Origin of the sequence: Amycolatopsis albispora, assembly GCF_003312875.1 — a bacterium.
Classification (GTDB): domain Bacteria; phylum Actinomycetota; class Actinomycetes; order Mycobacteriales; family Pseudonocardiaceae; genus Amycolatopsis; species Amycolatopsis albispora.
Genome location: NZ_CP015163.1, coordinates 1,629,621 through 1,860,306, shown reverse-complemented (window position 1 = coordinate 1,860,306; position 230,686 = coordinate 1,629,621). Strand labels below are relative to the sequence as shown.

At 72.0% G+C, this 230,686-nt stretch carries 159 protein-coding genes and 4 pseudogenes (1 of these 163 running past the window's edge); 74 read left to right on the top strand and 89 right to left on the bottom strand.

Annotated features, from left to right (window positions below; translation table 11 throughout):
• A protein-coding gene (locus A4R43_RS08695) for a hypothetical protein (protein WP_113691847.1) crosses the window boundary here: on the bottom strand, positions 1-556 show its 5' portion. 437 nt of this gene lie to the left of the window's left edge; only the first 556 of its 993 coding nucleotides appear in the window; the start codon lies at positions 554-556; its stop codon lies beyond the left edge, outside the window.
• A 77-nt stretch (positions 557-633) separates the two neighbouring features.
• The gene (locus tag A4R43_RS08690; protein ID WP_113691846.1) at positions 634-873 is read right to left on the bottom strand and encodes a hypothetical protein; all 240 of its coding nucleotides are present in this window, start codon (positions 871-873) and stop codon (positions 634-636) included.
• A gap of 344 nt (positions 874-1,217) precedes the next feature.
• Here A4R43_RS08690 and A4R43_RS08685 point away from each other — a divergent pair, with 344 nt between their 5' ends.
• A complete protein-coding gene (locus A4R43_RS08685) occupies positions 1,218-1,601 on the top strand; it encodes a hypothetical protein (RefSeq protein WP_113691845.1) in 384 nt (127 codons plus the stop codon).
• Here A4R43_RS08685 and A4R43_RS08680 read toward each other — a convergent pair.
• Positions 1,583-2,251 (bottom strand): esterase/lipase family protein, encoded by a 669-nt coding sequence (locus tag A4R43_RS08680; protein ID WP_113691844.1) that lies wholly within the window; start codon positions 2,249-2,251, stop codon positions 1,583-1,585. The genes A4R43_RS08685 and A4R43_RS08680 overlap by 19 nt on opposite strands.
• 118 nt (positions 2,252-2,369) lie before the next feature.
• Here A4R43_RS08680 and A4R43_RS08675 point away from each other — a divergent pair, with 118 nt between their 5' ends.
• Both A4R43_RS08675 and A4R43_RS43875 read left to right on the top strand, forming a co-directional pair.
• Positions 2,370-3,194 (top strand): Rossmann-fold NAD(P)-binding domain-containing protein, encoded by an 825-nt coding sequence (locus tag A4R43_RS08675; RefSeq protein ID WP_236808849.1) that lies wholly within the window; start codon positions 2,370-2,372, stop codon positions 3,192-3,194.
• Positions 3,191-3,337, top strand: a complete 147-nt coding sequence (locus A4R43_RS43875) for a hypothetical protein (RefSeq protein ID WP_236808848.1) — start codon at positions 3,191-3,193, stop codon at positions 3,335-3,337. Before A4R43_RS08675 ends, A4R43_RS43875 begins: the two co-directional genes overlap by 4 nt.
• On the opposite strand, the gene A4R43_RS08670 is transcribed toward A4R43_RS43875, so the two are convergent.
• On the bottom strand, positions 3,328-4,059 hold the full coding sequence (locus A4R43_RS08670; protein ID WP_113691843.1) for an SDR family oxidoreductase: 732 nt from the start codon (positions 4,057-4,059) through the stop codon (positions 3,328-3,330). The genes A4R43_RS43875 and A4R43_RS08670 overlap by 10 nt on opposite strands.
• Before the next feature lie 73 nt (positions 4,060-4,132).
• Between A4R43_RS08670 and A4R43_RS08665 the strand changes: the two genes are divergently transcribed.
• Complete coding sequence (locus tag A4R43_RS08665) at positions 4,133-4,735, top strand: TetR/AcrR family transcriptional regulator (RefSeq protein ID WP_113691842.1); 603 nt, start codon at positions 4,133-4,135, stop codon at positions 4,733-4,735.
• Here the strand turns inward: A4R43_RS08665 and A4R43_RS08660 are convergent.
• Positions 4,710-5,366, bottom strand: a complete 657-nt coding sequence (locus tag A4R43_RS08660; protein ID WP_113691841.1) for a cutinase family protein — start codon at positions 5,364-5,366, stop codon at positions 4,710-4,712. The two genes, A4R43_RS08665 and A4R43_RS08660, sit on opposite strands and share 26 nt — an antisense overlap.
• A 96-nt stretch (positions 5,367-5,462) precedes the next feature.
• On the opposite strand from A4R43_RS08660, the gene A4R43_RS08655 reads away from it, so the two are divergent.
• The 5 genes from A4R43_RS08655 to A4R43_RS08635 all read left to right on the top strand — a co-directional run bounded on the left by A4R43_RS08655 (position 5,463) and on the right by A4R43_RS08635 (position 9,022).
• The gene (locus A4R43_RS08655; protein WP_113691840.1) at positions 5,463-6,134 is read left to right on the top strand and encodes a S1 family peptidase; all 672 of its coding nucleotides are present in this window, start codon (positions 5,463-5,465) and stop codon (positions 6,132-6,134) included.
• 56 nt (positions 6,135-6,190) lie between these two features.
• Positions 6,191-6,583 carry a GntR family transcriptional regulator gene (locus tag A4R43_RS08650; protein ID WP_113691839.1) on the top strand — a complete coding sequence of 131 codons (393 nt, stop codon included), beginning with the start codon at positions 6,191-6,193 and terminating at the stop codon, positions 6,581-6,583.
• Positions 6,580-7,455 (top strand): ABC transporter ATP-binding protein, encoded by an 876-nt coding sequence (locus A4R43_RS08645; RefSeq protein ID WP_113691838.1) that lies wholly within the window; start codon positions 6,580-6,582, stop codon positions 7,453-7,455. Before A4R43_RS08650 ends, A4R43_RS08645 begins: the two co-directional genes overlap by 4 nt.
• Complete coding sequence (locus A4R43_RS08640) at positions 7,452-8,414, top strand: ABC transporter permease subunit (RefSeq protein ID WP_113691837.1); 963 nt, start codon at positions 7,452-7,454, stop codon at positions 8,412-8,414. The genes A4R43_RS08645 and A4R43_RS08640 overlap by 4 nt, the downstream gene beginning before the upstream one ends.
• A gap of 179 nt (positions 8,415-8,593) precedes the next feature.
• Entirely contained in the window at positions 8,594-9,022 is a 429-nt protein-coding gene (locus A4R43_RS08635) for an ArsR/SmtB family transcription factor (RefSeq protein WP_236808847.1), read from the top strand.
• Here A4R43_RS08635 and A4R43_RS08630 read toward each other — a convergent pair.
• On the bottom strand, positions 9,015-9,842 hold the full coding sequence (locus A4R43_RS08630) for a haloalkane dehalogenase (protein ID WP_113691836.1): 828 nt from the start codon (positions 9,840-9,842) through the stop codon (positions 9,015-9,017). The two genes, A4R43_RS08635 and A4R43_RS08630, sit on opposite strands and share 8 nt — an antisense overlap.
• Positions 9,839-10,651: an NAD(P)H-binding protein gene (locus A4R43_RS08625; protein ID WP_113691835.1), complete on the bottom strand. Its 813-nt coding sequence runs from the start codon at positions 10,649-10,651 to the stop codon at positions 9,839-9,841. Before A4R43_RS08625 ends, A4R43_RS08630 begins: the two co-directional genes overlap by 4 nt.
• A 91-nt stretch (positions 10,652-10,742) precedes the next feature.
• On the opposite strand from A4R43_RS08625, the gene A4R43_RS08620 reads away from it, so the two are divergent.
• Together A4R43_RS08620 and A4R43_RS08615 are read left to right on the top strand one after the other, a co-directional pair.
• Positions 10,743-11,114 carry a winged helix-turn-helix transcriptional regulator gene (locus tag A4R43_RS08620; protein WP_162788376.1) on the top strand — a complete coding sequence of 124 codons (372 nt, stop codon included), beginning with the start codon at positions 10,743-10,745 and terminating at the stop codon, positions 11,112-11,114.
• Between the two features lie 27 nt (positions 11,115-11,141).
• Positions 11,142-11,594, top strand: a complete 453-nt coding sequence (locus tag A4R43_RS08615) for a hypothetical protein (RefSeq protein WP_113691834.1) — start codon at positions 11,142-11,144, stop codon at positions 11,592-11,594.
• On the opposite strand, the gene A4R43_RS08610 is transcribed toward A4R43_RS08615, so the two are convergent.
• The gene (locus tag A4R43_RS08610) at positions 11,573-13,531 is read right to left on the bottom strand and encodes a sigma-70 family RNA polymerase sigma factor (protein ID WP_205215277.1); all 1,959 of its coding nucleotides are present in this window, start codon (positions 13,529-13,531) and stop codon (positions 11,573-11,575) included. The two genes, A4R43_RS08615 and A4R43_RS08610, sit on opposite strands and share 22 nt — an antisense overlap.
• Positions 13,532-13,541: 10 nt before the next feature.
• Complete coding sequence (locus A4R43_RS08605) at positions 13,542-13,862, bottom strand: YciI family protein (protein WP_113691832.1); 321 nt, start codon at positions 13,860-13,862, stop codon at positions 13,542-13,544.
• 243 nt (positions 13,863-14,105) lie between these two features.
• Between A4R43_RS08605 and A4R43_RS08600 the strand changes: the two genes are divergently transcribed.
• The 3 genes from A4R43_RS08600 to A4R43_RS08590 all read left to right on the top strand — a co-directional run bounded on the left by A4R43_RS08600 (position 14,106) and on the right by A4R43_RS08590 (position 17,017).
• Positions 14,106-15,041 carry a BtrH N-terminal domain-containing protein gene (locus tag A4R43_RS08600; protein WP_162788375.1) on the top strand — a complete coding sequence of 312 codons (936 nt, stop codon included), beginning with the start codon at positions 14,106-14,108 and terminating at the stop codon, positions 15,039-15,041.
• A 1-nt stretch (position 15,042) separates the two neighbouring features.
• Positions 15,043-15,735, top strand: coding sequence for a YqeB family protein (locus tag A4R43_RS08595; RefSeq protein ID WP_205215276.1), 693 nt, complete (start codon positions 15,043-15,045; stop codon positions 15,733-15,735).
• 76 nt (positions 15,736-15,811) lie between these two features.
• Positions 15,812-17,017: an FAD-dependent monooxygenase gene (locus A4R43_RS08590; protein WP_113691830.1), complete on the top strand. Its 1,206-nt coding sequence runs from the start codon at positions 15,812-15,814 to the stop codon at positions 17,015-17,017.
• Here A4R43_RS08590 and A4R43_RS08585 read toward each other — a convergent pair.
• On the bottom strand, positions 16,959-17,891 hold the full coding sequence (locus A4R43_RS08585) for an AraC family transcriptional regulator (protein WP_113691829.1): 933 nt from the start codon (positions 17,889-17,891) through the stop codon (positions 16,959-16,961). The two genes, A4R43_RS08590 and A4R43_RS08585, sit on opposite strands and share 59 nt — an antisense overlap.
• A 75-nt stretch (positions 17,892-17,966) precedes the next feature.
• Between A4R43_RS08585 and A4R43_RS08580 the strand changes: the two genes are divergently transcribed.
• Positions 17,967-18,764: a Rossmann-fold NAD(P)-binding domain-containing protein gene (locus tag A4R43_RS08580; RefSeq protein WP_113691828.1), complete on the top strand. Its 798-nt coding sequence runs from the start codon at positions 17,967-17,969 to the stop codon at positions 18,762-18,764.
• Here A4R43_RS08580 and A4R43_RS08575 read toward each other — a convergent pair.
• Complete coding sequence (locus A4R43_RS08575; protein WP_113691827.1) at positions 18,744-19,358, bottom strand: TetR/AcrR family transcriptional regulator; 615 nt, start codon at positions 19,356-19,358, stop codon at positions 18,744-18,746. The genes A4R43_RS08580 and A4R43_RS08575 overlap by 21 nt on opposite strands.
• Before the next feature lie 75 nt (positions 19,359-19,433).
• Between A4R43_RS08575 and A4R43_RS08570 the strand changes: the two genes are divergently transcribed.
• Positions 19,434-20,771 (top strand): MFS transporter, encoded by a 1,338-nt coding sequence (locus A4R43_RS08570; protein WP_113691826.1) that lies wholly within the window; start codon positions 19,434-19,436, stop codon positions 20,769-20,771.
• Here A4R43_RS08570 and A4R43_RS08565 read toward each other — a convergent pair.
• The 3 genes from A4R43_RS08565 to A4R43_RS08555 form a co-directional block, all read right to left on the bottom strand.
• Positions 20,742-21,410, bottom strand: coding sequence for an alpha/beta fold hydrolase (locus A4R43_RS08565; protein WP_113691825.1), 669 nt, complete (start codon positions 21,408-21,410; stop codon positions 20,742-20,744). The two genes, A4R43_RS08570 and A4R43_RS08565, sit on opposite strands and share 30 nt — an antisense overlap.
• 69 nt (positions 21,411-21,479) lie before the next feature.
• Positions 21,480-22,745, bottom strand: a complete 1,266-nt coding sequence (locus A4R43_RS08560) for an RNA polymerase sigma factor (protein WP_113691824.1) — start codon at positions 22,743-22,745, stop codon at positions 21,480-21,482.
• Positions 22,742-23,095, bottom strand: coding sequence for a YciI family protein (locus A4R43_RS08555; protein ID WP_113697442.1), 354 nt, complete (start codon positions 23,093-23,095; stop codon positions 22,742-22,744). Before A4R43_RS08555 ends, A4R43_RS08560 begins: the two co-directional genes overlap by 4 nt.
• A gap of 110 nt (positions 23,096-23,205) precedes the next feature.
• On the opposite strand from A4R43_RS08555, the gene A4R43_RS08550 reads away from it, so the two are divergent.
• Complete coding sequence (locus A4R43_RS08550; RefSeq protein ID WP_162788374.1) at positions 23,206-23,721, top strand: hypothetical protein; 516 nt, start codon at positions 23,206-23,208, stop codon at positions 23,719-23,721.
• Positions 23,722-23,730: 9 nt separating this feature from the next.
• On the opposite strand, the gene A4R43_RS08545 is transcribed toward A4R43_RS08550, so the two are convergent.
• Positions 23,731-24,675, bottom strand: coding sequence for a helix-turn-helix transcriptional regulator (locus tag A4R43_RS08545; protein ID WP_113691822.1), 945 nt, complete (start codon positions 24,673-24,675; stop codon positions 23,731-23,733).
• 87 nt (positions 24,676-24,762) lie between these two features.
• Here A4R43_RS08545 and A4R43_RS08540 point away from each other — a divergent pair, with 87 nt between their 5' ends.
• Genes A4R43_RS08540 through A4R43_RS08525 form a run of 4 tightly spaced genes read left to right on the top strand, consistent with a single transcriptional unit; the run spans position 24,763 to position 27,172 of the window.
• On the top strand, positions 24,763-25,161 hold the full coding sequence (locus A4R43_RS08540; RefSeq protein ID WP_113691821.1) for a VOC family protein: 399 nt from the start codon (positions 24,763-24,765) through the stop codon (positions 25,159-25,161).
• Complete coding sequence (locus tag A4R43_RS08535) at positions 25,158-25,712, top strand: YdeI/OmpD-associated family protein (RefSeq protein ID WP_113691820.1); 555 nt, start codon at positions 25,158-25,160, stop codon at positions 25,710-25,712. Before A4R43_RS08540 ends, A4R43_RS08535 begins: the two co-directional genes overlap by 4 nt.
• A gap of 24 nt (positions 25,713-25,736) precedes the next feature.
• Positions 25,737-26,510, top strand: a complete 774-nt coding sequence (locus A4R43_RS08530; RefSeq protein ID WP_113691819.1) for a putative protein N(5)-glutamine methyltransferase — start codon at positions 25,737-25,739, stop codon at positions 26,508-26,510.
• A gap of 11 nt (positions 26,511-26,521) precedes the next feature.
• Positions 26,522-27,172, top strand: a complete 651-nt coding sequence (locus A4R43_RS08525; protein WP_113691818.1) for a class I SAM-dependent methyltransferase — start codon at positions 26,522-26,524, stop codon at positions 27,170-27,172.
• Here the strand turns inward: A4R43_RS08525 and A4R43_RS08520 are convergent.
• Complete coding sequence (locus A4R43_RS08520; RefSeq protein ID WP_236808846.1) at positions 27,133-27,942, bottom strand: class I SAM-dependent methyltransferase; 810 nt, start codon at positions 27,940-27,942, stop codon at positions 27,133-27,135. The genes A4R43_RS08525 and A4R43_RS08520 overlap by 40 nt on opposite strands.
• 20 nt (positions 27,943-27,962) lie before the next feature.
• Complete coding sequence (locus A4R43_RS08515) at positions 27,963-28,475, bottom strand: DUF4303 domain-containing protein (RefSeq protein WP_236808845.1); 513 nt, start codon at positions 28,473-28,475, stop codon at positions 27,963-27,965.
• Between the two features lie 595 nt (positions 28,476-29,070).
• Between A4R43_RS08515 and A4R43_RS08510 the strand changes: the two genes are divergently transcribed.
• Positions 29,071-30,057, top strand: coding sequence for a tyrosine-type recombinase/integrase (locus A4R43_RS08510; RefSeq protein ID WP_113691815.1), 987 nt, complete (start codon positions 29,071-29,073; stop codon positions 30,055-30,057).
• Here A4R43_RS08510 and A4R43_RS44600 read toward each other — a convergent pair.
• Positions 30,047-31,321 (bottom strand): isocitrate lyase/PEP mutase family protein, encoded by a 1,275-nt coding sequence (locus tag A4R43_RS44600; RefSeq protein WP_335645150.1) that lies wholly within the window; start codon positions 31,319-31,321, stop codon positions 30,047-30,049. The genes A4R43_RS08510 and A4R43_RS44600 overlap by 11 nt on opposite strands.
• A gap of 65 nt (positions 31,322-31,386) precedes the next feature.
• Between A4R43_RS44600 and A4R43_RS08500 the strand changes: the two genes are divergently transcribed.
• Positions 31,387-32,082, top strand: coding sequence for an ArsR/SmtB family transcription factor (locus tag A4R43_RS08500; RefSeq protein ID WP_113691814.1), 696 nt, complete (start codon positions 31,387-31,389; stop codon positions 32,080-32,082).
• A gap of 6 nt (positions 32,083-32,088) precedes the next feature.
• Here the strand turns inward: A4R43_RS08500 and A4R43_RS08495 are convergent, their stop codons facing one another.
• A complete protein-coding gene (locus A4R43_RS08495) occupies positions 32,089-32,421 on the bottom strand; it encodes a hypothetical protein (protein WP_113697440.1) in 333 nt (110 codons plus the stop codon).
• A 117-nt stretch (positions 32,422-32,538) separates the two neighbouring features.
• Between A4R43_RS08495 and A4R43_RS08490 the strand changes: the two genes are divergently transcribed.
• On the top strand, positions 32,539-33,321 hold the full coding sequence (locus A4R43_RS08490; protein ID WP_113697439.1) for a glycerophosphodiester phosphodiesterase family protein: 783 nt from the start codon (positions 32,539-32,541) through the stop codon (positions 33,319-33,321).
• A gap of 12 nt (positions 33,322-33,333) precedes the next feature.
• Here the strand turns inward: A4R43_RS08490 and A4R43_RS08485 are convergent, their stop codons facing one another.
• Positions 33,334-33,990 (bottom strand): transglycosylase family protein, encoded by a 657-nt coding sequence (locus A4R43_RS08485; protein ID WP_113691813.1) that lies wholly within the window; start codon positions 33,988-33,990, stop codon positions 33,334-33,336.
• A 187-nt stretch (positions 33,991-34,177) separates the two neighbouring features.
• Between A4R43_RS08485 and A4R43_RS08480 the strand changes: the two genes are divergently transcribed.
• From A4R43_RS08480 to A4R43_RS08460, 5 genes are all read left to right on the top strand, one after another.
• Positions 34,178-35,602 (top strand): MFS transporter, encoded by a 1,425-nt coding sequence (locus tag A4R43_RS08480; RefSeq protein WP_113691812.1) that lies wholly within the window; start codon positions 34,178-34,180, stop codon positions 35,600-35,602.
• A 120-nt stretch (positions 35,603-35,722) separates the two neighbouring features.
• Positions 35,723-36,394 carry a thymidine kinase gene (locus tag A4R43_RS08475; protein ID WP_113697438.1) on the top strand — a complete coding sequence of 224 codons (672 nt, stop codon included), beginning with the start codon at positions 35,723-35,725 and terminating at the stop codon, positions 36,392-36,394.
• A 225-nt stretch (positions 36,395-36,619) separates the two neighbouring features.
• Positions 36,620-36,967 carry an RNA polymerase-binding protein RbpA gene (locus A4R43_RS08470; protein ID WP_113691811.1) on the top strand — a complete coding sequence of 116 codons (348 nt, stop codon included), beginning with the start codon at positions 36,620-36,622 and terminating at the stop codon, positions 36,965-36,967.
• A 145-nt stretch (positions 36,968-37,112) separates the two neighbouring features.
• Entirely contained in the window at positions 37,113-37,733 is a 621-nt protein-coding gene (locus A4R43_RS08465) for a carbonic anhydrase (protein ID WP_113691810.1), read from the top strand.
• 109 nt (positions 37,734-37,842) lie between these two features.
• Positions 37,843-38,757: an FG-GAP repeat domain-containing protein gene (locus tag A4R43_RS08460; protein ID WP_113691809.1), complete on the top strand. Its 915-nt coding sequence runs from the start codon at positions 37,843-37,845 to the stop codon at positions 38,755-38,757.
• Between the two features lie 49 nt (positions 38,758-38,806).
• On the opposite strand, the gene A4R43_RS08455 is transcribed toward A4R43_RS08460, so the two are convergent.
• From A4R43_RS08455 to A4R43_RS08445, 3 genes are read right to left on the bottom strand one after another with little or no spacing between them, the layout of a single operon-like run.
• Positions 38,807-39,580 carry a polyprenol monophosphomannose synthase gene (locus tag A4R43_RS08455; RefSeq protein WP_113691808.1) on the bottom strand — a complete coding sequence of 258 codons (774 nt, stop codon included), beginning with the start codon at positions 39,578-39,580 and terminating at the stop codon, positions 38,807-38,809.
• 3 nt (positions 39,581-39,583) lie between these two features.
• On the bottom strand, positions 39,584-41,176 hold the full coding sequence (lnt, locus tag A4R43_RS08450; RefSeq protein ID WP_113691807.1) for an apolipoprotein N-acyltransferase: 1,593 nt from the start codon (positions 41,174-41,176) through the stop codon (positions 39,584-39,586).
• Between the two features lie 4 nt (positions 41,177-41,180).
• On the bottom strand, positions 41,181-42,785 hold the full coding sequence (locus A4R43_RS08445; protein ID WP_113697437.1) for an amidohydrolase: 1,605 nt from the start codon (positions 42,783-42,785) through the stop codon (positions 41,181-41,183).
• Positions 42,786-42,917: 132 nt separating this feature from the next.
• Between A4R43_RS08445 and A4R43_RS08440 the strand changes: the two genes are divergently transcribed.
• Positions 42,918-44,309, top strand: a complete 1,392-nt coding sequence (locus tag A4R43_RS08440; RefSeq protein WP_113691806.1) for a KamA family radical SAM protein — start codon at positions 42,918-42,920, stop codon at positions 44,307-44,309.
• Between the two features lie 48 nt (positions 44,310-44,357).
• Here the strand turns inward: A4R43_RS08440 and A4R43_RS08435 are convergent, their stop codons facing one another.
• The 13 genes from A4R43_RS08435 to A4R43_RS08375 all read right to left on the bottom strand — a co-directional run bounded on the left by A4R43_RS08435 (position 44,358) and on the right by A4R43_RS08375 (position 67,014).
• Positions 44,358-44,558, bottom strand: a complete 201-nt coding sequence (locus A4R43_RS08435) for an MbtH family protein (protein WP_113691805.1) — start codon at positions 44,556-44,558, stop codon at positions 44,358-44,360.
• 17 nt (positions 44,559-44,575) lie between these two features.
• Positions 44,576-46,105: a hypothetical protein gene (locus A4R43_RS08430; RefSeq protein ID WP_205215274.1), complete on the bottom strand. Its 1,530-nt coding sequence runs from the start codon at positions 46,103-46,105 to the stop codon at positions 44,576-44,578.
• Positions 46,106-46,119: 14 nt separating this feature from the next.
• Complete coding sequence (locus A4R43_RS08425) at positions 46,120-46,866, bottom strand: SDR family oxidoreductase (protein ID WP_113691804.1); 747 nt, start codon at positions 46,864-46,866, stop codon at positions 46,120-46,122.
• Positions 46,866-49,934, bottom strand: coding sequence for a non-ribosomal peptide synthetase (locus A4R43_RS08420; RefSeq protein WP_113691803.1), 3,069 nt, complete (start codon positions 49,932-49,934; stop codon positions 46,866-46,868). The genes A4R43_RS08425 and A4R43_RS08420 overlap by 1 nt, the downstream gene beginning before the upstream one ends.
• Positions 49,931-51,154 (bottom strand): MFS transporter, encoded by a 1,224-nt coding sequence (locus A4R43_RS08415; protein WP_113691802.1) that lies wholly within the window; start codon positions 51,152-51,154, stop codon positions 49,931-49,933. Before A4R43_RS08415 ends, A4R43_RS08420 begins: the two co-directional genes overlap by 4 nt.
• A complete protein-coding gene (locus tag A4R43_RS08410; RefSeq protein ID WP_113691801.1) occupies positions 51,147-55,124 on the bottom strand; it encodes a non-ribosomal peptide synthetase in 3,978 nt (1,325 codons plus the stop codon). Before A4R43_RS08410 ends, A4R43_RS08415 begins: the two co-directional genes overlap by 8 nt.
• Positions 55,121-56,227 (bottom strand): MupA/Atu3671 family FMN-dependent luciferase-like monooxygenase, encoded by a 1,107-nt coding sequence (locus tag A4R43_RS08405; RefSeq protein WP_236808844.1) that lies wholly within the window; start codon positions 56,225-56,227, stop codon positions 55,121-55,123. Before A4R43_RS08405 ends, A4R43_RS08410 begins: the two co-directional genes overlap by 4 nt.
• A complete protein-coding gene (locus A4R43_RS08400; RefSeq protein WP_205215273.1) occupies positions 56,220-59,150 on the bottom strand; it encodes a type I polyketide synthase in 2,931 nt (976 codons plus the stop codon). The genes A4R43_RS08405 and A4R43_RS08400 overlap by 8 nt, the downstream gene beginning before the upstream one ends.
• Entirely contained in the window at positions 59,147-60,895 is a 1,749-nt protein-coding gene (locus A4R43_RS08395) for an amino acid adenylation domain-containing protein (RefSeq protein ID WP_113691799.1), read from the bottom strand. Before A4R43_RS08395 ends, A4R43_RS08400 begins: the two co-directional genes overlap by 4 nt.
• A complete protein-coding gene (locus A4R43_RS08390; protein ID WP_113691798.1) occupies positions 60,892-63,921 on the bottom strand; it encodes a non-ribosomal peptide synthetase in 3,030 nt (1,009 codons plus the stop codon). The genes A4R43_RS08395 and A4R43_RS08390 overlap by 4 nt, the downstream gene beginning before the upstream one ends.
• Entirely contained in the window at positions 63,918-64,868 is a 951-nt protein-coding gene (locus A4R43_RS08385; protein ID WP_113691797.1) for a ParB/RepB/Spo0J family partition protein, read from the bottom strand. Before A4R43_RS08385 ends, A4R43_RS08390 begins: the two co-directional genes overlap by 4 nt.
• 209 nt (positions 64,869-65,077) lie before the next feature.
• Positions 65,078-66,175 (bottom strand): cytochrome P450, encoded by a 1,098-nt coding sequence (locus tag A4R43_RS08380; RefSeq protein WP_113691796.1) that lies wholly within the window; start codon positions 66,173-66,175, stop codon positions 65,078-65,080.
• Between the two features lie 215 nt (positions 66,176-66,390).
• On the bottom strand, positions 66,391-67,014 hold the full coding sequence (locus A4R43_RS08375; protein WP_113691795.1) for a TetR/AcrR family transcriptional regulator: 624 nt from the start codon (positions 67,012-67,014) through the stop codon (positions 66,391-66,393).
• Positions 67,015-67,117: 103 nt separating this feature from the next.
• Here A4R43_RS08375 and A4R43_RS08370 point away from each other — a divergent pair, with 103 nt between their 5' ends.
• The 3 genes from A4R43_RS08370 (at position 67,118) to A4R43_RS08360 (ending at position 70,262) form a co-directional block, all read left to right on the top strand.
• Positions 67,118-68,551: an MFS transporter gene (locus A4R43_RS08370; RefSeq protein ID WP_113691794.1), complete on the top strand. Its 1,434-nt coding sequence runs from the start codon at positions 67,118-67,120 to the stop codon at positions 68,549-68,551.
• Entirely contained in the window at positions 68,490-69,770 is a 1,281-nt protein-coding gene (locus A4R43_RS08365) for an FAD-dependent monooxygenase (RefSeq protein ID WP_335645149.1), read from the top strand. Before A4R43_RS08370 ends, A4R43_RS08365 begins: the two co-directional genes overlap by 62 nt.
• 102 nt (positions 69,771-69,872) lie before the next feature.
• Positions 69,873-70,262: a hypothetical protein gene (locus A4R43_RS08360; RefSeq protein WP_162788373.1), complete on the top strand. Its 390-nt coding sequence runs from the start codon at positions 69,873-69,875 to the stop codon at positions 70,260-70,262.
• Here the strand turns inward: A4R43_RS08360 and A4R43_RS08355 are convergent.
• Both A4R43_RS08355 and A4R43_RS08350 read right to left on the bottom strand, forming a co-directional pair.
• Positions 70,225-71,436 (bottom strand): CaiB/BaiF CoA transferase family protein, encoded by a 1,212-nt coding sequence (locus A4R43_RS08355; protein WP_113691791.1) that lies wholly within the window; start codon positions 71,434-71,436, stop codon positions 70,225-70,227. The two genes, A4R43_RS08360 and A4R43_RS08355, sit on opposite strands and share 38 nt — an antisense overlap.
• The gene (locus A4R43_RS08350) at positions 71,436-72,602 is read right to left on the bottom strand and encodes an acyl-CoA dehydrogenase family protein (RefSeq protein WP_113691790.1); all 1,167 of its coding nucleotides are present in this window, start codon (positions 72,600-72,602) and stop codon (positions 71,436-71,438) included. The genes A4R43_RS08355 and A4R43_RS08350 overlap by 1 nt, the downstream gene beginning before the upstream one ends.
• A gap of 140 nt (positions 72,603-72,742) precedes the next feature.
• On the opposite strand from A4R43_RS08350, the gene A4R43_RS08345 reads away from it, so the two are divergent.
• Both A4R43_RS08345 and A4R43_RS08340 read left to right on the top strand, forming a co-directional pair.
• Positions 72,743-73,483, top strand: a complete 741-nt coding sequence (locus tag A4R43_RS08345) for an IclR family transcriptional regulator (RefSeq protein WP_113691789.1) — start codon at positions 72,743-72,745, stop codon at positions 73,481-73,483.
• Between the two features lie 134 nt (positions 73,484-73,617).
• Positions 73,618-74,946 (top strand): MFS transporter, encoded by a 1,329-nt coding sequence (locus A4R43_RS08340; RefSeq protein ID WP_113691788.1) that lies wholly within the window; start codon positions 73,618-73,620, stop codon positions 74,944-74,946.
• Here A4R43_RS08340 and A4R43_RS08335 read toward each other — a convergent pair.
• Entirely contained in the window at positions 74,943-75,872 is a 930-nt protein-coding gene (locus A4R43_RS08335) for an AraC family transcriptional regulator (RefSeq protein WP_113691787.1), read from the bottom strand. The two genes, A4R43_RS08340 and A4R43_RS08335, sit on opposite strands and share 4 nt — an antisense overlap.
• 82 nt (positions 75,873-75,954) lie before the next feature.
• On the opposite strand from A4R43_RS08335, the gene A4R43_RS08330 reads away from it, so the two are divergent.
• Complete coding sequence (locus A4R43_RS08330) at positions 75,955-76,377, top strand: pyridoxamine 5'-phosphate oxidase family protein (RefSeq protein WP_113691786.1); 423 nt, start codon at positions 75,955-75,957, stop codon at positions 76,375-76,377.
• A gap of 2 nt (positions 76,378-76,379) precedes the next feature.
• Here A4R43_RS08330 and A4R43_RS08325 read toward each other — a convergent pair whose 3' ends face one another.
• The 5 genes from A4R43_RS08325 to A4R43_RS08305 form a co-directional block, all read right to left on the bottom strand.
• On the bottom strand, positions 76,380-77,918 hold the full coding sequence (locus tag A4R43_RS08325) for an MFS transporter (protein ID WP_113691785.1): 1,539 nt from the start codon (positions 77,916-77,918) through the stop codon (positions 76,380-76,382).
• Between the two features lie 81 nt (positions 77,919-77,999).
• Complete coding sequence (locus A4R43_RS08320; RefSeq protein WP_162788372.1) at positions 78,000-78,452, bottom strand: MarR family winged helix-turn-helix transcriptional regulator; 453 nt, start codon at positions 78,450-78,452, stop codon at positions 78,000-78,002.
• Between the two features lie 69 nt (positions 78,453-78,521).
• A complete protein-coding gene (locus A4R43_RS08315; RefSeq protein ID WP_113691783.1) occupies positions 78,522-79,595 on the bottom strand; it encodes an epoxide hydrolase family protein in 1,074 nt (357 codons plus the stop codon).
• Positions 79,596-79,669: 74 nt separating this feature from the next.
• A complete protein-coding gene (locus A4R43_RS08310; RefSeq protein ID WP_113691782.1) occupies positions 79,670-80,407 on the bottom strand; it encodes a class I SAM-dependent methyltransferase in 738 nt (245 codons plus the stop codon).
• On the bottom strand, positions 80,379-81,590 hold the full coding sequence (locus A4R43_RS08305; protein ID WP_113691781.1) for a pyridoxal phosphate-dependent aminotransferase: 1,212 nt from the start codon (positions 81,588-81,590) through the stop codon (positions 80,379-80,381). Before A4R43_RS08305 ends, A4R43_RS08310 begins: the two co-directional genes overlap by 29 nt.
• Positions 81,591-81,660: 70 nt before the next feature.
• Here A4R43_RS08305 and A4R43_RS08300 point away from each other — a divergent pair, with 70 nt between their 5' ends.
• The 4 genes from A4R43_RS08300 to A4R43_RS08285 are packed head-to-tail and all read left to right on the top strand — an operon-like array spanning position 81,661 to position 86,468.
• Positions 81,661-82,533, top strand: a complete 873-nt coding sequence (locus tag A4R43_RS08300; RefSeq protein WP_113697434.1) for a LysR substrate-binding domain-containing protein — start codon at positions 81,661-81,663, stop codon at positions 82,531-82,533.
• Positions 82,534-82,544: 11 nt separating this feature from the next.
• Positions 82,545-85,124, top strand: coding sequence for an FtsX-like permease family protein (locus tag A4R43_RS08295; protein ID WP_113691780.1), 2,580 nt, complete (start codon positions 82,545-82,547; stop codon positions 85,122-85,124).
• A complete protein-coding gene (locus A4R43_RS08290; RefSeq protein WP_113691779.1) occupies positions 85,117-85,812 on the top strand; it encodes an ABC transporter ATP-binding protein in 696 nt (231 codons plus the stop codon). The genes A4R43_RS08295 and A4R43_RS08290 overlap by 8 nt, the downstream gene beginning before the upstream one ends.
• Positions 85,809-86,468 carry an ABC transporter ATP-binding protein gene (locus A4R43_RS08285; RefSeq protein ID WP_113691778.1) on the top strand — a complete coding sequence of 220 codons (660 nt, stop codon included), beginning with the start codon at positions 85,809-85,811 and terminating at the stop codon, positions 86,466-86,468. The genes A4R43_RS08290 and A4R43_RS08285 overlap by 4 nt, the downstream gene beginning before the upstream one ends.
• Positions 86,469-86,774: 306 nt before the next feature.
• Here A4R43_RS08285 and A4R43_RS08280 read toward each other — a convergent pair whose 3' ends face one another.
• Positions 86,775-87,311, bottom strand: a complete 537-nt coding sequence (locus A4R43_RS08280; RefSeq protein WP_236808843.1) for a GNAT family N-acetyltransferase — start codon at positions 87,309-87,311, stop codon at positions 86,775-86,777.
• A gap of 13 nt (positions 87,312-87,324) precedes the next feature.
• On the opposite strand from A4R43_RS08280, the gene A4R43_RS08275 reads away from it, so the two are divergent.
• The 3 genes from A4R43_RS08275 to A4R43_RS08265 all read left to right on the top strand — a co-directional run bounded on the left by A4R43_RS08275 (position 87,325) and on the right by A4R43_RS08265 (position 89,108).
• Positions 87,325-87,909, top strand: coding sequence for a helix-turn-helix domain-containing protein (locus tag A4R43_RS08275; RefSeq protein ID WP_113691777.1), 585 nt, complete (start codon positions 87,325-87,327; stop codon positions 87,907-87,909).
• Positions 87,910-87,986: 77 nt separating this feature from the next.
• On the top strand, positions 87,987-88,763 hold the full coding sequence (locus A4R43_RS08270) for an acetoin reductase (protein ID WP_113691776.1): 777 nt from the start codon (positions 87,987-87,989) through the stop codon (positions 88,761-88,763).
• Between the two features lie 15 nt (positions 88,764-88,778).
• Positions 88,779-89,108, top strand: a complete 330-nt coding sequence (locus A4R43_RS08265) for a putative quinol monooxygenase (RefSeq protein WP_113691775.1) — start codon at positions 88,779-88,781, stop codon at positions 89,106-89,108.
• On the opposite strand, the gene A4R43_RS08260 is transcribed toward A4R43_RS08265, so the two are convergent.
• Positions 89,096-90,088 (bottom strand): helix-turn-helix transcriptional regulator, encoded by a 993-nt coding sequence (locus A4R43_RS08260; RefSeq protein ID WP_113691774.1) that lies wholly within the window; start codon positions 90,086-90,088, stop codon positions 89,096-89,098. The two genes, A4R43_RS08265 and A4R43_RS08260, sit on opposite strands and share 13 nt — an antisense overlap.
• A 53-nt stretch (positions 90,089-90,141) precedes the next feature.
• On the opposite strand from A4R43_RS08260, the gene A4R43_RS08255 reads away from it, so the two are divergent.
• Positions 90,142-90,738 (top strand): DinB family protein, encoded by a 597-nt coding sequence (locus A4R43_RS08255; RefSeq protein ID WP_113691773.1) that lies wholly within the window; start codon positions 90,142-90,144, stop codon positions 90,736-90,738.
• A 15-nt stretch (positions 90,739-90,753) separates the two neighbouring features.
• A complete protein-coding gene (locus A4R43_RS08250; protein WP_113691772.1) occupies positions 90,754-91,818 on the top strand; it encodes a winged helix DNA-binding domain-containing protein in 1,065 nt (354 codons plus the stop codon).
• Here the strand turns inward: A4R43_RS08250 and A4R43_RS08245 are convergent.
• Genes A4R43_RS08245 through A4R43_RS08235 form a run of 3 tightly spaced genes read right to left on the bottom strand, consistent with a single transcriptional unit; the run spans position 91,808 to position 102,778 of the window.
• A complete protein-coding gene (locus A4R43_RS08245) occupies positions 91,808-93,505 on the bottom strand; it encodes a fatty acyl-AMP ligase (RefSeq protein WP_113691771.1) in 1,698 nt (565 codons plus the stop codon). The genes A4R43_RS08250 and A4R43_RS08245 overlap by 11 nt on opposite strands.
• On the bottom strand, positions 93,495-93,710 hold the full coding sequence (locus A4R43_RS08240) for an MbtH family protein (protein WP_113691770.1): 216 nt from the start codon (positions 93,708-93,710) through the stop codon (positions 93,495-93,497). The genes A4R43_RS08245 and A4R43_RS08240 overlap by 11 nt, the downstream gene beginning before the upstream one ends.
• 32 nt (positions 93,711-93,742) lie before the next feature.
• Complete coding sequence (locus tag A4R43_RS08235; protein ID WP_113691769.1) at positions 93,743-102,778, bottom strand: non-ribosomal peptide synthetase/type I polyketide synthase; 9,036 nt, start codon at positions 102,776-102,778, stop codon at positions 93,743-93,745.
• Positions 102,779-102,993: 215 nt separating this feature from the next.
• Here A4R43_RS08235 and A4R43_RS08230 point away from each other — a divergent pair, with 215 nt between their 5' ends.
• Genes A4R43_RS08230 through A4R43_RS08210 form a run of 5 tightly spaced genes read left to right on the top strand, consistent with a single transcriptional unit; the run spans position 102,994 to position 115,856 of the window.
• Positions 102,994-103,716, top strand: coding sequence for an aspartate/glutamate racemase family protein (locus tag A4R43_RS08230; RefSeq protein WP_162788371.1), 723 nt, complete (start codon positions 102,994-102,996; stop codon positions 103,714-103,716).
• A gap of 10 nt (positions 103,717-103,726) precedes the next feature.
• On the top strand, positions 103,727-106,195 hold the full coding sequence (locus A4R43_RS08225; RefSeq protein WP_162788370.1) for a non-ribosomal peptide synthetase: 2,469 nt from the start codon (positions 103,727-103,729) through the stop codon (positions 106,193-106,195).
• Positions 106,192-113,490, top strand: a complete 7,299-nt coding sequence (locus A4R43_RS08220) for a non-ribosomal peptide synthetase (protein ID WP_113691766.1) — start codon at positions 106,192-106,194, stop codon at positions 113,488-113,490. Before A4R43_RS08225 ends, A4R43_RS08220 begins: the two co-directional genes overlap by 4 nt.
• A 1-nt stretch (position 113,491) precedes the next feature.
• The gene (locus A4R43_RS08215; protein WP_162788369.1) at positions 113,492-114,766 is read left to right on the top strand and encodes an MFS transporter; all 1,275 of its coding nucleotides are present in this window, start codon (positions 113,492-113,494) and stop codon (positions 114,764-114,766) included.
• A gap of 19 nt (positions 114,767-114,785) precedes the next feature.
• The gene (locus A4R43_RS08210) at positions 114,786-115,856 is read left to right on the top strand and encodes a GDSL-type esterase/lipase family protein (protein WP_113691765.1); all 1,071 of its coding nucleotides are present in this window, start codon (positions 114,786-114,788) and stop codon (positions 115,854-115,856) included.
• 10 nt (positions 115,857-115,866) lie between these two features.
• Here A4R43_RS08210 and A4R43_RS08205 read toward each other — a convergent pair whose 3' ends face one another.
• Entirely contained in the window at positions 115,867-116,202 is a 336-nt protein-coding gene (locus A4R43_RS08205; RefSeq protein ID WP_113691764.1) for a winged helix-turn-helix transcriptional regulator, read from the bottom strand.
• 74 nt (positions 116,203-116,276) lie between these two features.
• On the opposite strand from A4R43_RS08205, the gene A4R43_RS08200 reads away from it, so the two are divergent.
• Entirely contained in the window at positions 116,277-117,140 is an 864-nt protein-coding gene (locus A4R43_RS08200; RefSeq protein WP_113691763.1) for an NAD(P)-dependent oxidoreductase, read from the top strand.
• A 63-nt stretch (positions 117,141-117,203) separates the two neighbouring features.
• Here the strand turns inward: A4R43_RS08200 and A4R43_RS08195 are convergent, their stop codons facing one another.
• Positions 117,204-118,676 (bottom strand): MFS transporter, encoded by a 1,473-nt coding sequence (locus A4R43_RS08195; RefSeq protein ID WP_113691762.1) that lies wholly within the window; start codon positions 118,674-118,676, stop codon positions 117,204-117,206.
• A 103-nt stretch (positions 118,677-118,779) separates the two neighbouring features.
• On the opposite strand from A4R43_RS08195, the gene A4R43_RS08190 reads away from it, so the two are divergent.
• Complete coding sequence (locus tag A4R43_RS08190) at positions 118,780-119,625, top strand: helix-turn-helix domain-containing protein (RefSeq protein WP_113691761.1); 846 nt, start codon at positions 118,780-118,782, stop codon at positions 119,623-119,625.
• On the opposite strand, the gene A4R43_RS08185 is transcribed toward A4R43_RS08190, so the two are convergent.
• Positions 119,600-120,220: a class I SAM-dependent methyltransferase gene (locus A4R43_RS08185; protein WP_113697431.1), complete on the bottom strand. Its 621-nt coding sequence runs from the start codon at positions 120,218-120,220 to the stop codon at positions 119,600-119,602. The genes A4R43_RS08190 and A4R43_RS08185 overlap by 26 nt on opposite strands.
• Before the next feature lie 84 nt (positions 120,221-120,304).
• Complete coding sequence (locus tag A4R43_RS08180; RefSeq protein WP_113691760.1) at positions 120,305-120,883, bottom strand: DUF6000 family protein; 579 nt, start codon at positions 120,881-120,883, stop codon at positions 120,305-120,307.
• Between the two features lie 27 nt (positions 120,884-120,910).
• Here A4R43_RS08180 and A4R43_RS08175 point away from each other — a divergent pair, with 27 nt between their 5' ends.
• Positions 120,911-121,468 (top strand): GNAT family N-acetyltransferase, encoded by a 558-nt coding sequence (locus tag A4R43_RS08175; RefSeq protein WP_113691759.1) that lies wholly within the window; start codon positions 120,911-120,913, stop codon positions 121,466-121,468.
• Between the two features lie 12 nt (positions 121,469-121,480).
• On the opposite strand, the gene A4R43_RS08170 is transcribed toward A4R43_RS08175, so the two are convergent.
• On the bottom strand, positions 121,481-122,086 hold the full coding sequence (locus tag A4R43_RS08170; RefSeq protein ID WP_205215272.1) for a TetR/AcrR family transcriptional regulator: 606 nt from the start codon (positions 122,084-122,086) through the stop codon (positions 121,481-121,483).
• Positions 122,087-122,148: 62 nt separating this feature from the next.
• On the opposite strand from A4R43_RS08170, the gene A4R43_RS08165 reads away from it, so the two are divergent.
• Positions 122,149-122,910: an SDR family NAD(P)-dependent oxidoreductase gene (locus A4R43_RS08165; RefSeq protein WP_113691757.1), complete on the top strand. Its 762-nt coding sequence runs from the start codon at positions 122,149-122,151 to the stop codon at positions 122,908-122,910.
• Here A4R43_RS08165 and A4R43_RS08160 read toward each other — a convergent pair.
• Positions 122,899-123,360: a DUF4383 domain-containing protein gene (locus A4R43_RS08160; protein ID WP_113697430.1), complete on the bottom strand. Its 462-nt coding sequence runs from the start codon at positions 123,358-123,360 to the stop codon at positions 122,899-122,901. The two genes, A4R43_RS08165 and A4R43_RS08160, sit on opposite strands and share 12 nt — an antisense overlap.
• Positions 123,361-123,427: 67 nt before the next feature.
• Here A4R43_RS08160 and A4R43_RS08155 point away from each other — a divergent pair, with 67 nt between their 5' ends.
• From A4R43_RS08155 to A4R43_RS08145, 3 genes are read left to right on the top strand one after another with little or no spacing between them, the layout of a single operon-like run.
• Complete coding sequence (locus A4R43_RS08155) at positions 123,428-124,246, top strand: endonuclease/exonuclease/phosphatase family protein (protein WP_162788368.1); 819 nt, start codon at positions 123,428-123,430, stop codon at positions 124,244-124,246.
• Positions 124,247-124,257: 11 nt separating this feature from the next.
• Positions 124,258-125,154: a LysR family transcriptional regulator gene (locus tag A4R43_RS08150; protein ID WP_113697429.1), complete on the top strand. Its 897-nt coding sequence runs from the start codon at positions 124,258-124,260 to the stop codon at positions 125,152-125,154.
• Positions 125,151-125,600 carry a YdeI/OmpD-associated family protein gene (locus A4R43_RS08145; RefSeq protein WP_113691755.1) on the top strand — a complete coding sequence of 150 codons (450 nt, stop codon included), beginning with the start codon at positions 125,151-125,153 and terminating at the stop codon, positions 125,598-125,600. The genes A4R43_RS08150 and A4R43_RS08145 overlap by 4 nt, the downstream gene beginning before the upstream one ends.
• Here the strand turns inward: A4R43_RS08145 and A4R43_RS08140 are convergent.
• The 7 genes from A4R43_RS08140 to A4R43_RS08110 all read right to left on the bottom strand — a co-directional run bounded on the left by A4R43_RS08140 (position 125,578) and on the right by A4R43_RS08110 (position 133,940).
• Positions 125,578-126,495 (bottom strand): helix-turn-helix transcriptional regulator, encoded by a 918-nt coding sequence (locus A4R43_RS08140; RefSeq protein ID WP_113691754.1) that lies wholly within the window; start codon positions 126,493-126,495, stop codon positions 125,578-125,580. The genes A4R43_RS08145 and A4R43_RS08140 overlap by 23 nt on opposite strands.
• Before the next feature lie 58 nt (positions 126,496-126,553).
• On the bottom strand, positions 126,554-127,315 hold the full coding sequence (locus A4R43_RS08135; RefSeq protein ID WP_236808840.1) for an alpha/beta fold hydrolase: 762 nt from the start codon (positions 127,313-127,315) through the stop codon (positions 126,554-126,556).
• A gap of 112 nt (positions 127,316-127,427) precedes the next feature.
• Positions 127,428-127,997, bottom strand: coding sequence for a TetR/AcrR family transcriptional regulator (locus A4R43_RS08130; RefSeq protein WP_113691753.1), 570 nt, complete (start codon positions 127,995-127,997; stop codon positions 127,428-127,430).
• A gap of 47 nt (positions 127,998-128,044) precedes the next feature.
• The gene (locus tag A4R43_RS08125; RefSeq protein ID WP_113691752.1) at positions 128,045-131,017 is read right to left on the bottom strand and encodes an AfsR/SARP family transcriptional regulator; all 2,973 of its coding nucleotides are present in this window, start codon (positions 131,015-131,017) and stop codon (positions 128,045-128,047) included.
• Positions 131,018-131,113: 96 nt separating this feature from the next.
• The gene (locus tag A4R43_RS08120) at positions 131,114-132,097 is read right to left on the bottom strand and encodes an ArsR/SmtB family transcription factor (protein WP_113691751.1); all 984 of its coding nucleotides are present in this window, start codon (positions 132,095-132,097) and stop codon (positions 131,114-131,116) included.
• A gap of 98 nt (positions 132,098-132,195) precedes the next feature.
• Positions 132,196-132,834, bottom strand: a complete 639-nt coding sequence (locus A4R43_RS08115; protein ID WP_113691750.1) for a response regulator transcription factor — start codon at positions 132,832-132,834, stop codon at positions 132,196-132,198.
• On the bottom strand, positions 132,831-133,940 hold the full coding sequence (locus tag A4R43_RS08110) for a sensor histidine kinase (RefSeq protein ID WP_113691749.1): 1,110 nt from the start codon (positions 133,938-133,940) through the stop codon (positions 132,831-132,833). The genes A4R43_RS08115 and A4R43_RS08110 overlap by 4 nt, the downstream gene beginning before the upstream one ends.
• Positions 133,941-134,048: 108 nt before the next feature.
• On the opposite strand from A4R43_RS08110, the gene A4R43_RS08105 reads away from it, so the two are divergent.
• Positions 134,049-135,428: an alpha/beta hydrolase gene (locus A4R43_RS08105; protein WP_113691748.1), complete on the top strand. Its 1,380-nt coding sequence runs from the start codon at positions 134,049-134,051 to the stop codon at positions 135,426-135,428.
• Positions 135,429-135,520: 92 nt separating this feature from the next.
• Here A4R43_RS08105 and A4R43_RS08100 read toward each other — a convergent pair whose 3' ends face one another.
• From A4R43_RS08100 to A4R43_RS08090, 3 genes are read right to left on the bottom strand one after another with little or no spacing between them, the layout of a single operon-like run.
• The gene (locus A4R43_RS08100; protein WP_113691747.1) at positions 135,521-135,754 is read right to left on the bottom strand and encodes a hypothetical protein; all 234 of its coding nucleotides are present in this window, start codon (positions 135,752-135,754) and stop codon (positions 135,521-135,523) included.
• Positions 135,755-135,803: 49 nt separating this feature from the next.
• Positions 135,804-137,882 carry a catalase gene (locus A4R43_RS08095; RefSeq protein WP_113691746.1) on the bottom strand — a complete coding sequence of 693 codons (2,079 nt, stop codon included), beginning with the start codon at positions 137,880-137,882 and terminating at the stop codon, positions 135,804-135,806.
• A 47-nt stretch (positions 137,883-137,929) separates the two neighbouring features.
• Positions 137,930-139,414 carry a SulP family inorganic anion transporter gene (locus A4R43_RS08090; protein WP_113691745.1) on the bottom strand — a complete coding sequence of 495 codons (1,485 nt, stop codon included), beginning with the start codon at positions 139,412-139,414 and terminating at the stop codon, positions 137,930-137,932.
• A 242-nt stretch (positions 139,415-139,656) separates the two neighbouring features.
• Between A4R43_RS08090 and A4R43_RS08085 the strand changes: the two genes are divergently transcribed.
• Complete coding sequence (locus A4R43_RS08085; protein WP_236809187.1) at positions 139,657-142,290, top strand: arabinosyltransferase domain-containing protein; 2,634 nt, start codon at positions 139,657-139,659, stop codon at positions 142,288-142,290.
• 13 nt (positions 142,291-142,303) lie between these two features.
• Here A4R43_RS08085 and A4R43_RS08080 read toward each other — a convergent pair whose 3' ends face one another.
• Positions 142,304-142,693: a MerR family transcriptional regulator gene (locus A4R43_RS08080; RefSeq protein WP_236808838.1), complete on the bottom strand. Its 390-nt coding sequence runs from the start codon at positions 142,691-142,693 to the stop codon at positions 142,304-142,306.
• 101 nt (positions 142,694-142,794) lie between these two features.
• Positions 142,795-143,487 (bottom strand): type 1 glutamine amidotransferase domain-containing protein, encoded by a 693-nt coding sequence (locus A4R43_RS08075; RefSeq protein WP_113697426.1) that lies wholly within the window; start codon positions 143,485-143,487, stop codon positions 142,795-142,797.
• Between the two features lie 146 nt (positions 143,488-143,633).
• On the opposite strand from A4R43_RS08075, the gene A4R43_RS08070 reads away from it, so the two are divergent.
• The 4 genes from A4R43_RS08070 (at position 143,634) to A4R43_RS08060 (ending at position 146,127) form a co-directional block, all read left to right on the top strand.
• Positions 143,634-144,515 (top strand): helix-turn-helix transcriptional regulator, encoded by an 882-nt coding sequence (locus tag A4R43_RS08070; RefSeq protein ID WP_205215270.1) that lies wholly within the window; start codon positions 143,634-143,636, stop codon positions 144,513-144,515.
• Between the two features lie 82 nt (positions 144,516-144,597).
• Positions 144,598-144,753, top strand: a complete 156-nt coding sequence (locus tag A4R43_RS42615) for a type 1 glutamine amidotransferase family protein (protein WP_162788367.1) — start codon at positions 144,598-144,600, stop codon at positions 144,751-144,753.
• Between the two features lie 100 nt (positions 144,754-144,853).
• On the top strand, positions 144,854-145,711 hold the full coding sequence (locus tag A4R43_RS08065) for a transposase family protein (RefSeq protein ID WP_113691743.1): 858 nt from the start codon (positions 144,854-144,856) through the stop codon (positions 145,709-145,711).
• 50 nt (positions 145,712-145,761) lie between these two features.
• Complete coding sequence (locus A4R43_RS08060) at positions 145,762-146,127, top strand: DJ-1/PfpI family protein (protein WP_205215269.1); 366 nt, start codon at positions 145,762-145,764, stop codon at positions 146,125-146,127.
• Here A4R43_RS08060 and A4R43_RS08055 read toward each other — a convergent pair.
• Positions 146,102-147,004: pseudogene (locus A4R43_RS08055) on the bottom strand (CE1 family esterase); the annotation flags it as partial. The gene A4R43_RS08060 and the pseudogene A4R43_RS08055 overlap by 26 nt on opposite strands.
• 16 nt (positions 147,005-147,020) lie before the next feature.
• Positions 147,021-148,541 carry a non-reducing end alpha-L-arabinofuranosidase family hydrolase gene (locus tag A4R43_RS08050; RefSeq protein ID WP_205215268.1) on the bottom strand — a complete coding sequence of 507 codons (1,521 nt, stop codon included), beginning with the start codon at positions 148,539-148,541 and terminating at the stop codon, positions 147,021-147,023.
• Positions 148,542-148,744: 203 nt separating this feature from the next.
• Here A4R43_RS08050 and A4R43_RS08045 point away from each other — a divergent pair, with 203 nt between their 5' ends.
• Positions 148,745-150,148, top strand: a complete 1,404-nt coding sequence (locus tag A4R43_RS08045; protein ID WP_113691740.1) for a BNR-4 repeat-containing protein — start codon at positions 148,745-148,747, stop codon at positions 150,146-150,148.
• Positions 150,149-150,195: 47 nt separating this feature from the next.
• Here the strand turns inward: A4R43_RS08045 and A4R43_RS08040 are convergent, their stop codons facing one another.
• From A4R43_RS08040 to A4R43_RS07990, 13 genes and pseudogenes are all read right to left on the bottom strand, one after another.
• Positions 150,196-151,158: a quinone oxidoreductase family protein gene (locus A4R43_RS08040; protein ID WP_113691739.1), complete on the bottom strand. Its 963-nt coding sequence runs from the start codon at positions 151,156-151,158 to the stop codon at positions 150,196-150,198.
• A 54-nt stretch (positions 151,159-151,212) separates the two neighbouring features.
• Entirely contained in the window at positions 151,213-151,848 is a 636-nt protein-coding gene (locus tag A4R43_RS08035; protein ID WP_113691738.1) for a class I SAM-dependent methyltransferase, read from the bottom strand.
• 33 nt (positions 151,849-151,881) lie between these two features.
• Positions 151,882-153,069 carry an FAD-dependent oxidoreductase gene (locus A4R43_RS08030; RefSeq protein WP_113691737.1) on the bottom strand — a complete coding sequence of 396 codons (1,188 nt, stop codon included), beginning with the start codon at positions 153,067-153,069 and terminating at the stop codon, positions 151,882-151,884.
• Positions 153,070-153,087: 18 nt separating this feature from the next.
• Positions 153,088-158,976: an SDR family NAD(P)-dependent oxidoreductase gene (locus tag A4R43_RS08025; protein WP_113691736.1), complete on the bottom strand. Its 5,889-nt coding sequence runs from the start codon at positions 158,974-158,976 to the stop codon at positions 153,088-153,090.
• Positions 158,973-170,072 carry an SDR family NAD(P)-dependent oxidoreductase gene (locus tag A4R43_RS08020; RefSeq protein WP_418190811.1) on the bottom strand — a complete coding sequence of 3,700 codons (11,100 nt, stop codon included), beginning with the start codon at positions 170,070-170,072 and terminating at the stop codon, positions 158,973-158,975. Before A4R43_RS08020 ends, A4R43_RS08025 begins: the two co-directional genes overlap by 4 nt.
• A gap of 14 nt (positions 170,073-170,086) precedes the next feature.
• Positions 170,087-174,028: pseudogene (locus A4R43_RS08015) on the bottom strand (type I polyketide synthase); the annotation flags it as partial.
• A gap of 35 nt (positions 174,029-174,063) precedes the next feature.
• Positions 174,064-179,415 carry a type I polyketide synthase gene (locus A4R43_RS08010; RefSeq protein WP_236808836.1) on the bottom strand — a complete coding sequence of 1,784 codons (5,352 nt, stop codon included), beginning with the start codon at positions 179,413-179,415 and terminating at the stop codon, positions 174,064-174,066.
• Positions 179,415-184,238, bottom strand: coding sequence for a type I polyketide synthase (locus A4R43_RS44540; RefSeq protein ID WP_418190838.1), 4,824 nt, complete (start codon positions 184,236-184,238; stop codon positions 179,415-179,417). Before A4R43_RS44540 ends, A4R43_RS08010 begins: the two co-directional genes overlap by 1 nt.
• Entirely contained in the window at positions 184,235-191,230 is a 6,996-nt protein-coding gene (locus A4R43_RS08000) for a type I polyketide synthase (RefSeq protein WP_472240952.1), read from the bottom strand. Before A4R43_RS08000 ends, A4R43_RS44540 begins: the two co-directional genes overlap by 4 nt.
• Positions 191,231-191,446: 216 nt before the next feature.
• Positions 191,447-193,168, bottom strand: a pseudogene (locus A4R43_RS44900) (type I polyketide synthase); the annotation flags it as partial.
• 30 nt (positions 193,169-193,198) lie between these two features.
• A pseudogene (locus A4R43_RS44895) lies at positions 193,199-193,999 on the bottom strand (beta-ketoacyl synthase N-terminal-like domain-containing protein); the annotation flags it as partial.
• A complete protein-coding gene (locus A4R43_RS43850; protein WP_236808835.1) occupies positions 194,000-209,485 on the bottom strand; it encodes a type I polyketide synthase in 15,486 nt (5,161 codons plus the stop codon).
• A gap of 24 nt (positions 209,486-209,509) precedes the next feature.
• A complete protein-coding gene (locus A4R43_RS07990) occupies positions 209,510-211,429 on the bottom strand; it encodes a class I adenylate-forming enzyme family protein (protein ID WP_113691731.1) in 1,920 nt (639 codons plus the stop codon).
• A gap of 650 nt (positions 211,430-212,079) precedes the next feature.
• Here A4R43_RS07990 and dpgA point away from each other — a divergent pair.
• From dpgA to A4R43_RS42610, 5 genes are all read left to right on the top strand, one after another.
• Positions 212,080-213,156 carry a 3,5-dihydroxyphenylacetyl-CoA synthase DpgA gene (gene dpgA, locus A4R43_RS07985; RefSeq protein ID WP_236808834.1) on the top strand — a complete coding sequence of 359 codons (1,077 nt, stop codon included), beginning with the start codon at positions 212,080-212,082 and terminating at the stop codon, positions 213,154-213,156.
• Between the two features lie 6 nt (positions 213,157-213,162).
• Complete coding sequence (gene dpgB / locus A4R43_RS07980) at positions 213,163-213,864, top strand: enoyl-CoA-hydratase DpgB (protein WP_113691729.1); 702 nt, start codon at positions 213,163-213,165, stop codon at positions 213,862-213,864.
• Positions 213,861-215,186 carry a (3,5-dihydroxyphenyl)acetyl-CoA 1,2-dioxygenase DpgC gene (dpgC, locus tag A4R43_RS07975; RefSeq protein WP_113691728.1) on the top strand — a complete coding sequence of 442 codons (1,326 nt, stop codon included), beginning with the start codon at positions 213,861-213,863 and terminating at the stop codon, positions 215,184-215,186. The genes dpgB and dpgC overlap by 4 nt, the downstream gene beginning before the upstream one ends.
• A gap of 148 nt (positions 215,187-215,334) precedes the next feature.
• The gene (locus tag A4R43_RS07970) at positions 215,335-216,528 is read left to right on the top strand and encodes an AAA family ATPase (RefSeq protein WP_162788365.1); all 1,194 of its coding nucleotides are present in this window, start codon (positions 215,335-215,337) and stop codon (positions 216,526-216,528) included.
• Positions 216,529-216,587: 59 nt separating this feature from the next.
• Complete coding sequence (locus tag A4R43_RS42610) at positions 216,588-217,445, top strand: helix-turn-helix transcriptional regulator (RefSeq protein ID WP_162788364.1); 858 nt, start codon at positions 216,588-216,590, stop codon at positions 217,443-217,445.
• 5 nt (positions 217,446-217,450) lie between these two features.
• Here the strand turns inward: A4R43_RS42610 and A4R43_RS07960 are convergent, their stop codons facing one another.
• A complete protein-coding gene (locus A4R43_RS07960; protein WP_113691726.1) occupies positions 217,451-219,184 on the bottom strand; it encodes a thiamine pyrophosphate-requiring protein in 1,734 nt (577 codons plus the stop codon).
• A gap of 212 nt (positions 219,185-219,396) precedes the next feature.
• On the opposite strand from A4R43_RS07960, the gene A4R43_RS07955 reads away from it, so the two are divergent.
• Positions 219,397-220,851, top strand: a complete 1,455-nt coding sequence (locus A4R43_RS07955; protein WP_205215441.1) for a benzaldehyde dehydrogenase — start codon at positions 219,397-219,399, stop codon at positions 220,849-220,851.
• Between the two features lie 12 nt (positions 220,852-220,863).
• Positions 220,864-221,664: an enoyl-CoA-hydratase DpgD gene (gene dpgD, locus A4R43_RS07950; RefSeq protein ID WP_113691725.1), complete on the top strand. Its 801-nt coding sequence runs from the start codon at positions 220,864-220,866 to the stop codon at positions 221,662-221,664.
• 47 nt (positions 221,665-221,711) lie between these two features.
• Here the strand turns inward: dpgD and A4R43_RS07945 are convergent, their stop codons facing one another.
• Positions 221,712-222,698, bottom strand: coding sequence for an adenosine kinase (locus A4R43_RS07945; protein WP_113691724.1), 987 nt, complete (start codon positions 222,696-222,698; stop codon positions 221,712-221,714).
• Between the two features lie 200 nt (positions 222,699-222,898).
• On the opposite strand from A4R43_RS07945, the gene A4R43_RS07940 reads away from it, so the two are divergent.
• Positions 222,899-223,207, top strand: a complete 309-nt coding sequence (locus A4R43_RS07940; RefSeq protein ID WP_113691723.1) for a hypothetical protein — start codon at positions 222,899-222,901, stop codon at positions 223,205-223,207.
• Positions 223,208-223,212: 5 nt separating this feature from the next.
• Complete coding sequence (locus tag A4R43_RS07935) at positions 223,213-224,511, top strand: DUF4474 domain-containing protein (RefSeq protein ID WP_113691722.1); 1,299 nt, start codon at positions 223,213-223,215, stop codon at positions 224,509-224,511.
• On the opposite strand, the gene A4R43_RS07930 is transcribed toward A4R43_RS07935, so the two are convergent.
• From A4R43_RS07930 to solA, 5 genes are read right to left on the bottom strand one after another with little or no spacing between them, the layout of a single operon-like run.
• Positions 224,512-224,754 (bottom strand): hypothetical protein, encoded by a 243-nt coding sequence (locus tag A4R43_RS07930; protein ID WP_113691721.1) that lies wholly within the window; start codon positions 224,752-224,754, stop codon positions 224,512-224,514.
• Between the two features lie 28 nt (positions 224,755-224,782).
• Positions 224,783-225,715: a PDR/VanB family oxidoreductase gene (locus A4R43_RS07925; RefSeq protein WP_113691720.1), complete on the bottom strand. Its 933-nt coding sequence runs from the start codon at positions 225,713-225,715 to the stop codon at positions 224,783-224,785.
• Positions 225,706-227,133 carry an aldehyde dehydrogenase family protein gene (locus tag A4R43_RS07920; protein WP_113691719.1) on the bottom strand — a complete coding sequence of 476 codons (1,428 nt, stop codon included), beginning with the start codon at positions 227,131-227,133 and terminating at the stop codon, positions 225,706-225,708. Before A4R43_RS07920 ends, A4R43_RS07925 begins: the two co-directional genes overlap by 10 nt.
• On the bottom strand, positions 227,130-228,422 hold the full coding sequence (locus A4R43_RS07915) for an aromatic ring-hydroxylating oxygenase subunit alpha (protein ID WP_113691718.1): 1,293 nt from the start codon (positions 228,420-228,422) through the stop codon (positions 227,130-227,132). Before A4R43_RS07915 ends, A4R43_RS07920 begins: the two co-directional genes overlap by 4 nt.
• 29 nt (positions 228,423-228,451) lie before the next feature.
• Positions 228,452-229,636: an N-methyl-L-tryptophan oxidase gene (gene solA, locus A4R43_RS07910; RefSeq protein WP_113691717.1), complete on the bottom strand. Its 1,185-nt coding sequence runs from the start codon at positions 229,634-229,636 to the stop codon at positions 228,452-228,454.
• Between the two features lie 99 nt (positions 229,637-229,735).
• On the opposite strand from solA, the gene A4R43_RS07905 reads away from it, so the two are divergent.
• Positions 229,736-230,665 (top strand): LysR family transcriptional regulator, encoded by a 930-nt coding sequence (locus tag A4R43_RS07905; protein ID WP_113691716.1) that lies wholly within the window; start codon positions 229,736-229,738, stop codon positions 230,663-230,665.
• The last annotated feature ends 21 nt before the right edge of the window (positions 230,666-230,686 follow it).

Genomic DNA, 230,686 nt, shown 5'->3' with positions numbered 1-230,686 from the left:
CGATCTTCACCGCGGCCCACGGCAGGAAACCGCAGATGCCCAGATAGGCGACAACGCGGACCGGCCAGGCGGCGGAGGTGGGTGCCGGTCGCACGAGAGGTCCCGGCGACGGCACATGGCCCGGCGCGCCGCAGCGCACGCACAGCCCGCGGCGACGCCGGGTCCACGTCAGGTAGGTGCCGACCGCCGTCACCGCGCCCGCCAGGCAGAAAAGCTGGTACAGCAACGCGAGCGGGCTCGGCACCGCGCCCGCGGCGATGGCGCCGACCGCGCCGATGGCCAGTCCGAAGGTGCCGAGGAAGGCCACGCCGCATAGCCCGAGGAGGGGGAGCCGCGCCCATCGGCCGGGTCGTAGCGCGGCCAGCGCTCCGGCGAGTGACAGCACCACGATGAGCACTTCGGCGGCCGTGGGCAGCCGCGCGCCGGCACGTCCTTCGAACAGGTAACCGCGCTCGCCACCGGCCGCCCAGTACCCGGCGACCGCCGCGTTGAGCACCGCCCAGCCCGCCGCCGCCCGTCCCACCCAAACCGGCCACCGCCGGAGCATCTCGATCACGGCTCCAGCCTGGGCGGTCGTGCCGGGGTGATCTTCCCGCTCGGGTGGGAGCCGCTTCCCCCGCAGGGCTGATCCGGTCAGCCGCGGGCGGTCACGCTGACGGTCGCTCCGGCCGCGATGGCGTCGTCGAGAGCGGCTTTGATCCTGGGCTGGCCGGTGAACTCGTCGCGGATGGCTGGGTGGCGGAAGGCGATTTCGAACGCCCAGCCGTTTTCACATCGCTGCCAGGACCACCACATCGCCCGGTCGGCGAGCGCGGTGCTGACAAAGGCCGGGCCGAACCGGCGGCGCCAGCCGGACGCCGGCGCGCCGCGCACTTCGATGCGCAGTCAGGGATCCAGCATGGAGCCCATGCTAACAGCGGCCGGCCGGAATTCCCGTGGACGGCCAGTTGCCTGCCGGGCGCGGGACGCGACTCGGCGGTGCTGACCTTTATCGACGCCCCTGAACTGGTGGCGGTGCTGGCCGCGGTGCTGCCGGGGTCTTCGGTACTCACCCCGGCCGAGCTGAACAGCCCGTCCGACGCCGCGAAGTGGCCCCACGTTTCGGCAACTGAGGAACGCCGGAACCGCACATTCCGATGCCGTCACGCTCGCTCGATCTGGTGTTGAGGTGTGTCGGTGCGTGCGTTGATCGACTTCTCCCGGACACTGCGGCGGTGATGAACACGTCGATGGAGGACGCCGGGCGCTGCCTGCTGTCGGTGGCCTGGAACATGCGGAGCAGTCCCACCCGCGACTGCCCGCGCGCGGAGGCGATCCGCGACCACCTCCGCGTGGTGTGCCGGTCCACCGGGCACGCTGCCTGCGCGTGGGCTCGTTCGCACGGCCCCGGTTCGGCGGAGGAGTACCTGCCGTTCCTGCGGCTGGCGGATCTGGCCTACGAGATCGACACGTTGCTGCTGCTGGTGTCCAACCGCCTGGTGCCCGACGACGAGCGCGATCTGCGGCGGTGGAAGGAAATCGAGAAGCTGGTGGCGCGCGCCGAGTTGCTGGCGATGCGCACCGCGGGCTTCCTGCGGGACGCTCAGCCGGTCACCGCCTGACGGACGCCGGTGAACACGCCGCGGTCGGAGACCAGGTCGAAATGGCTGACGCAGCCGACGTCTACGTGGGTGGCACCGTCCAAAGTGGTCCAGTCTTCGTCGACCACGGTGTCGCAGGGCGAGGCGAAGGTGGTGTGGGCGACCGGGGCGGGGGTGGGGTCGCCGCCGTTGAGCTGCGCCAGGAACGCCGAGCCCTGGGTGGCCTGGTCGCACGCGGTGGTGCCGGGCGCGGGGCAGGTGCCGGGCGCGCCGCCCTGGTTCGGGCCGCCGAGTGAGATCCAGTCGTCCACGGTGGCCGTGCCGCCGAGGAACTTGACGCACCAGCGCGACGGCAGGCCGCCGAGCGAGTGGGTGACCAGGTCGACCTTCCGCGCACCGGTGGCGGCGAGGGTTTGCTGGATGGTGGTGGCGAGCTGGTTCGCCGCGGTGGTGAGGGAACCGGTGGAGTTGTAGGAGAAGGCGACCAGTTCGCTGGCGGGGTAGCCGCTGAGGCGGAAGCGCAGGGACATCGTGTCGAAGTTCGCGGGCGAGCCGAACAACCCGTGCACGAACACGATCGGCTCCCGCCCGGCGGGCTCGGCCGCCGACGGTGCCGCGCCGAGCAGGGTGGCCAGTGCGGCCAGGCAGGTCGCCGCGATTCGTAGGCGCATCGGTGCTCCAGGTGCTCGCTGTGACGGGCTGCGGCCGATGGTGGCAGGCGCGCCCACCGCCGCGGCATCGGCAAAACCACCGGCGCACCCCCTAGGCTGAGCCGGGGGGGGGGTGGTGATGAGGCGGGCGCTGATCCTCGGCGGTACCGGTTGTCTCGGCCGGGCGGTGGCGCGGCGGCTGGTGGCCGATGGCTGGCGGGTGGACGTCACCGGCCGGGACCCTGGTCGTATGCCGCCGGGGTTGGCGGCGGCCGGGGTTCGATTCCACCAGGCGGGGCGCGGTGATCCGCTGGGCACCGGCGTGGATTTGCTCGTTGACTGCACGTGTTTCACCGCCGCGCACGCGGAGGCGTTGCTGCCGCTGGCCCGCCACGCGACCTCGACGGTGATGATCTCCAGCAAGGCCGTCTACCGCGACGACGAGGGCCGCCACGCGAACTCCGCCGAGGCGCCCCGGTTCGCCGGGCCGGTCACCGAGCGGCAGCCGACGCTGCCGCCCGGCACCATGCCCTACGACTCCGCGGAAGGCTACGGGCCCAACAAGGTCGCCGCCGAGCGGACGCTGCTGGACAGCGGGCTGCCGGTGACCGTGCTGCGTCCGTCGAAGGTGCACGGCGAAGGCGCGTCGCCGCCGCGGGAGTGGTACTTCGTCAAGCGCGCGCTGGACCGGCGGCCCGCGGTGCTGCTGGCCCGCCGCGGCCGGGGCGCCGACCAGCCGTCGGCGGCGGTGAACCTCGCGGCGCTGGTCGCCGTGGTGGCGGACCAGCCCGGCGCGCGTGTGCTCAACGCCGCCGACCCCGACGCCCCGGACGGGCTCGCTATCGCCCGGATCGTCGCCGCCGAGGCCGGGCACCGCTGGCGGGAGGTGCTGCTGGACGACAACGCGCCGCCGAACTCGGCCGCCATCCGTGGGATCGCGTGCCGCCGATCGTGCTCGACATGAGCGCCGCGCACGCACTCGGCTACCGGCCCGTCGGCGACTACGCGGCCACCGTGCGGGAGGAACTGCGCTGGCTCATGGCGTCACCACACCGCTTCCCCGATTTCGACTACACGGCCGAGGACGCCTGGCTCGCTCAGGCCTGAGCCGTGGGGCGGATGATCACCTCGTTGAGGTCGATGTCGGCCGGTTGCTCGATGGCGTAGGCGACAGCACGGGCGACCGCCTCCGGGGGCATCGCGATCCTGTCCCGCAGTTCGACCAGTCGCGCGCGCAGGTCCGGGCTCTCCATCGTCCGGGAGAACTCGGTGTGCGTGATGCCCGGCGAAACGATGGTCACCCGCAGGTCGGGGCCGGCTTCCTGGCGCAGGCCCTCGGAGATGGCCCGCACCGCGAACTTGGTGCCCGAGTAGACCGCCTGCCCCGGCACGGTCCGGTGCCCGGACGTGGAGGCGATGTGCACGAACTGCCCGGCCCCCTGCGCGCGGAACACCGGCAGCGCCGCGCCGATCCCGTGCAGGATGCCCTTGATGTTGACGTCGACCATGTCGTCCCACTCGTCGACGCGCAGTTCGTCGAGCGGTGAGACGGGCATGATCCCGGCGTTGCCGACGAGCACGTCCAGCCGCCCGTAGCGGCTGCGTGCCAGGTCGACGAGCCCGTGCAGGTCGGCGCGTCTCCGGACGTCGGTCACCGTCCAGGCCACGTCACCGCCGTCGGCGATGATGCGGGCCGCCAGTGCTTCGAGGCGTTCGGCCCGCCTCGCGCCGAGCACCACCTTCGCGCCGCGTCCGGCCAGCACCGCCGCGATCGCGGCTCCGATGCCGCTGCTCGCGCCGGTGATCGCCACAACTTTGCCGTCCAGCATGCGAATCCTCCATGTGATAGCCCTATCGCTTGCTAATGTACGAGGGCTATCACATGGCGGTCAAGGAGGCGGGATGGCTGGCAGGCGCGGGTACCACCACGGTGACCTGCCCGCCGCGCTGGTCCGCACCAGCTTCGAACTGCTCGCCGAGCAGGGGCTGCCGTCGTTTTCCGTGGCGCAGGTCGCCCGGCGCCTCGGGATCAGCACGGCCTCGCCCTACCGGCACTTCCGCGACCGCGACCACCTGCTCGCCGCGGTCGCCACCGCCGCGGCCCGCGAACTCACCGAGGCCGTCCGGGCCGCGACCGACGCCGCCGGTGCCGATCCCGCCGACCGGTTCGCCGCGGCGGGCTCGGCCTACCTGCGGTTCGCGGTCGGCCGCGGCGCCGGGTTCGACGTCATCTACGCGGCGGAACTGGCCGCGCTGCGGGACGAGGAACTGGCCACGGCCGGGCGGGAGCTGATGGACCTGTTCACCGGGCTCGCGGAGGCGACCGGCGCGCGGAGCAAGCCGGAAACCCTTGAACTCGTGGGGAATCTCATCGCGCTCGCGCACGGTTACGCGGCGCTCTATCGCAACGGGCTGTTCGCCGCCGGGCGCTACCGGCTCGAGGACCTGGCCGCGCAGGCGGAGAACGGCGCGCGCGCACTCACCAGGGGTGCCACGCCCCGTTGAACCACTGCTCGTGCGCGGTGTCGTTGTGGTGGTCGACGTTCCAGTCGTTCGGGTAGTTGTACATGTGGTTGTTCGGATAGGTCCAGATCCCGGCGGACTCGTCGCAGACGTAGTCCCAGTGGCAGATCGACTTCACCGGCACGTTGCCGAAGTACCGGTCGGCGCCGGCCAGCGGGTAGCCGACGATACCGCCGAAGGGCACGCTGCCGCCGTTGAGGCCGGGCGGGGCCTGCCGCTTGGGGTCGGCGATCAGCACGGCGTTGACGTTGCCGAAGGTCTGCCAGTTCTCGGTCACCCAGATGTGCACCACGGCCGCGCCGAGCGAGTACCCGACGGCCTTGGCGTGCTGGCCGGGGCAGAGGTTGCGCTGGTCGCGCAGCAGCCGGTTCAGCTCGTTGACCCCGGCCCGCGCGCTGGCGCCGTTGGGGATGTCGGTCGGGTAGCCGACGTGCTGCTGGATGTTGCCGGTGAAACCGTCGTTCCACGGCCTGCTGCCGGTGCCGCCGACCACGATCGTGTAAGTGCCCTCGCACGGGGCTTCGGCCTGCGCGACCGGACCGCTCGCCACGGAAAGTCCCGTCGCCGCGAGCAGGCCGGCCAGCGCGATCGCTGCCTTTTGTCTTTTTGTCATCGGCCGAAAGTAGCGAGCACCGATGAATTCCTGATGAAACAGGACCCGACTTTCGCAGGTGCCGCTTCCGGGTGACCGCCATTAGCGTTGGCGTCCATGCGTTCTGTCACCGCACGGGTCACCGCGCTCGTTCCGGCCGCGCTGCTCGGCCTTTCCACGCCCGCACAGGCGATCGTCGACGGTGAGTTCACCGCGTCGGCGCCGTGGTCGGCTCGCCTTTACCAGGACGGTGCCGACGGTTACTGCACCGCCACCGTGCTCGGTCCCGAGTGGATTCTCACCGCACGGCACTGCATCGGCGGAAATCACCAATGGGGTTTCCGCGTCGGAAATGTCGAGCACGCGAAAGGCACCTACGTCGATGCCGCTCCGAACGGGGTGACCCTGCACGAGAATGCCGATCTGGCGCTGGTGAAACTCGCCGAGCCGGTGCAGGCGCCCGCGGTTTCCCTCGGCGATCTCGACGCGGTGGCCGAGGGGGACACGGTGACCATTCACGGCTGGGGTGACACCGGTAGCGGCCAGCAGTCGCCACGGCTGAAGAACGCGCAGCTGAAGGTGACCGACGTGGCCGCGGCCGACGCCTACGACGGCCGCGCGATCAACGGCGAGCGCGTCAACGGGGTGTGCGGCAGCGGGGATTCCGGTGGCCCGATGTTCACCGCCGACGGCGTCCAGGTCGGGGTGCTGTCCACCGGCAACAGCACCAGCTGCCAGTACACCCACGTCGGCGCCTACCGGGACTGGATCAGCTCGGTCACCGGCTGAGCGGCCCGGCCCGCTGCCGCTATTGTGCTAGGTAACTAGCGGAATGGAGGCCCGGGGTGCTGGAGTTCCACCTGGACGGCCGGTCGGGGCTGTCGCCGTACCAGCAGATCGTGCGGCAGGTCCGGCACGCGCTGCGCCTGGGCCTGCTGGCCGAGGGTGACCAGCTGCCGAAGGTCAAGGACGTGGTGGCGGCGCTGGCGATCAATCCGAACACGGTGCTCAAGGCCTACCGCGAACTCGAGCACGACGGGCTGGTCGCGGCGCGGCCCGGGGTGGGCACGTTCGTCACGGCCACGCTGTCCGGCGCTTCGCCCGCCGCGCTGGGCCCGTTGCGGCAGGACCTGCGGCGCTGGCTGGCCAAGGCGCGGCGGGCGGGGCTGGACGACGAGAGCATCGAAGCCCTGTTCGCCGACACCTTCCACGCGGTGTCCACAGAGGACATCGCGTGACCGTGTTGCGGGCGCGCGGTCTCGGCAAGGCGTACCGGGGGCGCCCGGCGCTGGAAGGGTGCGAGCTGGACATCCCGGCCGGGCACGTGACCGGGCTGGTCGGGCCGAACGGGGCGGGCAAGTCCACGCTGCTCAATCTCGCCGCGGGCCTGCTGGAGCCGAGCACCGGCACGATCGAGGTGTGTGGCGGGGTGCCGGGCAGCGGGCCGGAGCAGCTGGCGAAGGTCGGGTTCGTCGCGCAGAACGCGCCGGTCTACCCGACGCTGACCGTTGACGAGCACCTGCGCCTCGGCGCGAAGCTGAACCCGCGCTGGGACGCCGCGCTGGCCGCGGAGCGGATCGGCCGGATCGGGCTGGATCCCGCGCAGCGGGCGGGACGGTTGTCCGCTGGTCACCGGGCGCAGCTCGCGCTCACCCTCGGCATCGCGAAGCGGCCCGAGCTGCTGCTGCTCGACGAGCCGGTCGCCGCGCTCGATCCGCTGGCGCGGCGTGAGTTCCTGCGCGACCTGATGGCGGCGGTGGCCGAGCACGGGCTCAGCGTGGTGCTGTCCTCGCACCTGGTCTCGGATCTGGAGCGGGTGTGCGACCACCTGGTGGTGCTCGTCGGCGGCCGGGTCCGGCTGGCCGGGGAGCTGGACGAACTGCTCGCCACGCATCACCGGCTGACCGGCCCGCGCCGTGACGTCGGCACGCTGCCCGCGGATCAGGAGGTCATCTCGGCCAGCCACACCGAGCGCCAGACCACGGTGCTGGTGCGGACCGAAGCGCCGGTGCTCGATCCGGTGTGGACGGTCGGGAAGCCGGGCCTGGAGGATCTGGTGCTGGCGTACCTGGGCGCGCCCGCCCGACCGGTGTTGCGGGTGGTGCGATGACCTGGCTGGCCTGGCGCCAGTTCCGCCTGCCGCTGGCGCTGCTGTACGTCGCGCTCGCGGCGATCGCGGCGGTGTTGCTGTTCGCGGGCCGCAACGACGACGAACTGCTCTACCGGGGCGGGCAGTTCGCGCTCTACCTGCTGCCCGCGGCGATCGGCGCGTTCTGGGGCGTTCCGCTGATCACGCGGGAACTGGAGGCGGGCACGCACAAGCTGGTGTGGAACCAGGGCGTGACGCGGGGGCGGTGGCTGGCGGTCAAGCTGGGGCTGGGCGCGGTGGCGGCGGCGCTGGCGGCGGGGTTGCTCAGCGCGGTGGTCAGCTGGTGGGCGGCGCCGGTCGATGCCATGGCCGGGGCGCCGGACAGCACCGTCGTGGCGCGCATCGACGTGGCGATGTTCGCCGCGCGCGGGATCACGCCGGTGGGTTATGCCGTTTTCGCGTTCGTGCTGGGCGTCGCGGCGGGGTTGGTGCTGCGCCGGACGGTGGCGGCGATGGCGGTGACCTTGGTGGTTTTCGCGGCCGTGCAGGTGGTGGTGCCGCTGGTGGTGCGCCCGCACCTGCTGCCGGTGACCGAGCAGGCCGTGGCGCTGAGCGCGGAGAACATCGAAGGGGTGCGGGTCGACGAGCACGACGGCCCCATCGCGCTGCGGGTGGTGCGCCCGGCTGGGGCGTGGGTGGTGTCCGAGGAGACCGTGGACGCGCGGGGCGGCGTGGTCGGTTCGCTGCCGGAGCTGGTGCGGGGTTGCGTGCCGTCGGCGCCGCGCCCGGGTGCGCTGCCCGATTTCGAACGCAGTCACGCGTGCTTCGCGCAGCTGTCCGAACTCGGCTACCAGCAGCGGCTGCGCTACCAGCCGGCGGCGCGGTTCTGGCCGTTGCAGTGGCTGGAAACCGCGTTGTTCCTGGTGGGCTCGGGGCTGCTGGGCTGGTTCTGCTTCCGGCGGTTGCGTCACGTGTCCTGACGCCTGAGCGCGGGCAGGGCGAGCACCCGCCCGCCAGCGCGCCCAGTGGCATCAGTCCCCAGCCGAGCGCCTGGTGCTTTGTTGCGTCCAGACTGAGTCCGATCGCGGTGAGCACGCCGCCAATCGCGGCGGCGGTGAGCAGCAGGACGTAGCCGGTGGCGTCGAGGTGCAGGGCAGGGTTGCACCGCGGCCTGCGGTTCTCGGGTGGCCGGTTGATCGTCACCGGGACCGGGCAGGTGCGCCTCGCGCCCGGCGGCCTGGTGCTCATGCCGCTGGCGCTGGGGCCGTCGAACGTGCTGGTCAAGCGGAACACGGCCACGCGGACCACGATCCGGTACCCGGCGCGGGGCCTCGGTGTGCTGGGCATGGCCGAGACCCCGCCGGGCCCTGGTGCGGTCCGCCTGCTGGGGCGGGCGCGTGCCGGGCTGCTGGCCGCCTTGCACACGCCCGCGACCACCACGGACCTGGCGGCCGCGCTCGGGGTGACGCCGAGCGCGGTGTCGCACCACCTGCGGGTCCTGCTGGAGAACGGGCTGGTCGAGCGCGAGCGCACCGGCCGCACGGTGCACTACGCGCTCACGCCGCTGGGCCGGTCCTTCCTCACCTGAGCTGGTGCTTGTCCAGCCAGGCCGTGATGGTGGCGGCGACCGCCTCCGGCTGGTCCTCCGGGGTGTGGTGCCCGGCGACGAGGTCGTGCGCGACGATGTCGAGCCCGGCGATGTGCTCGGCGCACCAGGCGATCAGCTCCGGGGTGAGCATGGTGCCGTAGCCGGGCTGGAAGGTCAGCAGCAGCTTCGGCACCTCCGGGGTGGTCGCGAGCCACTCGTCGTACCGCTCGACCCGGGCGACGACGTCGGCAGGCTCGCCGTCCAGCGGCATCATCCGGGCCCAGTGCAGCAGCGGCAAACGGGATTCGCGGGTCGGGTACGGCCTGCGGTAGGCGTCGAAATCGGCTTCGGCGAGGCCGGACAGGCTTTCGATGAACAGGTTCCGGTCGAGCATCAGTTCCTCGCCCGCGCCCGGGGCCTTGATGGTGCGGAACAGTTCGCGGCCGGCTTCGGGGAATTCGGCCCAGGTCATCGGCTTGACGATGGTCTCGGTGAAGGCGATGCCGCGCACCCGCCCTGGGTGGCGGGCGGCCCAGTCGAAGGCCAGCGCGCCACCCCAGTCGTGGCCGACGAGCACCACCTCGTCGAGGTGCAGTGCGTCGAACCAGGCGTCGAGGTGGCGGGCGTGGTCGTCGAAGCTGTAGTCGATGGGCGGCTTGCCGGATTCGCCCATGCCGATCAGGTCGGGGGCCAGCCGCCGCCCCGGGCCGCCGACCGCGGGCAGCACGTGCCGCCACAGGTGGGACGACGTGGGGTTGCCGTGGAGGAACACGATCGGGGCGCCGGTGCCGGTTTCGCGGTGGAACAGGATCTCGCTCATTTGAACGCCACCACGTTCCGCGCGGCCCAGCCGGCGAAGTCGCGTGGTGGCCTGCCGAGCACGCGTTCGATGTCCGGGCTGACCTCGCGCTCGGCGGGCAGCGGGTGGCCGAGAATGTCCAAAGTGGCCTCGGCGACGGGTTCGGGCATGAACCCGAGCAGCTGTTCGCGGGCTTCGGCGCGGGTCTGCTCGTGGAAGCGCACCGGTTCGCCGAGTGCGTGCGCGATGGCGGCGGCCTGCTGCCGGGGCGTGATCGGTGCCGGGCCGGTGAGCAGGTAGGTCCGGCCGTGGTGGCCCGGCCGGGTGAGCGCCGCGGCGGCGACCTCGGCGATGTCGCCCGGGTCGACGGTGGGCAGGGCGACCTCGGCGAAGGGCGCGGCGACCGCCCGCTGGCTGCGCACGCCCTCGGCCCAGGCGAAGGTGTTGCTGTGGAAGCCTCCCGGGCGCAGGACCGTCCATTCCGGACTCGTGCCGGTGACGGCGGTTTCGGTGGCGGGGGAGTGCCGTCCGGTGGCTACCCCCAGCGAAGACAGCAGCACGACGCGCCGGATCCCGGCGTCCCGCGCCAGCGCGGCGACCTCGGGCAGTTCGACGCCGCCGGGGGTCAGGAGGAACAACGCGGAGGCGCCGTCGAGCGCGGGCCGCAGGGTCTCCGGTCGCAGGACGTCGGCCTGGCGGGTGCGCACTCCTGGTGGTGCGTCCGTGGCCGTTCTGCCGCGTGACACCGCGACCACCTGCTCGCCCGCGTCGGCCAGCGCCCGCACCAGCGGGCGCCCCACGTTGCCGGTCGCTCCGGTCACCACGATCATGGTCAGCTCCTTCGTTCGGCTAGGCACGAGGAAGCTACCGGCGTGGATATAGTAGGTACCTAGAGGAAAGTATTGGGTGGAGGGCGGATTTGTGATCGAGAGCACCACCACGCCGGAGCAGGCCTGCCCGATCGCGCCGGTGGTCGACGTGGTGTTCAGCCGCTGGACCACGCCGATCCTGTGGGCACTGCACGAGTTCGGCAGGCAGCGGTTCGTCGAGCTGGAGCGGCGCATCAGCACGATCACGCCCAAGGTGCTCACCCAGCGGCTGCGCCAGCTCGAGCGCGACGGGCTGGTGGTGCGCACCTACCACCCGGAGGTGCCGCCGAGGGTGGAGTACGAGATCAGCGAGCTGGGCCGCAGCCTGGCGCCGTTGTTCGCCGCGCTGTCGGAGTGGTCGGTGCACCTGCCCGAGGTCGAACGCGCGAGGGCCGCCTACGACGCGCGTGGCGGCCGCCGCTGACTCGGCGGGTCCTGGCACGATGGCCGGATGGGTGTGCTTTTCGACTACTTCGCGGCCCCGTCCGATGAGGCCGCCGCAGCCACGATCGATCGTGACGGCGGCCCTGGCTCGCCGGCTCCGGTCTTCGACACGTTGCCGGTGAAGGGCGTCGATCCGGTGGTCCAGCTCGGCACGTTGGAAGCGCAGCTGACCGGTCGTGCCTACGCCGACATCGTCGCGGATCCCCGCAGCGGTCGCGATCTGGCGTCCCGCGGCGGCGGTGAACGCCTCGTCCTGACCGTCACGGACTCGTTGGCGGCCGCCCTCGCGGCCGCGCCGGACGAGCGGCTGGCCGAGGTCGCCGTGCCGTGGAGCGAGACCGAGGAGTTCTGGGGTCAGGGCGACCCCGTGGCACTGGCCGATTTCCTTCGTGATTTCGCGGCTCTCGCCCGCCGGGCCGACCAGGCGGGCCATCGCCTCTACTGCTGGCTGAGCGTCTGACCCGCTGGTTTGAGCTGGCGCAGGGTGTAGCCGTTGCCCGCCGGGTCCAGTGCCCGGGTCGCCTGCTTGAACAGGTGTTCGGCGCGTTCGTAGGACAGCCTGCGGCGGCCGGTTTCCGGGCACAGGTCGGCCGGAGCCGGCGTGCGGGCGGGGCCGGGGCGGCGGTCGGCGAGGAACAGCGGGCCGTGGGTGCGGCCGTCGAGCAGCCGGGGGAGCAGGCGGGCGGTGCCGGAGCGCCAGGTGACCAGGGTGCCGTCGATCTGGGCGCTGCGGTCGTCGAGGTCGAGGTGCTCGACGTTGAGCGAGAGCACGGTCCGCGCGGCGGCCGCGGATTCGTGCAGCATCCGCCACAGGGTGTGTTCGCGCAGCGGGAGGTCGCTCGACCACAGCGCGTCGAGGCGGGCCGGTGCGATCGACGGGGTGCGCGTGGTGGATTCGGCGCGGCGTTCCAGTCCGGCGGCGAGATCGTCCATTTCGGCCCAGGCGGCGAACGAGCGCAACGCCGAGCGGTGCCGGTTCCAGGTTTTGGCCGCCGCGTGTCCCCAGGCTGTGGTGCACACGCGGGTGACTTCGTCGGCGGTCAGTGAGGCGAGCGGGCGCGTGTCGCCGAGGGCGGCGCGCAGGCGTCGCAGGGTCTGGCCGTAGGACCGGGCGGTCTGCGGGTCGAGGGTGTCGCGGGTGAGGAATTCGTCGGCGGCGTCGGCGAGGGTGCGGACGGCGTGGTCCTCGGCGGGCAGGGCGTCGGCCCGGCGCAGCAGGAAGGCACGTTCGGCGGTGTTCTGCGTGAGCGCGGCGGCGCGCTGGAACTCGACGCGGGCTTCGGCGGTGCGGCCGAGTTCGGTGAGCAGGTCGGCGCGGACGCCGGGCAGCAGGTGGTAGTCCTGCAGGGCCGGGTCGGACAGCAGCGCGTCGGCCATCGCCAGGCCGGTCGCCGGGCCGTGCGCCCTGCCGTAGGCGACGGCGCGGTTGAGCTGCACGACCGGAGTGGGCAGGAGCCGGACGAGCGCGTCGTAGAGGGTGGCGATCTGCGCCCAGTCGGTGTCCTCGGCGGTGCGGGCCTGCGCGTGACACACCGCGATCGCGGCTTGGAGCACGTACGGGCCGGGTTTGCCGCCGGCTTCGCGGGCACGCAGCATCGCGGTGAAGCCGCGGCGGATGAGCAGGCGGTCCCAGCGGCCGCGGTTCTGCTCGTGCAGCCGGATGGGTTCACCGCTGGGGCCGGTGCGCGCGGCGGCACGGGACTGCTGGATCTCCATCAGCGCGACCAGGCCGTGGACCTCGGCCTCGCCGGGCGCGAGCCGCGCGAGCAGGCGGCCCAGCCGCAGCGCCTCCAGGGTCAGGCCCGGCCGCATCAGGTCGTCGCCCGAGGTGGCGGAGTAACCCTCGTTGAAGATCAGGTAGATCACTTCGAGCACGGACGACAGGCGCCCGGCGAGTTCGGCGCGGCCGGGCAGTTCGAACGGCACGCGTTCCTCGGCCAGGGTGCGTTTCGCGGCGGCCACGCGCTGGGCGATCTTCGGTTCGGTGAGCAGGAAGGCCCTGGCGATCTCGGCGGTGGTCAGGCCGCCGAGCAGGCGCAGGGTCAGGGCCACCCTGGCCGGGGCGGGCAGGACCGGGTGGCAGGACAGGAACATCAGCCGGAGCACGTCGTCCTGCTCGGGCTCCTCGGGCGCGGCGGCTACTTCGCTCTCGTCGAGGTCTTCGAGCCGCCGCGACCGCCGGAGGTGGTCGATCGCCCGCCGCTTGGCCACGGCCATCAGCCAGGCACCCGGATTGTCCGGTACGCCCGATTCGAGCCACTGCTCGAGCGCGGCCACGAGCGCGTCCTGCGCCAGTTCCTCGGCGAGGCCGACGTCGTGGACCAGCCGGGTCAGCCCGGCGATGATCCGGGCCGACTCCAGCTTCCAGACCGCGTCGATCGAGCGGTGGGCGTCCATCAGCGGGGCATCAGGTGAACACGCGCTGGATCACGCTGCGGCTGTTGCCGACCATCTTGACGAAGCGCCGGGCGATCTCGACGACCTCCTCCTCGCTGCGGACCTCGACCAGCGCGAACCCGGCCACGGACTCCTTGGCCTCGGCGAACGGGCCGTCGGTCACGGTGACCTCGCCGTCGCTCTCGCTGACCTCGATGCCGGTGGGCGCCATGCCGCCGGCGGACAGCAGCACGCCGGCCGCGGTCAGCTCCTCGATCCAGGCGCCCATCTCGGCCTCGAGGTTCGGGTTGGTGGGTTCGCCGGTCGGGTGGGACATCATCAGGTAGCGCATCGCCGTCTCCCTTGTTCGGTTGCCTTCGCTGACGCGTCGGACAACCCATGTGACAGGGAATGTACCCGTTCCCTGTCACATCGGGGCCATGGTTCGCCGCCGACCCGCGAGGTCGCGCCGGTCATGGGAGTGGGACGCGGCAGGTCGCCCCAGCGGCCTGGCGTGGCCCGCTCCCATGACCGGCTCAAAAGCGACCTCGCCCGCCGCGCCGGAGGCGCGGCCGAAGACATTGACCCTGACACGGTGTCAGGTCGTAGACCGGGCGGCATGGACTACCACGGCAATGTTCCCTACTGCTACGCCAACTCACTGGCGATGATGCTGTCCGTGCACGGCGACCGTGTGCGGCCCGGGCTGATCGAGGCGCTGACCGGCGTCGGGCTCGGGGCGTTCCGGGTTCCCGAGGACGGCCGCGTCTTCTTCAGCGCGATCACCCCGAACCAGGGCCTGGACGCCGCCCTCGGGTTGCTCGGCTGCGAGTTCACCGGCACCCACGGCCCCGACGGCACCTCGGCCGAGGAGATCCTCCGCAAGGACCTGGCGACCGGGCCGGTGTTGCTCGGCCCGCTGGACATGGGCCACCTGACCTACGTGCCCTTCCACCGCGACGTGCCCGGCGCCGATCACTACGTCGTCGCCTACGACATCGACGACGAGGGCGTGTTCCTGCACGATCCGGCCGGGTTCCCGTGCGCCAAGCTCGGTTTCGCCGACCTCGAAGCGGCGTGGCGCGGCGAACGGGTCGAGTACGAGCACGGCGTCTACCAGCGCTGGCGCGAAATCGGCCCGTCCAAGGAGGTCGACTACAGCCAGGCCCGCGCGTACTTCGGCGAGATCTACCGCGAGAACCCCGGCGCCGGTGACACGATCCGGCTGCTGGCCGCGGACCTGCGCGGGCCGGTGACCCCCGACCTGGCGGGCTTCCTCACCGGGTTCGCGCTGCCGCTCGGGGCACGCCGGGCGCTGGACTTCGCGGTGCTGTTCGAGCAGGGCGGCGACACCGAACTGGTCACGGCGAAGAACACGCAGGCGCACCTGTTCGCCCGCGCCCAGGCACTGGGCCTGCGGGACCGCTGGGCGGACGCGGCCGGTGTGCTCGACGAGCTCGCCACCTGCGAAGACGCCATCGAACGCGGCCTGCTCATTGATAAACCGAGTACGCGGTCTATTATTCGCTGACATGACACGCACCTCCTCGACCTCGACCGTGGTCGCGACCGCTCGTGGCTGGCGGGTGCTGGGCTGGCTGCTCTGCCCGGTGCTGGGTGCGGCGCTGTGCTGGGGGCTCAAGCTCGCCGCCGGCTGGGTGACCACGCTGGCCTGGTTCCCGTTCCAGGGACCGTTCCGGCTGGTGGCGTCGATCCCGGAACCCGCCGCCACGTTCGGCGCGCTCGGCCTGGGCGCGGTGGCCGGGCTGGTGCTGGCCTTCCTCGGCGACCTGGACCTGCTCAGCTTGGACGTCGGCCCCGACGGGGTCGCGCTGACCAGGGCTGGCGAGACCCAGCGGTTCGACCGCGGCGCGGTCGGGGCGGTGTTCTTCGACGGCGGCAAGCTCGTGCTGCTCGGTACGCGCGGGGACGAGCTGGCACGCGAGTCCACGGACCTGGGCAAACAGCGGGTCCGCGCGGCGTTCGAGCAGCACGGTTATCCCTGGCACGCCGACGGCGACCCCTACCGCGAGAACTACCGGCTGTGGGTGGAGGGCACGCCGGAGCTGTCCGACCGGGCCAACGCGCTGCTGCGGGCGCGCCAGGAGGCGCTGGCCAAGGACCGGGGTGACGAGGTCAAGGAGCTGCGCCGGGAGCTGGTGAAGGCCGGGGTGTTCGTCCGCGAGGAGAAGAAGCGCCAGTACTGGCGGACGGCACCCGGCTGACGGCCACGGTGAGCCTCGTCAGCGACCGTCAGCGCGTGGTGCGTGGTTGGTCAGTGCGCCCGCGCAGCCTGGGCGCATGACGAAGAACATCCTGATCTCCGGCGCCAGCGTCGCCGGGCCCGCGCTGGCTTACTGGCTGCACCGCTACGGCTTTACCCCGACCGTCGTCGAACGCGCGCCGGGGCTGCGCGGCGGGGGTTTCGCCGTGGACTTCCGCGGTGACGTGCACCTGCGGGTGCTGCGTGAGATGGGCATTCTCGACGAGGTCCGGCGGCGGCAGACCAACATGGGCAACCAGGTGGTCGTCGACGCCGACGGCGGGCAGCTGGCGAAGCTGCCCGCGTCGTTCATGAGCGGTGACGTCGAGATCGAGCGCGACGAGCTGAGCCGCCTGCTCCACGAGCGCACCAGGGACCACACCGAGTACCTGTTCGGCGATTCGATCGCCTCGATGACCGAGGACGCCGACGGGGTGCGGGTGTGCTTCGAACACGGTGAGCCGCGCACCTTCGACCTGGTGCTCGGCGCCGACGGGCTGCACTCGAACGTGCGGGCGCTGGCGTTCGGGCCGGAATCGCGGTTCATCCGGTTCCTCGGCTACTACGTGGCCGGGTTCGAGATGCCGAACTTCCTGGGCCTGGACCACACCGGGCTGATGTACAACGTGCCGGGGCTCGGGGTGAACGTGGGCAGCGCGGGCGGCAAGACCGACGGCGGGTTCGTGTTCCCGTCCGAGGAGCTCGACTACGACCGGCGTGATCTCGACGCGCAGAAGCAGCTGGTCGCGCGGCGGTGCGCGGGCGCGGGCTGGGAGGTGCCGCGGCTGCTGGAGGCGATGTGGGCCGCGCCGGAGATGTACTTCGACTCGATCAGCCAGGTGCGGATGCCCTCGTTCCAGCGCGGCCGGGTCGCCCTGGTCGGGGACGCGGGGTACGGCGCGACGCTGGGCGGGCTGGGCACGGGCACCGCGATGGTCGGTGCGTACGTGCTGGCCGGCGAACTCGCCGTGGCGCACGGGGATCACCGCGTGGCGTTCCCGCGCTACGAGGAGCGGATGCGCGGTTACGCCGAGGGCTGCCAGAAGCTGGCCGAGGGCGCGGGCCCGTTCCTGGCGCCGCCGACGCGGTTCAAGATCTGGCAGCGCAACCAGATGTACAAGGCGCTGTCGTGGCGGCGGCTGGCCGGGGTGTTCGACAAGATGACCACCAAGGCCGCCAGGAACATCACGCTCCCGGACTACCGGCCCGCACCGCGCTCGGCGGTACCCCGCGAATCCGCTTGAACGCGGTGCTGAAGGTGAACGCGTCCGCGTAGCCGACCTGCCGCGCGACCGAGCCGACGCTCGCGCCGGTTTCGGCGAGCAGGTCGGCGGCGAGCGTCATCCGCCAGCCGGTCAGGTAGGCCAGCGGCGGTTCACCGACCAGTGCGGTGAACCGCCGGGCGAACGAGGCGCGGGACAGCCCGGCCGCGGCGGCGAGAGTGGCCACCGTCCACGCTTCGGCGGGCCGCTGGTGCAGCAGCCGCAGCGCGTGGCCGATGGCGGGGTCGGCCAGTGCGCGGTAGCCGGCGGGCGCGCGGGTGCCGGGGGTTGCGAACCAGGTGCGCAGGGCGCGGATCAGCAGCAGGTCGAGCAGGCGGTCGAGCACGGTCTGCTGGCCGGGTTCGTCGCGGCTGATCTCGCTGGTGAGCAGCCCGAGCACGGGGTCGTCGCCGGCGGGCACGGCCAGCGCGGGCGGCAGCGTGGCCAGCACCCGGTCGGCGGTGCCGCCGCGAACCGCGTAGGCGGCGGTGACCAGCACCGAAGACCCGCCTGGGGTGCCGTAGGTGCGGGTGCCGAGCTTGAACCGGTCCCCGGCGGTGGCCGGGTCCTCGTTCGCGGGGTAGCACCGGTTCTCGCTGTCGATGACCACTCCGGCGGTGGTGTCACGGCGGTCGCCGACGGTGAATCCACCGCGTACCAGCGCGATCTGCCCGGCTTCGAATCGCAGCGGCTCGCCGTGGCCGGGCCGGATCCAGGCCGCGCCGTCGGCCAGCACCAGCAGCATCAGCGGGCCCGGGTCCTCGAAGCGCAGGCCCCACGGCGGCGCGCAGAGCGACTGGACAAAAACCGAGCCGCGGGCGCGGACGGTGGCGAGGTAGTCGTCGAGGGGATCCACGCCTGAGACGATTCCACAGGGATCGGCGCTTTTCGACCATGGTCCGTCTCAGTGGATCTTGCTTGGCTTACCGCCATGACCAACGCACCTGTTCTCCTGCTCGGCGGCCTCGGCAAAACCGGCCGCCGGATCGCCGACCGGCTCGAAGCCCGCGGTGTGCCCTTCCGTGCCGCGTCGCGGTCCACCCCGGTCCGGTTCGACTGGGACGACGAGTCCACTTGGGACACCGCGCTGGCCGGGACCGGGGCGATCTACCTGGTCCCGCCAGCCGAGCACCTCGACACCGCGGCGATCGGCCCGCTGCTGGCCCGCGCGGGCGCGCGCCGGGTGGTGCTGCTTTCGGCCAGGGGCGCCGATTTCGCCGGTGAACCGGTACCCGAGCGCGTGGTGCGGGAACGGAGTCCGGAATGGACGATCCTGCGGCCGTCGTGGTTCGCGCAGAACTTCAGCGAGGGGGTGTTCGCCGCCGGGATCGAGGCGGGGGAGCTGAAGCTGCCCACGCGCGACGGCCGGGACGCGTTCATCGACGCCGAGGACATCGCCGATGTCGCCGTCGCGGCGCTGACCGAGGACGGGCACGCCGGGCAGGCCTACGACCTCTCCGGACCGGAAGCCATCTCGTTCCCGGACGCGGTCGCGCGGATCGCCGAGGCGACCGGCCGCCCGATCAGCTTCGGCTACCGCACGCCCGCCGAGTTCGCCGCCACCGTGCCCGGTGAACTCGGCGAACTGCTCGGCGCGCTGCTCGACGGAATCGCCCAGGGCAACGGCGACTACGTCAGCGACGGCGTGCGCCGCGCGCTGGGCCGGGAACCGCGGTCCTTCGGGGACTTCGTGGCCAGGACCTTCGGCTCACAGCCCGTCCAGGCCTGAGCGGAGCAGGCCGAACGCCTGGTCCGCCTCGGCGGCGGCCGCGGGGAATCGTGCCGCGGCCGCCTCACCGGCGGTGATGTGCCGGTGGTTCTCCAGTGCGAGCAGGCGCTGCACGGTGACGATCTGGCCGGCGGCGAGCCGGGGCGCGAGGTCGTCGCGGCCGGTGGCCTCACGCAGGGCGTCGGCGAGCGCGTCGATCGAGTGGTCGGTGAACCGCGACATGCCGGCCACCAGCGCCGGGGTGTCGTAGATCAGGCAGTTCAGCGCGAGCACCTCGGGCTCGTCGCACAGCCCGGTGATCGGGTCGCGCCGCTCGAGCCCGGCCAGGAAGTGGGCGTGCAGCGCGGCCAGCGGCGGCTGCCCGGCCGCGGCGCGCACCACCTCGGCGGCTTCCTCGCGGTGATCGGCCAGGCGGTCGATCACCAGGTCCTCCTTGGCGGGGAAGTACTTGAACAGCGTCGGCTTGGACACCTCCGCGGCCGCGGCGACTTCGGCCACCGAGACCCGGTCGAAGCCGGATTCCAGGAACAGCGCGATGGCCGCGTCGGAGATCGCCTGGCGCGTGCGCAGCTTCTTCCGCTCCCGAAGGCCCATGGGACGCATGCTAGCGCAACCTTGTCCGAGTTTAAAACTTGACTCGGTTAACTTTTCTCTGTCAGGGTCACCGCCATGACCACCACCTCCGCCCGCACCACCCGCTGGCCCGGCTTCGCCCTGCTCTGCACCGCCCAGCTGATGGTCCTGCTCGACACCACGATCGTGAACATCGCGCTGCCACCGGCCCAGCACGACCTCGGCCTGTCCGACGCCGACCGCCACTGGATCGTCACCGCCTACCTGCTCGCCTTCGGCGCGCTCCTGCTGCCCGCCGGACGGATCTCCGACGCCGTCGGCCGCCGCCGCGCCCTGCTCATCGGCGTGCTCGGCTTCGGCCTCGCCTCCGCGGCCGGGGGAGCGGCGGCCGACGGCGCCCAGCTCATCGCCGCCCGCGCCGCCCAGGGCGCGTTCGCCGCTCTGCTCGCCCCCACCGCGATGGCCCTGCTCACCGCGTTGTTCACCGAACCGGCCGAACGCGGCCGCGCGCTGGGCCGGTTCAGCGCGGTCGTCGGCGCCGGGGGAGCCGCGGGCCTGCTGGCCGGCGGGCTGCTCACCGCCACCCTCGACTGGCGCTGGTGCCTCTACGTCAACGTGCCCATCGCCGCGCTGACCGCCGTGCTCACCCCGGTCCTGCTGCCCGAAACGCCCCGCCACCCGCTGCACCTGGACCTGCTCAGCACCCTGCTCGGCGTCACCGGCGCCGCCGCGCTCGTCTACGCCACCACCGGACGCCCGCTCTGGCTCGTCCCGGCCGCCGTGCTGCTCGGCGCGTTCGCACTGCGCCAGGTCAAGGCCGCGCGACCGCTGCTGCCACCGCACCTGCTCGCCACCCGCCGCCGCCTCGGCGCGCTGACCGCCGTCGCCACCACGATGGCGGCGATGTTCGGCACCATGCTCGTGCTCACCTACCAGCTGCAGGAGGTGCTCGGCTTCGACCCGCTGCGCACCGGGCTGGCCATCCTGCCCGGCACCGCGGCCACCATGCTCATCGCCTCGCAGGTCTCCGGCAGGCTGATGGCCCGGCTCAGCCCGCGGCGGCTGATCGTGCCCGGCATGCTGCTCACCGCCGCCGGGCTCGGCCTGCTCACCCAGCTCACCCCGGACAGCACCTACCTCGGCGGCATGCTGCCCGCCCAGCTCGTCTTCGGCGCCGGCACCGGGCTGGTCATGTCACCCAGCATCAGCGCCGCGCTCACCGGCGCCGCACCCCGCGACGCGGGCCTCGTCTCCGCCCTGGTCAGCACGGCGCAGCAACTCGGCGGCTCGATCGGCATCTCCGTGCTGAACGCGGTCGCGGCCGGGGGAGCCACCCTCGCCGCGCAGGTGCACGGCCACACCGTCGCCGCCGCGGTGGCCGCCGGGCTGATGCTCGCGGGCGCCCTAGCCAGCGGGCTGCTGCTCGGCCGTTAGATAGGCGTCGAGCCGGGCGGCCAGCTCCTTCGGCCTGGACAGCGAGACGCAGTGGCTGCCGCCGATCACGTCCGGCTCGATGCCCAGCCGCTCCCGCGACACCCGCCGCGCGAACTCCAGCGGGAAGAACCGGTCGTCCCGGCACGCCAGCACCCGCGTCGGCACCGCGGGCCACGCCGCCAGCGGCCACGGCTTGCCCAGCGAGTCGCCCTCGTGCGGCCGCCCCTTCGCCAGCGCCTCCTCGGCCAGCTCCCGCGGCACGTCGTGCAGGAACGCCCCGATCGGGTCGGCCTCCATGTCCACTTCGGACTCGTGCCCGGTGTTCGCCCACCAGTCCGAGGCCGGCTCACCTGGCCGCGGGATCATCGCCGCCAGCAGCACCAGCAACCGCGACGGCCGCCGGTCGCAGACCAGGGGAGCGACCAGCCCGCCGAACGAATGCCCGACCACCACCAGGTCCTCCCGCGGCCCGATCGCCGCCACCACCGCGTCGGCGTACTCGGCCACGCCGTTCGCGCCGTCCTCGATCGGCAGGTCCGGCGCCACCACGTCGTGCCCGAGCGCCCGCAGCTCCGCCTCCAGCAGGTGGTACTCCCAGCCGCTGCTGCCGCCGCCGTGGATCAGCACAAAGGTCGCCATGTTTTCCTCCTGGTCGTGGTGCGTTGCGAACCCCCGACGAACGACCCCGGCCCGCACCGACACCCCGGCTCAGGAAACTTCGGCCAGCCGCCGCCGAAGATAACGCCGCTCCGCGTCGGTCGACGCCAGCTCCAGCGCCTCCCGGTAAGCCACCGCCGCCTCCCCGGCCCGCTCCAACCGCCGCAGCAGATCCGCCCGCGCCGCGGGCAGCAAGTGGTAACCCGCCAGCTCCCCGCCCTCGACCAGCTCGTCCAGCAGCAGCAACCCGGCCGCCGGCCCCTCGGCCATGCCCACCGCGACCGCCCGGTTCAACCGCACCACCGGCGAGGGCGCCACCCGCGCCAGCCGCTCGTACAACGCCGCGATCTGCGGCCAGTCGGTGTCCTCGGCCCGCACCGCCGTCGCGTGACACGCCACGATCGCCGCCTGCAACTGGTACGGCCCCGGCTGCCGCCGCCGCAACGCCGACTCCAGCAGCGCCGTGCCCTCCTCGATCTCCCCGGCATCCCAGCGCGACCGGTCCTGGTCCTCCAGCAACACCAGATCACCGGCCGCGTCCAGCCGCGCCTCCCGCCGCGAATCGTGCAGCAGCAGCAACGCCAGCAAGCCCACCGCCTCCGGCTCGTCCGGCATCAACCCCACCAGCACCCGCGCCAGCCGGATCGCCTCCGCGCACAGGTTCCGCCGCACCAGATCCGCACCCGCCGACGCCGAATAACCCTCGTTGAACAGCAGGTACAACACCCCGAGCACGGCGCTCGTGCGCTCCGGCAGCAAATGCGGCGGCGGCACCCGGTACGGGATCCCGGCGTTGCGGATCTTCCGCTTCGCCCGCACCAGCCGCTGCGACATCGTCGCCTCCGGCACCAGGAACGCCCGCCCGATCTCCGCCGTGCTCAACCCGGCCAGCGTGCGCAACGTCAGCGCCACCCGCGCCTCGAACGGCAACGCCGGATGACAGCAGGTGAAGATCAACCGCAGCCTGTCGTCCGGCACCCCGCTCTCGTCCGGCTCCACGTCCTCCGGCGGCGGCGTCACCGCCAGCTCCCGCAACTTCGCCGCCCCCACGGCCTCCCGCCGCAACACGTCGATCGCCCGGTTCCGCGCGGTCGTGGTCAGCCACGCACCCGGCTTGCGCGGCACCCCGTCCCGCGGCCACCGGCGCAACGCCGCGGAAAACGCCTCCTGCGCACACTCCTCAGCCAGGTCCCAGTCGCCGGTCACCCGGATCAGCGTGGCCACCACCTGGCCCCACTCCTCCCGGAACGCCGCCGCGACCGCGGCGCCGACCTCGCTGGCCGCACCGACGGCGCCGTTGCCGTCCCGCCCGGTCAACCCGGCAGATCCGCCGGATCGAGCACCGGACGCACCTCGACCAGGCCGGTCCGCGCCACCGGATGCCGTGAAGCCACCTCCACCGCCTCGTCCAGGCTCGCGCACTCGATCAGGTTGTACCCGCCGATCTGCTCCTTCGTCTCCGCGAACGGCCCGTCCGACAGCAGGACCCGCCCGTCGCGCACCCGCAACGTCGTCGCGTCCTCGGCCGGATGCAGCAGCTCACCGTCCAGCAACACCCCGCGGCGCGTCATCTCGTCGACCCACGCGCGCACGTCCTCACGCCCGCACACCTCGGCCGAATCCTCGGCCTCGTCGGCCGGGCCCCCGATCAACAGCAGGTACTTCACCACGCGCCTCCCTTCCCGTTCGCCCACATCATTGCGCAGATCCTCACGAAAGACGGGTGAAAGCCACGCCGGTGACAATCGGCCATCGCATCGGGGGAGAGGGGTTCACCGTGGAGGAAGCAGACCTGGCCCGTGCCCGGCTGGCGGCCTTGGAACGCGAGGCCGCCGACCGGTCGGTCACCGACCGGCACGTGCGGTTCTATCCGGCCATCGCAGCGGCGCTCATCGCACTGTCCGTGCTGCCCGTGTACCGCGCGAGGGTGACCGACACCATCCACCTCCCAGGCCAGCGCCTCCCGCTCGAGGTGTCCCGTACGGAGATGCTGTGGGGCCACCCCGAATCCGGCGGCACGGCGGTCGCCTTCGTGCTGGTTCTGCTGCTGGCGTGGGCGACGGTCAACTGGCGCAGCGCCGTGCCCCCGGCGCTGGTCGCCATCGCCGCCGCCGTGTTGCTGGTGTTGCTGCTCGGCAAGCAGGGCATCGACCCCGGACACCTGGACATCCAGCCGGGAACAGTGGAACTCGCACCCGCCGGCGTGGTCAGCGCGCTGGTCTGCCCCGTGCTGATGCTGGCCGGGCTGGCGCACGCCGTCGACGTCTGGAACCGGCGGCACCGGGTCGTCTGATCACCTGGCTCACCGCCCGTACCGTTCGGTCAGCTCCGCCCCGATCCGCGCCAGCTCCGCCCGCACCGGCTCCGACTCGACGACCTCCAGCTGCCCGCCCCACCCGGCCAGCTGCTGCGCGATCATCACCGGCGCCGGCGCGGCCACCCGCACCCGCGCCCGCCCGTCCTCGGTCTCGCCCTCCACCGTGCAGTGCCTGCCGAAGTGCGACCGCAGCACGAACACGAACCGCGGCTCCACCAGCACCGTCGCCGAAACCAGCGCCCGCTTGCGCTCCACCTCGTCGACCACCCGCCGCCACGCCTCGGCCAGCTCGAAATCCGCGGGCCGCACCGCGGGCTCCTCGGTCACCACTGCCTCGGCCACCCGATCCAGCCGGAACGTCCGCTGCCCGGCCTCGGTCCCCGCGATCAGGTACCAAAGATCGTCCTTGTCGACCAGGCCCCACGGGTCCACCAGCCGCTCACCCGCCTCCTGCCCCCGGCGCTGGTAGACCAGCCGCACCTTCCGCCGCCGCACCGTCGCCTCCTGCAGCAGCTCCACCAGCGCCGGCCGCTCCCGATCCGCCTCACCCCACCGCGACGAATCGACCACCACCGCGCTCGCCGCCGCCTCCGCCTCGGCCCGGAACGTGTCCGGCAACGCCCGCACCAGCTTGCGCAACGCCGACCGCACCTCCGGCGACACCGCCGTGCCCGGACCGGCCAGCAGGAACAACGCCCGCGCCTCCGCCGAGGTCAGCCCGCTCAGATCGGTCCGCGCCCCACCCACCAGCGACCACCCGCCACCCCGGCCCGGCTGCGGATACACCGGCACGCCCGCCGCCGACAACGCCTCCAGATCACGCCGCGCCGTGGCCACCGACACCTCCAGCTCACCGGCCAGCTCCGCCGCGGTCACCCGCCCACGCGACTGCATCAGCAACAGGGTGGCCACAAGGCGGTCGGCACGCATGGAGAAAGTCTCGCAAACAAAGTGCTCATGAGGTGCGCACTTTGACCGGCAGACTCATCCCCAACAGCAACCCGGAAGGACCCCGAAATGCTTCGTGGACTCGCCAACGTCAGCTTCTTCGCCGATGACCTCGACGCCGCCAAGGCCTGGTACACCGAACTGTTCGGCGTCGAACCGTACTTCGACCGCATGCCCGGCTACCTCGAGTTCCGCATCGGCGACTACCAGCACGAATTCGGCATCGTCAACGCCGCCTACGCCCCGCCCGGCGCCCGCCAGCCCCAGCCCGGCGGCGCCATCGTCTACTGGCACGTCGACGACATCCAGGCCGCCTACGACCGCCTCCTCACCCTCGGCGCCACCGAGTACCAACCCATCACCGAACGCGGCCCCGGCTTTGTCACCGCCTCGGTCACCGACCCGTTCGGCAACGTGCTCGGCGTCATGTTCAACCAGCACTACCTCGACATCCTGGGGGAGCAGTGACCACCGTCCACGCCACCGACCGCAACCACTGGCGCGCCTGGCTCGCGAACAACTGCGAAACCGCCACCGAAGCCCAGCTCGTCCTGCACCGCGGACCGGCAGGCCTCAGCCACGCCGAAGCCGTCGAAGAAGCACTCTGCTTCGGCTGGATCGACAGCAAATCGGTCAAACGCGACGACCACAGCCGCTACCAGCGCTTCAGCCCGCGCAACCCGGACAGCGCTTGGAGCCGCGTCAACCGCGAACGCGCCGAACGCCTCATCGAGCAGGGGAAAATGACCCACCACGGCCAGGCCCTCATCGACCACGCCCGCCGCACCGGCACCTGGACCCTGCTCGCCGACGCCGACAACGGCATCATCCCCGCCGACCTCCAGGCCCGCTTCGACCACGAACCCACCGCCTACGCCCACTACCAGGCCTTCCCGCCGTCCTCCCAGCGCCGCATCCTCGCCTGGATCCTCACCGCCAAACGCCCCGAAACCCGGCAACGCCGCATCAACCGCACCGTCGAACTCGCCGCCGCGAATATTCGCGCGAACCACCCGTGAGCGCCGGTGTAGCGTCACGCCACTGTGGACACTGAGCACACGCTGGGCACCGTGATCACCCGGCTCCGGCAGGCGGGCTGCGTCTTCGCCGAGGACGAAGCCCGCCTGCTCACCGAAGCCGCCCGCACCCCGGCCGAACTCGACGACCTCGTCACCCGGCGCGTCGCCGGCCTGCCACTGGAGCACCTGCTCGGCTGGGCCGAATTCCACGGCCACCGCATCACCGTCGAACCCGGCGTCTTCGTCCCACGACGCCGCACCGAACACCTCGTCGACCAGGCCGCCGCCCTCGGCGGACACGTCGTGCTCGACCTCTGCTGCGGCTCCGGCGCGGTCGGCGTCGCACTGGCCGCCGAACTGGGGGAGACCGAGCTGCACGCCGCCGACATCGACCCCGCCGCCGTCCGCTGCGCCCGCCGCAACGTCGAACCGGCCGGGGGAGAGGTCCACGAAGGCGACCTGTTCGCCCCACTGCCCGCACACCTGCGCGGCCGCATCGACCTGCTCGTGGTCAACGCACCCTACGTGCCCACCGACGCCATCGCGATGATGCCGCCCGAAGCCCGCGACCACGAACCCCGCGTCGCACTCGACGGCGGCCCCGACGGCGTCGACATCCACCGCCGCATCACCGCGTCCGCCGCCGAATGGCTCGCCCCCGACGGCCACCTGCTGATCGAAACCGGCGCAGCACAGGCACCCGTCACCGCCGCCGCCTTCACCGCCGGGGGACTGCACCCACGCGTGGTGCACAACGAAGAACTCGGCGGCACCGTGATTGTCGGTGCCCTTCGCTAGCCTTCGGCCCCATGACCGAACCGTCCTACCTCACCGACACCCGGCACGGCTACAACGCCATCGCCACCGGCTACGCCGAACGCTTCGAAGGCGTGCACGAAATCCCACTCGTCCGCGCCATGCTCGGCGCGTTCGCCGAACTCACCCGTGACAACGGTCCGGTCCTCGACGTCGGCAGCGGCCCAGGCTGGGTCACCTGGTACCTGGATTCCTTGGGGGTCAAGGTATCCGGCGTCGACCTGTCCACCTCCATGCTGCAGCTGGCGCGCGAAACCTATCCGGGACTGCGGTTCGAAGAAGGCAGCATGACCGCGCTCGACCAGCCCGACCACTCACTCGCCGGACTCGTCGCCTGGTACTCGATCATCCACATCGGAGCCGAGGACCTGCCCGCCGTCTTCGCCGAATTCCGCCGCGTCCTGATGCCCGGCGGCCACCTCGCGCTCGCCTTCCAGGTCGGCGACGACACCGTCCACCACAGCGAAGGCTTCGGCCACCAGATCTCCCTCGACTTCCGCCGCCTGCGCCCCGAGCGCATCGCCACCCAGCTCGAAGAAGCGGGCTTCGCCGTGGAAGCACAGCTGGTCCGCGCACCCAACGCCCAGGAGAAGGTGCCGCAGGCCTACCTGCTCGCCTCCACCAGCCAGGCCGCCGACGCATAACGCACACCGTGCTCACCCAGGTGCGCCGCCATGTTCTCCCGGAGTTCCGCGCGCACCTCGGCCAGATCCGGCCGCTCCCGCGCCATCCAGCCGAACTGCGCCTCGACGAACTCCGCCGCGTCGTCGACGTCCCGCCCGAAGAACATCGGCCGCTCCACACCGGTGATCCGCACATCGGCGAACCCGGCCGACTCCAGCAGTTCGCGGGTCATGTCCGGCTCGGTCAACCGGCCCGGATCCGGGGGAGAGGCGGCCGGTTCCTCACCTCCGGTGAAGATGCGGCGGAACGTGCTCATCCACTCGTTGCGCGCCGCGGGCTGCCAGGTCAGCAACACCAACCGGCCACCGGGCCGCATCGCACGCGCCAGATTCGCGAACGCGGCCGCGGCGTCACCGAAGAACATCGCACCGTGGCGGCTGATCACCCGATCGAACGACTCCGCCGGGAACGGATGGACCTGTGCGTCGGCCTGGAGGAACTTGGCGTTGGGCACCTGCCGCGACCGTTCGCGCGCCTGTTCGATCATGGGGGAGGAGAGGTCGACTCCGAGCGCCCGGCCCGTCGTCGCCAACCGGGCGGCCTCCCGCGTCGTCTGACCCGTTCCGCAGCCCACATCGAGCACCACGGACGCGGGCTCGATCTGGGCTGCGGCGAAAAACGGCTCCCGGTAGGCCTCGACACCGGCGTCGAAGCGGTCGGCGCGATCCACCCAGAACGCACCCTGGTCACCGTTCCACGCGGTCGATTGCCCGGCATTGGCCGGATCCACCAGCTGAGGTTCGGGGGCCATCACGCGGCCAGCCAAGCGTCCAGCGCCGGACCGGGTGGGTTGAGCCGCCGAGCCCGAGCGGCGTTCTCCTCGTCACCGGGCACAACCTCAACCAGGACCAGCACACCCGCACGAGCGTCGCCGACGCCGAACAGCCCTTCGTCGGACAGCCTGCGCAGCGCCGTCTCCATCGCCCGCAGCCGCAGCTCGAACTCCGCCTCGGACGCGTCTTCGTCGGCGATGTCGAACACCTCCGGCCGGGCGGCGAACAGGTCGCGGACCGGCTTCAGATGTTCCTCACCCCAGATCGAAAACGGCGAATCGGCGTAGGAGTAGCGGACCTCGCCAGCGTCCGGCCGCTGCGCGAGCGCCTCGTGCGACCACGCCGACAGCGCCGGACCGAACGCCTCACCGGGCGTCGTCAGCGTGACGTAGTAGAACGTGTGGCCGGGGTTGTCGCGGAACAGGTCGGTGACAGCCGCGCGAACCGCGGTGGTCAAGGCGTCCGCGAGATCGGCTTCGGTCGGAATCACCGGGACATCGAACCACACCTGATCATGGGGAGGCCGAACCACGCCCGGGGACAGTTTACTTAACATAATGTCGCTTATCGGCGTTTGGATAACCTGGCACAGGCCGCCTGGAGAGGAGGTCTCCGAAGGTGCTCTGAACAGTTGAAACGACGCGCACACGCGAGGTCGGCCCCGCGGATCCGGTCGCTCGGCGAGTCGCCCCCGTGCGCTGCTGGCTGGACGCCGCTGAGTCCGCAGGCTCGACTGGGCGGGTTAGCCCCCGCTGGAGAAGGTCCGGCGACACCACCTCAAAACGTCACAGTGACGAAACGAGGTCGAGTGAACGGTCGTCGGCGGGCGGCGGGATACGCGAGTTCTGCGAGTTCCTGGCGCCGACGAGCCACCCAGGCAGCCCAAGGCCCAGGCGACCAGCAAGCCGCGTCATGGCGTGCGCACAACGTGCGAACACCGGCAAACGAGGCGGCAAAGGCGCTCAGGAGCCGATCAAGAGCGGTGCCGTCCCCCGGAGGGTGGCAACCCCGCTCGGATCGCCGTTTGATGCATAATCGCCATTATGCATCAAACGCACCGCAACCGGCCGCAAACTGTCGGTGCCGTGCGGTACAAGATCCACATGCGAGTGCTCGACGCCCAGCAGGCCTTCTTCGCGGCTCGCCGTCCGCGCAAGGATTCGCCGCACACCACCGCGGCCTACCGCCGGGATCTGGCCGGCCTCACTTCCCTGCTGGCCGAGGCCGCCGGGCGGGCCGTCGAGGAGCTGCGTGTCGAGGACCTGACCACCACATCGCTGCGAACGGCGTTCGGCGCGTTCGCCGACAGCCACGCCAAGAGTTCGGTGCTGCGGGCCTGGTCCACCTGGAACCAGTTCCTCACCTTCTGCGTGTCCGACGGCCTGCTGCCGGGCAATCCGATGGGCGCGGTGGCCCGCCCCAAGACCCCTCCCCTGGTTCCGAAGCCGCTGCGTGGTGAGGACACGCCGGAGAAGCTGCTGGCCGCGGCCACCGAGGGCGTGAAGCAGGGCCGTGACCCGTGGCCGGAGCGGGACGTGCTGGTGATCGCGCTCGGGCTGGTCGCCGGGCTGCGGGCGGCCGAGATGCGGTCGCTGAGCGTGGAGTCGCTGATCGGGCGCTCCGGCGAGAAGCGGCTGCACGTCCAGGGCAAGGGCAGCCGGGACCGGTCGATCCCGGTGCAGCCGGTGATGGAGAAGATCATCGACGACTACCTGGCCTCGTGCCGCCGGAAGTTCCCGCACCAGCGGTTCGCGCGCTCGGCTCCCCTGCTGCGGGACCGCGCGGGCGAGCCGATCGGGCGGGGTGCGCTCGACTACCTGGTGAAGTCCTGTTACCGCGCGGCCGGGTTGCAGGACAGGGTGCCAACGGGCGCGAACCTGCACGCCCTGCGGCACACCTTCGCCACGCGGCTCGCCGAGGACGGTGCCACGGCCTCGGAGATCATGGCGTTGCTCGGGCACGCGAGCCTGGCGACCAGCCAGAACTACATCGAGGCGACGGGCCGCGAGCAGCGGGCGGCGGTGGCGAGCAACCGGACGTACCAGGCGTTGAACACCAGTCTCACGGAATGAGCCGGGTGACGTCCTGGTAGCCGGGGATGCCGTCGGGGATCGGCTCGCCGTTCCGGATGGACCTGGCGACGCCGGTGGCCGCGTGCAGGGCGGCTCGGTACAGCAGTGAGCCGAGGCTGACGCGGCCAACGACGAGGCCGGTGTAGTCGAGCCCGGGGCTGTACAGGACGTTGATCGGCACCGGGATGCCGCCGACGACGGCGGCGATGTCGGCGGGGTCGGTGAGGCCGGGCACGAAGATGCCGTCGGCGCCCGCTTCGACGTAGCGGCGGGCGCGGTCGAGGGTGTGGCTCAGCGGCGGTGGCGTGCTGGTGAGCCAGTGGGTGTCGGTGCGGGCGTTGACGAACAGGCTGGGCGCGCGGGTTTTCACGGCCTTGACCAGTGCCGCGTGCTGGTCGGGTTCGGCGAGGCCGCCGGGGCGGCTGTCTTCGAGGTTGATCCCGGCGATGCCGATGGAGACGAGTTCGGCGGCGAGGTCGGCCACCTCCCCCGGGTCTTCGCTGAACCCGGCTTCGATGTCGACGGTGATCGGGCACGGCAGGCGGCTGAGTGAGCGGGCCAGTGCGACGGTTTCGGCGCGGGTGTGGCCGCCTCCGTCGGGCAGGCCGTGGGTGGCGGCGACGCCGAGGCTGGTGGTGCCGATGGCCGGGAAGCCCGCGTCGTGGAGGGCGGCGGCGGAGGCGTAGTCCCAGGCGTTGGGCAGCAGCAGCGGGGTTTCGGCGTGGTGCAGGGCGGCGAATCCGGTCAGCGCGGCGACGTGGGCTTGACCAGGGCATTCGTGGGGGCCGGCGCCGAAGGGCAGGCCTGCTTCGAGCAGGTCGAGTTCGACGACGCGGCCGTCGAGGGCTTGGCGCCGGGTGACGCGGACGGGTCCGGCGAGCCCGGCGCGGGCCTGGACGAGCAGGCAGATCTTGGCGGCGGTGGGTTCGTCCCAGGTGCCGCCGCAGGCGTCGACGAGGCGGGTCAGTGCCTGTTCGGCGGCGGGGTCCGGGGTGAGGTGGGGGTGGTAGACGCGGGCGACTTCGGCGACGTCGGCCGGGTCGGCGGGAATGCCGAGCGCGTCGGCGAGGGCGGCGACCGGTGTGGTGGTGTGGTTCAGCCGGGCGGGGTCGATGCCCGCGAGCAGGTCGGTGACGAGGGCGCGGCGGCGCCGGTGGTCTTCGCCGTTGGAGAAGCGGGCGACGTGGTCGCGGAGCCAGCCGATGGGGCCGCGGTGGTGGTTGGCGGGCATGGGCAGGACGGTGAGTGCTTCGGTGATCTCCACGTGGTTGACGCTAGGACGTGGTTGCTTCGGTGGGCGCCGAAGTGTGGAGGGGGCAGGATGGGGGCATGACCGCTTCTGGTGCCGAGCTGGCCGGGCTGGCGGGCCTGCTCGCCGATCGCACGCGGGCGGCGTTCTGCCTGGCGTTGCTGGACGGGCGGGCGTGGACGGCCGGTGAGCTGGCGGCGCACGCGGAGGTGGCGCCGTCCACGGCGAGTGAGCACCTGCATCGGCTGATCGACGGTGGGTTGCTGGTGGAGCGTCGTCAGGGGCGGCATCGGTACGTGCAGCTGGCGGGGCCGGAGACGGCCCGGCTCATCGAGGATCTGGTGGGTTATCTGGGACCGCCGCGGAATCGGGGGCGGACGTTGCGGGCGGCGAGTGCGTCGGCGGCGCTGGCGCGGGGGCGGACCTGTTACGACCACCTGGCCGGGCAGCTGGGGGTGGCGATCAGTGACGCGATGACCGCGCGTGGCCTGCTGAACCAGGTGGACGGGTTCGCGTTGACCGAGGCGGGGCTGGCGTGGTTGGAGCGTGAGCTGGGCGCGGATCTGGCGGAGTTGCGGGCGTCGCGGCGGCCGCTGGTGAAGGCGTGCCTGGACTGGACCGAGCGGCGGTCGCACCTGGCGGGTTCGGCGGGCGCGCTGGTGTGCCGGTCGGTGCTGGAGCGGGGCTGGGTCAAGCGGATCGGTTCGGGCCGGGCGGTGCGGGTGACCCCGGCCGGGACGGCGGCGCTGTGGGAGTTGCTGGGGTTGCGGCTCTGAGCGTGGTCAGCGGAGTTGTTCGAGGTCTTTCGCGCTGCGGGCGATTTCGAAGGCGAGTTCGCGCAGCTCGGTGGCCGACGCGCCGTCTTCGGCCGCGGTGACGACGTCTTCGGCGGCGCAGCGGAGCTGGAAGAGGCGGTCCTGGAGGTCGGCGATCTCGGTGCTGGAGAGCACGACGGCGTCTTCGGGCAGGCCGCTGCGCTGGAGCGCGGTGCGGCGTTCGTAGGCGCGCTGGCGGCAGGACTGGCCGCAGTAGCGGCGACGGCGGCCGCGGGACTCGCCTTCTTCGAGACGTCGGCCACACCAGCCGCAGTGCGTGGCCGCGCCCGGCCGGCGCATCCGGCGTAGTTCTTCCCGGGACACGCTGGGTTTTTCGGCCACCTCGCTCACGGCGTTGACCCTAGCTGGCCATCCTCCGCTCACGCCGAGGCCACGCCGGGGAGGCAGACTGTGCTGGTGGAGACCAGTCATCCGTACCTCGCCGAGCCGTTCCCCCGTGCCCTCGCCCACCGCGGGTGGCATCTGGACGAGCTGGCCGACATGGAGAACTCGCTGTCGGCGTTCCGGCGGGCGGTGGCCGAGGGGTACCGGTACGTGGAGACGGACGTGCACGCGACCTCGGACGGGGTGGCGGTGACGCAGCACGACGCGACGCTGGATCGCACGACCGACGCGTCGGGGCTGGTGGCTTCGCTGCCGTGGTCGCGGGTGCGGCAGGCGAAGATCGGCGGGCGTGAGGGTGTTTCGCGGCTGGAGGACGTGCTGGAGGAGCTGCCGGAGACGCGGTTCAACGTGGACCTGAAGACGGACGCGGTGGTGGAGCCGTTCGTGCGGGTGCTGGAGCGGATGAACGCGTTCGACCGGGTGGCGGCGGCGTCGTTCTCGGACGCGCGGCTGGCCAGGGTGCGGCGGCTGGCGGGGCCGCGGTTGCTGACCGCGCTGGGGCCGCGGTCGGCGGGGGTGCTGTGGGCGAACGGGTGGCTGCCGTTCCTGCGGCTGGGGTTCCTGAGCCGGGGGGCGATGGCGCAGGTGCCGGTGCGGCAGGGGCGGTTGAAGCTGGTGGACCGGTCGTTCGTGCGGTCGGCGGGGTATGCCGGGGTCGAGGTGCACTGCTGGACGATCAACGACGCGGCGGAGATGCGGGCGTTGCTGGACCTCGGGGTGAAGGGCCTGGTCACGGACCGGCCGGACGTGCTGCGTGAGGTGCTGATCGAGCGCGGCGTGTGGGAAGCGGCCTAGCCCGGGAGCGGGCTAGCGGGGCGCTTTGCCTTCCCAGGCGGCGTTCCAGGTTTTGGGGCCGAGCCTGCCGGAGTCGTTGATGCCGTTGGCGCGCTGGAGGTCGAGCACGGCCTGCTTGGTCTTGTCCAGGTAGCAGCCGGTACCGGTGAAGCCGTAGCCGAAGGCGTTCATCCGCAGCTGGAAGGTCTTCAGCGGCGGTGCGCAGTCGCCGTAGGCGTAGACGACGCCGGGCCACGGGGGCTTGACGTTGGGGTCGGGCGTCGCGGGTGGCGGGGTGCCGGAGCCGCCGATGTAGGCGGAGTCGGCGTAGCTGGGCTTGCGCTTGCTCTTGGCGTCGGCGTCACCCTTGAGGCCGAGCTTGCCGGCGCATTCCCAGGGCTGCCAGCCGCGCATGCGGTACAGGTAGAGCGCGCGGTAGTCCTGTTCGCGGGGGCTGGCCTGGTCGGGGCGGCCCGCTCCCCCGACGCTGCGCCAGGTGGGCAGGTCGAACTGGTAGGCGCCGTAGTAGCCGTTGCCGGTGTTGATGTGGTAGCGGCCGCTGGACTCGCACATCCGCAGTTTCGCCCAGGAGTTCGAGGGCGGGTCGGCGGCGGCCGACGGGCTCAGCGCGAGTTGCAGCGCGAGCACGGCGGCGGCCAGTGCGCATATCCGGCGAATCGGTCTGCCCATGGGCTGAACAGTAAGAACGACGGCGCGTAATCACAAGAGTCCCAGCAGAAACACCAGCCTCTCCTACACCAGACGGGTTACCCCGTCGCGATCAGGACACATTCGCGCATCCGGGCCGCACCGGGGCGCCGGAGGCAATAGCCTGCCCGCGAAACGGCCCTTCGCACGCCTGGAGCTTCCGCATCCCATGAGCACGACCTCCCCGGACACCACGCCGGCCGATCCGGTCCGCGACCGGCGCCGCCAGCAGCGCGGCTGGTACTTCTACGACTGGGCGAACTCGGCCTTCTACACCACGGTGATGGCGGTGTTCGGGTCGATCTACATGAGTTCGGTGGCCGCCGCGGACGCCAAGGCGGATGTGGCGCGGAACGGGCCGTCGCCGTGCGTGGACGCGAACGGGGTGGAGTCCACGCTGGTCAACTGCGACATCAGCCTGCTGGGGCTGACGTTTCCGGCGGGTTCGCTGTGGGGTTACCTGCTGTCGGTGGCCACGGTGATCCAGGTGGTGGTGCTGCCGGTGTCGGGGGCGATCGCCGACCGGAGCCGGTACAAGAAGCGGTTCCTGGCGTTCTTCGGCTTCCTGGGCGCGGTGGCCTCGGCGTTGCTGTTCTTCATGGCGGGCACGAACTGGCAGATCGGGATCGTGTTCTTCATCCTGGCCAACATCGGCTACGGGGCGTCGATCGCGATCTACTACTCGTTCCTGCCGTCGATCGCGTCGCCGGACGAGCGGGACGCGGTGTCGACGAAGGGCTGGGCGTTCGGCTACCTCGGTGGCGGGGTGGCGCTGGGGTTGCAGCTGGCGTTCTACCTCAACCACGAGGCGCTGGGTGTCGAGCAGTCGATGGCGGTGCGGATCTGCTTTTTGACCACGGGCCTGTGGTGGGCGGGGTTCACGCTGATCCCGGTGCTGCGGTTGCGGGAGGTGGCGCCGGTGCACCGGGAGCCGGACGGCCGGTCGGTGCTGACCGCGGGGTTCGCGGAGCTGCGGGACACCTTCCGCTCGGCCAGGGCGTTCCCGCTGACGCTGGCGTTCCTGGGCAGCTACCTGATCTACACCGACGGCATCTCCACGGTGGTGACGATCTCGGCGCAGTACGGCAAGGAGGAGCTCAAGCACCCGACCGAGGTGCTGATCGTGACGATCCTGGTGATCCAGTTCGTGGCGTACTTCGGCGGCATGGCGCACGGGCTGCTGGCGCGGCGGATCGGGGCGAAGAAGACGATCATGGTCAGCCTGGCGGCGTGGATCGTGGTGCTGGGCGGGGCGTACTTCGTCGAGGCCGGGCAGGCGCTGCAGTTCTACCTGGTGGCGGTGGGGATCGGGCTGGTGCTGGGCGGGACGAACGCGTTGTCGCGCTCGCTGTACAGCCAGATGATCCCGGCGGGCAAGGAGGCGCAGTACTACGCGTTGTACGAGGTCGGTGAGCGGGGCACGTCGTGGCTGGGGCCGCTGGTGTTCGCCGCGGTCGGGCAGGCGACGGGTTCGTTCCGGCTCGGGGTGCTGGCGCTGGTGGCGTTCTTCGTGGTGGGGATCGTGCTGGTGGGGTTGATCCCGGTGCGGCGGGCGATCGCGGCGGCGGGAAACCGTGAGCCCTCGATCGTGTGATCACCGCGACCGATAGGGTCGAATTTTGTGACTGTGTCATCAACGCCGGTGCCCGTGCCCGACCCGACCGACGCGCTGTCGTCGGTGCCGGTGGCCGGGTTCCGCCGCGGTACCCCGGCCGTGGGGAAGCTGAAGTTCTGCTACGGGCCGATGGACTGCGGCAAGTCCACGCTGGCGCTGCAGATCGACCACAACCACGCGCGGCAGGGTCGGCGCGGGGTGCTGCTGGTGCGGCACGACCGGTCGGGGGCGCCGCAGATCAGCAGCCGGATCGGGATCACCCGGCAGGCGGTGGAGGTCGGTGAGGGCACCGATCTGCGGTTGCTGGTGCGGGACCGGTGGGCGCGGGGGCAGCACGTGGACTACCTGATCGTGGACGAGGCCCAGTTCCTCTCCCCCGAGCAGGTGGAGCAGCTCGCCGAGCTGGCCGACGACGCGCAGCTGGACGTGTACTGCTTCGGCATCGCCACGGACTTCCGGAGCATGCTGTTCCCGGGGGCGCGGCGGTTGTTCGAGCTGGCCGACGAGCTGCAGCCGGTGCAGGTGGAGGTGCTGTGCTGGTGCGGGCTGCCGGGGCGGTTCAACGCGCGGGTGGCCGACGGTGAGGTGCTGCGGGCGGGTGACACCGTTTTTGTCGCGGATACCGATCAGCCGAAAGTTGAAAATTCACCCTCGGCACACGATCATCCCGACGCGATCACTGTGCGTTACCAAGTATTGTGCCGCCGCCACTTCCGCCGCGGGGAACTGGGCCCCCAGTCGGGAGAGCAGGGTCAGCTACGGTTGACCTGAATGGCCTTCATCTAGCCCAATCGGGGGATTCCCCCAGAAAGAAGGCCGAATGCGCGTCACATCGGCGCGCTGGACGACTCCCTTGTAGGTAAGCCGTTGACGACGGGTGACGCACCTCATCGTGAGCGACGACATGCCAGTCCGGGAATCCTGCGGACCGGTCCGTCGTTGCATAGGGTGAGCATCGCCCTGGCTCCACCCGGAGCCGACTGAAAGGACCCCATCATGGCCGACCGTGTACTCCGAGGAAGCCGGCTGGGAGCCGTCAGCTACGAGACCGACCGGAACCACGACCTGGCGCCCCGCCGCGCGGTGCGCTACTCCTGCCCGAAGGGGCACGAGTTCGAGGTCCCGTTCTCCGATGACGCCGAGATCCCCTCGGTGTGGGAGTGCCGCCTGCACGGCAGCGAATCCGAGATCGTCGACGGCGGCCAGCCCGAGCAGAAGCAGGTCAAGCCGCCGCGCACGCACTGGGACATGCTCCTGGAGCGCCGCTCCATCCCGGAACTGGAGGACCTGCTCAACGAGCGCCTCGAGGAGCTGAAGGGTCGCCGGACCACCCGTTCCGCCTGATCGAGCCAACTGGCTGCCCCCACCACCGAAAGCCCCCGTGTCCTCCCGTCACGGGGGCTTTCCGCTGTCTGTGACGATTCCGTGTGGGTGACTTCACCCGCGCCCGACCAGGGGTTCCCCCGGCTCCTGCGGCAGAATCCAGCGCATGACCGAGAACGCCCTCACCCCCGATGAAGCCCTGGCCACGCTGCTCGACGGCAACCGTCGCTTCGTGCGCGGCGAGCGCGAGCACCCGCACCAGGACGCCGACTACCGCGCCGCGCTGGCGCCCGCCCAGCACCCGTTCGCGGTGCTGTTCGGCTGCTCGGACTCGCGGCTGGCCGCGGAGATCATTTTCGACCGCGGCCTCGGTGACCTGTTCGTGGTGCGCACCGCGGGGCACGTGCTCGGGCCGGAGGTGCTCGGCAGCATCGAGTACGGCGTGGAGGTGCTGGGCGCGCCGCTGATCGCGGTGCTCGGGCACGACTCGTGCGGCGCGATCGCCGCCGCCCAGAACGCCATGGCCACCGGCACCCGGCCGCCGGGGTTCACCCGTGACGTGGTGGAGCGCGTGATGCTCAGCGTGCTGGCCGCCCCGGAGGGCATGACCAAGGCCGATTCGGCGGTCGAGGAGCACACCCGCTACACGGTGGACCTGCTGCTGGACCGCTCGAGCACGATCGCCAAGCGCGTGGCCGACGGCACCTGCGCGGTGGCCGGGTTGTCCTACCAGCTCAGCGAAGGCAACGCGCGGCTGATCGCCAGCCGTGGGCTCAAGACCGGCTGAGGCGTCAACCCCCAAAGCTCGGGATACCCGCTCCCCCGGCGCCGGACGATCCTCGAACCTGCGTGCCGGCCAGGCACGCACAGGGATCGAGAGCCAGCAGGGGGAAAACATGTCAGGAACGAGAATCGGTGCCGCGCTCGCGGCGGTCTGCGCGGCCGCCGCGGCGCTGGTCTTGTCCGCCGCGCCCGCACAGGCGGCCGCGGGCAACGCGGACCTGCTGTGGCACAACCCGGCCAGTGGTGAGCTGAGCGCCTGGCTCACCGACGGGCACGGCACCGTGGTCGGCGACAGGAGGCTGTCGTGGACCTGCGGGCCGGAGTGCGCGGCCCAGTGGCGGGTGGTCGGCGGGGGTGACTTCAACCACGACTTCACCTCCGACGTGCTCTGGCACAACGCCACCACCGGTGAGCTGTCCGCGTGGATCCTGGACGGCAAGGGCAACGTCACCACCGCGCTGCCACTGGACTGGAAGTGCGGGCCGGGCTGTGCGAACCAGTGGCGGGCCGTGGCCATCGGCGACTTCAACGCCGACAACAAGTCCGATGTGGTCTGGCACAACGCGACCACCGGCGTGGTGGGCACGTGGCTGCTCGACGGCAAGGGGCACGTGACCGGCAGTCCGGAGCTGTCGTGGACGTGCGGGCCCGGCTGCGCGAACCAGTGGCGGGTGACCGGGGCCGGTGACCTCAACGAGGACCACCTCGACGACCTGCTGTGGCACAACGCCACCAGCGGTGAGGTCTCGGCCTGGCTCACCAACGGCAAGCAGACCGTGACCGGCGACCTGAAGCTGTCGTGGACCTGCGGGCCGGCCTGCGCGGCGCAGTGGAAGATCGTCGCCGTCAACGATTTCGACAACGACTTCAAGAACGACGTGGCCTGGCACAACGCCACCACGGGTGAAGTCGCGACGTGGAGGTTGAACGGCAGCGGTTCGGTGACCGGCGACCCGCGCCTGTCCTGGACGTGCGGCCCGGGCTGCGCGAACCAGTGGCAGGCCGTGGCGACCGGCAACTTCGGCTGACGCCGAGGTCCAAGTGCCCGTCCGCGGCCGCGGGCGGGCACCTGGCGCGTCAGGCGCGCTTGCGGCCGAACAGCCCGCGGACCTGCTGCCAGCGGTGCTTCGCGCCCCAGACGCCGACGCGCAGGATCGCCTCGAACACGATCGAGCTGCTCATCTTCGAGTCGCCGATCTCGCGCTCGGTGAAGGTGATCGGCACCTCGGTCACGGTGAAGCCCTGCTCGGCGGTGCGCCAGGCCAGGTCGATCTGGAAGCAGTACCCGGCCGAGGCGATGTCGTCCAGCGGCAGCTTCTGCAGCACCTCGCGGCGGTAGGCGCGGAACCCGGCGGTGATGTCCTTGATCCCGGCGCCGAGGCAGATCCCGGCGTAGACGTTGGCCAGCTTCGACAGCAGCTGGCGACGGAACGGCCAGTTGACCACGCTGCCGCCGGGCACGTACCGCGAGCCGAGCACCAAGTCGGCGTCCTTCAGCGCTTCGAGCACCCGCGGGAGGTCCTCGGGCGCGTGCGAGCCGTCGGCGTCCATCTCCACGATGGTGTTGTAGTCGCGCTCCAGGCCCCATCCGAAACCGGCGACGTACGCGGCGCCCAGCCCGGCCTTCTCGGTCCGGTGCATGACGTGCACCCGGTCGTCCTTCGCGGCCAGCTCGTCGGCCAGCTCACCGGTGCCGTCGGGGCTGCCGTCGTCGACGACCAGCGCGTGTACCTCGGGCAAGGCCTCGTGCAACCGGGTCAGGATGGGCGTGAGGTTCTCCCGCTCGTTGTAGGTCGGGATCACCACCAGCACCGGCTCGATCGGTTGTGCCCCCCGCGGCGCCTGCGCCATCCGCTAGTCCTCCATCGTGTGTTCGCTTGCCCTCGGCGGTGAGCCCCGCCGGGTTCGTATCCGGACGATGCCGCCGGCCAGCACCCCTGCCACCGCCAGCCCGGTCACGCCGACGTCCGTCCACGCCCCGAGTTGATCCGACAGCGTAGTCTGCTGCCGCAGCGGCACGCTTTCGACCAGCGAGGCCGCGGTGAACAGGCTGGTCGGGCGCGTAACGCTGCCGTCGGGTGCGACGATAGCGCTCACCCCGCTGGTGGCGGGCACCACAACCGCCCGACCGTGTTCCACGGCACGCAACCGCGACATCGCCAGCTGCTGGTAGCTCATCTCGCTCACCCCGTACCAGGCGTTGTTGGTCGGGGTGAACAGCACCTCCGCCCCGGCGAGCGTGGCGTCGCGGGCCGGGTAGTCGAAGGCCACCTCGTAGCAGATGGTCGCGCCGAAGACGAGGCCGCGGCTGTGCAGCGCGGGCGGCTCGCCGGAGCCGGGCAGCATGTCGCCGGTGTCGTCGACGAACGGGGTGACCAGCCGGGCGAGGTCGCGGGCGGGCACGTACTCGCCGAAGGGCACCAGCTGCTGCTTCGAGTACCGCTCCCCTGGGCCGGTCTCCGGATCCCAGACGATCATCGAGTTCTGCGCGTTGCCGTTGGTGTCGCGGTGGATGGCGCCGATGAGCATCGGGACGCCGAACTCGCGGGAGAGCCGGTCCAGTTCGGGGTCGCGGCGGCCTTCGACGACGTCGGTCGCGGTTTCGGGCCAGACCACCAGGTCGGGCTGGGGCACGCGGCCTGCGTGGATGTCGGCGAGCAGGCGCTCGCTCTGCACGAGGTGGTTCTCCCGCAGTTCGTCGCGGCGGCCCAGCAGTGCCAGGCCGACGTCGGGCGCGTTGCCCTGCACGATGGCCACGGTCAGCGTGCCCTGCTGTGCTTCGGTGCCGATCGACGGCCACACCGCCAGCCCGGCGACCAACGGCAGCACCGCGGCCACGGCGGCGGTCAGCACCGCACCGCGGCGGCGGGCCCGGACGAGCGCGGCGAGGCCGAACCCGGTGACCACCACCGCGAAGCCGACCAGTGGCGCCCCGCCGATCGAGGCCAGCGACAGGTAGGCGCCTTCGGGCTGGGTGAACCCGACGCGGCCCCAGGCGAACCCGCCCAGCGGCCACACCGAGCGCGGCAGCTCGATGGCGACCACCACCAGCGCCATCCACACCGGCGCGCCCGGCAGCCGGGCCACCCAGGTGTTCAGCCCGCCGCACAGGCCGATGAAGGCGGCCAGCGCCGCGGACACCCCCAGCCACGGCAGCAGGCCGAACTCGGCGCCGAGGAAGTCGTTGAGCCACCGGAACAGCGGGGTGAACCAGCCGAGGCCGAACACGAAGCCGTAGCCGAACCCGCCCCAGAAGCGGCGGCCGTGCGCGACCAGCGCCCAGCCCGCGAAGGCCAGCGGCGCCAGCCACCACAGCGGGCGCGGCGCGAAGCTGAGGTAGAGCAGCACCCCGGACGCGGCGGCGCCGAGCAGGCGCAGCAGCCAGGGCCGCCACGCACGGCGTGCCTCGCCGGACGCCGGCTCGGCGGCGGTAGCGGTCACGGCCATGACCTTAGGCACGCGAGGTGAAGTCGTCGTAGATGATCCGTCCCGCGTGGACGGTCCGCAGGCAACGGGGAAGTGCCGCCTCCGGCTCCAGTGACGGCAGCGAGGGCACGCCGGACCGCGGGTCGGTGGACCAGCGCTGCACGCGGGAGTCGGACGCGGGGGCGACCAGCTCGCCCGCCTCCCAGATCGCGTAGTGCGCGGGCGCGCCCGGCTGCAGTGTGCCGGTGACCCCGTCGGCGACCCCAGCCGCGCGGTGACCGCCGCGCGTGTGGGCGTTGAACGCCGCGCGTGCCGACAGCCCCGAGCCGGGGGTGCGGTGGTGCACGGCCGCGCGGACCGCCGACCACGGGTCCACCGCGGTGACCGGGCAGTCCGAGCCGAACGCCAGCGGCACCCCCTGCGCGGCGAGCATGGCGAACGGGTTGAGCGCGGCGGCCCGTTCGCCGAGTCGCTGGGAGTACATGCCGTGCTCACCGCCCCAGTAGGCGTCGAACAGCGGCTGGACCGAGGCGGCGACACCCCAGCTCGCGAGCGCGGCGGCCTGCTCGGTGGTGACCATCTCCAGGTGCTCCAGGCGGTGCCTGCGGGCGGCGAGCGCGCGGTGGCCGACCCGCTGCTCGGCCAGCTCGAAGCCGCGCACCACCTCGGCGGCGCCCGCGTCACCGATCACGTGGAAACCGGCCTGCAGCCCGGCTTCGGTGGCGGTGACCAGGTGCGCGGCGATGCTGTCGGCGTCCTGGTAGAGCGTGCCGCGGCCGGGGTCGTCGGCGTACGGCTCGTGCAGGGCGGCGGTGCGCGAGCCCAGTGCGCCGTCTACGAACAGGTCCCCGGCCAGGCCGCGGGCGCCGAGGCGGGTGGCGGTCTCGACCGCGCCCGGTTCACCCCAGTAACCGACCACCTCCGGCAGTCCGGGGTCGGCCGCGAGCGCGAGCAGGTCGGCGAGGTCCTGTTCGCCGGAGATGTCCGGGCCCGCGCACTCGTGCACGCTGACGATGCCGCGGGCGGCGGCGGCACGCAGGAACGCCTCCTGGGCGCGGCGGCGCTGTTCGCCGGTGATGTTGTCGCGCATGGCCTGGCGGGCGTGGTGGTGCGCGGCGCGGGTCAGCGGCCCGGCGTCGGACCAGCCGTCGGCCTCCTTCGCCGCGGGCACCAGGTCGATCAGCGCGCTGGAGACCAGCGCGGAGTGCACGTCGACCCGGCTGAGGTAGACCGGGGCGCCCCCGGCGGCCTCGTCCAGTTCGGCCCGGCTCGGCAGCCGCGGGTTCACCCAGTCCGACTCGTCCCAGCCGTGCGCGATGAGCACCTCACCCGGCCGCACCGCGTCGCGGACCGCGGCGAGCAGCTCGCCGGCGTCGTGGACGGCGCTCAGGTCGAGGCCGTCGAAGTGCAGGCCGGTGGCGGTGCTGTGCACGTGCGCGTCGACGAAGGCGGGGGCGACGAAGGCGCCGTCCAGCGGCACCACCTCGGCGCCGGGGTGCAGCGCGCGGCCGGGGCCGTCCTGGCCGACCCAGACCACGGTGCCGCCGGTCACCGCCATCGCGGTGGCGTCGGGTGAGCCCGGCGTGTGGATCCGTCCGCCGAGCAGGAGCGTCGTGCTGCTTTCCGTCACGGACAGCAAGTCTGCCCGGTGCTCCGACCAGGTGAACACGCAGGCAAGCACTAACGCAGCGGCAGAAGATTTTACGTTCGATTGATGATGTGACAGGATAATTTAACGCGTTCCCGACGACGAGGAGTACAAGTGACTGCGACCCAGGAACCTGTCGCCCCCGCCGATGCAGCTGTCGAGCAGCCCTACGCCTACGCCCGCGAGGAGCTGGTCGAGCCGGATTGGCGGCGCTTCCCCGGCTGGCGGGACGTGACCGACGCCGAATGGCGCGACCCGCAGTGGCAGCGGGTCAAGTGCGTGCGCAACGTCAAGCAGCTGCGGCTGCTGATGGGCGACCTGCTCGAGGACCGGTTCTACGAGGACCTGCTGGCCGACCAGCGCGAGATGGCCACCATGTCGATGCTGCTGCCACCGCAGATGCTCAACACCATGGCCCCGCACGCCGGGGTGGACCCGGCCAAGTTCACCGAGGCCTTCTACGCCGACCCGATCCGGCGCTACATGCTCCCGGTGCGCAGCGACCGGCACCCGGTCTGGCCGTCGCACCCGCATTCCGAGCGCGACTCGCTGCACGAGGCCGAGATGTGGGTGGTCGAGGGGCTGACCCACCGCTACCCGACCAAGGTGCTCGCCGAGCTGCTGTCCACCTGCCCCCAGTACTGCGGCCACTGCACCCGGATGGACCTGGTCGGCAACTCCACCGAGCAGGTCGACAAGCACAAGCTCACGCTCAAGCCGGTGGACCGGCAGGACGCGATGATCGACTACCTCAAGCGGACCCCCGGGGTGCGGGACGTGGTGGTCTCCGGCGGTGACGTGGCGAACGTGCCGTGGCACCAGCTGGAGTCGTTCCTGATGCGCGTGCTCGACATCGAGACGGTGCGAGATGTGCGGCTGGCCACCAAGGCGCTGGCCGCGCTGCCGCAGCACTGGCTCGCGCCGAAGGTGGTCGAAGGGCTGCAGCGCGTGGCGCTGACCGCGCAGCGGCGCGGGGTCAACCTGGCCATCCACACGCACGTCAACCACGCGCAGTCGGTCACCCCGCTGGTCGCCGAGGCCGCGCGCACCGCGCTGGACGTCGGCGTGCGGGACGTGCGCAACCAGGGCGTGCTGATGCGCGGGGTCAACGCGACCCCGGCGCAGCTGCTCGACCTGTGCTTCGCGCTGCAGGGCGAGGCGAACATCCTGCCGTACTACTTCTACATGTGCGACATGATCCCGAACGCCGAGCACTGGCGGGTTTCCGTGGCGCAGGCGCAGGAACTGCAGCACGCGATCATGGGTTACCTGCCCGGCTACGCCACCCCGCGCATCGTCTGCGACGTGCCCTACGTCGGGAAGCGCTGGGTGCACCAGCTCGCCGACTACGACCGCGAGAAGGGCATCTCGTACTGGACCAAGAACTACCGCACCGGCATCGAACTCGACGACGCGGAAGCCTTGCAGCGCCGGTACCCCTACTACGACCCGATCGACACCCTGCCCGAAGCGGGCCGCCGCTGGTGGGCCGACCAGGGCGCCTGACGACCGCGTGGGGGTCCATCACGACTGTGGTGATGGACCCCCACGTCGTCAGAGGCTTTCCAGCTGCTTCCGCACGCTCAGCGGCCGCATGTCCGTCCAGACCTCACCGATGTGGTCGAGGCATTCGGACTTCGTGCCCCGGGTGCCGTCGGTGCGCCAGCCCGCGGGCAGTTCCCGGTCGGCCGGCCAGATCGAGTACTGCTCCTCGTCGTTGAGCACCACGACGTAGGTGGTCTCGTCCTCGCTCATCTGCTGCTCCTTTCCGCTCAGCGACCGCTGATCAGCTCGTGCACCACCGGGCCGTCCGGGGTGTGCCGGGTCGGGATGACGGCCTTGTGCGGATCCCCGGCGAGGATCTCGCCCATCAGGTCCTTGCCCCCGGTCAGCCCGGCCGGGCGCGGCGCGGGGCTGCGGTAGAGGGTGCGCAGCCAGTCCAATCCGAGCCCGCTGCACCGCTCCAGCCGCTCGGCCAGCTCACCGCCGGGCTCGGCGTCCGGCGCGCCGAGCAGTTCGTGGATGTCCGCCACCCGCGGCAGAAGGTCCGGCTGCTCGGCCTCCAGATACGCTTCGAGCCGCTCACCGCGCCCGGGGAACGGCGAGTGCACCATGCAGATCAGCTGCTGCTCGGTCAGGCCGAAGGCGTCCAGCGCGAAGGCGTTCGCCTTCGCCCTCATCCGCTCGCCGCTGTGGTCGCCGGCGTACCGCTCACGCATGGTGTCGATCAGCCGTTCCGGGAACTCCTTGCGGCGCATCAGGTTCAGCGCGAACTCGACGTACTCCCCCAGCCCGTCCCGGTAGCTGCGCCGGTACAGCCGCTCGCACTTGAGCCCGCGCAGGTGCGCCATGATCGTGGGCGTGCCGCAGTCCGATTCGGTGAAGCTGAACGCCAGGTCGTCGAAAACGAAGCCGAGGTAGTCGTTGAGCAGGTTCCAGTGCTCCGACGCGGAATACCGCGTGTCGTCGTAGATGGAGAAGAACCGCAGTTCGCGCGGCACGTCGTGGGTGACCCGGCGGCGGTCGATCTCGGCTTCGGCGTCCGGGCCGAAGATGTCGGTGAAGTACGCCCGCGCCAGGTCGTCGGTTTTCTCCAGGAACCGGCGGAACCCGGATTCGCCGGTCTTGTCGAGGTTTTCCCCGTAGCTGCGCGCGAGCCGGTTGACCCACAGGTAGTAGGAGCGCTGCTCGGCCGGGGAGTCGCCGGTGATGATCACGTCCACGCCGCCGTTGTACGCGGCCGCGGCCCCGAACGAGTTCACCATGCTCAGGTTGCAGGCGTTGCAGAAGGTGGGCCGCGGTTCGGCGAACGTGCGGTGCCCGGTCATCAGCAGATCCACCCGGTTGCGCGCGACCACCTGCGGGGCCAGCGCCTCACCCGCCCGGAACGGCTTGACCTCGTCACCGTCGACCAGCAGCGCTTCGCAGTCCGGGTCCTCGGGAATCCGCAGCGCCCGGTAGGCGCGGTCGATGTTCTCCATCACCGCCCTGGGCATGCCGGCGTGCCGGTTGGTGACCGTGCGCAGGCGGAAGGTCTCGCCCTTTTCCGCGTACACCATCAGCTGCACGGCCCGGCAGAACGCCAGTGAGTACGAGCTGTCCTTGCCGCCGCCGTAGGCGACGAGCACGGCGTTGTCCTGGAGTCTTCGCTTGGGCAGCACGGCCAGCAGCCGCTCGGCGCAGCGCTGCGCGCCGTCCCCGTTCACTTCGGTCATCGCGGTCCGCAGCCGGTGCAGGGTCTGCTCGCGCAGCGCGCGCACCCCCGTCGCGGACCGCGTGGTGTCTTCGGGCAAAACCGTCATCCCCCTTGACGTGGTCACAGTGCCAGGCCGCCGTCGATGTCCAGGCAGCGGCCGGTGAAGTACTCGCATTCGATGGCGAAGCGGACCCCGGCGAAGATCTCCGCCGGGGTGCCCAGCCGCCGCACCGGGATCTCGTCCACCCGCGCGGCGAGCCGGGCCGGGTCCATCGCGGACAGGATCGGCGTGTCGATGAAGCCGGGTGCGATGGCCGCCGCGCGGATGCCGTGCGGCGCCAGTTCCAGTGCGACCGATCGGGTGAACGCCACCACGCCCGCCTTGGCCGCGGCGTAGTTGCCCTGCCCCGCGTTCCCCGCGCGCGACACCGACGAGACAGTGATGAGCACACCCGGCCGGACGCCCGCGCGCACCATGCGCACCGCGGTTTCGCGCACCGGCAGGAAGGTCCCGGTCAGATCGGTGTCGAGCACCGCCCGCCACTGCGCGAGCGGCATGGAGACGAAGTCGCCGTCCCCGATGTCCTTGACCAGCAGGCCGTCGCGGTAGATCCCGGCGAAGTTCACCAGCACGTCCACCCGGCCGAACCGCGCGAAGGCCGCCTCCACCGCACCGGCCACGTCCCGTTCCCGGGTGACGTCGGCTTCCCGCGGGAAGATCCGGTCACCGGCCAGCGCGTCCAGTCCTTTCCGGTCGGTGTCCACGGCCACCACCTCGGCGCCCGCTTCGGCCAGGCCGAGGCAGCACGCCCGGCCCAGTCCGCTCGCGGCGCCGGTGACGATGGCCCGGCAGGAGCCGATGTCCATCAGCGCCGCTCCGCGGTCCGCCGCCGGGCGATGGCCGCCCGGCGAGCCCGTACCCGGCCGGTGAGGTCCGGTCGCTCGGTCTCACCGTCACCGTTGGCCAGGAACGCCGCCATCGCGCGGATCGTGGGGTGGCGGAACAGCTCCACCGTGCGCACCGGCTTGCCCAGGTCCGCCCGCAGCCGCTCCCGCAACGTGATCAGGGCCAGCGAGTTGCCGCCCGCCTCGAAGAAGTTGCGGTTCGCGCCCACCGGCTGCCCGAGCACCGCCGTCCACGCCTCGGCCACCCGCCGCTCGACCTCACCGGCGGGTGGATCTTCGTCCACCGCAACGGGTTCGGCCGCGAGGTCCTGCGTGATCCGCTTGCGGTCGAGCTTGCCGCTGGGCAGCAACGGCAACGCGCCGGCGAGCGTGATCCGGTCGGGCACCATGTACCCGGGCAACAGCTCCCGCAGGTGGTCGCGCAGCGCGGCCGGATCGACCTCGCCGCGTGCCACCACCGCCGCGGCCAGCGAATCGGTGCTCCCGCGCAGCACCACCGCACACGCCTCGCCGACCGCCGGATGCGTGCGCAGCGCCGCTTCGACCTCACCGAGTTCGATCCGGGCACCCCGCAGCTTCACCTGGTGGTCCACGCGGCCGACGAACAGCACCCGGCCGTCCGGCCCGTGCCGCACCAGGTCGCCGGTGGCGTACATGCGCTGCCCCGGCTCGGTGGTGAACGGATCGGGCAGGAACCGGTCCGCGGTCAGCGACGGCTTGTTCAGGTAACCGCGGGTGATCCCGGCACCACCGAGGTGCAGCTGCCCGACCACACCCGGCGGAACCGGCCGCAGCCGCGCGTCCAGCACGTAGGCCATCGTGTTGGCCATCGGCCGCCCCAGCGGAATCGGCTCACCCGGGCGCACCACGTTGAACAGCGAGAACGTGGTGGTCTCGGTCGGGGCGTACATGTTGTAGATGGTGTCGGCGGTACCGAGCCCGGCCAGGTCGGCGAGCACGGACGGTGGCAGCACCTCGCCGTTCGACACGATCGTGCGCGCGGACGACGGCACCCCGCCCAGCTTCAGCAGCTCCGCGTGGATCGACGGCACCGCGGTCAGCAGGCTCACCGGCGTGCCCGCCCGCAGGTCGAACGCGTCCTCGGCGATCAGCACGGTCCCACCGCAGGTCAGCGTCGTGAAGATCTCCCACATCGACACGTCGAAGGACAGCGAGCTGATGAACGGCACCGACGCGAACGCCGCCGTGCCGAGTTCGCGGTGCGCCCAGGTCAGCAGGTTGTTCAGGTTGCGGTGCTCCAGCACCACGCCCTTCGGGCCACCGGTGGACCCGGAGGTGTACAGGATGTAGGCCGCGTTGCCCGCCTCGACCGGATACCGCACGCGCTCGGCCGGCCCGCCCCCGGCCGGGTGGACCACCGGCACCCCGAAGTCCACAGTGGACTCAATGGACGGATCGTCCGCGAGGATCACGGCCGGCGCCGCGTCCTCGACCATCGCCCGCAACCGGTTCACCGGCAGCGACCGTTCCAGCGGCAGGTACACCCCGCCCGCCTTGAAGATGCCCAGCAGCACGGCGAGCAACTCCGCCGTGCGAGGCAGGCTCACCCCGACCGGCGTCTCCGGTGCGATGCCGAGCGCGTGGAGCTGGTGCGCCACCTGGTTCGCGCGCTCCTCGAGTTCGCGGTAGGTCCACTTCCGGCCGCCGTCCTCCACCGCGACCGCGTCCGGCGTGCGCTCGGCCTGGTCCTCGACCAGTTCGTGGATGCCGCGCCCCGACGGGTAGTCCGCGCGGGTGTCGTTCCAGGTCACCACCGCCTGCTCGTACTCGGCCCCGTCCGGCAGGATCAGCTCCGCCACGCGCGTCAGCGGATCGGCCCCGGCCCGGCGCAGGATCGTCTCCAGCCGGGCCGCCATCCGCTCGATGGTCACCGGCTCGAACAGGTCGGCCCGGTAGTCGAAGTCCGCGCGCAGGCCGCCGTCGGTCTCGTGCACGGTCACCTCCAGCTCCACCGCGGTGGTCGGCACCGTCAGGTAGGAGGCGCGGAATTCGACCCCACCGGCGCCGGTCACCGGCAACCGGCCGACGTAGCCGAAGATGACCTGGTGGAACGGGTCGTAGCTGGGATCCCTGGCCACGCCGAGCGCGGGCAGCACCGCGTCGAAGGGCAGCTCGCCGTGGGTGTGCGCGTCCAGCACGTCCTCCCGCACCAGGCGCAGCACATCGGTGAAGGCGTGCTCGTCGGACAGCGTGGTCCGCAGCACCACCGGCCGCGTCAGGTAGCCGATCAGCCCGGCCGCCTCGGCGGTGTCCCGCCCGGCCAGCGGCACGCCGATGAGCACGTCGGTCGCGCCGTGCTGACGCAGCAGCACGTCGCAGGCGGCCTTGGTGACCATGAACATGGTCGCGCGGTTGCGGCGGGCGAGCACCGCGAGCGGATCGAGGATCTCCTGCGGCAGCAACCGGGAATGCCGCGCCAGCCGGTGCTCGCTGGCCGCCGGGCGGGGCCGGTCGAGCGGCAGGTCCACCGTCTCCGGCGCCCCGGCCAGGCGCTCGGTCCAGTACCGCACCGACGGTGACGGCTGCGACCGCAGGCAGTCCGCGTAGCTCAGCGGCAGCTCGGGCAGCGGCTTGCCCTCGTACGACGCGGTCAGCTCGGCCATGAACAGGTGCAGCGACGGCCCGTCGAACACGATGTGGTGCACGTTCACCAGCAGCCGGTGCGAACGCGGGCCGTACCGCACCAGCGCGGTGCGGAACAACGGGCCGTCGGCCAGGTCGAACGGCTCGGCGGCGAACCGGTCCTCGATGCCCGGCTCCACCACCGGGATGGACACCGGACCCGCCGGGTGGACCCGGTGCACGAGTTCCCCGGTGGCGTCACGCTCGATGCTGCTGCGCAACGGCGGATGCCGCCGCACGACCTCGGCGACCGCCCGTTCCAGCGCGGGCACGTCGAGTTCCCCGCTGAGGTCCACGGCGAACGGGATGCTGTAGAAGGGATCGTCCGGCCGCAGCTCGGCGAGCACCCAGAGGCGCCGTTGCGCGGCCGAAAGCGGAATCGTCATACCGGCTCCTCGGTTTGCCTGGTGACTCGGGCGTAGGGCAGCAGCAGCCCGGTGACCAGCACCAGGGCCGCCCCGGCGACCACCACCGACGCGGCCACCCCGATCCCGGCGGCCAGCACGCCGCCGATGGCCACCCCGGCCAGGGTCAGGCCGTAGGTCGCGGTGTTGAGCAGCCCGACGCCCCGCCCGCGCAGGTCCTCCGGCAGGTCGCCGAGCAGCGTGTTGGCCGCGGGCACCTGGTACAGGCTGGTGAACAGCCCGGCGATCAGGCACCACGGCAGTACCGCGGCGATGCCGACGTGTCCCCACAGCCACTGCGTGGGCGCGAGCAGCACCAGCGACACCCCGAACAGCGCGATCGCCACCACCAGCAGCGTCGCGGGTGCCCGGTACCGCCGGATCAGCGCGGGCCCGAGCAGCGCGCCGAGCACCGAGCCCACCGCCAGGCACGCCTGCGCGAACCCGTACGCCGCGGCGGGCAGGTCGAACACGGTCAGCAGCTCGGCGTTGAAGTTCGTGGTGAACAGGCCGAACACCGCGGTCGCCGGGATCAGCGCGACAAAGACGAACCGCAGCGACGGGATCGCCAGCACCCCGCGGACCCCGGCCGCCAGCGAACGCCAGTACGGCTCACGCTCACCGGTCGCCGACGGCACGTGCCGCAGCACGCCCAGGCTGCCCAGCAGCAGGGCGGACACCACGAAGGTGGCCGCGTCGATGGCCAGCACCAGCCCGGTCCCGGCGAAGGTGAGCAGCAGCCCGCCGAGCGCGGGCCCGGCCAGCTGCAGGGTCTGGTAGGTGCTCTGGAACAACGCGATCGCGGTCGGCAGGCTCTTGCCGGCCACGATCGTCGGCACCGCCGCGATCCGCGCGGTCTCGAAGAACGCGGTGCCCACCCCGGACAGCAGGATCAGCACCAGCAGCGCCCAGACCGACTCGGTGAAGAAGATCATCGACCCGACCACGAGCGCCCGCGTGAGATCGGCGGTGACCAGCACGGCCCGCTTCGGCAGCCGGTCGATCAGCGGGCCCGCGAACGCCCCGAGCGCGCCCTGCGGCAGCAACTGCGCGAACACCACCACCGCGATCATGGCCGGGCTGCCGGTCAGCTGCGCGGTCAGGTAGATCAGCGTGATCCGGGTCATCGCGTCGCCGAGGAACGACACCACCACGGCGAGCCAGTAGCGGAGGTAGACCGGATCGCGCAGCAGCTCACGCATCCGCGGCTCCGGCCAGGCAGGCGTCGATGGCCGCGGCGACCTCGGCGATGCGCGGCTCACGCATCATCGTGTAGTGGTTGCCGCCGACCAGCCGGACGTCGAACCCGCCACCGGCCAGCGGGCGCCAGCTGGTGAACAGCTCCGGATCCTCTTCGCGGGCCTGGATCAGGGTGATCGGTCCGCGCATCGGGGTCGGCCGGTACCGCCAGGACAGCCGGAGGTTCGCCGTCCACAGCCCGAGGAAGGTGTTCATCTGCTCGCGCCCGGCGTCCTGCGGCAGGTAGTCACCGCGGCGCGCCAGCATGAGCAGGTAGTCGAGCTGCTCGTCGTCGCTCATCGCGCCGAGCTCGGCCAGCGACTTCAGGTCATCGGTGCGGTCCCACTGCAGGTTCAGCGCCAGCCCTTCGACGATCGCCGCCCGGCCGGGATCCTCGCCGTCCACCATCTCCTCGGGGCCGTAGGCGTCCAGCAGCAGCAAGGAAACCTGCTCTCCCTGGGCTTCCAGCGACCGCGCGATGGCGAAGGCGTTGATCCCGCCGTAGCACCAGCCCGCCAGCACGTACGGCCCGCGCGGCTGGACCTCGCGCATCAGCTTCGCGTAGGCCGCGGCGCGTTCCTCGAAGCCGGCGAAGCCCGCGTCCGGCGTCGCGGGCGCGGCGATCGCGTACAGCGGGCGCCCCGCCAGCAGTTTCGCGAACGGCATGTAGCAGACGACCTCACTGCCCGCCGGGTGCGCGAAGAACAACGGTGTGCCCTCACCTCCGGCCTTGATCTCCACCAGGTGCTCGCGCTCGCGCGGCCGGTAGCCCTCACGCAGCATCTGCGCGAACCGCTCGACCGTGGCGCCCTGGAAGATCGCCGCCATCGGCAGCTCCTGGCCGAAGCGGCGCTCGATCTCGGCCATCAGCCGCAGCACCAGCAGCGAATGGCCGCCGAGGTCGAAGAACCGCTCACGCAGCCCGACCGGGCGCACCCCGAGCACCTCCTCCCACACGTGCGCGACCTCCAGCTCGACCGGATCACGCGGCGGGGTGTAGTCGCCGGTGCGCCGGGCCGGTGGGGCGGGCAGCGCGCGGCGGTCGATCTTGCCGCTGGTGGTCAGCGCGAACTCGGTCACCGGCACGAACGCCGACGGGATCATGTACTCGGGCAGGAAGGTGCTCAGGTGCGCACGCAGTTCCTCCGGCGTCGCCTCACCTTGCACAAAACGGACGTAGGCGACCAGGCGCCGGTCCCCCGGCCGGTCCTCCCGGATCACCGCCACCGCCTGGCGCACCCGCGGGTGCCCGGCCAGCCGCGTTTCCACCTCGCCCAGCTCGATCCGGTACCCGCGCAGCTTGACCTGGCCGTCGTCGCGCCCGAGGAAGTACAGGTTCCCGTCCGCGGCGAACCGGACCTGGTCGCCGGTGCGGTACAACCGCGCGCCCGGCCTGCCGGAGAACGGATCCGGCACGAACCGCCCGGCGGTCAGCTCCGGACGGCCCCGGTAACCCCGCGCCACCCCGGCCCCGCCGAGGTACAGCTCACCCGGCATGCCGATCGGCACCGGCCGCAGCGCCTCGTCGAGCACGTAGACCTCGGTGTTGGCCAGCGGCCCGCCGATGGAGATCCGCTCGGTGCCGGTGTCCATCGCCTTGGCCGTGGACCAGATGGTGGTCTCCGTCGGCCCGTAGACGTTCCACGTCCGGCTGGTGACCAGTTCGGCCGCGAGCGAGGGCGGCAGCGGTTCGCCCCCGGTGATCACCCGCAGGCCGCGGTCGTTGCGCCAGCCCGCTTCCAGCAGCAGCTGCCACGCGCTCGGCGTGGCCTGCATGACCGTGGCGCCCGCGTCGTCGAGCAACGCGGCCAGCCGCCGGCCGTCGCGGATCTCGGGCGTGCGGGCCAGCACCACGCGCCCGCCGGTGACCAGCGGCGCGTACAGCTCGAACCCGGCGATGTCGAACGACACCGAGGTGACCGCGACCAGCACGTCGTCCGGCCGCAGCGAGATCTCCCCGGCCAGCGACCGGATCAGGTTGACCAGGCCGCCCCTGGTCACCTCGACGCCCTTGGGCTTGCCCGTCGAGCCCGAGGTGTAGATGACGTAGGCGAGGAAGTCCGGTGGTACCGGAGGAAGATCGGCGGGCAGCTCGGCGGTGGCCGCCGCGCGCACGGTGTCCTCGGTGACCACCAGCAGCGCCCCGGCGTCGGCGGTCATCGCCGCGCGCCGTTCCGCCGGGTGCGCCGGGTCGAGCGGCAGGTACGCGGCCCCGCTCAGCAGCACGCCGAGCAACGCGACCACCAGCTCCGGTGACCGGTCCAGGCAGACCGCGACCACCGTCTCCGGCCGCGCGCCACGCTGCCGCAGGTACCCGGCCAGCCGGAGCGCGCGATCCACCAGTTCCGCGTAGGTCAGCGATTCCTGGCCGCAGACCACCGCGACCGCGTCCGGTGTGGACAGTGCCCGCCGCCGCACGAGTTCTTCGACCCCGGCCGCGGTCAGACCGTCCACTGTGGTCCGGTTCCAGTCGCGCAGCACCAGCTCGACCTCGTCCGGACCGGCCAGCGACAGCTCCCGCAACCGCGGCTCCGGGTCCACCGCCACCTGTTCCAGCAGCCGTTCCAGGTGCCGCCACATGCGGGCGATGGTGTCCTCGGTGAACAGGTCGGTGTTGTACTCGAACAGGCCGAAGAAGTGGTCGGCGACCGCCTCCTCGTCCCAGACGCACAGCATGCAGTCGTCCTTGGCCGTGTGGTTGTCGAAGGTCAGCTGCTCGACCTCGAGCCCGTGCATGGGCACCGCGGGCTCGTTGAAGTCGACGAAGATGAACGACACCTGGTACACGGGGTTCCGGCTGGGGTCGCGTTCGATGTCCAGCTCGTCGAGCAGCGCGCCGAACGGGGTGTCGTGGTGCGCGAACGCGCCGACCATGGTCGCCCGCGTGGCCGCGATCAGCTCGCGGAAGGTCTGCTCCGGGGTCACCGTGGTGCGCAGCGGCAGCATGGTCAGGAAGTACCCCGCGATCGGCTCCAGCTCGGGCCTGCTGCGCGTGGACGAGGTGGTGCCGACGATGATGTCCTGCTCGCCGGTGTACCGGTGCAGCAGCGCGTACCACGCGGCCAGCAGCGTCACGTTCACCGTCACGCCCTCGCGCCGGGCCAGCGCGCGCAGCCCCAGCGTCAGCTCCCGGCTCATCTCGAACCGGTAGCGCGCGCCGTTGAAGGTCTGCACCGGCGGGCGCGGGCGGTCGGGCGGCAGCTCCAGCACCATCGACGCCCCGGCGAGCCGGTCGGTCCAGTACGGGATCTGCCGCCGGTGCAGTTCCTCGCGCAGCCAGTACGGCTGCCATTCGGCGTAGTCGGCGTACTGGATCTCCAGCGGCGGGTAGTCCGGCTCCATCCCGGTGGCGAACGCGTTGTACAACCGCACCAGGTCGCCCTCGAACATGCCGGTGACGCCGCGGTCCCACACCAGGTGGTCGACCACCACCACCATCACGTGCTCGGCATCGCCCAGCCGGAACAAGGTCACCCGCATCGGCGGCCCGCGCACGATGTCGATCGGCACGCTCGCCTCTTCCCCGGCCAGCCGGTGCGCCTCGGCCAGGTCCCGCGCCACCGCGTGCCGGATCTTGATCGGCAGTTCGTCGTGGATCACCTGCACCGGGCGCAGCCCGTCGGTTTCGAAGGTGGTGCGCAGGGCTTCGTGCCGCGCGGCGAAGGCGTTCACCGCCCGCTCCAGCGCCTCCACCGACAGCTCGCCGGTCAGGTGCGTGCCGAAGTGCACGTTGTAGACCGGATCCGCCGGGTCGAACTGGTGGATCAGCCAGATCCGCTCCTGGTCCACCGTCAGCGGCACCCGGTTCGCCCGCTGGCGCTTGGGCACCCGGTTCAGCAACGCGGACCGGCCGGCCTTGGCACGCAGCTTGGCGTCGAGCCGGGCGCGCTGCTCCGGGGTCAGCTTGGCCAGGCGGGCGGCGAGCTCGGTCATGCCCGCTCCCCGCGGTAACGCGCCCGCAGCTCGTCGAGGTAGCGCAGCCCGGACAGCACGGTGTCCGGTTCGAGGCCGAAGTCGACCAGGCACGCCACCTCGTCCACCCCGATGTCGAGCAGGTCCTCGATCAGCGTCTCGCACTTGTCCGGCGTGCCCAGCAAGGCGATCGTGGCGAAGTAGCGCTCGAAGCTGGCGGCCAGCATGGCCTCCCGCTCCTCCTCGTTGAGCGGGCTGAACTCACCGCCGGTGCCGTCCTGCTGGGACAGGAAGTTGCGCAGGTAGCCGATCAGCGGTGCCCGCACCAGCTCCTTGACCTCGTCGTCGGACGGGCCGAGAAAGGTGTGCGCCATCGCCGAAACCTTGCCCAGCGCCGGATCGTGCCCGGCCTCGGCCAGCGCGGTCCGGTACGCGGTGATCTTCTCGCCGAGATCGCTCAGCCGCTGCGCGACCAGCCCGGTCAGCACGTGCGCGCCAACCTCGCCCGCCCGCCGGAAGGTGTCGATGCTGCCCTGCGAGGACACCCACATCGGCAGCCGCTCCTGCAGCGGCCGGGGCAGCGTCCGCACCCCGACCACGCTGCCCTCCGGGCCGTCCAGCTCCACCGTCTCCCCGGCCCACAGCCGCCGGATCGTCTCGATGGCGGCGAACATGTCGTCCTTGCGGCCCTTGTAGCGCTCGGGTGCCAGTACGAAGTCGTTGGGATGCCAGCCCGAAGCGCAGGCGATCCCCACCCGGCCACCCGAGAGGTTGTCCACCACCGCCCACTCCTCGGCGATCCGGACCGGGTGGTGCAGCGGCACCACCACGCTCCCGGCGCGGAGCTGGATCCGCTCGGTCCGCGTGGCCAGCGCCGCCGCCAGCACCGACGGATTCGGGTACAGGCCGCCGAAATCGACGAAGTGGCGTTCCGGCACCCAGATCGCGGTGAACTCGTGCGCGTCGGCGAACTCGGCGCAGTCCAGCAGCAGCTGGTACTTGCCGGGCCCGCTGCCCGTGCCGTCGCCGGAGAAGAAGAACAGGGTGAAGTCCATCGTGCTGGTCGGCCGCCGCGGCCGGGACCGCGGTGCGCGTGCCTTGGCCCGGTGGGTGGTCTCAGTCATGCGAACCTCCGGTCGTGGCTGTGCCTTCGACTTCAACGCCGCCTTCGACTTCTCCCAGCAGGGCTTCGAGCGTGTCCGGGTCGACCCCGGCGGCCTGGTGCGCGCGGATCGCCACCGACACCTCGGCCACCGTCGGCGCCTCGAAGATCACGCTCATCGGCAGCTGGCCGTAGCGCTGCCGCAGCCGGGACACGATCTGGATGGCGCTCAGCGAATTGCCGCCCAGCTCGAAGAAGTCGTCGTCCGGGCCGAAGCCGGACACGCCGATCACCTCGTGCCAGACCTCGGCCACCTCACGCATCAGCTCGTCGTCCGGCCACGCCGGGCCGGGTTCCCACGCCGGTGGCGCGACCGGCTCCGGCTCGGCCTCCCGCCGCGGTGCCTCGCCCGGCTTCGGCAGCAGGTGGTGCTCGCGCTGGAACGGGTAGGTGGGCAGGGAAACCCGCCTGCCGCCGCCGAAGGCCGTCCAGTCGACCGGAACCCCGTGCCGCCACAGGGCGGCGACGCCTTCGGTGACCGAGCGGGTCTCCTCGACGGTGCCGTTCCTGGCCCGCCGCAACAGGGTCACCACCTCGGCGCGGCCCTGCACCAGCCCGCTCAGCGCGTTGCCCGGCCCGACCTCGGCGAAAACCGGGTCGCTGTCGGCCAGTGCGGTGGTGATCCCGTCGGCGAACCGGACCGGCAGGCGCGTGTGCCTGGCCCAGTAGTCCGGATCGGCGGCCTGGTCCGCGGTGATCCAGTCCCCGGTCACATTGGACAGGAACGGGATCCGCGGCTCCCCGCGCGTGACGGCGGCGACGGCCTCCCGGATGCCGGGCAGCGCCGGCTCCATCATCGCCGAGTGGAACGCGTGCGAGGTCCGCAGCTCACGGACCAGCAGGCCCTCGGCAGCCAGCTTTTCCCGCGCCAGCTCGATTTCCTCGGCCGTGCCGGACAGCACGGTCGCCTCCGGGCCGTTCACCGCCGCCACGTTCAGGTCGCCGGCGAGCGCGTCCACCCCGGCCGCCACGGCCAGCATCCGCCCGGCGGGCAGCTCCGCCATCAGGCGGCTCCTCGCCGACACCACGGCCAGCGCGTCCGGCAGCGAGAACACGCCGGACAGGCATGCGGCCACGTACTCACCGAGGCTGTGCCCGATCATCGCGTCCGGCTCGATACCCCACGACATGAGCAGCCGCGCCAGCGCGTAGTCCACGCAGAACACCGTCGCCTGCGTGTGCTCGGTTCGCCGCAGCGATTCGGCCGTGCCGGTGAACGCCGCCTGCCGCACGTCCCAGCCGAGCAGGTCCGCGCATTCGTCCAGAGTGGACCGGAACACCGGCTCTGCGCGGTAGAGCCGCGCGCCCATGCCCGGGTACTGGCTCGACTGGCCGGGGAACAGGAACACCACCCTGGGCGTGCGCTCGGTGAAGGTGGTGGCCGCCTGCTCGGTCAGCGCTCCGGCCCGGTCGCGGCAGACGATGGTCCGCCGGTGCGCGAACGCGGTCCGGCCGACCTGGAGGGTGTGCGCCACGTCGGCGAGGTCGGCGTCGGGATGCTGTTCGAGGTGACGCGCAAGCCGGTCGGTGGCGGCGTCGAGCGCGGCCGGGGTGCGCGCGGACAACGGCAGCACCTGCCAGTCCCGGCGCGGCCGCGCCGCCCGCTCCACCTGTGGTGCCGCCTCGAACACCAGGTGCGCGTTGGTGCCGCCGATGCCGAACGAGCTGAGCCCCGCCCGCGGCGGGTGCTCCGCCTCCGGCCACGGCATTCCGGTGTCCACCACCCGGAACGGCGTGGCGTCCAGCCCCATTTCGGGGTTCGGCGTGGTGAAGTTCCGCGTCGGCGGCAGGTACCGCCGGTCCAGCGCCAGCGCCAGCTTGATCACCCCGGCCACGCCCGCCGCCACGTCGGCGTGCCCGATGTTCGACTTCACCGAGCCCAGCAGGCACCGCTTCGTGTCCGGCCCGAACGCCGTGGTCAGCGCGCGGACCTCGATCGGATCGCCCAGCCTGGTCGCGGTGCCGTGGGCCTCGACGTACTGGATCGTGGCGGGGTCGGCACCGGCGACGGCGAGCGCGTCGGCGATCACCGCGGCCTGCCCGTCCGGTGACGGCGCGGTGATGCCGACCTTGGCGCGCCCGTCGTTGTTCACCGCCGAACCCAGCAGCACGGCGTAGATGTGGTCCCCGTCGGCGACCGCCTCGTCGAGCCGCTTGAGCACCACCGCGCCGACCCCGTCCGAGGCGACCGTGCCCGCCGCCTCGGCGTCGAACGGGCGGCAGTGCCCGTCCGGTGAGGCGATGTCCCCCTCGGCGTGGGCGTACCCCTGTGGTTCGAGGAACCGGACCGCGGCCCCACCGGCCAGCGCCAGATCGGATTCGTGCAGCAGCAGGCTCTGCGCGGCCAGGTGCACGGCCACCGCCGACGACGAGCAGGTGGTCTGCACGGTCATGCTCGGGCCACGCAGGTCCAGGTGGTAGGACACCCGCAGCGCCAGCATGTCCAGGTCGTTGCCGATGGCCACCTGCATCGGGTGGAACCGGTCGCCGTCCCCGATCCGCTCGGCCCGGTACCGCGTGGTCGAGGCACCGGCGAACACGCCGATCCGGCCGGGAAAGGCCGACGGCACGTAACCGGCGTCCTCCAGCGCTTGCCAGGCGCCCTCCAGGAACAGCCGCTGCTGCGGATCGGTCAGCTCGGCCTCGGCCCTGGTGAAGCCGAAGAACTCCGCGTCGAACTCGGCCGGCCGCTCCAGCGTGCCCGCGGCGGGCACGAACGCCGGGTCGGCCAGCCGCTCGGCGGACACCCCGGCGGCGGCCAGTTCGTCCGTGGTGAAGTGCCTGATGCCCTCCCGGCCCTCGGTCAGCAGCCGCCAGTACTCCTCGGTGTCCGCCGCCCCGGGGAACCGTGCGCTCAGCCCGACGACCGCCACGTGCTCGCTCACGATGCCTCCTTGATCCGGGCGGCGAAGGTGCGGACGGTCGGCTGGTCGAACAGCAACCGCAGCGACGCCGGAATGCCCAGCCGGTCCTTCAGCTCGGCGACCACCTGCGCGGCCAGCAGCGAATGCCCGCCCAGCTCGAAGAAGTCGTCGTCGATGCCGACCAGGTCGAGCCCGAGCACGCTCGCCCAGATCCGGGTCAGCGTCTCCTCCAGGTCGGTGGTCGGCGCGGCATAGGGCTCGGCGAGTTCGGGCCGCTCGGTGTCCGGCGCGGGCAGCGCCCGCCGGTCGACCTTGCCGTTGGCGGTCAGCGGCAGGCGGTCCAGGCGCACGTAGCCGCTGGGCAGCAGGTACTCGGGCAGCTTCGCGGCGAGATGGCCGCGCAGTTCGGCCGCGCTCAGGCTGTCCGAGGTGCCGTTGACCCAGTACGCGGTCAGCCGCGGCGAGCCGGTCTCGTCGGGATGTGCCAGCACCGCGGCCGCGCTGACCGACGGGTGCGCGTTCACCGCCGCCTCCACCTCGCCGATCTCCACCCGGTGCCCGCGGATCTTGACCTGGCTGTCCGCCCGGCCGAGGAACCGCAGGTCACCGTCGTGGTCGCGGGCCAGATCACCGGTGCGGTACCGCCGCGCGCCCGGGACCGTCGCGTGGGGATCGGGCAGGAAGCGTTCCGCGGTCAGCGCGGGCCTGCCGAGATAACCCCGGGTCACCCCGGCGCCACCCACGAGGATCTCGCCCTCTCGTTCGCCAGAGCCGAGCAACCGCACGGACAGATCCGGCAGCGCGCGGCCGATCATGCTGCCCGGCGCGCCCGCGTCCGCCGGGGTGAGCGGCCGGTGCGTGACGTGCACCGTGGTCTCGGTGATGCCGTACATGTTGACCAGCGCGATGTCCCGGTGGCGCGCGAACCACGGTTCCAGTAGCTCGAACGGCAGCACGTCCCCGCCGAAGACCACCATCCGCAGCGCGAGCGCGCCCGGCAGGCCGCGCTCGTCCTCGGCGACCAGCTGGCGGAACGCGCCCGGCGTCTGGTTCAGCACGGTGACGCCTTCCTCGCACAGCAGGGCGGCGAACCGCTCCGGCGCGCGGGCCACGTCACGCGGCACCACGACCAGCCGTCCGCCGTGCAGCAGCGCGCCCCACATCTCCCACACCGAGAAGTCGAAGGCCACCGAGTGGAACAACGTCCACACGTCGTCCGCGCCGAACCGGAACAACTCGCTGGTACTGCTGAACAACCGCGTCACGTTGCGGTGCTCGACCAGCACCCCCTTGGGCGTGCCGGTCGAACCGCTGGTGTACATCAGATACGCCAGGTTCCCCGGCCCGACCCCGGTTTCCGGCGCGGTCGCGGGATAGGCGTCCAGGTCGGTGTGGGCCAGGTCCACCACGGTCCGCGCGCCAAGCGAGCGGTCGGCGTGGTCGGTCAGCAGCACCGGCGCCCCCGCGTCGGCGAGCAGCCCGGACAGCCGGTCGTCGGGATGGGCCGGGTCGAGCGGCAGGTACGCGCCACCGGCCTTGAGCACCGCGAGCAGCGCCACCACCAGGTCCGGCGAGCGTTCGGCACACACCCCGGCCGGCACCTCGGGGCCCACGCCGAGCGAGCGCAGGTGCCTGGCCAGCCGGTTGGCGCGCTGGTCGAGTTCGCGGTAGGTCAGGGTCTCCCGGCCGCAGCTCACCGCGACCGCGTCACCGCGCCGCGCGGCCTGCCGCGCGAACCACTCGTGAACGCATTCCTCACCACTCAACGGGAATCCTCCTCAGTCACGCCACGCAGGGTGCGCTCGAAGCCGTCGAGCACGGCCATCGCGGTTTCCGGGGTGAACCGGTCGCTGTCGTACTGCAGGGTGGTCTTCAGCTCGGGCCCGGCCACCTCGACGACCAGGCTCAACGCGAACTGGGCGGCGTTCTGCGGCCAGCCCAGCCGGTAACCGACCTCGACACCGGGGAACTCGGGCAGCTCACGCGCGTCGAGAAAGCTGAACATCACGCGGAACAGCGGCATGAAGTCCCGTGGCCGCCGCCGCGGGCCGAGTTCCTCCACCAGCCGGTCGAACGGCAGGTCCTGGTGGGCGAACGCGCCCAGCGTGTCCGCGCGGACATTTGACAGCAGGCTGGCAAAATCCGGGGCGGTAGCCAGGTTCGCGCGCACCGGCACCATGTTGATCAGGCAGCCGACCACGGACCGCAGTTCGGGCGCGGTCCGCCCGGCGATCGGCGTGCCGACCACCACCTCGTCCGCTCCGGCCCACCGCCCGAGCTGCCGCTGGAACGCGGCGAGCAGCGTCATGTACAGCGTGACGCCGTGCCGCCTGCTCAGCGCCCGCAGCTCACGCACCAGCGCGGCGTCGATCCCCCGCACAGCGGTGGCACCGCGGAAACCCTCACGCGAACCCGGCTTGTCGTAGGGCAGGTCCAGCGTGGGTACTTCGGTGCCCAGGGCCGCGCGCCAGTACCGCAGCAGGTCGTCGAGCACCTCACCGCGCAGCCATTCCCGTTGCCAGATCGCATGATCCGCGCACTGCAGGGTCACCGGGGCGAGCGACTTGCCCGAATACAGCTCGCCGAGTTCGCGGAGCACGATGTCGAGCGACCACGCGTCGATCACGATGTGGTGGAAGACCAGCAGCAGGCGGTGCTCGTCCTCCCCGAGCCGGATCAGCCTGGCCCGCACCAGCGGCCCGGTGGCGAGGTCGAACGGCGCGTTACCGTCCTCAATGGTCAGTCGCGCCGCCTCGCCGGGGTCGTCGGAGAGGTCGGTCCAGTTCAGGTCGACGTGGAGTTCGTCCGCCACGACCTGACGCGGCCTGCCCTTCGGTGACGGGAACGTGGTGCGCAGCGCCTCGTGCCGGGCGACCACCTCGTCCAGCGCGTCGGCCAGCGCCAGCCGGTCCAGTTTTCCCTTGAGCGACAAGGTGATCGGCACGTTGTACCGCGAGGTGCCCGGCTCGACCTGGTCCATGAACCACAGCCGCTGCTGGGCGAACGACAACGGCACCAGCTCCGGCCGCGGCCGCGGTCCGGGTGCGGTGCCAGCGTCGTCACCGACGTGGGTCGCCAGCGCCCGCGGGTTCGGCCCGGAAAGCAGGTCCCGCAACAGGATCCGGCTGCCGAGCAGCTCGTTGGCCCTCGCCACCAGCCGCGTCGCCCGCAGGGAATCCCCGCCGAGCGCGAAAAAGTCGTCGTCGGGACGTACTCGCGGCACCTCGAGCACGTCGGCGAAAACCTCCGTCAGCACCTCCTCGACCGGCGTCGCGGACGCACCGGGTTCGGCCGCCACCTCCGGTACCGGCGCGGCCCGCAACGCGGCCCGGTCGACCTTTCCGTTGGCCGACAACGGAAGCGCGTCGAGCGTGACAAAATCCGACGGCACCATGTAGCCGGGCAGGCTCTGGTGCAGGAACGCCCGCAGGTCCACCGCGGCGGTCCGCTGCCCCGGCTCCGGCACCACGTAGGCCACCAGCCGCCGCCCGCCCTGGAATTCCGCGACCACCACCGCCGCCGTCCGCACCGCCGGGTGCTCCTTGAGCCGCGCTTCCACCTCACCGATCTCGATGCGGAAACCCCGGATCTTGACCTGCCCGTCGATGCGCCGCACGAACTCCAGCACCCCGTCCGGCCGCCGCCGCACGTGGTCACCGGTGCGGTAGAGCCGGGCGCCCGCGCGCTCGGTGAACGGGTGCGGCACGAACTTCTCCGCGGTCAGCACCGGCCGTCCCAGATACCCGACGCCCACCCCGGCACCGCCGATGTACAGCTCGCCCACCTCCCCGGGCGCGACCGGCTCGCCGCGCTCGTCCAGCACGTAGGTCTCGGTGCCCGCGACCGGTGTGCCGATCGGGAGAATGCCGTCGTCCTCGGGTGGTCCGGTCAGGTCGAACCAGGTGGCGAAGGTGGTGGTCTCGGTCGGCCCGTACACGTTGATCAGCCGTCCCGGCGGCGGCGCCAGCTCCCGCACGCGAGCCGCCTCCAGCGCTTCGCCGCCGACGATCAGCTCCCGCAGCGAGGCGAAAGTGTCCGGCCGCGCCCGCACCACGGCGTAGAAGGCCGAGGTGGTCATGAACATGACGGCGATCCCGGTCCGGCGCAGCACGGCGGCCAGCGCGTCGGGATCGACCATCACCTCCTTCGCCAGCACCACCACGCTGCCGCCGTTCAGCAGCGGGCCCCACAGCTCGAAGGTGAGCGGGTCGAACGAACAGCTCGAGCCCTGGGCCACCCGGTCACCCGGCTCGACGCGCAGGTAGTTCGTGTCGCAGACCAGCCGGACCACCGAGCGGTGCGCGGTCAGCACGCCCTTGGGACGGCCGGTCGAGCCGGAGGTGTAGAGCACGAACGCCGGTGCCTCGGCCGATGCGGTGGCGTGAAGCCGCGCCGGGGAATGCCCGTCGATCTCGCGGCGGTCGCGGTCGAGGTCGACCACCCGCTCGCGCACCACCAGTTCCCGGTTGCGCTCGTTGGTCACCACCACGGAAACCCCGGCGTCGTCGGCCATGTAGGCCAGGCGTTCCGGCGGGTACTCGGGGTCGAGCGGCACGTAGACGCCGCCCGCCTTCAGCACGGCCAGCACGGAGATCGCCACGTCGGCCGAGCGTTCGAGGCAGATGCCCACGCGCACGCCCGGCTTGGTGCCCAGCCCGCGCAGGTGGTGCGCCAGCCGGTTCGCCGCCTCGTCCAGCTGCCGGTAGGTCAGGCGCCGCTCGCCGAACTCGACCGCGGGTGCCTCGGGGTGCTGGTCGGCTCGCCGCTCGAACAGCTCGTGCACACCCGTCATGAGCCGGACGCCTCTTCGTGGTCACCGCGGCGTTCCAGGCTTTCGGCGAAGGACTGCCACGAACTCGCGCACCGCCGCGCGGCCTCGGCGACCGCCTCCGCGCGATGACTCGGCACGCTCGCCGCCAGTCGCTCCCAGTCGCGCGGGCCCGGCGGGTGCAGGTTCAGCAGCCGGAGCACGGCACGCCCGCATTCGCTGTGCCGCATCGACGGGTCGTTGGCCAGCTCGGTCACGCTCACCGGCGGGGTTTTCGCCGGTAGCACCCGCGGCTGCGCCCCCGGCGGCAGCGGATCCTCCCCGCGCCGCATCCGTTCCCGCACGTCGCGTGCGGTCGCCGGCGCGATGCCCGCGCGCGACGCGATGGTCCGCAATGAGGCGTCCGGGTCGGCCAGGATCACCTCGCGTGCCCGTCTTCGCCCGGCGGCCGCGTCGAGGGAGCGGACCCGGCCGTCCTGCCCGACCCGGCCGTTCAACCGGGGAAACGCGCCGGTTGAACGCCGCCGGATGGCACCGACGGTTTTGGGTGAAACCCCGGCCACCGAAGCGATCGCGCGATCGGACCACTGCGGGAACTCACCGAGGATGCGGGTGGCGGCGGCGCGGCGGTCGGCCTGGCTCAGCGGCAGGCCGTGCGTGGTGTTCAGCTTCACCGCCAGCAGGAACGCCTCCTGCTCGGTGCCGTCGAACAACACCGCGGCGATCTTGTGCTCACCCCGCAGGCAGGCCGCGCGCAGGCGGTGCATGCCGTCGATCACCCGCAGCGTGGCCCGGTGGACCACGATCGGCGGCAGCGGCCCGTCCACCTCCGCCAGCGTCCGGACGTGCTCGGCGGATTCCCCTTCCCCGCGCGGTGAATCGGCGGGCAGCAGCAGCCCGATCCTGATCATCGTCACCGCACCGGGAACGGGCAGCGCGCATTTCTCGGCTCCGGTCGAAGACACCGACATTCGGACTCTCTCCCCCTTGCGAGAATCGCGTCGTACACAACGGAAATCGAGTGTTTGTGAGCCCCCAGCAGCCCCCGGACGCGGCCCAGTCAACAACCGCTTCCCACTTGTGGGCAATCACCCATCCGGGTCACCAGGGCTGCCGGTCAATGACGAGCGGAGATCAAATTCCCGTTGAGCAGCAAGGAAAGCCCGCCGCGTGTGACCGCTCAGGGCACATTCAGGTACAAGTTGCTGAACCCACGGTAAGTACGATTCCGGCCCCAGCGGACCGAACGCACGGAGGCACCGGGAAATCGGCGCGCGAACCGGGTGAGCAGCGTGATCGTGGACAATCTCGCCAGCGGCGCGCCAATGCAATAGTGCACTCCGTGGCCGAACGCCACGTGATCGACACGCCCGGTGTTTTCATGCGGTACCGGCTGCTCCGGTTTCGCCATCCCGGCCCGCGGATCCTGGCCGGTCAGGGAAACCAGCACCAGGTCGCCCTTGGCGATGGGACAGCCGCCCAGTTCGAGGTCTTCACCGGCGACCCGCGCCACGTGCCCGATCGGCGGGTAGAGCGCGAGCACGCGTTCCACCACGGCCTTGGCTTCGGCCTCGGTCAACTCGCCGGCCAGGTTGTTGCCGAGCACGTACCACAACGCGAAACTCGCCAGGCGCGTGGTGGTTTCCAGGCCACCGAACAGCAGGATGGACGAGGTGGCCAGCCGTTCGGCCTCGTTGCCGTGCGCGGTCAGGAAAACCCCGTCGCCGGTGTCGGGCGCGGTGCGGATGAACTCGGCCATTTCCCGTAGCGCGCGTTGCGCCCGCACCGCGTTGTCCCGGCGGTAGGAGGCGGCGAGGAACTCGGCGATGGCGTCGGCCCAGCCGCGCAGCGTCGCGTCGTCACTTCCGGGCAGGCCGAGCAAATGCGCGATCGTCCGAGCCGAAACGACGCTGGCCAGGTCCTCGACCGCGTCGTGTTCCGGCGAATTCGCGAACTTGTCCAGCGCGTCGTCGACGATGCCGTCGACCACGCCCTGGAGTCGCCGGATGCGGGCAGCCGAGAACATCGGCTGCACTGACCGGCGGGCCGTCGTGTGTGCCGCGCCGTCGAGCAGCACGAACCAGCCGCGCAGGGTCTCGATCAGGTCGGCGCACTGTTCGTGCATGTCCGCCGGGAGAAAGGTCAGGTTGGCCGCGTCCAGGTACTGCGAGGACAGCCGCGGGTCCTGGAAAGCGGCCAGCGCGACGTCGTGCCCCCAGGACACCCAGTACCCCAGCGCGTCGTCGTAACGAACTCCGGACTCCCCGTTCTCCGCCACGCGGGCCAGGTTAAGCCGTCGGCCACGAACCGTCGAGGTGTGCACACTCGGCGAAAGCGAGAGGTAAGGCGCGGCAACCGCCGATGTCCCAAGTGGACAAAGGTGGCCCCGGCGCCACCTCGGACGAGGCCTGCCCCACCACCGCGGCGGAACGCGGGCGCTTTCCGTCCACAGTAGATATCCGACCGTCGCCGGCTCCCGGGGTTCTTACAGCGTCAGCGGTAGGCGCGCAGGAACACGTCCACCCCGTCGCCGATGAGGGTCAGGATCTCCGCCGCCGACGGGTTTTCGTCCATTACGTCCAGTGCCAGGCGCATGGTCAGCGCGATGAAGTGCTGCATGGCGCGCCGCGGATTCGGGACCTGCAGCGTGCCGTCGGCCGCGTACTTCGCGAAGCGTTCCTCCATCATCCGTTCCGGCTGGTCCCGCGCCGCCTCCGGGAGTCGCGGCGCCACCGGGGCCTGCGAACTCAGGCGCCGGAACGTGGCGTAGGTCGACGTCGGGAACATTTCCGTGGTCACCCGCTTCGCGAAACCGAGCAACGCCTCGCGGATGTCCCGCCCGTCCACCAGTTCCTCGTCGATCGCCTCCCGCACGGTCGCGACCACGGCGTCGTTCGCGCGCCCAAGCACGCTCCGGAACAGGGTCTGCTTGTCGCCGAAGTGGTCGTAGACGGTCCGCTTCGACACCCCTGCCCGCGCCGAGATCGCGTCGACGCTGGTGAGTTCGTAGCCGTCCGAGACAAACAGCGCTTCGGCCGCGTCCAGGATGGCCGCTCGCTTGGCCTCGGCCTGCAGCCGCCTGCCGGGGGTCTGCGCGGTCGCTCTCGGGGTCGCCATCTTCTCATCGTATTCTCAGCCGCAGAAAACTGCACCGTGTAGTGTGGTTTTCTGGGAAGGCGGTCCGCCCGCCAACCCTCCACCCCAGGTCAAGGAGTACTTCATGGCCGAAAGCAGGGCTCCGCACACCAGCTGGAACGGACGGCTCATCGGCCTGGTGGCCGTCCTGGTGCTGGTCAACTTCATGGTCGACACGGCCATCACCGCCCCGCTGCTCGTCCTGCCGGAGATGCTCGACCACTTCGGCACCGACCAGGCCGCGTGGCTCAACGCCAGCGCGATGCTGGCCGGCGTGATGTGGGCGCCGCTGCTCGGCCGCAGCGCCGACGTCCACGGCAAGCGCAAGGTCCTCGTGCTGACCCTGCTCATCAGCTGCGCGGGCGCACTCGTCTGCGCGGTGGCCCCGAACATCTGGATCTTCGTGCCCGGACGACTGCTGCAGGGCGCGGCCGTGGCCGCGATGTTCCTCAGCGTCGCCATCGTGCGCGAGATGTGCGCGCCGCGGATCGCGATGGTCGTGGTGGGCATCGTGACCTCCGGCTCCGCGGTCCTCAACATCGCTTCCCGCTTCCTCACCGAGAAACTGGCCGCGGACTTCGGCTTCCAGATCCTGTTCCTCGTCTCGGCCGTCGTCGCCGTCACGATGGCGATCTGCGTGCGCCGGATCGTGCCCGAATCCCCGATCACCACCCCCGGCCGCGTCGACGCCGGTGGCGCGCTGCTGCTCGGCGGCGGCCTGGCCGGGGTGCTCAGCTACGTCAGCCTCGGCTCGGAGTTCGGCTGGCTGGCCGTCGGCCCGCTGCTCCTGCTCGCCGGCGGGGGCGCCGCGTTCACCAGGTGGCTGCTGGTCTCGAGCCGGAAACCCGGTTCCCTGATCGACCTCCGGGACCTCGGCGCGCCACTGGTGCTCACGCTGCTCGTCCTGGTGCTCAGCACCGGTTCGTACCAGAGCATGCTCCAGCTCATCCCCCTGGTCGGCGACGTCTCGGCGGACCAGGGCCTCGGCTACGGACTGGCCGGGCAGGGCACGGTGGCGCTGCTGCTCGCGATGCCGGGACTGGGCGTCATGATCGGCGGCCCGGCCGCCGGGGCACTGGCCAACCGCATCGGACCGGCGTCGACGCTGGCCGGCGGAATCGCGCTCGGCACGGTGGGCACCCTCGGCATGTTCCTCGGCGTCTCCCAGTTCCCCGCCGCGCTGTTCTTCGCTTTCCTGCTGGGGTTCACCGTCGGCGCGCTCGGCACCTCGGGTTTCAACATGGCGGGCAGCCTGGCCTCGCCCGAACGACAGGGCATCGTGTCCAGCCTGGTCATGGTGGTGGTCGCGATCGGCTCGGTGGTGCTGAACTTCGTCGGCGCGGCGGTACTCAAGTCGACCACCGTGCTCGCCGGCGGTGAACCGGTGAACTCGGGCGCGGGGGTGTTCGCCTACATCACGATCGCGTCCGCCGCCTTCGCGATCGCCGCGGTCCTGGTTGTCCTCCTGGTGCGGAAAACGCGCCAGCGCCAGCAAACGCCTGCCACGGCGTCTCTCTGAAGGAGTTCCCATAATGAACACAGCAAACCGCACGGTCCTGGTTTCCGGGGCGAGCATCGCCGGTCCCGCCGTCGCGTTCTGGTTGCAGCGGTACGGATTCGAGGTCACGGTGGTGGAAAAGTCCGCCGGGCTGCGTGCCGGTGGTTATCCGATCGACGTGCGCGGCACCGCGCTGGAGGTCGCGCGGCGAATGGGCATCCTGCCGCAACTCCGGGAAGCACACGTCGAATCCCGCCGTCTGACCTTTTTGGACGCCGACGGCGGACAGGTGGCCTCGGTGCACCCGCAGGCGGTGGTCGGCGGAGTCGAAGGACAAGACGTCGAAGTGCGCCGCGGAGACCTCGCGGAAATCCTGTACGGCGTCACCCGCAACGAGGTCGAATACGTCTTCGACGATTCGATCGAGGCGATCGCCGAACACAACAATGGCGTAGAAGTCACCTTCCGCAGCGGCAAGCAACGCGGTTTCGACCTCGTAGTGGGCGCCGATGGACTGCATTCACGAACCCGGGAAATAGTGTTTGGCCCCGAACAGCAATACCACCACTACCTGGGCTATTGCTTCGCCGGATTCACCATGCCCAACAAGTTCGGCCTCTCCCAGGAGGGCGTGATCTGGAACTGCCCCGGCCGGGCGGCGGCGCTCTACGCGGTCAAGGGCAGCGACGACGTCCAGGGGCTCCTCGTCCTCGCGCGTCCAGAACCGCCCTACGGCGTGCTCCGCGACCCCCAGGCGCAAATCGAACTCGTCGCCACCGCCTTCGCCGCCGACGGCTGGGAAATCCCCGCCATGGTCGCCGCCCTGCGCGACGCGGATGACCTGTTCTTCGACACCGTCAGCCAAATCCACCTGCCGCGCTGGTTCAGCGGCCGGGCCGCCCTGGTCGGCGACGCCGCCTACGCCCCGTCGTTCCTGACCGGGCAGGGCTCCAGCCTCGCCCTCGCCGGCGCCTACATGCTCGCCGGGGCACTGGCCACCCACCGCGACCACACCGCCGCTTTCACCGCCTACGAAAGCGAAACCCGCGGCTTCGTCGAACTGAACCAGGCACAGGTCGGCGCGGGTGACGCGGCGCTGTTCCCCGTCACCGCCGAAGCGCTCGAGCGGCGCAACAGCAGGCTGCACGGCCTCACCACCCTGCCCCCGGAAACCGGGCGACCGGCTCACACCGCGCTCACCCTGCCCGAGCCGATCGCCGTGCGACGCCGCACGCGATGACAACCGTGGTGGGCGCGGCCGACCGGCCGGGCCCAGCCGCCCAGATCTACCGGATCCGCACCGCGGTGGAAAGGGCGGATCTGCCCTCGCGGAACCGGAGCGGTGGGGTCCAGTGTGGTGGACGTGGTCGAGGAGAAGGCACCGGCGGGACGCGGGGTGGCACTGACGCTGTGGCTGCTGTGCTACAGCGCGGCCGTGCTCGCCGTCGGGATCGTGCTGGCTGTCCACGCGGCGGGTGAACTGGGTGAAGGCCGGATGCTGCCGGTCCCGGTGGTGCTGGGGGTGGTCGCCCTGCTCGGCGAGGCGGCCGCGCTGACCGGGCTGTGGCTCTGGCGCCGCTGGGGCGTGTCCCTGCTGACCGGCTGCGTGGTGGTCCAGGTGGTGGCCGGGCTGATGGGCGAGGTCGGCGGCGGCGTCATCGCCGCGCGGATCGTGCTCACGTGCGGGCTGGTGTTCATGCTGATCCCCCGCTGGGATCGCCTCCGGAACTGACGGCGGTGCCGTCCGCGAGCAGGGAGTCGATCTCGTCGTCGGAGTAGCCCGCGACCGCCAGCACCGCCCGGGTGTCCGCGCCCGGCGGCCGGGGTGCGGCGCCCACCTGGCCGGGCGTGCGTGCCAGCTTGATGGGAATGCCGACGCCGCGGTAACCGTCCTCGCGGTCGATCACCATCTCGCGGTGCCGGACCTGCGGGGCGGTCAGCGCGTCGGCCACGTCGTGCACCGGCGACGCCGGAACTCCGCGTGCCAGCAGGCATTCGGCCAGTTCTTCGCGTCGCCGCGCGGCAATGCGAGGCCCCAGCACCGCACGCAGCACCGCCGCGTTCCGCACCCGGTCCGCGTTGCTGGTGAACCGTGGATCACTCGCCAGTTCCGGCATTCCGAGCACTTCGGCGAGCGCGGCGAACTGGCGATCGTTGCCCGCGCCGATGAAGAACGGCCCATCAACGGTCTCGAAGTTCTCGTACGGCGCGATCGACGGATGCGCCGAACCGGTGCGCCGCCCGGGTGTGCCGTCGGCCAGCCACGCGCCGCTGTGCGGGTGGAGCAGGCTGATCACCGTGTCCAGCAGCGTCAGGTCGACCAGCTGCCCGAGGCCGGAGGCGTCGCGTTCCCGCAGGGCCAGCAGGATTCCGGAGAACGCCAGGATGCCGGTGACCATGTCGACCACCGGCACGCCCACGCGCAGCGGCGGGCCGTCCGGTTCACCGTTCACGCTCATCAGGCCGCCGTAGGCCTGCAAAACGGCGTCGTACCCGGGCAGTCCGCCGAGGGGGCCGTCGGTGCCGAACCCGGTGATCCGGCAGTGCACCAGCGAGGGGAACCGGCGCCGCAGCTCGTCGTCGCCGAAGCCCCAGCGGGCCAGCGTGCCCGCCTTGAAGTTCTCCACCACCACGTCCGCGCCGGACAGCAGCGTGCCGAGCACCTCCCGGCCACGAGCCGAGCCCAGGTCCAGCACCAGGTTCCGCTTCGCCCGGTTGACGTTGCGGTAGTACGCGCTGACGCCCGTCTCCAGGAACGGCGGGCCCCAGCCACGGGTCTCGTCACCGGCCGGTGACTCCACTTTGGTCACTTCGGCCCCGTGGTCGGCGAGCATCTGAGTACACAGTGGACCGGCCAGCACCCGCGACAGGTCGAGCACCCGCAGGCCGTCGAGCGCCCGCGTCATCAGTACGACCTCGGCAACCCCAGCACGTGCTGGGCGACGTAGTTGAGCACCATTTCCTGGCTGATCGGCGCCAACCGCAGCAGGCGTGCCTCACGGAAGTAGCGTTCGACGTGGTATTCGCGGGCGAAGCCCATGCCGCCGTGGGTCTGGATGGCCCGGTCGGCGGCCTCGAACCCGGCGTCGGCGCACAGCCACTTCGCCATGTTGGCCTCCTTGCCGCACGGCAGCCCCTGGTCGTACCGCCAGGCCGCGGTGCGTGCCATCAGCTCGGCCGCGTCCAGGCGCGTGACGGCTTCGGCGAGCGGGAACGCGATGCCCTGGTTCTTGCCGATGGGCCGGTCGAACACCACCCGCTCGCCGGCGTACCGCACCGCGCGCCGCAGCGCCGCGCGGCCGATGCCGAGCGCTTCGTGGGCGAGCAGGATCCGCTCGGGGTTGAGCCCGTCGAGCAGGTACCGGAAGCCCTTGCCCTCCTCGCCGACCCTGGCCGAGGCCGGTACGCGCAGGCCGTCGAACACCACCTCGTAGGACGGCACCGCGTTGCGCCCCATCTTCGGGATCGCCCGCAGTTGCACCTCGTCCGCGTCGAGATCGACCAGGAACAGGCTCATCCCGTCGGTCGGCTTGGCCACCTGGTCGCGTGGTGTGGTGCGGGCGATCAGCACCATCTTCTGCGACTGCCCGGCCTTGGTGATCCACACCTTGCGGCCGGTGACCACATAGGACTCACCGTCGCGGCGGGCGAAGGTCGAGATGCGGGTGGTGTCGGTGCCCGCGTCCGGCTCGGTCACCCCGAAGCAGACGTGCAGCGAGCCGTCGACCGCGCCCGGCAGCACGGCCTCGCGCAGTTCCTCGCTGCCGTGCTTGACGATCGTGTTCAGCCCGAAGATCGTCAGGTGCATCGTGCTGCACCCGTTCATCCCGGCGCCGGACGCCGCGACCTCCTCGAGCAGCAGGGACGCCTCCAGAATGCCGAGCCCGCCACCGCCGTACGCCTCGGGGATCGCGATGCCGAGCCAGCCCGCCCCGGCGAACGCGTCGTAGAACTCGGCGGGGAATTCGCCCTTCTCGTCGCGTTCGGCCCAGTACTCGTCGGGGAAACGGCTCGCCAGCTCACGCACGCCGCGGCGGATGTCCTCGTGCTCTGCCGTCAGTCGCAGGTCCATCAAACCCTACCCTCTCACCGCTGGCGTTCCTATATACGATCTATGTATCTTATATACGTCCGAACGTAGGCCCGGCCACGGGTTCCGTCAAGATGTCGCCTCCGGCTGCTAGGGTTCGTATTTGCGAACGAGGAGAAGCCGTGTCCGAGTCCCCCGCGAAGGCCCACCGCACGGTGAGCCGCGTGACGACGATCCTGGAGAGCGTCGCGCGTGATGGCGCGCGCATGCACGAACTCGCGGAAATCCTCGAAGCGCCGAAGTCGTCGGTGTTCGGGCTGGTCAAGGGACTGGTCGCGACCGGATATCTGATCGAGGACAAGGGCGTCTACCACCTCGGGCCCGCACTGGGCAGCCTGCTGGCCTCCCCCGGGCCGGACCTGGCCGCCGCCGCGCGACCCGGCCTGGAGCGGCTTCGCGAGGTGTTCAACGAGACCACCATGGTCGGCACGCGGGTCGGCGAGTCGCTGACCTACGTCGCCGCGGTCGAGTCGACCCAGCCGATCCGCTACTCCGCTCCCCTGCGCATCCGGCGCCCGCTGTACCCGCCGAGCGCGGGCAAGGTGCTGCTGTCCCAGTGGAGCACCAAGCGCCGCGACGCGTACCTGCGGTCCATTCTGGACAGCGACGACGCGGTCCGCGCAGCGCAGGCCGAACTCGACACCGTGCGCGAGGAGGGCGTGGCGTTCAATCGCGGCGAGACGCTGCCCGACGTGAGCGCCACCGCGCGCCCGATCGTGGTCGGCAACGAGGTCGTGGCCGCCATCGCCGTGGCGGGCCCGACCTCCCGCATCGTCGACCGGCTCCCGGAAATCGCCGTCACGCTCGCCGAGGTGACCAGTTCGGTCGCCGCGGCGCTGAGCACGCCCGCCGGGCGCCGCTGAACCTCCCAGCTCTGCCCTTCCGGCGTCGCCGCGCGCCCTTGACCGGCTGCCGCCTGCCTGCTTAGCATCCTCATATCCGTCACGCTGTTCGTAAATACGAACGCGAGATTTCCTCGCCGACCGGAGAAGAGGCCATGGCCAACGACGTGCCCAAGGCAGCAAGGCTCCGTCCCAGCGCACCACGGGGCGTCGGCCCCGCGGTGATCATCGGGTCCGCCCTCGAATGGTTCGACTTCTACCTCTACGCGTCGATGGCCGCGCTGGTCTTCGGTGACGTGTTCTTCCCCGGCGGTGACCCGGCCGCCGCCACGATGGCCGCGGTGGCCACCTTCGCGGTCGGCTTTCTCGCCCGGCCGCTCGGCGGGGTCGTGTTCGGTGCGCTCGGCGACCGGATCGGCCGCAAACGGGTGCTGTCACTGACTTTTCTGCTGATGGGCGTGTCCTCGGCGGGCATCGGCCTGCTGCCGACCTACGAAGCCGTCGGCATCGCCGCGCCGATCCTGCTGGTGGTGCTGCGGTTGTTGCAGGGACTGGGCGCCGGTGCGGAGTTCGGCGGGGCGATCGCGGTCGCCTACGAGCACGCCGCGCCCGGCAGGCGGGGCAGGCAGGGTGCGTGGCCCGCGCTGGGTGTGAATCTCGGCCTGCTGCTGTCCTCGCTCACCGTCGCGGCGCTGACCAGCACGGACAAGGAGTTCCTCAACGGTTTCGGCTGGCGGATCCCGTTCCTGCTGAGTTTCGCGCTGATCGGGGTCGGGGTGTGGGTGCGGCGCCGGTTGCCCGAAACCCCCGAGTTCGAAGCGGTCGTGCGCACCGGGCACCGGCGGGCTCCGCTGCGGGAGCTGGTCCGCGGCAACTGGCGGGCGCTGCTGGTGGTCATGGTGATCACCATCGGCTACAACGGGGTCAGCTACATCTTCAAGACCTTTTCCTTGGCCTACCTGACGAACTACCGCGACGTGCCGGCGAACGTCGGCGCGCTGGGCATCAGCATCGCCAGCTTCTTCGCCATCATCACGGTGCCGATCGCCGGGCGGCTGGCCGACCGGCTCAGCGCCAAGGCCGTGGTGCTGACCGGCGGCGTGGCCACGGTGGCGCTGGCGTTCCCGTTCTTCTGGCTGCTCGACACCGGCAACCCGTGGCTCATCTGGACCGGATTGGTCTGCGCCACCGGGATAGTGGTGCCCGCGATGCTCGCCGCGCAGGGTGCGTTCCTCGCGCAGCAGTTCCCCGCCGAGGTGCGGTCGTCCGGCCTGGGCACCGGCCGGGAAGTGGGCGGGGCGTTCGCCGGTGGGCTGGCCCCGCTCGCGGCGCTGGCGCTGGTCCAGTCCACCCCGGGACACGGCTCGTGGGCGGTCTCGCTGCTCTTTGTCGCGGGTGGACTGTTCATTGTGCTCGGCACGCACCACGACCAGAGCCGCCGCCGGAACCGGGCGCGAGCGGAGGCTCCGGTCGCCGTCAGCTAGACCGTCGCGGCGCGGCGGAACTCGCTCGGGTTGGTGCCGCGCAGGCGTTTGAACGCGGCGCTGAAACCGAACGGGTCGGCGTATCCGACCGTGCGCGCGATGTCGGCGATGGTCGCGGTCCGCCGTTCGACGAGCAGGTCCGCGGCCAGCGTCATGCGCCAGCCGGTGAGGTAGCTCAGCGGCGGTTCGCCGACCAGCTCGGTGAACCGCTTGGCCAGCGTCGAGCGCGACACCCCGGTGCGCTTGGCCAGCGTGGCGACCGTCCACGGCGCGGCGGGTTCGGCGTGGATCAGGCGCAGCGCCTGGCCGACCACCGGGTCCCGCTGCGCCGCCCACCACGCCGGGGGCTCACCACCGGGCCGGTCGAACCACTCGCGCAACGTGCACACCAGCAGCCAGTCCAGGAGCCGGTCGAGCACCACCTGCTGCCCGGGCGCGTCCACGGCGACCTCGGCGGCGAGGTGGTCCTGCACCGGGTCGGGGTCGTCGCCCGCGTCCACGCGCAGCACGACCGGCAGCGCGTCGAGCAGGCGGCTGCTGATTTCCCCGCGTGCCGGGTAGGCGCCGACGATCAGCGTGGTCGTGCCGGGCCCGCCAGCGCCGTCGTGCCAGCCGAGCCGGTGCCGGGTGCCGCCCTGTTCCGGTGTCGCGCAGTGCTCACCGCAGGCGATCGGCTCGGCGCGGGTGCCGACCTCGTCGACGAAGGTGAACGTCGACGGCCCGCGCACGATGACCGTCTCGCGGGCGCGCAGCGGTTCGGGCGGGTGGCCCTCCGGCACGATCCAGCCTTCGCCGGTCAGGAGCGTGCACACGGTCAGCGGCGCGCCGTCGACGAAGTGCAGCGCCCACGGCGCGGTCAGGACCGAGCTGCCGAACAACGAGCCGTGGGCCCGCACACCACGGATGAGGTCACTGAAGGCGTCCACGGGCACGACCTTAGACGAACACACAGGCAATTCAGCCTTTCACCTATGGGATCGTCCGGGCCGCCCGGGTTGAATCGACACCATGACCACCGCCGCACTGACTGCCGAAGACCTCGAATTCCTGCGCCGCCCGCTGCACGGGTTCCTGACCGTGGCCGCCGGGCCGGTCCCGCCCCAGCCGCGGCCGGTGTGGTTCGAGGTGACCGATGAGGGCACCATCCAGCTGTTCACCGAGCCGGACGCGCTCAAGGTGCGCCGCCTGCGCCGCGACCCGCGCGCGTCGATCGTGGTCGCGGCGCCGGTGGGGGAACCGGAGCGCTGGGTGTCCGTCGCGGGCCGCGCCACGCTGGAAACCGAGGGGGCGCAAGAGCTGAGCGAGCGACTGGCCGCCCGGTACTGGGACCTCGGTGACCAGGCCAGGGCCGAGGTGCTCGCCCAGATCCAGGCCCAGGACCTGCTCCGGCTGGTCATCCACCCGGAGCAGGTCAGCCGCTACTCGTTCTGAACCTAGCTCTTGACCAGGGCGGCGTCGGTCTCCTCGGCCGCCTGCTCCAGCCCGGTGCTGGTCCGCAGCGGGCTTTCCCTGATGGCCAGGATCGCCACCACGGTGATCAGCGACAGCGCCCCGGCGATCAGGAAGATCACCGCGGTCCCGTCGCCGTACGCGGCACGCACGATGTCACCGAGCGCGGCGGGCAGTTCGTTCAGGCTGCCGATGCCGACCTCACCGGAACCCGGCGGCACGGCGATGCCCGCCGCGCTCAGGCCGTCGGTGGTCCGCTGCGAGACCTGCGTGGCCAGCACCGCGCCCAGCACCGACACGCCGACCGTGCCGCCCAGCGAGCGGAAGAAGGCGACCGTGGAACTGGCCGCGCCCAGGTCGGTGGCGGCCACCGTGTTCTGCACCGCCAGCACCAGGTTCTGCATGGTCATGCCCATCCCGGTGCCCAGCACGAACAGGAACACCCCGAGCAGCACCATGTTCGTGGTGTGGTCGATCGTGCCGAGCAGGCCGAACCCGCCTGCCATCGCGATCGAGCCCGCCACCAGGAACGCCTTCCACCGGCCGTACTTGGTGATCAGCAACCCCGACACGGTGGAGGACAGCATCGAGCCGACGATCATCGGCAGGGTCAGCAGCCCGGCCGCGGTCGGCGAGTAGCCGCGCGCGATCTGGAAGTACTGCCCGAGGAACACCGCGCCGCCGAACAACGCCGTGCCGACCGCGATGCTGGCCACGGTGGCCAGCGTGGTGGTGCGGTCGCGGAACAGCCGCAGCGGGATGATCGGCTCCTTCGCCCGGCTCTCCACCAGCACCGCCAGCGCCAGCAGCACCACGCCGAGGCCGACCAGCAGCCACGAGGTGCCCGAACCCCAGGCGAAGCTGTTGCCCGCCAGCGTGACCCAGATCAGCAGGGTGGACACCCCGCCGGCGATCAGCCCGGCGCCCAGGTAGTCGACCTTGATCGGGCGCTTGACCACCGGCAGGTTCAGCGTGCGCTGCACCACCAGCAGCGAGATCACCGCGAACGGCACGCAGACGTAGAAGCACCAGCGCCAGCCGAGCCACGAGGTGTCCACGATCAGCCCGCCGAGCAGCGGGCCGGCCACCGTGGCCACCGACATCACGATCGAGATCGGGCCGGTGTAGCGGCCGCGTTCGCGGGGGCTGATCATCGCCGCGATCACGATCACCACCAGGGACTGCAGCCCGCCGAGGCCGAGGCCCTGCAGCGCGCGCCAGGCGATCAGCGTTTCGGCGGACTGGGCGAGCCCGGCCAGCACCGAGCCGAGGGTGAACACCGCGATCGCCAGCTGCACCAGCAGTTTCTTGCTGACCAGGTCGGCCAGCTTGCCCCAGATCGGGGTGCTCGCGGTGGAGGTGAGCAGGGTCGCGGTGATCACCCAGGTGTACTGGCTCTGCGAACCGTGCAGGTCGCGGATGATCGTCGGCAGCGCGTTCGAGACGATGGTGGAGCTGAGGAACGCGGTGAACATCGCCAGCAGCAGCCCGGTGAGGGCTTCCAGTACCTGGCGGTGGGCCATGCGCCCGCTCTCCTCGGCGGAGCCGGGCGCGACCGGTGACGTGGGCGAAGCCACTGGGTGTTTCTCCTCGTTGCTGGTGGTTCAGGAATCCGCGAGTTCACGGACGGCGCGGATGTCGGCGGTGAGCCTGCGCAACCCGGCGATGAGGGCTTCGGCGTCCTCTTCGGCCCAGTCGGTCAGCGCGGTGGCGACCAGTTCGGCCCAGCGCCGCTGGTGGGCGCACAGGTAGCGGTCGCCGTCCTCGGTGACGGCGAGCAGCCCGGCCCGGCCGTCCCCCGGATCGGGGCGGCGCCGGACCAGGCCTGCTCGTTCGAGCGGGGCGACCTGCCTGCTGATCACGGACGGGTCGACGTCGAGCCGCGCCGCCAGCCGTCCCAGCCGCTGCTCGCCGTCGCGGTGCAGCAGCGAGAGCAGCGCGATGGCGCCGGGTGGCAGGTCCTCGTGCTGGTAGGCGTGGTGCTGCACGGCACGGCCCGAGCGGATCACCGCACGCAGGGCGTCGATGAGCTCGGCCGCGGTCGCCGACGTGAGCACGAACTGCCTCCCCAATGGTTGCCAAGTACAACCATATATTACTTGCTTAGGGAAAGCAATCGTCTCGGGTCAGTGGGCGAGGAAGAACTCCCGGACGTCCGCGGCGAACAGGTCCGGCACCTCCATCGCGGCGAAGTGCCCGCCGCGGTCGAACTCCGACCAGTGCCGGATGTCGTAGAGGCGCTCGGCCAGCGGCCGCACCGACTGCGTGATGTCGTGCGCGAACACCGCCACACCGACCGGCACCCGGCACGGCTGCCCGCTCCCCCGCGGGGCGTCGTGGTGGAACCGGGCCGAGGAGGCGGCGGTGGCGGTCAGCCAGTACAGCGAGACGTCGGTAAGCATCCGCTCGTCGCTGACCGGCGTGCTCGGGTCGGTCCACTGCGCGAAGCGCTCGGCGATCCAGACCAGCTGCCCGACCGGCGAATCGGTCAGCGCGTAGCCGATGGTCTGCGGGGTCAGTGCCTGCAACGCCTGGTACGGCGGGCGGTTCGCCATAAGTTCCCGGACCCGGTCCAGCCGCGCCTCGTCCGCCGCCGAGACCTGCACGGCGGGATCCGGCCGGGTCGGCAGGTAGTTGACGTGCACGCCGGCGACGTGTTCGGGCGCGACCGCGCCGAGCGCCAGCGAGATGCCCGCCCCGAAGTCACCGCCCTGCGCGCCGTAGCGCTCGTAGCCGAGGCGGCGCATCAGCTCCGCCCACGCCCGCGCGACCCGGACGGCGTCCCAGCCGCGCTCGTGGGTCGGCCCGGAGAAGCCGAAGCCGGGAATGGACGGGATCACCAGGTGGAACTCGCGCGAGAGCGGCTCGATCACGTCGAGGAACTCCAGGAACGAGCCGGGCCAGCCGTGCGTGAGCACCAGCGCGAGCGCGTCCGGCTTCGCGGACCGGACGTGGACGAAGTGGATGCGCTGGCCCTCGATCTCGGTGGTGAAGTGCGGCAGTTCGTTGAGCGCGGCTTCGTGCGCACGCCAGTCGTAGCCGGTGCGCCAGTACTCGGCCAGCTCCTGGAGTCTGGCCAGCGGGAAGCCGTAGTCCCAGCCCGCGCCGTCGACCTCGTTGGGCCAGCGGGTGCGGGCCAGGCGGTCGGCGAGGTCGTCGAGATCGGCCTGCGGCACGTCGATGCGGAACGGCTTGATCATGCTGAACCCCCAATGTTAGGACGACTAACGTTTGTCCCCCTAACGATAGCATGGTCGTTGGTGACACCAACGGTTCAGCGGGTCAGCAGCCGCGCGCGGGGATGGTGGGTCCACTCCCCCGACGGCGCGCGGCGCAGGAACTCCTCGCGCAGTCCGGCGACGAACTCCTCGCCGCGCTCGGTGACCAGCGGGCGCAGTGGCCCGGACCGGACGTAGGCCTCGAACACCGTCGCCGCGTCCGGATGGGTCATCGGGTGCGTGACGTACTCGTCGCGGTCGAAACCGGTCAGCCGGTCCTCCCACGACCGGTCCGACGGCGGCACGTGCGGCCGCAGCGCCTCCCGCATGACCGCGAACGGGCCCTCGGATTCGACCACGCCCGGCCAGAACACGACCGACAGCCGGCCACCGGGGCGCAGCGCCGCCGTCCACGCGGCGAGCGCGGCCTCGGGCTCGGGCAGCTGCTGCAGGCCGAACACCGACAGCACCGCCGCGCACCGGCCGGTCCACTGTGGATCCAGCGTGGCCGCGTCGCCTTCGACCACGTGCACCAGCGGGTTGCCGCCCGCCCTGGCGGTGGCCAGCCGGACCATGCCGGCGGACAGGTCGATGCCGGTCAGCTCGCGGCCGGGGAACCGCTCGGTCAGCAGGTCCAGTTCGGGGAAGGTGCCGGAGCACGGCACCAGGACCGGCCCGTCGGGCAGCGACCCCAGAGCGTCGACGGCGGTGCGAACCCACGGTGCGAACCGCGGCACGAAGTAGGCTTCGTAGCCGTCGGCGGCTTCATCCCAGGCTCGGGCCAAATCGTTCATGCGCCGAGCGTAGGGCGTTTTCGAACCGGTCCAGCTGCGCGGCGATCCACGGCAGCCGGGCGGGATCGGCGGCGGCGAGCGCTTGGTGCCGCTGCTCGTCGTTTTCGCCGTAGAGCAGGCTGGTCGCGATGCGCAGCCGCAGTGCGCCGGGGTCGTCACCGAACGCGGAACCGGGCAGGGTGGCGACACCGAGGTCGAGCAGGCGCGCGGCCAGTTCGCGGTCGTCGCGCACGGCCCAGCCGGAGAAGTCCGGGTAGAGGTAGAAACCGGCCTGTGGTGCCGGGCAGGTGACGCCCGCGCCGGTCAGGATGCGCGCGACGGCGGTGGCGACGCGGGAATGCAGGCGGCGGCTGGCGTCGATGCGGTCGCGGAGTGCGCTCGGTTCGGTGAACGCCAGTGCCGCGACCTTCTGCACGGGCTGCGCGGGCGCCGACCAGACCTCGCTGCCCATGCCGATCACCGCGTCACGCGGTTCCGCGCCGGGAAACCGCGCGACGCCGATGCGCCAGCCGCCCAGCGCCAGGTTCTTGCTCAGCCCGGTGGTCACCACCGTCCGCTCCGGGGCCACCTCGGCCGGGCTGAGGAACGGTGTCGCGGAATCGTGCACGAGGTCGCGGTAGATCTCGTCGGACAGGATCAGCAGGTTGTGCTTCTCGGCGACTTCGCACACCGCGCGCACGGCCTCCGGCGGCGCCACCGCGCCGGTCGGGTTGTCCGGCAGGGTCAGCACCACGGTGCTCAGCTCCGGGCCGAGCGCGTCGAGCCGGTCGGCATCGGGCACACCCGCCGCACCCGGCACCAGGTGGCACGGCAGGTGGTGCAGCGCGGCCTGCGCGGCGTAGCTGACCCAGCTCGGTTTCGGCAGCGCGACCCCGCCACCGGCGGCCCCGAGCACCGCCCACAGCAACGCCTTGCTGCCGGGCGCGGCCACCACGTCGGCGGCTTCGGCAGGCACACCACGGCGTGTCCAGTACCCGGCGGCGGCCTCGCGGAGTTCGGGAATGCCCGCCGCCGGGCCGTAGCCGGCGGCCGGTGCGGCGTCGGCGAGCGCGGCGGTCAGCATCGGGTGCACCGGGATCCCGGCTTCGCCGAAGCCCAGCGGAACGGTGGGGAGCCCCGCCGCGCGGCGGCGGGCGACTTCTTCGTTGACGGCCAAGGTGGGTGAAACTGCGGAAGCCTTCATGACTCCACCGTCCCGCCGATCGAGCGCCATGTACAGCGCGACTCAGTGGGGGTGAGCATAAGCTTTGGTGATGCTCGAACTGCGCCGTCTCGCCCTGCTGCACCAGTTCGCCGTGCACGGCACGATCGCCGCGACCGCCGCCGCGAGCGGGTATTCGGCGTCGGCGGTGTCGCAGCAGTTGAGCGTGCTCGAACGCGAGGTCGGTCGCACCCTGCTGGAACGCACCGCCCGCAGCGCCACGCTCACCGAAGCCGGGCACACGTTGGCCGCGCACGCGGCCGTCATTCTCGACGCGGCCGAAGCCGCGGAAGCCGATCTCGCCGGGACGAGCGTGCGTGGCCGGGTGGTGGTCAGCACCATTCCCACCGCCGCCGCGGCGTGGGCGAGCGCGCTGATCGAGGTCAGCCGCGCGCATCCCGACCTGGAACTGGTGGTGCACCAGCACAGTCCCGACGAAGCACTGCGGCGCCTGCGCACCCGCGAGACCGACCTCGCCGTGGTGGACGAGTGGTCGAACCACATACCGCGCGAACCCGGGCTGCACCGGCGCGAACTGCACCGCGATCCGCTCTACCTCACCGGTGATCCCGCCGGGGGCACGTGGCTGTGCGCGCCGCCGGACCAGCCGTCACGCCCCGGCACCGACCGGCTGCTGCGCGAACTGGGCATCGAACCGGCGGTGCGCTGGGAGTTCGACGGCCTGCCGATGATCGCCGCGCTGGTCGCGCGCGGTGCGGGCGCGGCGATCCTGCCCGGTCTCGCGCTCGCGGGCACCGGCCTGCCCGCCACCCCGCTCGACCGGCACCGGCGCATCGACGCGGTGCTGCGCCAGGGATCGCGCACACGCCCCGCGATCACCGCCGTACTCAACGCACTGCACACCTTTGTCACGAACACAGCGAAAGTGGCCAACCCGGCGGATTCCGGCGGTGTGGCGCGGTAACGTGCGGTGCCATGCGCAGTCGCAGGGGGCCGGCCACGTCCAGGAACGCTCGCCGCGCCGGCCCGTGGCGCAACGCCCCGCGTGCCGCGTTGTCGAGTCCGCTGACCCTGCTCGTCGCCGGGGTCACCGCGTTGCTGTCGTGCTTCCTGGCCGGGGCGGCGGTGCTGCACGCGTCGGCGGCCGGTGGCGCGACGGTGTCCGCGCAGGCCGAGATCACCTGCCCCGATCTGTACGGGCCGTCGTTCACCCAGCGCGGGGTCGACCCGGCGACCGTTCCCGCCACGCTCGAGACAGTCCGGCGGCACGCGCCCGCGCACGGTTTCGGTGAGCCGCGGGTCGCGATGTACACGCCGGATCTGAGCAACGTCGAATTCGCGGGCACGAACTACAAAACACGCCTCGGCTACACCGACGGCGGTCTGGACCAGCTCGCGCTCGCCGACGGCAGCCGCGCGCCCGGGTTGTGGATGGGCAAGGACCTGTTCTCCCAGGCGGGGCTGAGCCTCGGCGCGCGGGGTGCGCACGGTGCGCTGCCGCCGGTCGTCGGCGTGTACCAGGACCTGGTGAACCCGGCGCCGCGCTGGTGGTGTTCGCAGCAGGCGCTGGCGGTGCAGCAGCGGAAGGTCGATCCCGCCGGTGGCGCGATCGTGTTCGCCACCGACCGCGACAGCTTCTTCCAGGCCGCGGCCGCCGCGGGCGCGCCGGGGCTGGAGTCGATGCGCATCACCTTCGACACGCCGACTCCGGCCACCGTCGCCGAGGCGGAGGACCAGACGCGGCGCGCCGGTGAGCTGGTCGCCGCGGTCCGCGCCGACCTCGGGCCGGGGACGCGGCTCGACGCCGGGACGCCGTTCGGGATCTCGGTGGACATCGCGAGCCAGGCGCAGGAGAACGTGCGCGACTCGATCCTGCCGCTGGCCGCGCTGAGCGTGCTGGTCGGGCTCGGCGGCATCGGCACCGTCGGGCTGCAGTGGTACCAGCGGCGCTACCGGCACGTCCGGCTGCACGTCACGCGCGGGTCGGGGCCACTGGCGGTGGGCGGGCTGGCGGTGGCCGAACTCGGCACCGCGCTGCTGCTCGGCGGCGCGGCGGGCACCGCGCTCGCGCACGTCCTGCTCGGTGTCTACGGGCCGCCCGGTGCCGCGAGCGCCCCGGCGAAACTGCTGTCGGTCGCCGTCGCGGCCGGGGTGCTGGTGCTGTCGGTGCTGTTGCTGGCCGGGGTGGTCGCGGTGCGCGTGCACCGGGAATTCCAGCTGGGCCGGGTCGCCGGTGGGCGCGCCCGGCAGGTGCTGTTCTGGCTGCCGTGGGAACTGGGCGCCGCCGCGCTGGCGCTGATCGGCTGGCTGCGGCTGACCTCGCGGCCGCCGGTGACGGCCACCGAGCCGGTGCCGCCGATCGATCCGATCGCCCTGACCTACCCGGTTTTTGTGGTGCTCACCGCCGGGCTGGTGGCCGCGCGGCTGGGGTGGCTGCTGCTGGCCGCCTCCCACCGCGCGCGGTTCTGGTCGCGGCCCGCGCTGCAGCTGGCGATCCGGCGGCTGGCCGGGGCCCGCGCGCCGGTGACCGGGGTGCTCGTGATCGGGGTGCTGGCGCTGGGCACGCTGGCCGCGGGCAACGGTATCGCCGACGGGCAGCGGACCGCGCTGGAGACCAAGTCCGGGCTGTTCGTCGGCGCGAACTCCCGTGCCGACACCGAATCCACCGTCGGCACCGGCGAGGTCCCGCTGCCCGAGGCGTTGCGCGGCAACAGCACGGTGGTCGGCGAGCTGACCGGCACCGGCAGCGTGGTGCTCGTGGTGGACCCGGCCACCTTCACCGAATCCGCGTGGCTCGGCGATTTCGACCCGGCGCTGCTGGACCGGCTCGGCCCGCCGGGGCCGGACGGCGTGCCCGCGCTGCGGGTCGGGCACCGGCCGGGACAGCGAGCCGAGCTGCCCGGTCTCGGCGACGCCGCGCCGGTCGCGGACCTGACGGTGTTCCCGATCATCGGTGGCAAGCCGGGGTACGTGATCTCGCGGGCGGCGCTGACCCCGCAGCAGCTCACCGGCGTTCCGAAGTGGACGGTGCTGTCGGAGCTGCCGCTGGCCTCGCTGACCGGCGCGCTGGCCGCCGCCGATCTGGCGCACCCCAACGAGCTGAGCCGCCAGACCGCGCTCGACGCGCTGCCGTTCCTGCTGGTCGAGTGGACCTTCAGCTTTGTGGTGGTGCTCGGCGCGGTGCTGGCGGTGGTCGCGGTGCTCGCGCTGCTGGTGGCGGTCGAAGTGCGGCGGCGGCAGAACGCGCTGGCCGGGGCGCTGGTGCTGCGCATGGGGATGCGGCCGCGTGCCCTGTTGCGCAGCCACCTGATCGAGCACGGCGCGCTGGCCGGGATGGCGGTGGTGACCGGTGTGGCATGCGGGGTGGCGGTCGCGGCGATTTCGGCACCGCGCTTCGACCCGGCGCGCTGGCTGGCGCCGCGTTCGGCCCCGCCGGACCCGACGCTTTTTGTGCTCGGCGCGGTCGCCGCGGCGGTGCTGGTGGTGGCCATGGCAGGCTGGATCGCGGTGCGCTCGGTGCGTACCGCCCGGACCGCGGAGTTGCTGCGTGCCTGACGTTCCGATGTTCCAGCTCCACGGGGTCGGCGTGGACTACCCGACCCCGGCGGGGGTGGTGACCGCCGTGCACGACGCCGCGTTCACCGTGCCGCACCGGGGGCTGACCGTGCTGGCCGGGCCGTCCGGTTCGGGCAAGTCGACGCTGCTGCGGGTGCTCGGCCTGGTCGACCGGCCCGCGCGTGGCGTGGTCCGCTTCGACGGCACCGACACCACGCGCCTCGGCCACGCCGCCCGCCGTCAGCTGCGGCGTGATCACCTCGGCGTGGTTTTCCAGCAGCCGCTGGACAATCTGCTGGAGTATCTGTCCATTGAGGACAACCTGCAGGCGGCGGCGCGGTCCGCGCGGCGGTCGTGCGACGCGGCGGCGATCCTGGCGCGGCTCGGGTTGGCGCACACCGCGGACTGGCAGCTGACCGCGTTGTCCGGCGGTCAGCAGCAGCGACTGGCCTTCGGGTGCGCGCTGGCGCGTGGTTCGGCGGTGGTGCTGGCCGACGAGCCGACCTCACAGCTGGACGAGGCGTCGGCGGACCTGGTGCTGGAGACGATCGCGGACCTGGTGGCCGACGAGTACACCGTGGTCGCGGCCTCCCACGACGACCGGTTGATCGCGCTCGGTTCGCGGGTGGTGTGGTTGCGCGAAGGCATGGTGGACGGGGTCGAGGACCGGAAGGGGCGAGCGGCGTGACCGAGCCGGCGCTGCGCGCGGTGGGCCTGCACCGGCGGTTCGCCCACCCCAGTGGTGATGTCGAGGTGCTGCGGGGGCTGGAGCTTCAGGTGCACGCGGGTGAGCTGACCACGGTCGCGGGGCGGTCGGGGTCGGGGAAGAGCGCGCTGCTGGCCCTGCTCGGCGGGTTCGATTCACCCGATTCGGGGGCGGTGTACCTGGACGGGGTGCCGATTTCGGAGGCGCCGCCGTGGCACACGTGCGCGGTGCTGCCGCAGGCGCTGGGCCTGGCGAACGAGCTGACGGTGGCGGAGAACGTGGCGCTGCCGCTGCGGTTGCGGCCCACTGGTGAGGACATCGGCGCCAGGGTGCGCGAGTTGCTGGGCGCGCTGGGCATCGGCGAACTGGCTGAGCGCTATCCGACGGAGGTTTCGTTCGGGCAGCAGCAGCGGGTGGCGCTGGCGCGGGCGGTCAGCGCGCGGCCGAAGGTCCTGCTGACCGACGAGCCCACCGCACACCTGGACGGCGCGAGCATCGGCCCGGTCCTGCGGCTGCTCCGGGGGTGCGCGGCCGAGGGCGCCGCCGTCATCGCCGCCACCCACGACGACCGGGTGCACGAGATCGCGGACCGCCGAGTACGCCTACTGGACGGCGTCCTCACCGCCGCCCTGGACTGACACCGCCGCCTGGCCGTGTCACGAAAGCCACATTCGAGACGTTTGGCGTCTCGAAAGCCACATTCGTGACACCGCCCGCCCCGGGGCGCCCCGCGAACACGAATGTGGCTTTCGGGGCCGATTCCGCCCCCAAAGCCACATTCGTGTCCATCGGCCACCACCCGGGATCCCAACGGGAGGCGGGGCACCCCACCCGCGCAGCCGCCCAGAGCCCCCCTTCCCCACCCCGATCCACAGCCAAAACACGGCGAAGGCCGCCTTGTCAAGGTACGTTCCCCAGCCTTGACAAGGCGGCCTTCGCCGTCGTCACAATCGGCCCCCGGGGTGGCTCCCCAACTCCTTCTGCCACAACCCCGTGTCCAGCCACCGCCCATGCTTGAACCCCACCTTCGACAGCCGGCCCACTTCGCGGAAACCTCGCCGCCGGTGCAGTTCCGCTGAGGAAGGGTCGCCCGTGTCGGCGATCACCGCGATCACCTGGCGGATGTCCGCCTCGGCGCAGCGCGCGAGCAACTCGTCCAGGAGCGCCCCGCCGAGCCCCTGTCCGGCCGCCTCGGGTGCCAGGTAGATCGAGTTCTCCACGCTGTGCCGGTACGCGGGCCGCGGCTTCCACTGCACGCAGTACGCGTACCCGGCCACCGCGCCCCCGGACTCGGCCACCAGGAACGGCAGGCCCGCGCCGACCACGGCGTCGAAGCGGCGCTCCCACTCCACCGCGTCCGGCGGGGTCAGCTCGAAGGTGGCCACGCTGTTCCGCACGTAATGCGCGTAGATCTCGGCGATCGCCGGGAGGTCGGCCCGGGTGGCCTCCCGCAGGGGCTTCACTATAGCGGATGAGTTCACTACTATAGCGTAAATGGATCTGGTGGCGTTGGGCAAGCGCGTTCAGGCGCTGCGCGTGGAACGGGGCCTGAGCCTGCAGGCGCTGGCCGACCGCTCGTCGGTCAGCCCGAGCATGCTGTCCTCTGTGGAGCGTGGCGAGAAGGCGTCCACCGTCGTGGTGCTCGACCGCATCGCGAACGGGCTCGGGGTGCGGCTGAGCCGGTTGATCGAGGACCCCGAAACCCAGCGCATGGTGCTGCGCCGCGCCGGCGAGCAGGACATCGTGCACGAACCCGGCGGCTGGCTGCGGACGATACTGACCCCGGTGATCCCCGGGGTCAACTTCGAGTGGATCGCCGTCATGCTGCCGCCCGGCTGCGAACCGGGCACCTACGGCCCGTGGGCCGCCGGTTCGCACGAGTTCATCGCGGTGTCCGAGGGCGTGCTGACGATGACCGTCGACGGCCGCGAAATCAACCTGGCCGCGGGCGATTCCCTGTACCTGGCCGCCGACCTCCCGCACGCCTACGCCAACCGGACCGGCGAGATCTGCCGCTACCACGTGGCCGCGTTGATCATGCGGCCACGCGGCACCGGCACCACCGCTGTCTCAAACTGAGACAGCGCGACCCTGCCGGTGCCGCCGCGGCCTGCCTACCTTCCGTTCTAGCCCAGCGACCACAAAGGAGTCATCGCATGAGCAAGAACGTTCTGGTCACCGGTGCGGCACGAGGGATCGGGAAGGGAATCGCGCTGCGGCTCGCCGCGGACGGGCACGACGTGGCGGTCAACGACATCGCCGCCAACGAAGCCGAACTGGAGACCGTCGCCAAGGAGATCCGCGACGCCGGGCGGCGCTCCGCGGTGGTCACCGCCGACGTGTCGGATCCGGCGGCGGTCACCGGCATGGTCGCCGCCACCGCGGAGGCGTTCGGCTCGCTGGACGTGATGGTGGCGAACGCGGGCATCGCGCAGGTGCTGCCGCTGCTGGAGGTGACCCCGGAGGACTGGGACCGGATGATGGCGATCAACGCGCGCGGCATCTTCCTGTGCTACCAGGCCGCGGCGAAGCAGATGATCGAGCAGGGCAACGGCGGCAAGATCATCGGCGCGGCGTCGATCGTGGCGCACCGGCCGTTCGCGCTGCTGGGGCACTACTCGGCGTCGAAGTGGGCGGTGCGCGGGCTGACCCAGGCCGCGGCGATGGAGTGGGCCAAGCACGGCATCACGGTCAACGCCTACTGCCCCGGCATCGTCGGCACCGCGATGTGGGACCTCATCGACGAGAAGCTCGCCGAGTCCGAGGGCCTGCGCAAGGGCCAGGCGATCGAGAAGTACTCGAACCTGATCCACCTCGGCCGGGTGTCTGTGCCGGAGGACGTGGCCGGGTACGTGTCCTATCTCGCCTCCCCCGATTCGGACTACATGACCGGGCAGTCGGTGATGATCGATGGTGGAATCCAGTTCGCCTGACCCGAAAGGAGCGTCATGATCTTCATCACCGCGAAGTTCCGCGTGCTGCCGGAGCACGCGGACCGGTGGCCGGAAATCTCGCGTGCGTTCACCGAGGCGACCCGCGCCGAACCGGGCTGCCTCTGGTACGACTGGTCGCGCAGCCTCGACGACCCGAACGAGTACGTGCTGGTCGAGGCGTTCCGCGATGACGACGCCGGTGCGGCGCACGTCAACTCCGAGCACTTCCGGACCGCGCAGCGCGAACTGCCGCCGTACCTCGCGGAAACCCCGCGGATCGTCAACGCGAAGGTCGACCAGGACGACTGGTCGGAGCTGGGCGAACTGGCCGTTCAGCGCGACTGACCCGCTTCGCCGGTGCGCCGCCGATCCGCCGCGGCGGCGGCGTACCGGCGTGCCAGGTTCCCGAAGGCCCGCTTCAGCTCGGGCGGCCCGACGACCTCGATGTCGGCGTCGAACCGCCCGAGCGAGGCGGCCAGTCCCGCCCACGACCAGGAACCGGCCACCAGGCGGCACCGGTCCGGGCCGAGTTCCTCGACCACGCCGTCGCGCACGTAGCCGGACACCTGCTCGGCGGGCAGGTCCAGGATCACCTCGCCGCGGCACGGCCACTCCCCCGAGCCGGTCGAGCCCCGGAACCGGTTGGCCACGAACGCGGCGACGTCACCGCCGGGCAGTTCCCGCGGGGTGAACCGGGGTCCGGTGGGCACCCGCGGGGTGATGCGGTCGGCGCGGAAGGTCCGCCAGTCGGCGCGGTCGAGGTCCCAGGCGAGCAGGTACCAGCGCCCGCCCCAGGTGACCAGGTGGCAGGGCTCGACGCGGCGGGGGGTGTCCTGCCGCTGGTAGTCGAAGCGCAGCACCTCGCGCGCGTGCACCGCGGCCGACAGCGCCATCAGCACTTCGCTGGCCACCGGCGGGTCCGGGCGGGTGCCCGCGGTGACGGTGGTGAATTCGAAGGTGTCGATGCGGCGCCGCAGCCGGGCGGGCATGACCTGCCGGACGGTGGTCAGCGCGCGGGCGGCCGCCTCCTCGATCCCGGCGCCGGAGGTGGTGGCGATCCGCAGCGCGACGGCCAGCGCCACGGCCTGCTCGTCGTCGAACAGCAGTGGGGGCAGCTCCGAACCGGCGTCCAAGCGGTATCCCCCGTCCGGGCCCTTGATGGCCACGATCGGGTAGCCGAGTTCGCGCAGCCGGTCGACGTCGCGGCGCACGGTCCGCTGGCTGATCTCCAGCCGCTCGGCCAGCAGCGCGCCCGGCCAGTCCCGGCGTGCCTGGAGCAGCGAGAGCAACGACAGCAGCCGCCCGGAGGTTTTCACGAATTCCATTCTGCCCGAAGAAGAGGACACAACCTGGCCGCTACTCCTGCGAGAGTGGCCGGGTGCCAGAAACCACCGATTCGAAGGGCGTGCCAGCCGTGACCACCACCCTCGACACCGAGCGGGCCGAACTGCTCGCCGCGCTCGCCGACGCCCGCGCCGCGCTGATCGCCACCACCCGCGGTCTCACCGACGAGCAGGCGGCCGAGCGGCCGACGGTCAGCGCGCTGTGCCTGGGCGGGCTGATCAAGCACGTGGCGTCCATGGAGGACACCTGGGTGCGCTTCCTCGTCGAGGGCCCGTCGGCCATGCGCTACGACCTGCCCGAGGGCGTCACCTGGGCGGATTTCGCGGCCGGGACCGCGAAGGAGTACCCGCGGTGGGCCATCGACCACCAGAACGAGTTCCAGATGCTGCCCGGTGACACGCTCGCCGGGGTGGTCGCGCGGTACGAGCGGATCGCCGCCCGCACCGAGGAGGTCGTGGCCGGGCTCGACGACCTGTCGGCCACGCAGCCGCTGCCCGAGGCGCCGTGGCACGAGCCGGGCGCGGTGCGCAGCGCGCGCCGGGTGCTCATGCACCTGATCGCGGAGACCGCGCAGCACACCGGGCACGCGGACATCCTGCGTGAAACCATCGACGGCCAGAAGGCCGGCTGACCGAGGGGGAACGGCATGACCGGCGTGCTGACCACCAGGGCGCTCAACCGCGCCACCCTGGCGCGGCAGCTGCTGCTCGAGCGCGCCGGCGTGCCGGTGCTCGACGCGGTGTCGCACCTGTGCGGGTTGCAGGCGCAGGAACCGCAGGAGCCGTTTTTCGGGCTGTGGTCGCGGTTGCGCGCGTTCGACCCGGCGGTGCTTTCGGAGTTGCTGACCGGGCGGCAGGTGGTGCGCACGCACCTGATGCGCCGCACCGTGCACCTGGTCACCGCGCAGGACGTGCTGGCGTGGCGGTCACGGCACGATGCGATGCTGCGCCAGCGCGTGGTCGGGGTCTACCGGGCCGAGCTCGAGGGCGTGGACTTCGAAGAGCTGCGGGCGGCGGGCCTGGCGGTGCTGGCCGACGGCGAGCCGCGGTCGATGGGCGACCTGGCGCGCGCGGTGGCGGATCGCTGGCCGGACGCGGGCACGCGGGCGCTGGGTGAGCTGCTGGTCGCCGGGCTCATCCCGATGGTGCAGCTGCCGCCGCGCGGGGTGTGGCGGCAGAAGGCCGGGGTGCGCAACCAGCCGGTCGCTTCGTGGCTGGGCAAGGAGGTCGAGCCACTGGCCGACGACCAAACCGATCCGGTCGGGCAGGAGCTGGTGCGGCGGTACCTCGCCGCCTACGGCCCGGCCGCCACGGCCGATGTCCGTGCCTGGTCGGGCCTTGCCGGGCTCCCGGCCGCGGTGTCGGCGATGCGCGACGAGCTGGTGGTCTTCCGCGACGAACGCGGCCGGGAGCTGCTGGACCTGCCCGGTGCGCCACGCCCGGATCCGGACACCCCGGCGCCGGTGCGGTTCCTGCCCGCGTTCGACAACGCGATCCTCGGTTACCACGACCGGACGCGGATCATCGATGACGAGCACCGGAACCTCTCGGTCGCCGGTATCCGCGTGGTGCTCGTGGACGGCCGGGTCTCGGCGACCTGGACCGTGGCCGACGGCACGGTCCAGGTCGAGCCGCTGCGCCCGTTCACCAAGGCCGAGCGCGGCGGTGTCGAGGAGGAACGCGAGGCGCTGCAGGCGTTCCTCACCAGCTGAGCAGGGCGCCTTCCGCGTGCAGCGCGCGGCTTTTCGCGCGCTGCACCTTGCCGCTGGTGGTGCGGGGCAGGCCGCCGGGCTTGAGCAGGTGCACCGCGGCCACGCCGAGCTGGTGTTCGGCGGCGACGGCCGCGCGGATCACCTCGGTGAGCGGACCGGGGTCGTCAACGGTGGCGCCGCGGGCGGTTTCGGCCAGGATGCCGAGCCGGGTCTGCCCGCCGTCGGCGAAGGCGAACGCGGCGCAGCGGCTCGGGTCGAGCAGTTCGTGGCATTCGCCGACGGTCAGCTCGATGTCCTGCGGGTAGTGGTTGCGGCCGTCCACGATGATCATGTCGTCGAGGCGGCCGAGCACGAACAGCTGCCCGTCGCGGAGGAAGCCGAGGTCGCCGGTGCGCAGCACGCCGCCGCCGAACTTGGCCGCGGTGGCCTCGGGCCGCTGCCAGTAGCCGGCGGCGATGCTGTCGCCGGAGATCAGCACCTCACCCGGACGGTCCTCTTCGGACGGTTCGCCGGTCGCCGGGTCGACGATCCGCACCTGAAGGTTTTCCGGAACGCGCCCGCAGGCCACGATCCGGCGGCTCGCCACGCCTTCGGCGGCCGGGACCAGGCGGCCCGACTTCTCCAGTTCGAGCACGTCCAGGTCGAGGTGGCGCAGGTCGCCGGGTTCCCTGGCGCCGCTGACGTAGACCATGCCCTCGGCCAGGCCGTAGGCCGGGCTGATCGCGGCTTCGTCAAAACCGTGCGGGGCGAAGGCCTCGGCGAACCGCGCCAGGGTGTCGTGGCGAACCGGTTCGGCGCCGTTGACCGCGGCACGCCAGCTGCTCAGGTCCAGTCCGGCGCGCTGCTCGGCGGTGAGCTTGGTGGCGCACAGGTCGTAGGCGAAGTTCGGCGCGCAGCCGAACTCGCCGCGGTGGCGTGACACCGTTTCCAGCCACACCGCGGGCCGCAGCAGGAACTCCATCGGCGGGATCAGCGCGAGTTCGCCGCCGGTGTAGAAGGTGAGCAGCGGCTGCAGCAGGCCCATGTCGTGGAACAGCGGCAGCCAGCTGACCACGCGCAGTTCGTGGCCGGGTTCGACGCGGGCCATCCGCCACACCGCCGCGAGGTTGGCGGCGACGTTGGCGTGGGTGATCATCGCGCCCTTGGGCTCGGCGGTGGAGCCGGAGGTGTACTGCAGGAACGCGACGTCTTCACCACCGACGCCGGGATCGGTCCACAGTTCGGCCAGGTTTTCGTCCACTTCGGACACCACGAGCAGTTGCGCGGACCCGAATTCCGAGGCCGCGTCGGAGCCCGCGATCTCGGCGGTGGTGAGGATCGCGGAGGGGGCGGCGTCCTTGACGATGCCGCGCAGCCGCGCGAGCTGCTTGGCGCCCGCTTCCGGTGGCGGGACCGGCACGCCGATCACCCCGGCGTAGGCGCAGGCGAAGAACCCGGTGAGGAAGCCGACGCCGGTCGGGGCCATCACCAGCGCCCGCTCCCCCGGCGCGACCAGCTGCTGCAACTGTGCGGCCAGTGCGCGCACGCGGCGGTCCAGCTCGCCGTAGGTGGTCTGCTCGACCTCGCGGCCTTCGCGGTCGAGCACCACGACGGCCCGCTGCCCGGCGCGTTCGGGCAGGTTGCGGGCGAGCACGTCGGCGAGCGTGCGGTGCCCCTGGTCGGGGCGCAGCGGGTGGTTAGCCGGCATCGGCGCGGGCCTCCGTCCGCACACGCAGGCTCAGCGGCCGCATGTCGGTCCAGACTTCGCTGACGTAGGCGAGGCATTCGTCCTTGGTGCCCGCCTTGCCCGCGTCACGCCAGCCCGCCGGGTTCTCGCGGTGTTCCGGCCAGATCGAGTACTGCTCCTCGTGGTTGAGCACCACCCGGTACCGGCGGTCTTCCTCGTCGCTCATCGGTCCAGCCCTTTCCTTGTCCGATTTCGGCCCTAGTGGATTTCGGCGCAGCGCGCGGCGGGGTCCGCGGCCACGGTGGCCAGCAGGCGCACGAACCCGTCGGCGAGCCCGCGTGCGGTCGGTTCGTCGAACAGGTCGGTGCTGTACTCCAGCGAGCCACGCACGCCCGCGGCGGAGCCGTCGGGGTGGTGGTGCTCGCGCAGGCTCAGCACCAGGTCGAACTTGGCGGTGGTGGAGCCGACCGGCTCCTCGCGCATCCGCAGCCCGGGCAGGCCGACGTCGACCTGCTCGGTGTTCTCCGAGACCAGCATGATCTGGAACAGCGGGTGCCTCGACCGCGAGCGCGGCGGGTTGAGCACCCGGACCAGGTGCTCGAAGGGCACGTCCTGGTGGGCGTAGGCGGGCAGGTTGGCGTCGCGGACGCGGGTGAGCAGGTCGCGGAAGGCCGGGTTGCCCGCGGTGTCGGTGCGCAGCACCACGGTGTTGGCGAAGAAGCCGATCAGCTGGTCGAGTGCGGGGTCGGCGCGCCCGGCGACCGGGGTGCCGAGCGGGATGTCCGTCCCGGCGCCGAGGTTGGTGAGCAAAGTGGACAGTCCGGCCTGGGCGATCATGAAGAAGCTGGCGGCGCACTCGCGGGCCAGGCCGAGCAGTCGTTCGTGGCAGGCGGCGTCCACTTCGAACTCGAGGCTGGCGCCGCGCTGGGACGGCTTGGCGGGCCGGGGCCGGTCGTAGGGCAGGTTCAGTTCGTCGGGCAGCCCGGCCAGCGCGGACTTCCAGAACTTCAGCTGGCGCGCGACGAGGCTGTCCGGATCCTTCTCGTCGCCGAGCAGCTCGGCCTGCCACACGGTGTAGTCGGCGTACTGGACCGGCAGCGGTGCCCAGGTGGGTGCGTGGCCCGCGCGGCGGGCTTCGTAGGCGGTGGCGAGGTCGCGGGCGAGTTGCCCGAAGGACCAGGCGTCACCGGCGAGGTGGTGCAGCACCACGGTCAGCACGTGCTCGGCGGGGCCGGTGCGGTGCAGCCGGACCCGCAGCGGCAGTTCGTTGACCAGGTTGAAGGCGTGTTCGGCGGCGTCGTCCGGGGTGCCTTCGGCGAAGTCGACGGTGGCTTCGGCGGCGGGCACGATGTGCTGCACGGCGACGCCGTCGATCTCGGTGACGGTGGTGCGCAGGCTTTCGTGCCGGGTGACCAGGTCGCCGAAGGCGGCGCGCAGCGCGCCGGTGTCGAGTTCGCCGTCCAGGCGGAACGACATCGGGATGTTGTACATCGGGCTCGGGCCGCCGAGGCGGTAGAGGAACCACAGCCGGGCCTGGGCGAACGACAGCGGCACGGGTTCGTCGCGCGGCACCGGGACCAGTGCGGGCCGGGTGTCGGCGTGCCCGGCGAAGCGGGCGGCCAGCCCGGCGACGGTCGGGGCGGCGAACAGCTCGCGCACGGTCAGCTCGTGGCCGAGTTCGGCGCGGACGCGGGTGAGCAGGCGCATCGCGGTGAGCGAGGTGCCGCCGTGGGTGAAGAAGTCGTCGTGCACGCCGACCGGGCTGCCGAGCACGTCGGTCCAGATCGCCAGGAGGCGTTCCTCGGCGGCGGTGCGGGGTTCGGCGCCCTGCGCGGTGTCCGTTTTGGGCAGGGGAAGTTCGGCCAGTGCCTTCCGGTCGACCTTGCCGCTGGTCAGGGTCGGCAGGGTGGCCAGCGCGAGTGCCTGGGCGGGAACCATCGACGACGGCAGCACGTCACGCAGGGACCGCACCAGGGCGAGCGGGTCGGCGATGTCCCCGGCGAGGTAGGCGACCAGTTGCTCGTCACGCACCAGCACGCAGGCGTCGCGGACGGCGGGCAGCGCGCGCAGTGCCTCTTCGATCTCGCCGAGTTCGATCCGGACACCGCGCAGCTTGACCTGGGTGTCGGCGCGGCCGAGGAACTCCAGTTCCCCGCTGTCGGACCACCGCACCAGGTCGCCGGTGCGGTACATCCGGGAGCCGTCGCCGGCGAAGGGGTCGGGCACGAACGCCGCGGCGGTCACGTCCGGCCTGCCGAGGTAGCCGCGCGCGAGCCCGACCCCGGCGACGTACAGCTCGCCCGCCTCGCCGGGTGGCACGGGCCGCAGGTCGGCGTCGAGCACGTGCACCCGGAAGTTCCACAGTGGACGTCCGATGGGGACGGTCACCGCCTCGACCCCGCGGCGGGCCTTCCAGAAGGTCAGGTCGATGGAGGCTTCGGTGGGCCCGTACAGGTTGTACAGCTCGGCGTCGAGCAGGTCGAGGCACTGCTCGACGAGCGCGGTGGGCAGCGCTTCCCCGGCGCACATCACGGTGTTCAGGCTGGTGCACTCCCCCACGTCGGGTTCGGCGAGGAACTCGCGCAGCGTGGTGGGCACGAACTGGACGCAGGTGACGCCGGTTTCGCGGATCAGCGACACCAGCCGGGCGGGGTCCTTGTGCGCGTCGTGCTCGGCGACCACGAGCGTGGCGCCGGTGAACAGCGGGCAGAAGAACTCCAGGATGGACGGGTCGAAGGTCATCGGGGTCTTGAGCAGCACCCGGTGGCCGGGGCCGAACCCGGCTTCGTGCTGCCACCACTGCAGGGTGTTCGACACGGCTTCGTGGGTGACCACCACGCCTTTCGGGCGGCCGGTCGAGCCGGAGGTGTAGAGCACGTAGGCGGCGTTGCCCGGTTCGGCCTTCCGCGGTGGGGCCTCGGCGTATTCGAGCGCGTCCAGCAGCACCAGGCTGTCCACTGTGGGCAGCAGTCCGGCGGTGTCGCCGGTGGCGAGCACGATGCGGGCGGCGGAGTCCTCAATCAGCCGCGCGAGGCGGGCGGGTGGCTGGTCGAGGTCGAGCGGCAGGTACGCCGCGCCCGCCTTGAGCACGGCGAGCACGGACACCACCAGGTCCGCCGAGCGCGGCAGGGCGAGCACGACGAGCTGCTCGGGTCCGGCGCCGAGCGCGGCGAGGTGCCGGGCGAGCCGGTCGGCGCGGGTGTCGAGTTCGGCGTAGGTCAGCGTTTCACCGGCGTGCACCAGCGCGGTGGCGTGCGGGGTGGCCGCGGCCTGCGCTTCGAACAGCTCGGGCAGGGTGCCGGGGCGCAGTTCGTGGGCGGTGTCGTTGAAGGGTGCCGGATCGAGCTGGTCGAAGCGTGCGTCGGGCCGGTCGAGGAAGGTGGTGAGCAGGTCCTGGTAGGTGCGTGCGTGGCGGCGGACGGTGGTGTGGTCGAACAGTTCGGCGTTGTACTCGAAGGTCACGGTGAGCTGGTCACCGGCGAAGAGCACGTCGACCTCGAGATCGATTTTGGTGTAGCGGCGGGTGGTGCGCCGCAGGTCGGCGGTGAGCCCGGTCAGCCGCGGCACGGCTGGGGCGCGGTCGACGTTGAAGATGGTGCCGACGGCCTGCGCGCGCGGGTCGAGGTTGAGCCGGGCGCCCAGCGCGGCGGTGGAGAACGCGGGGTGGGCGTAGGCCTCGACGAGGGTGTGCTGGATGCCGGTGACGTATTCGCGGACGGTGCGGGTGCGGTCGAACCGGCTGCGGATGGGCAGCAGGCTGCTGCAGTTGCCGACGAGCCGGTCGGCGCCGGGGTGGCCGCGCTGGGCCTGCGGCACGCCGATGACCAGTTCGTCCTGGCCGGAGAGCTGGTGCACCAGCTGGGCGTAGGCGGCGAAGAGCACGGTGAACGGGGTGACGCCGAGTTCGCGGCTGAGCGCGGTGACGCGGTCGGCGGCGAACCGGGTTTCCACGCGGCCGCCGCGGCAGGAGGTGCGGCCGGTGCGGGCGCGGTCGGTGGGCAGCTTGAGCGCGGGCAGCCCGGCGGGGAACTGGGTGGCCCAGTAGTCGCTGTCGTCGGGCTTGGCGGCCTGGCGGTGGACGAACTCGCGGTACCGCGGGGCGGGCGGCAGCGACGCGGCGCCGTTGTAGAGGTCCGCGATTTCCTCGAACAGCACCACGAAGGACCAGCCGTCGATCACGGCGTGGTGGACGCCGAGGTAGAGCTGGTGGTGGTCCGGGGCGAGGCGGAGGATGGCGGCGCGCACGAGCGGGCCGGTGGCCAGGTCGAACACCTCGTCGGCGCGGGCGTCGAACCAGGGCCGCAGCGTGTCGGCGGTCAGTTCGACCAGCGGGACCTCGACCGCCAGGCGGGGCAGCACCTGCTGCTTCGAGCCGTCCTTGGCGAACACGGTGTGCAGGCTGTCGTGGCGCGCGATGGTCTCGCCGACGGCGGCACGCAGCGCGGGCACGTCCAGCTCCCCGCGCAGGTCGAGCACGGCGCTTTCGTTGTAGGAGCGGGAATGGTCGGCGCTGACCTGGTCGAAGAACCACATTTCGCGCTGGACGTCGCTGAGCGGGTAGCCGTCGCCGTCTTCGGGGCTCTCGGTGGCCAGCGCGGGCCGGGCGCCGGGGAAGAAGCCCGCGGCGGTGAGCTGGTTGACCGTGCTGGCCACGGCCACCACGATGCGGTCGATGTCGGCGTCGGTGTGCGCGGTGGACAGGAAGCAGTTGCGGCCTTCCCAGATGTAGAGGCCCTGGGTGACGAGCATGGTGTGGAACAGCTCGACCAGTTCCGATGACGGGGCCTCGTTGAGGAAGCGCAGCCGGAACAGCGAGCCGAACCGGGCCACCCGGATCGGCACCCCGGCTTCGGTGAACATGGTGTCCAGGCGGGCGGCCAGCCCGGCGACCCGGTCGCTGAGTTCCTGTTGCAGGGCGGGGCCGCGGCGGCGCATCTCTTCGAGCACGGCGCGTCCGGCGGCCAGCGCGAGGGGGTGCTTGCAGAAGGTGCCGGAGAAGAAGGTCCGCACCGACTGCGGGTAGGGTGCGTCGCCGAAGGGCCAGGCGCCGCCGTCGATGGCGTCGAGGTACTTCGCGTCGCCGGCGACCACGCCGATCGGGAGGCCGCCGCCGACGACCTTGCCGTAGGTGGTGAGGTCGGCTTCGATGCCCCACAGGCCCTGGACGCCGCCGGGGTGCATGCGGAAGCCGGTGATCACCTCGTCCAGCACCAGCGGCACGCCCGCGTCCCTGGTCAGCGCGCGGACCTGGCGGAGGAATGCGACGGGCTGCTGGTCGGGTCGGCGGCTCTGCACCGGTTCGACCAGCACGGCGGCGAGTTCACCGGCGTGGGCGCGCAGCACTTCGAGGGAGGCGTCGTCGCCGTAGGTGAGCACGAGCGCGTTGCGGCTGATGTCCTCGGGCACGCCGGGCGCGAGCGGCACGGACTCGCCGGAGGGGTCCTGGCGGGCCAGGATCGGGTCGGCCGAGCCGTGGTAGGCACCGGCGAACAGGGCGATCTTGTCGCGGCCGGTGATGGCCCTGGCCAGGCGGACGGCCACCATCACCGCTTCGGAGCCGGTGTTGCAGAAGACCACGCGCTGCTTGCCGGTCAGCTCGGTGATCAGGCGGGAGACGTCGTCGGCGAGGTCGGAGTGCGGGCCGAGCTGCATGCCCTGCTCCAGGCGCGCGGTGATGGCGTCGTTGATGAAGGGCTCGCCGTGGCCGAAGAAGTTGACGCCGAAGCCCATGGTGAGGTCGATGTATTCGTTGCCGTCGAGGTCCCACACGTGGGAGCCGCTGGATCGGGTGACGACCAGCGGGTAGCGGGCTTCACGCAGGGTGAGGTACGGCTGCGGGGCGTGGCGGACGTCGGCGTGGTAGGCGCGTTCGCGGGCGGCCTGCGCCTTGGACGCCCGGGTGCGCTCGCAGAACCGGGTCACCACGTCCTCGGCGAGTGCGCGCTGGGCTTCGGTGAGGTGGCCGGCGGTTTTCTGCGCGGCCTTGGGGGCGAACGCGACGAAGGTGTCCTTGGGGGCGATGGCCCGGACTTCCTTGCGTGGCATGGAAACCGCGGGCATCGCGGGCGGGGCCGGGGCGCTTGTGGCCCCGCCGCGCATCAGCTCGTAGGCCTGTGCCATCACCTTTTCATGGACTTCGAGGAAACGGCCGACCTCGGTCCCGGCCGCGGGCAGCGGCCCGGCGGACGGCGACCCGGCGGGCACGGGCGCGGCCGCGGGGGCGGTGGTTTCGGCGGGCGCGTGGGCGCGGACGTGGTCGGCGAGGCGGTTGAGCGTGTTGAGTTCCTCGAACAGGCGGTTGATCGGGATCGACACGCCGAAGGTGCGCTGTACCGACTGCAGGGTCTGGAACAGGGTCATCGAGTCGGCGCCCAGTTCCAGGAAGGACAGGTCGGGATCGATCGGGCCGCTGGTTTCCAGCAGCGTGGCCAGCACCTGGGCCAGCGACGGCAGCACGCGGTCGTGACCGTCCACGCCGGACTCTTTCACGGTGTTCACAGGCTGCTCCTCGACACGCCGGTGCGCCTCGCGCTCGAACGGATAGGTGGGCAGGTCGGTGCGGGTGGCGCGGTGGCCGTGGTGGAAGGCCGCCCAGTCCAGGTCGCGGCCGTGGGCGTAGAGGCGCGCGGCGCTGCCGGTGAGCACTTCCCAGTCGCCGGCGCCTTCGCGCAGGGACGGCACCCAGACACGGCCGGGCAGGGCGCGGCGACCGGCGCCGATGAGCACCTGCTGCGGGCCGACCTCGACGAACTGGGTGCAGCCGAGATCGCCGAGCGTGGTGATGCCGTCGGCGAAGCGCACGGTGTCGGTCAGGTGCCGGGTCCAGTAGTCCGCGTCGGGGCGGCACGGGCGGCCGTCGAGGTCGCTGATCAGCGGGATGCTGGGTTCGCGGTAGGTGACGGTGGCGGCGATCTCGGCGAAGGCGTCGCGGGCGGCGGCCATCATCGGCGAGTGGAAGGCGCGGGTGCTGCTCATGGCCTTGGTTTTCACGCCGCGGCGGTGCAGTTCCGCTTCAAGTGCGGCGATTTCGGCGGGTTCACCGGAGACGGTGACGTTCTCGGCGCCGTTGACCGCGGCGAGGGCGAGGCCGGAGGTGAGCGCGGCCCGCACGGTGTTCTCGTCGGCGAAGACCACCAGCATGGCGCCGGTCCCGGCGAGTTCCTGGACCACGCGGCCGCGTTCGGCGACGAGGCGGAGTCCGTCGGCGAGGTCGAACACCCCGGCGACGCAGGCGGCGGCGAGCTGGCCGACGCTGTGCCCGAGCAGGTAGTCCGGTGTCACGCCCCAGCTTTGCCAGAGCCGGGCGAGCGCGTATTCGAGGCAGAACAACGCGGGCTGGGTGTAGCGGGTTTCGCCGAGGCGGTCGCCGGAGAACAGCAGGGCGGGCAGGGTGGTGCCGACCTGGTCGGCGAACAGTTCACCGCATTCGCCGAGCAGGCCGCGGAAACGCGCGCTGGTGGCGTAGAGCTGCCGGGCCATGCCCGGGTACTGGGCGCCCTGGCCGCTGAACAGGAACGCCAGCCCGCCCGGCCCGGCCGGGCTTTTCTGTCCGATGTGGACCTTCAAGGATCCTTGCCCGGCCGCGATTTCGGTGAGCCGCTCGCGGAGTTCGCCGGGGTCGCCCGCGGAGAAGGCGGCGCGGTGGCGCAGGTGGGCGCGGCCGACGTTGGTGGTGTGGCAGAGGTCGCGGACGTTGGGGGTGTCGAGTTCGGCGTAGCGGGCGGCCAGGGTGCGCAGCGCGGTTTCGGTGCGGGCGCTGAGCGTGCACACGTGCCGCGGCCGCAGTTCACCGCCGTCGCGGGCGGGGGTGGGCTCCGGTTCGGTGACGATGACGTGGGCGTTGGTGCCGCCGAAGCCGAACGAGCTGACGCCCGCCGCGTGCCTGGTCGTCCAGTTCCGCGTGGTTTCGGGGATTTCGAACGGGCCCGCGGCGATTTCGGCGTTGCGTTCGCGCAGGTGCAGGTGCGCGGGGATGCGGCCGTGCCGCAGCATCAGCACGACCTTGATCAGCCCGGCGATCCCCGCGGCGGCCTCGGTGTGGCCGATGTTGGTCTTGACCGAGCCGAGCAGGAACGGCTCGGTGCGGTTTTCACCGAGTACCGCGGTCAGCGCGCGGGTTTCGATGGGGTCGCCGAGCGGGGTGCCGGTGCCGTGGGCTTCGACGTAGCCGATGTCGGCGGGGGTGAGCCCGGCTTCGGCGAGCGCGTCGCGGATGACCTCCCGCTGCGCGGCGCCGCTGGGTGCGGTGAGCCCGTTGCTGCGGCCGTCCTGGTTGACCGCCGAGCCTCGCAGCAGGGCGAGCACGCGGTCGCCGTCACGCCGGGCCGCGGACAGGGTTTTCAGCACGACCACACCACAGCCTTCGGCGCGGACGTACCCGTCGGCGGCGGCGTCGAAGGTTTTGCACCGGCCGTCCCCGGCGAGCATGCCCGCCTGCCCGAACACCTCGGTCAGCTCACCGGACAGCAGCAGGTTCACCCCGCCGGCCAGCGCGGTTTCGGCTTCACCCGAGCGCAGGCTGCGGCACGCCAGGTGCACGGCGACCAGCGACGAGGAGCACGCGGTGTCCACGGCGAGGCTGGGGCCCTTGAGGTCGAGGAAGTACGACAGCCGGTTGGCCGCGATGCTCAGTGCCTGCCCGGTGCCGCTGTGGGCGGTCAGCGGGGCGCCGGAGCGGGCGTGGTCGCTGGTGCTGATCCCGACAAAAACCCCGGTGCGGGTGCCCGCGAGCGCGCTCGGGGCGATCCCGGCGTGTTCGAGCGCTTCCCAGGCGACTTCGAGCAGGAGCCGCTGCTGGGGGTCCACAGCGGACACTTCGCGGGCGGAGATGCTGAAGAAGCCCGCGTCGAAACCGTCCACATCGCGCAGCAGGCCGTGGGTGCGGCCCAGCTCGGCCGGGCGGCGCCGCGCGTCGGCGATGCCGTCGCCGCCGCGGTCGAGCAGGTCCCAGAACTCGGCGGGTGAATCGGCGCCGGGGAACCGGCAGCCCAGCCCGACGACCGCGATCGGCTCGTCCCGCGCGGCTTCGGCGCGTTCCCGTGGCGCGGGCGCGGTTTCCCCGCCGGACAGGTGCGCGCTCAACGCGTTGATGCTGGGGTGTTCCCAGAACAGGGTGGCCGAAAGGTCCATTTTGAGCAGTTCGGCGAGTTCGCCGATCAGGATCACGGCGTCGCGTGAGGACAGTCCGTAACCGGACAGCGGCGCGTCGCGGTCGATGGCCTCCGGTGGCAGCCCGGTGCGCGAAGCGAGTTGCTGGACAAGCCATGACTGCAGGCCGGCCTGGGTTGGCTGCACCGGGGAATCCCCTTCTGCTCACGGATGGGTGTGCGAAGCCAGCCACGCCGCCCCCAGCGCTCAACGGATCCGCGAGTTTCATGCATAGCCGGGCATGCCGGGGGTGGCCAGGGCCACGCCGCACGCTCTAAGGGGATTTCTAAACCCTGCCGTGACCACGCCGAAAAGGCGTTTCCAGGAGCGACACTCGTCGGCGGCGTCCACCGGGAACACCGGTGGCTGAAGGAGGGCGGGCGGCGATGCTGGGCATTCTCGGCGGCATGGGGCCGCACGCCTCTGCCGAGTTCCTCCGCACCATCTACGAGACCGCGGGCGAGCGCCACGGCGCTTCGGCCGAACAGGAGTTGCCGCGCTGCCTGCTCGATTCGGACCCGGCCTTTCCCGACCGCACCGAAGCGATCCGCGCGGGCCGCGACCGCGAGTTCAGCGAGCGCCTGCGGCAGCGGCTGCGGAACCTGGCCGAACAGGGCGCGACCCGGATCGTGCTCACCTGCGTCACCGCGCACCACTTCACCCGCTGGCTGGACCCCGGCCTGACCGGCCGGCTGATCTCACTGGTGGACGTGGTGCTCGACGATCTCGAGGTCGGCGGGGACGGCCCGTTCCTGATGCTGGCCACCAGCGGCACCCGCGAGGCGAAGGTGTTCGAGTCGCATCCGCGCTGGCCCGCGGTGGCGCACCGGGTGCTGCTGCCGCCCGCGGGCACGCAGGAGGAGATCCACCGGCTGCTCTACCGGCTCAAGCGCGAACCGGCCGGTGCCGAGCACGCGGGCCGCGTCGAAGACCTGGTGGTGCAGTACGGCTGCCGCGGGGTGATCGCGGGCTGCACCGAGGTCCACCTGCTGACCCGCTGGTGGCAGGCCAGGGCGGGCGGGCCGCTGGTGCTCGATCCCCTGCGCTCCATCGCCAACGACTTGCCGAAACTGCTCGAGGATTAGGAGGCCCGTGGTGAACCGGGAATTCTGGACCGACCGGCTGGCGGGCTTCGCCGAGCCGACCCGGCTGGGCGGGGAACGGGGTACCGACGCACTCGCCGGCGCCGTGGTCGAGCGCGAGTCGGCGCCGCTGGCCGGGCTCAAGCAGGCGGGCGCGCCCGCCGGGGTGCCGCCGGAGCACGTGGTGGTCGCGGCGTGGAGCCTGGTGCTGGCCGCGCACTCCGGGACCGACGACGTGGTGTTCGGGGTGCGCCCGGCCGGGGTGGACCAGCCGAGCCCGCTGCGGGTGCGGCTGCGTTACGACCTGCCGCTGACCGCGTTCTTCGCGGGCCTGCGCGCGCAACTGGAGGCGGGCCTGGCCGAGGACCTGCCGTCCGAAGCCGAACTGGCCGAATGCGCCGGGCTGGCCGAGGGCACCGCGTTGTTCGACAAGGTGGTGCGATGGGACCACGGCACCGGCACCGAGCACGCCCTCGAACTGCGCCTGGACCTGGCCGAGCCGAACCTGCACCTGCGCCTGTCCTACGCGCCGGGCCGGATCCGCGAGGCCGACGCGCGCCGGTTGCTCGACGACCTCGACCGGCTGCTGGCCGACATGGTCATCCGCACCGGCGCCAGCCCGCTGCACGAGTTCACCGTGCTCTCCCCCGCCGAACTGCACCGCATCACCCGCGAATGGAACGACACCGCGGTGGCGCGGACCCCGGCGTGCATCCACGAACTGGTCGAGCGCCAGGCCGCGGCCACCCCGGACGCGCTCGCCGTGATCCAGGGCGAAGACCGGCTCACCTACGCCGAACTCGACGCGGCCGCCGGGAAGCTGGCACGCCGCCTCGCCGCGGCCGGGGCCGGTCCCGGCGACTTCGTCGCGCTGCGCCTGCGCCGGAGCGTGCACACCGTGGTCGCGCTGCTCGGGGTGCTCAAGTCCGGTGCCGCCTACGCGCCGATCGAGCCGTCACTGCCACCCGAGCGCGCGCGGGCACTGCTGGCCACGCTCGGCGCCCCGGTGCTGATCACCGACCGCGACCAGGTGCCCGCCGCGCGGGAACTGGGCGAGCGGGAGATCCTGTGGGTGGGCGAACCCGACGGCAGCGACGGCTGGGCGCTCGACGACCGCGGCGCACCCGAACCGCGGCGCGCGCGGCCGGACGACCTGGCCTACGTCATCTTCACTTCCGGCTCCACCGGCACCCCGAAGGGCGTGCTGCTCTCGCACGCGCCGGTGGTGAACCTGATCGAATGGGTCAACACCACCTTCGGGATGGGCCCGGCCGACCGGGTGCTGTTCCTCACCTCGCTCGGCTTCGACCTGTCGGTCTACGACGTGTTCGGCGTGCTCGCCGCGGGCGGCAGCGTCCGGGTGGCCACCGACGACGAGATCCGCGACCCGCGCCGCCTGCTGTCCATTCTGGACAGTGAGCCGATCACCTTCTGGGACTCGGCACCCGCCGCGCTGCAGCAGCTGGAGCCGTTCTTCACCCTGCGCGGGGCGCGGCCGGACCACCCGCTGCGGCTGGTGTTCCTCAGCGGCGACTGGGTGCCGGTCACGCTGCCGGACTCGGTGCGCGCGGCCTTCGGCGAACCGCGGGTGGTCGCGCTCGGCGGCGCCACCGAGGCGGCGATCTGGTCGAACTTCTTCCCGGTGGACCGCGTCGATCCGGGCTGGGCGAGCATTCCCTACGGCAGGCCGATCGACAACGCGCGGTACTACGTGCTCGACGGCGGCCTGCGCCCGGCGGTGCCCGGCGCGCCCGGCGACCTCTACATCGGCGGCGACTGCCTCGCTCTCGGGTACCACGGCGACCCGGAGAAGACCGCCGAGAAGTTCGTGCCCGACCCGTTCAGCGACCGGCTCGGCGCGCGCCTGTACCGCACCGGCGACCGCGCGAAGTACTGGCCCGACGGCACCATCGAGTTCCTCGGCAGGCAGGACGACCAGGTCAAGCTGCGCGGGTTCCGCATCGAGCTGGGCGAGGTCGAAGCCGCGCTGACCGCCGAACCCGGCGTTGCCTCGGCGGTGGCCGTGGTACGCGGCGCCCAGCTGGTCGGCTACGTGGTCCGCGCGCCCGGCGACGACCCCGATCCCGCCGAAATCCGCGACCGGCTCGCGCGGCGGCTGCCCGCGTACATGGTGCCCTCGCAGGTGGTCGTGCTCGACGAGCTGCCGGTCACCGCCAACGGCAAGCTCGACCGGCGCGCGCTGCCCGCGCCCAAGGAACCGGTGCCCTACGTCGAGCCGGGCACCCCGGTGGAGAAGGCGATCGCGGAGCTGTGGGCCGACGTGCTCGGCGTCGAGCGGGTCGGCGTGGTGGACAACTTCTTCGACCTCGGCGGGCATTCGCTGCTGATCACCCAGCTGATGGCCAGGGTCAAGGCGGTGCTGGAGGTGGACGTGCCGATGACGGCCGTGCTGGACAACCAGACCCTCGGTGAGTTCTCCGCGGTCGTCGAAGCCGTGCTGCTCGAAGAACTCGGCGCATGAGCACGGACGCCCGGCTCCAGGCACTGCTGGAGAAGCGGCTTTCGCGGGCAAAAGCCGCCCGGACGATCCCGCGGGCCGACGGGCCGCGGCGGGCGTCACCGGCGCAGGAACGCATGCTGTTCCTGGAGGAACTGCACCCCGGCGCGGCCACCTACCACGTGCTGTTCACCTTCCGGCTGGACGGCCCGCTCGACGCCGGACGGCTCGAAGCCGCGTTGCGCCGCGTCGAACGGCGGCACGAAATCCTGCGCACCGTCTACGAACGACGTGGTGCCGAGGAGTTCCAGGTGGTGGCCGCGACCCCGCTGAAGCTGCGGCTCGCCGAGCAGGAACCCGATCTCGACGCGCAGATCATGGCCGAGTTCGCGGTGCCGTTCGACCTGCGCCGCGGGCCGGTGTGGCGGGCGCTGCTGCTGCGCGCGAGCGACACCAGCCACCACCTGGTGCTCACGCTGCACCACATCGCCTTCGACGCGTCCTCCATCGAAATCCTGCTCCGTGAACTCGCCGACGGGTACGCGGGCCTGCCCGAACCGGCGCCCCTGCCCCTCCAGTACGGCGACTTCGCCGCGTGGCAACGCGACAAGCTCGACAACGGCGGCTACCACGACCAGCTCGACTACTGGACCAGGCAACTCGCCGACGCCCCCGCCCGCCTCGCCCTGCCCGCCGACCGCACCCAGGCCGGCGCCGGGCAGGCCGGGCTCGTCCGCACCCATCTCGACGCGCGGCTCACCGCCGACCTGCACGCCCTCGCCCGCCGCAGCGGCGTCACCTCGTTCATGGTGCTGCTCGCCTGCTTCCAGAGCCTGCTGCACCGCTACAGCGGCCAGTCCGACGTGGTGGTCGGCACGTCGGTGGCCGGGCGCACCAATCCCGAGGTCGAACCGCTGATCGGGTTGTTCGTCAACACCGTGGCGCTGCGGGCCACGATGACCGGGCACACCACCTTCGCCGACCTGCTCACCCAGGTCCGCGCCACCGCCGCCGACGGCTTCTCCCGCCAGGACGTGCCGTTCGAGACCGTCGTCGGCGAGCTGCCGCTGGACCGCGACCTGGCCGCCACTCCGGTGTTCCAGGTGCTGCTCAACTGGATCACCGTCGACCGCGAGCCGCTGCGCCTGGGCGACGTGCTGATGACCTACGTGCCGCGTGCCGGTACCGGGGCGGCCAAGTTCGAGCTGACCCTGGAGGCGGGTGAGGACGCCGGGCGGCTGGAACTGGAGCTGGAGTACGACCGCGGCCGCTGGGACGAAGCCACCGCGCACCGGCTGCTCGGCCACCTGACCACGCTGACCCGCGCCGCCGTCACCGATCCGTCCCGCCCCATCGGTGACCTGCCGCTGCTGGACGCGGAGGAACGCACGTTGGTCACCGAGCGGTGGCCGCGCCGCCCGGCCGACTACGGCCACCCCGGCAACCTCGGCGTGCTGTCCGATGTGGACGGTGACGCGCTCGCGCTGGTGGGCGACGGCGTGGCGGTCACCTACCGCGAACTCAACCGGCGCGCCGACCGCCTGGCCCACCACCTGATCGGCCTCGGCGCCCGCCCCGACCAGCCGATCGGCGTGCTGTTCGACCGCTCCCCCGAACTCCTCATCGCGCTGCTCGGCGTGCTGCGCGCGGGCGCGCCCTGCCTGCCGCTGGACCCCGACAACCCGGACGCCCGCTCCACCGCGGTCCTCGAAGACGCGGGCGCGAAACTCGTGGTCACCGAAACCGCGCTCGCCCACCGCGTGACCACCTGCCCCGCGATCGTGCTCGACGAGGTCCCCGGCGGGCCGGACCACCCGCCCGCCGTGCCCACCGACCCCGACCACCTCGCCTACATCTTCTACACCTCCGGCTCCACCGGCAGGCCCAAGGGCGTGATGATCAGCCACCGCGCCGCGCACAACCAGATCCGCTGGCAGCTGGAAACCCACGGCCCGGCCCCCGACGACGCCGTGCTGTGGAAAACCACCGTCACCTTCGACGTCTCGCTGACCGAGCTGTTCACCGCGCTGCACTCCGGCGCGCGCCTGGTCGTCGCCGAACCCGGCGGCCACCGCGACCCCGGCTATCTGCGCCGCCTGATCGCCGAGCACGGCGTGACCCGCGCGCACTTCGTGCCGACCATGCTCGCCGCGCTCGTCGCCGCCGACGGCGGCTCCCTGGCCCCGCTGGAACTGGTGGAAAGCGCCGGCGAGCCGATGTCCCCCGAACTCCGCGACGCGTTCCTGACCGCCACCGGCGCCAAACTGCTCAACGCCTACGGCCCCACCGAAACCACCGTGCTGGTCACCGCGGGCGACACCCAGCACGGCGAACCGGCCGTGCCCATCGGCGGCCCGATCGCCAACAGCCCCTGCTACGTGCTCGACCAGAACCTGAACCCGCAACCCATCGGCGTGCCCGGCGAGCTGTACATCGGCGGCGCGCAACTGGCCCGCGGGTACCTCGGCCGCCCCGACCGCACCGCCGAAAGCTTCCTGCCCGACCCGTTCGCGGCCGACGGCACCCGCATGTACCGCTCCGGCGACCTCGCCCGCTGGCGGGCCGACGGGCAGCTCGACTGCCTCGGCCGCGCCGACCACCAGGTCAAGCTCCGCGGCCACCGCATCGAACTCGGCGAAGTCGAAGCCGTGCTCGCCGAACACGACTCGGTCGACCGGGCCGTGGTCGTGGTGCACGGCGACCAGCTCGCCGCCTACCTGCTCGCCCCCGGCGAGATCGAACCCGGCGTGCTGCACGACTGGCTCGCCGCCCGCCTGCCCGCCTACATGGTCCCCGCCTCCTACACCCGGCTCGAGAAGATCCCGCAGACCTCCAGCGGCAAGGTCGACCGCGGCAGGCTCCCCGCACCCGGCGACGCCGCCCGCCCGGCCCGCCAGTACGACCCGCCGGCCACCCCGGTCGAACGGCGCCTCGCCGAGATCTGGAGCGAGGTGCTCGCCGTCGGTGAGGTCGGCCGTGACGACGACTTCTTCGCGCTGGGCGGGCATTCCCTGCTCGCCGTGCAGGTGATCAGCCGCGTCCGCGAAACCCTCGGCACCCCCGTCCCGCTGCGGACGCTGTTCGAAGCCCCCACCGTCGCCCGCCTCGCCGCGCGCATCAGCGAAACCACCGGCCCCGCCCTGCCGTCGGTCGAACGAGCCACCGACCGCACCATCCTGTCCGCGGCCGAAGCCCGGCTGTGGTTCGTCGACCAGCTCAACCCCGGCGACCCCGCCTACAACCTCCCGGCGATCTGCCGCCTCCACGGCCCGCTCGACCTCGACGCGCTCACCGCCGCCCTCCACACGCTCGCCGCCACCCACGAAGCCCTGCGCACCACGTTCCCCGCCACCGACGGCCGCCCCGAACGCGCCGTCACCGAAACACCGCTTCCCATCCGCACCGTCACCGCCGCGTCACACGAGGTCGCCGGAATCCTGGCCGCCGAAGCCGCCGTCCGCTTCGACCTGGCCACCGGCCCGCTCGCCCGCGCCACGATCATCACCATCGACCCCGGCGAGCACGTGCTCGCCCTGGTCTTCCACCACTCCATTGTGGACGGATGGTCCATCGGCGTGCTGCTCGACGACCTCCGCGCCGCCTACACCGGGCGCGCACTGCCCAGCCGCCGCCTCGCCGCCGCCGACTACGCCGCCTGGCAGCACGAACTCGACCACGGCACCGCACTCGACTACTGGCGCCACCGCCTCGACGGCCTTCCCCCGGTACCCGAACTGCCCGCCGACGGGCCCAGCGAACCCGGCTCCGCGGGCGCCGCCCACCACTTCACCGTGCCCGCCGGGCTCACCGGCCCGCTCACCGAACTCACCACCGCCGAAGGCTGCACCCCGTTCATGGGCCTGCTCGCCGCCTACGCCGCCCTGCTCAGCCGGTACACCGGCCACGACGACCTCGTGCTCACCATGCCGGTCACCGACCGCGCCCGCCCCGAACTCGAAGGCGTCACCGGCCTGCTGCTCAACACCGTCGTGCTCCGCCTCGACACCACCGGCACCTACCGCGAACTGCTCCACCGCGTCCGCGACGCCGTGCTCGCCGCCTACGAACACCGCACCCTGCCCTTCGACCGGCTCGTCGGCGAACTCGGCCTCGACGGCCCCGCCCTCACCCGCTACAGCGTCACCCTCGACCCGTCGGCCGCACGCACCACCGACTTCGCCGACGACGTCGTGCTCGAACCCGTACCCTTCCAGCCCGCCCACACCAAGGCCGACCTCAACCTGCTCTTCGAAGAGGACGCCACCAGCGGCTGGCTCGTCTACCGCACCGGACTGTTCGACCCCGCCCGCATCGAACGCCTCACCGGGCACCTGCTCACCCTGCTCGGCGGCGCCCTCACCGACCCGGACGCCCCGCTGTCCGAACTGGCCATCCTCACCAGCGCCGAACGCACCGCCCTCACCGCGGAAACCGCGGCCGGACCACGGCGCACGCTGCCGGAACTGTTCACCGCCCAAGCCCGGCGCACCCCCGACGCCCCGGCCGTACCCGGCCTGACCTACCGGCAACTCGACGAACGCGCCAACCAGTTCGCCCACCACCTGATCGCCCAAGGCGCACCAGGCGAACTCGTCGCGCTGGCCCTCGACCGCGGCCCCGACCAGGCCGTCGCGATCCTCGGCGTGTGGCGCGCGGGCGGCGCCTACCTCGCACTCGACCCACACCACCCCGAGGCACGGCAACGCGAACTCGTCCAAGACAGCGGCGCCGCCCTGGTCGTCGACGAACTCACCTACTCCGACAACACCGAACCCACCGGCATCGAAACCGACCCGGACGAACTCGCCTACCTGGTCTACACCTCCGGCTCCACCGGCCGCCCCAAAGGCGTCCGCACCCCGCACGCCGCGGCCGCCGCCTACCTCGCCGACTACCTCGGCACCCACTACGACCTCGGCCCCGGCGACACCGTGCTCCAGCTCGCGTCCCTGCCCTTCGACGCCGCCGTCCGCGACCTGTTCGGCCCGCTCACCACCGGCGCCCGCGTCGTCCTGCTCGACCACGACCACGCCGCCGACCCCGAAGCCATACTCACCACCATCGACCGCGAACAGGTCACCTGCCTGCTCAGCGTCGTGCCCACCCTGCTGCGCGCCATCCTCGCCACCGCGGGCCCCGGCCACGGCGAACACCTGCGCCTCGTGCTCACCGCCGGCGAAGCACTCGACCTCGCCGACTGCGCCCGCACCCGCGAAACCTTCCGCGGCCGCCCGCTGGTGGTCAACCAGTACGGCCCCACCGAAGCCACCATGACCACCACCGCGCACGCCATCACCGAAGGCACCACCGGCCCCGCGCCACTCGGCCACCCGGTCGCCGGCGCCCGCCTCTGGCTCATCGACCGCCACGGCGACCTCGCCCCCGACGGCGTGCCCGGCGAAGTGTGGATCGGCGGCAACCGCCTCGCCCACGGTTACCACCACCGCCCGGACCTCACCGCCGACCGGTTCGTGCCCGACCCCTTCGCCGGGGTGCCCGGCGCCCGCGCCTACCGCACCGGCGACCTCGCCCGCCGCGACACCGACGGCACCCTCCGCTTCCTCGGCCGCCTCGACGACCAGGTCAAGATCCGCGGCAACCGCGTCGAACCGGCGGGCATCGAAAACCTGCTGCGTGCCCAACCCGGCGTCACCGAAGCCGCCGTCATCGCCACCGGCACCCCGCTGCGGCTGGCCGCCTACGTCACCCCGGACACGCTCGACGGCACCGCCCTCCGCGCCAAGCTCCGCGAACTGCTGCCCGAATACCAGGTCCCGTCCTGGATCCAGCCCCTCACCGCACTCCCCCGCACGGCCAACAACAAGGTCGACCGGAAAGCACTCGCGGCACTGGACACCCCGGCCACCGAGCCAGCGAAGCCGGTCACGTCACCCACCGAAACCGCCGTCGCCGCCCTCTTCGACGAACTGCTCGGCGCCGGTGACCACAACGACTTCTTCGCCCGCGGCGGTCACTCCCTGCTCGCCGCCCAGCTCGCCGCCCGCATCCGCCGCACCTTCGGCGTCACCCTGCCGCTGCGCACCGTGCTCGACCACCCCACCATCACCGGACTCGCCAGCTGGATCGACGCACAAGCCGCCGAAACCACCACCGAAACCACCCAGCCCGCCGCGGAACTCACCCCCGCCCAGCGCGCCATCCTCGACCACACCCGCGAACACCCCGGCACCGCCGCCTACCACATCGGCTTCGCCGCCATGCTCGACGGACCACTCGACGAAACCGCCCTCGTCCGCGCCGTCGACGCCACCGTCGCCCGCCACCCCATCCTCCGCACCCGCTTCACCGACCGCCCCCACCTCGAACCCAGCGTGCTCATCCCGTTCCTCCGCCGCGACACCCGCAACGAAGCCGAAGCCACCGCACTCGCCCAAGCCGAACTCCGCACCCCGTTCGACCTCACCACCGGCCCGCCCCTCCGCGCCGCCCTCCTGCGCTGCGGACCCGACCGGCACCTGTTCGCCCTCACCGTCCACCACATCGCCGCCGACGGCTGGACCCTCTCCATCCTGCAACGCGACCTCACCGAGTACTACAACGCCCAGCTCACCGGCCGCACCCCGCAGCTACCCCCGGCCCCGCCCTACCCCGGCACCACCACCCGGCAGTCCGATGTGGACTACTGGACCCACCGGCTCGACGGCATCCCGGCCGAACTCGCCCTGCCCACCGACCACCCCCGCACCACCCCCAGCCTCGACGGCGCCACCCGCTACTTCGACCTCGACCCCACCACCGCCGACGCCGTGCGGGCACTGGCCACCGAAACCGGCACCACCGAATTCATGGTCCTGCTCGCCGCCACCCAGCGCTGGCTCCACCACCAAACCCACCAGGACCGCTTCCGCATCGCCGTCCCGGTCAGCAACCGCCCCGACCCCGCCACCGAACACACCGCCGGCCCCTTCGCCAACACCCTCGCCCTCCCCGCCGACCTCACCGGCGCACCCACCTTCCACGAACTGCTCACCCGCGTCCGCGACACCGTGCTCGACGCCTGGGAACACCAGCGCACCCCCTACGAAGACCTCGGCCAACCCCGCTGCCAGGTCATGTTCGGCATGCAGAACCTGCCCACCCCCACCGAAACCCTCACCGGCCTCACCACCACCCCGCACCCGCTCGACCGCGGCACCTGCCGCTACGAACTCCACCTCCGCTGCTACCGCACCCCCACTGGCCTGTCCGGCTGGCTCGAGCACAACACCACCCTGTTCACCCCCGAAGGCATCGAACGCCGCCTCGCCGACTTCCGCGCCGCCCTCCACCGCGCGGTCACCGAACCAGGAGAACGCTGACGTGCGCGTGTTCAACCTCATCTGGGCAGGCCAAGGCGTCTCCCTCATCGGCTCCGCGATGACCACCTTCGGCATCGGCGTCTGGGTCTTCCTCGACACCGGCTCCCCCACCTACTTCGCCACCCTCGTCCTCGCCGCCTCCCTGCCCGCCCTGCTCGTGCTCCCCATCGCCGGCGCACTCGTGGACCGCTGGGACCGCCGCCGCGTCATGCTGCTCTCCGACACCGGCGCCGCACTCACCCCCGCCGGAGTCGTCCTCCTCCACACCACCGGCGCACTCCAGCTCTGGCACATCTACCTGCTCGTCGGCATCGGCGCGGTGTTCAAGGCCTTCCAATGGCCAGCCTTCTCCGCCCTCGTCCCCCAGCTGGTCACCAAGGACGACCTCGGCAAGGCCAACGGCCGCGTCTCCCTCATCGAAGCCGCCGGCCAGGTCTTCGGCGCCCTGCTCGGCGGCGCCCTCTACGCGCTCGTAGGCCTCCCCGGCCTGCTCGCCATCGACCTGCTCACCCTCGCCGCCGCACTCGGCACCCTGCTCTACTCCTTCCGCTGGCTCCCCGTCGAACCCCCACGCCCCACCGGCGACGGCCCCGCCACCACCCACCGCGACGAACTGCTCGAAGGCTGGCGCTTCATCCGCCAGCGCCCCGGCCTGCTCGGCGTCCTGCTCTTCTTCGCCGCCAACAACCTGGTCATGGAAATGGCCATCGTGCTCGTGCCACCACTGGTGCTCAGCACCCACACCCCCGCCGACCTCGGCGTGGTCAACGCCATCGGCTGGACCGGCATGACCGCCATCAGCCTGGTGATCAGCCTCACCCGCGGCCCGCGACGCCTCGTCCGCGCCATCCTCACCGTCGCCCTCTGCCACGCCGCGCTCGTCATCGCCATGGGCATCGAACAGTCCGTCTGGATGCTCGCCGCCGGCATGTTCGGCATCCTCGGCGGCTACGCCGTCACCAACGCCGCCTCCGCCACCCTCTGGCAACGCAAAACCCCGCAGGACAAGCAAGGCCGCGTCTTCGCCATCCGCCGCATGGTCGCCTGGTCCGCCGAACCACTCGCCTACGGCCTCGCCGGACCCGTCGCCCAGCTCATCGGCACCCCGCTCGCCCAGCGCCTCGACCTCGGCTCCGGCGGCGGCATCGCCGCGGTGTTCCTCCTGGCCGGACCCGCCCTGCTCCTCGTGATCACCCTCACCTGGCTGCGCCCCGCCGTCCGCCAGGTCGAAACCGACCTCCCCGACGTGATCACCACACCGGTACCCCAGCACTGAACCCCTAGACTGGGCACCGATGCGAGCGAATCGGTGGTGGGTGAGCGGCGGTGCGCTCGCGTTCGTGGCGGCGCTGGTGGCGATCTTCGTGCTGTCCGGACCCGAATCCCAGCCCGGCAGGCCCATCGAACCCTCCGGCCCGCCCGGCATCGGCCCGCTCACCCTGGTCAGCATCGGCGACAGCACCCTGTCCGGCGAAGGCGCCGGCTTCTACACCCCCGAAACCAACGGCCTCAACGGGAACTGGTGCCACCGCTCACCCCACGCCACGGTCGAGAAGACCCAGGTCTCCCACATCGAAGCCAGGGTCAACCTCGCCTGCTCCGGCGCCCCGTCCGCCCAGGTCGGCTTCGGCGACACCAAGCAGTGGACCGAACCCAGCCAGGCCCAGCGCCTCGGCGAACTCACCCGCACCCACCGCGTCGCCGCCGTGGTGATCGCCGTCGGCGCCAACGACGAACCCCACTTCTCCCAGCTCATCTCCGAATGCTTCCAGTCCTGGTTCAACGTCCGCGCCGCCCCGTGCAGCGAACGCCTCAAAACCGAGTGGCAGCCCCGCATCGACGCCATGGTGCCCCGCGTGGTCAACGCCGTCGGCGACGTCAAGAAGGCACTCGCCGACCGCGGCTACACCCCCGACGACTACGACCTCGTGCTCCAGTCCTACGCCGCCCCCATCGGCCCCGGCATTCCCGACACCTTCCGCAACCTCAACGGCTGCCCGTTCCGCACCGAAGACCTCAACTGGGTCGCCGGCCCCGGCATCAGCGCGCTCACCGAAGGCCTGCGCACCGCCGCCGCCCGCTCCGGCGCCCGCTTCCTCGACCTCTCCCGCGCCGGCGTCGGCCACGAAGCCTGCAGCGGCGGCCCCAACGCCGCGCACGAGTGGTTCAGCAGGCTCACCGTGCAGTGGACCGATCTGTCCTCTGTGGACCGCGCGGAACACGCCATCCAAGAGTCCTTCCACCCCAACGCCGCCGGCCACGCCCAGTTCGCACGCTGCCTGGGCGAGTTCCTCGAAGGCGACGCGCCCTCCGCCGCCTGCCTCAAGGGCGAGGACGGCAACCTGCACGCCGCCCTGTCGCCCTGATCCCGCCGCCCTAATCCCGGGGAATGGCCTCGATCTTGGCCATGTTCCGCTCCCCCCATTCCCCCAGCGGCAGCATCGCCGCGACCAGCGAACTCCCGAACGGCGTCAGCGAGTACTCCACCTTCGGCGGCACCTCGTGGTGGTCCTCCCGGTGCACCACCCCCGCCGCCTGCAACTCGCGCAGCGACAGGATCAGCATCCGCTCGCTGATCCCCGGCACCTCCCGCCGCACCTCGGCGAACCGGTGCGCGCCGTCCTGCAGCGCCCACAGGATCAGCGCCTTCCACTTCCCGCCCATCACGTCGACCGCCGCGTCCAGCCCGCAGGTGTAGCGCCGCCGCTTCATCGCACCCTCTCCCGGTACACGAACAAAAATGTAGGTACTTCCCCAAATGTACGTGCTTCGGCCAGGATCAGGACATGCACAGCACAGACGTCACCGTCGTCGGCCTCGGCGCGATGGGCTCGGCACTCGCCCAGGCGCTCATCGACGGCGGGCACTCGGTCACCGTGTGGAACCGCACGCCCGGCCGCGTGCCCGCACTCGCCGCCCGCGAAGTCACCGGCATCGAGCGGGCCGTGGCCGCCAGCCCGGTGGTGATCGCCTGCCTCACCACCTACGACGCTACCCTGGCCGCCCTCGAACCCGCCGCCGGTGTGGTCGCTGGCCGCACCCTGATCACCCTCAACAGCGGCATTCCCTCCGGCGCGCGGCGCATGGCCGGCTGGGCCACCGCCCACGGCGCCGACTTCCTCGACGGCGCGGTGAAGAACGTGCCCGAAGCGGTCGGCAAGCCCGACACGCTGCTCTACTACAGCGGCGACCGGTCCGTCTTCGACCGGCACGCCGAACTGCTCCGCACCCTGGGCGGCGACACCGTGTTCCTCGGCGAGGACGTCGACCTGGCCACGCTGTACGAGTCGGCCGTCGGCGGCACCCTGCTGCCCGCCCTGCTCGGCTTCTTCCAGGGTGCCGCGCTGGTCACCGAACGCGGCCTGACCGCCGCCTCGCTGGTGCCGTACACGGTGAAGTGGCTGGAGATGATCGCCGCGGTGCTGCCGAGCCTGGCCGAGCACATCGACACCGGCGACTACACCAATCCGGCCTCCTCGCTCGGCCTGTTCCACGAAAGCATCGCCTACGACCAGGAACTCGCGCGGGACACCGGGATCGACTTCTCCTGGAACACCCCGATGCACGAGCTGCTGACCAGGGCCGTCGAACTCGGGCACCGCGACCACAGCATCGCCGCACTGACCGAACTCCTGCGGAACCCGGCCTGACCTCTTTGCCAGGTTTTCCAATGGTGGTGCGATTTTTCGCACAAAGCCCGAGCGTATAGGTCGTTATACACTCAGCAAGGTTCGGCGATGGGCCGGGATCCAGCGGAGGGCCAGGCCGCCCAGCGCCAGGTGCAGCAGGGCGGCCACCCCCGCCACCCAGTGCACGCCCGTCACGAAGGCCGCCTTGGCCTCCCCCACCACCGACGCCACCAGGCCCGGCAGTTGCAGGGTTTCGTCCAGGGTGGGTGCGAGGTCCGGTCCCCCGAGGCGGAACACCAGTGCCGCCAGCGAACCGAGCAGCGCGATGCCCAGCGCGTTGCCGATTTCGTTGCTGGTCTCCGCGATCGCGCCCGCCGAACCCGCGCGTTCGGCGGGCACCGCCCCCACCGCGGTGTCGGCCACCACGGCGAACGAGATGCCGTAGCCGACGCCCGCGACCACGGTGGAGGCGACGTACCAGCCGATCCCGCCGGTGGTCGCCGTCGGCAGCAGGAGCAGCAGGCCCGCCGCGATGGAGAAGTGGCAGGCCACGAGCGCGGCCCGCTTTCCGATGCGGTCCACTACAAACGGCGTGATCACGCAGGTGAGGGTGAGCACGGCCGCGCCGGGCAGTGCGAGCAACGCCGTGCGCAGCACCGGCAACTCCAGCACCGACTGCAGGTAGACACCCGCCAGGTAGGCCGCCGCCGACCACGCCGCCAGCGGCAGCAACCCGGTGATGATCGCGACGGTGAACACCCGGTCGCGGAACAACGTGAAGTCCATCAGCGGGTGGGCCAGGTGCCGCTGCCGCCGCACGAACCACACCAGCAGCACGACTCCCGCGATCCCGGCGAGCAGCGGCCACACCGAGAACCCCTCCGCCGCGGTGTGCTTGAGCGCGTACACCGCCAGCAGCAGGCCGAGCGCCGACGTCACCACGCTCACCACGTCCACCCGCCCGGAGCGGACCGTGCGCACCTCGCGGAGCAGGATCGGCGCGAACACCAGGAACAGGACCAGCACGGGCAGGTTGACCAGGAAGACCGAGCCCCACCAGAACCGCTCCAGCAGCACTCCCCCGACCACCGGGCCAATGGCGAAACCGGCGGCGAACGCCGCGGCGAAGATGCCGATGGCGCGCGCCCGCTGCCGCGCGTCGGAGAACAGTTCGCTCAGCACGGCCAGCGCCGACGGCAGCAGGGTCGCGCCCGCCACACCCATCAGCGCCCGCGCGGTGACGAGCAGTTCCGGCGTCGGCGCGAAGGCCGCCCCCGCCGACGCGAGACCGAACACCGAGGCGCCGATCATCAGCAGCCTCAGCCTGCCGTAGCGGTCGCCGATGGTGCCGAACGCGATCAGCAGCGAGCCGACCGCGAAGCCGTAGCTGTCCAGGATCCACAGTGCCTCGTCGGCGGTCGGGGTGAGGGCCTGGCCGATCCGGGGCATCGCCAGGAACAGGATCGAACCGTCCATCGAGACCAGCAGGACGGGACCGAGGACCACCAGCAGCCCGGCCCACGCCCGCAGGTCCGGTGAAGTGCGTTGTTGGGACATGGCACCGAGATTCGGCCCGCACGCGGGCAGCAGCCAGCCCCGTGCCGTGGGTATACCCAGCAGGTACACCCACGGCCCGCGGCCGCCGCCTAGGCTCGGTGGCGTGGAGACCTTGGGTGGATTCCTGAAGAGCCGTCGTGACCGCGTCACCCCGGCGGCGGCCGGCCTGCGCACCTACGGGACCGCCCGCCGGGTTCCCGGGCTGCGCCGCGAAGAACTCGCGCAGCTGGCCGGGGTGAGCGCCGGGTACTACACGCGGCTGGAACAGGGGCAGGCCGAGACCGCCTCCGCCCAGGTGCTCGACGCACTCGCCCGGGTGCTGCAGCTCGACCAGATCGAAACCGTCCACCTGCACAACCTCGCCCGGCGCGCCGCGCGCCCCGGCCTTTCCGAGCCACCACCGGAAGTGCTCCACCCGCGGGTGCTCGCGCTGCTGGAAGCCCTCGGTGACGCCACCCCGGCGCTCGTGCTCGGGCGACGCGGTGACGTGCTCGCGTGGAACCGCACCGGGCACGCGATCTTCGCCTCGCACCTGCCGTTCGAAGCGGCCTTCGACGACGAGCACCGGCCGTCCATCCCGCGCCTGTTCTTCCTCGACCCGCTCACCCGCGACCTGCACCGCAACTGGGACGAGCTCGCCCGCATCCACGTCGCCTACCTCCGGCTCACCGCGGGCCGCTTCCCCACCGACGCGCGGCTGGCCGCCCTGATCGGCGAACTCACCATGCGCAGCGACGAGTTCGCCGCGCTGTGGGCCACCGGCGAGGTCGCCGACTGCACCGTCGGGCCGATGCACCTGCGGCACCCCACCGTCGGCGCGCTCGACGTGACCTACCAGGTGTGGCTGCAACCGGACAGCCCCGGCCACCGGCTGGAGATCTACACCCCGGACGACCCGGCTACGGCCGACGCGCTGCGCATCCTCAAGCAGCAGAGCGAACGCCACTGACCGGTTTACGCCAGACCAGCGAGTACCGGCGGAGCAGGTGCCGCCGGTAACGCACACCCGGCAGCAGCCGCGCCGCCGCGGTGCGCACCTGCGCGTAGCTCAGCGGCGGCTCGGCGACCGGCAATCCCGGCGGGCCGCCCGCGCGGCGCACCAGCTTGGTGATCCGCACGATCGGCGCGGCGGCGACCCACGCCGCCCAGTCCGCCGGTGACGCTTCTCGTGCCAGCCCGACGACCACGAGGGTGCCGCCCGGCCGCAGGAGGTCGCGCATCCGGGTGAGCGCCGCGTGGAAGTCCATGTGGTGGATCGCGGTGACCGAGCAAAGGAAGTCGTAACCCGCGGCGAGCCCGGTCGTGAGGAAGTCACCCTCCACAAAGGACACCGCGTCGTCGTCGGTCAGTTCGCGGGCACGCGCGATCATCTCCGGTGAGCTGTCGATCCCGGTGACGCGCTCCGCGCGTGCGGACAGTTTGCGTGCCAGCAGGCCGTCCCCGCACCCGACGTCGAGCGCGGCGCGGCAACCGGCGGGCACGGCACGCAGCACATCCGGATGCCGCGCGACATTGGTGTTCCAGTACGGCTCGGTGCGGGGCACGCGCTCAGTGAAGCACCGGCGGCGCCCGGACGGCGGCTCGGCGTCGTGCGGATCCCGCACCATCGGTCTGCGCCAGTGCGGCGGTCAGCCGCGCTCGGCGTCGTCGATCAGGGACCAGGCGAAGACCAGCAGATCGCGCCCATCCTCCCGCTCGACGCGGTTCGCCGCGGCCCACGCGTGCCACGGCCCGCCCGGCCAGGTGAACTGCGTGGCATACCGCTGCCCCAGGCCGGCATCGACCCGCCGCAGCGCGGCCAGCGCCCATTCCTGGTCGTACCGCGCGTCCAGTCGCCGCAGGTACCGGTCGAGATAGGTGGCCAGGATCGCCGCGTCGGCGGTGGTGCCCAGCCGGGCCAGCGCGTAGCAGTAACCCTGCCCGGCGTAGACGTACTGGCTCTCCAGCAGCAGCTCCCCGATCCGCTGCCGGAACCCCGCACGCCGGCCGACGCCGATCAGCCAGGCCGCGGTGATCTTCGACCGCCAGTCGTCCGCGAGCAACCGGGTCAGCTCGTCGTCGGTGACCTGACCGGCCGCCTCGATCAGCTGCCGGACGAACTCGTCCCGGCCCGGCCCCAAGCCGACGAAGTTCGCGTGCAGCAACTGGCTGTACCGCGGCCGCTCCCCGGCACCGACCACGTAACGGTCGTAGACGTCCCCGGTCATGCCGGGCAGTTTGGCAGAATCCGCGCCATGTACGCGATTTCCCTCGGCGACGCCGAACTGGGCCCGCTCGAACCGTGGCACGCCGAGGAGTTCCTGGCCAACATCGACCGCGGCCGCGAGTTCGTCGGCCGGTTCATCGGGCTGGCCGACCGGGTCACCGACCTCGCTTCGAGCCGCGCCTTCCTGCAGTCCTATGCGGACAAAACGGCCGCCGACACCGGCAGGCTGTACGGCATCCGCGTCGACGGCAAGCTCGTCGGCGGCGTGTTGTTCCGCACCATGGACGTCACGCAGGGCACCGCCGAGGCCGGGTGCTGGCTGGAGCCGTCCGCCGCGGGCCGCGGACTGGTCACCAGGGCGGTCGAGGTGATCATCGACTGGGCCGTGACCGAACGCGGGATCCACCGCATCGAATGGCAGGTGGCTTCGGGCAACACGGCCAGCATCGCGGTCGCGCGGCGCTTGGGCATGCAGCGGGACGGCGTGCTCCGCGAAGCCGGGTTGCACCGCGGCGAGTGGTACGACCTCGAAGTTTGGTCTGTCCTAGCTCCTGACTGGCGGGCGCGACAGAGCGGCGCTGAATAGGTCGTTATACACCTAACCATCGGGAAAGCCGCGCATCGCGGTGCGCAGCGCCTTCTCGACCACCACCGTCAGATCGGCCCAGTCCGCCCGCTCGCCCTCGGCGTAGTGCTCGACCGCCGCCCGCAGCGCGCCGTTCACCATCGCCGCCAGCACGCGGGCGTCCAGATCACCGGCGGGCCGGTTTAGCGAGCGTGCGATCGCGTCGGCGAACACGAGTTCCGCGTCGTTGTGCGCCCGCAGCCACACCGCACGCAGGCCCGGTTCGGTCTGGGAGAGGCGGACCAGCGACACCATGGTCGGCACGTCGGCGACCGTCCGCCGGGCCGCCGCGTCGAACACCGCCGCGATGTCCTGCCCCGGCCGCCACGCGCCCAGCACGCCCGCCAGCAGCTCGATGCCCGCGGTGAGCAGCGGCCGGACGCTGTCCTCCTTGCCCGTCGCGTACCGCCAGAACGTGCGCGTCGAGATGCCCGCGGCGGCCGCGATGTCCTCGACCGACGTCGCCGCCACCCCGCGCGTGGTGAACAACCGCACGGCCTCGCGTGCGATTTCCAGCCGTGTCTCCGCCTTGCGCCGCTCGGTGAGCGGCGGCCGTCCGGCCGCGGTCCGGTTCACCACCACCGCAGCCTACTATCTGGCACACTCGGACTTACTGTCACACCATGCCAGAAAGTAGGACCATGACCAGCGGACTCGAAAACAGCAACGTGATCGTCACCGGCGCGGCGGCGGGCATCGGCCGCGCGGCCGCCCTCCGGTTCGCCCGCGAAGGCGCTCACGTGGTGGTCGCCGACCTCGACGCCACCGGCGCGGAGGCGGTGGTCGCCGAGATCACCGGCGCGGGCGGCACCGCCGTCGCGGCCGTGGGCGACCTGAGCGAGCAGGCCGTCGTCGACCGGGTCACCGCCACCGCGCTCGACGCGTTCGGCGGCATCGACGTGCTGGTCAACAACGCCGGGATCATGGACGGCATGACCGCGGCGGCCGACGTCACCGACGCGGAATGGGAACGCGTGCTGCGGATCAACCTGACCGCGCCGTTCCTGCTCAGCCGGGCGGTGCTCCCCCACCTGCTCGAACGCGGCAAGGGCGCGATCGTGAACACCGCGTCCGAGGCCGCCCTGCGCGGCAGCGCCGCCGGCACCGCCTACACCGTGTCCAAGCACGGCATCGCCGGGCTGACCAAGTCGCTGGCGATCATGTACCGGAGCAACGGGATCCGCACGAACGCCATCGCCCCCGGCGCGACGATGACCACCATCGCCAAGCAGCTGCCCGCCGAAGGCCACGGCCCGGCCACCATCGCGCCCTACCTGGCCAGCATCGGGCGCATCGCGGAGGCCGACGAGCAGGCCGCGGTGATCGTGTTCCTGGCCTCCGACGCCGCGAGCAATCTCAACGGCGTGATCCTGCCGGTGGACAACGGGTGGTCAGCCGTCTGACCCGGCCGGATCGCGGGGGTATTCGCCCTTGGCCCGTTCGGCCGCCGTGGCGGACAGGCCGAGCGCGACCATCGCCGCGCCGAGGCCCAGGTGCAGCCAGTTGTCCGCGTTGTTCACCGGGATGAAGTTGACCGGGCTCTCGTCGTCCAGTGCCAGCCCGTAGATCCACAGCACCAGGTAGAGCCCGCCGCCGACCATCAGGAAGGTGCGCGCCGGCCACGGCCCGGCGAACGCGGCGATGCCGAGCACGCCGAACAGCAGGTGGACCAGGTTGTGCAGCACCGAAACCTGGAAGGCGCCGAACAGCTCCGCCGCCGAGTGCGGCCCGGCGAAGTGCAGGTCGCCGCTGGTGATGCCGGGGATGAAGCCGAGCACCCCCACCACCAGGAAGGCGACCCCGACCAGCAGGGCGGCGAACTGGATCGGGCGTCGTGTGCGCGAAGTGGGCATGGTTTGCCTCCGTTCGGTCCTCCCCCGCTGTACCCGTTACGGTCGCCTTCACGCGGGAAGGACACCGATGCGCGTACTGACGTTCAACGCACTGGCACCGGAGCTGGCGGACTGGCCGCGGCGCCGCGAGGTGATCGCCGACGGCATCCGCGCGCTGGCGCCCGACCTGATCACCTTGCAGGAGGTGGACGACGAGATCACCGGGCTGCTCGGCCCCGGCTGGCACTTCGCCTGGCATTCCGGGCGCGACGAGTCCGGGGTGGGCGCGGTCGCGGTGAGCCGCTGGCCGCTCGGCGCGGTGCACGAACTGGACCTGCGACCGCCGGGCCGGGACATCCGGTCCGCCTGGTGCGCCACGGTCGTTGCCGAGGTGCTCGCCCCGTCGCCGCTGTGGCTGGTGCACCACAAGCCGAGCTGGCCGTACGGGTACGAGGCCGAGCGGGAACGGCAGGCGGTGGCGGCGGCGCGCTTCGTCGACCGGCTGGTGCCCGATCCGGCCGCGACCGTGGTGCTCGCCGGGGACTTCGACGCCGAGCCCGACTCCGCCAGCGTCCGGTTCTGGACCGGCAAGCAGTCGCTGGACGGCCTGAGCACCCGCTACGCCGACTCCTGGCGCGGCGGAGCCGGTCACACCTTCTCGCCGGAGAACCCGCTCGTGCGTGCCGGTGACATGCCCGCCGAAGCGGGCCGCCGGATCGACTACGTGCTGGTGCGCGCCGGAATCCACGGCCCGCCGCTCAAGGTGGTGAACTGCCGCCGCGTGTTCACCGAACCGGTCGGCGGAGTGCAGGCGAGCGATCACTACGGCGTGCTCGCCGAGTTCACCGAGCCACCACATCGACCCGGCTCGTTGAGAAGTCTCAAAGCTGGTTCCGCCGCGGGCTAGCATTGACGTTCATGGAGCTGAGGCAGCTGGAATACTTCATCGCGGTCGCCGAGGAGCGGAACTTCACGCGCGCCGCCGAGCGGGTGCACATCAGCCAGTCCGGGGTGAGCGCCCAGATCCGCCAGCTGGAACGCGAACTCGGCGCCGAGCTGTTCGACCGGTCCGCGCGCACCGCCACGCTGACCGTCGCCGGGAAGGCCGCGCTCGAACACGCCCGCACGGCGGTCACCGCCGCCGGTGCCGTCGGCCAGGCCGTGGGTGAGGTGACCGACCTGATCCGCGGCAGCCTCACCATCGGCATGGTCGTCGGGTGCACGGTGACGCCGTTGTTCGACGCGCTGGCCGCCTTCCACCGCGCGCATCCCGGCGTCGAGCTTTCGCTGCTGGAGGACAACTCCGACAAGCTCGTCGACGGCGTGCGCGACGGCACCATCGACCTCGCGCTCGTCGGCACCGCGGTGGACACGCCCGCCGGACTGGAGGCGATGACCATCGTCCGCGACCACCTGGTCGCCGTGGTGCCGCCGGACCACCCGCTGGCGGCGACTCCCCGCGTGCGCCTCGCCGAACTGGCCGAGCACCCGCTGATCTGCATGCCGCCCGGCACCGGCCTGCGCACGGTGTTCGACCTGGCCTGCGCCGCGCGGGAGCTGCGCCCGCGGATCGGCCTGCAGGCGGGCGCCGCCGACGCGATCGCCGACCTGGCCGTGCGGGGGCTCGGCGTCGCGGTGCTCAGCGAGTCGATGGCCGCCGCCTACACCGACCGGCTGGTCACCCGCCCCATCGAGGACGCCGGCATCCCGGCCCTGCTCGCGCTGGTCTGGAAGAACACGAGCAGCCCCGCGATCCGCGAACTGCTCCGGCACAGCAGGCGCGCGTTCACCGGCGAGGGCAGGATGAACGCGTGAAGTTCCGGACGAAGATCGAGCTGGAGGGCAAGACCGCGACCGGCTTCGAAGTGCCCGCCGAGGTGGTCGAAGCGCTCGGCGCCGGCAAGCGCCCGGCCGTCACGGTGACGCTGGGCCCGCACACCTATCGCAGCACGGTGGCGGTGATGGGCGGCCGGTACCTCGTCCCGCTCAACGCCGGGAACCGCACGGCCGCCGGGGTGTCGGCAGGCGACGAGGTCGAGGTCGAACTCGCGCTGGACACCAAGCCACGCGAGGTGGAGGTGCCCGCCGACTTCGCCGAGGCCCTGGCGGCCGAGCCCGCCGCCAAAGCGTTCTTCGACGGCATCTCCTACAGCGACAAGCGATGGCATGTGCTGTCGGTCGAAGGCGCGAAGAAGGCGGAGACGCGGGCGCGGCGCATCGAGAAGTCGGTCGGCATGCTCAAGGAGGGGCGGGCGCGCTAACCGCCTCCGCGACCCGGCGCGCCAGCGCGCGGGTTTCCTCGACCAACTCGGGCGGCCCCTCGACCCGGTACGCCACCCCGACCGCGGCAACGCTCGCCGCCAGCCACGCCCAGTCGTCGGTCCCGGTGACGTAGCGGCACCGGCGGTCGTCCACCGCGATCAGCGAACCCGCCTCCGCCCGCAGTCTCTCCGCGACCACCTCGACCGGGGCGTCGAAGTGCACCACGGCTCCCCCGGCGCGGGCGGTGCCGAACGCGGTCATGCCGTTCTCGGGCACCTCGCGCGGGCGGAAGGTGGTGCCCGGCACGTGGACCGCGGCGATCCGGTCGAGCCGGAAGGTGCGCCAGTCCTCGCGGTCGCGGTCGAAGGCGAACAGGTACCAGCGGCGGCCGAGCAGCACCTGGCGGTACGGCTCCACCCGGCGCCTCGACACGCCGTTCCGCGAGGTGTAGTCGAAGTCCGCGTGCCGGTGGGCTTTCGCGGCCGTGGCCAGGCCCGCGACCACCGCCGGGTCGGCCGCCGCCATCGGCCGCGCCGAGCCCTGCGTGGCCGACGAAACCGCCTCGGTCCGGTGCCGCAGCCGGTCCGGCAGCGCCTGTTCGAGCTTGCGCAGCGCGTCGTCGGCGCCCGGGTCGCCGGTGGCCAGCGCGGCGAACCGCAGGCCGACCACGGCGGCCACCGCCTCGTCGTCGGTGAACATCAGCGGCGGCAGCGCCCGCCCGGCCACCAGCCGGTAGCTGCCTCCGGGCCCGCGCGCGGACCGCACCGGATAACCGAGTTCGCGCAGCCGGTCCAGGTCGCGCCGAAGCGTGCGCGGAGACGTGCCGAGCCGCTCGGCGAGTTCGGCGCCCGGCCAGTCGCGGCCGCTCTGCAGCAGCGACAGCAGTTCCAGCATCCGTTCACCCGGCCCTCGCACGCGCCCAGAATAGTGGCCAGCTTCTGACCGCTTCGCCTCAGCGAGCGTCTTCGAGCAGCGCGCGGAGCGCGGCGGCGAACTGCGTGGGCCGGTCGACCGGTCCGAGGTGGCCGCCGGGGAACTCGGTCAGCGGCAGGCCGAGCCCGGTGGCCAGCGCCGCGGCGGCCCGGTAGGGCAGCTGGCCCCGCGAGTCGATCCCGGCGGCCGGGACCAGCCGCGGGCCTGCCTCGCCGAGCGCGGCGAGGTCGGCCTCGCTGGTCGCGAACGGCATCAGGATGTGCTCCAGGAACAGCGGTTGCAAGTCGCTGAGCTGCGCGAACAACTCCAGCAGCGCCGGTGTGGGCGGCTCGGGCGCGGTCTCGGCGTACCCGTCGAGCCAATCTCCGGGGTGGCGCAGTTCCGGCGCGTCCGCGACCGGCCGCGGAGCCGTCATGACCTCGGTCATCAGCCGGGCGGCTTCGTCCGGCTGCCCGGCGCGCGCGGCCGTCCGGACCGCTTCGAGCCCCTCCCGGTGCCGCTCGGCGTCCGGCAGGAGGCCGAGCACGGGTGGCTCGTGGACGATCGCGAGCCGGACGCGGTCGGGATGACGGGCCAGCAGTTCGAGCGTGGTGATGGCGCCGGCGCTGAACCCGAACACCGCGGGCGGCTCGTCGAAGAGCGCGTCGATCAGGCCGAGCGTGTCTTCGGCGTACAGCTTGGGGTGGTGGTCGCCCTGCTCGCCGCGCGCTGAGGCCAGCCGGCTGGACATGGCGACGACGCGGTGGCCGGCGGCCAGGTGCGCGGCGAGCGCGTCGAGCACGCCCGCGTGGCCGGAGCCGCCGGGCAGGAGCAGCAGCGGCGGGCCGTCGCCGCGTTCGAGGTAGTCGATGGGCGTGCCGTCGATGGTGAGGGTGCGGATGGTGTTCTCCTGTCTAGATCTTCGACCAGTTGGCCAGGGTGTGGTGGAGCGTGTCGACGGCCCGCCGCCACGAGGCGTCGATGCTGTGGTCGGCGGTGAAGCCGCCGGTGGCCTCCAGGTCGCTGAAGCCGTGCAACGTGCTGCGCAGCAACCGGACCGCGTCCGTGGCGTCGGGTTCCTCGAGGTCGTAGCCACGCAGCAGCGCGTAACAGACCTCGACGATGCGGGCCACGCCCGGCGACGCGGCGGCGCGTTCAGGTGACACCGGGTGCCGGGTCGCCGCGTATCGGCCGGGGTGCCCGGTCGCCAGCGCCCGGTAGGCGTCGGCGAAGGCGACCAGCGCGTCGTACCGGGACCGTCCCGCCACGGCCGCGCTCAGCGCGTCGGCCCATTCGGTGAGCGCACGCAGCGCCACGCGTTCCTGCAGGTCGGCGAGGCCGCGGATGTGCGTGTAGAGGCTGGCGTCACGCACCCCGAAGTGCTTGGCGAGCGCCGCCAGCGTCAGCTTCTCGAAGCCGATCTCGTCGGCGAGATCGGCGGCGGCGGAGACCAGGGCATCCGGGGTGATCCTCGCACGCGGCATCGGCTTCCTAACCTTCCTAGGTTTGGACCTAATATACCTAGGAACGCTCAGAAGGCAAGGCGGGCACGCACCTCCGCCGTCTCCGGCACACCGAGCGCTTCGAACACCCGCAACGCCTCCAGCCAATGCGTCACCGCCACTGGTTCGTCGCCGAGGTCCGCGCTCGCGTAGCCGATGCCCGCCAGCGCGCGGCCCCGCTCGTACGGCTTGCCGATCGCCTCCGCGACCGCCAGCCCCTCGCGGTAGTACGGCATCGCCTCAGCGGGACTGCCCGCTTCGCGGTACAGGTCACCGAACGCGGTGAGCACGCTGGCGGCCGCCAGCCGGTCGCCGGTACCCCGCACGACCGCGAGGCAGTTCTTGATGCAGTCGAAGGCTTCCGCCCGCCGCCCGAGCCGCCAGTACACCCGCGCCAGCGGGAACACCCCGGCCTGCAGCAGCCTGTTGCCGGTTTCCGCGGCGCCCGCCCGGACCCGCTCCAGGTAGCCCACCGCCCGCTCGTACTGGCCGAGCCGCGAGTACACGATGCCGGTGTTCAGGTGCGCCTCGAGCGCGTTCCGCCGGTCCTGCCCGCCGGTGGGCAACGCGAGCGCCTCGGTGAGATACGCGAGCGCGGCCTCGTAGTCACCGAGGAAGCAGTGCACCCGGCCGAGATTGGTGAGCGCACCGGCACAACCATCCACAGTGGACACCTCTGTCTCGCCGGCTTCGCGGTACCGGGCCAGCGCTTCGGCGAAGTGCCCGAGCGCCTCCTGGTAGCGGCCGAGCCAGGTGCACACCACGCCGAGGTTGAGCAGCTGCACCCGTTCGTACCGGACGGCACCGCTGCGCTGGTAACAGCGAAGCGCCAGGTGCATGTGCTCGCGCACGGTGTCAGGGTGCCCGAGCCGGTAGTGCACCGCGCCGAGGTACCGGTTGGCGTGGCCCTCTTCGAGCACGTCGTGCTGCTCGCGTGCCGCCATCAGCGCGTCCTGGTAGAGCACGAGCGCCTGCTGGTGGTGCGCGCCGGAGGACAGGTAGCGGAACAGCACGCCACCCAGGTGCATGGTGGCGTACGGCCTGCCCTGCCGGACGGCGAACCGCGCGGCCCGCACCAGGTTCTCCCGCTCGGCGTCCAGCCAGCGCAGCGCGTGTGCGGCGCTCTCGAACTCCGGTGTGCTCACCACCGGCGACTCGGGCACGAGACCGCCTTGCTCCAGTTGGTCCACCGCGGCCCGCGCGGTGTGGTGGTAGTGGTCGAGCAGCCGGGTCAGCGCCGCCTCCCGCTCGTCCAGGCGGTCGGTCGACGCGACGAGATCGGCGGCATACGCCGAAAGCAGGTCGTGCAGCTGGAACCGGCCGGGCGCCACCTCTTCCACGAGGTGCGCGCGGAGCAGCGCGTCCACCAGCGACCGGGTCGCCCGGTGCCCGGCATCGGCCAGCGCGGCGAGCGCGCAGGCGTCGACGTCCTTGCCGGGATGCAGGCCGAACAACCGGAACAACCGCTGGGCATCCGGCGAAAGCCGTTGGTACGACCAGGAAAACACCGTGCGCACGGCGGTGTGCCGATCGCCGCCCGCATCCAGCAGGTCCAGCACCGCCTGCTTCCCGGCCAGCTCCGAAAGCAGGTCGTCGAGGTTCCGACACGGCCGCGCGTTGACCTGCTCGGCCGCGATGCGCAGCGCCAGCGGCAGCCGGGCGCAGCGCTCGATCAACGCGGTTTCCGTGCCGGCCGCGGTGCCCGGCCGGTCCCCCACCAGCCCGCGGAACAACGCCAGCGCCTCGTCGTAGGGCAGGCGGCCGAGCCGGACCCGGTGCGCGCCCTCGCGGGCCACCAGCCCGGCCAGCGAATCCCGGCTGGTCACCACCACCGAGCAGGACGCACCGCCGGGCAGCAGCGGCCGCACCTGCTCGACGGTCCGCGCGTTGTCCAGCACCATCAGCAGGCGCCTGCCGTCGACCAGGGTGCGCAGCCGCGCGGCGCGCTCGGGCAGACCCGGCGGGATGGTCGAGCCGTCCATGCCGAGTTCACGGAGGAACGCGGTCAGCACGTCACCCGGCGCCATCGGCTCGTCGGGACCGTACCCCCGCAGGTCCACGTACAACTGACCGTCCGGGAACCGCTCCCGCGCACGATGCGCCCAGCGCACGGCCAGCGCGGTCTTGCCGACCCCGCCTTCCCCGACCACCGCCACGAGCGCGCCCGGCGTCAGCTCGTCCAGCGTGGCCAGTTCCGCCTCGCGGCCGCTGAACCCGCGCACGTCGTAGGGCAGCTGCGCGGGCGTCGCCTGCCGGGCCGTTGCCTCGGTGTCGATCGGCTCACCGGCGAGGATGCGTTGTTCGAGCTGCCGCAGTTCCGGGCCCGGCTCCTGCCCGAGTTCCTCGACCACCACCGCTCTCGCCGACCGGTACGCGGCGAGCGCGCCCGCCTGCTGGCCGCCGCGGTAGAGCGCGGTCATCAGCAGCCCGTGGAGCCGCTCCCGCAGCGGGTACCGCGCGACCAGCTCGGTCAGCTCGGCGATCACCGCGGTGTGGCGCCCCGCCGCCAGTTCCGCGGTGTACAGCTCCTCCGTCGCACGCAGCCGCTGCTCCCCCAGCCGCCGTGCTTCGTCGTGGAGCACCGGCACGTCGAGACCGCCGAACGGCGCCCCGCGCCAGATGCCCAGCGCCTCGCGGATCAGCTCGGCACCCCGCCGCGGGTCGTGCGCGGTGGTGTTGACGCCGTCCTCGATCAGCGTTTCGAACCGTTCGGCGTCCAGCTCGCCGGGCAGCACGGTGAGCAGATAGCCGTCTTGCTCCGACCGCAGCCGATCCGGCTGGGTGAACACCCCGCGCAGCCGGTGCACGTGGGTGTGCAGATTGCGCACCACGCGGTCGTCCCGCTGGTCACCCCACATCGCCTCGGTCAGCACACCGGCGGGCACCACGCGGTTCGCGTTGGCCAGCAGCACGCCGAGCAGCGTGCGCCGCAGCCGCCCCGCCAGCATCGCGTCACGCCCGGCGTCCCGCAGCCGGATCGTGCCGAGAACTTCGAACTCCATCACCAGGCCCCCCTGTTGACACCTGGCGACACAGCCAACAGCGGGTCAGTCCGTTCGCGCCACGAGTTTGCCCCAGCGGGAAAACATCGGCTGCGCTCAGTGGAAGTAGTGCCCGTCGAGCAGGCCCGCGCCGAGCTGCGTCAAACTGTGGACCACGGCCGCGCCCTGCCGCTCGCTGCGCAGCAGCCCGGCCTCGCGGAGCACCGTCGCCTGCTTGCTGGCCGCGCTGACCGACGTGCCGAGCAGGTGCGCGAGTTCGCTGGTGCTGCGCGGCACGCCCACCGCGCCGAGGCATTCCGCGCGCGTGCGGCCGAGCAGCTTGACCAGTTCCGGTGACACCGCGCGTTCGGCGGGCAGGCCGCCCGCGGCGGGGTAGACCAGCACCGGCACCCGCTCCGGGTCCATCAGGGTGACCGGCCGGTCGGTGCAGAAGTAGGCGGGCACCAGGGTCAGCCCGCGGCCCGACAGGTGCACCGTGCGCTCGACCGGGTACCGCATCAGCAGTTCGGCGCCGTCCCAGCCGACCACGCCCGGCAGCTCGGCGAGCATCTGCCCGACCCCGGCGGTGACCAGGGTGTCCGCCCGCCGCGCCCGGTCGGCGCCCACCACGCCCCCGACCTCCGGCCAGTGCGGCGCCACCAGCAGGTCGTGGGCCCGGCGGGTGGCCTCGGTGACGGCCTGGACCTGGCCGAGCCGCCCGGCGGCCAGGTCACCGGCCCAGCCGGGGGCCCGCCGATCGGCGAACACGGCCGCGACATCGGCACGCAACGCGGCCCGCGGCGTGCAGGCCAGCGCCTCGCACCCGGCCGCCACGTCGGTGATCCGGTCGCCGGGAGTCAGGAAGTCCGGAAACGGGCCGCGCCGCGGCACCAGCGAGAACATCGTGCTCAGCCAGCGCCGGGGCGCGTCGGCCTCGCGGAAGCGTCTCCTGGTCCGCTCCCGCCAGTCGGCCAGGCGCGCGGTCGCCGGGCGTTCCCGCGCGCAGTGCAGGCTCAGCACGGTCTCCCACATCGGGTCCGGCCCCGGCGCGACCCGGACCCGCTGCAGGTCGGCGCGCTCGAACACGATCCTCAGCAGCACCGCGTCCTCCCCTCGACGCCACGGTGACCACCGCACCGTACGCGCCGGGAGATCGGCGGGCCCGCCCAAACGACCGGATCAACCGCTGATCGGAAGCCTCAGCTCCGGCACCGGTGGGCGAGCACGGCCAGCCGCACCCGGTTGTCCGCGCCGGTTTTGCCCATCAGCGCGGTCACATGGGTTTTCACCGTGCTGACGGCCACGTGCAGGCGGGCCGCGATTTCGGCGTTGGACAGGCCGGCGCCGACCAGCGCGAGCACGTCCCGTTCCCGGTCGGTCAGCGAAGCGAGTTCCTTGGCGTCACCGGTTTCCCGGTGCGCGCCGACGGCCTTGCGCACCAAGCGGCGCAGCACCTCCGGGCTGAACGGCGACTCCCCCGCGGCCGTGCGCCGGATCGCGTCGAGCAGTTCCTCCGGCGGCGCGTCCTTGGTGAGAAAGCCGTGTGCGCCCGCGGACAGCGCCGGGTACAGGTGCTCGTCGTCGTCGAACGTGGTCAGCACGAGGATCCGCGTCCCGGGCCGCGTGGCGGTGATGCGCGCGGTCGCGGTGATGCCGTCCACGCCGGGCATCCGCAGGTCCATCAGCACCACGTCCGGCGACAGGCCGGCCACCTGCCGGATGGCTTCCTCGCCGTTCTCCGCCTCGCCGACCACCTCCAGGTCCGGGCTGCCCTGGCACAGCATGCGCAGCCCGGCGCGGACCAGCCGCTGGTCGTCGGCCAGCAGGACGCGGATCACGGCTCCGCCCCGGCCGGGATCGTCACGTCCAGCGCCCAGCCGCCGTCCCGGCCGCCCGCACTGACCCGCCCGCCGAGCAGCTCGACCCGCTCACGCATGCCGACCAGCCCGAAGCCCGGCGAACCGGGTCGCGTGCCCGTCCCGTTGTCGGTGACCACGATCCGCGCGCCGTCCTCCCCCGCCCGCACGGTCAGCGTCGCGCGCGGGCCGCCGTGCTTGACCACGTTCGTCAGCCCTTCCTGCACCACGCGCAGCACCGCGAGCCGGCGGATCGAGTCGAGCGCCCCCACCCCCGGGTCGATGTCCGCGTCCAGCGTCACCCCGGCCGCACGCGTGCGGTCGACCACCGCGGCGAGCGCGGTCGGCAGGCCGTCGTCCCCGGCAACCGCGGCACCGGCCGCGTCGGTCATCGACGCCGGATCGCGCAGCACGGTCATCAGCCGTTTCAGGTCGGCCAGCCCGGTCCGGGTGGTGGTGTGGGCCTGGGCGAGTGCCTCATCGACCGTCGGATCGCTGCCGCGCAGGTGGTGCCGGGCCGCGCCGACCTGCACCGCGATCGACGCCAGGTGGTGTGCCACCAGGTCGTGCAGCTCGCGGGCGATGGCCGTGCGCTCGGCGACGCGCGCGGCCAGCACGGCTTCCTCCCGGCGGCGGTCCGCCTCCAGCGCGACGCGCAGCACCGACCGGATGTACACGCCGAGCAGCACCGGGGGCGCGGTGGTCAGCAGCAGCGAAACCGGCGTCAGCAACGGGTCCAGGCGCGGTACGTACAACCACAGCTGCGCCACGGCGAACAACGCGGTGCCCAGCAGGCACGGCCACCCGTCGCGGCGCATCCACAGCTCGCCCAGCGTGATCATCGCGAGCACGAACATCACCGGCATCACCGCCTGCGCGCCCCCACCGTCCACGGCGAACAGCAGACCCGCTTGCCCGATGGCCGCGAGCAGCGGAATCCACGCACCCGCCGCCGTCAGCACCGAAGCGCCGAGGCCCAGCACCCAGTCGAGCCAGGTGACCGGCACCGGGCCGTGCAGCACGGCCAGGTAGGCGGCCGTCACCAGCACGGGCAGCACCCGCACCGGCAGCCATCGCAAGGTGGTCACGCCCCGACCTTAGGAACTCGCGCGCGGCCTCGCCTCCTCCCGCGGTAGGAGACGACCGTGGCTGCCGGTGGGAGGTGCGCGGCCGGTCGCGGCGCCACCGTGGAGCCCATGAACTTCGGTTTCCTGCTGCTGTCGGCCGGTCTGACCGCGTCGGCACTCGTGCCCTCCACGCCCGAATGGGTGCCCTGCGCGGACAATCCGGCCGCGTTGTGCACCACGATCGAGGTCCCGGTCGACTGGTCCGATCCGGACGGTGACCAGTTCGGCCTCGCCGCTGCCCGGCATCCGGCCACCGGGGAGAAACACGGCACGATCGTGTACCTGCCCGCCGGTCCGGGCAGTTCCGGTGTGGACGCGGTCAGCAACGAGCAGACACTCGGCATGCTGCTGCCGCCCCAGGTCGTCGAGCATTTCGACGTGGTCAGCTTCGACCCGCGCGGGGTGCGCCGGAGTTCGCCGGTGCTCTGCGACTCCGCACTGGTGTCCACTTTGTACCGCCCGGAACCACGCAACCAAGCCGAGTTCGAGGACCTGCTCGCCGCGCAGGCCGCCGTCGGCGCGGACTGCCGCGAACGCACCGGCCCGGTGTTCGACCACCTCGACAGCACGCAGGTGGCACGGGACGTGGACCGGCTGCGCGCCGTGCTCGGGGAGGACCGGCTGAACCTGTACGCGTTGTCGTACGGCACGGTGGCCGGTCAGATGTACGCCGAGCAGTTCCCGGAGCGGATCCGCACCCTGGTGCTGGACGGGGTGTACGACCACAGCGTCGACTCGGGGCGGTTCGCCGAGGTGAGCGCGCTGGCCGGGCAGGAGTCGTTCGACCAGTTCGTCGCCTGGTGCGACACCGATCCGGCGTGCTCGCTGCACGGCACCGACGTCCGCGCCCGCCTGGCCGCCCTGTACGACCGCGCCGAAGCGGGCACCCTGCCCGAGGCGGTGGACCCCGGCGAGCTGACCAGCCGGGTGGTTTCCCCGCTGACCCGGCCGGATCTGCCCGCCGTCGCCGCCGAAATCACGCGCCTGGAAGCCCCGGCAGCACCGGCGTCCCCGCGGACTCAGGGCGCGCCGAGCACGGAAACCATGCCGCTGCCCATTTTCCTGCAGTGCGCGGACAACCGGAACGACCTCGCTTCCTACGCGGACGTCGAAGAACTGGCTGCGCGCACCCGCGCGGTTGCGCCGGATGTGCGTTCGGGCGCCTACGACACCGCGACCCTGTGCATCAACCCGCCCGTGCCCGCCACCAACCCGCAACGCCCCCTCGACGCCGACGACGCGCCGCCGATCATGGTGCTGACCTCCCGCTACGACGCGGCGACGCCCTATCAAGGCGCCCAGCACGTCGCCGCGCAGCTGCCCGATTCGGTCCTGGTCACCTACGACGGCATGGGGCACGGGGCCGCCACCCGCTCGGACTGCACCAAGTCGTTGGTACACCGCTACTTCAGCGACACCACGCTGCCCACGTCCGCCACCCGCTGCTGACCACGTCGCGGTGTCACGAATGTGGCTTTCGGGACGCCAAACGTCTCGAAAGCCACATTCGTGACATTCGGGCAGACGGCCGGGCCATCCGACTACTTCGCCAGGCGCGCGGCGAGCAGTTCCTTCCCGCGCTCGGCGCCCTTCCGGCTCTCCTCCTGGGCCCTGCGGAAGAAGTCGGCGAGTTCGTTGTCCCCGTCCCGTTCGGCGTCCTTCGCGTAGGTTTCCATCCGCAGCGCGTTGGACAGGCACGCCTCGGTGAACCAGATGATGTTGTAGTGCTTGTCCTTGGTCCCGGTGACCTGGCCGGTTTCCTCGTGTGCCACCACGGGCTCCCTTCTCTTGTCCGTGGTCACCGCATACCCGCCACCGCCGGTTTCATGCGGGCACGGAGTCGGTCTCCCGGTTCCAGCTGCGATGCGCGGCCAACGCGGCGAGCAGCGACGCCCCGAACTCCTCGGGCAGGTCGCCCGCGGCAGCCGTCGTGGTGACCACTCCCTCGGCGTCCTCCGGCAGTCCGATCCGCCGCAGCAGCTCGACCCCGGAACCGAAGGCGGCCACCGGCTTCGCGTGCTTGTACGCCTCGGCCACGAAATGCATGGCATACCCGTCCCGCGCGAGCGTCCGCGTGCTCTCCGGGCCGCACGGGAGGACCACCGCGTCGTACAGCACCGACGCCATGGTGTTCAGCTGCCGGTCCACGCGCAGCGGATCCCCGTCACCGCCCGGGCGCAGTTCACCGTCGGCCGGGGCGAGCACCTCGGCCTCCACCTCGTGTGCTTCGAGAGCGGAGACCAGCCGCCGGATCCCGATCGTGTCGGCACCGTCGCCCGCCAGGATCGCCACCTTCCGCCCGTGCGGGGTCAGCCCGGGTTGGCCCAGCTGCGACAACGCCGCCGACCGCTTGCCGTGGTTCGCCCGGCCGGTCGGGGTGGGTTCCGCAACGCCGACACCCGCGGCGACGCGGACCGCCAGGTCGTGGTCGACCTCGTTGAGGTGCCCCACCACGGCCTCGCGGATGGACATCGTCTCCACCTTGCCGAGTTCGAAACGGAAGGCCGCGACGATGTGCTCGCGCTCGACCTCGCTCATGCTGTTCCAGAACAGCGTCGCCTGGCTGTAGTAGTCCTTGAAGCTCGGGCTCCGCTCGCGGATCTTGTGCCCCGACACGGCTTCGGTGTAGTGGTGGAACCCGCCCGCGTCGGCCAGCGCGGGGCAGCCGCCGCCGAGGCTGTTGCGGAAGTAGCTGGTCCGGCCGCGGTGGATGGCCTGCTGCCCGTACCCGTCGCGCTGGTTGGTGGCCACCGGCGCCACCGGGCGGTTGACCGGCAGTTGCGAGAAGTTCGGCCCGCCGAGGCGGATCAGCTGCGTGTCGAGGTAGGAGAAGTTGCGTGCCTGCAGCAGCGGGTCGTTGGTGAAGTCGATGCCGGGTACCACGTTCGCGGTGTGGAAGGCGATCTGCTCGGTCTCGGCGAAGAAGTTGTCCGGGTTGCGGTCGAGCACCAGGTGGCCCACCGGCCGCACCGGCACCTCCTCCTCCGGAATGATCTTGGTCGGGTCGAGGAGGTCGAAGTCGAAGGTGTGCTCGGCGTCCTCGGCGACCAGCTGCACGCCCAGCTCCCATTCCGGGAACCGCCCCGCTTCGATGGACTCCCAGAGGTCGCGCCGGTTGAAGTCGGGGTCCTTGCCCGCGATCTTCTGGCATTCGTCCCAGAGCAGCGAATGCGTGCCCGCCACCGGTTTCCAGTGGAACTTCACGAACGTGCCGCGCCCGTCGGCGTTGACCAGCCGGAAGGTGTGCACGCCGAAGCCCTGCATCATGCGGTAGCTGCGGGGCAGCGCCCGGTCCGACATCAGCCACATCATCATGTGCATGGTTTCCGGCTGCCGGGCGACGAAGTCCCACAGCGTGTCGTGCGCCGACTGCGCCTGCGGGATCTCGTTGTGCGGCTCGGGTTTCACCGCGTGCACGAAGTCGGGGAACTTGATCCCGTCCTGGATGAAGAACACCGGCATGTTGTTGCCGACCAGGTCGTAGTTGCCCTGGCGGGTGTAGAACTTCGTGGCGAAACCACGCACGTCGCGCACCGTGTCCGCCGAGCCGCGGGAGCCCGCGACGGTGGAGAAGCGCACGAACACCGGGATGCGTTCACCGCTGGTGAGGAACTCCGCGGTGGTGTACTCGCTCAGCGAGTTGTCATAGGCCTCGAAGTAACCGTACGCACCCGCCCCGCGGGCGTGGACCACCCGTTCGGGAATGCGCTCGTGGTCGAAATGGGTGATCTTCTCGCGCGCGTGGAAGTCCTCCAGCAGGGTGGGACCCCGTGCTCCGGCGGTCAGGGAGTCGTCGTCGTGGCCGGCCCGGACGCCCTGCTGGGTGGTGAGGACCGTGTTCCGCTGGTCTTCGCGGAACCGGTCGAGCTGTTCCTGTTTCGTGTTCTCGCGTGACTCGGTCATAACCCGCCGGGTGCCCGGGGGCCTCGCGCGTGAAACGCCTCAACGCCTCAGTGGCTGGCGCTCAGTTCCCCGCTGAGCTTGCCGTGCATGACCGCGCTGTGCTTGTTGAGGCCGACGATCTCCACGGTCTTGCCGCGTGCGGCGTACTTGGTGGTGATCGCGTCGAGTGCGGCCACCGTGGAGGCGTCCCAGATGTGGGCATCGGTGAGGTCGATGACCACGTTGTCCGGGTCGTTCGCGTAGTCGAACTGGTAGACCAGGTCGTTGCTGGAGGCGAAGAACAGCTCACCGGTGACCGCGTAGACCACCTGCCCGCCGCCGGGATCGGTGACCGCGCTGACCTCCACCAGGTGCGCGACCCGGCGGGCGAAGATGACCATCGCGGTGATCGAGCCGACCACCACCCCGATCGCGAGGTTGTCGGTCGCCACCACCACGGCGACGGTGATCACCATGACCGCGATCTCCCCGGCCGGCATCCGCTTCAAGGTGGCCGGGGCGACGCTGTGCCAGTCGAAGGTGCCGAAGGCGACCAGCACCATCACCGCGACCAGTGCCGCCATCGGGATGTCGGAGACGACCGGGCCGAACACGATGCACAGGATCATCAGGAACACCCCGGCCAGGAAGGTCGAGAGCCGGGTGCGGGCACCGGCGGTCTTGACGTTGATCATGGTCTGGCCGATCATCGCGCAGCCGCCCATGCCGCCGAAGAAGCCGGTCACCACGTTGGCGATGCCCTGCCCGATCGCCTCGCGGGTCTTGTTCGAGTGGGTGTCGGTGATGTCGTCGACCAGTTTCGCGGTCATCAGCGATTCCATCAGCCCGACCAGCGCGAAGGCGAACGCATACGGCGCGAGCAGCGCCAGCGTGTCGAAGGTGAACGGGACCGCGGGCAGCCCGGGGACCGGGAGCGAGTCCGGCAGCGCGCCCTTGTCCCCCACCGTGGGCACCGCGACGCCCGCGGCGATCGTCAGCGCGGTCAAGGCCACAATGGACACCAGCGGCGCCGGAACCACCTTGGTGAGCTTGGGGAACAGCACCATGATCCCCAGTCCGGCGGCGAACAGCGGGTACACCGGCCACGGCACGTCGATCAGCTCGGGCACCTGCGCCAGGAAGATCAGGATCGCCAGCGCGTTGACAAAGCCGACCATGACGCTGCGCGGCACGAACCGCATCAGCCGGGCGACGCCGAGCGAGCCCAGCACGATCTGGCACAGCCCGCCCAGGATCACCGTGGCGATGAGGTAGCTCAGGCCGTGCTCACGCGCCAGCGGGGCGACCACGAGCGCGATGGCCCCGGTGGCCGCGGAGATCATCGCCGCGCGGCCGCCGGCGATCGAGATGACCACGGCCATGGTGAACGAGGCGAACAACCCCACGCTGGGATCGACACCGGCGATGATCGAGAACGAGATCGCCTCCGGGATCAGCGCCAGCGCCACCACCAGCCCGGCCAGGATCTCGGTGCGCGCCACCTTCGGTGACAGCCACGACGGTCGTGCGACGGGAAGCAGGGAACTCAGCACAGGAAGACAACCTGACGGGCTCGGGCGCCGGGGGCGCGGACAGCGCCACCCAGGGCGGCAACTCTCACGTTACGTTAGATGAGAGATGCACCGACCGTGCAGACGCCCCGGGCGAAGTGAGGCCAGGATCACCCGGAGTTGACCAAGAGCCGTCCCCGTCACCCGAACGAGAAGCCCGCCGACTCTGCCCTAACGTGACTGTTGGTCCAGCGCGGACGAGCGGAGAGGTGCGGGTAGTGGGCATGGCGTCGGCCACGGCACCGGAGGTGACCCGCGCGGACGAGCCCCGGACGCGCACCCGGCGGAGGTCGTTTCCGCGGTGGTGGCCGGCGTTGCCGCTGGCCACGATCGCGTTCGCGCTGGCGATCCCGTTCGCGCCGGTCAAGGCCGAGCAGGTCGAGGTGTCGTGGCCGCGAGCCGGGCAGCCCGCGCACTCTTCGGTGGCGATGTTCCTGCCGTACCGCCCGCTGAGCCTGGACGTCACCGTGGGCTGCACGGCGGTCACCGCCGCCGCGCCCGGCGCGACCACCACCGCTTTCTCGACCTTCCCCGCCGACTCCGCCGACGCCCGCCAGGGGCTGGCACTGCAGATCCGCGACCGGCAGCTGGTGGGCGTCTTCGACGATCGTGAGTACCCGCTCGGGCCGGTTCCGCCCGGCGGTTGCGAATACCGGGTGCACGCCGAAGGCAACGAGCTGCGCCTAGCCGTGTCGTCCCCCACCGGGGAACGGGAACTCGTGCGGGCCGAAGCGCTGGTCCCGCAGGTGGTCGCGTTCGTGACGGACCTGCCCGCCGGCGGATCGGCCGGTGCGGTGTCGGCTCGCGCGCAGGCCGACGCCCGGTTCCAGACCTCGCCCACCCCGCTGAAAGTGGTGCTGATGGCCGGGTTCGCCATCGGCGCGCTCGGCTGCGTTGTCGCCGGGTTCAGGATTTTCGGGCAGCGGCGCGGTGATCCCGGGACGAAGCTGCCGTGGCGCGCGGACGCGGTCTGGACCGGGCTGGTCGGCGCCGGGATCGCCGTCTGGGGTGTGCTGGGCCCGCAGACCGTGGACGACGGCTGGTTCCTCGGCATGCACCGCAATCTCGAGGCGTCGGGGTTCGCGGGCGACTACTACATGGCGCTCAACGCCGCCGAAACACCGGCGATCCTGCTGCAGTACCTGTTCGCGCCGCTGTTCCAGGTGAGCTGGGCGCCGCTGATGACGCGGGTGCCCGCCATGGTGGCCGGGCTGGCGATCTGGCTGCTGGTCCTGGGCATCACCCGGCTGCTGCGCCGGTACACCGAGGCTCCCCGTGTGCCCACCGCGTTGCTCGCCGCGGCGTTCGCCGTGGTGTGGATGTCCAGCGGGGTCGGCCTGCGGCCCGAGCCCTTTGTGGTGCTGTGCACCGGGATCAGCGCCTACACCGCGGTCCGGGCGCGGCTGGGCGGCAATCCGGGCTGGCTGGTGGTCGGCGGGCTCGCGGCGGGCGCGTGCTTCGCGGTGACCTCGACCGGCATGCTCGCGCTGATCCCGCTGGTGGTCGGCGTGCTGTTCACCGCGGGGCGGTCACTCGGCACCCAGCGCACCGTGGTGCTGCTGGCGTTGGTGGCCGCCGCCGTGGCCGTGGCCTCGCCGCTGGTCTTCCTGAACTCCGGCATCGGCGGTTTCGCCGACTCCGCCGGCGCCCGCTACTGGTACGGCGCCGCGCAGAGCTGGTACGGCGAGTTCAGCCGCTACCAGATGCTGCTCGGCGGGGTGCCCGAGGACTTCAGCTTCGAGCAGCATCCCGCGCGCCGCCTGCCGGTGCTGCTGAGCATCGCGCTGCTGGTGATCGTGGTGGTGCTCAGCCCACGGCACCAGCCGGGGCACACCTTCTCGGGCGTGTTCAGCTGGCCGTTCGCCTGGCTCGGGCTCGGCCTGGCCGCGCTGCTGCTCACCCCCACCAAGATCGCCTCGCACTTCTCGGCGCTGGACTTCTTCTCCGCGCTGGTGATCGCCTACGGCCTGGCCGCGCTGCCCCGCGCCTTCGCCCGCGAACGAGCGGGCTGGGTGATCCGGTTCTCGGCGCTGTTCATCATCACCGTCGTGCTCAGCCTCGTCTGGTACGGGCCGAATTCGTGGTGGGCCTACCACCGGTTCGGCATGCCGTTCCTCGACCAGCACCTGGCCGGCGGCCTGCTCGCCAGTCCCGCGGTCCTGGTGCTCGGCGGCGGCGCGGTCGCCGGGGCCTTCCTGCTCTGGCAGAAGCACTCCGGCCGCCGCGGCGCCGACGCGCAACCGTGGCACACCCGCCTCGCCGGATGGACCGCGCTGGTCATCGCCGGGGGTTCCGTCGTCGTCATGCCGGTCGCGCTGGTGGCCCTGCACGGCAAGGCCGCGCTCAACCAGCACACGACCGGTTCGTGGTCCCCCGTGCACACCAACCTCGCCTCGATCACCGGGCAGACCTGCGGGGCCGCCGACGCCGTCCGGCTCGGCGACGGCAGCACCCTCACCGAGCGCATCGGCCAGGCATCCGGCCCGGCGCTGGTCGACTGGCCGATCTCGGTCTGGTACCCGTGCGCCCGGCTCCCCGTGCTCGCCGACGGACTGGTCGAACCACCCGCGCTGCTGCTGCGCGCACCCCACCAGTACGGCTACCACGGCGACCTGACCCGCAGCTACCGGCCCCACGGCGGCGCCTTCGCCCCACTGGAATCCGTGGCGACCTACCGGGAAACACCCGCCGCCCTCACCGGCCACGCCGATCCCGCCGCCTGGGGCACGCTGTCCGAAGTCCACTACCGCTACCCCACCGACGGCTTCGACAAGCAGGTCACCACCACGACAAAGCCCGGCTGGTGGCGAGGCCCCACCTACGCCAGCGAGGACTACACCGGCCAGCCCGCACCCTGAGCCAGGCCGCGGCTCAGTGCCGCGACTTCAAGGCCAGGATGTGCGACCGCAGCAGGACCTCGAACTCCTCGGCGATGGCCAGTTTCGCCCGCAGCTCGGCGCGTGCCTTCGCGGTGGCCTCGCGGAATTCGACCAGCCGCGCCGCCGGGTCCTCGATCTCCGGGCAGCCCGGCGTCGGGTCGAGGATCGCCAGCAGGTCGCGCATCTCCTCCAGCTGGAAACCCAGTGGCTTCATCCGCTTGATCAGCTGGAGCCGGTCGATGTCCGGTTCCGTGTACAGCCGGAATCCGCCCTGGCTGCGTGCGCTGGGCACCACCAGCCCGACTTCCTCGTAGTACCGGATCGTGCGCAGCGACAGCCCGGTGCGCTCGGCGACCTCGCCGATCTGCATCCGCTCGCCCACCCGATACCTTTCTCGACCAGGCCTTCCGCTCCCCGGTGAGGCTGGCGCGACAATACCGTCACGGCGTGGACGCGGTGCGGAGGCCGGGCCGGTGGGTGTTCCTAGGTGAGCGCGTCGATCATGGCCTCGGCCATCGGGGCGCTCGACGCCGGGTTCTGGCCGGTGAACAGGTTCCGGTCACGGACGTTGTACGGCTGGTAGGCCGGGCCGCTGGTGTGTTCCGCGCCCAGCTCACGCAACCGGCTGGCCAGCAGCCACGGCGCGCCTTCCGCCGTGCCGAACAGCCGTTCCTCCTCGTCGGTGAAGGCCGCCATCTTCCGCCCGGCGAACAGCCACTTCCCCTCGGCGTCCACAGCGGACAGCAGCCCGGCCGGGCCGTGGCAGACGGCGCCGATCACCTTCCCGGCCGCGTCCGCCGCGGTGAGCAGGCGGCCGAGGCCGGGATCCTGGTGGAGGTCGACCACCGGGCCGTGCCCGCCGGGCAGCACCACCGCGACGTAGTCGTCGATGTCCACCTCGTCGAGCTTGCGCAGCGGACCGAACTCCCGCAGGGCGCGTTCGGCGTGCTCCACATACCGGCCGCAGTCCGGACCGGCGATCTCGGGGTCGGCGCTGTGCCGGTCGAGTGGCTGCCGCACACCACCGGGGGAAGCGAAGTCGACGGTGAAGCCCGCCTCGGCGAACTTTTCGTGCGGTGCGGCCACTTCCTCGGCCCAGTACCCGGTGGCGTAGGACGAGCCGTCGGTCCGCTCCCAGGTGTCGGCCGCGGACATGACGATCAGGATCTTGTTCACGAGTTTGTCCTTTTCCGCTGGTTCGGTCCACACCAGCGTGGCTCAGCGGAACCGGCTCCGGGGGCTCATCTCGCGCCCGGTGCGACCTCGGATCCGGCAACCTAGGACGCACAGGTCCAGTCACGAACCGGGCCGCGTCGGCAACAATGGGTTCCGTGGCCGAGAACAATCGCGAACTCGCCGACTTCCTGCGGCGGGCCCGTGCCCAGGTGGATCCGTCGCGGGCGGGCCTGCCCGCCGACGAGCGCGTGCGCCGCGTGCCGGGCCTGCGCCGTGAGGAGGTCGCCCGGCTGGCCGGTGTGTCCACCGACTACTACGCCCGGCTCGAACAGGGACGGCGCATCACGCCGTCGGCGGCCGTGGTCGAGGCGATCGGCAGGGCGCTCGGGCTCGACGCGGCCGGACGCGCCCATCTGGAGGACCTCATCGGGCTGTCCGCGGCCCCGGCGGGCCGTCGAGCCCGGGACGTGCAACGCGTGCGGCCGGGCCTGTACCAGCTTCTCGACTCGCTGGACGGCGAGCCCGCGCTCGTGCTCGGGCGCCGCACCGACGTCCTGGCCGCCAACCGGATGGCGAAGGCGTTGTTCACCGACTTCGACCGGCTGCCACCGGCGCGGCGCAACTACGCCCGCTGGATGTTGCTCGACGAGGACGCCCGGTCGCTGTTCGTGGACTGGCCGGAGCAGGCCAGGGCGGCGGTCGAGAGCCTGCGGTTCGAGACCGGCCGCGACCCCGCCGACCGCGCCACCGCCGAGTTGGTCGCCGAACTGGGCGAGCGCAGCCCTGAGTTCGCGCGGTGGTGGGAGCAGCACCGCGTCCATCAGCGCACCCACGGTTCGAAGCGCCTGCGCCACCCGGTCGTGGGCGACCTGACCGTCGAGTACGAAAGCCTCACTCCGCCCGGCGATCCGGACACGACCCTGTTCGTCTACACCACCGAGCCGGACTCCCCGTCCCGGCGGGCGATGAACCTGCTCGCGAGCTGGACGGCCCAGGGACCCGAGCGCGCTGCCCCGGCCGGACCTTGACTTCCCGCCCGCGGTGCGGGCTATGGTGAGTTCTGGGAGCGCTCCCGGCTTCCGGTCCGAGGACATCGAGAAGGAGCGAGTGATGGCCCGAGTGCTGATCCTGACCGGCGACGCCGCCGAGGAACTCGACTCGATGTACCCGATCTTCCGGCTGCGCGAGGGCGGGCACGAGGCGGTGGTGGCCGCTCCCACCACTCGCGCGGTGAAACTGGTCGTGCACGACTTCGAACCCGATTGAGGTTTTCTCAGTAGTGGGTGTTGGGGGTGGTGGGAACGAGGACGGAGAGCCTTGCTAGGACTGGATTTGCGAAGATCAAGTCCGACCGCGAAGGCTCTCCGTGACCTCCTATCGTGCCACGCTCGATGTCGACCGCCCGATCGGCCAGTACCTCGCCCAGCTCCTGGCCGACGAACGCGCCCGCCGCGGCACCCGCACCGGCCGCCGGGCACTAACGGTCTGGGGCCACGCCGTGCTGGTCCTGCGCTGGCTCCGCGACGCCACCCGGGTGAAAAACCTCGCCACCGACAACCACATCGGCCTGGCCACCGCTTACCGCTACCTGCACGAAGGCCTCACCGCACTGGCCAGCCAAGCCCCCGAGCTGCCCGACGTGCTGGCCCAGCGCCTGGCCGCCGGGGACACCCACCTCATCCTCGATGGCACCCTGGTCCGCACCACCCGCGTCGCCGGCACCGTCGGTAAAACCCGCGGCCGGACCGCCGGTAGCCGGGTGCATCGCTGGTACTCCGGCAAACACCGCGCCTTCGGCGCCAACATCCAGTTCCTGGCCACCGCCGACGGATTCCCCCTGTGGTGCTCCGAGCAGCTACCCGGCACCGTCAACGACCTCACCGCCGCCCGCACCCACGGCATCATCGGCCCACTCTGCGCCGCCGCCGCACACGGCCTGACCATCCTGGCCGACAAGGCCTACCACGCCGCCGGGATCGGTATCCGCACCCCGTTCAAAGGCGCCCCCGGCAACCACCCCCTGCACGGACGGCCGCTGCACATCGACCAGCACAGCCACAACACGCTCCACAACAGTCTGCGGGCCCGCGGCGAACGCGCCGCCGCCCTGCTCAAAACCCGCTGGAGAGCCCTCCAGCGGGTCACTCTCAGCCCCAGCCACATCGGCACCATCATCAAAGCGGCCCTGGTACTCACCCAACTCGAGCACCAAGACCGCTACTGAGAAAACCTCATTGTGACGCCTACACCGAGAAACCCGGACATCTGCTGCCCGTGGACCTGCCGTTCGGCGAGGTCGACCCGGCGGAGTTCGACGCGCTCGTCATCCCCGGTGGACGCGCACCGGAGTACATCCGGACCGATCCCGACGTGGCCCGCATCGTCCAGTACTTCTTCGACCACGAGCTGCCCGTCGGCACCATCTGCCACGGCGCCCAGGTGCCCGCCGCGCTCGGCCTGCTGCGCGGCCGCACCACGGCGGCCTTCCCTCCCCTGAAGACCGACGTGGAACTGGCGGGCGCGACCTTCGCCGACGCACCGGACGTCGTCGACGGCGCGATGGTCTCCTGCCGCGGCTGGCCCGACCTGCCCGAGTGGTCGCGCGCGTTCATGCGGGTGCTGGAGAAGTCAGCGCGGTGAAGAACTTCCACACCTCACCCGCCGTCCAGGTCTGCCAGCCTGCACAACCGCACCCGTCGATGGGCGCCGGGGTGTGCCCGCCGTCGAACGCGGCCCACACCACCGGGTATCCCGGCAGGCAGCCGGAATAGGCGGTCACCACGTGGCTCCGGCTGCCCGGCGCCGGTTCGGGCGGGTTCTGCGCCGTGCAGCCGTTGTTCTTCACGAACCGGTCGCGCAGCGCGCGCCCCTGCGAAATGTTCAGCACCGTGTCCCCGAGCCCGTGGATGCCCAGGTACGCGATGGGCTGGGTGCCGCCGGCACACCCGCTCAGCTGCGCGCCCGAGTAGACGGCGACCGCGCGGAAGACGTTCGGCCTGGCACACGCGAGCGCGTTGCTCATCCCGCCGCCGTAGCTGAACCCCATGGCGAAGCGCTGGGCCGTGTCCACGCAGAGCGCCGCGTCGAGCTGCTTGATCATGTCGTCGGTGAAGGTGACGTCCTCACCGCCGGAGTTGGCCCAGCCGTTGCTGATCCCCTGCGGTGCGACGAAGATCGTGCTGTTGTTCGCCAGGCGCCGCTGGCCGTAGTAGGCCCAGTTCGCCCCGTCGGCACCACCGGAGTCGACCTCGTTCGCGGTACCGCCCCACCAGTGGTAGCCGAAAACCAGCCGGTACGGGTGGTTCCGGTGGTAACCGTCCGGCAGCCGCAGGATGAAATCGCGGTTCTTCCCGCCGCTGGAAATCGTGTGGTTGCCGCTCGCCAGCGCCGGCGCCTTCCCGCACCCGGCGGAAGCGGCCGCCTCCGCTGGCGTCGTGGCGGCGGCTGCGGGCCCCGCGGGCAGGACAAGCAGTGCCGCGACGGCGGCGGTTCCCAGCCAGGACCGGTGTTTCACCATCGTGAACTCCCTGTCGTCAGCAGGTGGAATTGGTCTGGGTGAGCAGGCCCATCCGCCAGGGCAGCTTGAGGTAATCACCGCCCGAGCCCGGCGCCATGCCCTGGTACACGTATTGCAGGTGGCACGGGTTGATGGTCAGGGTCTGGTCGTTGCTGGCGCGCACCAGCTCCCCGTGACTGATGTCGTGGGTCCACACACCGCCGGGGAAGGTGACGTTGTTCTTACCGGCGAACGGGTTGCTCTCCGTGGCCGCGAGCGGGGTCCAGGTCCCGGTGAGGCTGCTGGAAGTGAACGAGCGGAAATAGCGTCCGTTCGCGCCGATCGCTTCCTGGATCAGCAGGTACTGGTTGGCACCGGCCACCTTGTACACGTTCGTCGCTTCGAACAACGCGTACTTGGCATCCGACAGCACGATCTGGGTGTTGCCGAAACCGTTCGGGAAATTCGCCATGGTCGTCTGCGCGCGGTAGATGTGGCCGTTGTCGTCGCTGAAGAACAGGTAGCAGTTCGCGCTGTCGCAGATCACCCAGAAGTCGATCCACTGGCCGTCGCCCTTGTTCTGCGTGACGATCGGCGGTTCCTGCGCGATGAAGGTGCGCGGTGCCGACCACGACCGCGGATCGGCCGGATTGGTGCTGGTGGAATAGGTCGGCGGCGCCGTCTGGTAGACCAGGTACCACAGGTTCTGCGGGGCGAAGTGGAACAGCTGCGGCGCCGCGCGATAACCGGGGCCGATCGCCGAGGCGGTGTCCAGATACGTGTGCGGTGCCGCGGCGGCCTGCGACCAGTCACCGAAGTTGTAGTTGACCAGTCCCCAGCCGGACGGGCTGGCGGTGGTGGCGTACACCACCCACTGGTTGTTGTGCCGCACCACGGTGAAGTCCTTGACCGCCAGCGCGCCGGGGTGCTGCGCGTCCGGCTTCGGCCCGGCCAGCACGCCGCTCGAAGACCACTGGAAACTCGACGGCAGCGCACCGCCGGGGGCGCTGGTGACCGGGACGAGCTGCCACTGCTGGTTGGTGCCGCCGTGGTCGGCGTACTGGACCACCCGGCCGCCGTCGGCGGTGGAGCCGCCCTGGACCTCGACCGCTTTGCCGCTGTTCCGGTTGAGCAGGCGGACGTGCCCGTCCGGGGAGTCGGCCAGCCGGAACTGCTGGTTGGTGGTGTTGTGGTCGGTCCACTGCACGATGTTCGCGCCGTCGGCGGTGGAGAAGTTGTACACGTCGAGCACCTTGCCCGAGTGCCGTGCCTTGACCCGGTAGTACCCGCCGCCCGAGTCGACGAACTGGAACTGCTGGTTGCCGCTGTCGGCGCGGCTCCACTGGTGCAGTTGCGCACCGTCCGAAGTGGACACCCCGGACACGTCGAGCACCTTGCCGCTGTTGCGGTTGACCAGCACGTACCACGCGTTCGGATCCACGGTCGCCGCTCCCGCCGCCGTCACGCCGACGCCGAGCAACGCGCCGGCCAGCATCACCATCACCGCGGCGAATGCCGCCGATCGTCGTCCCCGCCGGAGACTTCCCACGCCGAGCATGCATTCCTCCTAGCGCCGAAGGTGCCGCATGTGAACGCTAACACTGCCGCCACAGCGGAACAAGCCGCAATCTTCGCGATATACCGCGAAACTTTCGATAACGGAGCGTCAGCGTCTATTTTGGACAATCAATCGGCCGATTGACGGTTCGCGGTGTGAGCGGTAACACTCACTGGGTACCGCACGGCAGCCGGGGGTGGTCCATGGGCACGACGGACAATGGCGCGGCGTTCCCGCGCCGGAAGGCGCTCGGGCTCGCGGGCGCCGCAGGCGCGGCAGCACTCCTCGGTGGCTCCGGCCAAGCCGCAGCCACACCGGGCACGGCAGCCACGCCAGGCTCAGCCGGGCCAGACGCGGCCAGCTCAGCCTCGGCCGCGCCAGGCAGCCCGGCCGCGGGCACGGCGGCCACCCCCGCCACCCCACTGCCCATCGCACCTAGCGGGGCCTGGTGCTGGTTCGGCGGCCCCAGAGCAGTCCACCACCGCGGCCGCTGGAGACGCACCTATCTCGGCTACATCACCGATTCCGGCGCCATCACCGTCGCCCAGTACGACCATGCGAACGCCCGCCTGTCCCAAACCGTGCTCGCCGAGGGCTTCGAGATCGACGACCACAACAACCCGGCGATCCACGTGCTGCCCGACGGCCGCCTCGAGGTGTACTGGACCGCGCACGCGCGGAACATCCCGCTCTACTACCGCCGCTCCACGCTTCCCGAGGACATCACCGGCGGCTGGGAACCAGCCCGGACGATCACCACGAACACCGAGGGCCAGTACGGCTGGACCTACACCAACATCGCCCAGCTGACCGCCGAACAGAACAGGAAGTACCTGTTCTGGCGCGGCGCCGACTTCAACCCCGCCTTCAGCACCACCGACGGCGACGACCGGTGGACCGAAGCCCGCTCGCTCATCCAGGTCCCCGGTCAGCGGCCGTACGTGAAGATGTGCACCAACGGCCGCGACACCATCCACTTCGCCTTCACCGACGGGCATCCCCGCAACGTGCACACCAGCATCTACTACATGTACTACCGGGCCGGGCACCTCCACCGCGCGAACGGCACCCGGATCGGCCCGCTCGGCACTCCGGTCAGCCCCGCCCAGGCGGACAAGGTCTACGACGCGACCGGCCGGCCCAAGTCCTGGATCTGGGAAATCGCCACCGACCGCCGCGGCCGGCCGGTCCTGGTCTATGCCAACTTCCCCGCCGACACCGACCACCAGTACCGCTACGCGCGCTGGGACGGGCACCGCTGGCACGACCACTGGATCACCGCCGCGGGCGGTTCGATCAGCGCGGACGGCAAGGAACCGAACTACTCCGGCGGGATCTCGCTCGACCACACCGATCCGTCGAAAGTACTGCTGTCCCGGCAGGTTCCGGGCGGCCGTCACGAAGTCGAACGCTGGCGTACCCCGAACGGCGGCCACACCTGGACGAGTGAACCGGTGACGCGGGGTTCCACCGAGCTGAACGTGCGACCCTTCAAACCCGTCGGGCTGCCCGGTGACGGCCCCATGAGCGTGCTCTGGATGGCCGGTGAGTACCCGAGCTACGTCGGCTACCGCACCCGCATCATGGCACTGGGCGACACGCTCTGAGCGGCCGTGCGGCGCCGGCCCGGGGGAAGACCGGCGCCGCACGCGGCCTACGGGATCAGCACGAGCCGCCGGCCGCCCATGTCGGTGCGTTCCCAGGCCTTCTCGATCTCGGCCAGCGGCACCGTCTCGATGTCCATCCGGAGTTCGCCGCTGGCCGCCCGCGTGGTGAGTTCGCGGTGGAAGCTGGCCCCGAGATCGGCCATCGGCTCCAGCGGCGCGGGAATGTTCGGCCGCAGCGTCACCCCGGTCCGGCGCAGCCAGTCCGCGTGCAGGTTCACCTTGCTGCCCGCGCTGTTGCCAAGCTGGATGTAGCGGGTTTCCACGGTCGGGAACAGGTGCCGCGGCAGTGACGACAGCAGCACCTCCGCCGGGTGCCCCCACAGGTAGTCCATGATCACGTCGAAGCCCTCTTCACCGGCTTCCTTCGCGAACGCGGCGGCCAGGTCCTCGTCGGGCTGGTCGATCTGGATGGTCGCGTCCACACCGAGGTCGTGCAGCGACTCCAGCACCTCGGGATTGCGGCCGGCGCCGATGACCCGCTTCGCGCCGAGGATCTTCGCGATCTGCACGGCCAGCTTCCCGGCGAACCCGGTGGCGCCGAGCACCAGCGCGGTCTCCCCCGCGGAGAACTTCGCCGTCCAGTTGTAGGCCGCCCACGAGGTCAGGCCGGGGTTGTACAGCGCCGCGGCGGTGACGTCGTCGACGCCGTCGGGCAGCGGCACGCACATCGCGCTGCGCGAGACCGTGTACTGGGCCATCGAGCCGTTCGGCGACCGGGCGAAGAACGCCACCCTGGTCCCGTCCTCCAGCCTGCCCACGCCCTCCATGCCGCAGACGCTCGGCAGGGTCATGCCGCGCCCGTAGTCCGGATTGCTCGCGGCGAGCCGGGCGACCGGCGGCAGCGCGGCCGCCGCCACCTCGACCAGCACCTCCCCTTCGCCGGGGGTCGGCTCGGGGAACTGCTCGAAGCGGGGAGCCTCGCCGAAGTTGCGCAGCACTGCGGCATCCATGGTGCATTCCTCCATCAGTGTGGTGCTTGGTGGTCCCGTCCCGGTGGACGGAGGTCAGTCCCGCGCCTGCGCGAGCACGCCGTGGATCAGCGGCAACCGGCCACCCAGCCGGTAGAGCAGCTTCCATTCGGCGATCGAGAGCCCGGCGCCCGCCATCAGCTGGTCGAGTTCCGGCGGCGTGTGCACCCGGCTGCGGGTCATGGTGATCGCGAAGAACGGGCGGAGCCAGCCGATCGCGAAGTGGTCGGCGAGGTAGAACCGCCCGCCGGGCGCCAGCACGCGGCGCACCTCCGCCAGCCCCTCGGCCCGGCTGCGCCAGTGGTGGAAGCAGATGGTGCTGACCACCAGGTCGAACTGGCCGTCGTCGAAGGGCAGCTGCTCGGCTGGTGCCTGGACGAAGGTCATCGGCACCTCGCTGGTGACCTTGGCCTTCGCCTCCTCGATCATGCTCGGGGCGATGTCGATGCCGAAGGCTTCGGCGTCGGGGAAGTGCGAAGCCAGGCCGTGCAGCAGCATGCCGGTGCCGCAGCCGACGTCCAGGATCCGGACGGGCTTGGTGCCCGCGCCCGCGATCCAGTCCTGGAGGTTGTGGTGGATCTCGTTGCGCACCTTCTGGATCTTGCTGTCTTCGTAGGTCTTGGCCCACTCGTCATAGCGCTCGACATCGCGGCGCTGCGCGTGGTTGCTCATCGGATGGTCACCTTTCCGTCGCCGGCCGGGGATTCAGCGCGCCGCGGGGACGTCGTCGTTGAGGAAGTTGCTGCCCTGCTTGATGTCCAGCTTCATCTTCCAGGTCAGTGGAATGCCGTTCCGGGCCAGCAGCACGAAGATCGGCAGCACCGGGTTCTCGCGCTCGGCGCCCTGCGCCCGCGCCTGCACCTTGCGCACCCGGCGCTGGCGCACCTTCTCGTAACCACGCAGCTGGGCTTCGTGGTCCCCGTTGTCGGTGAGCGTCCGGCCCAGCACCCACGCGTCCTCCAGTGCCTGGTTGACGCCCATCGCCACCCGCGGCGGCACCACGTGCACCGCGTCGCCGAGCAGGCTCACCGGACCGCGGCCCCAGTTCTCCGGGACGTCGTGGATGATGTGCGGGAACACGCTGATGTCGTCGTCGGTGATGGTGGCGAGCAGTTCGGGCACCGGACCGGTCCAGTCGCCGAAACGCTCCTTCAGCCGAACCACCGGAGACGGCACCACATCCGGTTCGGGCGCGCGATCGTCGACCGGCGGCGGCGCGACTTCACCGTCCGACCACGGCGTCTCGAAGGCCCAGTGCACCAGCCCGTTGCCGACCGGGTGCAGCGCGCACAGCGCGCGGTTGCCGACGAAGGTCTGCACGCGGTGGTCCGGCACCAGGCCCTCCGGTGACGGGGTGATGCCGTGCCAGGTCGCCCAGCCGGTGTAGGACGCGGGCCGCTCGCCCATCAGCTCACGCCGCACGATCGACCGGTGCCCGTCCGCGCCGAGCAGCACGTCACCTTCGGCCTCGGTGCCGTCGTCGAAGCTGGCGACCACCGGGGAGGTACCCCCGGTTTTGAGGCCGGTGCACCGCTTGCCCAGCCGGAGGCAGCCTTCGGGCAGCATGCCTGCCATCCTGGCCACCAGATCACCACGCGGCACGAGCATGCAGGGCGCGCCGAGCTTGTCGGCGATCTTGCCCGCCTGGAACCAGAACAGCGGCTTGCCGTCCTTGGCCCGGATCTGGAGCGAGTCCATCCGGGTGCCGAGGTCGTCGAGCGAGACACCGAGATCGGCGAGGATACCGGTGCCGTTGGGCCACAGGATGACGCCGTTGCCCGCCGCGCGCAGCTTCTCCCCCTGCTCGAACACCTCCACTTCGTGCCCGGCGGCGAGCAGTGAGAGCGCGGCGGCCATGCCGCCGACACCGGCTCCGATGACGAGGACCTTCACTTCGAACTCCTTGGGTAGTCAGGGATTTCCGGCAGCGGACGGCTCCCGCAGCCAGTCGTGCACGGTGCGCGCGGTCGAATCGGAATGCGCCTCCAACATGGTGAAGTGATCGCCGGGTACGTCCACTGTGGAATGTGGCAGCGCCCAGGAGGACTGCCAGCCCCGCTCGCCGGCGGTCTCGGCCAGCTCCGCCGAGAAGGGACTGCTCGCGCGCACCAGCAGGGTCGGCGTCCGGATCGGCTCCGGCCGCCAGTGCGCGAACAGGCGGTGGTAGCAGCCCATCGCCGCGAGCCGGACGTCGTTGAGCAGGTCGTGCTCGCTTTCCCTGGCCAGCACGGCGTTCCCGGCGACACCGGCGAGCTGGGACTGCGCGAGGTCGGCGGGATCGTAGGTGTCGATGAGCACCACCGCCGCCGGGAACAGCCCGTCCTGCTCGAGCCGCCACGCCACGGCGTGGGCCAGCAGTCCGGCGGCCGACCGCCCGACCAGCGCGAACGGCTCACCGTCCGCGCACCGCCGGACGGCCTCGGCCTGCATGCCGACCAGCGCCTCGATCGACGCCGGTAGTGCCTGCGTGCCCACGAATCCCGGCTCGGGCAGCACGGAGACCCGGCGCTGGTCACGGAAGTGCGCGGCGAACGCGGCGTACTCGTGCGGACCGGCGACCGAGGTGAACGACGGGAAGCACAGCAGCTGCGGTGCGGTGTCCCCGTCGGCGAAGCGGTGCGGCTCCGGCGGTGACGGCAACTCGGCGGCGTCGAACGAGGGACGCAGCCGCGAAACCACCTGGAGCATTTCGTACGCCTCGTCGTGCTTGCCGAGCCTGAGTGCCTCGGTGTACAGGGAGGCGATCGGCCCCGCGCCCGGCTCGTTCCGCTCTGTTGCCCCACTTTCCATTTCCGTGGTCAGGTACGCGGCCAGCGCGTCCGGGGTCGGGTGGTCGAAGACCAGCGTGGCGGGCAGCCGCAACCCGGTCGCCTTGCTCAGGCGGTTGCGCAGTTCGACCGCGGTCATCGAGTCGAAGCCCAGCTCCTTGAAGGTCCGGTCCGCCTCGGTCCCGTCCAGCCGGCCGTAGCCCAGGACGTCGGCGGCCTGGTCGCGCACCAGCGCTGGCATGTCCTTTGTGGACAAGCGTGACGGAACGGCCGCCGCTCGCGGTGTGACGGGCACCAGTCCGCGCATCAGTGGTGGCAGTGCTTCGTTCCTGGCCAGCGCGCGGAGTGCGGGCAGGTCGAGCCGCACCGGCACGGAGGCCGGTCCGGCACCGCCGGCCGTGTCGAACAACCGCAGCGCGTGCTCGGTGTCCAGCGGGAGCACACCGCCGCGGTTCATGCGCAGGCGCTGCCCGTCGTCCAGCTGCCCGGTCATGCCACTGCGCTGCGCCCACATTCCCCACGCCAGCGAGGCGGCGGGCAGCCCGTTCGCCGCGCGATGCCCGGCGAGCGCGTCGAGAAAGGCGTTGGCCGCGGCGTAGTTGCCCTGGCCAGGAGCGCCCAGGGTCGCCGCCGCCGAGGAGAACAGGACAAACGCCGAAAGCTCCCGGTCCCGGGTCAGCTCGTGCAGGTTCCAGGCGCCGTCGACCTTCGGCCGCAGGACCCGGTCCAGCCGTTCGCCGTCGAGCTGCCCGATCACGCCGTCGTCGAGCACCCCGGCGGTGTGGATCACCGCGTCCACCGGTTGGTCCGCCAGTACCGCGGCGAGTGCGTCCCGGTCGGCCACGTCGCACGCGACAACCGTGACGGGCACACCCCGTTCGTTCAGCTCGGCGGCGAGGCCGTCCGGTATGGACCCGCTGCGGCTGAGCAGCAGCAAGTCCGCCACCTCGGCGGTTTCGGCCAGGTGCCGGGCGACCAGTCCGCCGAGCACGCCGCTGGCACCGGTGATCAGCACGCGCCCGGCCCACCGCACCGGTTCGCCCGACGGCGAAAACCGGGAAAGCGTGGGCACGTAAAGCTTCCCGTCGCGCACGGCCAGCTGCGGTTCCGGGCTGGTGAGCACTTCGGGCGGGACTTCCGCCGAGTCGAGGTCAACGAGGGTGAACCGCTCGGGGTGCTCCGACTGCGCCGACCGCACTAGTCCCCAGGCGGCCGCGTGAGCCAGGTCGGTGACGTCCTCACCAGCACGCACGGCCACCGCGCCCCTGGTCACGATGACCAGCCTGCGCTCGCCAGGCAGCCGGGACCGCAGCAGTTCCAGTACATTGTGGACGGCCGACCGCACGGCGGAAGCGTCGACGCGGTCAGGTCGCTCCAGCACCACGACCTCGGGTACCGACGCCCCGGACGTCGCGGGCGCGGGCGTCCACTCGACCCGGTAGAGGTCTTCGGCGGTACTCAGGTGCGCACGCGGCATCGGGCGCAGCGTGAGGCCGTCCGCCGTGAGCACCGGCTGACCGGCGGGATCGGTGACGGTCAGCGCGACCGACTCCGGGCCGGTGGGCCGGAGCCATGCCCGCACCTTCGTCGCGCCGGTGGCGTGCAGGGAGACGCCGCTCCACAGGAACGGCAGGCGCGGCTCACCGTCGCCGTCACCGGTGGCCAGCACCATGCTCTGCAGGGCGGCGTCGAGCAGCGCGGGATGCACACCGAACCCGTCCACCGGTGTGCCCTCGGGCAGTTCGAGCTCGGCCAGCACCTCGCCGCCCTGCCGCCACGCGGCACGCAGGCCCTGGAAAAGCGGGCCGTACTGGTACCCGTGGTCGTGCAGTGCGTCGTAGAAGCCGGTGAGGTCGACCGGCTCCGCGTCCTCGGTGGACCACCGCGGCAGGTCGCCGGCGGCTTCCTGCCCGGAGACCGTGCCCGTGGCGTGCAGCGTCCACGGCTGGTCCGGCGTGGCACGGGAATGCAGGGTGACCCGGCGGCTTCCGTCCTCCGGCGCGCTCACGGCGAGCTGCACCGTGGTGCGTTCGGACAGCACCAAGGGCGTCTGCAAGGTCAGCTCGCCGACCCGCGGGCAACCGGCCTGCGCGCCCGCGTGCAACACCAGGTCCAGCAACGCGGCGCCGGGCACGAGCACCGTGTCGAGCACCTGGTGCTCCCCCAGCCACGGGTGCGACTGCGGCGACAGCTGACCGGTGGCGAGGTAGCCCCCGTCGTCGGCGAGGCCGACCATCGCACCGAGCAGGGGGTGTTCCGGCGCCTCCAGCCCGATGGCGGTCGCGTCGCCCGTGGTCGCGGGTTTCCCGTCGAGCCAGAAGTTCCGGCGCTGGAAGGCGTAGGTGGGCAGGTCCACGCGGCGGGCACCGTTGAACAGCGGCCGCCAGTCCACCTCGACACCGCGGACGTACGCCTCGGCGAGCGAAGTCAGGAACCGGACCATTCCGCCGTCGTCACGGCGCAGGGTCGCGACCACCGCCGCGTCGCTTCCGGTGGCGTCCAGTGATTCCTGGATGCCGAAGCCGACCACCGGATGCGGGCTCATCTCGACAAAGGCGTCGTGGCCCTCGTCGAGCAGCAGCCGGGTCACTTCACCGAACCGCACCGGTTCACGCAGGTTCCGGTACCAGTATCCGGCGCCCAGTTCCGCGGTGTCGAGAAAGCCGCCGGTGACCGTCGAGCAGAACGGGATTCGGGCCGTCTCGGGCCGGATGCCGTCGAGCACGCGGTGCAGTTCCTCACGAATGGCCTCGACCTGTGCCGAATGGGAGGCGTAGTCGACCGGGATGCGCTTGGCGCGCACACCGTTGCTTTCACAGGCGGCCAGCAGTTCGTCCAGTGCGCCAGGCTCACCGGACACCACCACCGACGCGGGCCCGTTCACCGCGGCGAGCCCGATCCGCCCGTCCCAGGGCCGGATGCGCTCGCGCACCTGTTCCTCGGTCAGCGCAACGGAAACCATGCCACCGCGGCCCGCCAGCGTTTCCGCCAGCGCGCGGCTGCGCAGCGCGACGATCCGCGCGGCGTCCTCAATGGACAGCGCACCGGAGACGCAGGCCGCGGCGATCTCACCCTGCGAATGCCCGGCCACCGCGGAGGGTTCGACGCCGAACGAGCGCCACAGCCCGGCCAGCGAAACCATCACCGCCCACAGCGCCGGCTGGACCACATCGACCCGCTCCAGCAGGACGGGATCGGCCAGCACGTCGGCCAGGCGCCAGTCGGTGTGCGGCGCCAGCGCCTCGCCACAGGTACGCAGGTGCTCGGCGAACACGGGTGCGGAATCCCTCAGTTCCACCGCCATGCCCGCCCATTGCGCACCCTGGCCGGGGAAGACAAAAACCGGTGCCGTGCCGATGCCGGCCCGGCCGGTGACCAGTCCGGGCGCGGTGGTGCCGCCCGCCAGCGCACGCAGGCCCGCGAGCAGTTCGTCCTGCTTGCGGCCGAGCACCACCGCGCGGTGCTCGTGCACCGACCGGGTGGTCAGCAGTGACCAGCCGAGGTCGGCCGCGTCCAGGTCCGGCCGGTCCTCCACGACGGCCAGCAGCCGTCCGGCCTGCGCCCGCAGCGCGGTTTCGGTGCGCCCGGACAGCACCCACGGGATCACCTCGGGTGGCTCGCCCGGCTCCACCGGCGCTTCCGGTTCGGGTGCCTGCTCCAGGATCACGTGCACGTTGGTGCCGCTGATGCCGAACGAGGACACCGCGGCCCGGCGTGGCCGGCCGGCCTCCGGCCACGGCACCGCCTCGGTCACCGGCTCGACCGCACCGGAGGACCAGTCCACCTCGGCGGTCCGCTCCTCGGCGTGCAGGGTCTTGGGCACCAGGCCGTGCCGCATGGCCTGGACCATCTTGATCACCCCGGCCACGCCCGCCGCCGCCTGCGTGTGGCCGATGTTCGACTTCACCGAGCCGAGCAGCACCGGCCGGTCCGCCCGCCGGTTGCGGCCGTAGGTGGCCAGCAGCGCCTGCGCCTCGATCGGGTCGCCGAGCCTGGTGCCCGTGCCGTGTGCCTCGATCACGTCGATGTCGGCGGCCGGGAGGCGGGCGTTGGCCAGCGCCTGCCGGATCACCCGCTCCTGCGACGGCCCGTTCGGCGCGGTCAGGCCGTTCGAGGCGCCGTCGGAGTTGGCCGCCGAACCCCGCACCACGGCCAGCACCGGATGCCCGTTCCGGCGGGCGTCCGCCAGCCGCTCCACCAGCAGCACACCGACGCCTTCCGCGGCGCCCATGCCGTCCGCCCGTGCCGAGAACGCCTTGCACCGGCCGTCCGCGGCCAGCCCGCGCTGCCGGGAGAACTCCACGAAGGTGGACGGCATGGACATCACCGTCACCCCACCGGCCAGCGCGAGCGTGCTGTCGCCCGCGCGCAGCGACTGGCAGGCCAGATGCAGCGCCACCAGTGACGACGAGCACGCGGTGTCCACGGTCAGCGCGGGGCCTTCCAGGCCGAGCACGTAGGCGATCCGCCCGGAGGTCACGCTGGAGGCGTTGCCGGTCAGGACGTAACCGTCGAGCCCGGCGGGATTGCCCGCCAGCAGGGTCGCGTAGTCCTGCCCGCTGGCTCCGGCGAACACGCCCGTCCGCGTGCCCTGCAAGGAATCCGGCGAGACACCCGCCCGCTCGATGGCTTCCCAGGACGCCTCCAGCAGCAGCCGCTGCTGCGGGTCCATCGCCAGCGCCTCACGTGGTGAGATGCCGAAGAACTGCGGGTCGAACTCGCCCGCGCCGGTGAGGAAACCGCCTTCGCGTGCGTAGCTCTTGCCGGGACGGTCGGGATCCGGGTCGTAGAGCGATTCCAGGTCCCAGCCGCGGTCCTCCGGCAACGGGGAGATCGCGTCCCCGCCGGTGGCGACCAGGTCCCACAGCTCGTCCGGTGAGCTGACGCCACCCGGGAACCGGCAGGCCATGCCGATGATGGCGACCGGTTCGGCGTCGCGTGACTCGGCGTCGAGCAGGCGCTGCCGGGTCTGCTCCAGATCGGCGACCACCCGCCTGAGGTAACCGCGCAGCTTCTCTTCGGTGCTCATCAGCTCACCCCGAGGTCCTTGTCGATGAAGTCGAAGAGGTCGTCGTCGGAACCGTCGCGATACCGCGTCGCTTCGGCGCCGTTCGGCCCGCTCCAGCCGACGGCCAGCGACTGCAACCGGACGGCCAGCTGACCGCGTTCCGCCTCCGTCGCCGAAACCGAAGCCAGCAGTTCCTCCAGCCGGTCCAGCTCGCCGAACAGGTTGTCCACGGGGGACGGTCCGGCGCCCACGAGCTGTTCGCGCAGGTGCGCGGCCAGCACCGCCGGTTTCGGCTGGTCGAAGACCACCGTGGCGGGCAGGCGCAGGCCGGTGGCGGCGGTGAGCCGGTTGCGCAGCTCCACCGCGGTCAGCGAGTCGAAGCCCAGTTCCTTGAACGGCCGGTGCGCGCCCACCGCTTCGGTGGTGGCGTGCCCGAGCACGGTGGCGGCCTGCGCCCGGACCAGGTCCAGCACCAGCCGGTCCTGTTCGGACGGTGGCAGCCCCGCCAGCCGTTCCGCCAGCGCCACTCCCCCCGGCCCGCCGGTGTCCACCGCCTCGACCACCCGCCGTGCCGGTGCGCCCGCGAGTTCCCGCAGCAAGGCGGGCACGCGGCCCGCCGCGCCGGTGAGGTCCAGCGGGATCGGCACGAGCAGCGGTTCGTCCCGTGCCAGCGCGGCGTCGAACAGGGCCAGTCCGTCCGAAGTGGACAACTCGGCGGTGCCGGCGCTGGCCATGCGGTGCGCGTCGGTGTCCACCAGGTTCGCGGTCAGCCCGGTGCGTTCGGCCCAGCGGCCCCAGGCCAGCGACAGCCCGGGCAGTCCGGCACGACGGCGCCGCGCGGCGAGTGCGTCCAGGAAGGCGTTCGCCGCCGCGTAGTTCGCCTGCCCCTGACCGCCGAGCAGGCCGGAAGCCGAGGAGAACACCACGAACATCGACAGCGGCAGGCTCTCGGTCAGCTCGTGCAGGTGCCAGGCACCGTCGGCCTTGGGCCGGAGCACGGTGTCGAAACGCCGCTCGTCCATCGCGCCGACCACGCCGTCGTCGAGCGCGCCCGCGCTGTGCACCACGCCGGTCAGCGGGTGTTCCGGCGGGATCGAGGCCAGCACTCCGGCCAGCGCGTCGCGGTCGCCCACGTCGCAGGCCACCACGCGCGCCTGCGCGCCCAGCTCGGCCAGTTCGGCGACCAGCTCATCGGCGCCCCCGGCATCGGGACCCGACCGGCTGGCCAGCACCAGCTGCCGCACTCCGTGGGTGGTCACCAGGTGCCGCGCCAGGTGCGCGCCCAGCCCGCCGGTTCCGCCGGTGACCAGCACCGTGCCGGGGTCGGCGGGCACGGTCAGCACGATCTTGCCGATGTGGCGGGCCTGGCTGACGAACCGGAACGCGTCGACGGCCCGGCGCACGTCCCAGGTGCGCACCGGCAGCGGGCTGAGCACGCCCTGCTCGAACAACGCGACGAGGTCCACCAGCATCCGCTGGATGCGGTCGCCGCCCGCGTCGCCCAGTTCGAAGGCCTGATAACCGACGCCTGGATGGGCGGCGGCCACCTCACCGGGGTCACGCAGATCGGTTTTGCCCATTTCGACAAACCGGCCACCACGCGGAAGCAACCGCAGGGAGGCGTCGATGAACTCCCCGGCGAGCGAGTTCAGCACCACGTCCACCCCGGTGCCGTGGGTGGCGTCCCGGATCGAGCCCTCGAATTCGAGTGAACGCGAGGACGCGATCGCCTCGTCACCGAGGCCGAGTTCGCGCAGCGTGCCGTGCTTCGCCGGGCCCGCGGTGCCGAAGACCTCGGCGCCCAGGTACCTGGCCAGCTGCACCGCGGCCATGCCGACCCCGCCCGCGGCGGCGTGGATCAGCACCTTCTCCCCGGCCCGCAGGCCGGCGAGATCGACCAGTGCGTAGTAGGCGGTCAGGAACACCACCGGCACCGACGCGGCGGTGGTGTCGGACCAGCCGTCCGGGATCGGCACCAGCATCCGGTGATCGGCCACCGCCACCGGGCCGAACGCCCCGGTCAGCAGCCCCATCACCCGGTCGCCGGGCGACAGTGCCGTTACGCCGGGACCGACCTCGAGCACCACCCCGGCGCCTTCCGCGCCGACCATCGCCTTGTCCGGGTACATGCCCAGGGCGATCAGCACGTCGCGGAAGTTGAGCCCGGCCGCCCGGACCGCGATCCGCACCTGCCCGTCGGCCAGTGGCGCGGTGGCTTCGGGGCTCTCGGCGAGGTGCAGTTCGTCGAGCGTGCCCTGTTCGCCGATCTCGACGCGCCAGGTTTTTGTGTCGGCCGGCGGCACCAGCGCGCTGCTGGATTCGGCACGCGTCAGCCGTGGGACCCGCACCTGGCCGTCACGGACGGCGAACTGCGGCTCGTCCACGGCGGTCATCCGGCTCAACAGGTCGTGGAGGTCCTCATCGGGGCCGCCGAGCACGTCGGCGACCACGAAGCGGTCCGGGTTCTCCGACTGCGCCGACCGCACCAGTCCCCAGACGGCCGCGGCCGCCGGATCCGGTGCCTCCCCGTCGAGCGCCACCGCGCCACGGGTCACCACGAGCAGCTTGCCTTCGCCGTCCGCCAGCCACTCCTGCACGCGGTTCAGCACCGCGCCGGTGACGCGCCGGACGCCCGCGATCGGCTCGGGACCGGCGTCGGGAACCTCGTAGACCACCGGCTTCTCGCCGGGCAGCTCGGTCGGCGGTTGCACCGGGCGCCAGTCCAGTCGATACAACGGCTTCGTGGCCCGCGCGTCCCATTGTCCTGGGGCAACCGGCCGCAGCACGAGTGATTCCGCGGTGGCCACGAGCGCACCACGCTGGTCGGCGACCACCACCGCGACCCCGCCACTGTCCACCGGGGACAGGCGCACCCGCAGCACGGGCGCACCCGCGGCGTGCAACCGGAAGCCGCTCCACGAGAACGGCAAGCCTTCGAATCCGTCACCCTGCCAGCCCGCCAGCGCGACCGGGTGCAGGGCGGCGTCCAGCAACGCCGGGTGCAGCCCGAACCGGCCCGCGTCGGACCGCTGCGCCTCGGGCAGCTCGACCTCGGCGAACATCACCTCGCCCCGGCGCCACACCCGCTGGAGGCCGCGGAAAGCCGGTCCGTAGTCGAGCCCGGTTTCGGCAAGTTCGCCGTGCAGCCCGGAAACCGGCACCGGCACGGCACCGTCCGGTGGCCACGCCGTGAGTTCCGCCGCCTCGGCATCGGCGTCGGCGGGGGCCAGTGTTCCTCCCGCGTGCGTGGTCCAGGCCGCGTCGCCGGTTTCCGGCCGGGAGTGCACGGTGATCTCGCGGCGGCCCGATTCGTCCGGGCCGCCCACCGACACCTGGATCTGGACAGCCGCGTCGTCCGCGATCGGCAACGGGGTGTGCAGGGTGAGTTCCTCGACCAGCCCGCAGCCGACTTCGTCCCCGGCGCGGACCGCGAGTTCCAGGAACGCGGTGCCTGGCAGCAGGGCCGTGCCCAGTACCGCGTGGTCGGCCAGCCACGGGTGCGTCCGCTGGGACAGCCGCCCGGTCAGCAGCAGACCGTCGCCGTCCGCGACCCGGACGGCCGCGCCGAGCAACGGGTGGCCCACCGCGTCCAGCCCCGCCGAGGACACGTCCCCGCTGGCGTTCGCCGGGGTGTCGGCCCAGAACCGCTGGTGCTGGAAGGCGTAGGTGGGCAGGTCAACCCGCCGCGCGCCGTCGAACAGGTCGGCCCACCGCACCGGAACGCCGTGCACGTGTGCCTCGGCGAGCGAGGTGAGGAAGCGCTCGTAGCCGCCCTCGTCCCGGCGAAGGGTGCCCAGCGCCACGGCCGCCGCACCGGCACGCTCGACGGTGTCCTGCACGGCGACCGTGAGCACCGGGTGCGGGCTGACCTCGACGAAGGTGTTCCGCGAGGCCAGCAGCGCCTCCACGGCCGGTCCGAACCGGACGGTCTGCCGCAGGTTGCGGTACCAGTAGGCGGCATCGGCCTCGGCACCGTGCAGCCATTGTTCGTCCACTGTGGAATACCAGGGCACGCGCACCGGCCGCGGGGTGAGGTCGGCCAGCACCCGGTCCAGTTCCGCTTCCACCGCGCTCACCTGCGCGGAATGCGACGCGTAGTCCACCGGGATCCGTTTGGTGCGCACCTCGTCGGCGGCGCAGGCGTCCTGGAGCCCGTCCAGCGCCTCGGGATCACCCGCGACAACCACCGCGCCCGGCCCGTTGATCGCGGCCAGGGCGAGCCGGTCGCCCCAGGGCTCGAGATAGGGCCGGATGCCGTCCTCACCGAGCGAAACCGACACCATGCCGCCCCGCCCGGACAACGCGGCCAGCGCCTTGCTGCGCAGCGCGACCACCGCGGCCGCGTCCTCCAAGGACAGCGCGCCCGCGACGCAGGCGGCCGCGATCTCGCCCTGCGAATGGCCGAGCACCGCCGACGGGCGCACGCCCGCCGACTCCCACAGCCGCGCCAGCGAGACCATCACCGCGAACAAGGCGGGCTGCACGACATCCACCCTGGTCAGGGCCGCGTCGTCACGGATGACGTCGAGCAGGTCCCAGTCCACGTGCGCGGACAGGGCCGTGGCGCATTCGGCCATCGCCTCGGCGAAAACCGGCGCGGCGCCGAGCAGGTCCACGGCCATGCCCGTCCACTGGGAGCCCTGTCCGGGAAAGACAAACGCCACGTCCGCCTCGCCGGGCACCACGCCTTCGACCAGTCCCGGCGCGGTTCCGGCTTCGGCGAGCGCGCGCAGCCCGGCACGCAGGCGTTCGCCGTCACCGACCAGCACGGCCCGGTGGTCGAACTGGGTCCTGGACGTGGCCAGCGAGAAGCCGACGTCCCCGCTCGGCAAGCCGGGACGCGCATCCAGGTACTCCGACAGCCGCCCGGCCTGCGCGCGCAGGGCCTCCGCGCTCCTGGCCGCCACCGGCCACGCCGCGATCGGCACGTCACCGGCGGGCTCCGGAGCAGCTTCGGGCGCGGGCGCCTCTTCGACGATCACGTGGGCATTGGTGCCGCTGACCCCGAACGACGACACACCGGCCCGGCGTGGCCGCTCCCCGGCGGGCCAGGTCTGGGGTTCGGTCAGCAGCGACACCGCGCCACTGGCCCAATCGACCTTCGCCGTCGGCTCGTCCACGTGCAGCGTGCGCGGAAGCGTGCCGTGCCGCAGGGCCAGCACCATCTTGATCATTCCGGCCACCCCGGCGGCGGCCTGGGTGTGCCCGAGGTTGGACTTGATCGAGCCGAGCGCCAGCGGGCGTTCGCGGTCCTGGCCGTAGGTCGCCAGCAAGGCCTGCGCCTCGATCGGATCGCCCAACGTGGTGCCCGTGCCGTGTGCCTCCACCGCATCCACGTCCACAGTGGACAAACCAGCATTCGCCAGCGCCGCCCGGATCACCCGCTCCTGCGAAGGACCATTCGGTGCCGTCAACCCGTTCGAAGCACCATCCGAATTCACCGCGGAACCCCGCACCACCGCCAGCACCGGATGACCGTTCCGCCGCGCATCCGACAACCGCTCCAGCACCAGGACACCGGCGCCTTCGCCCCAGCCGGTGCCGTCGGCCGCGTTCGCGAAGGGCTTGCACCGGCCGTCGGCGGCGAGCCCGCGCTGGCGGCTGAACTCGACGAACCCGGCGGGTGTGGTCATCACCGTCACGCCCCCCGCCAGCGCCAGTGAGCATTCGCCCTGCCGCAGCGCCTGCGCGGCCAGGTGCAGCGCCACCAGCGACGACGAGCAAGCCGTGTCCACCGTCAGCGCGGGACCGACCAGGCCGAAGGTGTAGGCGACCCGGCCGGACAGCACGCTCGCCGCGTTCCCGGTCAGCAGGTATCCGTCGACCTCCTCGGCGGAGTTCATCAGCGTCGAGGTGTAGTCCTCGCCGTTGGTTCCGGCGAACACCCCGGTGGCGCTGCCACGCAGGCTCGCCGGATCGATCCCGGCGGATTCCACCGCCTCCCAGGAGGTTTCCAGCAGCAGGCGCTGCTGCGGGTCCATTGCCAGCGCCTCCCGCGGTGAGATTCCGAAGAACTCCGCGTCGAACCCGGCGGCGTCGTCGAGGAAGGCACCCTCCCGGACGTAGCTCTTCCCCGGCCGTTCCGGATCGGGGTCGAACAGCTCGGTCACGTCCCAGCCGCGGTCGGCCGGGAACTCCGCCATCGCGTCCCGGCCCTCGGCGAGCAGGCGCCACAGGTCCTCGGGATTCGCGACCCCGCCCGGGAACCGGCAGCTCATGCCGACGATGGCGATCGGCTCACCGGCGTCGGCCACCACGGGCGTGAGCTGTTCGGCGGCGGTTTCACCGACCAGCAGCGCGCGCAGGCGCGCGGCGAGTTCAGCCGGGCTCGGGTAGTCGAAGGCCAGCGTCGCGGGCAGCGACAACCCGGTGGCCGTGGCGAGCCCGTTGCGCAGTTCGACCGCGGTCAGCGAGTCGAAGCCGAGTTCGCGGAAGGACCGATCGGGCCCGACGGCGTCGGCAGACCCGTGGCCCAGCACGGCCGCGGCCTGCTCGCGCACGAGTTCGAGCAGCACCCGATCACGTTCCGCCGCGGGCAGTTCCGCCAGCCCGGCGATCGGGCCTGTGGTGGGAGCGGCGGCCGCGGCCGGGCGGTCCGGCGCCGGGACCAGGTCCCGGAGCAGCGGCGACAGCCCTGCCTGTCCGCCGAGTGCCAGCCGCGCCGCCACCAGCGCCGGTTCGCCGAGCGAGGTTCCGAGGTCGAACAGCGCCAAGCCGCGCCGGGTGGACAACGCACCCCCGCCACCGCGGTCGATCCGCCGCAGGTCGGTGCCGCCGAGGTGGCCGGTCAGCCCGGTGCGCTCGGCCCACAGGCCCCAGGCCAGCGACACCGCGGGCAGGCCCAGTTCGGTGCGGTGGCGGGCGAGCGCGTCGAGAAAGCCGTTCGCCGCCGCGTAGTTGGCCTGCCCCGGTCCGCCGAACACCCCGGCCGCGGAGGAGAACAACACAAACGCCGACAGCGGCCGGTCCTTGGTCAGCTCGTGGAGGTTCCAGCCGCCTTCGACCTTGGGCCGGAGCACGCGCGCGAGGGAGTCGGCGTCCAGGGATTCGACCAGGCCGTCGTCGATGACGCCGGCGGTGTGCACCACCGCGGTGAGCGGGAATTCGGCGGGTATCGCGCCGAGGGTCGCGGCGAGCGCGTCCCGGTCGGCCACGTCGCACGCCGCCACCCGCACGTCCGCGCCGAGCGCGCCGAGTTCGCCGACCAGGGCTTTCGCGCCTTCGGCCCGTTCACCGGCGCGGCTGAGCAGGAGGAGCCGCCGCACGCCGTGCTCGGTCACCAGGTGCCGGGCGACCAGCGCGCCGAGACCGCCGGTGCCACCGGTGACGAGCACCGTGCCCCGGGTGTCCCACGACGGCGGTGCGGGTTCCGCCGCGCGCACGCGGACGAGCCGGGGCACCCGGACCTGGCCGTCGCGGATCACCAGGTGTGGTTCGTCCAGGGTCACCGCCGCACGCAAGGCACGCCGGGATGCGGGCTTGCCGTCCAGGTCGGCGAGCACGAACCGGCCGGGGTGCTCGGCCTGCGCCGAGCGGACCAGGCCGCCGACGGTCGCGGCGGCCAGTGCGGAACCCGTGGTCGCCACGACCAGCCGCGCGGGAGCCCAGCGCTCGTCGGAAAGCCAGGCACGAACGAGGTCCAGGGTCTGCTGTGCTGCCTCCGCCGGCCCGTCACCGGCCGGTGACCAGACCACCACGTCCGGCGCGGTTTCGATGGCGCTCAGGTCGTCGTCGCCGAGTTCCAGCCAGTTCGCCGGTGTGGCACCGGTCGCCACCGGTGCCGGGACCAGGTCCACTTTGTACAGATCGCGGAGGTCACCGGACTGGTGCTCCCGCACCGACACCGAGTCCACTGTGGCCACTGGCGCGCCGGAAGAATCGGTCAGCACCAACGAGAAGCCGTCGCCGACCTGCCCCAGCCGCGCGCGAGCCACCACCGCGCCGGGCTGGTGGAGCCGCAACCCGCGCCAGGACACCGGAACCGCGGGCAACACGGTTTCGAGCAGTGCCGGATCCACTCCCGCGGCGGTACCCGGGATCTCGGTCACCACATCGTCGCCGCCCCGCCGAGGCCCGGGAACGTCCGCCGGTCCGAGAACGCCGTCGGCGTACCGGCTCCATTCGTCCGAACCGGACCGGACGTGCACCACGAGTGCCCGCCGGCCTGCCTGGTCGGCGGCCCCGGCGGTGAGCTGGAATTCGACCTCGTCATCCGGCACCGGCGCCTGCACGGCCAGCTCCGTCACGACCGCGCAGCCGACCGCCTCCCCAGCCTCGGCCGCGAGCGCGGGAAGCACGTATTCGAACGGCGTGCCGGACGAGCGCCCGGTGCGCACCAGGCCCGCGCCACCGGCGAGCACAACGGTGCCTTCGGCCTCGCGTTCCTCCGGTGAGCGCGCGGACGGCAGCCAGAACCTGGTGTGCTCGAACGGATACCCGGGCAGCTCGACCCGCCGCGGGTGCTCCGGGGCGAACACCGCGGTCCAGTCCACCGCGGTGCCGTGCAGGTGCACCTGAGCCAGCGCACGCAGGAGGGATTCCCGCTCGTCCCGGTCCGGCCGGAGGGCGGCCACCGCGGTGGCCCCGGGTGCGTTCTCCTGGACCATCGCGGCGAGCGTGCCGTCCGGTCCCAGCTCCAGGAACGTGTGCACGTCACGGCCGGTCAGCCACCGCACCCCGGCGCCGAACCGGACCGGGCGGCGCACGTGGTCCACCCAATACCCGGGTGTGGTGGCGTCCACCGGTTCGCCGGTCAGGTTGGACACCAGCGGGATCGCGGGCGCCGCGAACGAGATCTTCCGCAGCACTTCGCGGAACTCGCCGAGCATCGGGTCCATCAGCGGCGAATGGAACGCGTGGCTCACCCGGAGCCTGCGCACCTTCCGCCCGGCCTCGCGGTACTGCCGTTCGAGTTCACCCAGCACCCCGGCATCACCCGAGACGACCACGGACGACGGTCCGTTGACCGCCGCGAGGTCGACCAGGTCCTCGTGCCCCGCCAGTGAAGCGCGCACGTCCTCCTCGGCTGCCTGCACCGCGAGCATCGCTCCGCCCGCCGGGAGGTTCTGCATCAGCCGCCCGCGTGCGGCGACCAGCGCGCAGGCGTCGTCCAGCGAGAACACCCCGGCGACGTAGGCCGCGGTCACCTCGCCGAGCGAATGCCCGGCCACGAAGTCGGGTCGCACACCCCAGGCCCGGAACTGCTCGAACAACGCGACCTCGAGGGCGAACAACGCGGGCTGCGCGTAGCCGGTCCGGTCGAGCAGGCCCCGCTCGGTTTCACCGAAGATCACGTCACGCAGCGGCCGGTCCACGTGTGGTTCGAGGCGCCGGAGCACGTCCTCGAGCGCATCGGCGAACACCGGCAGCCCGGCGGCCAGCTGCCGCCCCATGCCCACGCGCTGGCTCCCCTGCCCGGAAAACAGGACAGCGAGCTTCCCGGCGTGAGCCGTGCCCCGGAGCAGTCCGGGTCCCGTTCCGCCGTTCGCGAGCGCGCCGAGGTCGTGCAGGAAGTCCTCGGGCTCGGTGGCGACCACGGCCGCCCGATGCGTGAACGCCGAGCGGGTGGTCGCCAGGGAGAAGCCGACGTCGGCCGGGTGCGGGGTGCCGCCCTCGAACCAGGTCCGGAGTTCGGCGGCCTGCGCACGCAGCGCGGTCTCCGACTTGGCCGAGAGCAGCCACGGCACGGACGACAGCGGGCGCTCGGGCTCGTCCTCGACGGCCTCCGGAACGCCCTGTTCGAGAATGACGTGGGCATTGGTGCCGCTGATCCCGAACGAGGACACGCCGGCTCGCCGCGGCCTGCCGGTCTCCGGCCAGGCGGTGGCCTCGGTGAGCAGCGACACCGCGCCGGCCGACCAGTCCACCTCCGGGGTGGGCGCGTCGACGTGCAGCGTGCGCGGCAGCAGGCCGTGCCGCATCGCGAGCACCATCTTGATCACTCCGGCCACCCCGGCCGCGGCCTGCGTGTGCCCGAGGTTCGACTTCACCGAGCCGAGCCACAGCGGCCGCTCCGGGACGCGGTTGCGGCCGTAGGTGGCCAGCAGCGCTTCGGCTTCGATCGGGTCACCGAGCTTGGTGCCGGTGCCGTGTGCCTCCACCGCATCGACGTCCACAGTGGACAGCTGCGCGCTGGCCAGCGCCGCCCGGATGACCCGCTCCTGGGAGGGGCCGTTCGGGGCGGTCAGCCCGTTGCTCGCGCCGTCGGAGTTGACCGCGCTGCCCCGCACGACGCCGAGCACCCGGTGGTTGTTCCGCTGGGCGTCGGAGAGCTTTTCCAGCAGCAGCACGGCAACGCCCTCACCCCAGCCGGTGCCGTCGGCGGCCGCGGCGAACGGCTTGCACCGCCCGTCCGGCGCCAGCCCCCGCTGCCTGCTGAACTCCACGAAGGTCGATGGCGAGGACATCACCGTCACGCCGCCCGCCAGCGCCAGCGAGCACTCGTCCTGCCGCAGGGACTGGGCGGCCAGGTGCAGGGCCACCAGCGAAGACGAGCACGCGGTGTCCACCGTCACCGCCGGACCCTCGAAGCCGAACAGGTAGGCGATCCGGCCCGAAACGACGCTGGTCGCCGCGCCGGTCAGGAGATAGCCCTCGGCGCCTTCCGGCGGTCCGGTCAGCGTCGAGGTGTAGTCCTCTCCCCCGTTGCCGACGAACACCCCGGTGCGGCCGCCGCGGAGGGTGGCCGGGTCGATCCCGGCGTCCTCGAAGGCATGCCACGACGACTCCAGCAGCAGCCGCTGCTGCGGGTCCATCGCCAGCGCCTCCCGCGGTGAGATGCCGAAGAACGCGGCGTCGAACCCGGCCACGTCGTGGACAAAACCGCCCTCGCGAACGTAGGTGGTGCCCGAGCGGTCCGGGTCGGGGTCGTAGAGCCCGGCGACGTCCCAGCCGCGGTCGCCGGGGAAGCCGGACACCGCGTCGCCCTCGGCCGCGAGCAGCCGCCACAGGTCGTCCGGCGACCGGACCCCGCCGGGGAAGCGGCAGGCCATGCCGACGATGGCGATCGGCTCGCGGTGCTTCTCCTCCAGTTCACGCACCCGGCGACGGGCCTGCTGCGCGTCGGCGATCGCCCGCTTCAGGTAGTCGCGGATCTTCCGCTCATCGGACATGGGGTTCACTCCTCAGCTCGGCGTCAGCCGAGGTGGTTGTCGACGAGGTCGAACAGTTCGTCGTCGGTGGCGGAATCGAGGTCGTGGCCGGGTGGCGGGCCGTCGTGCTCGGCCAGCACTTCCCGCAGCCGGGCGAGCACCCGCACCCGCGGGCCGGAATCCGGCGGCAGCCCCGCCAGTTCCACGGTCAGCGCGTCGAACTCGGCCTCGAGATCACGTGCCCCGTCCGGCCGCAGCCGGGCGTGCAGGTGCGCGGCCAGCGCCGCCGGGGTCGGGTGGTTGAAGGCCAGCGACGCGGGCAGACGCAACCCGGTGGCCGCGCCGAGCCGGTTGCGCAGGTCGACCGCGGTCAGCGAGTCGAAGCCGAGGTCGGAGAACGGCAGTCCGGGTTCGACCGACTCGGGGGAATCGTGGCCCAGCACCGCGGCCACGTGCTCGCGCACGAGGTCCAGCACCACTTCCCCGGGTTCGCCGGCGGTGGCCAGCCGTTCGGCCAGCGAGGTGGTGCTCGCCCGCGCCCGGGTGGGCACTGGGCGGACCACCGCCTTCCCGGCCCGGACCCGCTCGGCCGCGGCCCGGACCTCGGCTTCCGCGAGCGGTACGCGGTCACACGCTTCGATCGTCGCGACCGTGGTGCCCGTGTTGTCGGTGATCAGCACGGACTCCGCGGAGATCCGGGCCCGGAGGGAGGTGGCGCCCGAAACGTGCAGGGTCAGGCCGCGGAAAGCGAGGGCGTCGGTCCCGGTCTGGAACACAGCGTCGAGCAGGGCCGGGTGCAGGGCGTAGTTTTCCGCGCTTTCCGTGGGCAGTTCTGCTTCGACGAAGGTCTCTCCATCGTGCTCCCACAGGTTCCGCACGCCGCGGAACGCCGGACCGTACTCCCGGCCGCGCTCGGCGAGACGATCGTAGAACTCGCCCACATCGACCGCGGTCGCGTTCGCCGGTGGCCACGGCAGCCCGGGGCCGGCGGCCGGTTCTGTGCTGTGTGCCAGGGTTCCGGTCGCGTGGCAGGTCCACTCCGGACCGTCGGCCAGGGAATGGACCGCGAACCGCCCGGCAGCATCAACGGTCAGCTGGAGCCGGAGCGCGCCCTCGGTGGGAAGCACCAGCGGTGTCCGCGGGAGCAGTTCCTCGACGACGTCGTATCCCGCCTGGTCGGCCGCCAGCACCGCGGCCTCGGCGAACAACGCTTCCGGGACCAGCACGGTGCCGAGCACCACCCGATCGGCGAGCCAGGGGTGGGACTCCAGCCCGAGGCGGCCGCTCAGCACCAACCCGCCGTCCGCTAGCCGCGTGAGCGCACCGAACACCGGGTGCTCGACCGGCTCCAGGCCGACCGCGGTGAGATCGCCCGCGGCGGAACCGGGGTCGAGCCAGAACCGGGTGTGCTGGAAGGCGTAGCCGGGCAGGTCGATGGTGGGCCCGTCCGGGAGCGAGCGCGTCCAGTCGACCGGCGCTCCGGCGACCCACGCTTCCCCCAGCGAGGTGAGGAAGCGGCGCGGGCCGCCGTCACCCCGGCGGAGCGTGCCCACCACGGCGGCTCCCTCGATCGCGGCGGTGAGCACAGGATGCGGGCTGACCTCGATGAACACCGGTTTGCCTGCCCGCGCGACGGCCTGGTCGAACCGGACCGGCTCACGCAGGTTCTGGTACCAGTACTCGGCGTCCAGCGTCGTCGTGTCGAGGAAATCCCCGGTCACAGCCGAGCAGAAGGGAAGGCGCGCGGCCGACGGCTGGATTCCGGACAGCACCTCCAGCAGGTGTTCGCGGAGGGACTCGACCTGCGGCGAGTGGGAGGCGTAGTCGACCGGGAGCCGCTTCACCCGGATCCCCGTCGCCTCGGCGGCGAGTTCGTCGAGCACCTCGGGGGTGCCGGAGACCACCACGGATTCGGGCCCGTTCACCGCGGCGACGTGCGCCCGATCGCCGATCCGCGCCCGGACTTCGTCCACCGGAGCGGCCATCGACAGCATGCCACCCGCACCGGACAGCTTCAGCAACGCCCGGCTGCGCAGGGCGACCACCTTCGCACCGTCCTCAAGCGACAACGCACCCGCGACACACGCGGCCGCGATCTCACCCTGCGAATGCCCCACCACCGCAGCGGGCTCAACCCCAAACGACCGCCACAACTCGGCCAGCGACACCATCACCGCCCACAACACGGGCTGCACCACATCAACCCGCTCCAGCAGACCTTCATCCGCCACCGCATCCAGCAACGACCACTCGACAAACGGCGACAACGCCTCCGCACACGCCGCCATCGACCCCGCAAAAACCGGCAGCTCCAGCAACTCCACCGCCATGCCCGCCCACTGCGCACCCTGACCGGGGAAGACAAAGGCGATCTCCGCACCCGTGCGTGCGCGGCCGCTGATCTCCGCGGAACCGGCGGCCACTTCGGCCAGGCCGCGCATCAACTCGTCACGGTCGGCGCCGAGCACCATCGCACGGTGCTCGTGCACCGAACGCTTGGTCACCAGCGAGCGGGCGACGGCAGCCGGGTCCGCGCCGTCCACAACGGACTGAAGGCGGTCCGCCTGAGCCCGCAGCGCTTCCTGCCCGCGAGCGGAGACGATCCACGGGATCAATCCGGGCGACGGCTCACCGGTCTCTCCGCCGTCCGCCGCCGGAGCCTGTTCCAGGATGACGTGGGCGTTGGTGCCGCTGACGCCGAAACCGGACACACCCGCCCGGCGCGGCCTGCCGGTTTCCGGCCACGGCACCGGCTCGGTCAGCAGCGAAACCGCACCACTGGCCCAGTCCACATGCGGCGTCGGTTCGTCCACGTGCAGCGTCTGGGGCAGCAAGCCGTGACGCATCGCCAGCACCATCTTGAGCACACCCGCCACGCCCGCGGCGGCCTGCGTGTGCCCGAGGTTCGACTTCACCGACCCCAGCCGCAGCGGCTGTTCGCGCCCTTGGCCGTAAGTCGCCAGCAAGGCCTGTGCCTCGATCGGATCGCCCAGGGTGGTGCCCGTGCCGTGTGCCTCCACGGCGTCGACCTCGTCCGGGGTCAGGCGCGCCTGGGCGAGCGCCTGCCGGATGACCCGCTCCTGCGACGGCCCGTTCGGCGCGGTCAACCCGTTCGAAGCACCATCGGAGTTGACCGCCGAGCCGCGGACCAGCGCCAGCACCCGGTGGCCGTTCCGCCGGGCGTCGGACAGCCGCTCGATCAGCAACATGCCCACACCCTCGGACCAGCCCGTGCCGTCGGCCGCCGCCGCGAACGGCTTGCACCGGCCGTCGGCCGCCAGCCCGCGCTGACGGCTGAACTCCAGGAACGTGCCCGGGGTGGCCATCACCGTCACCCCACCGGCCAGCGCGAGCGAGCATTCGCCCGAGCGCAGCGACCGGGCCGCCCAGTGCAACGCGACCAGCGAAGACGAGCACGCGGTGTCCACCGTCACGGCCGGGCCCTCCAGCCCGAACACGTACGCCACCCGGCCGGACGCCACGCTGCCCGCGCTGCCGTTGCCCAGGTAGCCCTGCAGTTCTTCGAGCCCGGCCGCGTCGGCGGGGGCGAGCGAGCTGTAGTCGTTGTGCATCAGGCCCGCGAACACGCCGGTCCGGCTGCCGCGCAGCGTCGCCGGGTCGATGCCCGCGTCCTCGAAGGCATGCCACGACGTCTCCAGCAGCAGCCGCTGCTGCGGGTCCATCGCCAGCGCCTCCCGCGGCGAGATGCCGAAGAACGCCGCGTCGAACCCGGCGGCGTCGTCGAGGAAACCGCCCTGGTGCACCACGCTTTGCTCGGTGTGCCCGGCCGTCCAGCCCCGGTCCTCCGGGAAGCCGGAGATCACGTCACCGCCGGCGGCCAGCAGCGACCACAGCTCGTCCGGCGTGCCGATCCCGCCGGGGAACCGGCAGGCCATGCCGACAATGGCGACCGGCTCGCGGTCCCGTTCCTCCAGCTCGCGAATCGTCAGCCGGGCTTCGTGCAGCTCACCGGAAACCCGCTTGAGGTATTCGCGGAGCTTCTCCTCGTTGGCCATGGCTCTCAGCGCCCCAGGTCGTTGTCGATGAAGGCGAAGACCTCGTCGTCGGTGGCGGCCGCCAGCCGATCGGCGGCCGAGGCTTCCCCGTCGCGCCGGGAGATCAGCCTCGCCAGCCGGGTGTCCACAATGGTCTGCGCGTCGGTGTCCAGCGCGGCCAGCTTCTCCGCCAGGCCGTCGAGTTCGGCGAGGATCGCCGCGACATCGGTCACCGGCTCCGGTGACAGGCGTGCCCGCAGTTCTCCGGCCAGTGCTTCCGGGGTCGGGTGGTCGAAAACCAGCGTCGCGGGCAGCCGCAGGCCAGTTGCGGTAGCGAGCCGGTTGCGCAGCTCGACGGCGGTCAGCGAGTCGAAGCCGAGATCGGAGAACGCCTTGCCCGGCTCGACCTCGCCGGCGGACACGTAACCGAGCACATCGACCGCCTGCGCCCGAACCACGTCCAGCAGCAGGCGCCGCTGGTCCTCTTCGGACAGTCCGGTGAGCCTGGCGGGGAGATCCACCGGTGCCTGTTCGCGGCGACGCGGGGCTTTCACCAGGCCGCGCAGCATCGCGGGCACCGCGCCCGGCCGCAGCCGGACCGCCGCCGGGTTCAACCGGATCGGCACCACCACCGGTTCCGGCCCGCGCAGGGCGGCGTCGAACAACGCGACGCCCTGCTCGGTGGTCAGCGGGCTGATCCCGGTGCGCTCCATGCGGTGCAGGTCGCCGTCGGTGAGCTGGGCGGTCATCGCGCTGCGCTCGGCCCACATGCCCCACGCGAGCGAGGTGCCGGGCAGCCCGCGGGCGCGGCGGTGGTGGACCAGCGCGTCCAGGAAGGCGTTGGCGGCCGCGTAGTTGGCCTGCCCCGGCGCACCCATGGTGGTGGCCGCCGAGGAGAACACCACGAACGCCGACAGGCCGAGGTCCCGGGTCAGCTCGTGCAGGGCGAGCGCGCCGTCCACCTTGGGGCCGAGCACCCGGTCGAACCGCTCGGGGGTCAGTGCTTCGAGCACCCCGTCGTCGACCACGCCCGCGGTGTGCACCACACCGGTCACCGGATGGTCCGCGAGCACCCTGGCCAGCGCGTCCCGGTCGGTGACATCACAGGCGGCCATGGTGACGTGCGCGCCGAGCGCCTCCAGGCCGGTCCGCAGTTCCGGCAGCTCACCGCGGCGGCTGACCAGCAGGAGCCGCCGCACCCCGTACTCGGTGACCAGGTGACGGGCGAACACCCCGCCCAGCACGCCCCCGGCGCCGGTCACCAGCACCGTGCCGTCCGCGCCGAACTCCGGTGGTGCCTCGGTGCCCGGCGACACCCTGGCCAGCCTGGGCACCAGCGGCTGCCCTTCCCGCAGTGCGACCTGAGGTTCGCCGAGCGCCGCCGCGGTCGGCAGCGCACGCGCCGAAGTGTCGTGGTCGTCGAGATCGACCAGGACGAACCGGTCGGGGTGTTCCGATTGCGCGGACCGGACCAGGCCCCAGATCGGGGCGGCTCGCAGGTCCGGCTGGTCACCGACCGCGTTCCGGGTGACCAGCACCAGCCTGCTCGCCGCGAACCGTTCCTCGGCCAGCCACGCGCACAGCAGTTCGTGGGTCTTCCCGAGTGCCGCGCGTACCGCCTCCGCGGTCTCCCCCGCCTGGTCCGCCGGGCAGGCGGCGTAGACGATGTCCGGAATGGACGGTTCGGCCGCCAGCGCGGCCAGGTCCGGACAGCGGGGGTGATCACCATCGAACAGCGCCTCACCCACGACCGCGATCGAGCCGGGAGCTTCCGCCGCGGCCGCTTCGATCCAGTCGACCCGGAACAGGGCGCCGTGGTCCTCACCGCGCACGGCGCCGAGCTGGGCCGCCGACACCGGCCGGGCCACCAGCGCCTCCACCGAGAGCACCGGCCGGCCGGTCGCATCCGCCAGCTCGGCGGTCACCGCGCCGGGACCCGACTGCTTCAACCGGACACGAACGGCGGCGGCACCCGGCTGGTGCAACGAAACCCCGGTCCACGAGAACGGCAGGCGAGCCCTGCCGTCAGCGGTGCCGTCCGGGTCGATCGCGACCGGGTGCAGTGCCGCGTCGAACAGGGCCGGATGCAAGCCGAACCGCCCGGCCTCCTCCTGCGTGTCGCCGGGAAGGTCCACTTCGGCGAAGGTTTCCGCACCACGGGTCCACACCGCCCGCAGGCCCTGGAACACCGGCCCGTACTGGTAACCCTGCTCGGTCAGGCGGTCGTAGAAGTCGCTCACGTCGACCGGCTGCGCACCGGCGGGCGGCCACTGGTCGGCCAACGGCTCGGGCAGCGGCGGCGCTTCCGCGAGCAGGCCGGTCGCGTGACGGGTCCAGGGCGCGTCATCGGTGCGGGAGTGCAGGCTGACCGGCCGGTTGCCCGCGTTGTCGGCGCCGCCGACGGTGAGCTGCACCTGCACCGCGCCGTTCTCGGGCAGCACCAGTGGCGTTTCCAGGGTGAGTTCCTCGACGCGACCGCATCCGGCCTCGGCGCCCGCGCGCAACGCCAGCTCGACGAGCGCGGTACCGGGCACAACCACGGTGCCGAGCACGGTGTGGTCGGCCAGCCAGGCATGGGTGGCCAGCGACAGGCGGCCGGTCAGCACCAGGCCGTCACCTTCGGCGAGGCCGACGATCGTGTCGAGCACGGGGTGCACTTCTTCGCCGCCGTGCGCGGACGGCCGGTCCAGCCAGTAGCGCTGCCGCTGGAAGGCGTAGGTGGGCAGCTCGACCCGTCGCGCGCCGGGGAACGCGGGCGTCCAGTCCACCTCGATGCCCTGCACGTTTGCCTCGGCCAGCGAGGTCAGCATCCGGGACAGGCCGCCGTCGTCACGCCGGAGCGTGCCCACGACCGCGGCGTCGCCGTCCGTCTCCTGCAACGCGGTGACCAGCACCGGATGCGGGCTGACCTCGACAAACGCGCGGTTGCCCTGGGCGAGCAGGCCACGGGTGGCCGGCTCGAACAACACGGTCTGCCGGAGGTTGCGGTACCAGTACCCGGCGTCGAGTTCACCGGTGTCGATCACGGTGCCGGTGACCGCCGAGCAGAACGGGATCTTGCCCGGCCGGGGCGTGATGTCCGCCAGGACTTCGAGCAGGTGCTCGCGGATCGACTCGACCTGTGGTGAGTGCGAGGCGTAGTCCACGGGGATCCGCTTCGCGCGAATGTCTTCGGCGGCACAGGATTCGACCAGTGCATCCAGCGCGTCCAGCTCGCCGGAAACGACCACCGAGGCGGGTCCGTTGACCGCCGCGACCGAAATCCGATCGTCGATCCGCTCCCGCACCTCCGCCTCCGGCAGGGCCACCGACACCATGCCGCCACCACCGGACAACTTCAACAACGCCTTGCTCCGCAGCGCCACCACCTTCGCACCATCCTCAAGCGACAACCCACCCGCCACACACGCCGCCGCGATCTCACCCTGCGAATGACCCACCACCGCCGCCGGCTCCACCCCAAACGACCTCCACACCTCAGCCAGCGACACCATCACCGCCCACAACACCGGCTGCACCACATCAACCCGCCCCAACAAACCCCCATCCCCCAGCACATCAAACAACGACCACTCAACAAACGGCGACAACGCCTCCCCACACGCCCCCATCGACCCCGCAAACACCGACGAAACGCCCAGCAACTCCACCGCCATACCCGCCCACTGCGCACCCTGACCGGGAAAGGCGAAGACCACGCCGTCCCTGACGAGCGCCCTGCCGGTGGTCACCCCGGGTCCCGGTGTGCCGTCGGCAATCGCGCGCAGCCCGCGCAGCAGTTCCTCACGGTTCGCGCCGACGACCACCGCGCGGTCCTGGTGCAGCGAGCGGGTGGTGGCCAGCGACAGCCCGACATCCGCCACACTCGCCTCGGTGTCCACTTCGGACGCCAGCCGGTCGGCCTGTGCGCGGAGGGCGGCCGGTCCCTTGCCGGACAGCACCCACGGGACCACCACTGGTACCGGTCCGGCAGCAGGCGTTTCCTCGACCGGCGCCTGTTCCAGCACCACGTGCGCGTTGGTGCCGCCGAGCCCGAAGCCGGACACGCCCGCCCGGCGCGGCCTGCCGGTTTCCGGCCACGGCACCGGCTCGGTCAGCAGCGACACCGCACCACTGGACCAGTCCACGTGCGGCGTCGGCTCGTCCACGTGCAAGGTCTTCGGCAGCACGCCGTGCCGCATCGCGAGCACCATCTTCATCACTCCGGCCACCCCGGCCGCGGCCTGTGTGTGCCCCAGGTTCGACTTCACCGACCCCAGCCACAGCGGATCACCCGACCTGCCCCGCCCGTACGTCGCGAGCAACGCCTGCGCCTCGATCGGGTCGCCCAGAGTGGTGCCCGTGCCGTGTGCCTCCACCGCGTCCACATCCACAGTGGACAGACCGGCGTTCGCCAGTGCCGCCCGGATCACGCGCTCCTGCGACGGGCCGTTCGGCGCCGTCAGCCCGCTCGACGCACCGTCGGAATTCGCCGCGGAACCACGCACCACGGCCAGCACCGGGTGCCCGTTCCGCTGGGCGTCGGACAGCCGTTCCAGCAGCAGCACCCCCACGCCCTCGGCCAGGCCCATGCCGTCGGCCGACGCGGCGAACGCACGGCAACGCCCATCGCGCGCGAGCACGCGGAGCCTGCTGAACCCGGTGAACTCGCCGGGAGTCGCCATCACCGCCGTGCCACCGGCGAGCGCCAGCGAGCATTCACCCGACCGCAGCGACCGGGCCGCCAGGTGCAGCGCCACCAGCGACGACGAGCACGCGGTGTCGATGGTCAGCGCGGGCCCGGTCAGGCCGAGCACGTACGCCACCCGGCCGGAAACCACGCTGGGCGCGGTCCCACTGACCACATAGGACGCGAGATCGTTCGAGGTCTGCGCGGCCATCGAGGTGTACTCCTGGCCGCTGCAGCCGACAAAAACCCCGGTGCTGCTGCCGTTCAGCGTCGCCGGATCGATCCCGGCGCGCTCGAACGCCTCCCAGGAGGTCTCCAGCACCAGCCGCTGCTGCGGATCGGTCGCGAGCGCCTCGCGCGGCGAGATGCCGAAGAACGCCGGATCGAAGTCCGCGGCGCCTTCGATGAATCCGCCTTCGCGGACGTAGGAGGTGCCCGGCCGGTCCGGGTCGGGATCGTAGAGCCCGTCCACGTCCCAGCCGCGGTCACGCGGGAACCCGGTGACCGCGTCACGGCCGGCCGAAACCAGCTCCCACAGCTCGTCCGGGCTGGTCACGCCGCCGGGGAACCGGCAGCTCATCGCCACGATCGCGATCGGCTCGCGGTCCCGCGCCTCGGCTTCACCGAGCTGCCTGCGGGTCTGCCGCAGCTCGCCGGTCATCCACTTGAGGTGGTCGAGAAGTTTCGCTTCGGTCATCTTGTCGGCCATCAGGACTTCCCGAATTCTTTTTCGATGAGGTCGAACATCTCGTCCGCGCTCGCCTGCTCCAGCCCGTCGAACTCGCCGGGTGGCGCCGGTGCGCCGGTCCATTCCGCCGCCAGCGCGGCCAGTCGCGCGCCGATGGCCGCCCGGTCCGCTTCACCGGCGGGCAGCTGGGCGAGGGTGCGTTCCAGGTTCGCGATCTCGGCCAGCGCCGCGTCCGGATCGGCACCGGCGTCCCGCGCCAGTTCGGCGCACACGTGCGTGCTGATCGCGGCCGGGCTCGGGTGGTCGAAGATCAGCGTGCTGGAGAGCCGGAGCCCGGTCGCCGAACCGAGCCGGTTCCGCAGTTCGAGCGCGGTGATCGAATCGAAGCCGATGTCCATCAGGCCCCGGTTCTCGTCGATGTCGAGTGGCGAGCCGTGGCCCAGCACAGCCGCCGCGTGCGTGCGCACGACCTCCAGCACAGCGCGGTACCGCTCGGCCTCCGGCATCGCGGCCAGCCGCCCGGCCAGCTTCGCCGCCTCCCCCTCGACCGCGGCCCGATCGGCTTCGGCGGCTTCCAGGAAACGGCGTGCCTCGGGCATTTCGGCCAGCAACGGGCTCGGGCGCACCGAGGTCAGCACCGAGGCGAACGCGGGCCAGTCGATCTCGGCGACGGCCACGTAGGTGTCGTCGAGATCGAGTGCCTGGCGGAGGCCGCTCAGCGCGACACCCTGGTCCATCGCGGGCAGGCCTTGGCGTCGCAGGCGTTCGTTGCGGGTTTCGCGGCGCGCGGCCTCGGCGGGATCGGCGTCGTTGGCCGCGTCCCACACCCCCCAGCCGACCGAGGTGGCGGGCAGGCCACGACCGCGCCGGTGCACCGCGAGCGCGTCGAGATAGGCGTTGGCGGCGGCGTAGGCGCCGTGGTCGCCGCTGCCCCAGAGCGCGGCGATCGACGAGAACGACACAAAGCGCTCGACGGGATGGCCTTCGAGCAGTTCGTCCAGGTGCCGCGCGCCGGTCACCTTCGCGGCCATCACCTCGGCGAGGTCTTCGGGAGTCAGCTCGGCGAGCGGTGCCAGCCGGATCACCGCCGCCGCGTGGATCACCGTCCGCACGCGGAGGCCGTCGAGCAGGGTGGCCAGCGCGTCGCGGTCGGTCACGTCGCAGGCGGCGGGGATTAGTTCGACGCCGCGCTCGGCCAGTTCGGCGGTCAGCTCGGCCGCGCCGGGAGCGTCCGGCCCGCGGCGGCTGGTGAGCACCACGTGCCGGGCGCCCTGGTCGGCCAGCCAGCGCACGATGTGCGGGCCGAGCCCGCCCGACGCGCCGGTCACCAGCACGGTGCCGGACGCGTCCCAGGGTTCGGCGGCGTCACCGCCGGGCCGCCGGACCATCCGGCGCGCGGACAGCCCCGCCGGGCGAATGGCGAGCTGGTCCTCCCCCGTTCCGGCCAGTGCCAGGCACATGCGCTGCCAGGTCCGCTCGTCCGGCTCTTCGGGAAGGTCGATCAGCCCGCCCCAGCGGTCCGGGTGCTCCAGCGCGGCCACCCGGCCGAGCCCCCAGACTGGCGCCTGGTCCGGCCGCCGCAAGTGGTCACCGGGGCCGGTGGAGACCGCGCCCCGGGTCAGGCACCACAGCGGCGCGGGCACCCCGGCGTCGCCGAGCGCCTGCACCAGCGCGAGCGTCTCGGGCAGGCCACCGTCTTCGGCCAGTCCCAGCAGGGACAGCACGCCGCTGATCTCGCCGGCCTGCGCGAGCGCTTCGGACAGCCGCCGCGCCAGTACCGCGCGATCGCCCACGTCCAGCGGGAGGACCCGGACCCCGTGCTCGTCCAATGCGCGGACGCAGGCATCGGTGAGCGCGCCGGCTTCGTGTGTCACCACGATCCAGGTGCCGCCCAGCGCACCCGACGGCTCGGCGACCGGCTTCCACGCCACGCCGTACCGCCAGGAGTCCACTTCGGACACCTCACGCCGCCGGCGGTGCCACGCCGACAACGCGGGCAGCACCTCGGTCAGCGGTGCCTGCTCGCCGACCCGCAACGCGGCGGCGACCTCACACACGTCCTCGTCCGCGATGAGCCGCCAGAAGCGGTCGTCCACCTGGTCGCGGTCGGCCCCGCCGTCTGCGGACCACCAGTACCGCTTGCGCTGGAAGGCGTACGTCGGCAGGTCCACCGGGGTGGCCGTGGTGAACAGCGCGGGCCAGTCCACCCGGGCGCCGTGCACGCAGGCTTCCGCGAGCGAGCGCAGGAACCGCTCGGCACCGCCCTGGTCCCGGCGCAGCGAGCCCAGCGCCACCGCGCCAGTGCCCTCGGCGGTCTCGCGAAGGCCACCGGACAGGATCGGATGCGGGCTGACTTCCACGAACACGCCGTTGCCCGCGTCGATCAGCTCGCGGGCGGCGTCCTCGAACCGCACCGTTTCCCGGAGGTTGTGGTACCAGTACTCGCCGGTCAGCTCGGTGCCGTCGAGCCACTTCCCGGTCACCGTGGACAGGAACGGCACGTCGGCGGGTTTCGGCTCGATCCCGGCGAGCGTGCTCAGCAGGGTCTCGCGAATGGTGGCGACCTGCACGGAGTGCGAGGCGTAGTCAACCTCCACCCGCCGGGCCCGCACGCCCTCGGCCTCGCAGGCGGCCAGCAGTTCGGTGAGGGCGTCGGCCGCGCCGGAGACCACCACGGAGGCCGGGCCGTTGACCGCGGCGATCGACAGCTGCTCACCCCACGGTGCGATCCGCTCGCGCACCCGCTCGAGCGGTTCGGTCAGCGAAACCATGCCGCCCCGCCCGGAGAGCACGCCGAGCGCCTGGCTGCGCAGGGCGACCACCTTGGCGCCGTCGTCCAGGGTCAGCGCGCCCGCGACGCAGGCCGCCGCGATCTCACCCTGGGAATGCCCCAGCACGGCGGCGGGCTCGACCCCGCACGCGCGCCACAACGCGGCCAGCGACACCATCACCGCCCACAACGCGGGCTGGACCACGTCGACCCGTTCCAGCATCGACGCGTTCGACAGCACCTCGGGCAGCGACCAGTCGACGAACGGGTCCAGCGCGTCGGCACAGGACCGCATCGATTCGGCGAAAACCGGTGAGGCGTCGATCAGCTCCAGCGCCATGCCCGGCCACTGCGCGCCCTGACCGGGGAACACAAAAACCACGCCGTTCCTGGTGCCGACCGCGCCTTCGACCACCCCGGTGCCCGGCAGGCCGTCCGCGATCTCCCGCAGCCCGCGCCGGAACCCGTCCAGGTCCTCGGCCAGCACCACGGCCCGGTTGGCGTGGGCGGACCGGGTCGCGGCCAGCGACCAGCCGACGGCCGCGAGCTCGATCTCCGGTCGTGCGGTCAGGTGCGTGAGCAGGCGGCCGGCCTGGGCACGGAGCGCGTCCTCACCGCGGCCCGAGAGCAGCCAGGGAATGGTGTGGGAAGCGAGAACGGGCTGCGCGGCGGGAGCCGGTTCGGCAGCGTCTTCCGCCGATTCCTGTTCGAGGACGACGTGCGCGTTCGTCCCGCTGATGCCGAACGAGGACACCGCCGCGCGCCGCGTCCGGCCGGCGGGCCAGGGCATCGGCTCCACCGGCAGCCGGACCGCACCCGAAGGCCAGTCCACGTGCGGGGTGGGCTCGTCGACGTGCAGGGTTTGCGGCACCACCCCGTGCCGCAGCGCGAGCACCGACTTGATCACCCCGGCGATCCCGGCGGCGGCCTGCGTGTGCCCGATGTTCGACTTCACCGAGCCGAGCCACAGCGGCCGCCCGTCCGGCCGGTCGGCACCGTAGGTGTTCAGCAGCGCGCCCGCTTCGATCGGGTCGCCGAGCCGGGTCCCGGTGCCGTGTGCTTCCAGCAGGTCGATGTCCGAAGTGGACAGCTGCGCCGCGGCGAGCGCCTGCCGGATGACCTGCTCCTGCGAGTTCCCGTTGGGCGCGGTGAACCCGTTGGAGGCGCCGTCGGAGTTGACCGCCGAACCGCGGAGGACGGCCAGCACCCGGTGCCCGTTGCGCCGGGCGTCGGAGAGCCGTTCGACCAGCACGGCACCGACGCCCTCGGCCATCGCCGTGCCGTCCGCCGCGGCCGCGAACGACTTGCACCGGCCGTCGGCGGCCAATCCGCGCTGGCGGGAGAACTCCACGAAGATGGCCGGGCTGGCCATCACCGACACGCCGCCCGCGAGCGCCAGCGAGCATTCACCCGAGCGCAGCGCTTGCGCCGCCAGGTGCAGTGCGACCAGCGAAGACGAGCAGGCCGTATCCACGGTGACCGCCGGTCCTTCGAAGCCGAAGGTGTAGGCGACCCGGCCGGAGACCACGCTGGCCGCGCTCCCGGTCGCCACGTAGCCCTCGGCGCCGCCCGAGGCATCCATCAGCGAGGTGTAGTCACCGCCGTTGGTCCCGGCGAACACGCCGGTCCGGCTGCCCCGCAGCGTCTCGGGATCGATGCCCGCGTGCTCGAACACCTCCCACGACGTCTCCAGCAGCAGCCGCTGCTGCGGGTCCATCGCCACCGCCTCGCGGGGTGAGATGCCGAAGAAGCCGGCGTCGAATTCGGTGGTGTCGTCGAGGAAACCGCCCTGGCGCACGTAGCTCTTGCCCGCGCGGTCCGGATCCGGGTCGTACAGCGCGGGATCCCAGCCGCGGTCGATCGGGAAGTCCGTGATCGCGTCGCCGCCTTCGGACACCAGCCGCCAGAGGTCCTCCGGCGAGCGCACCCCGCCGGGGAACCGGCAGGCCATGCCGACGATGGCGATCGGTTCCCGCTGCCCGGCTTCGGCCTCGGCCAGCCTGCGGCGGACCTGCCGCAGGTCGGCGGTCACCCGCTTCAGATAGCTCAGTAGCTTCTTGTCTTCTGTCATCAGGACCTGCCGAGCTCTTGATCGATGATTGCGAAGATGTCCTCTTCGGACGCGGACTCCAGGAACTCGTCGTCTTCGGGTGGCGGGCCTTCGCACCGGTGCAGCAGGGCACGCAGCCGCGTGACGACTGCTGGATCGACATCGCTGCCGTCACCGAGCGCCGCTTCGAGCCTGTCCAGCTCGGCGGGTACGGGCGAGGCGGCGGGCGCCAGTTCGGTGCGCAGGAACCGCGCCAGTGCCGCCGGGGTCTGGTGGTTGAAGACCAGCGTCGCGGGCAGCCGGAGCCCGGTCACGCGGTTCAGCCGGTTGCGGATCTCCACCGCGGTCACCGAGTCGAAGCCGAGTTCGGTGAACGGCCGGGTGACGGCGAGCTCGCCGGGGGTGGCGTAACCGAGCACGGCGGCCACGTTCTCCCGCACCGCCTCCAGCAGCAGCCGGTCGCGCTCGGCCGCGGACGCCGACGCCAGGCGCTCCACCAGTGGTGCGGTCTGCTCGGTGCCGCGCTCGGCGGTCGCTTCGGCGAGTTCGCGGACCTCCGGGATCTCGTCGAGCGCGGGCGCGGGCCTGGTCGCGGTGAAGGCGACGGCGAACCGCTCCCACTCGATGTCGGCCACCACCAGTGCGGTTTCGCCGGTTTCGAGGGCCTGCCGCAGCGCGGTCGTGGCGAGGTCCGGGGCCATCGCGGGCACGCCGTGACGGCGCAGGACCTCCCCGACCGAGGACAGTTCGGCCATGCCACCGTCGGCCCACGCACCCCAGGCGACCGAGGTCGCCGGCAAGCCCTGTGCCCGCCGCCAATGCGCGAAGGCGTCCAGGAAAGCGTTGCCCGGCGCGTAGTTCCCCTGCCCGGCGGCGCCGAACGTGCCCGCCGTGGAGGAGAACAACACGAACGCGGAGAGGTCGGCGTCCTTGGTCAGCTCGTGCAGGTGGACGGCCGCGTCCGCCTTGACGCTCAGCGCGTGGCCGAGCTGTCCGGGGGTGAGCGCGTCCACCATCGCGTCGTCGAGAACGGCGGCGGTGTGGAAGATCCCGGTCAGCGGCTGCTCCGCCGGGATCGAGCCGAGCAGATCCGCCAGTGCCTCGCGGTCCGAGACGTCGCACGAGGCGATGGTGACCTTCGCGCCGAGCCCGGTCAGCTCGGCTTCGAGTTCCCCGGCTCCCGGCGCCGCCGGACCGCGGCGGCTGACCAGCAGCAGGTGCTCGGCACCACTGCGGGCGAGCCAGCGAGCGACCTGGGCGCCGAGCGCGCCGGTGCCACCGGTGATGAGCGAGGTGCCCGCCGGACGCCAGTCGCGGCGGGCGGCACCCTGGTCCAGTGGAGCGCGGACGAGGCGGCGGGCGAGCAGCCGGCCACCGCGGACGGCCACCTGGTCCTCGGGTGCCGGAGCGCCGAGCGCGAGTTCGATGGACCGTTCGTCGAGCACGTCCGGGAGGTCGATGAGCCCGCCCCAGCGGTCGGGGTGTTCGAGGCCGACCACCCGGCCGAAGCCCCAGACCAGCGCCTGCCGGGGATTGCGCACCGGGTCCCGGTGCCCGGCCGAAACCGCGGACCGGGTCACCGCCCAGATCGGGGCCGGTGCGCCCAGCTCACCGAGCAGTTGCACCAGGCCGAGGGTGTTGGCGAAACCGGTGTGCTCGTCGGCGGCGAGCAGCGAGACCACGGCGCTCACCGGGCCGTCCGCCAGCGCCTCGCGGAAGCGTTCCGCGAACCGGCCGTCGTGCTCCACCGTGGTCAGCTCGCCGTGGTTCGCGAGGCCGCGGACGCAGGCGGACACCCACGGGTCGTCGGCGAACCCGGACGGGACCACGGCGATCCGGCGTCCCGGCTCGGGCGGCTCCGCGCGAACCGGCCGCCAGCGGACCCGGTACCGCCAGCTGTCCACAGTGGATTGGACCTGCCGGTTGCGGCGCCAGTCCGCGAGGAACGGCAGCAGTTCACTCAGCGCGTCGCGTGGGTCCGCGCCGTTGACCCGCAGTGCTCCGGTCAGTTCGTCGAGGTCACCGCGTTCGACGGCGGACCAGAACTCGTCGTCGGCCGCCGCGGTCGCCGCCGGGGTGGCGGGCGCGTCGAGCCAGAAGCGCTGCCGCTGGAAGGCGTAGGTGGGCAGGTCCACGCGCCCGGCACCGGGGAAGATCCGGTCCCAGCGGGGTTCGGCGCCATGGACGTGGGCCTCGGCGAGGGACCGCAGGAACCGGTCGAGCCCGCCTTGGTCCCGGCGCAGCGTGCCGATCGCCGCCTCGGCGGTTTCCTGGAGGCTCGGCACGAGCACCGGGTGCGGGCTGACTTCGAGGAAAACCCCGTGCCCCTGCTCGGCGAGCTTCCGCACGACTTCGTCGAACCGGACGGTCTCGCGCAGGTTCCGGTACCAGTACCGGGCATCCAGCTCGCCGACGGGCTCGCCGGTCACCGTGGAGAGGAACGGCACGGCCGGGGCCTGGGACGGGATCTCACCCAGCACGGTGAGCAGTTCGTCTTCGATCGCGGTGACCGCCGGAGAATGCGAGGCGTAGTCCACCGGAATCCGGCGGGCACTGATCTCCTCGGCGGCGAATTCGGCGATCAGCTCGTCCAGCGCGTCGGCCGGGCCGGACACCACCACGGAGGCGGGTCCGTTGACCGCCGCGACCGAAATCCGGTCGTCGATCCGCGCCCGCACCTCCGCCTCCGGCAACGCCACCGACACCATGCCGCCACCACCGGACAACTTCAACAACGCCTTGCTCCGCAGCGCCACCACCTTCGCACCATCCTCAAGCGACAACACACCCGCCACACACGCCGCCGCGATCTCACCCTGCGAATGACCCACCACCGCCGCCGGCTCCACCCCAAACGACCGCCACACCTCAGCCAGCGACACCATCACCGCCCACAACACCGGCTGAACCACATCAACCCGCCCCAACAAACCCCCATCCGCCAGCACATCAAGCAACGACCACTCAACAAACGGCGACAACGCCTCCGCACACGCCCCCATCGACCCCGCAAACACCGACGAAACGCCCAGCAACTCCACCGCCATACCCGCCCACTGCGCACCCTGGCCGGGGAACACAAAAACCGGCCGTTCTCCCGCGGTGGTAGCGGAAACCACGTTCGGCGCGGGTGTGCCCGCCGCCAGCGCGCGGAGTCCTCGCAGCAGGTCGTCCACATCGGAGCCCAGCACGACCGCGCGGTGGGACAGGTGTGACCTGGTGGTAGCCAGCGAGTAACCGACGTCCGCCGGGCTCAGGCCGGGACGGTCCGCGAGGTGCACCGCCAGCCGTTCGGCCTGCGCGCGCAACGCGGCCTCGTTCGCTCCCGAGATCGGCCAGAACACCGGGCCTTCGCTGACCACGGGCACGCGTTCCGGTTCCGCCGGTGCCTGCTCCAGCACCAGATGCGCGTTGGTGCCGCTGATGCCGAACGACGAGACCGCGGACCGGCAGGGGCGCTCGGTTTCCGGCCACGGCTCGGCTTCGGTCAGCAGCGACACCGCACCACTGGACCAATCGACGTGCGGCGTCGGCTCGTCCACGTGCAAGGTCTTCGGCAGCACGCCATGCCGCATCGCCAGCACCATCTTCACCACGCCGGCCACCCCGGCGGCGGCCTGCGTGTGCCCGAGATTGGACTTCACCGAACCCAGTCGCAGCGGCTGTTCGCGCCCTTGGCCGTAGGTCGCCAGCAAGGCCTGCGCCTCGATCGGATCACCCAAGGTGGTGCCCGTGCCGTGTGCCTCCACCGCATCGACGTCCACAGTGGACAAACCAGCGTTCGCCAGCGCCGCCCGGATCACCCGCTCCTGCGATGGCCCGTTCGGGGCCGTCAGCCCGTTCGAAGCACCATCCGAATTCACCGCGGAACCCCGCACCACCGCCAGCACCGGATGACCGTTCCGCCGCGCATCCGACAACCGCTCGACCACCAGCATCGCCACGCCTTCGGACATCGCGGTGCCGTCCGCGCCCGCCCCGAAGGACTTGCACCGGCCGTCCGGAGCGAGCCCGCGCTGGCGGCTGAACTCGACGAACGTGCCCGGCGTCGACATCACCGACACCCCGCCCGCGACCGCGAGCGAGCATTCCCCGTGCCGCAGCGCCTGCGCGGCCAGGTGCAGCGCCACCAGCGACGACGAGCAAGCCGTGTCCACCGTCAGCGCGGGACCTTCGAGCCCCAGCGCATACGCCACCCGGCCCGACGCGACACTGGCCGCGCTGCCGTTGCCGAGATAGCCCTCGAACTCGGCGGGACCGTCCGGCCGCATCAGCAGCCGGGCGCCGTAGTCGTTGTACATCACCCCGGCGAACACGCCGGTTTGGCTGCCTTGCAGGGAAAGCGGGTCGATCCCGGCTCGTTCGATCGCCTCCCACGAGGTCTCCAGCAACAACCGCTGCTGCGGGTCCATGCTGAGCGCCTCGCGCGGCGAAATGCCGAAGAAGCCCGCGTCGAACTCGGCGGCGTCGTGCAGGAAGCCGCCTTCACGCACGTAGGACCGCCCCGTCCGCTCGGGGTCGTTGTCGAAGAGTTCGTCGAGGTTCCAGCCGCGGTCAGCGGGGAACTCCGAGAAGCCGTCACGGCCGTCGGTGAGCAGTTCCCAGAGGGCCTCGGGTGAGTCCACCCCACCGGGGAACCGGCACGCCATGCCGACGATCGCCACCGGTTCGTCGGTGGCGCCGGAGGCGGGCGCGGTGGTGGTCACCGACTCCAGGCCGAGCAGTTCACCGCGGAGGAAGCGGGCGAGCGCACGCGGGGTCGGGTGGTCGAAGACCATGGTCGCGGGCAGGCGCAGGCCGGTCGCGCCGTTGAGCCGGTTGCGCAGCTGGACGGCGGTGAGCGAGTCGAAGCCCAGCTCGGCGAAACGGGCTTTCTCCTCGACCGCGTCCCGGGCGGCATGACCGAGCACGGCGGCGGCTTCGGTGCGCACCAGGTCGAGCAGGAGCTGCTCACGCCGGGATTCCGGGGCCGCGGCCAGTTCGGTGCGGAGTGAGGAGGTGGCGGGCGTGTTGCCCGCGCTCGGCCGGGCCGGCCCGCGGAACAGGCCGCGGAAGATCGCCGGGAGCGTGCCCGCCTTGGCCTGGGCGCGCAACGCGGACGCGTTCAGGCGGACCGGGACGAGGGCCGCTTCCGGGTGCGCGCAGGCCGCGTCGAACAACGCGAGCCCTTCGTCGGCGGGCAGCGGCTCCACCCCGGAACCGGTGATCCGGCGCAGTTCGCCGTCGTCGAGGTGCCCGGTCATGCCGCCGCGCTCGGCCCACAGCCCCCAGGCCAGCGACAGGCCGGGCAGGCCGCGTGCCCGCCGGTGCGCGGCCAGCGCGTCCAGTGCCGCGTTGGCGGCGGCGTAGTTCGCCTGCCCCGGCGCGCCGAAGGTGGCCCCGGCGGAGGAGAACACGATGAACGCCGACAGCGGCCGGTCCGCGGTCAGCTCGTGCAGGTGGATCGCGGCGTCGGCTTTCGGGCGCAGGACCGCGCTGAGGCGTTCGGGGGTCAGCGCGCCCACCACGCCGTCGTCGAGCACGCCGGCCAGGTGCAGCACGCCGGTGAGCGGGTGCGTGGCCGGAATGGCGTCGATCAGGTCTGCGACGGCGGCGCGGTCGGCCATGTCGCAGGCGGCCATGGTGACGTTCGCGCCCAGTGCGGTCAGCTCGGCTTCCAGCTCCGGGGCGCTGCCGCGGCGACCGGCCAGCACGAGGTGCCGGACCCCGTGCTCCCGCACCAGGTGCCGGGTGATCAGCCTGCCCAGGGTGCCGGTGGCGCCGGACAGCAACACCGTGCCGTCGGGGTCGAATGCGACTCCGCCGGATCCGGTGGTCCTGGCCAGCCTGGGCACGTGGACCCGGTCACCACGGATCGCCAGCTGCGGTTCGCCGGACGCGACCGCCGCGAGCACTGCCGCTTCGGTGGTGTTCTCGTCGGCGTCGACCAGGACAAAGCGATCCGGGTTCTCGGCCTGCGCCGACCGGACCAGGCCCCAGACCGCGGCGCGGGCCACATCCGGTTCCTCGTCCCCGATCGCGACGGCACAGCGGGTGACCAGCACCAGCGAGCCGGGTCGGTCCTCGGTGAGCCACGACTGCACCAGGCCGAGCGCCTCGGACGCGGCTTCGTGCGTGGCCTCGATCAGGTCGCCGCCGGCCCGCGGCAGCCAGACGACCTCCGCGTCCGGCGCGGCGGCCGCCGGGACCACCGGCATGGGTGCCCACTCGACGCGGTAGAGCGATTCGGCCCCCGTGCTCAGTGCTTCCGGGGTCAGCGGGCGCAGGGTGAGTGAGTCCACTGTGGTCACCGGGCGGCCGGTGGCGTCCGTCGCCGTCAAGGCGAGCACGCCGGGCGCGCTGGGGGTGAGGCGCACGCGCAGCTTGTCGGCGCCCGAGGCGTGCAGGGTGACGCCGTTCCAGGAGAACGGCAGCCGCGGTTCGGTGTTGTCGTCGGTGACGACCAGTGCGTGCAAGGCGGCGTCGAGCAGGGCGGGGTGCACACCGTACGCGGCCGCGTCGGTGGTTTCGGGCCGCAGCGCCACCTCGGCGAAGATCTCCTCGCCGCGCCGCCAGACCGCCTGCACGCCTTGGAAGACCGGGCCGTACCGCAGGCCGCGTTCGGCCAGCCCGTCGTAGAAGCCCTCGAGGTCGACGGCTTCGGCGTTCGGCGGCGGCCATTCACCCGGCGACGCCGGGGTGGTCGCGCCCGGCGAGACCGTGCCGGTGGCGTGGCAGGTCCACGGTTCGTCCTCGCGGCGGGAATGCAGTTCGACCGGACGCCGTCCGGTCTCGTCCGCCGCACCGACGACCACCTGCACCTGCACGGGATCGGCCACCGGAAGCGGTGCCTGGAGCACCAGTTCGCCGACCCGGCCGCAGCCCACCTGGTCCGCTGCCCTGATCACCATTTCCAGCAGGGCGGTGCCCGGCACGATCGCCGTGTCGCGGACCGCGTGCTCGGCCAGCCACGGGTGCGACGTGAGCGAAAGGCGCCCGGTGAGCAGGCAGCCGTCGCCGTCGGCGAGCGCGACCATCGCACCCAGCAGCGGGTGGTCCGGCGACCGCAGTCCGGCCGAGCCGAGGTCACCGGCCGTGGCCGGGCCCGCGTCGAGCCAGTAGTGCTGCCGCTGGAAGGCGTAGGTGGGCAGCTCGACCGGCCGGGCGCCCGGGAAGGCCGCCGCCCAGTTGACCGCGGCGCCGCGGACGTGGACCTCGGCCAGCGAGGTCAGGAACCGCCGCGGGCCACCGTCGTGCCGGCGCAGGGTTCCGGCGACCACGGCGTCGGCCAGGTCGCGTTGGTCGAAGGCCTCCTGGATCGAAGCGGCGAGCACCGGGTGCGGGCTGATCTCGGCGAAGATCTCGCGGCCCTGGTCCAGCAGGGCAGTCACGGCCCGGTCGAACCGGACGGGTTCGCGCAGGTTGCGGTACCAGTAGGCGGCGTCCAGCTCGCTGGTGTCCAGCACCGCGCCGGTGACCGCGGAGCAGAACGGCACACGCGACCGTTGCGGCTTGATACCGGCCAAGTCGGCACGCAGGCCGTCTTCGATGGCTTCGACCTGTGGTGAGTGCGAGGCGTAGTCCACCGGGATCCGCTTGGCCCGAATGCCGTCGGCCGCGCAGGATCCGAGCAGCTCGTCCAACGCGTCCGGCTCGCCGGAAACCACCACGGAAGCGGGCCCGTTCACCGCCGCGACGGAGATCCGGTCGTCGATCCGCTGCCGCACCTCGGCTTCCGGCAAGGGGATCGAGACCATGCCACCGCGGCCCGAGAGCGCGGGAAGCGCCTTGCTCCGGAGGGCGACCACCTTCGCAGCGTCCTCAAGCGACAACGCACCCGCCACACACGCGGCCGCGATCTCCCCCTGCGAATGCCCCACCACCGCAGCGGGCTCAACCCCAAACGACCGCCACAACTCGGCCAGCGACACCATCACCGCCCACAACACGGGCTGCACCACATCAACCCGCTCCAGCAGGCCTTCATCCGCCACCGCATCCAGCAGCGACCATTCAACAAACGGCGACAACGCCTCCGCACACGCCGCCATCGACTCCACAAAAACCGGCAGCTCCAGCAACTCCACCGCCATCCCCGCCCACTGCGCGCCCTGACCGGGGAAGACAAAAACCACCTTGGGCGCGGCCGTCGCCCGTCCGGTCACCGGGCCGGGCTTTCCTGCCGCCAGCTCATGAAGTCCGGCCACCAGCTCGTCGCGGTCCGCGCCGAGCACCACCGCGCGGTGCTCGTGTGTCGAGCGCGTGGCCGCCAGGGAGAAACCGATGTCGGCGGGATTGGCGTCGCTGTCCAAATGCGACAGAAGCCGGACAGCCTGCTCGCGGACCGCCCCTTCGCCCTTGCCGGACAACACCCAGGGGATCATCGCGGGAACGGGCGTGGCGGCGGGGGTCTCTTCCGGCGGCGCCTGTTCCAGGATGACGTGCGCGTTCGTCCCGCTGACCCCGAAACCCGACACGCCCGCCCGGCGAGGCCGATCGGCCTCCGGCCACGGCATGGGCTCGGTCAGCACCGAAACCGCACCCGAAGCCCAGTCCACGTGCGGGGTCGGCTCGTCCACGTGCAGCGTCTTCGGCAGCACACCATGCTGCATGGCCAGCGCCATCTTGATCACACCCGCGACCCCGGCGGCGGCCTGCGTGTGCCCGAGGTTCGACTTCACCGAACCCAGCGCGAGCGGCCGCTCCCGCCCCTGGCCGTACGTCGCCAGCAACGCCTGCGCCTCGATCGGATCACCCAGTGTGGTCCCCGTGCCATGGGCTTCCACCGCGTCCACGTCCACAGTGGACAACCCGGCGTTCGACAGCGCGGCCCGGATCACCCGTTCCTGCGAGGGCCCGTTCGGTGCCGTGAGCCCGCTCGACGCACCGTCCTGGTTGACCGCCGAGCCACGGAGCACGGCCAGCACCCGATGCCCGTTCCGCCGGGCGTCGGACAGCCGCTCGACCAGCAGCATGCCCACGCCCTCGGACCAGCCGGTACCGTCGGCCGCCGCCGCGAACGGCTTGCACCGGCCATCGGCCGCCAGCCCGCGCTGGCGGCTGAACTCGACGAAGGTGGACGGCGTGGACATCACCGCGACCCCACCGGCCAGCGCGAGCGAGCATTCGCCCGAGCGCAGCGACTGCGCCGCCAGGTGCAGCGCGACCAGCGAGGACGAGCACGCGGTGTCCACCGTGACCGCCGGGCCGACCAGGCCGAGGGTGTAGGCGAGGCGACCCGACGCGATGCTGCCCGCGCTGCCGTTCCCGAGATAGCCCTCGAACTCGGCGGCACCACCGGGCCGGTTCAGCAGGCGTGAGCCGTAGTCGTTGTACATCACCCCGGCGAACACGCCGGTCCGGCTGCCGCGTGCGGTGTGCGGGTCGATGCCCGCGCGCTCGAAGGCCTCCCACGACGTCTCCAGGAGCAACCGCTGCTGCGGGTCGATGGTCAGCGCTTCACGCGGGGAGATGCCGAAGAACGCCGCGTCGAATTCGCCCGCGTTGTGCAGGAAGCCGCCTTCGCGGGTGGTCGACGTGCCGGGCTGGTCGGGGTCGTCGCCGAACAGCTCGTCCAGCGCCCAGCCACGGTTGCCGGGGAACTCCGACACCGCGTCGGTGCCGTTCTCGACCAGCCGCCACAACGCTTCGGGTGAGTCGACGCCGCCGGGGAACCGGCAGGCCATGCCGACGATCGCGATGGGTTCGCGGTCGCGGTCCTCCAGCTCACGCACGCGTTCGCGGGTTGCCTGGAGGTCGCCGGTGACCCGGCGGAGGTACTCGACGAGCTTGTCCTCATTGGTCATTCAGGACACCCCGAGATCGTTGTCGATGAAGTCGAACAGTTCGTCCGGTGTGGCCGAATCGAGCCGCCGCGCGGGCTGCGCCGACTGGTCCGACCGCCATTTCGCGACCATTTCCCGCATCCGGTTCACCAGTTCCGCGCGCAGTTCCGGGGCCGACCCGGCGAACACGGCGTCGAGGCGGTCCAGTTCGCCGAGCGGATCGGCCGGGCCGGCGTCCTCGGTCACCAGGCCGTCCAGCAGGCGCCGGGTGAGCAGCGCCGGGGTCGGGTAGTCGAACAGCAGGGTGGACGACAGCCGGAGCCCGGTCGCGGTGTTCAGCCGGTTGCGCAGCTCGACCGCGGTCAGCGAGTCGAAGCCCATTTCGAGGAAGCCGCGCTCGTCGTCGATCTCCTTCGCCGATGCGAACCCGAGCACTTCGGCCACCTGCGCGCGCACCAGTTCCAGCACGGTGGTTTCCCGTTCCTCCGGTGACTGCCCGGTGATCCGGCGTGCCAGGCTGTCCGCGGTCTCGGCCTGGCTCACCACCCGGCGGGCCGGAGCCGGTGCCAGCTCACGCAGCAGCGCCGGGACCGGTTCCCGCAGTGCGCTGGTGGTCAGCCGGATCGGCGCCAGTGCGGGGTCACCCGCCGCGACCGCCGTGTCGAACAGGCGCAGCCCGTCCTCAGTGGACAGCGGCGCGATGCCGTTGCGCGCCAGGCGCCGCAGGTCGCCGTCGGCCAGCTCCGCGGTCATGCCACTGCGTTCGGCCCACATGCCCCAGGCCAGCGACACGGCCGGAAGGCCACGGGCGCGCCGGTGCGCGGCAAGCGCGTCGGCGAAGGCGTTGGCGGCGGCGTAGTTCGCCTGCCCGGGCGCACCGAGCGTGGTGGCCGCGGAGGAGAACACCACGAACGCCGTGAGCGGCAGGTCGGCGGTCAGCTCGTGCAGCACCGCCGTACCGTCCACTTTGGCCTGGAAAACGCGGTCGAGGTGGTCCGGGGTGAGCGATTCGAGCACCGCGTCCTCGACCACCCCGGCGGTGTGCACCACGCCGGTGATCGGCTGGCCGGCGAGCACAGCGGCGAGGGCGTCCCGATCGGCGACGTCACACGCGGCGGTGGTGACCGACGCACCGAGCCCGGTCAGCTCCGCCACCAGGTCGGCCGGAGCGCCACGCCTGCTCACCAGGACCAGCCGCCGCACGTCGTGCGTGGTGACCAGGTGGCGTGCCACCAGGCCGCCGAGCACCCCGGACGCTCCGGTGACCAGGACCGTGCCCGCCGGGCCGAACGGTGAATCGTCCGCCGAAGCCCGCGACCGCACCAGCCTCGGCACGAAGGCGGTTCCGGCTCGGATGGCGAGCTGCGGTTCCTCGCTCGCCACCACCGAATGCAGCGGCTGCCACGAGGTGTGGTGGTCATCGAGGTCCACCAGGGTGAACCGGCCGGGATGCTCGGTCTGGGCGGAGCGCACCAGGCCCCAGACCGGCGCGGTCGCCGGATCGGCGGCCTCCCCCGGCTGCGCGGAGACCGCGCCCCGGGTGAGCACGACCAGCCGCGATTCGCTGAACCGCGTGTCCGCGAGCCACTCCTGCAGCACGCGCAGCACGCTTCCGGTGACGGCCCGCGCCGCCGACGGCCAAGCCCCGGGCGGGGTCTCCGCCCGGAACACCACCACTTCCGGCGCGGGCCCGCCGGCAGGCACTTCACCGTGGTCGGTCCACTCCTGGCGGGCACCGGTGAGTGTCCTGGCGGTCCAGTCGACGCGGTACAGCGCGCCCTGCCCCGCCGGCCTCTGCTCGGTCACCGGCAGCGAGACCAGGCTGTCCACCGAGGCCACCGGTTCGCCCGCCTGGTCGGTGAGCTGGAGCGAGACGGCACCGTCGGCGCCGGTGGTCAGTTGCACGCGGACCTCGGTGGCGCCGGTGGCGTGCAGGGTCACGCCCTCCCAGCAGAACGGCACGCGGGCCCGGGCGTCGGCCGCGAGCCGGTTGGCGTGCAACGCGGCGTCCAGCAGGGCCGGGTGCAGGCCGAACTGGCTCGTCGCCGCGGCCTGCTCCGGCGGCAGGGCCACCTCAGCGAACAGCTCGTCGCCCCGGCGCCAGACCGCCCGCAGGCCGCGGAAGGCCGGGCCGTAGCCGTAGCCCTGCTCGGCCAGCTGCTCGTAGAAGCCGCTGACGTCCGCGCGCTCGGCGCCTTCCGGCGGCCACACCGCCGGTGACGCGGGCACCACCGGCTCCGCACGCGTCAGGACACCGCGGGCGTGGCAGGTCCATTCGTCGCCGCCGGTGGGCCGGGCGTGCACGGTCAGCTGGTGCCTGCCGGTGTTGTCGGCACCCCCGATGGCCAGCTGCACCTCGGCGCCGCCCTGCGCGGGCAGGGCCAACGGGGTTTCCAGGGTCAGCGATTCCAGATGACCGCAGCCGATTGCGTCACCGCCGCGAATGGCCATCTCCACATAGGCGGTACCCGGCAGCACCACGGTGCCCATCACCTCGTGGTCGGCGAGCCAGGGCTGCGCGGCCAGCGAGAGGGTTCCGGTGAGCAGGGCTCCGTCGCCGTCCGCGCGCACGACCGCCGAGCTGAAGAACGGGTGTGCCGCTCCCCCGGCCGAAGCCGTGGCGTCGAGCCAGTACCGGCCGCGCTGGAAGGCATAGGTGGGCAGGTCCGCCCGCTGGGCACCGGGGAACACCGGTGTCCAGTCGATCTCGACGCCCTGGACGTGCAGGGTGGCCAGCGCCGTCATCACCGCCTGCGCTTCCGGGCGGCGGGGGCGCAGCGCGGGCACGGTCGCCACCCCGTCCGCGCAGTCCTGGGCCATGCCGGACAACGCGCCGTCCGCGCCCAGTTCGAGGAAGGTGGTCACGCCGCGGCCGGTCAGCGCGGTGACGCCGTCGGCGAACCGCACGGTCCGGCGGACGTGCTCGACCCAGTAGTCCGGCGAGCACAACTGCTCCGGGTCGGCGAGGTCACCGGTCACATCCGAGACGATCGGAATCTCCGGCGCGGAGAACTGGAGTTGCTCGGCCACCCGCCGGAATTCGGCCAGCATGGGCTCCATCAGGGGCGAGTGGAAGGCGTGGCTCACCCGCAGGCGCTTGGTCTTGCGCCCTTCACGGGCCCAGTGCTCGGCGAACGCGGTGACGGCTTTGTCCACTCCGGACAGCACAACGGAGTCGGGCCCGTTGACCGCGGCGATCGCGACGTCGTCGGGCAGCACGGCGAGCACCTCGTCCTCGGTGGCCCGCACGGCGATCATCGCGCCGCCGGCGGGCAGTTCCTGCATCAAGCGGCCACGAGCGTCAACCAGACGGCAGGCATCCTCCAACGAAAACACCCCGGCCACATAAGCCGCCGACACTTCACCAATCGAATGCCCCAGCAAATAATCCGGCCGCACACCCCAACTCGACACCAACCGGAACAACGCCACCTCAAGCGCGAACAACCCCGCCTGCGCATACCGCGTCTGACTCAACAACTCCTCATCCGAACCCAACACCACCTCGGCAACCGTCTCCTCAAAACCCGCACACACCTCGGCAAAAGCCTCCGCGAACACCGGAAACTCCGCCGCCAGCTCACGACCCATCCCGCACCGCTGCGAACCCTGACCGCCAAAAAGGAAGGCCAGGCCACCACTTCCGGCCACACCGCGAACCGAGCCCAGCGGCGACTCGCCCCTGGCGAACGCACCGAGGTCCCGCACGAGGTCGTCCCGGCTCCCGGCGATCAGCCCGGCGCGGTGCGCGAGCGAGGCACGCGAGGTCGCGAGCGTCAGCGCGACGTCGGCGGGCGGAAGTTCCGGATGTGCCTCGAGGTGCCCGAGCAACTGGCCCGCCTGCGCACGCAGGCCGGGTTCGTTGCTGGCCGACAACAGGAACGGCAGCGTCCGCGGCTCGTCCGGAGCCGGCTCGGCCTCCACCGGTGGCGCCTGTTCGAGGATGACGTGTGCGTTGGTGCCGCTGATCCCGAACGAGGAAACGCCCGCACGCAGCGGCCGGTCCCCCGCCTGCCACGGCACCGGCTCGGTCAGCAGCGACACCGCGCCACCGGACCAGTCCACGTACGGGGTCGGCTCGTCCACGTGCAACGTCCTGGGCAGCAGGCCGTGCCGCATCGCCAGCACCATCTTCAGCACTCCGGCGACCCCGGCGGCGGCCTGCGTGTGCCCCAGGTTCGACTTCACCGACCCCAGCCACAACGGACGCTCGCGACCCTGCCCGTACGTCGCCAGCAGCGCCTCCGCCTCGATCGGATCACCCAGCCGCGTCCCCGTCCCGTGTGCTTCCACCGCATCGACATCCACAGTGGACAAACCGGCGCTCGCCAGCGCCTGCTGGATCACCCGCTGCTGCGACGGCCCGTTCGGCGCGGTCAGCCCGTTGCTCGCACCGTCCTGATTGATCGCGCTCCCCCGCACCACCGCCAGCACGCGATGACCGTTGCGCCGCGCGTCGGAAAGGCGTTCGAGCAGCAGCACACCCGCGCCCTCACCCCAGCCGGTGCCGTCCGCGGCGGCGGCGAAGGGCTTGCAGCGACCGTCGGCGGCCAAGCCGCGCTGGCGGCTGAACGCGACGAAGGTGTCCGGTGTGGACATCACCGTCACCCCGCCCGCCAGCGCCAGCGAGCATTCGCCAGAGCGCAGCGCCTGACCGGCCCAGTGCAAGGCGACCAGCGACGACGAGCACGCGGTGTCCACGGTGACCGCCGGGCCCTCCAGGCCGAGCGCGTAGGCCACGCGACCGGACAGCACGCTGGCCGAGTTGCCGGTGCCGAGATGGCCTTCCAGCTCGTCGGGCACCGTGGTCAGCCGGGTGGCGTAGTCCTGGCCGTTGGTTCCGGCGAACACACCGGTTTTGCTGCCGCGCAGCGAAACCGGGTCGATCCCGGCGCGCTCGAACGCCTCCCAAGAGGTCTCCAGCAGCAGCCGTTGCTGGGGGTCCATCGCCAGCGCCTCACGCGGTGAGATGCCGAAGAACTCCGGGTCGAAGCCCGCCGCGTCGGCCAGGAAGCCGCCCTCGCGCACGTAGCTCTTGCCCGGCCGGTCCGGGTCGGGGTCGTAGAGGTTGTCGACGTCCCAGCCGCGGTCCGCCGGGAAAGCGGTGATCCCGTCGGCGCCGTCGGAGAGCAGGCGCCACAGGTCCTCCGGGGTCTGCACGCCACCGGGGAACCGGCAGGCCATGCCGACGATGGCCAGCGGCTCGTCGGCCGCGGCAGGCGCCGCTTCGGCGGTGGCCTGCGGCACGCCGGACAACTCCGTGCCGAGGTGCTCGGCCAGTGCCTCCGGGGTCGGGTAGTCGAAGACCGCGCCCGCCTTCAGGCGCAGCCCGGTGGCGGCGCTGAGCTGGTTGCGGAGTTCGACCGCGGTCAGGGAGTCGAAGCCCAGTTCCTTGAAGCTCCGCCGTGGCCCGATGGCGTCGGTGGTGGCGTGCCCGAGCACGGCGGCGACGTGCGTGCGCACCAGTTCCAGCAGGGCGTGCCCGCGTTCGGCGGCGGGCAGTTCGGCCACCGCCGGCGTGGGCGCCGGGGCCGCCGCGGTGAGTTCGGTGAGGACACGCGTCGGCGCGGACCGCGACCAATCGACGTCGGCGACCGTCACGCAGGTGTCGTCGGCGTCGAGCGCCTGCTGCAGCGCGTGGATCGCGGACGCGGGTGCCATCGGGCGGGCGCCGCTCCGGCTCACCCGCGTCGCGGCCGCGTGCCCGGTGGCCATGCCCGCCTCCGCCCACGGGCCCCAGGCCACCGAAGTCGCCGGAAGACCGAGGGAACGCCGTTGCTCGGCCAGTGCGTCGAGATACGCGTTGGCTGCCGCGTAGTTGCCCTGGCCCGCGTTGCCGAGCACGCCCGCCAGCGAGCTGAACAGCACGAACGCGGACAGGTCGGCGGTGAGTTCGTGGAGGTTGCGTGCGGCCTCGGCCTTGCTGCGCAGGACCTCGTCGAACCGCTCGGGTGTCAGCGAGTCCACCAGGCAGTCGTCGAGCACACCCGCCGTGTGCACCACGGCCGTCGGCGGGTGTTCGGCGAGCAGGCGCGCGGCGTCCGCGCGGTCGGCGAAGTCGCAGGCCTCGATGCTGACGCGGGTGCCGAGGGCGGTGAGTTCGGCGGCCAGCTCGGCCGCGCCGGGTGCCTGCGGACCCCGGCGGCTCGCGAGCACCACGTGCGCGCAGCCCGCACCGGCCAGCCAGCGTGCCACCTCGGCACCCAGCGCGCCGGTGCCGCCGGTGACCAGCACGGTGCCCTGCGGCTTCCAGCGGCGCTTGACCACCGGCCGCGGCGCACGCACCAGGCGACGGGCGAACAGGCCGGACTCACGCACCCGCAGTTCGTTTTCGCCGGTCGAACCGGACAGCGCCGCGCACAGCAGCTCCGCCGCCTGCTCGCCGACGGGCTCCGGCAGGTCGATCAGCCCGCCCCAGCGATCCGGGTGTTCCAGGCCGACGACCCGGCCGAGTCCCCAGAGCCGCGCCTGGTCCGGGTCGGCGGCGTCCGTGGTCGCGCACCACAGCGGCGCGTCGATCCCGGCGTCCCCGAGCGCCTGCACCAGGCTGACCGTGAGGCCGAGCCCGGCGGACAGGGACAGCACCCCGCTCGGCTGCTCGGCGCCGAGGCGTTCGGCGAGTACCGCGCGATCGAGGTCCGCGTCGGTGAGCGGGAGCTGAACCGGCCGCGCGCCGTGCTGGGTCAGCGCGTGCACCACGCTCGTCACCAGCTCGTTGCCGGTGTGCGTCGCAGGCACGGCGACCAGCCACGTGCCGGTCAGGTCCTTCGAGGTTCCGGTGGGGCACGGCCGCCAGGTGACCTGGTACCGCCAGTTCTCCGTAATGTCCACAGTGGATCCGACCGGCCAGAACCGCTGCCGGTCGAAGGCGTAGGTGGGCAGCTCGACCCGCCGGGCGCCGGTTCCGGCGAACACCGATTCCCAGTCCAGCGAGACCCCGTGGACGTACAGGCGCGCCAACGCCGTCGTCGCGGCGTGCGACTCGGGCTGGTCGCGGCGCAGGACCGGCACCACGCTCAGGCTTTCCGTGCCGGTCGATTCGGCCAGGCAGTCGCCCGCCATGCCGGACAGGGTTCCGTCGGCGCCCAGTTCGAGGAACGCCGTCACCCCCTGGTCACGCAGGAAGCGGACCCCGTCGGCGAACCGCACGGCTTCCCGGACGTGGGTGACCCAGTGCTCCGGGTCGTTGAGGTCCGTTGCGACTTCACCGGTCAGGTTCGACACCACCGGGATGCGCGGCGGCGCGTACTCGATCCCTTCGGCGACCCGGCGGAACTCGGCCAGCATCGGTTCCATCAAGGGGGAATGGAACGCGTGGCTCACGCGGAGTCGCTTGGTGCGGCGACCGCGTTCCCGCCACAGCGCGGCAATCTGGGCTACCGTGTCCTCGTCGCCGGAGAGCACTGTCGACATTGGACCGTTGATCGCCGCGACGGCGGCCCGGCCGCCATGGTCGGCAAGGGAGCGCAGCACTTCGGCTTCCGCAGCCTCGATCGTCATCATGGCTCCACCGGCGGGCAGTTCCTGCATCAAGCGGCCACGAGCGTCGACCAGACGACAGGCGTCCTCCAGCGAAAACACCCCGGCCACATAAGCCGCCGAAACCTCACCAATCGAATGCCCCAGCAAATAATCCGGCCGCACACCCCAACTCGACACCAACCGGAACAACGCCACCTCAAGCGCGAACAACCCCGCCTGCGCATACCGCGTCCGACTCAACAACCCCTCATCCGAACCCAACACCACCTCGGCAACCGACTCCTCAAAACCCGCACACACCTCGGCAAAAGCCTCCGCGAACACCGGAAACTCCGCCGCCAGCTCACGACCCATCCCACACCGCTGCGAACCCTGACCGCCGAAGAGCAACGCGAGCTTGCCGCGCTCGGCGACGCCCTCGGCGATCACGGCACCGTTCACCAGCACCGCCCGGTGCCGCAGCGCCGCGCGGGTGGTCGCCAGCGAATACGCCACGTCCACCGAATCCGGCAACGCGCGAAGGCTGGCGAGCTGGGCATGCAACGCCGGTTCGGTCTCCGCGGAGACCACCCACGGCACCACCGGGAGTGAGCGGGCGGCCTCCTGCGGAGCGGCGTCCGGCTCGGGTGGGCCCTGTTCGAGGACCACGTGCGCGTTGGTGCCGCTGATGCCGAACGAGGACACCGCGGCCCGGCGCGGCGCCCCGGTTTCCGGCCACGGGGTCGCCTCGCCGAGCAGGCGCACCGCCCCGGCGGCCCAGTCGACGTGCGGGGTCGGCTGCTCGGCGTGCAGGGTCTTTGGCAGCGTGCCCGCCACCATCGACTGCACCACCTTGATCACGCCGGCCACCCCGGCGGCGGCCTGCGTGTGCCCGAGGTTCGACTTCACCGAACCCAGCCACAACGGACGCTCGCGCCCCTGCCCGTACGTCGCCAGCAGCGCCTCCGCCTCGATCGGGTCGCCGAGCTTGGTGCCCGTTCCATGTGCCTCCACCGCATCGACATCCACAGTGGACAGACCCGCGCTCGCCAGCGCCTGCTGGATCACCCGCTGCTGCGACGGCCCGTTCGGCGCGGTCAGCCCGTTGCTGGCGCCGTCCTGGTTGATCGCGCTCCCCCGCACCACCGCCAGCACACGGTGACCGTTGCGCCGTGCGTCCGAAAGGCGTTCCAGCAGCAGCACACCCGCGCCCTCACCCCAGCCGGTGCCGTCCGCGTCCGCGGAGAAGGCACGGCAGCGCCCGTCCGGGGCCAGCCCGCGCTGCTTGCTGAACTCGACAAAGGCCGCGGGTGACGACATCACCGTCACCCCACCGGCCACGGCCAGGGAGCATTCGCCCTGGCGCAGGGCCTGCCCGGCCAGGTGCAGCGCGACCAGGGACGACGAGCACGCGGTGTCCACGGTGACCGCGGGGCCTTCGAGGCCGAAGGTGTAGGCGACGCGCCCGGACAGCACGCTCCCCGCGCCGCCGGTGATCAGGTAACCCTCGCCGCCGTCCTCGGTGTCCGCCAGCAGCGGGGTGTAGTCCTGGCCGTTCGTCCCGGCGAAAACCCCGGTTTTGCTGCCCCGCAACGAAGCCGGGTCGATCCCGGCGCGCTCGAACAGTTCCCAGGTGATCTCCAGCAGCAGCCGCTGCTGCGGATCCATCGCCAGCGCCTCACGCGGTGAGACACCGAACAGGGCCGCGTCGAAGAACGGCGCATCGTGCAGGAACCCGCCTTCGCGCACGTAGCTCTTGCCCGGCCGGTCCGGGTCCGGATCGAAGAGGGCATCGAGGTCCCAGCCGCGGTCGGCGGGGAATTCCGAAATGGCGTCACCGCCGGCGGCGAGCAGCTCCCACAGGTCCTCCGGGGAGCGCACCCCGCCCGGGAACCGGCAGCTCATGCCGACGATCGCGATCGGCTCGTCGGCGGCCGGAGCGGCCACCACCGGAGCGGCCGCGGTGGCACCGAGCAGTTCCCCGTGAAGGTGGCGGGCCAGTGCTTCCGGCGTCGGGTGGTCGAACACGACGGTCGTGGGCAGGCGGACCGCGGTCGCCTCGTGCAGCCGGTTGCGCAGTTCCACGGCGGTCAGCGAGTCGAAGCCCTGGTCCTTGAACGCCCGGCTGGCGGCCACGGCCGCCGCCGACTCGTGACCCAGCACGGCCGCGGCGCGGTCGCAGACCAGGTCCAGCAACGCGTGCTCCTGCTCGGAGCGGGTCAGCCCGGCCAGGCGGGCACGCAGCGAATGCTCGGGTTCGGCGGCGGTCCGCCGGGCGGGGGCACCGGCGAGGCCACGCAGGACCGCGGGCACCTGCTCGGCACGTGCCCGCAGCGCCGCCACGTTCAACCGCACGGGCACCGGCACCGGGTCACCGCTGCGGAGGGCGGCGTCGAACAGGGCCAGGCCCTCGTCCGAGGACAGCGCGATGAAGCCGTCACGGGCCAGGCGCGCGCGGTCGGTGTCGGCCAGGTGCCCGGTCATCCCGCTCTGCTCGGCCCACAGCCCCCACGGCAGCGCCACCGCCGGGAGCCCTTCGGCGTGGCGGTGCCGGGCCAGCGCGTCCACCCAGGCGTTCGCGGCGGCGTAGTTGCCCTGGCCGGGGCTGCCGAAGGTGCCCGCGATCGAGGAGAACAGCACAAAGGCGGCCAGGTCCGAGGTCAGCTCGTGCAGGTTCAGCGCGGCGTCCACCTTGGGCCGCAATGCCGTCCCGAGCTGCTCCGGCCGCAGGTTTTCGATGGTGCCGTCGGCCAGCGCACCGGCCGCGTGCACCACGGCGGTCAGCGGGTGCGCGGCCGGGACCTCGCCCAGCACGCGGGCGAGCGCCGCCCGGTCCGCCGCATCCACGGCGTGCAGCGCCGCGGTCGCGCCGAGTTCGGTCAGCTCGGCCATCAGGTCCGCCGCGCCCGGGGCCGCTTCGCCGCGACGGCTGAGCAGCAGGAGGTGGCGAACCCCGTGGGCGGTGACCAGGTGGCGGGCGACCATGCTGCCCAGCGCACCGGTGGCACCGGTGATCAGCACGGTGCCGTCCGGGTCCAGCGCCGGGGACTCACCGGCGGCCGTGGCCCGCGCGAGCCGGGGCACTTCGACGGCACCGGCGCGGATCGCGAGCTGGGGTTCACCCGAGGCGATGGCGGCCGGGAGCAGGTCCGCGTCGCCTTCGTCGAGGTCCACCAGGACGAATCGGCCGGGATGCTCGGTCTGCGCGGAACGGACGAGGCCCCACACGGCGGCGTCGCCGGTGACGAACACCAGCTTCGAATCGGCGAACCGCTGTTCGGCAAGCCAGGACTGCAGCAACGCCAGCGTTGTCCGAGTGGTCTCGTGCACCTCACCCGCATCCAGCGCGGTTCGCGGCGCACCCGGCACGAGCAGGACTTCCGGCACGTTCTCACGTGCCGCGGCCAGGTCGGCGACGGTGTCGATGCCCGGCAGCGGTGAGCCATCGCCCAGCACGGCCCAGCCGGACGTGTCGCCGCCCCGCGGCGCGGCGACGGCCTGCCAGTCCACTGTGTACAGATCACCGGAGCCACGGCGGGCGGCGGCCAGCTGGCGGGCCGGGAGCGGGCCGAGCACCACCGCGTCGGCGGCCACCACCGGCTGCCCGGCTTCGTCGTCCATCCGCAGCCGGTAGGTGTCCGGGCCGATGGCGGTGAAGCGCGCGCGGACCGCGGTCGCGCCCGTTGCGTGCAGCGTGAGTCCTTGCCAGGAGACCGGAACGCGAGGCGCGTCGAGTTGCAGGGCGTGCAGGGCGGCATCGAGGAGCACCGGGTGCACGCCGAAGCCCGCGGCCTCACCCGGCAGGCGTACCTCGGCGTAGACCTCGCCGTCCGCTGTCGCGGCCGCCCGCAGTGCCTGGAACTCCGGCCCGTAGGAAAGGCCCGCCTCGGAAAGGCGTTTGTAGGCGTGGCCGAGCTCGATCCGCACCGCGCCGGACGGCCGGGCCACCGGCTCCCCCGCCGTTCCTACCGCCGCAGTCAGTGTGCCGGTCGCATGCCGCGTCCAGGCTTCGTCATCGGACTCCGCCGGGCGCGAGTGCACGCTCAGCGCGCGCTGCCCCGACTCGTCCGGCGCCGCCACGACCACCTGCAGCCGGACGTCACCTCGCTCAGGCAGGACCAGTGGTGCTTCGAGGGTGAGTTCGGCGACCTGTCCCCCGCCCGTCTCGTCGGCGGCTCGCAGGGCCAGTTCGGCGATTCCGGCGGCGGGCAGGCACGCCGTGCCCAGGAGCGCGTGGTCGGTGAGCCACGGTTGCGTACGCGGCGAGAGCACGCCGGTCAGCACGGTGCTGCCGGTACCGGCGAGCCGCAGCACCGCCGTCAGCTGCGGGTGGTCGCCACGCGCGAGGCCGAATTCGCCCGCGTCCCCGGCCGCACGACCGCTCTCCAGCCAGTACCGCTTGCGCTGGAAGGCGTACGTCGGCAGGTCCACCGGCGGGCCGCCCTCACCGAGCGCCGCCGTCCAGTCCACCGGCACGCCGCGCACGTGTGCTTCGGCCACCGAGGTCAGGAACCGGTCGAGCCCGCCCTCGTCGCGGCGCAGCGAGCCGACCACAACGGCGTCCCGGCCCACCTCGTCCGCGGTTTCCTGGATCGCCATCGACAGCACCGGGTGCGGGCTGACTTCGAGGAAGACCCCGTGCCCCGCGCCGAGCAGGGCCCGCGTGGCCTGTCCGAAGTGGACGGTTTGCCGCAGGTTCCGGTACCAGTACGTACCGCCGAGGTCGTCCGCCCATGCATCGTCCACAGTGGAGTAGAACGGCACGGTGGTGGCCCGCGGGCGCACCGGGGCGAGCAGTTCGGCGAGCCGGTCACGGATGCTCTCGACCTGTGCCGAATGGGAGGCGTAGTCGACCGGGATGCGGCGGGCGCGCACGTCCTCGGCTTCCAGCGCCCGCAACGCTTCGTCCAGTGCCTCCGGCTCACCGGACACCACGGTCGAGGCGGGTCCGTTCACCGCGGCGACCGAAATCCGCTCGCCCCAGCGCGCCAGCCGTTCCACGACCTCGGCGGCGGGCAGGGCGACCGACATCATGCCGCCGCGCCCGGACAGCTCCGACAACGCCTGGCTGCGCAGGGCGACCACGCGAGCGCCGTCGTCCAGCGAAAGCGCACCGGCCACCACGGCGGCGGCGATCTCACCCTGCGAGTGGCCCACCACAGCCGCCGGTTCGACACCGTAGGAGCGCCACAGCTCGGCGAGCGAGACCATCACGGCGAACGACGCCGGCTGCACCACGTCGACCCGGTCGAGCGACGGCGCACCGGCCTCACCACGCAACACGGCCGTCAGCGACCAGTCGGTGAACGGCGCCAGCGCGCGCTCGCACTCCGCCATGCGCCCGGAAAAAACCGCGGACGAGTCGAGCAGGCCGACCGCCATGCCCGCCCACTGCGCGCCCTGGCCGGGGAAAACGAAGACCACCTTGCCGGGGTCTTCGGCAGCCACACCGCGGATCGCCGTGCGCTCGGCCGCCGCCAGGTCGGCGCGGTCGCGTGCCACCAGCACGGCGCGGTGGCCGAACCGCGACCGGGCGGTCAGCGCCCGGCCGAGCGCGACCAGTGGCACCTCCGGCTCGGCCTCGGCGAAGTCGCGGAGCCGCCGCACCTGGTCCAGCAGCGCGGCCTCGCTCTTGGCCGACCAGACGAGCGGCACCGGGCCCGCGACCCCCGGCTCGGCCTGTTCCGCGGTGCCTTGTTCAGGCGCCTCTTCGAGGATCACGTGCGCGTTGGTGCCGCTCACCCCGAACGAGGACACCCCGGCACGGCGAGCGCGGCCCGTTTCCGGCCACGGCATCGCCTCGGTCAGCAACTCGACCGCACCCGACGACCAGTCGATCCGCGGGGACGGCTCGTCCACGTGCAGCGTGCGCGGGAGCAGCCCGTGCCGCAGCGCCAGCACCGTCTTGATCACCCCGGCCACCCCGGCCGCCGCCTGGGTGTGGCCGAGATTGGACTTCAGCGAGCCCAGCCACAGCGGTTGCCCGGGCGCCCGGTCACGGCCGTAGGTGGCGAGCAGGGCTTCGGCTTCGATCGGGTCACCGAGCGTGGTACCGGTGCCGTGGGCCTCCACCGCATCGACATCCACAGTGGACAGACCGGCGTTCGCCAGCGCCTGCCGGATCACGCGTTGCTGCGAACGGCCGTTCGGCGCGGTCAGCCCGTTGCTGGCGCCGTCCTGGTTGACCGCCGAGCCACGCACCACGGCCAGCACGCGGTGCCCGTTCCGGCGGGCGTCGGACAGCCGTTCCAGCAGGACCAGCCCGGCGCCCTCGCTCCAGCCGGTGCCGTCCGCGGCCGCGGCGAAGGACTTGCACCGGCCGTCGGCGGCGAGGCCGCGCTGCCGGGTGAACTCGGCGAACACCTCGGGGGTGGCCATCACCGCGACCCCGCCCGCCAGCGCCAGCTCGCATTCCCCGGCCCGCAGCGCCTGCGCCGCCAGGTGCAGCGCGACCAGCGAAGAGGAGCACGCGGTGTCGACGGTGACCGCCGGCCCCTCCAGGCCGAGCGTGTACGCCACCCGGCCGGAGACCACGCTTCCGGCGCCACCGGTGGACAGGTAGCCCTTGACCTCGTCCGGCAGCGCGCCCGCGCCACTGCCGTAGTCGTGGAACATCGCGCCGGCGAACACACCCGTCGCGGTGCCCCGCAGCGACAGCGGGTCGAGACCGGCCCGCTCCAGGGTTTCCCACGCGACCTCCAGCAGCAGCCGCTGCTGCGGGTCCATCGCCAGCGCCTCACGCGGTGAGATGCCGAAGAACTCGGCGTCGAATTCACCCGCGTCGTAGAGGAAACCGCCCTCTCGCACGGCGGAGAAGTCGGCACTCGCCGGGTCGGCGAGCCCGACGAGGTCCCAGCCGCGGTCATCGGGAAAGCCGGAAACGGCATCGGTGCGTTCGGCGACCAGCCGCCACAGGTCGGCGGGCGAGCTCACCCCGCCGGGCAGGCGGCAACCCATGCCGACGATCGCGATCGGCTCGTCGGCTTCCGCGGTCGGCGCGGGCACCGATGCCGCCTCCGTCTCCGCCTCGCCGAGCAGTTCCTCACGCAGGCGGGCGGCGAGCGCGGCCGGGGTGGGGTGATCGAAGACGACGGTGGCAGGCAGCGCGACGCCGGTGGCGGCGACGAGCCTGCCCCGCAAGGCGACGGCCCCGCGTGAGTCGAAGCCGAGTTCCTTGAACGCGCGCTCGGCCGGGAAACCGGTGCCACCGACCACCGCACCGGCCTCCGCGCGCACCAGGTCGAGCAGCAACCGGTCCTGGTCGGCGGGCGCCAGTGCGGTGAGCCGGTTTCTGAGCAGCGAGGCGGCCTCCGGGCCCGAAGTGCCGGTGCTCTGGTCCAGCAGGCGCCGCAGCGCAACCCACTTCGGCGCGGCGCCGAGCTGGTCGCGCAACGTGTCGAGGTCCAGGCGCGCGGCCAGCACCTGACTCCCACGCACCCCGCGCGCGGCGTCGAACAAGGCGGGGAGCTGTTCGGCGGACAACCTGCCCAGTCCGGTCGGGGTGTCGTCCTCGTCGCGCGAGCCCCAGCTCAGCGAGAAACCCGATCGGCCGTCGGCGGCCCGCCGCGCCGCGAGCGCGTCGAGAAAGGCCGCGGCCGCCGCCCGGCCGGGATGACCGTCGATGCCGAGCGCGGCGCCCGCCGAGGAAACCAGCACGAGCGGCACCGAATCGCCGGCCAGTTCGTGCGCCCGCCGCGCACTCTCCACCGCCAACGCGAACGACTCGTCGTCCGTCACGTCGACCGCGTGGACCACCAGATCCGGGGGACGCGGCTGCGTCAGTTCGCCGTCCGCGTCCACGAGCGCGGCATCGAGATGCGCGGCCAGCACACCGGCCGTGCCGTCGGCGGATCCGATCACCACCGCTGCCCCGGCCGGGGAAAGTTCAGGGAATTCGGCGGACGCGGTGAGCGCGGCCAGTCGCGGCACGCGCAGCACGCCCGCCCGCACGGCCACCTCCGGCTCGCCGGACCGCACCGCGGACACGATCTCTTCCGCACTCCCGTCGGCGGCGAGGTCCACCGCGGCGAAGCGGTCCGGCCGCACCGCGATCGCCGCGCGGAACAGGCCTCAGAACGGTGCGGTGGTCGGCTCGGGCACGTCGTCCGCGGCGGTCGCCACGGCCTGCCGGGTCACCAGCACCAGGCGGGCACCGGGGAACCTGCCGTCCGCCTGCCACCGCTCGACCAGGTCGCGAACGCGGCCGTGTTCACCCGCGTGGGCCGGGAACAGCACCACCTCCGGCGTGCGTGCCGTCGCCGCCAGCGAATCGAGATCGAGGTGCACGGCCACCGGCACCCCGGCGGCGGTCAGCCCGAGGTCACCGTCACCGAGCACGGCCCAGGCACCGGCCTCCGGCGGCACGAACGGGACCGCGGAAACGGGCGTCCAGTCCAGCCGGAACAGCGATTCGAGCGTGGTCTCCCTGGTCGCGCACAGCCGCGTTTCGGCGTCCAGCAGTCGTCGTCGCGTCACCTTGCCCGACGCCGTGCGCGGCACCTCACCGATCTCGTGGATCTCGTCGGGCACCTTGTAGTACGACAGGTGCTCGCGGCAGGCCGCGAAGATGGCCGCCGTGTCGACGACGCCGGGTTCGTCGGGCACCACAAAGGCGACCGGCACCTCACCCAGCACCTCGTGCGGCTTCCCGGCCACGGCGACGTCGGCGACGCCGTCCACCGCGCGCACCACGGCCTCCACCTCGGCCGGGTGGATGTTCTCGCCACCGCGGACGATCAGTTCCTTGATGCGGCCGGTGATGGTCAGGTAGCCGAGTTCGTCGCGGCGGGCGAGGTCGCCCGTGCGGTACCAGCCGCCGTCGAGCGCGGTGGCGGTGGCCTCGGGCTGGTTGTGGTAACCCAGCATCACGTTGGGGCCGCGGACCCACACCTCGCCCTCGGCGCCGACCTCGACGTCCTCACCGGTGCGCTGGTCGACCAGCCGCACCTTGAGCCCCGGCACCGGCTGGCCGCACGAGCCCGGCACCTGCGCCCCGGACGGGCGGCTCATGGTGATCGCACCGCAGGTTTCGGTGCTGCCGTAGCTGTCGACCAGGCGCACGCCGAAGGTGTCCTCGAAGGCGTTGCCCAGCGCCGCCGTGGTGACCGCGCCGGTCACCACGCACACCCGCAGCGAGTACGCGTCCAGGCCGTCGGTCCGCGCGACCCGGATCAGGTGGTGGTAGAGCGTCGGCACGCCGACGAGAAAGGTGTAGCGGTCCTCGCGCAGCAGCGAGACCACGTCGTCGGGGGCGAGGCCGTCCACGATCCGGACGCTGGCGCCGGTCGCGATCACGCCGTGCACGCACACCACGTGCGCGAAGGAGTGGAACAGCGGCAGCGGCCACAGCACGTGGTCGTCCTGGGAAAGGCCGAGCAGCGGCACGTAGCAGGCGGACACCGACCACAGGCAGCTGCGCTGCGTGGACAGCACGCCCTTGGGCAGGCCGGTGGTGCCGGAGGTGTAGAGCATCCAGGCCACGTCGTCGAGGCCGAGGTCGTCGCGTGGCGGCTCGGGGGCGTCCGTGGTGGCCAGTTCCTCGTACAGGCGCGGCGCCGGTCCCGGGCCCGCCGGCACCTCGGACGTGCCGACGAGCAGGACGACCACCTCGTCGCGCCCGGCCAGTGCCGTGCGCACCTGCGACCAGTGCGCGAGGTCGGTGATCACCACGGTGGCGCCGCTGTCCCGGAGGATGTGCGCCAGTTCGGCGTCGGAGGACCGCGGGTTGACCGGCACGCCCACCGCGGCGGCCCGGATCGCGGTCAGGTAGCTCTCGACGTTCTCGACGCGGTTGCCGAGCAGGATCACCACGCGCGCGCCACGCGGCACGCCCAGCCCGGCCAGGTGCCCGGCCAGCCGCGCGGTCCGGCGTTCCAGTTCGGCGTAGCCGACCTCGCGGTGCTCGTCGGCGTAGGCGAGCTTGTCCCCGCGCCGTTCGGCATGCACCCGGAGCAGTTCGGAAAGGGGCCGAATCAACTCGGATCGCGCCATCGTGGCCTCTCATTCAGGCGGTGCGCGCGCCGCTCCGCCAAGAGCGGGACACCGCGACAATTGCGATATCGAACCGGATCGCGATCGGTTTCGGCGCCACCGGGGGCGAACTGCGAACCGATTATTTGAAAATTGCACCGAAATTGGGCTCGCGACCGAGGCTATCGGCCGCCGAACAACGCCCGCAACCCCGACCGGTTTCCCCTCCCGCACCCCCGCCGAACCCCCCTAGAGCAGTCGATGCCCACCCCCCTGCACCCCCCCTGCCGCGCCGGTCCGCACCCCCTTTCGCTCCCCTAGGGCGCCGGTCACACCAGGGTCGCGACCGGGCGGAAGAACGCGCAAATCACCCGAACAGCAACCAAAAGGGCTGGTCACGGCCGTCGGCGGCGGCGCGGCGAAGGGGGCGCCACCGGCCGTCGGGGTTGCCAGTCAATCACCACCGCCGATAGCATCCGAAAACAACCAACAAAAGCCGGGAAACGCTGGCACACCGCGGTGCCCGTTCCTTTGCCACCCAGTCTGTCCGTGACCGACCGGCAGTTGTCTCGGGGTACTCAATGACGGGTTCACAGATTTCAGCGCATAATTATGCAGTCGAACAGACTGGCTACACAAAAGACGCGGCTCCGGTGTTCGCCCCGGCGATCGTGGGCACCGGAACCGCCGTGCCCGCGTTCTCCTACTCCCAGGAGGAGCTGCTCGAGGTCTTCCGGATCGAAGACCCCCGGATCCGCTCGGTGTTCCTCAACAGCGCGATCGAACGCCGGTTCCTCACCCTGCCACCGGAAGGGGCCGACGGCACCCGGCGGATGGAGACGCAGGGCGAACTGCTCGCCAAGCACCGCGCGAGCGGGATCGAGATGGGCGCCCGCGCCCTGCAGGCGTGCCTGAAGAACGCCGACGCCGACCTGGAGGACGTCCGCTACCTGTGCTGCGTGTCGTCCACCGGCTTCATGACCCCCGGGTTCAGCGCGCTGATCATTCGCGAGCTGGGCCTGGAGCACAACACCAGCAGGCTCGACGTGGTCGGCATGGGCTGCAACGCCGGGCTCAACGGCCTCGCCGCGGTCACCGGCTGGGCACACGCGCACCCCGGGCAGCTCGCGATCATGCTGTGCGTGGAGGCCTGCTCGGCCGCGTACGTCTTCGACGGCACCATGCGCACCTCGGTGGTGAACAGCCTGTTCGGCGACGGCGCCGCCGCGGTGGCGGTGCAGGCCGGGCCGGGCGCCCGGCACGAAGGTCCGTCCGTGGTCAAGTTCGCCAGCTGCATCATTCCCGAGGCGCTGGAGGCGATGCGGTACGACTGGGACGACGACCACGGCAAGTTCAGCTTCTTCCTCGACCGCGAAGTCCCCTACGTGGTCGGCGCCAACGCCGAGGAAGTGGTGGGCAGGCTGCTCGCGGGCACCGGCCTCAGGCGGGACGACATCGCGCACTGGATCATCCACTCCGGCGGCAAGAAGGTGATCGACTCGGTGATGATCAACCTGGCGCTCAGCCGCTGGGACGTCCGGCACACCACCGGGGTGCTGCGCGACTACGGCAACCTGTCCAGCGGCTCGTTCCTCTTCTCCTACAACCGGCTGATCGACGAGGGCGTGGTGGCGCCGGGCGAGCACGGCGTGCTGATGACCATGGGCCCCGGCTCCACCATCGAGACGGCGCTGCTCCGCTGGCCGGGCGGCGAGAACGCGCGTGACGGCCAGCGCAGGGAGTTGTGACAAGAAGTGGCTTCGAGTAACAAAACACCGGCACCGCCCGCCGAACGGCTGAGCCTGCCCGGAACCGGTCCTCTGTCCTCGTCGCTGGTGCTCGCGATCAACGAGTTCTGCGACCGGATCGATGCGCTGTCCGGCAACACCGTCGCGGTGATCGAGGTCGGCGACGCCGAACCCCACCAGGCCTGGCCGGGTGAGGTCAGCATTCACCTGGTGAGCCGCTGGGAACGCGCGGTCCGGCGGGTGGAACGCCTGCGCGCCACCACGATCGCCGCCGCGTCCGGTACCTGTTCCGGGCCGGCGCTGGAACTGCTGCTGGCCACCGACTACCGGCTGGCCGCGCACGACGCCCGGCTCCACCTGCCCAGCGAGCCCGGCGGCTTCTGGCCGGGCATGGTGCTGCACCGGCTGGCCAACCAGATCGGCGGGCGCCGGGCTCGCCGGCTGCTCCTGCACCCACCCGAGCTGAGCGCCGCCGAAGCCGCCGGCTGGGGTCTGGTCGACGAAGTCGGCCAGGATCTCGGCGCCGCGGTCGAACGGGTGGTGAGCACGCTGGCGCCGGTGGACGGCGCCGAGTTCGCCATCCGGCGCCGGTTGCTGCTGGACGCGCCGACCACCACCTTCGAAGACGCGCTCGGCGTGCACCTGGCCGCCTGCGATCGGGTGCTGCGCCGCGCGCGGGCCGACGCCGAAACCCGGCTCCCGGCATGACCGCCGTCAGCCGCGCGCCGGAAACGCCCGTACCGAGCGGAATTCTCGAGCAGGACGCGGCCACCATCCGCGAGCACTCGGCCGCCGGGGAAGAGGTGCTCGCGGGGCTGCCCGCCAAACCCGACCGCACTGCCGGCCAGCAGCGGACCGCCGACGAAGTGCACCGGTCGTGCCGCCGGCTGCGTGCCGGTTTCCTGCGCCTGCACGCCGAACGCGTCTACGACCAGCTCACCGACGGGCGCACCACTCCCCTGCGCGTGGCCGCGCTCGCGCGGCGGGCCGCGGAGCTGTTCCCCGGCCTGGTCCCCGGCAAGCAACAGCTCGAAGCCGAAGGCGACCGCATCCAGTCGGCGAAGGAAGGCCGTGAGATCGATCAGGGCCTGTTCTTCCGCGAGGTGCTGCGCAGTCCGGCGGCGGGCACGCACCTGCTCGACAGCATGCTGCTGCCCACCGCACGGGCCGAGGCGCTGCTTCCCGAATTCCGCCGGACCGGCGACCTCGACCTCGGCACCGTCCGGATCACCCGGCAGGGCGACGCGGCGCACCTCACCATCGGCAACACGCGGTACCTCAACGCCGAAGACAACGAGCTGACCGACGACATGGAAACCGCGGTCGATCTCACGCTGCTCGACGACGGGATCCGCGTCGGCGTGCTGCGCGGCGGGGTGATGACCCACCCGCGGTACCACGGAAAACGGGTGTTCAGCGCCGGGATCAACCTGACCAAGCTGCACGACGGGCGGATTTCCTTCACCGATTTCCTGCTCCGCCGCGAACTCGGCTACCTCGCCAAGCTGGCACGCGGCCTGCGCCTCGGCGAGGACTCACCGGACTGGCCGCTGGACACCTTGGCCAAGCCGTGGGTGGCCGCGGTCGACTCGTTCGCCATCGGCGGCGGGGCGCAGTTGCTCCTGGTCTTCGACCACGTGATCGCCGCCGCCGACGCCTACTTCAGCCTGCCCGCGGCACAGGAAGGCATCGTGCCGGGCGCGGCGAACCTGCGGTTACCACGCCAGTCCGGCCCGAGGCTGGCCAGGCAGGTGATTCTCGGCGGGCGCAAGATCTGGGCCGGTGAACCGGAAGCCGCCACGGTGTTCGACACGGTGGCCGATCCACGGGAAATGGACCGGGTCATCGCTACCGAAGCCGAGCGGCTGACCAGCCCGGCGGTGGTGGCGAACCGGCGCATGCTCAACCTCGCCGAAGAACCACCGGACGCGTTTCGCCGTTATCTGGCCGAATTCGCCCTGGAGCAAGCACTTCGCCTGTACAGCTCGGATGTGCTCGCCAAGGTGGGCAAGGCCTGGGCAGGTCAATAAAAACGCCGACGTCACCGAAATTTCATCGCCGTCCGTTACCGTCTCGTTACTCCGCAGTGATTATGCGGATCTTGTACGGAGGCTCACTAGGGTTGGCTCGCAACCCAGCCGACTCGCAATTGCCACGACGCCATGGGGGGCGCACCGCATGATCCTGGTGGAACGTCAGGAGGAACTGAAACTCCTCAAGGACCTCTACGCCGACTGCGCCCAGGGGCGCGGGCAGGTGGCGCTGATCACCGGCGGGATCGCCAGCGGGAAGACCGAACTGCTCGGCTGCGCCGCCGACGAGGCCGCGGCGGCGGGCGCGCTGGTGGTCACCGCGGTCGGCTCCCGCGCGGAGCGCGCGCTGCAGTTCAGCGTGCTGGGCCAGTTGTTCCACGGCGTGGACCTGCCGGACGGGATCGCGGCCCGGGTGGCGGCGCTGCTGAACGAGGAAACCCTGACCGCCGGAACCGCCACCGGCGAGCCGCTGACCGTCGGCCACGAGAACGCCCGTGCGGTGCACGGGTTGTCGATGATCCTGCTGGAGCTGGCCAGGACCCGGCCGGTGGTGGTCTGCGTGGACGACGTGCAGTTCGCCGACAGCCCGTCCTTGCAGGTGCTGCTCTACCTGCAGCAGCGCATCCGGTCGGCGAACATGCTCATCCTGCTCACCGAATGGGCCACCTCGCACCCGACGCACCCGGTGTTCCGCGCCGAAATCGCGCGCCAGCCGTACTTCCACCGCATCCGGCTGAACCCGCTCAGCCGGCGCGGGGTGGCGGGGCTGCTGGCCGCGCACCTCGACATCCCCGCCGCCAACCGCCACGCCGCGGCGGGCTGGCGGCTCAGCGGCGGCAATCCGCTGCTGGTCAAGGCGCTCATCGCCGACTACCGCGACGCCGCCGCACGGTCCACACGCGACACTCCGGAGCTGGTGGCGGGTGCGGAGTTCAGCGAAGCGGTCATCGCCTGCCTGCACCGGTGGGACCCGATCCTGCTCACCGTGGCCAGGGGCGTGGCGGTGCTGGGCGAATCCTGCCCCGCCTCGTCGAAAACGCTCGGGCGGCTGCTCGGCATCAAGGCCGACTCGGCCACCCAGGCGCTCGACGTGCTCACGCTGGCCGGGCTGCTCGACTCCGCCGGCCGCTACCGGCACCCGTCGGCCGCCGCGGCCGTGCTCGACAGCCTCAGCCCGGAGGACCGCGGCCGGATGCACCTGCGTGCCGCGGACCTGCTCTACCAGGACCGCGCGCCGGTGGCGCTGATCGCCCAGCGCTGCTGTCGAACATCGGCGCGGACATCGCCCTGCGCCAGGGCGATCTGCCGCTGGCAGCGGACCGGGCCAGGACGGCGCTGAGCCGGATCCCGGCGCAGGGCTGGGGCGCCTCGATCGGCTCCCCGCTGGCCAGCCTGATCATGGCGACCACCGCGATGGGCGAGTTCGGCGCGGCCGCGACCGCGCTCAAGCAGGCCGTGCCGAAATCCATGGCGCAGACCTGGTTCGCCCCGCAGTACCTCCGCGCCCGCGGGCACTACCTGCTGGCCACCAACCACCTCACGGCCGCGCTGAACGACTTCGAAAGCTGCGGCGCGCTGATGACCAAGTGGCACATCGACCAGCCGGCGCTGGCCCCGTGGCGCCGGGACGCGGCGCTGGTGCACCTGCGGCTCGGCAAGCCCGAAGCAGCCAGGGAACTGATCACCGAGCAGCTCCGGATCGGCGGCTCCATCGGGCCGCGCACCAAGGGCGCGTCCCTGCGGGTGCTGGCCGAAGCGGCGGAACCGGCGCAGCGGCCGCACCTGCTGGCCGAGGCCGCCGAACAGCTGCGGTCCTGCGGCGACCGCTTCGAGCTCGCGCTCACCCTGGCCGACCTCGGTGAGGTCTGCCACCGGCTCGGTGACTCCGCCAAGGCACGGGAGGTCATCCAGCAGGCGGTGCAGGCCGCACGCAGCTGCGAGGCCGCGCCGTTGCAGCAACGCCTCGCCGCCGTGCAGGCCACCGTCGGCGGTGACACCGCCGCCGACGAACCGGACGAGAACGAGGGGCTGGCCGCGCTCAGCGACGCCGAATGGCGCGTGGCGTCGCTGGCCTCGCTGCGGCACACCAATCGCGCCATCAGCCGGAAGCTCAGCATCACCGAGAGCACGGTGGAACAGCACCTGACGCGGATCTACCGGAAGCTGAAGATCGACAGCCGCACGCAGCTGCCGGAAGGGCTGCCGTTCCGCCGGACCGCGTGGGCCGCCGAAGTCCGGCGTGACCACGCGGGCTGAGCGGGTCATACCGGCGGAACACGGACGGCCAGCACCGCGGAACGCCCGTCCCGCACCACTTTCACCGCCTCGGTGAGCAGCGGCGGCAGTTCCGCCGGGTCCGCGACCGTATGGGCCCAGGCGTCCGCCGCCGCGGCGGCCACCCCGGGCAGGTCCGCGCCCGGCGCGAACCCGACACCGAAGTCGTCGTTCGCCGCGGCCACCCCGTCCGGGTGCACGGCCAGGGTGGACAGCTTGGGCGCGCGCCAGCCCTGGTTGTCGATGATGACGGTGAGACTCGGGGCGCCGTACCGCCTCGCCGTCCACTGCGCGGAGGCCGGTACGCCGAACAGGTAGGTGCCGTCGCCCACCAGTGAGACCACCAGCCGGTCCGGCACGGCGAGCTTCACCCCGATCGCGGCACCGGCGTGCCAGCCGAGCGAGCTGCCGCCGGAACCGAACAGCGTGCCCGGGACCGATCGCGGGACGAACTCGCTGACCACCCCGAAGTTCGTGATGGCTTCGGAGAGCACGATGGTCTCGTCGTCGATGGCGTCGTGCACGCAGACCGCCAGGTACTCGGGCGTGATGACGTCCGGTCTGGGCCGGGCTTTCCGCGCGCGGTCCGCGGCCCGGCGGTCGTGGTCGGCCACGCTGCGCGCGTACCGGGCCGTCACGTCTTCCGCCCGCACCGGACCGGCGGCGACCTCGTCCGCGAGCTGCCGTGCGGCCAGTCCCGGATTCGCGCGGGCGTACAGTTCCGCGGGCACGTGCCACAGCGGTGTCCGTTCCTTCAGCGGATCGGCGTCCACGACGAAGATCCGCGCGTTCCCGGCGGGCCGGTTCAGCGACGGGATCCACGGCACCTCACAGCCCAGCACCAGGATCACGTCGGCTTCGGTGAGCGCCGGGTTCGGCGCGGGGGTGTTCCACTGGTAACCCGCGTGCAGCGGGTGGTCGGCCGGGAAGTTGACGTACATCGGCACCGACTCGATCACCCGGACGGCGAGCCGTTCGCACAGGCGGACCAGCTCCACCACCGCGTCCGGCTCGCGGCCGAGGTTCGACGTCACCACCACGGGATTCCGTGCTCCGGCCAGTGCGTCCGCGATCCGGGCCGCCACCTCGGGCGCGAGTGCGCCGGGTGTGGTCGCGGTGAAGAGTTCCGCGCGGCCCGGTACCGGGGTGAGGTGTTCCTCCATCACTTCCCGCGCACCGACGAGGTACACCGGCCCGGCCGGCTCGCTGCACGCGATCTGGAGCGCGCGGTGCACCAGCTGCTTGACGTTCCGGCCGGTCCGGATCTCGTTGTCGTACTTGGTGTATCCCCGCACGATGCCACGCTGGTCCGGCACGTCCTGGATCCAGTGGATGAACTCGTTGCGGCCGCCGGGGAGTTCCCCGTCCTGCGTCACCGGTGACGCACCGGCGAAAACGAGCACCGGCACCCGCGCCTTGGCCGCGTTGTGCAGCGTGCCGCCGAGGTTCTGCGTTCCGCAGTCCACGTGCACGACCACCGCCTGCGGTCGCCCGCTGGCCTGGGCGTACCCCTGCGCGGCGGACATGGCGACGCTCTCGTGCGGGCAGATGACCAGCTCGGGCAGTTCGCCGGCGCGGCCTTCGTCACGGGCCCTGGCGTAGGCCTCGACGAGCCCGGGGTGATCACTGCCGAGATTCGCGAACACGTAACGGACTCCGGCTTCCGCCAGAGCCTCCAGGAACGCCGTGCTGGTGGTGTACCAGCGCTCCGCACGCGTCATGGCCCCGCCTCCCCGAATCGCTGGGCCCCGAGCCAAACAGCCGCAACGGCTCCCCGGCAACCCCGATCGGCGGCACCGGGCGCACCCCCTCACCGGCCCCCTAGCACCCCCGGATTCCGCGGGCGCGGGAGCGCTTTTCCTTGGCGCGCTTGATCGGCGCACCTAGCATTTCCCGGGAATCGACCACTTCCGGCCGAGGAGATCCCGTGTTGCTGGACATCCTGGACATCGGTGCGCTCACCGGCAAGGTGTTCAGCTCCGGCTGGGTCACCGCGTCCGGCACGGTCGACGTGGTCGAACCGGCCACCGGCAAGACGCTCGCCACCACCGGCCTGGCCTCGGCCGCGGACATCGACGCGGCCGTGCGTACCGCCGTCGAGGCGCAGATTTCCTGGGCTGACACGGAACCGGCCGAGCGCGCGGCCGTGCTGCGGCGCGCCGCCGGGATTCTCGAAGCACACCAGCGGGAAGTGGCCGAATGGCTGATCCGCGAAGGTGGTGCGGTCGCGCCGAAAGCCGCCTTCGAAATTCGCTCCGCCGCCGACGAACTGTGGGCGGCCGCGGCACTGCCCACCCAGCCGCACGGGCACCTGCTGCCGTCCGGGCCCGAGTTCGAGAGCGTCGGGCGGCGGGTTCCGCTCGGTGTGGTCGGTGTGATCAGCCCGTGGAACTTCCCGCTCGTACTGGCCCTGCGCGCCGTCGCGCCCGCGTTGGCGCTGGGCAACGCCGTGGTGCTCAAGCCCGACGTGCAGACACCGGTGTCCGGCGGGTTCGCCGTAGCGCGGATCTTCGAGGAAGCCGGGTTGCCCGAGGGTGTGCTGCACGTCCTGCCCGGCGACGCCGAGCCCGGTGAAGCGCTGACCGCGCACCCCGACGTCCCGATGATCGCGTTCACCGGGTCCACCGCCGTCGGCCGCCGGGTCGGTGAGGTGGCCGGGCGCCTGCTGAAGCGCTGTTCGCTGGAACTCGGCGGGAACAACGCCCTGATCGTGCTCGACGACGCCGATCTCGACGCCGCGAGTTCGGCGGGTGCCTGGGGTGCCTTCCTGCACCAGGGCCAGATCTGCATGGCGGCGAGCAGGCACGTGGTGCTCGAAGCGGTAGCGGACGAGTACCTCGAACGGCTGGCGGGCCGGGCGCGTGCCCTGGTCGCGGACGACCCGTGGACCACCGAAGCCGCGCTCGGTCCGCTGATCAACGCCACCCAGTTGTCCAGAGTGGACAGTATTGTGCGCGAAACCGTGGCCGCGGGCGCGGACCTGCGTGCCGGTGGGGACTACCGCGATCTGTTCTACGAACCGACCGTGCTGGCCGGGGTGACCACCGAGATGCCCGCGTTCACCCAGGAGATCTTCGGCCCGGTCGCGCCGGTGGTCGTGGTGCGTGACGAGGACGAGGCGGTCCGCGTCGCCAACCAGACGGAGTACGGCCTGGTGGCGGCCGTGCAGACCGGCTCGCCCGAACGGGGAAGGCGGCTCGCCCGGCGGTTGCGCACCGGCATCGTGCACGTCAACGGGCAGACCGTGGACGACAACGCGTTCGTGCCGTTCGGCGGCACGGGCGCCTCCGGCAACGGCAGCCGCCACGGCGCGCTCCACAGCTGGGACGAGTTCACCCGGTGGCAGTGGCTGACCGTCCGCCCCGCCGCGGCGCCGTATCCGTTCTGAGGAGGTTCGTCCATGGCCGAGGAACCGCGGGTGCTCTACCGCAAGCAGGGGCACGTCGCCCGCATCACGTTGAACCGACCGGACGTGCTCAACGCCATGGACCTGCGGATGCACGAGGAACTCGCCGCCGTCTGGGACGACTTCGAGGCGGACGACAACCTCTGGGTCGGCGTGCTCACCGGCGCCGGTCACCGCGCCTTCTCGGTCGGCCAGGACCTGAAGGAACTCGTCCAGCGAGTGGAAAACGGCGAGCCGCCGTCGACCTTCGGCAGCCGCGGCAAGCCCGGCTGGCCCCGGCTGACCGAGCGCTTCGACCTGTCGAAACCGGTGATCGCGCGGGTCAACGGCTACGCGCTCGGTGGTGGTTTCGAACTCGCGCTGGCCTGCGACCTGCTCGTCGCCGCCGACTCCGCCACCTTCGCCCTGCCGGAAGCCCGGCTCGGCCTGATCGCCGGCGCGGGCGGCGTGTTCCGCCTCGCGCGGCAGCTGCCGTTCAAGACCGCACTGGGCCACCTGATGACCGGACGCCGCCTCGCCGCCGACCGCGCGCTGGCCCTCGGCCTGGTCAACGACGTGGTGCCCACCGCCGAACTGGACACCTGCGTCGACGAATGGGTGGAGGATCTGCTGCGCTGCGCCCCTCTTTCCGTGCGCGCCATCAAGGAAGCGGCGACGGCCTCGCTGTCCATGTCACTGCCCCAGGCCTTCGCCACCCGCTTCACCTGGGAAGAACGCCGAATGCACAGCGAGGACGCCCTCGAAGGCCCCCGCTCCTTCGTCGAAAAACGCCCCCCGAAGTGGACCGCCACCTGAAGCTCTACGGCGTGGGAATTGCGGGCAATGTTTTCGCCGCGTTCCTTTCACCCGCGTAGTTCGGCGAGTTGGACCTGGGGTCGCGAACCGATGTGGGAAATGATCTCCGACGCGGCCACCGAGCCGAGGCGGGCGCATTCGGGGAGTTCGTAGCCGTGGGTGATGCCGTACAGGAATCCGGCGGCGTAGGCGTCGCCGGCGCCGGTGGTGTCGACCACCTGCTCCACCGGCTCGGCGGGCACCTCGTGCCTCGTGTCGCCGGAGAACACGACCGAGCCCTTCGCGGATCGGGTGACGGCCACCACCGACTCCCGGCCGCGCAGGCCGGCCACCGCGTCCTCGATGCGGTCGGCCGGGTACAGCGTCTTGATCTCGTGCTCGTTGGCGAACAGGATGTCCACCTCGTTTTCCACCAGGTGGCGGAATTCCTCGAGGTGGCGCTCCACGCAGAAGGTGTCCGACAGGCTCAGCGCGACCTTCCGGCCCGCGTCGTGCGCGACCGCGATGGCGTGCCGGATGGCGTCCTTCGCCCGCGGCGGGTCCCACAGGTAACCCTCGATGTAGGTCACCTTCGACCGCGCCACCAGGCTTTCGTCGACATCCTCCCTGCCCAGTTCGACGCACGCCCCGAGATAGGTGTTCATGGTGCGCTGGCCGTCGGCGGAAACCAGGATGAGACTGCGGGCCGTGGCCGCGCCGGTGGTCGCCCGCGGGGTGCGGAAGTGCACCCCGACCGCGCGGATGTCGTGCTCGAAAGTGGCCCCCAGCTGATCGTCCCTTACCTTGCCGATGAAGGCGGCGGAACCGCCGAATGACGCAATGCACGCCATTGTGTTCGCGCAGGAACCACCCGACATCTCGATTCCCGGACCCATGTCGGCGTAGAGCGCTTCCGCCTGCTCCGGGTCGATCAGCGTCATCCCGCCTTTCGGCAGTCCCCGGCTGAGAATGAATTCGTCGTCCTCCTGTGAAAAAACGTCGACGATGGCATTGCCGAACCCCAGGACGTCCAGTTCACCGGTGGCGTCGCCCATGTTTTCTCCCATTCGAGCGTGGTCGCCCGAAGCGTATCAGCAGACGGGCACGGGATGACCAGTCCGCGAGCACGCGGAGTGACCGATCGGCCGCATTTCTGTCCAAGGAGGACAGTCGGGCGCACCGGCTGGCGCCGGGAGGGAACCGGTGGGACATTTGGCGCGTCTCTGTAACAAAGGACCGGCAGGGAGGGTGAGCCATGGGCTTCGAGGTGCACGTCAGGGACCTGGCCAGAGCGGCGGACAGGCTGGCCGCGGCGGAGTCGCCGGCACTGGACGCGCAGGGGGCGCCGAGGGTGGGCGGTACCGACGGCGCCGCCGGGTACGCGGCGGACTACCAGGTCTGGCTCGAGACCAGAAGGCTGGATCTGAAGGCGGCGGACCAGCAGACCGCCGCCATCGTCGCCAAGATCAAAGCGGCCGCCGAGGCCTACGACACGAAGGACGCCGACGCGCGCGACGCCTTCGTGAAGGCCATCGACGACGGCTTCGCGCAGATCGACCGGTGAGCGCGATGTTCGACCGGATCTACGACCTCGCCGACAAGCTGGACCAGGGCAGCACCACCGACCTGGACGATCGGGCCAGGGCCTGCCGGGCCGCCAAGGACGAGGTGCACACCGCCAAGACCGCGCTCGACGCGCTGCGCACCGAGCTGGACGAGGCCTGGCAGGGCAACGCGGGCGAAGCCGCGCTCGCCGACCTCGACGACTTCCGGCGCAACCGCGAGCGGCAGGCCGACGACCTCGGGCATTCGGCGGTGTCCTTCGAGGTGGTCCGCGACGCGCTGGAGAAGGCGCAGCGCGATGCCCGGAGCAAGCGCGAGGAGGCCAAGGCACTGCAGGCCGAGCTGGAGAAAGCCTGGCAGGACGCCGAAGACAACCCGCTCAAGCTTCCCGGTGCCTGGGCCAAGCAGGCGAAAACGAAGGTCCAGGAGGCGCTCTTGCTCCTCGACATGGAGCGGATCGTCCGGACCTACGACATGGTCCTCAACAACGAGGGCGCGACGATCCGCGGCATGAAGGGCCACATCGACGAGGACGCCGGCGCCGTCCTGCGTGCCGAGCGTGACAAGGACGCGGGCGTTCTCGGCGAACTGGCCCACATCCTCAGCGTGCTCAAGAAGAACCCGAACCTCGGGAAGTCGCTGCTGATGGACAAGCTGATGGAGAACCCGGAACTCGCCAAGGAGATCTACCGGTACTTCGGGTTCAAGTACAGCGAGAACGGTGATTTCTACACCACCGGCGAGACCTCGTTGCAGAGCTACTTCGGCTGGCACGACCTGTACGACGAGGCGGGCCCGGCGCTCGGGATGAGGCTCCACGAGACCAGCCACCCCAACATCGAGTTCCGCGACCCCGAGACCGGCAAGCAGTACCGGCTGGAGGCGTGGAAGGGCAGCTACGGGCACGGCGGCTCGTTCGGTGGCGAGGTCGCGCTGTACGCCAAGGACGCCGATCCGAAGGGGCCCGACAACATCCCGGGCTACCACTCCGCGGTCACCGGCGACGACCAGATCCGGGTCACCCAGCAGATCTACGACAAGAGCCACCCCGACCGCGTGTACATGACCAACGACGGGCAGGGTTCCCACGACCCGGACAAGCGGCACTACTGGAACCTGGCGATCCAGACCGATCCGAACGTGGACCGCGAGCAGCTGGGCCAGCGGGCCACCATCCACGTTGAGCATCGGCCAGCGATGCGCGACGAGATGTTCAAGGCCATGCAGCGTTACGCCGAGGCGGACCCCACGTTCAAGCCGGTGCTCAATCCCGACGGCTCGATCAGCTACACCTGGGAGAAGTGATCACCATTCGAACTTGGTGTTGAGCTCGTACGGCTTCTCATCGGAGTCGTCGGTGTCCTGCCCCGGTTCGAGCAGGCCCTCGAACAGGTCCGGGAGGTCGAGCAAGCCGACCACCTCGTCCGCCACGTGCTGGCCGTGGCGCTCATCGATGTCCACCAGGCCTTCGCGCAACGCGGCCGTCGCGGCCGCCCTGGCCTTGGCACGCAGCGCCCGCGCCAGTTCCTCCGGAGTCGGTCCGCTCATGGCCCGACAGTACCGCCGCGCGGCCGGATCAGAGGTCGAGTCGCAGGAGCGGGCAGCCGTGTTCGGCGCGGGACACGCAGATCATCAGGCAGTCCTGGGCTTCCCGTTCCGGGCCGGACAGCAGGGAGTCGCGGTGCTCGGCGCGGCCGCCGAGCACCGCCGTCTCGCAGGAACCGCAGGTGCCTTCCCGGCACGACCAATCCACGGCGACGCCCGCGTCCTCGGCGACGGCCAGAATGCTGCGGTCCGGGGGCACGGTCGCGGTGAACCCGCTGGCCACGAACTCGACCTGGAACGGCTCGTCCGGGCCGCTCGCGGCGCGGGGTGTGAAGCGTTCGGTGTGCAGGCTCCCGGGCGGCCAGTCGTGCATCTGCGCGGTGACCGCGTTGAGCAGGGGCTCCGGGCCGCAGGCGTAGACATGCGTTCCCTCGGCGGCTTTCCCGAGCGGGCGGGCCAGATCGGGCAGCCCGAATTCGTCCTGTGGCACCAGGGTGACCCGGTCGCCGTAGCGGGTGAGTTCGCCGGTGAACGCCATCGAACACCGGCTGCGACCGCCGTAGAGCAGGGTCCAGGGTGTGCCCGCGCGCTCGGCGTGGGTGATCATCGGCAGGATCGGCGTGATCCCGATGCCACCGGCGATGAAGACATAACGTGCGGCGGGCCGCAGCTCGAAGTGGTTGCGTGGTCCGCTGACTTCCACGAGGTCGCCGGGGTGCAGCTTGTCGAAGACCTGCTTCGACCCGCCGCGGCTCCTCGGCTCACGCAGGATGCCGAGCCGCCACCGCCCGCGGTCGCCGGGATCGGAACACAGCGAGTACTGCCGGATGAGGCCGTCCTCGAGGTGCAGGTCGATGTGCGCGCCGGGCGTCCAGGCGGGCAGCGCGCCACCGCCGGGGGCTTCCAGTACCAGGGAAATCACGCCGTCGGCCTCGTCGCGGCGCTCGGCGACCATCAGCCGCATGACGGGCCGACCCGGGCGACGACGGTCTTGAGCGTGAGGTAGCTGTCCAGCGCGACCAGCCCGCGTTCCCGTCCGGTGCCGCTGAACTTGGTGCCACCGAAGGGAACGGCGACCCCGCCCGCGAAGTATTCGTTGATCATCACGTATCCGGCGCGGACGCGACCCGCCACCCGCAGGGCGCGGTCGATGTCGCGCGTGTGGATTCCGGCACCGAGGCCGTAGTCGGTGGCATCGGCCAGTTCGACGGCGTGGTCCTCGTTGTCGAACGCGGCAACGGCCAGGATGGGCCCGAAGATCTCTTCACGGGCGATCCGCATGCCGGGAGTGACCCCGGTGAACACCGCGGGCGCGAAGAAATGCCCGCGATCGGGCACCTCCTGCCGGGTTCCGGCGAGGCGTGCGCCCTCGCTGAGCCCGATCTCGAGATAGCCGCTGACCCGGCGGTGGTGGTCGGCGGACACCAGCGGGCCCAGGGCGCGATCTTCGATCCCCGGGCCGAGCGTGAGTGCCGAAGCCCGTGCCGTGATCCGCTCCACCAGTTCGTCGTGGATCCGGCGGTCGGCGAGCAGGCGCGACCCGGCGTCGCAGTACTGGCCGGTGTTGGCGGTGAAACCGGTGACCACCTGGGCCGCCACCTCGTCGAGATCGGCGTCGGCGAACACCAGCTGCGGGGACTTGCCGCCGAGTTCGGTCACCACCGGGGTGATGTGCTCGGCCGCCGCACGCAGCACGGCCCGGCCGGTGGTGACCGAGCCGGTGAAGGTCAGCGACCCGATGCCGGGGTGCGCGGCGAGCGCGTGCCCGGCCTCCGCGCCGAGCCCGGTCACCACGTTGACCGTGCCGGGCGGGTAACCGGCCTCCAGCACCAGCTCGGCGAACCGCAACGCGGTCAGCGGGGTCTGCTCGGCCGGTTTGACCACGGCCGTGTTCCCGGCCGCCAAGGCGGGCGCGACGCTGCGGCACAGCATCGACAGCGGCGCGTTCCACGGCACGATGTGCGCGGTGACGCCGACCGGCTCGCGCACGGTGAACGCCAGTGCGCCGGGGCCGATCGGGATCGTCTCGCCGTGCAGCTTGTCGGCGGCGCCCGCGTAGTAGTCGAGGTAGTCGACGCAACCGCCGATTTCCGCGTGTGCCAGCGACAACGGCTTGCCGGTGTCGAGGGTTTCCAGCCGGGCGAACTCGTCGCGGACGCCGTCGAGCGCGCGGGCGAGTGCCCGCAGCAGGCGCCCCCGGTCGGCGGGGGTGGTGAGCCGGAACCCGTCGGCGCGGCGGCGGGCAGCCTGCACGGCGAGGTCCACGTCGGCGGTGTCACCGCGGGCGACGTGGGCGATCGTCTCCCCCGTCGAGGGATCTTCGACCGCGATCGTCCCGCCGCGGGACGGAACCCGGGCGCCGTCGATGTGGTGCGTGCTCATGCCGGTTCCGGGAACATCGGCGTCATCGGATCCTCGTCGCCGCCGGGCACGCGGTCGATGCCGACCATCCGGTCGATGACCATGTTCTGGAAGCGGTGCACCGGTTCCTCGAACCGGAAGCACATCCGCCCGCCGCGGTACGCCGGGTTTTCGATGCCCCGCTGGACCTCCTCGACGATGTGCAGGTCCTGGCGGTTCACCAGATCCCAGAACTTCTCGAGCTGGTCGAGGCCCTGCTCGGCTTCCGGGTCGCCGAGGCATTCGGGATGGGTGAGCAGCACCGCGGTCTCGATCGTGCGGTTCGCCGCGACGGGCTGGTTGAGCAGCACAAAGGCGTGGTTCGGCAGGACCACGAGCGCGGTGCTGGGGAACAGCCAGGCGAACCGGCCGCTGTCGGCGTCCTGTCCACCCAGCGAACTCAGCGGGCGCAGGCCGTCCCAGCCACCGGCCTCGGTGTTGCGTGACACCGGTGTGGTGCACATGCCCATGTACCGGCCGGGGCCCTGCCAGCGGTGGTGGTCGGCGACCTTCGAGACCTGGTTCAGCTCGGGGTGCACCCACGGCAGGTGGTAGTACTCCATGAAGTTCTCGCCGACGAGCTTGTAGTTCGCGGCCACGTCGTAGGTGCGGCGGCGCCGCGGCACCCACTCGTCCAGCCGATAGGCGGCGAAGCGCCGCGGGAGGTCACCGAGGTGGGTGGCGAGCGGCTCCGGATCGGCAGCCAGGTTGGCGAACAGGAACGGGCCCCAGGTGTCCACGGCCACCGGGAGCAGGCCGTAGTCGGCGCGGTCGAAGCCCTTGGCCACCGAGGTGTCGAAGATCGCCTCCTGCCCGGCGGGCACGTCCGAACCCTCGAACAACGGCGTGCCGAGGCAAGTGCCGTCGGTGTCGTAGGTCCAGTTGTGGTACGGGCAGCGGATGCGCCCGCGCTTGCCGACCTCGCGGGCGTCCGGGCCGAGCAGCCGGGTGGCGCGGTGGCGGCAGACGTTGTGGAAACCGCGCAGCGAGCCGTTCCGGTCACGCGTGACGATGATCGAGCGGCCGGCGACCTCGGCCACCACGCAGGCGCCGGGGCGGTCGACGTCGGCGGCGATGCCCACCGCGACCCAGCCGGTGGCGAACACCCGCTCCCGCTCGACGGCGAAGAACTCCGGTGCGGCGTAGGCGTCGGGAAGCAGCGTCGAGGCCAGCTCCACCGGCAGGCGGGTAGCGCGATAGGTGCTTTCGTCGGTGAAGCGAGCGGGGTCGACGGGCCGGGCCGGGAGCGCGGCGTGCGGGTCGGCGGTCATCGCGGCGGCCTCCTCTCTCGGTGGAACGGTCAGACGTGGAAGGCACGCGGGAACGCGGGATCGGTGAGCGCGGGCCGCGTGCTGGTGAAGGCGTCGATCGGGTGCGCGGGAGCGCGGTCGAGCGCGAGGTCGGTGAGCAGCCCGCCGATGAGCGCGGCGAACTTGTAGGCGTGCCCGGCGCCGATGGCGACGACGATCTGCGGGTGCGCCGGCAGCCGGTCGAGCACGAAGTTCTGGTCCGGCGGCACGGTGTACAGGCAGGTCCTGGAATACAGCTCGGGGCCGCCGAAGCGCGGGAGGTGCCGGTCCACGAACTCCGCGTAACGCTTGCGCCGCACCGGATCCGGCTCGAAGGAACGGTCGTCCGCGGTGGTCTCGTCCCCGCCCATGTGCTGGCCGAGCTTCGTGGCGACCTCGCCGTAGACCGGGAACCCGTAGAAGTTGTGGTGGCCGTGCCACATGAACACCGGGAACCGGCCGGGCGCGAACTCCGCCAGGTGCGGGGTGGCGTAGTAGGTGACCTGCTCGCGCAGCACGGTCAGCGGCAACTGGATCCCCGTGCCGGCGAGGACCTGGTTGGTCCAGGCGTCGGCGGCCACGACAACCCGGTCGGCCAGGATGGTGCCGCCGTCGGTGACCACCGCGACCCCTTCGCCGTCCGGTCGCACCGCGTGGACCTTGGTGTGCGTACGGATCTCGGCACCACGAGCGCGGGCCAGCGCGATGTGCACGGCGTTCGCCTTGGCGGCGTCGACGATGCCCGATTCGGATTGGTACAGCGCCTGCTCGCTGCCACCGACGCGGAACTGCGGCCATCGATCCACGAGGGCCGCGGCGTCGAGCAGTTCGTAGTCGACCCCGAAGCGGTCGAACACGGCGGTGTAGCCCTCGATGTTCCGGCTGCCGGTGGCGGCCGCGCGCCGGGCTTCCCGGTCCTCGATGACCAGGCCGCCGGTCCGGGTGACGATCCGCTGGCCGGATTCGGCCTCGATCTCGTCCCACGCCTGGTACGCCGGCCGGGCGAGCGCGGCGTATTCGGGCTGGTGCTGCGCCAGCCGGATGATCCGCGAGTGGTCCTGGGAGGCACCGCGGTGGTGACCGAGTTCGAACTGCTCGAGGCCGAGCACACCGGGGCCGAGGTCCGCGGCGAGCCGGTACAGCGCCGCCGAGCCGAGGCCGCCGAGACCGACGACCACCACGCGAGCGCGGGACATGGGTTCCTCCTGCGGGTCGGGGCTGGTGACCCCAGTGTCAGACCCGCGAATGTGCACGTCTATCGAAGAATCGAACTAGGGATCTTGTACGTTTGGTACATGATTGATCGGCGTCTCCGGGTGCTGCGGGCGATCGACCGCCATCGGACCGTGACCGCGGCCGCCGAGATGTGCCGCCTGACCCCGTCCGCGGTGTCGCACCAGATCCAGGCGCTGGCCAAGGAACTCGGCGTCGCCCTGCTCGAACCCGCCGGTCGCGGGGTGCGCCTCACCGCGGCCGCGCGCACGCTGCTCGCGCACGGCGAGGTGCTCACCGCCCAGTGGGAACGCGCCCGCGCCGACCTCGCCGCGCACCGCACCGGCGGGATCGGTGGCACGCTGCGCTTCTGCGGGTTCTCCACCGCCGCCGCGGCCGTGGTGCCGCAGGCGATGGACCGGCTGCGCGACGAGCATCCCGCGCTGCGCCTGCACCTGCGCGAGACCGAACCGGCCCGCGCCTTCGACCTGCTCGCCGCCGACGACACCGACATCGTGGTGGTCGTCGCGACCCCCGACATCCCACCGGCGTCGGACGAGGCGTTCGACCAGCACGTGCTCTACGACGAACCGCTGGACATGCTCGTCGGTCCCGATCATCCGGTGGCCGGCCGCACGGACGTCGCGTTGAGCGAACTCGCCGCCGATCCCTGGATCGGCAGCAATCCGGGACGCGCCTACCACCAGCTGGTCACGCTGGCCTGCACCAGCGCGGGCTTCTCGCCCGACGTGGCGCACTACGCCGACGAATGGGACACCGGCGCCGCACTGGTCGCCCGCGGTTTCGGCGTTGCCCTCGTCCCCCGGTTGGCGGAGCTACCCGCCAGGCACGACACCCGCCGTGTCCGCGTCGGCGCGCCACCCGTGCCGATCCGCCGCGTCGTCGCCGCGATCCGGGCGGGTTCGCGGGAACAGCCCGCCATCGCCGCCGGGCTCGCCGCGCTCCGGGAGGTCCGCGCGGCGCTGGCGGCCACCCTCGACGCGCCGCGGTAACCCTCAGTCCACTGTGGACAA

What these genes read in the sequence shown, in the direction of transcription:
- A4R43_RS08680 (WP_113691844.1), bottom strand. Translation starts at nt 2,251, where the DNA reads ATGCGCCTACGAATCGCGGCGACCTGCCTGGCCGCACTGGCCACCCTG.
- A4R43_RS08130 (WP_113691753.1), bottom strand. Translation starts at nt 127,997, where the DNA reads ATGCCGCGTGCGAGGATCACCCCGGATGCCCTGGTCTCCGCCGCCGCC.
- A4R43_RS08590 (WP_113691830.1), top strand. Translation starts at nt 15,812, where the DNA reads ATGACGAAGAACATCCTGATCTCCGGCGCCAGCGTCGCCGGGCCCGCG.
- A4R43_RS08045 (WP_113691740.1), top strand. Translation starts at nt 148,745, where the DNA reads ATGGGCACGACGGACAATGGCGCGGCGTTCCCGCGCCGGAAGGCGCTC.
- A4R43_RS08295 (WP_113691780.1), top strand. Translation starts at nt 82,545, where the DNA reads ATGCGCAGTCGCAGGGGGCCGGCCACGTCCAGGAACGCTCGCCGCGCC.
- A4R43_RS08355 (WP_113691791.1), bottom strand. Translation starts at nt 71,436, where the DNA reads ATGACGCGGGCGCTCGACGGCCTGCGGGTGCTCGACCTGTCGCGGGTG.
- A4R43_RS08350 (WP_113691790.1), bottom strand. Translation starts at nt 72,602, where the DNA reads ATGGACCTGCGACTGACGGCAGAGCACGAGGACATCCGCCGCGGCGTG.
- A4R43_RS08200 (WP_113691763.1), top strand. Translation starts at nt 116,277, where the DNA reads ATGCACAGCACAGACGTCACCGTCGTCGGCCTCGGCGCGATGGGCTCG.
- solA (WP_113691717.1), bottom strand. Translation starts at nt 229,636, where the DNA reads ATGTCCCGCGCTCGCGTGGTGGTCGTCGGTCTCGGCGGCCTCGGCTCG.
- A4R43_RS08405 (WP_236808844.1), bottom strand. Translation starts at nt 56,227, where the DNA reads ATGACTGAGACCACCCACCGGGCCAAGGCACGCGCACCGCGGTCCCGG.
- A4R43_RS08095 (WP_113691746.1), bottom strand. Translation starts at nt 137,882, where the DNA reads ATGACCGAGTCACGCGAGAACACGAAACAGGAACAGCTCGACCGGTTC.
- A4R43_RS08570 (WP_113691826.1), top strand. Translation starts at nt 19,434, where the DNA reads ATGACCACCACCTCCGCCCGCACCACCCGCTGGCCCGGCTTCGCCCTG.
- A4R43_RS08410 (WP_113691801.1), bottom strand. Translation starts at nt 55,124, where the DNA reads ATGACCGAGCTCGCCGCCCGCCTGGCCAAGCTGACCCCGGAGCAGCGC.
- A4R43_RS08245 (WP_113691771.1), bottom strand. Translation starts at nt 93,505, where the DNA reads ATGCCGGCTAACCACCCGCTGCGCCCCGACCAGGGGCACCGCACGCTC.
- A4R43_RS08300 (WP_113697434.1), top strand. Translation starts at nt 81,661, where the DNA reads ATGCTCGAACTGCGCCGTCTCGCCCTGCTGCACCAGTTCGCCGTGCAC.
- A4R43_RS08425 (WP_113691804.1), bottom strand. Translation starts at nt 46,866, where the DNA reads ATGGACATCGGCTCCTGCCGGGCCATCGTCACCGGCGCCGCGAGCGGA.
- A4R43_RS08250 (WP_113691772.1), top strand. Translation starts at nt 90,754, where the DNA reads ATGACCGGCGTGCTGACCACCAGGGCGCTCAACCGCGCCACCCTGGCG.
- A4R43_RS08615 (WP_113691834.1), top strand. Translation starts at nt 11,142, where the DNA reads ATGGGTGTGCTTTTCGACTACTTCGCGGCCCCGTCCGATGAGGCCGCC.
- A4R43_RS07925 (WP_113691720.1), bottom strand. Translation starts at nt 225,715, where the DNA reads ATGCGGCTGATGGTCGCCGAGCGCCGCGACGAGGCCGACGGCGTGATT.
- A4R43_RS08040 (WP_113691739.1), bottom strand. Translation starts at nt 151,158, where the DNA reads ATGGATGCCGCAGTGCTGCGCAACTTCGGCGAGGCTCCCCGCTTCGAG.
- dpgD (WP_113691725.1), top strand. Translation starts at nt 220,864, where the DNA reads ATGGCCGAGGAACCGCGGGTGCTCTACCGCAAGCAGGGGCACGTCGCC.
- A4R43_RS43875 (WP_236808848.1), top strand. Translation starts at nt 3,191, where the DNA reads ATGAGCGCCGCGCACGCACTCGGCTACCGGCCCGTCGGCGACTACGCG.
- A4R43_RS08595 (WP_205215276.1), top strand. Translation starts at nt 15,043, where the DNA reads ATGACACGCACCTCCTCGACCTCGACCGTGGTCGCGACCGCTCGTGGC.
- A4R43_RS08050 (WP_205215268.1), bottom strand. Translation starts at nt 148,541, where the DNA reads ATGCTCGGCGTGGGAAGTCTCCGGCGGGGACGACGATCGGCGGCATTC.
- A4R43_RS08270 (WP_113691776.1), top strand. Translation starts at nt 87,987, where the DNA reads ATGAGCAAGAACGTTCTGGTCACCGGTGCGGCACGAGGGATCGGGAAG.
- A4R43_RS08260 (WP_113691774.1), bottom strand. Translation starts at nt 90,088, where the DNA reads ATGGAATTCGTGAAAACCTCCGGGCGGCTGCTGTCGTTGCTCTCGCTG.
- A4R43_RS08070 (WP_205215270.1), top strand. Translation starts at nt 143,634, where the DNA reads ATGGGTTCCGTGGCCGAGAACAATCGCGAACTCGCCGACTTCCTGCGG.
- A4R43_RS08670 (WP_113691843.1), bottom strand. Translation starts at nt 4,059, where the DNA reads ATGCTGGACGGCAAAGTTGTGGCGATCACCGGCGCGAGCAGCGGCATC.
- A4R43_RS08275 (WP_113691777.1), top strand. Translation starts at nt 87,325, where the DNA reads ATGGATCTGGTGGCGTTGGGCAAGCGCGTTCAGGCGCTGCGCGTGGAA.
- A4R43_RS08240 (WP_113691770.1), bottom strand. Translation starts at nt 93,710, where the DNA reads ATGAGCGACGAGGAAGACCGCCGGTACCGGGTGGTGCTCAACCACGAG.
- A4R43_RS07930 (WP_113691721.1), bottom strand. Translation starts at nt 224,754, where the DNA reads ATGAGCGGACCGACTCCGGAGGAACTGGCGCGGGCGCTGCGTGCCAAG.
- A4R43_RS08415 (WP_113691802.1), bottom strand. Translation starts at nt 51,154, where the DNA reads ATGCGTGAGCTGCTGCGCGATCCGGTCTACCTCCGCTACTGGCTCGCC.
- A4R43_RS08195 (WP_113691762.1), bottom strand. Translation starts at nt 118,676, where the DNA reads ATGTCCCAACAACGCACTTCACCGGACCTGCGGGCGTGGGCCGGGCTG.
- A4R43_RS08085 (WP_236809187.1), top strand. Translation starts at nt 139,657, where the DNA reads ATGGCGTCGGCCACGGCACCGGAGGTGACCCGCGCGGACGAGCCCCGG.
- A4R43_RS08105 (WP_113691748.1), top strand. Translation starts at nt 134,049, where the DNA reads ATGAACTTCGGTTTCCTGCTGCTGTCGGCCGGTCTGACCGCGTCGGCA.
- A4R43_RS08495 (WP_113697440.1), bottom strand. Translation starts at nt 32,421, where the DNA reads ATGCGCCGGCCGGGCGCGGCCACGCACTGCGGCTGGTGTGGCCGACGT.
- A4R43_RS08660 (WP_113691841.1), bottom strand. Translation starts at nt 5,366, where the DNA reads ATGACAAAAAGACAAAAGGCAGCGATCGCGCTGGCCGGCCTGCTCGCG.
- A4R43_RS07960 (WP_113691726.1), bottom strand. Translation starts at nt 219,184, where the DNA reads ATGACGCGTGCGGAGCGCTGGTACACCACCAGCACGGCGTTCCTGGAG.
- A4R43_RS08390 (WP_113691798.1), bottom strand. Translation starts at nt 63,921, where the DNA reads ATGACGGGTGTGCACGAGCTGTTCGAGCGGCGAGCCGACCAGCACCCC.
- A4R43_RS08420 (WP_113691803.1), bottom strand. Translation starts at nt 49,934, where the DNA reads ATGACGATTCCGCTTTCGGCCGCGCAACGGCGCCTCTGGGTGCTCGCC.
- A4R43_RS08605 (WP_113691832.1), bottom strand. Translation starts at nt 13,862, where the DNA reads ATGCGCTACCTGATGATGTCCCACCCGACCGGCGAACCCACCAACCCG.
- A4R43_RS08035 (WP_113691738.1), bottom strand. Translation starts at nt 151,848, where the DNA reads ATGAGCAACCACGCGCAGCGCCGCGATGTCGAGCGCTATGACGAGTGG.
- A4R43_RS08565 (WP_113691825.1), bottom strand. Translation starts at nt 21,410, where the DNA reads ATGGCGACCTTTGTGCTGATCCACGGCGGCGGCAGCAGCGGCTGGGAG.
- A4R43_RS08685 (WP_113691845.1), top strand. Translation starts at nt 1,218, where the DNA reads ATGAACACGTCGATGGAGGACGCCGGGCGCTGCCTGCTGTCGGTGGCC.
- A4R43_RS08500 (WP_113691814.1), top strand. Translation starts at nt 31,387, where the DNA reads ATGACCGCTTCTGGTGCCGAGCTGGCCGGGCTGGCGGGCCTGCTCGCC.
- A4R43_RS08480 (WP_113691812.1), top strand. Translation starts at nt 34,178, where the DNA reads ATGAGCACGACCTCCCCGGACACCACGCCGGCCGATCCGGTCCGCGAC.
- A4R43_RS07920 (WP_113691719.1), bottom strand. Translation starts at nt 227,133, where the DNA reads ATGAGCACGCACCACATCGACGGCGCCCGGGTTCCGTCCCGCGGCGGG.
- A4R43_RS08125 (WP_113691752.1), bottom strand. Translation starts at nt 131,017, where the DNA reads ATGGAGTTCGAAGTTCTCGGCACGATCCGGCTGCGGGACGCCGGGCGT.
- A4R43_RS08310 (WP_113691782.1), bottom strand. Translation starts at nt 80,407, where the DNA reads ATGAACGATTTGGCCCGAGCCTGGGATGAAGCCGCCGACGGCTACGAA.
- A4R43_RS08175 (WP_113691759.1), top strand. Translation starts at nt 120,911, where the DNA reads ATGTACGCGATTTCCCTCGGCGACGCCGAACTGGGCCCGCTCGAACCG.
- A4R43_RS08430 (WP_205215274.1), bottom strand. Translation starts at nt 46,105, where the DNA reads ATGACGGTTTTGCCCGAAGACACCACGCGGTCCGCGACGGGGGTGCGC.
- A4R43_RS08545 (WP_113691822.1), bottom strand. Translation starts at nt 24,675, where the DNA reads ATGCGTGCCGACCGCCTTGTGGCCACCCTGTTGCTGATGCAGTCGCGT.
- A4R43_RS08470 (WP_113691811.1), top strand. Translation starts at nt 36,620, where the DNA reads ATGGCCGACCGTGTACTCCGAGGAAGCCGGCTGGGAGCCGTCAGCTAC.
- A4R43_RS08210 (WP_113691765.1), top strand. Translation starts at nt 114,786, where the DNA reads ATGCGAGCGAATCGGTGGTGGGTGAGCGGCGGTGCGCTCGCGTTCGTG.
- A4R43_RS08315 (WP_113691783.1), bottom strand. Translation starts at nt 79,595, where the DNA reads ATGATCAAGCCGTTCCGCATCGACGTGCCGCAGGCCGATCTCGACGAC.
- A4R43_RS07990 (WP_113691731.1), bottom strand. Translation starts at nt 211,429, where the DNA reads ATGGCGCGATCCGAGTTGATTCGGCCCCTTTCCGAACTGCTCCGGGTG.
- A4R43_RS08140 (WP_113691754.1), bottom strand. Translation starts at nt 126,495, where the DNA reads ATGCTGGAACTGCTGTCGCTGCTGCAGAGCGGCCGCGACTGGCCGGGC.
- dpgC (WP_113691728.1), top strand. Translation starts at nt 213,861, where the DNA reads ATGACCGCCGTCAGCCGCGCGCCGGAAACGCCCGTACCGAGCGGAATT.
- A4R43_RS08155 (WP_162788368.1), top strand. Translation starts at nt 123,428, where the DNA reads ATGCGCGTACTGACGTTCAACGCACTGGCACCGGAGCTGGCGGACTGG.
- A4R43_RS08610 (WP_205215277.1), bottom strand. Translation starts at nt 13,531, where the DNA reads ATGGACGCCCACCGCTCGATCGACGCGGTCTGGAAGCTGGAGTCGGCC.
- A4R43_RS08330 (WP_113691786.1), top strand. Translation starts at nt 75,955, where the DNA reads ATGACCACCGCCGCACTGACTGCCGAAGACCTCGAATTCCTGCGCCGC.
- A4R43_RS08655 (WP_113691840.1), top strand. Translation starts at nt 5,463, where the DNA reads ATGCGTTCTGTCACCGCACGGGTCACCGCGCTCGTTCCGGCCGCGCTG.
- A4R43_RS08205 (WP_113691764.1), bottom strand. Translation starts at nt 116,202, where the DNA reads ATGAAGCGGCGGCGCTACACCTGCGGGCTGGACGCGGCGGTCGACGTG.
- A4R43_RS08180 (WP_113691760.1), bottom strand. Translation starts at nt 120,883, where the DNA reads ATGACCGGGGACGTCTACGACCGTTACGTGGTCGGTGCCGGGGAGCGG.
- A4R43_RS08160 (WP_113697430.1), bottom strand. Translation starts at nt 123,360, where the DNA reads ATGCCCACTTCGCGCACACGACGCCCGATCCAGTTCGCCGCCCTGCTG.
- A4R43_RS07935 (WP_113691722.1), top strand. Translation starts at nt 223,213, where the DNA reads ATGTTCGACCGGATCTACGACCTCGCCGACAAGCTGGACCAGGGCAGC.
- A4R43_RS08220 (WP_113691766.1), top strand. Translation starts at nt 106,192, where the DNA reads ATGAGCACGGACGCCCGGCTCCAGGCACTGCTGGAGAAGCGGCTTTCG.
- A4R43_RS08665 (WP_113691842.1), top strand. Translation starts at nt 4,133, where the DNA reads ATGGCTGGCAGGCGCGGGTACCACCACGGTGACCTGCCCGCCGCGCTG.
- A4R43_RS08575 (WP_113691827.1), bottom strand. Translation starts at nt 19,358, where the DNA reads ATGGGCCTTCGGGAGCGGAAGAAGCTGCGCACGCGCCAGGCGATCTCC.
- A4R43_RS08455 (WP_113691808.1), bottom strand. Translation starts at nt 39,580, where the DNA reads ATGGCGCAGGCGCCGCGGGGGGCACAACCGATCGAGCCGGTGCTGGTG.
- A4R43_RS08385 (WP_113691797.1), bottom strand. Translation starts at nt 64,868, where the DNA reads ATGTCGGTGTCTTCGACCGGAGCCGAGAAATGCGCGCTGCCCGTTCCC.
- A4R43_RS42610 (WP_162788364.1), top strand. Translation starts at nt 216,588, where the DNA reads ATGGCGACCACCGCGATGGGCGAGTTCGGCGCGGCCGCGACCGCGCTC.
- A4R43_RS08460 (WP_113691809.1), top strand. Translation starts at nt 37,843, where the DNA reads ATGTCAGGAACGAGAATCGGTGCCGCGCTCGCGGCGGTCTGCGCGGCC.
- A4R43_RS08580 (WP_113691828.1), top strand. Translation starts at nt 17,967, where the DNA reads ATGACCAACGCACCTGTTCTCCTGCTCGGCGGCCTCGGCAAAACCGGC.
- A4R43_RS08370 (WP_113691794.1), top strand. Translation starts at nt 67,118, where the DNA reads ATGGCCGAAAGCAGGGCTCCGCACACCAGCTGGAACGGACGGCTCATC.
- A4R43_RS08435 (WP_113691805.1), bottom strand. Translation starts at nt 44,558, where the DNA reads ATGAGCGAGGACGAGACCACCTACGTCGTGGTGCTCAACGACGAGGAG.
- A4R43_RS08675 (WP_236808849.1), top strand. Translation starts at nt 2,370, where the DNA reads ATGAGGCGGGCGCTGATCCTCGGCGGTACCGGTTGTCTCGGCCGGGCG.
- A4R43_RS08325 (WP_113691785.1), bottom strand. Translation starts at nt 77,918, where the DNA reads ATGGCCCACCGCCAGGTACTGGAAGCCCTCACCGGGCTGCTGCTGGCG.
- A4R43_RS07970 (WP_162788365.1), top strand. Translation starts at nt 215,335, where the DNA reads ATGATCCTGGTGGAACGTCAGGAGGAACTGAAACTCCTCAAGGACCTC.
- A4R43_RS08465 (WP_113691810.1), top strand. Translation starts at nt 37,113, where the DNA reads ATGACCGAGAACGCCCTCACCCCCGATGAAGCCCTGGCCACGCTGCTC.
- A4R43_RS08340 (WP_113691788.1), top strand. Translation starts at nt 73,618, where the DNA reads ATGGCCAACGACGTGCCCAAGGCAGCAAGGCTCCGTCCCAGCGCACCA.
- A4R43_RS07945 (WP_113691724.1), bottom strand. Translation starts at nt 222,698, where the DNA reads ATGGGCGACGCCACCGGTGAACTGGACGTCCTGGGGTTCGGCAATGCC.
- A4R43_RS08265 (WP_113691775.1), top strand. Translation starts at nt 88,779, where the DNA reads ATGATCTTCATCACCGCGAAGTTCCGCGTGCTGCCGGAGCACGCGGAC.
- A4R43_RS42615 (WP_162788367.1), top strand. Translation starts at nt 144,598, where the DNA reads ATGGCCCGAGTGCTGATCCTGACCGGCGACGCCGCCGAGGAACTCGAC.
- A4R43_RS08525 (WP_113691818.1), top strand. Translation starts at nt 26,522, where the DNA reads ATGACCGAACCGTCCTACCTCACCGACACCCGGCACGGCTACAACGCC.
- A4R43_RS08000 (WP_472240952.1), bottom strand. Translation starts at nt 191,230, where the DNA reads ATGGTCGCGCTCGCCGACGGCGACGGCTGCCTGCTCACCGGGCGCCTT.
- A4R43_RS08165 (WP_113691757.1), top strand. Translation starts at nt 122,149, where the DNA reads ATGACCAGCGGACTCGAAAACAGCAACGTGATCGTCACCGGCGCGGCG.
- A4R43_RS08640 (WP_113691837.1), top strand. Translation starts at nt 7,452, where the DNA reads ATGACCTGGCTGGCCTGGCGCCAGTTCCGCCTGCCGCTGGCGCTGCTG.
- A4R43_RS08630 (WP_113691836.1), bottom strand. Translation starts at nt 9,842, where the DNA reads ATGAGCGAGATCCTGTTCCACCGCGAAACCGGCACCGGCGCCCCGATC.
- A4R43_RS07940 (WP_113691723.1), top strand. Translation starts at nt 222,899, where the DNA reads ATGGGCTTCGAGGTGCACGTCAGGGACCTGGCCAGAGCGGCGGACAGG.
- A4R43_RS08375 (WP_113691795.1), bottom strand. Translation starts at nt 67,014, where the DNA reads ATGGCGACCCCGAGAGCGACCGCGCAGACCCCCGGCAGGCGGCTGCAG.
- A4R43_RS08485 (WP_113691813.1), bottom strand. Translation starts at nt 33,990, where the DNA reads ATGGGCAGACCGATTCGCCGGATATGCGCACTGGCCGCCGCCGTGCTC.
- A4R43_RS08540 (WP_113691821.1), top strand. Translation starts at nt 24,763, where the DNA reads ATGCTTCGTGGACTCGCCAACGTCAGCTTCTTCGCCGATGACCTCGAC.
- A4R43_RS07905 (WP_113691716.1), top strand. Translation starts at nt 229,736, where the DNA reads ATGATTGATCGGCGTCTCCGGGTGCTGCGGGCGATCGACCGCCATCGG.
- A4R43_RS08010 (WP_236808836.1), bottom strand. Translation starts at nt 179,415, where the DNA reads ATGGCCGACAAGATGACCGAAGCGAAACTTCTCGACCACCTCAAGTGG.
- A4R43_RS08150 (WP_113697429.1), top strand. Translation starts at nt 124,258, where the DNA reads ATGGAGCTGAGGCAGCTGGAATACTTCATCGCGGTCGCCGAGGAGCGG.
- A4R43_RS08625 (WP_113691835.1), bottom strand. Translation starts at nt 10,651, where the DNA reads ATGATCGTGGTGACCGGAGCGACCGGCAACGTGGGGCGCCCGCTGGTG.
- A4R43_RS08305 (WP_113691781.1), bottom strand. Translation starts at nt 81,590, where the DNA reads ATGAAGGCTTCCGCAGTTTCACCCACCTTGGCCGTCAACGAAGAAGTC.
- A4R43_RS07915 (WP_113691718.1), bottom strand. Translation starts at nt 228,422, where the DNA reads ATGACCGCCGACCCGCACGCCGCGCTCCCGGCCCGGCCCGTCGACCCC.
- lnt (WP_113691807.1), bottom strand. Translation starts at nt 41,176, where the DNA reads ATGGCCGTGACCGCTACCGCCGCCGAGCCGGCGTCCGGCGAGGCACGC.